Below are 230,686 nucleotides of genomic sequence, written 5' to 3' on the forward strand. Positions count from 1 at the left end.
CCCGCCCAGGCGGCGGCCTGCGACCAGGAAATCGTCCTGATTCTTCGCCTTGTACCGGCCCCAGATTCCGAATCCCACCATTGCGGCGAGATAGATGATGACGACTAGAGAGTCCACGTCGACCCTTTCATGATTGATTGCGCGGGCAATCGGCTAAGTGGGTGCCTCAGCACCCGACGGTGATGTGAATGGTGGTGGGAATGGTCCGATCGAGCGCCTCGGCGACGGCGGTCGGGAGCAGCTCGTCGATGTCGGACTCAGCAATCGTGACTCCGGCCCCGCCCATGGACTGGCCCAGGGCCGCGAAGTCGGGACGGGCGAGTCTGACTGCGAACGGCTCGATCGTCCGGTCGACCATCTGAGCTTCGATTTCGGCGTATCCGCCGTTGTCGACGATGACGAAGGGAATCCCCAACCCCAGTTCGCCCGCCGTCATCAGCTCCTGGATGGAGAACATGGCAGCTCCGTCTCCGAGGATGCAGGCAACCGGACGCGCACTGTCGGCCAGCTTTGCCCCGATGGCCGCAGGAATTCCATAGCCCAAGGTCGCAAAACCGGGCATGTAGAGCAGCTGGTCGGGTGTGCTGGCCGTGAGCGCGTGCACCGATCCGTCGTACGTGACCTGGGACGAGTCCCCGGCGATGACCACGGACGGTCCCGCGCCCTGTTCGACGAGGCGAGTGACACGAGCGCCGATGGACTCGAAGTCGAAGTCCGAACCCCAGGAGGCTCGGATCTCCTGAACGCGTTCGGCTCCGCTTCCGGTGGAGGTGACTTCTCTCGCCGAGGTGGTCGTGGGCGCGTTCTCGTCCAGCTCGGTCATCAGTGCGGTGAGGAATTCCCCTGCATCGGCGCAGGCGAGGATGTCCCCGCCGAGGTTCTTGCCCAGCTGATCGGGGTCGATATCGCAGCGGATGACGACCTGAGTGGAGGCCTCGTCGCGGATGCCAGCCGATGTCTGGGCGCCGATGAGTCCGCCCCAGAGGTCGGAGTCGGCGAGTTCGGAGCCGAGGACGATGAGCACATCGGCTGACGCGGACTCGGCTTGAACGCTGGGGAAGCGAACGTTGGAGCCCAAGGACAGCGGGTGGTCCTCGGAGATGATGCCCTTGCCATTGGCGGTTGTGGCCACAGGGGCCTCGAGTTCCTCCGCGAATGCCCTGACCTCGGCGCTCGCCTTGCGGGCCCCGCCACCGGCGATGATGAGCGGACGACTTGCACTGCCCACCGCCTCGGCGGCACGGGAGACTACTCGTGGATCCAGGCCCGGACGGCGGCCCGGGATCTGCGTCGGCACACTGCCGTTCCAGACGCCTTCGAGCACGTCGAGGGGAACCTCGATGTGCACGGGACCGGGACGTGAGGAGGAGAACATGGCGAACGCTTCGGCGACGGCCTGCGCAGCACCCTCGGCCGTGCGGGTGCGCTGAGAGGAGACCAACAGGCGGTTCAGCGCCCCGGAGGAGTCCTTTGTCTCATGGAGCATTCCGACATCGGCGCGCTCGAGCCCGGTGGGAACACCGGGGGAGAGGATGAGCATCGGGCGTGACTCCGCATAGGCGGTCGCCGCGGCCGTGATGACATTCGTCAGCCCCGGACCCGAGGTGGTGATGACGACTCCGGGTTTGCCGGAGACGAGGAAATATCCGTCGGCACCGTAGCCGGCACCCTGCTCGTGGCGTGGTGTGATGGCACGGATGCCGAATTCGCTCAGGTGTCGGTAGAACTCGAGGTTGTGTGTGCCGGGAATTCCGAAGATCGTGTCGACGCCGTGCGCGGCCAGGGTCGCGATGACGGCCCGGCCGCCGTTGCGGAACTCCTCGCCGGGCGTGGTGTTCTTGTCATCTGCCATCGTCAGACTCCGAGTGCTTCGCCGCTGGGGCCCGACGGTCCGGTGAGACCATTGGCCTCGGCGGCCCACAGGGAGAGCATTTCGTAGCCGACGTGGGCGGCGGCGAGTCCGGTGATCTCGGCATGGTCATAGGCGGGCGCCACTTCGACGATCTCGGCTCCGACGACGTTGAGTCCCTGCAGTCCGCGAATCGAGTTGAGCAGTTCGCGGCTCGTCATGCCGCCGGCCTCGGGGGTGCCTGTGCCAGGGGCGGCAGCAGGGTCGAGGACGTCGATGTCGACCGACAGGTAGACGGGTGCATCGCCGAGTCGTCTGCGCATCCGTGCCACGACTTCCTGGACGGACGTGAACTGGTAGTCGTCGCTGCGGATGATCTGGAATCCGAGCACAGCATCGTCTTCTAGGTCCTTTTCGCCGTAGAGGGGTCCGCGGATGCCGACATGCATGCAGGACTCGAGGTCGAGCAGGCCTTCTTCGCTGGCACGGCGGAACGGGGTGCCGTGCGTGTACGGGGCACCGAAGTAGGTGTCCCAGGTGTCGAGGTGGGCGTCGAAGTGCAGGACCGCGATCTTACCGTGCGTCTTGTGCAGGGACCGCAGGTTCGGCAGGGCCAGTGTGTGGTCGCCGCCGAGTGTGAGCAGCTTCGCCCCATCGGCGCGCATCTCATCGGCGGTCCGTTCGACTTCGGTGATGGCCTCTTCGATGTCGAAGGGGTTGACGCCCAGGTCACCGCAGTCGGCGACCTGCTGCCAGGTGAACGCGTGGACGTTCGTTGCCTGGTTGTAGGGGCGCAGCAGCTTGGAGGACTGGCGGATGTGGGCGGGGCCGAATCGTGCTCCCGGACGGTAGCTGACGCCGGCGTCGAAGGGGACTCCGAGGATCTTGACGTCGATCTTCTCACCCGGTCGCTGTGCTTCGACCTCGTCGATGCGCGGGAGCAGGCCGAAGGTCGGTGGCCCCGCGAAACGTGGTGTCTGGCTGTAATCGGCTGGTCCAATGGGCTGAGTCGACATCGGCTCTCCTCTGAATTCGTGAGTGTTCTCGGTGGTGTGTGATTGCCATCAGCCTAGGACGTGGCTCACACAACGCGAATATCCATCATGGTGTATTTGGAAAAACGGATATCCATTGCGGATAGTATGGATCTCATGGTCACCTTGGGTCAGCTCTGGGCACGTCAGGAACTCGCGCTCGACGTCGTCGTCGATTCGCCGAGCGCCGGATCGGCCGACGTTACGATCGTGCACTCCTCGGAGCTGCCCGCGGTCGACGAATGGTTGGCCGGGGGAGAGGTCCTGCTCACGATCGGCGTCGGCCAGGACCTCGGCGGCGAGGGCGTGGGTGACTATGTCCGGCGCCTCAAGCGTGTGGGTGTCCTTGCACTCGGCATCGGCCTGGGTTCCGCTTTGCCGTGGCAGGCGCTTCCACCGGCACTGATCGAGCACGCAGAAGCTCACGGGCTTCCACTGTTCGGGGTCCCCGAACCTGTTCCGTTCGTCGCAGTCGTCGATGCCTTCACGAGAATGCGTGAGGAGGAGACGAACCGAGAGCTCACCCGGGCCAGCAGTGCGGGGCGGCGGTTCGCCACCGACCTCGCACACCAGGGGCCCGCCGCGCTTGTCGCTGATCTGGCCAGCACTTTGGGCACGGACGTTCGGTTCGTCTCACCCACAGGCAGGGGACTGACCGGCACCGATGCCGAGAACCTTGTGCGTCATGACCTGATTGCCGAAGCTCTCAAACCCTCGATGGCCCCACGTCTTCTGCGTACTGAGCTGGGAATCGTCGAAGCCGTTCCGGTCGGAGACGAGCAGGTTCGAGGATGGATCCTCGCCCCCGCCGAGGTGACCGGCAATCCGCGCACCCGTGGCCTGCTGCTGTCCACTGCAGCGGCACTGCTGAGTCTGAGCATCACAGAGGTCCCACCTCGGCGATCGGATTCAGAGCTCTTCACGACTCCCTTGACGGCAGGACAGGCTCGGGCCGAGTGGGTGCGTGAGACCGGCCTGGCTCCGGTCTCGCGAGTGAAGTTCACGGTCTTCGGCAATGTGCGTGGCGGGGACCCGGAGACGCTGCTGGGTGATCTGGGTGATGGAACACTCCTGGTCCGCGCCGGTTCGATGCTCGGGGTCATCGAACCCGGTACTCAGAGTGCGGACCCGGGCCGCCTCGATGCGGCCGAACTGGCAGCGGATCATGCCAGTACGGTCGATCGGGTTGCGGAGGTCACCGGACTCGAGAGGCTGTTTGCGAAGATGATCCCACTGACCCAGGTCCACCACACCTGGACCGTATGGCGAACGCAGCACGAAAGCGCGACCTCGGATGTGCGGGCGCTGCTGTCGTCGATCGATGAGTCAGCGGCGCAGAGATTCGTCGACCGAGTACTGGGCACACTCCTGGCCTCACGCGACGAACAGGACCTGCTGCTGACGCTGCGATCGTTCATCGCAGCAGGAGGAGTGCGGGATGCGATCGCTGCTGAACTCGGCATCCACCGCCACACAGTGCGTGCACGGATGGCAAAGATCGAGACGCTGTTGGGCCGCGACCTGAACCAGGCCGAATCGGTCCAAGCCGTAGCCTTGGCCCTTGAGCTTGCAGAACTCTGAGAGGTGTCCCGGGCCAGCCCAGCCAGCTCGATGTGCTCAGCCGACGTGCTCGGAGTAGAAGGCTGCGGCGACCGCGAGGACACGGTCGAGACCTTCTTGTTCACCGATGCTGATACGCACCCCGTCGCCGAGGTTGCGCACCGCAACGGCCTGCTCGACGCAGGCATCTTCAAAGGCTGCCGACAGCTGGCCAAGTGGCAGCCACACGAAGTTCCCCTGCGCCTCAGGTACGTCCCACCCCTGGTCGCGCAGCGCGTGGGCGAAGCCGTCGCGAACGGCTGCGATCTCCTTGGCTCGGACGTCGACTTCATCGCTGTGGCGCAGTGATTCCAGAGCGGCCGCCTGGCTGATATCGGTGACACCGAAGGGGATGACGGCCTTCAGCAGCCCTTGGATCACGGCGGTGCGAGCGAGGGCGTATCCGACTCGCAGGCCTGCCAGGGCATGAGCCTTGGAGAAGGTCCTGACCAGGACGACATTGGGATGATCGGCCACAAGGTCGACGCCATTGACGACGCCCTCGGCGGTGGCGAACTCCCAATAGGCCTCGTCGAGGGCGATGAGCACATGGTCTGGCACCTGTGTGAGGAACCGGCGGACCTCATCGTCGCGAAGTGCTGGTCCCGTCGGATTGTTCGGGGAACAGAGAATGATGAGAGTGGTTCGATCGGTGATCGCCGCCGCCATGGCGTCCAGATCGTGTCGACCGTCGTCGCGCACCGGCACCTCGATCCGTTTCGAGCCGGCCAGCCCTGTCGTCTGGGGATACATTTCGAATGACGGCCAGGGGTAGATCGCTTCCGTGGTGGCGTCCGAAGTGATCTGGGTCAGTGCCACGAGCAGTTCGCTGGCGCCGGTGGTCACGACGAGTTCATCGATGCTCACGCCGAGGCGCTCGGCCAGCTCGGTGCGCAGCGCCAGTGCTCCGTCATCGGGGTACAGAGCCGGGTTCTTCGCGTGAGCGACCATGGCGTCGGTGACCGCCGGCAGCGGCTCGAGGTAGTTTTCGTTCGAGGACAGCTTGAACGAGGCGAGCCCGTCGATTCGCTTGGGCGCCTTCCCCGGAACGTACGGCGGGAATGTTGTCAGCGAGGCCCGCAGCCGCGGGGTCGAAGTGCTGCCAGCAGAGGTGTCCGGAGAGTTCATGGACTCATGATTTCACAGGTGCCTCACCACGGTTTGTCCGGGGCGGAACGGCCCCCGTCTCCGCCGGGGCCCTGCTGGCGCTGCTGACGTTCAGAGTCCTCGCCGCGCTCCTTCAGCTTGTCGCGCTTCTTCTCCTCTTCGGATTTGCCTTCCGAGCCGTCGGATTTCTCCTCGCCTTCGCCGGAGTCCTGACCTTCGTCCTTCTTCTTCGAGTCATCTCCGGAGTCACCGTTCTTCGGATCCTCGCCCTCGGAGCCATCTGAGTCGTCGCTCTCGGTGCCTTCCTGCTTCGACTTCTCTCCGGCCTTCTTGTCCTCGACGCGCTTCTTCGCCTCGTCGCTCTTCTGCTTCTCGTCGCTCTTCTTGGGCTGGCATTCCTTCGGAGCATCTTCCAAGGTCTGCAGCGACTGGTCGTAGAGTTCGTCCGACTGTCCTGGATCTTGGTCCGCGACCTCGTCGGCGAGCTTCTCATACACGTAGGACAGGTTGATCCTCACGGCACATTCGTCACTGACAGGGGTGATCTCAAGGGCGGATTCGAGGTCTGCCTGCGCCGGTTCGAAATCGCCGACGGCCGCCTCTGCGGTGCCGCGGTTGTAGTAGCCGATATGGCGTTGGATCGGGCTGAGTGTCAGGAACGCGGTCGAGGCATTCTTCGCTCCCGGGAAATCATTCGACGCATAGCGAACCTGAGAAGCCGCGCCGAAGTAGAGGGTCACAGCCACATAACCGAACACGAGGAGGAGGACGGATCCGATGATGAGGTTGACGCGAGAGAGCCTGCGCATCGTCGACCAACTGCGAGTGATCCGGTTCATGACCGTCCTCCTCGTGGTGTGGGCGCAATCGTGCGCAGCCGCAGCAGCTCGCGGACCCCGAAGACCATTTCGACCGCGATCCAGGCGAACACGAGAAGCAGAGGGACCCAGAAGTATTCGTCGACGGTGACCCGCCCATCCTTCTTGACCAGCGTCTGATCGTACTTCGGTGCTGTGTACACGCTCGACATCGAGGCTCCGCCGTCACGGTGGTGGTACTTCACACCGAGGTCGTCAGCGATCTGTCTGAGGTTCGTCTCGTCGATCGTTGAGATCCCAGGATTTCCCTGTCCGTCGAGGATGTACTCGTCGTCCGTTCCGGCGGACCCGGCACCATCCCCGGTCCCGCCGGTGTCACCAGGATCACCGAGGCCGGGGTCCCCGCCTGGACCCGCACCGTAGCCGAAGGGCCGGGACTCCTTCATCTTTCCGCCCTGAGACGTTCCGTATCCGAACACCGCGCCGCTGTCGATGCGGGAGGCGAAGGATGACCACGAATCGACGGGGGACTCGGCGGTCTGCTCGCCGTCGCCGAAATAGAAGACGAGGCTCTTGTTGTCCGGACGATCCTCCTGATTGGACTTCATCCGCTTGTCCAGCTCAGCACCCGCCTCGGTGATGGAGGATCCGTTCGAGTTCACTGACATCTCCGGACTGAGGACGTCCACGGCCGAAGCGAACGCCGCGTGGTCGGTCGTCAGGGGCATGACCGTCGATGCGGTCGAGGCGAAGGAGATGATGCTCATCCTGGTGCCGGGGAACTGCTCTGCCAGCTCCAACATGTCCTTCTTCACCCCTTCCAAGCGGGTCGTGTCACCGTCATAGTCCTCGGCGGCCATCGAGGTGGTCGTATCGACGAGGAAGTAGACGTCGGCGGCTGCCTCGTATTCCTCGGTCGAGGATTTGATGGGAATGCCCGGGCGGGCCAGCGCGAGTGCGAGCACGGCGACGATGCCCATGCGTGCGAACCATTTCCAGCGAGGTCCGTCACCGCGCACTGCTGGGATGATGCACACGGTCAGCAGGGCGAGGACGAGGAAGCCCCATCCGAACCAGGTGAAGACGGGATCGAAGATCATGATTTCGTCCTCCAAGCCAGAACGAAGACACCGGCGAGGCCGAAGACCGCGATTCCGAGAGGAACTGCGGGCATGTCATGGACGACGGTGTAGGAACGGCCCGGAGTGTTCTCGGCCTCCTGACTCTGGATCTCTGCGACGATCCGATCGATCGTCGATGCCGAACCCATGTCGAACTGTTTGCCGCCGGTGCGATCAGAGACCGACTTCAGTTCCTTGGTCTGCGGGTTCGTGAGCACCGACGGGGGAGAGAGGCTGTAGACCCTGACCTCGGAGTCCACAGCGATGTCGGTAGCTTCGTCGAGGTCGAACAGAGGGTCGCCAGCAAGCATGTTGTCGGTGGCGAAGATGATCGAACGAGACCGATCTTCGTCCTGACGATCGAAATTGTCCACGCAGGAGACGAGTCCGTCTCCGATGAGGGAGGAACCGCCGATGTTGGGAGGCGAGGTCGACCAGGAGTAATCGGTGCCTTCAGAGCCCCAGGTGCGGAAGCCCTCCTCGGCTTCCTCGAGATAGTTCTGGACCATGTCGTAGTCATCGGTGAGAGGGAAGGCGGAGACGGCGGTCGAGTTGAACACGGTCATTCCGATGCGTTCACCGTCGAATCGGTCGACGAGCTCCTGGTAGGCCTCGAGGAGGTCGGCGTCATAGCCGAGCATCGAACCGGACACGTCGAGGCAGAGCATGACATCTCGCAGCTTCTTCTCCGGATTGACGGTCTCGACCCAAGCGGGGCGAGAGATCCCTGCAAGGGTGGAGAGACCGGTGAGCGCGATGACGGCGAGGAAGGCGACGGTTGTCATCAGACGGGTCCGCATGGCTTTGCGGAAGCTGGGCAGGCTTGTCATACGACCGCTGTGCGCCACGGCCAGTGACGACGCGGTGGCCTTGGGTCTGCGGAAGAAGAAGACTGCTGCCGTGGCAAGCACGAGGAGGATGAGGGCCAGCCACCAGAACATCAGGACCATCGGGTCACCAGCTTTTTGGCACCGGCGATCTGGGGTCCCAGATCATTGGCATCGTCCTCGGCGAACTCTGCTTCGTAGAGGCCGGACAAGGACTCCGCAAGGTCGTCGAGACCGGCCACAGCCGCATCTCGGTAGGTGAGGTGTTCGGCCTTGACGCCCCATGCGTGATGGGCGAACTCGCGCACGATCTTCGCCAGTTCCCGAGCCGAATCGCGGACATCGGCTTCGCCCGCATCCAGTTTCGACTCGACCGCGGCGATCCGAGACATGAAGGTGCTGCGGACAGGGATGGGAATCCGCGGTCGGGACTTCATCCCTGATCCCGCCGCCGCGCGCAGCAGCGGAGCGAACAGGTTGAGGACGGCGGCCAGCAGAATCACGGCGGCGGCGACATACCACCAGACCGAGATCTGCAGGGGGCCGACGAGCTCAGCGGGGCCCACGGCGGTGCCTCAGCAGAAGAGTGTGGAGGTTGCCCAGGGCTTGGTCCGGATGGGCGATTTCGGTGTGTGAGATTCCGAGCTTCGAGAGCAGGTCGATTCGATGCTGCTTGCGGCTTGCTTCTGCGGCGAGGAATTCATTGCGTACGTTCGGGTTGGCCATCACGGAGGTGGGCAGGCCGACATCAGGACGGGAGACGTCGAACGGCGCCGAGGTGGCCGGCAGCTGTGCCAGGTCCGCATCGGTGATCGTAATCCACAGGATCTCGTGCTGGGCACGCAGCCGTTTGATTGTGGCTTCCTCCTTCGCGCCGAGCGGAGCCTGGTCGGAGATGACGACCACAAGCATCCGGTGGTTGATGTGCGAGGCGATCCACTGCAGCTGTTCATCGATCGAACCGTCTCTATCGGTGCCCGCCTCGGCGAGGATCTGCTGCAGGAGGTTCTCCAAGTGGGCTTCGCTGCCCTTGCGGGGGGACGCAGTGGTGCGCTGTGCGCTGCCATGGATGAGCATCACGTCATCACCATGGCGTACGGCGAGGTATCCGGTCATGCCGGCCATGAGGATCGCGAGCTGTCGCTTATCGACCCCAGCCGAAGTCACGGCGTCGAAGTTCCGGGACGAGTCGACGACCAGCGCGAGAATGTGCCTGCGGTGGGCGACATAGCGTTTGACCAGCGGGTTCGAGTGTCGGGCCGTGGCCTTCCAGTCGATGTCGCGGATCTCGTCGCCGGGAATGTAGTCGCGCAGATCGTCGAAGTCGAGGCTGTGCCCGTGGAAGACGGAGGAGTAGTCCCCGTCGAGGAGCCTGCGGGTTCGACGGTGCGCGTGGATGGTCATCCGCGCTTTGATCCGATTGAGCAGAGCAGTCATCGATGCACCCGATCAGGGAGTGGGGACGGCCATGAGGAGGGCATCGACAACCTGTGCGCTCGTGATGTTCTCCGCTGCGGCTTCGAAGTTGAGTTGGATGCGGTGAGCGAGGATTCGGTGGGCCAGATCCTTGATGTCTTCGGGGATGACGTAGTTGCGGCCACGGATCATCGCCAGAGCCCGTCCCGCGTTGGTGAAGGCGATCGAGGCGCGGGGGCTGGCGCCATATTCGATGAAGGGAGCCAGGCGACCCAGATACTTCGTGGTGTTCCTTGTCGCATGGACGAGCTCGACGAGGTATCGGGTGATCGACGGGTCGACATAGATGGTGCGCGCATATTGCTGCAGCGTCTCCACATCCTCGAGGCTGCACGAGGGCTTCGGGACAGAATCGCGATCGAAGACACCCGAATCGAGTCGCGACAGGATCTCCATCTCCTCATTGGGATTCGGATGGGTCAGGAGGTCTTTGATCATGAACCGATCGAGTTGAGCTTCGGGCAGCTGGTAGGTGCCCTCCTGTTCGATCGGGTTCTGCGTGGCCATGACGAGGAAAGGACGGGGAAGGTCGAACCGCTGGCCGCCGATCGTCGTCTGCTTCTCCTGCATCGCCTCGAGCATGGCGCTCTGCGTCTTCGCCGACGAGCGGTTGATCTCATCGAGGAGGACGATGTTGGCGTGCACAGGGCCGAGGACTGTATTGAAAGAGCCTTCGTGGGCGTTATAGATCTGCGAGCCGATGATGTCTGCAGGCAGCAGGTCGGGCGTGCACTGGATGCGGGAGAACTTTCCATCCACAGCATTGGCCAGCGCCGCCGCCGCAGTTGTCTTGGCAAGCCCGGGAACACTCTCCAGGAGAAGGTGGCCGCTGGAGAGGAGACCGATGAGCAGACTCTCGCGCAGGCGCTGCTGTCCGACGACGAAATGGTCCAGATAGGATTCCAGACCGCCCAGGATCGATTGAGCGTGTGCGATCTCTTGAGTGTTGGCGGGTGCCGTTGCCGTCATGGTGGTGCCTCTCGAATCTCAACTGGCTGACAGAACAAGCATATGGGTTGACCCTGACACCGCACTGGACTCTTTCGTGTCAGTACCGACACATACCATTTGAAGACCGAGACACACGTGTGAAGGACGACGCGAAAGAAGCAGGGCTGGCCGTGGGAAGGAGGTCGGAGAGACCGTGGAATTGGGATGGGAACGCCCGTTCAAACGGGTGGAAACGGCCGCGAAATGGGACGCCGGGCGTTCGGAGAAGGAATCGAATGTGACACGCCGAGGAAGTACCCACAGGGGAAAATTTTATCTGTGGACAGGTGTGGAAAACGGTCCCGGGCGAGGTGTCTGAATATGGCTTTTCGGCCCCATGGGCCAGTGTCCTCGCAGGTGATCGAACTACATCGGTGTCATTCGTGACTTGTGGATGACTGTGGACGGTTTGAACACAGGGTGTGGATGGTCGAAAGAACACTGGTGTAACACTGGATATAGGGGTAGAGTCGACCTCGAACACAACATCTAGTGGTCGCACTCGGGCATGATCTGCGTGATATTCGTCATTGTCAAGGTCATGAGCCCGGTGGAAATACCGTGAAGTCTAAGCCGAAGTGCAGAAATGAGGAGTCGCGATGATCACCGTGTACACCAAGCCAGCTTGCGTCCAGTGCAACGCTACGTACCGTGCGCTTGATGCCAAAGGGCTGAAGTACAAATCGGTCGATCTCAGTGTCGATGAGAATGCCTTGGATGTCGTCAAGGCCATGGGCTACATGCAGGCTCCCGTCGTTGTCACTGATAACGACCACTGGTCAGGTTTCCGTCCGGACAAGATCGCCACTCTGGCCGGAGAGCAGACCTCGGTTTCTGTTGTAGCCTGACATGCTCCTGGTCTACTACTCGAGCAGCTCTGAGTACACCGACCGATTCGTCAGCAAGCTGCGGCACCCCTCACGCCGACTTCCCCTGCTGACAAAAGATGAGACGCTGGCGATCGACGAACCGTTCGTCCTTGTGACTCCCACCTACGGAGCCGGCCCCAATAAAGGCGCCGTCCCCAAGCAAGTGATCAAGTTCCTCAACATCGAATCGAATCGCCGCCACCTCGTCGGCGTCATCGGCGCCGGAAATACGAACTTCGGCGAAGAATACTGTCGCGCGGCACGCAAAGTGGCCGCGAAATGCAATGTACCCGTGCTGTACCGTGTCGAACTCCTCGGAACCCCAGAGGACGTCGAAGCAGTGAATTTAGGATTGGACAAACTGTGCGCGAGCTCGCTGAAGACCGCAATGTAGAAGACATCATCCGCGAAGAGACGGATCTTGACTACCATGCGCTCAACGCCATGCTGAATCTGTATGACCAGGACGGTCGGATCCAGTTCGAGCGTGACAAACAGGCTGCCAGGCAGTACTTCCTGCAGCATGTCAACAACAACACCGTCTTCTTCCACGACCTCAAGGAGAAGCTCGACTACCTCGTCGAGAAGGAATACTACGAACCCGAAGTCCTCGATCAGTACTCCTTCGACTTCATCGAAGAACTTTCGAAGCACGCCTATTCGGCTAAGTTCCGGTTCCAGACCTTCCTCGGTGCTTTCAAGTTCTACACCTCCTACACGCTGAAGACCTTCGACGGAAAGCGCTACCTCGAACGCTTCGAAGATCGCGTCGTCATGGTCGCACTGTTCCTCGCTCGCGGCGACGAGATTCTGGCTAAGCAGCTCGTCGACGAGATCATCCACGGCCGCTTCCAGCCGGCCACCCCGACTTTCCTCAACGCGGGCAAGAAGCAGCGCGGCGAGCTCGTCTCCTGCTTCCTGCTGCGCATCGAAGACAATATGGAGTCCATCGGCCGCTCCATCAACTCCGCACTGCAGCTGTCGAAGCGCGGCGGCGGCGTGGCCTTTGCCCTGACAAATATCCGCGAGTCCGGTGCACCGATCAAGAAGATCGAGAACCAGTCCTCGGGTGTCATCCCCGTCATGAAGCTGCTCGAAGACTCCTTCTCCTACGCCAACCAGCTGGGTGCACGACAGGGCGCCGGAGCTGTGTACCTGCACGCTCACCACCCCGACATCTACAAGTTCCTCGACACCAAGCGTGAGAACGCCGATGAGAAGATCCGGATCAAGACTCTGTCATTGGGCGTCGTCATTCCGGACATCACGTTTGAATTGGCCAAACGCAACGAGGACATGTACCTCTTCAGCCCCTACGACGTCGAGCGCGTCTACGGCATGCCCTTCTCTGACGTCAACGTGACAGAGAAGTACGAGGAGATGGTCGACAACGCAGCTATCAAGAAGAACAAGATCAACGCACGCGAGTTCTTCCAGACCTTGGCAGAGATCCAGTTCGAGTCCGGTTACCCGTATGTCATGTTCGAAGACACGGTGAACAAGGCGAACCCGATCGACGGCAAGATCATCATGTCGAACCTGTGTTCGGAGATCCTTCAGGTCTCCGAGCCCAGTAAGTACGACTCCGATCTCGGATACGACGTCGTCGGCAAGGACATCTCCTGCAACCTCGGTTCCCTCAACATCGCACTGACGATGGATTCCGAGAACTTCGGGCGGACCATCGAGACCGCGATCCGCGGACTGACCGCTGTCGCTGAGACCTCTGACATCCAGTCGGTTCCTTCGATTGCTCGCGGCAATGACATGTCGCATGCCATCGGGCTCGGCCAGATGAACCTTCACGGCTACCTTGCCCGGGAGCACATCTATTACGGTTCGGATGAGGGTCTCGACTTCACGAACATGTATTTCTACACCGTCGCCTACCACTGTGTGCGGGCGTCGATGGAGATCGCGAAGGAACGTAAAGCTGCCTTCGCCGGATTCGAGAGGTCGAAGTACGCAACCGGTGAATACTTCGACAAGTACACCGAGGAAGCGTGGGAACCGCGCACCCAGCGTGTGGCCGAGATGTTCACCGAAGCCGGCGTGCATATCCCTACTCAGGATGATTGGCGTGAGCTCAAGGCTGCAGTTGCCGAGCACGGCATCTACAACCAGAACCTGCAGGCCGTTCCACCCACCGGATCGATCTCCTACATCAACAACTCGACGTCATCGATCCACCCTGTGGCCTCGAAAGTCGAGATTCGCAAGGAGGGCAAGATCGGGCGTGTGTACTACCCGGCACCCTTCATGGACAATGACAACCTCAAGTACTACCAGGATGCCTACGAGATCGGCTACGAGAAGATCATCGACACCTACGCCGAGGCCACGAAGCACGTGGACCAGGGGCTGTCGCTGACCTTGTTCTTCATGGACACCGCCACGACTCGTGACATCAACAAGGCGCAGATCTACGCGTGGCGCAAGGGCATCAAGACCATCTACTACATCCGGTTGCGCCAGCTCGCCCTGGAGGGCACCGAGGTCGATGGCTGCGTATCCTGCATGCTGTGACCAATGAGTTCAGCGGGTCGGTGGAACCGGCCCGCTGAACCCATGACCCGGAGTCCGCGAGTTGTGCGGACCGGAGTCCGCACAACTCGCGGAACTGGGCAGAAAGCATTCTCAGTCTGCTGGGCAGACCACACGTACGCACGGCGTACCTGCAACTTGGAAGAGAGATGGAAACGTTGGAGAACCTGACTTTGGCGTCGCATGTCGACGCCATCAACTGGAACCGTGTCATCGATCCCGTCGATGATGACGTCTGGGATCGCCTCACCGGAAACTTCTGGCTGCCTGAGAAGGTGCCACTGAGCAACGACATCCCCTCGTGGGCGACACTCACGGAGGAGGAGAAGACGTTGACGATGCGCGTCTTCACCGGTCTGACACTGCTCGATACGATTCAGGGCACCGTGGGTGCGATCTCCTTGATTCCCGATGCGGTGACCCCGCATGAGGAAGCCGTGATGACGAACATCGCGTTCATGGAGAGCGTGCATGCGAAGTCATATTCTTCGATCTTCTCGACCCTGTGCTCGACGAAGGAGATCGACGAGGCGTTCCGTTGGTCGCGGGAGAACACCTATCTGCAGTCCAAGGCTGACATCATCCTCAGCTACTACCGAGGCGATGACCCGCTCAAGCGCAAGGTTGCCTCAACACTGCTGGAATCATTCCTCTTCTACTCGGGCTTCTACCTGCCCATGTACTGGTCTGCACATGCGAAGCTGACGAACACGGCGGACCTCATCCGCCTCATCATCCGCGACGAGGCTGTTCACGGCTACTACATCGGCTACAAGTACCAGAAGGGCCTGGAGTCACAGTCTGAAGAGCGCAAGCAGGAGCTCAAGGACTACACGATGAACCTCATGTTCGAGCTCTACGAGAACGAGGTCGCTTACACCCATGACCTCTACGACTCGGTGGGTCTGGCCGAGGACTGCAAGATGTTCCTCCACTACAACGCCAACAAGGCCCTGATGAACCTCGGGTACGAAGCGATGTTCCCGAAGGAGGTCACCGAGGTCAACCCCGCGATCCTCGCGGCTCTTTCGCCCAACAGCGACGAGAACCACGACTTCTTCTCCGGCTCCGGTTCGTCCTACGTCATCGGCAAGGCCGAGAACACGGAAGACGACGACTGGGACTTCTGAGTCATCTGCTGAGTCGCTGAGTGCCGAACGCGCCTAGATCTGCGGCCCATCCGAGCGGTATTGCTTGGGTGGGCCGCTTTTCTGCATCTTGGATCCCTTGGACGGGGCACTCCGGTGGAAAATCGCAAAGCACAGGTTCAAGCTGCGGCTTCCGTCTGTGGTTCGACACGTGAGTTGTGGAGGGGTCGCAGGAGTCCGTTCACGGTCGACTAACCCAACGTCAGTCGGGGCGTTCAACTTGCTCGCATTACCTTCTGTGAAACTCTGTCGGTCTGTCTCTCTCGCTTGCTGCGCTCATGAGCGGTGACAGGAGCCCCCAACACGAATATCGATTCTGGTCACGTGGCGAGGATAAAGCCCTCGCGAAGGAGGCCAGCGTCAGCCAGATTCGCGAGCCGATCGTGCCGACGCGACGTCGTCGACGATGACAGCGATATGCTGCATGCTTGCGATCAGCGACCCATAGAGGGGCCAAGAACGCTCCGGGAGCCCCTTGTCCTCGACCATTCGCACGGACAGCTGTTCGAGCCGCTGGTAGATCGGTTCGACCTCCGCATCGGGGTCGGCAATCGCCCGTCCTGCATCCCGGACGACGGAGGTCCATTGCTCACGGAACCGCGTGTCCCATTGGCCGTTCTCATATGAGCCTTCGCGCAGGGTTCGCGTCAGATGGCGCAGATGGGAGATGCCTTCATCCACGCGCTGCAGGATGTTCTCATAGCTGGCATCTTCAGAAGACATCTGGGAATCCTGAGCCTCGTCCGATGGAATGCGCTTGCGGCGAAGGCGATCACGCGGATTCGCCTTCTGGCTCTCACGGGCGAATCTGACCGACTGCCATGCCGAATTCAACTCGTGGCTCATCGATTCGGTCTCCTTGAACCAATCATCGGCTTCGGCGGTGTCCCAGTCGTCATCCAGTTCATCTGCCATGTTGACCAACATGTCACCCATGCGCCGGTTGATGCTGTCGACGTACCGTGCTGCCTGCTGATCCCGCAGAGGCGGAATCACCAGGAGGTTGACGACGATGCCGACGGCGACGCCTATGCAGAGCTCCAGGATCCGCTCCCCGAGAAAGGGCTGCTGACTGTCGAAGCCGCTGCCGAGGACGAAGATTCCGGTTGTTGCAATCGCAATACCTTCATCGCGGATCCACGGCAGCCGCGCAGCAGTGAGGCCGACCAGGAGCGCGAGAGCAAAAGTCCAGACGCTCACCCCCAGGTAGTTGCCGATGACGAAGGACAAGGCAACACCGAGGGTTGAGGCGATCGTCGACTGCGCTCCGCGAGACAGCGAGCGGTGGACTGTGGCATGGACTGTCAGCAGCGCCGCCCACGGAGCCAGGAACGGCATCTGGGAATTCAGGACATTATCAGACAGCCACCAAGCGCCGGTGGCCGCGATCACCGTCTTGACGACCTGCAGGATGTCGGTGACGACCTCGGGGCGTCTGGCCAGAAGCGATAACTGGTGTCGCGAGTTCTGCTGCAATGGTCGCCCTTTCGGACAGAGTTCATGTCGGACAGAGTGCATGGAGTTATCACCCTACAAGGCACATATGGTACGTGACTGGCATGGGCGAGGGGCAGTGGGCGGAAAATGGAAATGCCCGACATGTCGCAGGTGAAACCTGCGACATGTCGGGCAGTGATCAGGCTGTCTTGGTTCTCGCTCTGCTTAAAACCCAGCAGTGCGAAGGAAAACCTGACAGACGGCGGCGATCAGGCCGCCAGCGGCGTGATCTCACGCAGCGATGAACCGGTGAACAGCACGACGCGGCCGGTCATGTCACTGATCGTGACTTTGCCGTTGCGGGTGCTGATCTTAGGATCAATCAGTCCTGCATGCTCAATGGCACGCTGGACCCACTGTGGGAACTGAGTCATCGTTCCCTCCTTTCTTAGCTACTTCGTCGAACGGCATGCATCAACGCATACCGTTCTCATTGTTTTCGTGGTGGCGACGGGGCAGTCGCCGAGGTGCTGGCCGAGTACCGGAGCGAATCGGATGCTGGCCTGCTGAAATGTCACCGTGGTGTGGGTTGATCCTTCACGGTGGGGGATCTGCGATTCGAAGTGAGACAGTGTCCGTGGCGAATCATTTGCAATGTCGAACCTGGATCTGATTTCTCGCTCATGAGCGACGTGTCATCGTGCTCAGCGGATCAGATCGTTCAATGAAGCCGGACGACTTCGAACGCAAGACATCAGCTTAACCGCATCGGAAACGATAAGTCAAAACAGTGGTTGATCAGCGGAAGGTCTTGCCCCGACGCAGACTCAGCAAGATGATGAGGGCGGTGATCAGAAGCGCCGCCGCAACGACCAGCATTCCGACGGGGAGCAGCGTTTCATTGGAGGCGCCGAGGATCTTCGCCGAGGCCTTGGACTCAGTCGCCTCTGCACCATCGCCTGAGTCAATCTCGGTCCCGAGCGAAGCGGCGTCGGCGCCGCCGGCATCACTGCCGCTCTCCGAGGCAGTCGCATCAGCACTCGGCGTCATCGACTCGCCGACAGGGACTGTCTGAAGGGACTTCGGGTCCTTCTGGGCGAAGTCCCATTCGAGCAGGTCGACCGCGGCCTGGCGGGAGTTGTTGTCGATGCCGAGCATCGTCGAAACCACACGGTGGCCGTCGCGTTCGGCAACGGCGATATAGGCGCCCTTGGCTTGGCGGGTGAATCCGTTCTTCAGGCCCAACCCTCCGTCGACCTGACCGACGATCTTCGTGTGGTTCTGAATCTCGTAGCCCTTGAACTTCTCCTTGGTATCAGGGTTCTTGCCGCCCGGGAATTTGTACGTCTCGGTGCTGATGACGTCCATCAGGTAGTCGTTCTCGCACACCGCCCATGCCAGCTTCATCATGTCTGAAGCCGTCATGTGCTGATTCGCGTCGTCGAGGCCTGAGGTGTTGGCTGCATGAGTGTTCGTCATACCCAGCTCTTCGGCCTTCTCGTTCATGAGCGCCACGGCCTTCTCCTGGCCGCCGGCGGCCCGACCGAGGGCGTTCGCGGCATCATTGGCACTCGACATCAGCATCGCGTGGAAGAGCAGATCGACAGTGTATTCGTTCTTCTGCATGAGACCGACCTTGGTGCCGTCGATCTCCATGTCCTCGAACTCTGCCTCGACCTTCTGTTTGGGATCGTCGAGCACGTCGACAAGAGCCAGAGCGGTCAGGAGCTTGATCGTCGAGGCGGGTGCGTGCTTCTTGTCGATATCGTGCGCCGCCTGAACTTCTCCCGTGTCGAGGTCTCCCACCAGCCACGACGTGCCCACCGGCTGCGGCGGCTTCGCCCCATCGCCGAGGTCGGCCGGCGATTCGTAGACCTTCTCCTGCTTCTCACCCGGTTGGCCCACACCGTGCGAGGTGCCGGGGGAGAGGACCAGCTGGGCCCCGATCAGCAGCAATGCGAGGATGGCGCTGACGATGAGGCGCACTCCCACGCCGAACGAATGCGAGGCAGTTGTCGTCAGCGACGCAGAGGAAGAGCGGGTAGAAAGCATGCGTACAAGTCTACGACGTTGAAGGAGCAGTCGTCCTCAGGGACTCTCGTGCGATTGAGCACAACATTTCGACAGTCGAAGTCAGACTGAGCTGGTTCAAACCTGTCTGATCTGACTCAGGCTGGCCAACTCACCCAGGCGCCCACACGCACACCCCCAGTGCGCACACACCCTCCCAGGGCGCGCACACCACTCAACCCCCGCGAGGACGCGAAAGGCGGTCGTGCACGAAAAGTGCACGACCGCCTCGGCGATTCAGATGTTCAGATCAGAATGCGCGCTGCAGGACTGCCTGCTTCACCTCGGCGATGGCCTTGGTGATTTCGATGCCACGAGGGCAGGCCTCGGTGCAGTTGAAGGTGGTGCGGCAGCGCCACACGCCTTCCTTGTCGTTGAGGATCTCCAGGCGCATGTCTCCGCCTTCGTCACGCGAATCGAAGATGAAACGGTGCGCGTTGACGATGGCAGCTGGGCCGAAGTACTGGCCATCGGTCCAGAACACGGGGCACGACGAGGTGCATGCGGCGCAGAGAATGCACTTGGTGGTGTCATCGAATGCCTCACGCTGCTCGGCCGACTGCAGACGCTCACGCGTCGGCTCGTGACCGGACGTGATGAGGAACGGCATGACCTCACGGTAGGACTGGAAGAAGGGCTCCATGTCGACGATGAGGTCCTTCTCCAGAGGCAGACCCTTGATCGCCTCGACGGTGATCGTCTTGGACGTGTCAAGATCCTTCAGCAGGGTCTTGCAGGCCAGACGGTTACGGCCGTTGATGCGCATGGCATCGGAGCCGCACACGCCGTGGGCACAGGAACGGCGGAAGGACAGCGAGCCGTCCTCCTCCCACTTGATCTTGTGCAGGGCGTCCAGGACACGGTCGGTGCCGTACATGGTGACCTTGTACTCCTCCCAGTGCGCCTCTTCGTCCTGTTCGGGATCGAAGCGTGCGATCTGGAAGGTGCAGTCGAACGACGGGATCGAACCGCTGTCGCCTGCCACATGGTCGGGCAGGTCGATCTTCGACGCCGGCTCCGGGGTTTCGGTTGAGGTATCGGTGCTCATCAGTACTTACGCTCCATCGGCTGGTAACGGGTGACGATGACGGGCTTCGTCTCAAGACGCATGCCCTTGATGCCGTCGGTCTCGGAATCAGGATCGAGGTACGTCATCGTGTGATGCATGAATCCTTCGTCGTCACGATCCGGGAAGTCCTCTCGGAAGTGCCCACCGCGTGATTCCTTACGGTGGATGGCGGCGACGGAGATGACCTCGGCGAGTTCGAGCAGGAAGTTCAGCTCGACGGCCTCGAGGAGGTCGAGGTTGAAGCGCTTGCCGCGGTCCTGAATGCCGACGTTGTTATAACGTTCACGCAGTTTCGCGATCTCGTCGAGCGCTTCGCGCAGGGTCTCATCGGTGCGGAAGACCTGGACGTTGGCGTCCATGAGCTCCTGCAGATCCTTGCGGATGGCACCGATGCGTTCGGTGCCGTCCGAGGTGCGCATCTTCTCGAGAAGTGCGACGGTGTCGCCCTCGGCACCCTCGGGCAGTTCGACGAAGTCGGCTGTCTTCGAGTATTCCGCGGCGGCGATGCCGGCGCGCTTGCCGAAGACGTTGATGTCGAGCAACGAGTTCGTGCCCAGACGATTCGAACCGTGCACGGACACGCAGGCAACCTCACCGGCGGCGTAGAGGCCGGGAATGACGTTGTCGTTGTCCGCGAGCACCTCGGCGCCGATGTTGGTCGGAATGCCGCCCATGGCGTAGTGCGCGGTCGGGAAGACCGGCACCGGCTCTGTGTAGGGCTCCACACCGAGGTAGGTGCGGGCGAACTCGGTGATGTCGGGCAGCTTCGCATCGATGTGTGCGGGCTCGAGGTGCGTGAGGTCGAGCAGGACGTAGTCCTTGTTCGGACCGCAGCCGCGGCCTTCGCGCACCTCATTGGCCATGGACCGGGCGACGATGTCACGAGGAGCGAGGTCCTTGATCGTCGGGGCGTAGCGTTCCATGAAGCGCTCACCGTCGGAGTTGCGCAGGATCGCGCCCTCACCACGGGCTGCCTCGGAGAGCAGGATGCCCAAGCCGGCCAGGCCGGTCGGGTGGAACTGGAAGAACTCCATGTCCTCGAGCGGGATGCCCCGGTTGTAGGCCACGGCCATGCCGTCACCGGTCAGGGTGTGGGCGTTCGACGTGGTCTTGAAGACCTTGCCCACGCCGCCGGTTGCGAAGACGACCGACTTGGCCTGGAACAGGTGGACCTCGCCGGTGGCCAGTTCGTAGGCGACGACGCCCGCCGGACGGCGGACTCCGTCGACCTCGGTCATGGCCAGGTCGAGGACGTAGAACTCGTTGTAGAACTCGACGCCGTGCTTGACGCAGTTCTGGTACAGAGTCTGGAGGATCATGTGACCGGTGCGGTCGGCTGCGTAGCAGGAGCGACGGACCGGGGACTTGCCGTGGTCACGGGTGTGACCACCGAAGCGACGCTGATCGATCTTGCCTTCGGGCGTCCTGTTGAAGGGCAGCCCCATCTTCTCGAGATCGAGGACGGCGTCGATGGCTTCCTTGGCCATCACCTCGGCGGCATCCTGGTCGACCAGGTAGTCACCGCCCTTGACGGTGTCGAAGGTGTGCCATTCCCAGTTGTCCTCTTCCACATTCGCCAGTGCGGCGCACATGCCGCCCTGGGCCGCACCGGTGTGCGAACGTGTGGGGTAGAGCTTGGTCAGGACTGCGGTTCGGGCACGCTGGCCCGATTCGATCGCTGCACGCATCCCGGCGCCACCGGCACCGACGATGATGACGTCGTATTGATGTACCTGCATGTTTCTCCTTCTATGCGGCCGAGCAGAACGACGCCAGCAATGCGGGGTCGGCTCCGGCCGGGCAGGGATCGAATGTGAAGATGACGAGCGTGCCGAGCACGATGACGATGATCGAGGCGATGTAGAGGATCACCTGGAGCGCCATGCGGGTGCCTGGCTTCTCGGCATAGTCCATGATGATGGTGCGCAGACCGTTGGTGCCGTGCAGCATTGCCAGCCACAGCATCAGCAGATCCCAGATCTGCCAGAACGGGCTGGCCCATTTGCCGGCCACGAACCCGAAGTCGATGGCCTGGACGCCTTCTCCGGCCCACAGGTTCACGAAGAGGTGACCGAAGATGAGGATGACGAGGACGACGCCGGAGATGCGCATGAACAGCCATGCGAACATCTCGAACTTCGAACGTGTTGATTTGTGGCGCGAGTAGCCGGTGCGCGGAGCCGGGATCGATGTTGTGCTCATGTCATCCTCCGAACGTGTGCATCAGCTGGCGGGGGATGAAGGCGATCATAATGATGAGCCATACGACGATGACTCCCCAGAACAGCTTCTTCTGATTCTTCGGTCCGCTCTTCGAGAAGTCGACGAGAATGACGCGAAGGCCGTTGAACGCATGGAATGCGATTGCGGCAACGAGTGCGATCTCGCCGATGGCCATGACCGGTGTCTTATAGGTTCCGATCACGGCATTGTAGGCCTCGGGTGAGACGCGAACGAGTGCAGTATCGAGCACGTGGACCAACAGAAAGAAGAAGATTCCGACGCCTGTGACGCGATGCGCGACCCAGGACCACATTCCTTCATTTCCTCGGTACAGAGTGCCCGTAGACGCTTTGGCCACGGAGCATCCTCCATCTTGGATTAATCGACTGTGTACATCAAGAAACTACGCCGAACGCCGCCTGGTTGCCAGTCGAGCCACGCGTGAGCGTGGTGGATCACATTAAGTTCCTGGCAGTTCCCTCACAGCCGTCATTCTCGGATACGACGAAATTCGATTACATCACAACCTTGTGTGCTAACTATTCTAACCGCCGAGCTGACCTGGTGAGTCGGGACCCTTTCCGGGTTTCGGCCAATCCGGTTACGGTTCTCCTCACCCCGACACGGCGGACAACATCGGTCAGAGAGTGCCCGAACTTTGAGACACTGATGGTGTGAACACACACTTCCACGCCATCATCCCTGCCGGGGGATCCGGAACCCGGCTCTGGCCGCTCTCACGCAAGGCATCGCCGAAGTTCCTCCACGACGTGTTGGGCACGGGTCGGAGCCTGATCCAGTCCACCTGGGATCGTGTCGCACCGCTCGTCGGACCCGAGAACGTGTGGGTCGTGACGGGGGAGAGCCACCGTGATCAGGTCGCCGAGCAGCTTCCCGAGATAGCGGTGCGCCAGATCCTCGCAGAGCCGTCCCCGAAGGACTCCGCGGCCGCGATCGGTCTCGCGACGATGCTCATCGCCAAGGAGGACCCGGACGCGATCGTCGGCTCGTTCTCCGCTGACCATTCGATCACCAACGTCGACGAATTCCGGCTCGTCATCGATCAGGCCTGCGTTGCCGCTGAAACCGGTGACATCGTCACCATCGGCATCATGCCCCGCAATCCAGCCACCGCCTACGGCTACATCGAGACCGGTGAGCTGCTGGGCCTTGACGGCGCACCGACTGCCAGGCGCGCCATGGCCTTCGCCGAGAAGCCGGCTGCGAGCACGGCCCGCGCCTACGTCAACTCCGGTCGCTACCGCTGGAACGCCGGCATGTTCATCGCCCGGGCCGCAGCCCTCCTCGAGGTCCTCGAGACCGAGGATCCGACCCTGTACGCAGGTCTGTCGCGGATTGCGGCAACGTGGGGCTCGGATGCTCAGGCGCAGGTGCTTGCCGAAGTGTGGCCCGGTTTGGAGAAGCGCGCCATCGATTACGTCGTCGCCGAGCCGGCTGCCGCGGCCGGCCGTGTCATCGTCATCCCCGGTGACTTCGGTTGGGACGACGTCGGCGACTTCGACTCCGTGGCCCGCTTGCGCCAGCCGGTGCCCGGTGAGCCCGCGGGGGTCATCTCGATCGGTCAGAACTGCGACCTCCTCGAGATCGACGCCTCAGGGGTCGTCTTCTCCGAGTCCGAGAAGCCGCGCACGGTCGCGATCGTCGGCCTCGACGACCTCGTCGTCGTCGACACTGAGGACGTCCTGCTCATCACCTCCCGCTCCCACGCCCAGGATGTGAAGAAGGCAGTCTCGGCCGCCGGTGAGCGCGGCCTCGACGACCTGCTCTAGACAAGCGCTGAATTTGGTCTCCGAAGCCGTCTCCGGGACTGGAGCTCATTCAGTCTCCGGGACTGGAGCTGCAGGCGGAGTATGTCGAAATTGGTCGCAGTGCGCCCAAATGTGACGCTGAGTGCTTAGCATTGCAGTCAATGTCTCAGATATCCGAACCGCGCCCAGGCGGCGTCGCGCTCCCAGAAGGACCAGACGTGATCAGCTCGACAATTGCTGAGATCGGTGCAGAACTCATCGATTTCCGCCGCGACATCCATGCGCACCCGGAACTGTCCTTCCAGGAGTTCGACACCACGGACAAGATCGTCGCCCGTCTTGAGGCAGCCGGTCTGGCACCTCGGCGACTCGAGGGCACAGGCGTCGTCTGCGAGGTCGGAGAGGGTCCGATCGCCCTGGGGCTGCGAGCCGACATCGACGCGCTGCCCATCGATGACCTCATCGACGAGGACTTCGCCTCGACGGTGCCCGGTGCGGCACACGCCTGCGGCCACGACGTGCACCTGACCGGACTCGTCGGCGCAGCCATCGCCTTGCAGCAGCTCCACGAGTCCACACCCGGCGGGCTCGGCGGGCGAGTCCGACTCATCTTCCAACCCGGCGAGGAAGTCACCCCTGGCGGCGCGCTGCGCGTCATCTCCCAGGGCGTCCTCGACGACGTCCCCGAGGTCTACGCACTCCACTGCGATCCCAATGTCGACGTCGGACGGATCGGCTCGCGCATCGGCGCCATCACCGCGGCCGGCGATACCGTCATCATCCGTCTCTCGGGCCACGGCGGACACACCTCACGGCCCCACCTGACCGAAGACCTCGTCTACGCGTTGGGCAAACTCGCTACCGATCTGCCCTCGACGCTGGGCAGACTCATCGACCCGCGCCATGCGATCTCCCTCGTGTGGGGCGAGATCAGCGCCGGTCACGCAGCCAATGTCGTCCCCAGCGAGGGGATCCTGCGGGGAACCCTGCGCTGCCTCGACGTCGACGGCTGGAACCAGGTCGCCGAGGTGCTTCCGGAGCTGGTCGAGCGCATCGCCGGTCCGTACGGGGTCACCGTCGACCTCGACCATCGCCGAGGTGTTCCGCCGGTGGTCAACACCGAAGACCAGGTCGCGCTCATCGAGTCCGCAGTCCGCGGAGAGCTCGGCGAGAACTCCGTCCAACTGACCCCGCAGTCCATGGGTGGAGAGGACTTCGCCTGGTACCTCACGCACTGTCCCGGGGCCCTGGTGCGCATGGGCACCCGCACCCCCGGCGGCACGACGTACGACATCCACCAGGGCGACCTGCTCATCGACGAAGACAGCGTCGAGATCGCCGCCCGCATATTCACCGCCACCGCGCTGAAGGTCCTCGAGCGGAACTGATGCTCCACCGGGGACTCAGACAGAACCGATAATCTTGGAGACATGAGAGCAAAGGTCATGAGCACGGTGCTGGGTGCCGGCGTCGGTGCGTTGAGCCTGGTGGCCCTGAGCGCCTGTTCGATGTCGACCCCCGAACCCGTCGAGGACGAAACACTCGGTTGCATGATCTCGGCCCCGGCTGGATTCGACGATCACTCTGCAGGGGCACTGACCCTGGCAGAGACGGAGCTGGCACGGTCTCAGGGACTGTTCTCCGCGACATCGAGCCAGCGGGTGACCAACTCATCGGCCACCTCGGAGGCTCTGAAGAGGATGAACGATAAGGACTGCGCGCTGACGACAGTGCTCGGGCCCGGGGGTGCCGACGAACTGGCAGACCAGGCCAGAGCCCACTCCAAGGGCCTCTACCTGGGCGTGGCCAGTGGTCACGATGACTTCCCGGACAATGTGCTCAGCATTGACTTCGACCTCGTGCCGCCGGCCTTCATCGCCGGGTACATTGCGGCCACAGCGAGTGAATCGGGTGAGGTCGCCACGGTCGTGTCACGAGGGTTCCCACAGGCGGAGAAGATTCTCGACGCCTTCGATGCCGGCGTCGACCTCTACAACGACGAAGCCGATGAGGATGTCGAGCACGTGAAGTCCTTCCGGGAGGAAGCGGTCGATGATCGGACCGTGGCCGACACCAGCGATGCGGGGAAGGCCTACTTCGACGCAGCCCATGATTCGGACGTCGATGTCGTCGTCCCCTTCGGGCCGGCGGCTGCGATGGGAGTGGTCACCGCGGCCACAGAGAAGCAGCAGGCTCTGACCACCGAAGAGCCGAAGCCGGAAGACAAGGGCGAAGACCCGATTCTGCCGAAGGTCATCTGGTATGGAGCACCGGGGGCCTTCAATGACACGATCATCGCGACCATCGAACCCAACATCCGCAGGGGTCTGCGGAGCATGTTCCCCGAATGGCCGCAGAGCAAGAATCCCGACGAGGTTGCCGAAGCGTCGAAGGAGGATCCCACCGAGATGGGTGGATTCCTTGTTGCCGACCGCCGATACAAGGGCACGATCGACAACGGCGGTGTGAGGATCGCCGCCGAGGACGGTTTCCTCAGCCAGACGTCCGACGCAGGGCGCAGCATCGCCGATCTGCGGGAGCGGATCAAGAGCGGGGACATCGATCCAAGGAAGTCCTGAGCACGGGGTGAGGCACCGACGGCGGTGACATCGACGGCGGGGCATGTTTCGCACATCGTTCTTCCACGCTGATCCGATAAGCTGTGCGGGTGTTGAATAATCCCGCCGGAGTCGCAGCAGACGACCCGATCCTGCAGTTGCCCAAAGTCTCCCTCCATGATCACCTCGACGGTGGCCTGCGCCCCGCCACGCTGATCGAACTGGCTGCCTCTGTCGGCCACGAACTGCCCGCCACCGAACCGGATGCGCTGGCCAAGTGGTACCACGACTCCGCGAGCTCCGGTGATCTGGTCCGCTATCTCGAGACCTTCTCTCACACGGCTGCCGTGATGCAGAGTCGAGAGGGCCTGATGCGGGTGGCCAAGGAATGGGTCCTCGACCAGGTCACCGACGGCGTGTTCTACGCTGAGGCCCGCTGGGCTCCGGAGCAGCACCTGGAAGGCGGACTCGAACTCGACGAGGTCGTCGAAGCCGTTCAGGAAGGACTCGAAGCCGGAGTCATCGAGGCATCCTCGGACGGCAAGTTCATCCGCGTCGGTCAGATCATCACAGCCATGCGCCAGGCGGACAATTCCATGGCCATCGCAGAACTGGCCATCAGGCACCGCGAGAAGGGATCCGAATCCGGAGTCGTCGGCTTCGACATCGCCGGTCCGGAGAACGGCTTCCCGCCCTCGGCGCACCTGTCCGCGTTCAACGCACTCCACCAGGCCTATGTGCCCGTGACGATCCACGCCGGTGAGGCTGCCGGCAAGGACTCGATCCACGAAGCTCTCACCATCTGCCATGCCCAGCGCATCGGCCACGGTGCCCGCATCGTCGAGGACATGGACATCGTCGAAGGCGAAGGTCAGCTGGGCAGCCTGGCTGCTTGGGTTCTCGATCAGCAGATTCCGCTCGAGCTGTGCCCCAGTTCGAATCTGCAGACCGACATCGGCGGCACCATCGCCTCCCACCCGATCACCGGACTCAAAGATCTGGGCTTCGCTGTCACCATCAACCCGGACAACCGGCTGATGTCAGCGACGTCGGTCACGCGTGAGATGCGTCTGCTCGTCGACGAGGCCGGCTGGACCCAGACCGACCTCGAATGGGCCACCGTCAATGCGGTCACCGCAGCGTTCCTGCCCCTTGATGTGCGCGAGCGCATGCTCGACGAGATCCTCATCCCAGGGTTCGCCCGGGTGAATATTTGAGTTCGCGGGACAGGAGTTCGAACACACCCGGCGGCTCCTCGCCGTCGGGTGGCTCGGCCGAGCCTGACGGTCACGGTGTTCCCACCCCACGAGCGATGCTGGTGGTCGTTGTGGTTCTCGGGATTCAGGTGCTGGCCCTCCTCGGGTCCGCCCTGTCATTCATCCTCACCGCTCTCAGTGCAGGTGCTCTTGCAGGTTCGCTGCTGGGGCTGGCCGTCATGTTCCTCATCTTTGCTGCCGGCGTGGCCGCTGCGGCGCGCGGATCATGGAAACTGCATCGCTGGGCCCGGCCGGCGGCGATCGCCTTCGAACTGCTCGTCATCGTCTTCGCCTTCAGCGTCATCGCCGGATCTTTGTGGCTCGGGCTGGCCTGTCTGGTCACGGCACTCGCTGTGCTTCTGGGGTATTTCCTCCCTTCGGTCGTCGACGCCTACAATCGGGCACTCGAAGGCTGACCAGACGCTAGAGGGCTGAGGCCCTCGCGTCAGCGGTCAGCGGGTCATACCTCCCGGGGGTTCCCATTTCTGCACACTGGCAGCCTGAGCGGCAGTCAATTTCGAGGGCACAGCGGTGAAGATCGCATCGCGAATCCCTGCCAGCAGCGGGGACTGCATCTGGAAGACGGCACCGAGAGTTCGCGACTTCGCTGCGATCGACTGAGTGCGTTTCCTCCGCAGCCGATCGTAACGTCGCAGTTGAACCTCAACTTCTGCTGCAGAGTCGGTCGGGTTCGCGTGTGCGGAATCCACTGGGCCCGTCTGCTCCGGCGAGTCAGTCGCAGTCGCCGAGTTGGTCGAGTCCGCGATGACCGGTGCCAGCAGCGCGGTCAGTGTCGCTGCGTCCTCGAGGGCCTGACCGCCGCCCTGACCCAGATTCGGGGTCATCGCATGGGCGGCGTCGCCGAGGAGGACGACGCGTCCCCGGTGGTAGATCGGCAGGGGAGCGGCGAGGTCTGAAATCGCGGTCCGCCGAAAGCGCTTTGCAGGTGTCGCTGCAATGAGTTCGCCGATCGGTGGATGCCAGCCAGTGAACAGGTCCCGCACTGTCGCTTTCTCATCGGCGAAACTCGCGTGCTGGGGCATGTTCGCCACCGCGAACCAGTACACGCGCCCGTCCTTGAGCGGAGCGATGCCGAAGCGTAGGCCCCGCCCCACGGTCTCGCCAGCGGCTCCATCGAGGTCGACCGGGCGTTCGGTGATTCCACGCCAACACGAATATCCCGAATAGCGAGGTCCGATTCCAGGCTCCACTGCTTCCCTGACCTGGCTGTTGAGACCATCGGCACCGATGACGAGATCGAATTCCTCCGGGGCATCCTGGCCGATCGTCACAGTGCCATCGATGCTCGCCGAGGTGACCGAAGCGTTGGTGCGCACGGTTCCCTCATCGAGGGCATCGAGCAGTATCTGATGCAGGTCGGCTCGGTCGACGATCCGCAGCTCTCCGACGCTGTCGGTGGGAAGGCGTGCGATCCAGCGTCCGTCGGGGCGTCGTTGGCCCGCAGCGAAGGACTCTGCCTTCCTGTCAGTGATCGCTGCGAACTGAGGGCCGAGGCCCAGTGTTTCGAGGGCCCTGAGCCCATTGGCGAAAATGGACAGGCCCGAACCACCGGCACGCACCTCGGCGGCCCTTTCGAGGACGGTGACCTGTGCCCCGGCCCGTTGCAGGCCGACACCGGCTGAAAGTCCGCCGATGCCGGCTCCGACGATCGCGATCCTCATGGGGTGTTGACCTCTCTTACGAGATTCGAGGTGTGTGGCTTACTGCTGAAGGTACTCGCCGCAGGCCTCGGTGAGGAAGTCACCGGCGACTCCACCCTCTTGGTTGAGGCTGGCTGCGGTCTTCTGGATGCCCCACCAGACCTGAGGAGAGGCGCCCCACTGCTGACGGAAGTCCTCACGCTTATCGGGATCATCGGCCAGATCCTGTGCGGCCAGCGAGATTCGGTCCTGAGCGTCCTCGGCGGTGCAGCGAGCCTCATCATCGGGGCCCTTCGGATCGAGCTCCGGAATGTCATCGGAGTTCTTCGCCTTCAGGGTGTACGCGGATCCGCCGATCTCCTCAACGGTGAAGGTTCCATGGATGAGCAGGAATGGTGATTTCTCGGTGTCGACGCTCTCGGCATCGACGGTGACACTGACACTGTCCGGGGTGTCGGCGGTGATGGTGGCCTCACCCGAATCGGGAACGTCGGGGTTGCCGGTGTGGACGTAGACCTTGAGGTAGGCCTCGGACTTGTTCGCGGCCGCCTCGGCGAGACCCTGCCACAGGGGATCAGCGTCCTTCGCGCCCCCGGGAGAGGAATCGACGATGGAGACCTTCGGGGCGTCATCGGGGGTCTCGACCGGAGTGACCTCCTCCTCGCTGACGGAGGGTCGCGGTTCGGGGCGGGTCTCCTCCGAGGTGGGAACGCAGGCTGTCATCGTGGCCAGCACTGCGGCGGTGGTCAGGAGGGCAAGAGAGCGAATTCGCATGGTTCCTCGTGAGGTGGTCGTCGTGGCGGTGCCGGACCAGGGGTCCGGTCTCGCCTTCCAGCCTAGTCCGAGAGGCCGAGCTCGCACCGGTGGACGCGCTGGCCTGGGCCCGATTGCTGGGGACGGATTGCTGGGGCCGAATTGCTCGGCTCGCATCGGGCTCGTGCGTTGTCTGCTGTCTACTGTGCTCGGTTCGGCATGAGATCGCTCAGGCGCACCTTCTGCTCTCCGGCTTCGTCGAAGTTGTCCTCATCGAGCCACTGCACATAGGCTGCGCGCAGACTGGGCCATTCGGTGTCGATGATGGAGAACCATGCGGTGTCGCGGTTGAGGCCCTTGATGACGAGGTGCTGTCGGAACAGACCTTCGAAGGTGAAGCCGAAACGCATCGCTGCCTTCTTCGACGGCGCATTGTCGTTGTCGCACTTCCATTCGAAGCGCCTGTACCCACTGGCGAAGGCAAGGTCGGCGAAGAGGAAGAACGCCTCGGTGGCTCCTCGAGTCCGCGACAGGGCCGGTCCCCACAGGATGTTGCCGATCTCGATGACGCCGTTGTGTGCATCGATGCGCATCAGCGCCTGTCGCCCCTCGGCCCGCCCGGTGCTGCGGTCGACCACGGCGAAGAACAGCGGATCGGGCGATTCGGACGTTGTGTGAATCCACTCGTCGAAGTCCTCACGTGCTGTCTGCGGCATCTGCGGCAGGTACCGGAAACGCTCATCCGATCCGTCCGCCGAGGCTGCTGCGAAGAGCGAATCCGAATGCAGCCTAGGGTCGAGGGGCTCGAGGTCGACATAGCGCCCGTGGATCGTCTCTCGCCGAGGTGGATTGACCCCGGTCCAGTCGGTGAGGTTCGCGTCGGTCATGACATCTCCTTCTCGTTCGTCATTGAACTCTTCCTACGGTCTGCGGCGTCTGCCCGAGTTCGCCCTGTGACTGGGACTCAGCTCTCGTCGGCGTCGAATCCGGTCGAGAGCTGCCGCAGCAGTGAGGCGAGCTTGCGACGTCCTGCCGGGGTCAGATCGCTGAGGATCTCACGCTCCTTGACCAGGAGGTCGGCAAGAGCGGAGTCGACCGTGGCGCGGCCATCGGCCGTCAACCGCACGAGCACACCTCGGCGATCTCCGGGGTCTGGCAGTCGTTCGACCCAGCCGGCGGTGACGAGTCGATCGATGCGGTTGGTCATAGTGCCGCTGGTGACCAGTGTCTCCTGCAGCAGAGTTGAGGGGGAGAGCTGATAGGGCTCACCGGAACGGCGCAGAGCGGAGAGCACGTCGAAGGCCCACCCCTCGATGTCGTAGTCGCTGAAGCTGGACTTCCGTGCCAAATCCAGTTGGCGGGCCAGCCGTGAGACGCGGGAGAGTATCTCCATTGGAGACACGTCGAGATCCGGGCGCTCGTGGCGCCATGCCGCGACAATCCGATCAACCTCGTCCATGTTCCGATTTTACGTCCAGATCAAGATTCTTTGCGCCAAAGATACTTTTTACCGAGATATTTCTTACTCATCGGCTGATTTGGCCTGCACGTTTGGATGGACGGGGCCACTTGGGAATAAAGTGGTCATGGTTGTTGCATCCGTCAACGCACCTGCGGGGCCAAAAGACCCGGCAGTAGAAACGAAGGAATACACGTGGATCTTTTCGAGTATCAAGCACGTGACCTGTTTGAGAAGCACGGAGTGCCCGTGCTCAAGGCTCAGGTCGCGACGACACCAGAAGCAGCGAAGAAGGCAGCCGAAGAACTCGGCGGCGGAGTAGTCGTCGTCAAGTCTCAGGTCAAGATGGGCGGCCGCGGCAAGGCCGGCGGCGTCAAAGTTGCGAAGAATCCTGAAGAAGCCGAAGCTCGCGCCAAGGACATCCTGGGTCTCGACATCAAGGGCCACATCACCGAAAAGGTGATGATCGCCGAAGGCGCAGACATTGCTGAAGAGTACTACTTCTCGGTTCTCCTCGATCGGTCCAACCGCACCTACTTGGCCATGTGCTCCAAGGAAGGCGGAGTGGAGATCGAGCAGCTCGCCGAGGAACGTCCGGAAGCTCTCGCCAAGATACCAGTCTCTGCCATCGACGGAATCGATGCTGCGAAGGCCGAAGAGATCGCCAAGGAAGCAGGCTTCGACGCGGAGACCGCCGCTAAGGTGGCCCCCGTGCTGATGTCCCTGTGGACCGTCTTCGAGAAGGAAGACGCATCCCTCGTTGAGGTCAACCCGCTGGTCAAGACCGGTGCCGGTGACATCATCGCGCTCGACGGAAAGGTGTCTCTCGATGAGAACGCCGACTTCCGCCAGCCTGAGCACGAGGAGCTGCGCGACGACAGCGCAGAGAACCCACTCGAGCTCAAGGCCAAGAAGCTCGACCTCAACTACGTCAAGCTCGACGGCGAAGTCGGAATCATCGGAAACGGTGCCGGACTCGTCATGTCGACCCTCGACGTCGTCGCCTACGCCGGTGAGAAGCACAGCAACGTCAAGCCTGCCAACTTCCTCGACATCGGAGGCGGAGCCTCTGCTGAGGTGATGGCCAACGGTCTCGAGGTCATCCTCGGCGACGAGCAGGTCAAGTCAGTCTTCGTCAACGTCTTCGGCGGAATCACCGCCTGTGACGCAGTGGCCGACGGCATCGTCAAGGCCCTCGAGATCCTCGGCGACCAGGCCACCAAGCCGCTCGTCGTCCGCCTCGACGGAAACAACGTCGAAGAAGGACGTGCGATCCTCAAGGAAGCCGCGAACCCACTCGTCACTCTGACCGACACCATGGACGGTGGAGCCGATAAGGCCGCCGAACTGGCTGCTGCCAAGTAAGGAAAGGTCTTTACACAAATGTCTATCTTCCTGAATTCCGATTCGAAGATCATCGTCCAGGGCATCACTGGCGGCGAAGGAACCAAGCACACTGCGCGCATGCTCGCAGCAGGATCCAACGTCGTCGGCGGTGTCAACGCCCGCAAGGCCGGCACCACCGTCAAGCACAACGACAAAGACGGCAACGAAGTTGAGCTGCCGGTCTTCGGATCTGTCGCCGAGGCGATGGAAGCCACCGGTGCCGACGTCTCCGTGGCCTTCGTGCCGCCTGCATTCTCCAAGGATGCGGCCATCGAAGCCGTTGACGCCAAGATCGGTCTGCTCGTCATCATCACCGAGGGCATCCCGGTCCAGGACGCCGCCGAAGTCTGGGCACGCGCTCAGGCCGCAGGCAATGCGACCCGCATCATCGGACCCAACTGCCCGGGCATCATCTCGCCAGAGGCATCGCTGGCAGGCATCATCCCTGCCAACATCACCAAGAAGGGCAAGCTCGGACTGGTCTCCAAGTCCGGCACGCTGACCTACCAGATGATGTACGAACTGCGTGACCTCGGCTTCTCCACTGCCATCGGAATCGGTGGTGACCCGGTCATCGGAACCACACACATCGATGCGCTCGAAGCCTTCGAGAACGATCCTGAGACCGAAGCCATCGTCATGATCGGCGAGATCGGCGGAGACGCTGAAGAGCGTGCCGCTGCCTACATCAAGGACAACGTGACGAAGCCGGTCGTCGGCTACGTTGCAGGCTTCACAGCTCCCGAGGGCAAGACCATGGGCCACGCCGGCGCCATCGTCTCCGGCTCCTCAGGTACCGCTGCGGCGAAGAAGGAAGCCCTTGAGGCTGCAGGCGTGAAGGTCGGCAAAACCCCGACCGAAACCGCCGACCTCATGCGCGAACTCCTCGCCTGAGTCGTCCCGCTCGACAACAGCGCGGTCACGGTGCGCATGTTCAGCACACACGCTGGGCAACTGCACCATGACCGCGTTTTTGCGTGTCCGCAGGAAGTGCAGTGGACCGGAGACGTGCCCCAGCACCAATTCGCACCCGGGCTCGCTTTCCCTCCAGTTGGTTCAGCAACCCGTCCTGCCAGCATCAAATCACCCCGTTGCAACGGGTGGTTGTGGAACGAACTGTGCGGGGCCCGCGTGGGAGGCTAATCTGGACGTGTGAATGATCAGACACCGCTGTCCCAGAACATACCGGCCGGCCAGGCGACGCCCCTCGACCCGCAGCCCGTCGACCCGCCCGTCGACACCTCCCCATCGGCTCATCCGCGCAACTTCGGCTCCGACAACTGGGCCGGTGCCCACCCGGAAGTCATCGCCGCCATCACAGAAGCCAATGTCGGGCACACCCCCGGATATGGAGGGGACCCGTGGACCGCGCGCTTCGGTGAGGTGATGAAGGGCCACTTCGGCCCCTCCGCCCAGGCGTTCCCGGTCTTCAACGGCACCGGCGCCAACGTCCTCGCGCTGCAGTCGGCGCTGCCCCGCTGGGCGGCCGTCATCACCGCAGCCTCCGCCCACATCAACTACGACGAAACCGGCGCACCGGAAAAGGTCGGCGGACTCAAGATCATCGGCGCAGCTACTCCCGACGGGAAGCTGACTCCCGAGATCATCGAAGGCGCGGTCCTCGGCCGCGGCAACGAACATAACGCTCAGCCCCTGGCTGTGAGCATTTCGGAATCGACCGAATGGGGCACGACATACACGCCCGAGGAGATTCGCCAGATCGCCGACACGGCTCACAGGCTCGATATGATCCTGCATGTTGACGGTTCGCGTCTGGGCAATGGCGCGGCCTATCTGAACACTGAGCTCGGATCGCTGACGACAGCGGCCGACGTCGATATCATCAGCCTGGGCGGAACGAAGAACGGACTCCTCGGCGCCGAGGCGATCGTCGTCCTCAACCCCGACATCGGCCAGGGGATGAAGTTCCTGCGGAAGATGAACCTGCAGCTGTCATCGAAGATGCGATTCCTCTCCGCCCAGCTCAACGCCCTCTACGAAGGCGAGCTGTGGCGCACCTCCGCGAGTCACGCCAACGGCATGGCCCAACGATTGGCAGATGGCCTCGCCGAGGCGATCGCCACCGGCCGTGCACCTGATATCTCGATCGTGGCGAAGACCGAATCCAACGTCGTCTTCATGCACATGCCTGAGGAGGTCGCAGCACGAGCTCGGCAGAAGTTCGCCTTTGCCGACTGGCCCATGGCCAAGAACGTCGTGCGCCTCATGTGTGCCTTCGACACCACTGCCGAAGACGTCGACGACCTCATCGCGGCCATCGTCGGCGAGTAGGGGAGAGGCCGTGGACGGCCCTTACTTCTTCCTGTCAGCCTTCACAGAGACGACGGGGACGTCAGCGTCGAGGATGATGCGCTGAGCGGTTGAGCCCATGATGAGTTTGCCGACGGGGGAGCGGCGACGCGATCCGATCACGATCATGCGGGTGTCTTCGGTCGCCTCGGCGAGGGCGAGGAGCTCCTCAACAGGGTCATTGCCGCGTAGGAACTGCAGGATCTCATGGGAGACCTCGGATGAGCGCAGCGCCTCTTTGAGTTCGTCCATGTCCTGATTCGTCGCGACACCGCGTTCGTCGGGAGTCTCTCCGATGCCGGCATTGAGCACGATCACGGTGTCATCGAAGGCCCTCGCCTGGTCGATGCCGAACGTGACGGCAGCCTTGCCTTCGGGTGAGGGGGAATAACCGACGAGAATTGTCATGATCTCTCCTGATACGACACTGGACGAAGCTCCCTCAATTAGTAGCACATCTGCGTGCTGCGACGCTCCTCAGTCCGCCCCAACCTGCACGCAAATCCGTCTCAACCTGCACAGCAGATCTGTGTGAATCAGTCGTACCTGGTGGTGGCGCATCCGCGACTGAAGCAGGGGCGGAGTCCGACTAGACTGTTCTAATGCCTTCTACCCTCCTGTCTCCGGATTCTCCTGCCCGCCAACGCAGTCAGGATCTGTTGGAACAGTTTCCCGAGCTCGCTGCAGTTCCGGGATTCCCACAGGCCAGGATTCTCACCGAGTATGTCCTGGGGCGACGCAGCGGAGAACTCGACGTCTCCGGGCGTGCGACGGAAGGAACATTCGTGGACGCCGAGGCGGTTGCCGGGCTTCCGCACGAGTTCCTCGTCGTCGATGACGGCCAGGGACTGCAGTCGCGGCTGCTGAGCGAGATCGTACCCGTGCGCACCTACAACGACCGGGTAGACGAAGTACGCACCGTCGCCGAGGTGGCAGCTCAGGCCAGTGCCATCGACGATCTCGCTGTCTTCGCCCCGGAAGCGCAAGAAGTCTGGGCGATCGTCAACGCACCGAAGGCCACCCAAGCGCTGGCCGAGACGATCGCCGCCGTCCAGGCCCACGTGAGGACGATCATCGTCATCGGCCGCAGCGATTCGATGAGCCGAGCCGTGAACAAGGAATTGGCGCGTGGTTTCGCCCGCGTCGATGTCTCTCCAGGCGTCGGCAAGCACCGCATGATCATCGGCAGCCGCCCGCTGTCATCACCGAGCCTGCCGAGCTTTCCCAAGCACAGCAGAATCGATCATCCGGCCACAGGTCCGCTGCAGGTCAGAGCCCACGGAGCCTGCTTCTCCGGGGTCAAAAGCGATGAGGGCTCGGCCGCGCTGCTCACGGCTCTGGCAGCCGAGTCTGAGTTCGCCGAGGCCCGGTCCGCCGAGACTCAACTCGCCGAGACTCAACTCGCTGAGGCGGGACCTGGGTCCCCGAACTCGGTCCTTGACCTCGGGTGCGGGAACGGATGGCTGCTCACAGCTGCGATGCAGGTGACGGGCGCGGAGAAGGGCACCGGCGTGGACGTATCGAAGGCGGCGGTCGCCTCGGCGAGGGAGACCGCAGAGGCGAACGGACTCGATGTCGAGACCATCCTCGCCGATGCCACGGATGTGCAGGCTCTGACAGGCGCAGACTCTTCGGTGCGCACTGGCGGGCACGACCTCATTCTGCTCAACCCGCCGTTCCATCAGGGCACGACCATCGAAACTGACACCGCTGCCGGACTCATGCACACAGCGGCCGAGCTGCTGGCACCCGAGGGGCGAATCTTCACGGTCTACAACTCACACCTGCACTACCGCGAGACTCTGGAACGCGTCATCGGACCCAGCGAACAGGTCGCTCGCACCAGCAAGTTCACCGTCGTCCGCAGCCTCAGACGAGGCTGAGCTCACGCGATCGATCGCTCATGTCTGGCCGTTTCCTTCCGGCACGGCATCTCCGGGGACGACGAGCCCGGACTCGTAGGCGAGGACGACAAGCTGTGACCGGTCACGTGCTCCGAGTTTGCCCAGCAGACGGCTGGCGTAGGTGCGCGCAGTCTCCGGGCTGATGAATAGGCTGGCACCTACCTGCTGGTTCGACTCACCGCGACCGATGCGTGCCAGAACCTCCCTCTCACGATCGGTGAGCGCCTCGAGCAGCTCGGGTCGCGGCCTCGCCTTCTGCCCGGCGTTCAATCGTCGCAGCACCGTATTGGTCACCGACGGGGAGAGGAGCGAATCACCGCCGGCGACCGAGCGGATGGCCGAGCGCAGATCGGCCGGTCTGATGTCCTTGAGGAGGTAGCCGCTGGCGCCGACCTGGATGGCGGACACGATGTCCTCATCGTCGTCGAAGGTCGTGAGCATGACGACCTTCGTGGAATTGAGCCCAGGGTCTCCGGTAATGAGCCTCGTCGCCGTGATCCCATCCATCACGGGCATCCTGATGTCCATGAGCACGACATCGGGACCCAACTGTCGCACGAGGCCGAGCCCTGCTCGACCATCTGCCGCCTCGGCGACGACCTCGATATCGCCATCGCTGACGGCCAATTGGCGCAGTCCGGTGCGCACGAGTTCCTGATCGTCGACAAGCAGGATGGAGATCATGAATCGATCCTCCTCGGCAGCGTGGCGTGCAGGGTGAAGCCCCGATTCGGGGCGGATCGAGTGCTGAGTTGTCCGCCGAGGAGGCGCACCCTCTCGCTCATCCCCGTGAGTCCGTGTCCTCCCGTGCTCTCCTCTCCGAGCGTGGCAGCGGAGTCGGCTCCAGTTCCGTCGTCGACCACTGTCACCGTGACGTCGTCATCGCTGAGTCCGATTTCGACGCTGACAGCCGTCGCCGAGGCATGTCGGAGCACGTTCGTGACTCCCTCCTGAACGACGCGGAAGATCACCGTCTCGACAGGGGAGGGCACCTGGCCGGGTGAGAGTCCGACCGTTGATGAGACCGAGATCCCCATGGACCTCGCTTGTTCGAGGAGAGTCTCAATGCCGTCGATGCCGAGGCTGGTGCGGGTCGTTTCGTCGCCGGAGCGCAGGAGACGGACCATGGATCGCAGATCGCTCAGTGACTCTCCCGCTTCGGCACGAACGCGGTTAAGGGCCTTTGCTGCCTCCGAGCTCTCCTGACCACCCTGTTCGATCGCCTCGATGCCGACAGCAGCATGAAGAGAGATGACCGAGAGCTTGTGCCCAAGCGTGTCGTGGAGGTCGCGGGAAAGCTGCAGTCTCTCGTGCTGGAGCTGCCTCTCGGATTCCTTGCGCAGGTGCTCGTCCTGGAGACGGAGCAGCTGGGTGTGCTGGTCGAGAAAGCGTCGGTGGGTGGCCACAGCATGTCCGAGGGCAATCGCCGCGGCGATGAGTGCGACCGTTGAGATCGACTCGGCGCCGAGAAGACGACCGAGCGGAAGCGAATCATCACGAATCCGAAAGGCGGTCGACACAAGGAACACCACGGCTCCCGAAACGACGGCGAATCGGGTCAGCCCCACCTCGGCGACGGAGAAGAGCGCAGCGACCACGGGGAGAGCGACCCCGATCGGGACGAGGTCAAGGCTGTAGTAGGCGAAGGTCCCCAGGACGCTGAGGACGACGACGGACCTCGGCAATCCGCGCCGCAGAAGAAGCACGGCGCCGAACCCGAGCGCGAAGACGAAGGGCAGCGACCGCAACGGTGTCCCAGCGTCGATCTGTGCCAGTGCAATGATGGCTGCCAACGACACTGTCACCACAATGGCGAGAATGGCGTCGGTTCTTCGCGGTCCCATGATCCCAGCATAGAGTCGTCTCACCTCAGTGGGCACCGCCGGAAGCGCCCGGCAATGTCGCTTCTCGACGTACGGGACGGTCCTCAGAACTCGACGCCGGTCGCGCGTGTGAGCCGATTCGGCAGGATGTCCAATGACCCTAATCTTGAAGAATGAAGTATTTTCGCGAACTCAAGTGGCCTCTGCTCATCATTCTCGGGTTGCTCGGCCTCGTCCGTCCCGTGGCGCGTATCGCCCTCGAGAGCTCCGGGCTTCCCACCCAATCCATCGCTCTCGGAATGACGGCGCTCGTGACACTGGTGTGGGTGCTGGCCCTAGGGCTGTCTCGGTCGGCGAACCCGCTCCTCAGCGGGGGCATCGTCGGACTCGTCTACGCCCTCGGTGCCATCATCCTCAGCGGCATCCTGTCCCCGATTCTGCTGGGCCACCTCGAGGGGCCGCTGGCGCAGCCCCTGGCCATCATCCCCATGATCGTGACGAACGCTGTCTGGGGTGTCGTCGCCGGGGGACTGGCACTGCTCGTCCGCCGTCTGCGATGGGGAACCTGGACTCTGAATCGACTCGGACAGTGACCGGGAACGAAGCCCGCCGAGGTGGTCGGCTCTGGGCGCGTGTCATCGGTCTGATGATGCTCGGGTTCATTGGAGGAGCCCTCGCCATGATCATCGTCAACGACCTCATAGCAGGGATCTGGCAGGAAGCGGTGCTGGTCATTGCCCCGGTGAGCCTCCCTGTCGGTGCGCTCGCCGGAGCCGGGTTGGCAGGTGGCTTCGGGTACAGACGGCTGACCCGCCGGAACTGAAGTCAGCCGTCTGCAGCGCCTGAGCCCGCTGTGCCGAATCGACGTGCCAACACCGAGGCCGTGGCCCCGACACCTGCCGTGGCGACCTCGTCTGGCCGGCCGGAGGCTACGACGTGACCGCCGTCGGGACCGGGTCCAGGGCCCATGTCGATGAGCCAATCCGAGCCGGCGGCCAGCTCCATATTGTGATCGGCGATGAGGATCGTATCTCCCTCGTCCACGATCTGGCGGAAGAGCCTCCCCAGGACCCGAGCATCACTGGGGTGCAGGCCGTTGGCCGGCTCATCAAGGATGAATAGTGAGCGCTCACGTCGCTTCCTGGCCCGCATCACCGCGGCCAGCCGCAGCCGCTGCGCCTCACCGCCGGACAGCGTCGCCGAGGACTGTCCGAGCAGCAGACCACCGAGGCCGACCCTCTGCAGGACCTCGAAATGGGCGACGAGACCGAGGCGTTCGGCGAACACCGACGCCGCCGCATCGATCGACAGATCGAGGACATCCGCGATGGTCAGCTCCTCGACCGTGACCTCGAGTGTCTCCTCTATGAATCGGCGGCCTTCGCATTCGGGGCAGGTGCCGCTGGAGGCCGGCAGGTGGACGAGATCGATGGTGATGATGCCCAGGCCCTCACAGCGGGGGCAGCGTCCCCGGGCGGTGTTGAAGGAGAACTGTGAGGCGGTGAAGCCACGACTGCGTGCCAGATCGGTCTTCGCGAACAGGCTGCGGATTTTATCGAAGATGCCCAGGTAGGTGCCGATGACCGATCGCGGGGACCGGCCGATGGTGGACTGATCGAAGCTGACCACCCGGTCGAAGACCGCGAGCCCGGCAGCATCTGCCTCGGCAAGATCTCCTCCCTCACCACAGCTGCTACCACCAGTGCTGCTACTGCGCCGGGGTATCGTCGGCGGTTCCTCCTCACCATCGAACGAGGAGGCTCCAGCGCTTCTGGCCAGTGTTGCCACCGACCGCAGCACCGTGCTCTTGCCCGCTCCGGAGACTCCCGTCAGAGTGGTGAGACCACCTATGGGAAAGGACAGTGCCAGACCGCGGAGGTTGTTCGCCGACAGGCTGGTGCACCGAGCCCAATCTTCGAATTCCTGGGGTGCTCGCCAAGGTTCGCTGGGAGCCTCATTGCGCAGGCGGACAGCGGTCGAGCTCTCCCCGTCGAGTGCCTCGGCGACGGGTCCGGAGAACATGAGCTGGCCTCCACGTGCACCTCCGCCGGGACCGAGCTCGATCACCCAATCACAGCGGCGCACGATCTCCATATCGTGTTCGACGAGGATGACCGTGTTGCCCGCATCCCGCAGAGCCTCGATGTGGGTGAAGAGGTGATCGGTGTCCTTCGGGTGCAGACCGGTGGAGAGTTCGTCGAAGACATAGACCATGCCGTGAAGGCCGCTGTGCAGATGGGCTGCCAAGCGCAGTCGCTGCAGCTCACCGGGGGAGAGGGTGGCCGCTGACCGTTTGGGTGGAAGGTAGCCGACGCCGAGGCGCTCGATCACGTCGGTGCGCTTGTCGAGTTCGTCGAGGAGGACGTGGGCGGCCTCATCTGTGGCTGTGGAGAATCGCTTCGATTTGCTGGGGCCGCGTTCGAGGTCGGCGGCGATGGCGGCGTTGATCGTCACGGCTAGGTCTGTGAGGCTGTGATTGCCCACCTCGGCGATATTCTCCCCGCCGATCGTCACTGCCAATGCGGCAGGGTTGATGCGACTCCCATGGCAATCGGGGCAGAGGTCGTTGCTGAGGAATTCCTCGGTGCGTTCGCGGATCGTGGCACTGCCGGTCGTGACCATGGTGTCGAGCAGGTACCGGCGGGCGCTGCGGAATTTGCCTGTGTATTCGCGGGCGACGTGGTCGAGTATCTTCTCCGGCTCGACGGTCACGGATGGTGTGTCTTCCGTGGTCAGCAGCCAGGTGCGGGTGTCAGCGGGCAGGCGCTTCCAGGGTATGTCGACGTCGATTCCCAGTGCCTCGACAAGGTGTTTGAAGTTCCGGCCCAACCATCCTCCAGGCCAGGCGGCGATGGCGCCCTCGCGGATGGTCAGGGTCTTGTCGGGCACTGCGGCGTCGAGGTCGATGTCATGGATGCTGCCCTTCGCCGCGCACGTCGGGCAGGCGCCTTCGACAGTGTTCGGGGAGAATGCCGAGGCAAGCAGACGGCCCTGGTTCGCGGGGTAGTCGCCGAAGCGGGAGAACAGCACCCGCAGCAGATCAGAGACCTGTGAGAGTGTGCCCACGCTCGAATTCTCCGGGGGAGTCGACACGAGCTGTTTGACTGCAATTGCGGCAGGAAGGCCCGTGATCCGGTCGACCTGGGGCGCGGAGACCGCGCCGAGGAGGTGACGGGTGAACGGGGAGACCGATTCGAGGTAGCGGCGCTGGGCTTCGGCGTAGATGGTGTCGAAGGCCAACGACGACTTGCCCGAGCCCGATACACCACAGATGCCGATGAGCTGCCTGTGCGGCAGAGAGACGGAGAAACCGGACAGGTTGTGCTCGCGAGCGCCGACGACGCCGATCTCTTCGGTCATGAAATGGCCACTTCCTCTCGTCCGGGTGCAGCGATGAAGCTGCACCCGGACCAGGCTACGCGGTCAGCGGTTCGCTCGGTGGGCGCGCCACGTGCTGATCTGATCCCAGATGACGATGGCCCAGATTGCGATGACGGTGATGATCTGCTGCACCTCGGCGCCCGAAGCGGATGTGAGGTCCGGGTGCAGCACCTGCTGCGTCAGTAGAGCGATGGTGAGGAAGACGGCCATCGCCACGTCGAGGACCACACCGGTGATGATCAGCGCGGCACTGGTCGAAGAACGGACCAGCTTGATGACTTCGATAACGGCCATGAGGGCCAGGAAGGCCCAATAGCCGAGCAGCCATCCTGACCCCAGGCCGGGATTGATGAATGTCTCGCCGTTGTTGAGATGCCCGACGTAGACCAGCGAGGTCGGGATGAGCGGGATCAGCGCAAGAAGGACGAGGAAAATCAGGTTCAGGACCGCCTCGGCGCGGATCTGCGAACCTCTGACGTCCTTTCGATGCAGATCATCGACGCTCCAAGCCTTCGACCGTGGTCCGGGCAGCTGCTGTGTGGTCCCGCCGTCGAGACTGCGATCGCCGAGTCCGATGAGAATCGTGATGACAGCGAACGCGATCAGCAGAGCCGTGACGGTGCTGCCGATTGTCTGACCCAGAAGCGAGCCGAGGTGGACCTCGGGTGTTGTGGCAAAGTGCACGATGATGTTGGTGAGCACGGACAGTATGGCCACAGCCGGCAGCACCCACCGCAGTGACCAGATGTAGAGCGGATAGGAGTCGGGGCCGATGAGGTGCTGTGGTGAGTTCGTGTACTCACGTGAGAGCAGGATCGGATCGCCGAGTTCTTCGAGCACTTCCCGCTCGACCTTCTCGGTCTGGTCGTGAGCGGGGTGATCGATCTCGCCGAGGCGGTCCTCGACCATGTCGTTGATCGTCGCCCTGATCTCTGCCGCGATGTCGTCGCGTGAGTTCTCGTGCAGATGGCCGACCACATTGTCGACGTAGATGTCGGTGAGCGCACTCATGGTGTGCCTTCCTTCCAGAGTTTCGTAATGCTGGTGTTGAGTTCCAGCCATTGGGAGTGGAGTGCTGCGGCGACTTCGGCGCCGCTGGTGGTGACCGTGTAGTACTTGCGGGGACGTGCCTGCTCCGTATTCCATTCGGCGCTGAGCAGCCCTTGTTTCTCAAGTCTTCGCAGCAGGGGGTAGAGCGTGTTGGCTTCTGTGGCGATGCCGGCTTCGGTGAGAGTCGTCAGCAGGGAGTACCCGTACTGAGGCTGACGGCAGGCAACGAGACTGGCGAAGACGACGGTGCCTCGTCTCAACTCTTGTTCGTGTGTCGCCAGTGCCTGTTCTGCATCCTCGTTCATGTGTCACACTATAGTGTGTGACACACACTAATGCAATAGGCAGTACATAGTCTGGCGTCAGGGCGTCAGGGCGTCAGGGCGTCAGGGCGTCAGGGCATCTGCATGAGCGCCGAGGTGAATCCAGCTCGAAATGTTTGCGCCTTGCCTGAAACCCAGGCGAAATATCCCTCGGCGAATACGACTCATCGAGTCGACGGAATGAACTTCTATACACGCAAGTGGGTTCGCCCGGAGGACTTCAATGCGAACGGCTCGCTCTTCGGAGGGAGCCTGCTGAAGTGGATCGACGAGGAAGCTGCGATCTACGCGATCATTCAGCTCGGCAGCCACAGCGTGGTCACGAAGCTCATCTTCGAGATCGACTTCGTAGCTTCGGCTCGCCAGGGGGATCTCATCGAGATGGGCCTCGTCGCAACTCGTTGCGGCAACACGTCACTGACGATGCGAGCTCAGGTGCGCAATATGATCACGCGCAAGTCCATTCTGAGCATCGATAGAATCGTCTTCGTCAGCGTGGGGGAGACGGGGCAGCCAGACCCTCACGGCTATTCATCGATCACCTACGAGCGGGACCGGATGCCGATCGGCCACCCGTCCGAGCACGAGGCCCGCTGATTCCGCCGGAATAGTTTGACGTGAGTGCATCGATCTGAAGCTGATCGATGGACAGGCTGCGCAGCTTGCGGTAGAGCGTACTTCGACCGATGCCGAGAAGTTCGGCTGCTTGGGCCTTGTTTCCTTGAGCATCGAGGAGTGCCTGCAGCAGCGAATCTCGTTCTGACTGTTCCCATCGAGACAGCACTCTTCGCGGGGCCGAGGCAAGATGCGGGGGAAGGTCCATCACGTCGATCACCCAGGGGTCGACAACAGCGGGTGGCAGCTTCGCCACCAGGTCGGCCAACTCCTTGAGGTCTCCGGGCCAATTCCACGACAGCAGGGCTGACAGCGCATCAGCAGTGAACTGTGGGCCGGTGCCAGGACCCGAATAGACTCTCCGCGCCAGTTCGGCAATGGCTGATCGGCGTTGAAGCAGACTCGGAAAAGCAGGGGCAGATGAGCCGTCAATCACTTCGCGACCTGCATCTGTGTCCTTCGACGGATTCTCACCGGTCGTTCGGGGTTGCATGTCCGTCCTGGCATCTCTGCCGGTCGCCTCGGACCACGTATTCACCCAGTACCCAGCGTCTGAGCCGATTGGAGCCGGAATCACCACCGTCAGTGAAGGATTCTCCTTTGCATATCCACACAGCTCCGTCCACCACGCGATCACAGCATCGTCGGCATTATTCGGAGGGGCGACCGCGCTCGGCCCGGGTTTTCGTGCGTTCGAGGTGCGGTTGACTGTGTTCGTATCCCTGATTTCGGCTGAGTCCTCGGTTGGCAGCATCCGCAGCTCCATCACCGGCTCGGATGCGTGTCCGACGTTGGCGACGATTGCGGAGATCCCAGTCCCGGCCAGTTTGTAGATACCCTCCTCGCCGACACCCAGGCGGGTCGCGATCTGGTCCCAGATCAGCGCTTGAGTTTCGCCATCCAGTTGCGAGAGTGCAGGAAGATCGGTCATGACAGAGTCCCGGTTCATGACGAGGACTCCGCGGTGGCCGGTTCGTGCCCGCTTAAAAGCCCTGGCCAGCGCGATGTCCCGGCTGTCGGCTCCCTCCATCAGTGAGTCGGCGATCTCCTGACTGGCTTGCCGTGCAACCGAGATCATGTAGTTGTTCGCTTCGTCCGAGGCCGCCGTCAGTGATACTGAACCCACGATTCGGCCGGTGAGTGGATGGACGACAGGAGCTGCCGAGCAGGCCACGTCCCTCAGCGTTTCCAAGAAGTGCTGGCTGCCGCGAACCAGAATCGGTTTCCGGGCCTCGATCGAGGTGCCCAGTCCGTTCGTTCCACTCGAGGTCTCGGAAAAGTCGCCTCCCTCGACTGCACCCACGACATCGAGTGTGCGCCTGACTCGAGCATCGTTGGTTCGACGCCAGACAATATGGCCCTGGTCATCTCCGAGCAGCAGAGTTGTCTTGGTGTCGGACAAGGAGGCGAGCCAGCGATCCATCACACGGCTGGCCGCACGAATCAGTTCCTCCTTGGCGCCGATGTCTTCGATTCGTGGCTGGCCTTCCGGATCGACTCGTGACGATATAGAACGCCGCCAGCTGTCTTCGATGTCCTCGGGCACGAGGCTCTTGAGTTCGATGTCCGATGTCAGGCCGCGATCGATCAGACGATGCAGAGCTGCGCGCACTGGGTCATCGGAATTGAACCGCGCGCCTTTCATCCGAATTGCCTTTCGACGATCTGTCCGAGCCTGGGCCGCAACGGTCTCCCCAATGAGCCCGATGTCGGGTGGTGTATCCAGTCTGCACCAAAAAACGCTACAGGAACCATCCCGTCGGGGTGATCGTAGCGAGTGTGCCATTTTGGAACATCGGTCGACGTGAACGACCGCCTAACGTTTTCTATGCAAGTGGTCCACGTCACGCAATCATACCGTGGTCACGATTTCAAAGGAGATTTCGATGAGTAATCAGAGAACAGTCGACGCAGTTGTCATCGGTGCAGGATTCGGCGGCATCTACGCCATGCAGAAGCTGGCGAACGAACAGGGCCTCGACGTCGTCGGCTTCGACCTCGCGGACGGGCCTGGAGGTACGTGGTATTGGAATCGATACCCGGGGGCCCTCTCTGATTCGGAGGGCTATGTGTACCAGTACTTCTTCGACAAGGACCTCTATCAAGACACCACTTGGAAGAATACGTACCTGACTCAGCCCGAGATCCTCTCGTATCTCGAAGGTGTCGTAGACCGTTTCGATCTACGCAAGCACTTTCGGTTCGGTACTGGAATCGTCTCGTCGCACTACATCGATGCCGACAATGAGTGGGAACTGACGACCGACAGCGGGGACACCATTCGCTCCACCTATGTCGTCAATGCGGTGGGACTGCTGGCGGCCGTCAATCTCCCTGATGTTCCAGGACGCGATTCCTTCGAAGGGCGGTTGGTTCATACCGCGCGATGGCCGGAAGATTTGAACCTGGCCGGCAAGCGGGTCGCGGTGATTGGGACCGGCTCGACAGGGCAGCAATTTGCTACTGCGGCCGCGTCGCAGGTTGCCGAATTGGGAGTGCATGTTCGCACGCCCCAGTACTCGGTGCCGGTCGGCCTGCGAGCAATGCGAGACGGCGAGGTCGAGCAGTACCACGCGGATTTCGAGAAGACGAGAGACACGGTCTTCTCATCGGCTCTCGGCTTCGGGATCGACGAGGTGGAGCGCTCACTGTGGGACTTCACCGATGAAGAGCGGCAAGAGATCTTCGCGAAAGCATGGGAGCAGGGCGGAGGCTTCCGGTTCATGTTCTCCACGTTCGGCAATCTGGCGTCCGACGAAGACGCCAACTTGGTAGCCGGCGAATTCATCAAGGACCGAATCAGGGAGATCGTCAAAGACCCCGAAACTGCTCGAAAGATCATGCCAGAAGGACTTCACGCTCGACGGCCGTTGTGCGACAACGGCTTCTATGAAATCTTCAACCTCCCTCATGTCGAAGCCGTGAACATCTCGGAGACTCCCATCGATGAGATCACCCAGAGTGGCATCCGCACCTCTGACGGCAAGCACCGTGAATACGATGTCATCGTCTTTGCAACCGGGTTCGACGCCGTCGACGGAAACTATCGACGGATGGACCTCACCGGTCGAAACGGCGTGCAGATCAACGAGACGTGGGGCACCGATCCGCAGAGCTACCTCGGCGTGACCACCGCGGGCTTTCCTAACTGGTTCATGGTGCTCGGGCCGAAGGGCCCCTTCTGCAATCTGCCGTCGGCGATCGAGACTCAGGTCGAGTTCATTTCCGATCTCATCGCACATGCCAGACAGGCCGATGTCGCCACCATCGAACCTTCAACCGATGCAGAAGAGCGCTGGAGCGAGGTTTGCCGTGACCTGGCCAAGGGCTCTGTCTTCGGAAAGGTGGACTCGTGGGTCTTCGGTGCCAACATCCCTGGAAAGAAGCCCAGCGTGCTGTTCTACCTAGGTGGCCTGTCAGCGATGAAGGAGATCCTGGCAGAAGAGGTCGAGGCTGGTTATCCGAACTTGATTTCACAGGGACCGCGCGAGAGCTCTGACAAGGGTCTGGACAGGGCGCTTGTGAATCAGTGAGATTTGCTGAGCAATCCGAGCGAGCTCAATCACTCTGTCATCGCGAGAGGTGACGAGGACACATGGACGAAAGGTGGCCAAACTATGGCCGAAGATATGCAGGAGCCGAGGAACAAAGTGGCAATGGTCACTGGTGCGGCGCAGGGCCTGGGGCGAGGAATTGCCATCCAACTTGCAGAAGACGGCTTTGATATCGCCATTGGCGATCTGGACTTCCAGCGGGACAAAGCGGACGGGGTCGTCGAAGAGATCCGAGAACTCGGTCGAAATGCGACATTCGTGGAGATCGATGTATCAGACAGCGAGTCCTTCGACCGTGCCGCGGACAGTGCGGCTGATAGTCTCGGAGGATTTGACGTATTGGTCAACAATGCGGGCATCGCCCAGGTCAAACCGATTCTGGAGATTACTCGGGAAGAGCTCGAGAAGATCTTCGCGACGAATGTGTATTCGATCGTCTACGGCGTTCAGAGTGCAGTGCGGAAGTTCGACGAGTTCGGAAACAAAGGCAAGATCATCAATGCCGCGTCGATTGCAGCGGTCAAGGGATTTCCGATCCTCGCGGCGTACTCGGCTTCTAAATTCGCGGTGCGAGGAATCACGCAGACCGCGGCGCAGGAACTTGCTCCGAGCGGTCACACAGTAAACGCGTACGCTCCGGGAATCGCCGGCACAGCCATGTGGGACCTTGTCGATACCGAGTTGCACAAGATCAACGGAAAACCCCTGGGCGAGAACCTCAAGGAGAATGTCGAGACCATCGCCTTGGGCAGAATCGAGACCCCAAAGGACGTTGCTGGGGTCGTCGCATTCTTCGCCAGTGATCGAGCAGACTACGTCACCGGGCAAACGCTTTTGGTCGACGGAGGAATTCTGTACAGCTGATGACGGCGGCTCGCAGTCAGCCATGGATCGGCGCTGACATCTGAACCGGTTGGCTGAGCTTCATCAAGTTGAGAGTAGTGAAGACATTTTGCGAGGCCGAATCGGAGAGCAACATGTTCTTCGTTCGGATGAGTTGGGTAATCGATTTCAAAAGGACTGATGAGAAATGGGCGATACAGCGAACAGGAAAGTCGCATTCGTGACAGGAGCGGCTCAGGGCATCGGCAAGGCGATTGCGCAGAGGCTGCACAAGGACGGTTTCGCGGTTGCAATAGCCGATCTGAATCTGGAATCAGCAGAGAATGCTGCGCAAGAGTTCGGCGGATCTGACGCAGGCGTCATCTCTGTAGCGGTGGACGTCGCCGACCGTGAGAGCGTTTTCAACGCAATCGACCAGACAGTGTCCGAATTGGGAGGGTTGGACGTCGTTGTCAATAACGCAGGAATCGCGGTTCAGAGCCCAATCGAAGATATCGGCCCAGAGGATGTCGATAAGATCTTCAGCATCAATTTCAATGGAGTGCTCTGGGGCATTCAGGCGGCGACCAAAGCATTCAAGGACTTGGGACACGGTGGCAAGATCATCAGTGCGGCTTCGCAGGCGGGCCATGTCGGCAATCCAGGAATCGCCCTTTACTCGGCAACGAAATTCGCGGTACGCGGTCTCAGCCAAACTGCTGCGCGTGATCTGGCCTCAGCGGGCATTACCGTCAACACCTATGCGCCCGGGATTGTGCGCACCCCGCTGATGGAGAAGCTGGCCAAGGAAACTGCCGAGACTGCCGGTCAACCCGAGGAATGGGGCTGGGAGCAATTCACCTCGGGAATCACACTGGATCGGCTGTCTGAGCCCGAGGATGTTGCCAATGTAGTGTCGTTCTTGGCTGGTGCCGATTCGAATTACATCACCGGCCAGTCGATCGTGGTCGACGGGGGAATGGTCTTCAACTGAGAGTGGAATTGCTGTGCGGCGTGGATCGACCTCGATCCGGGACCTGTCGACCTACGAGATGTACGACATCGTCGTTGCCGGCCTGCGCCGAGGTGGGTGGCCCGAAGCATCGACCGTTGCCGTGATGCGCACGGTCGAGGCCCATGTCCTCGGTTCGGCCCTCGATATCGTTGCGCCGAGCGACCTCATCTCCCAAGACTCGGCCGATGAGCGGTTCTCCGAAATCCGTGCGGCACTGGACCCGCAGTTTACTGACTCTTCCTCGGCCGAGGCGGCCTTCGACCTCGGGCTGCGCGCGCTCATCGATGGGCTTGCGCGCCAGTTGGACGGCGGTCGGGCGTGAGCGAACTGAGGCTGAGGAACTTCTGGTCCGAGGCGCGAGCCGCTGTCCCCGCCCTTCCCGAGCAGATACCCGAAGCATGGGCGTTCGGTGCCACACCGAACCATGCGAACGAACTCCTGACCCTGGTGCTCGAGGGAACGAAGACGGCAACCGCCTCGGCGCTGTGGGACATGGAAGCCGAAAGTGAGCCGGTGCCCGAGGTCGGTGAGTTCAGCGTGATCCTCGACGGCCATGGAGAGCCACGGGCCGTCATCATCACCACCGCGGTCGAGATCGTCCCCTTCGCCGAGGTGAGTGCCGAACACGCCCATGCCGAAGGGGAGGGCGATCGCACGCTGAGGAGCTGGCGAGAGACTCACGAGCGCTTCTGGCGTCGATACTCACAGAGCCCGCGGGGCTTCGCGTTCGACATGCCCGTCGTCTGCGAACGATTCCGAGTCGTGTTCCCCTCACCCGTCACCGACCGGTCGGGTCAGTCGGCATCGACCGAATCCACGGCCAGCTCCGAGGGCTGAGTCCGAAAGCCCCTGGTCGTGACAGCGAGGATCACGGCACCGATGACAAGCCAGATCGACCCGATCGTGATGGCGTGGACATCGAGCTGGGAGAGGAGGAAGCCGATGACGAGCACTCCCACGATCGGACAGGCCAGATAGAGCAGAACCCCATGATGGCGCCCGGCGCGACGTTCCTTGACCCAATAGACGATGACCGAGACGTTGACCATGATGAATGCGAGGAAGGCGCCGAAGTTGATGAACGAGGTCGAAGTCGCGACGTTCATGAAGATGGCGATGAGGCCGATGACGGCGATCGCCAGCAGGGAGAGCACAGGAGTGTGGAAGCGCGGACTGAGCTTGCCGAAGAAGCGCCGAGGCAGGACTCCGTCACGGCCCATCGCATAGAGCAGACGGCTGCCCGCCGCCTGAGCTGCGATTCCCGAGGTGAACTGAGCGATCACGAGAGCGGCAAGGAAGATGGCACCGAAGAGGTGACCGCCGATTCTGCGCGCGATCTCGAATGCCGCGGCGTCGGAGTTCTCGAACACTCCACCGGGATGGACCAGCTGCACAGCGTAGGCGACGACGACGAAGATGCCGCCGCCGATGACCGCGATGAGCATGATCGCCTTCGGAACGGTGCGCCGGGGGTCGATCGTCTCCTCGGTGAACGTGGTCACCGCGTCAAAGCCGAGGAACGAATACGCGGCGATCGCTGCACCGCCGCCGATCGCAACGAGGCTCGAATTGACGCCCGTGAACGGGGTGGCACTGAAGAGACCGCTCGCGCCATGAGTGCCGAAGACATCGGCCAGAGACAGGACGACGAAGAAGGCGATGATGAGGATCTGGAAGGACATGAGGATGAGATTGACGCGATCGGCGACCTTGATGCCAACGATGTTGAGCACAGTGGTGAGGATGATGAACCCGATGATCCACACGGCCATCGGCACCCCGGGGAACTGTGCTTGCAGGTATGAACCGCCGATGAGCCAGATGACCATCGGCAGGAACAGGTAGTCGAGCATGGTCGCCCAGCCGACGAGGAACCCGACTCGTCCATCGATGGTCTTCCGAACGTAGGTGTAGGCGGACCCAGCGACCGGAAAGGCAGCAGCCATACGCCCATAGCTGTTGGCAGTGAAGAGCATGGCGATGAGCGCCAGCAGATAGGCGCTGGCACTTGCGCCTCCGGTTTCGGAGGCGATGACGCCGAAGATCCCCAGGACGATCAGCGGCGTGAGATAGGCGAGGCCGAAGATCACGAGTGAGGGCAGCTTGAGCGTCCGTTTGAGCGTGAGCGTGTCTGACATGATTACTCCATTGTTCTCAGTGATGACATTGGGCCGCCGAGGTGGTGCGACGGTGAGTTGGGATCGCTGCGGTCGATGTTCGGCTCAGTCGTGCCCGCGATAGTGGGGTGACCATCGCTTGGGTTCGATGGTTCCGGCATAGAGCGGCAGTGGGATCGGTTCGTCTTCTGGGGTGAACTGCGACCAGATTCGATTGGTCCCAGCAGTGCCCTGAGCTCTCACGCGTTGGATCTGGCCGGAGTCCACCCGAACGACGAGGGTGCCCTCACCGGCCCCCGCCTCGGCGAGGACCTGCCCTTCGGGGCCGACGGCAATGCTGTGGCCACGACCGACTGGTTCGGCGCAGTTGACGCTGAGCATGTAGACCTGATTGACGATCGCATTGGCTCGGGCGAGGACGAGCTCCTGATCGCGGTCCTGGCTGGTCGTCTTGACGATGTTGATGATCGCATCGGCGCCCATCCACGCGAGGTGCCGGGAGTGTTCGGGGAACCAGGCGTCATAGCAGTTCGACAGACCGAGGACGCCGTGGCCCTCGATCGGGGCGACGACGAATTCCGTTCCCGGGAGGTGGGGCTCAAATGGTCTCCATGGGAACATCTTGCGATAGGTGGCAGTCAGAGTCCCATCGGGGGAGAAGAGGAGTTGGGTGTTGTACTGCGCATCCGTGCTGGTCGTCTCGCCGATGCTTCCCGGGCACAGCCAGATGCCGAAGGCTGCGGCCACTTCGCCGATCCTCGCCACAAAGGGGTCATCGAGAGGCATTGCCAGCTGTGCCAGCGCGGCCGGCTGTTCATCGGTCGGCAGGTGATCGACTCCCTGGAGGTGGAGCTCCGGATAGACGAGCATGTCGAGCCCAGGATGCCGTGCAAGCGTGCGTTCGACGTCCGCGTGCAGCTCGGCCAGCACGTTCGGGCCGTGGAGCGGAGCGCGCTGAGCAAGTCCGACGCTCAGTTCTCTCTGTGGCACCGGCAGCTCCTTTGCTCAACATAAGTGTTCATTTTGATCACTATAAACTTGTGAGCCGATAGACTCAACACATGGCGGGAAAAAATTCGCGTGCCTCGAACCGGGAGACCCATGAGGTTGACCAGGCCCTGTTCACGGCTCCGGGATCTGCGGCGGTCACACGGCTCTCAGCCGTCGACACTGTCCGAGCTCGAGTTCTCCTGTCGATCGAGCATGCGCTGTTGGCGCCGGGAAGCAAGCTTCCCCACACTGAGCTCATCGCCGGTGGCCTCGAGGTCAGTCACATCACCGCGCGCCGTGCCCTGGAGAGCCTGGTCGACGATGGAGTCCTGGTGCGCCGTCGAGGGCGCGGGGGCGGAACCTTCGTTGCCGACGATCCACCGGCGCTCAATGACTCATCGGTCACGGCCTATCGGGCCGACGAGCAGTCGATCCTCCGGCTCATCGATCAGCGCAGCCTGATGGAGAGTGCGATCGTCGTTGCAGCCGCACAGCGAGCGACGGCGGCACAGTGCGACGAACTCGACGATCTCATTCGGCAGTCGAAGAACGCCGCCGATTGGCACGAGCACCACATCCCCGACACTCGCTTCCACCGCCTGTGCGCCGAGATCAGCGGCCTTCCGGAAGTGCCGACTTATCTCGCCTGCTATGAGGCGCTGACCAGGTACTTCGTTCCCTATCCGCAGGAACAGCTCGATGAGGGCCGGGACCATCATGCCCGTCTCGTTGCCGCCTTTCGCGCCCACGATCCGATGGCGGCCGTCGATATCGCACGCATTCACGTGGACGCACTGCGTCGAGAGATGTTCGTCGGCCTCGGGCTCGGCGACTGACCTTGAATGTGAGGCACCCGCTGTGAGGGAATCAGACTCTTGGACACTCATCCACGCCGAACGCGCTCGCTTGGTCAAACTGCTGGAGACGCTCGAGTCTGACCAGTGGAGCGCTGACACGCTGTGTTCTGATTGGAGCGTCGACGAGGTCGTTGCCCATCTCAGTGCGGCGGCGAACACGGGCAGGTGGGCGTGGATTCGCAGCATCGCCGCCGCCGGATTCAACGCTGACCGGCACAATGCCCGACTCCTGGCCAGGTTCCGAGGGAGGTCGCCCGAAGAGACTCTGGGGATCTTCCGCAGCTGCATCACGGCCACGATCGTACCGACGAAGGACTATCCTGCGTTCCTCGGCGAGGTCATCGTCCACTCTCAGGACATCGCCCGGCCACTCGGGCTCACTCTGACTCCCGACCCCAGCGCAGTCCTTGAGGTCGCTCGCTTCTACGCCGCGAAGGACTTCGCAGTCAACAGCAGGACCCTCGTCAAAGGGCTGACTCTCGTCGCAGACGATGCTGACTTCAGGGTCGAAAGCGGGCCGGCGGTCAGAGGCAGGCTCCTGGATCTGGTGATGGCGATGGCGGGACGTCCGGACTTCGCTTCGCTGCTCGAGGGCGAAGGCGCCGAAGAACTGCGAACTCGCATGAGTTGAGGTCTGCGCACAGACGCTCGAGAAACTTCGTCCTTATGCTTCCTTCGGCTTCGCGTCGTAGGTGAGCCAGTTCGTCTTCGTCGCTACCTTGTCATAGAGGACCCGAGCTTGAGCATTGTCGTCGGCAGTGATCCAGCGGACGACCGAACGACCCTCGTCTGCGGCGATCTCCTGGAGACGGGCGATGAGTGCACGTCCGGATCCTGTTCCGCGGGCCTGAGGGTCGGTGAAGAGGTCATCGAGCCAGAGACCGACCGTGCCGGTCGACGGACGCGAGAATCTCCGGAAGTCCGCGATTGCGACGATGCGGCCATCCGCCTCGGCGACCAGGCCTTGGCATTCGTGTGCTGTATCCATGAGCCAGCCCCACACCCGGGAGACGATGTCCTCGGATTCCGGCAGGTGATAGAACTCGCGGTAGCCGCGGAAGAGCTCACGCCAGCGAGCCTCGTCTGCCGAGTCAACAGGGCGAACGGAAGTGGTCGACGAATCTGACATGACTGTCCGGGCCTTTCCTTATAGTTCTGCGGGGTGACATGTGAGCGCCGCAAGGCGACATGTACTGCAAGAGTATGTGAAAAAGCCTCTGGCCGGGAGGATATTTCCCGAACCAGAGGCCGTTCTCCGCTCTGTACGCGAGGGGGGACTTGAACCCCCACGTCCGCAGACACTGGAACCTAAATCCAGCGCGTCTACCAATTCCGCCACTCGCGCGCGACGTCCTTAAGATTAGCAGGACGAGGGCGCGATGCTGAAACGATCAGATAACGTAGCCGGTCAGGCGGCGTCGATGCCCAAGGCCTTGCGCACACGAGCCACATGACCGGTGGCCTTGACGTTGTACTGTGCCAGTTCCACGGCGCCCTCAGCATCGATGACGAGCGTCGAGCGGATGACGCCCTGGACGACCTTGCCGTAATTCTTCTTCTCCCCGAAGGCGCCCCACTCTTCCATCATGGACTTGTCGGGGTCGGAGAGAAGGTCGAAGTTCAGCCCCTCCTTCTCCGCGAACTTCTTCAGCTTCTCCGGCTTGTCCGGCGAGATGCCCAGAACAACCAGTCCGGCAGCAGACAGCGCCGAAAGCGAATCACGGAAGTCGCAGGCCTCGGTCGTGCAGCCGGGAGTCATGGCAGCAGGGTAGAAGTAGACGACAACCCGCTGTCCCTTGAATTCGCTGAGGGTCACGGACTTCCCATCCTGATTGGACAGGGTGAAATCCGGTGCGGTGTCGCCGACTGACAGACGTGGCATAGTGTCTCCTCTTCTCGTTCGGAACTTCTCCGAAGTTCTCAGTTCACAGACCACTCTAGTCCGAGACCAGGACACAGGTCAGCCTCACCCGATGCGAGCGATGACCTCACCGACAGCCACCATGTCGCCGACCTTCGCCACCTGCTTCAGGGCACCTGCCGCCGGTGCCTGCACCCGGGTCTCCATCTTCATCGCCGACAGCACAGCGACATCGTCGCCCTCGGCCACCTCAGCACCGTCGGCGACGAGATAGTCGACGAGGTTGCCGGGCACTGGAGCGCTCACGGCCCCATCCGCAGCGCCTCCCTCAGATCCGTCCGAACCGATAGCACTGGCAGAATCGTTGCCAGCGCCGCCGGCGGTGCCCAGTCCAGCCAGCAGCGCAGCCGGCAGTCCCAGCCGGGTAAGTCTGCCGTCGATCTCGATGTCCATGCGCTGCAGCGAGGACTCGGGAATCGGTGCCGGCCGGTCCTGCGTCGTCATGCGGGGGAGGAGCTCGGATTCGATCCACTGGGTGTGAATGCCCAGCTCGGCTCCGGTGAACGCCGGATCCTTAAGAATCTCAAGCGAACAGGGAAGCACCGTGGCAGGCCCTTCCACGTGCAGTTCCGTGGCAGCAGTGACCGTGCGCGCGATCGCAGAATCACGGTCAGGGCCGTGGACGATGAGCTTGGCGAACAGGGAGTCGAAGGCCGGTTGTACGCTGTCACCGGCACGGACACCAGCGTCCCAGCGCACCCCGGGGCCACCCGGCACGGTCAGGGTATCGATGCGGCCCGGAGTGGGCAGGAAGCCGCGTCCCGGGTCTTCGGCGTTGATGCGCAGTTCGATGGCATGCCCGCGGGGCTCGGGAGTCGACGGCAGCGACAGCCCCTGGCCGAAGGCGATCCGGAACTGTTCGGCAACGAGATCAACTCCGGACACCGCCTCGGTCACGGGATGTTCGACCTGCAGCCGGGTGTTGACCTCGAGGAAGGTCATGGTGGAATCGGCGGCGAGCAGGAACTCGACGGTGCCGGCACCCCGGTAGTCCACCTCGGCGCAGATGGCCTCGGCCGAACGATGCAGGCGCTCGCGCTGATCGGCGCTGAGCCCGGGGGCGGGTGCTTCCTCGATGAGCTTCTGATTGCGGCGCTGGGCCGAGCAGTCGCGGTCGCCGACGGCCACGACGCGTCCTTGGCCGTCGCCGACGATCTGGACCTCGACGTGGCGGGGACGCTCTAAGAACTTCTCAACGAAGCACTCGGAGCGTCCGAAGGCCTCCACAGCCTCACGGGTGGCCGATTCGAAGGCGTCGGCGACCTCGGCGAGGTCATGGACGATCTTCATTCCGCGCCCGCCCCCACCATGGGCTGCCTTGATGATGATCGGCAGTCCGTGTTCGGCCGCGAAGGCCTCGACCTCGCCGGCGTCCTTGAGCGGCCGGTCGATGCCCGGGGCCAGCGGGGCGCCGACCTTCTGGGCCAGTTGGCGGGCGGTGACCTTGTCACCGAGCGCCGTGATCGTGTCTGCGGTCGGTCCGATCCAGATGAGGCCCGCGTCCTCGACCGCAGCAGCGAATTCGGCGTTCTCGGACAGGAATCCGTACCCGGGATGAACGGCATCGGCCCCCGACTTCTTGGCCGCGGCGATGATCGCGTCGATGTTGAGGTAGGTCTCGGCCGCACTGGATCCCGGCAGGGAGTAGGCCTCATCGGCCAGCTGGGTGTGCATAGCTTCGAGGTCCTGGTCGGCGTAGACGGCGACCGATGTGTGGCCGTAGTGGGAGCAGGCGCGGATGACGCGGACGGCGATTTCGCCGCGGTTGGCGATGAGGATCTTCGGCATGATTCAGTGTCCGTTCTCCGGTGAGTCGTGTGTGTGGTCGGCGTCGTTCTGTCGAGGGTCGTCGGTGACGAAGCGGATCTTGACCCCGGGTGCCAGCTGTGCTGCCAGGTCCGTGTCATCGACGCTGGCGATGATCGGATAGCCGCCGGTCAGCGGGTGGTCGGGGCCGAAGAGCACAGGCTGTCCGTTCGGCGGGACCTGCAGTGCCCCGGTGACAGCGCCCTCGCTGGGCAGCTCACCGGTACGGGCGCGTTCGAGTGGGACGACGCCGGCGAGCCTGAGCCCGACGCGATCGGATTCGTGGGTGACCGTCCATTCCTGGCCCAGCAGAGTCTCGAATCCTGCCGAGGTGAACCAGTCACCACGCGGTCCCAAGGTCACCGACATCTCGATGGTCTCTCCCGGTGCGGGCAGATGCCGTTCGTGGCCTGAGCCGCGGGCCGGATCGACGAGGTGGGGTGCCGACTCCGGTCGACCGAGGGCAACCGTCGTGTCCGGTTCCAGTGGTGCCGGGCCGAGATGGGCCAGGGTATCGGCCGAGGCGCTGCCCAGTGCGGTCTCCGTCTCGATCCCGCCCCGGAAGGCGATATAGGCTCGGGTCCCGCGCTCGGTCATGCCGAGTTCGAGTTCGTCCCCGTTGTCCAGTGAGAAGGCCTCGCCGAGGTGGTGCCGGAACACGGCACCTTCGGCAGATGTCACGGTGATCGCGGCATAGGCCCCGGTCACAGCGGCCACACCGGCACCGTTGATGGCCAGCTTCGTCCCACCGCCGAAGCTCTCCAGCCCGGCCGTGGTCTCGGCATTGCCGACGAGGCGGTTGGCGGCCTGCAACGCCGAACGGTCGGCGGCTCCGGCGCTTGAGACGCCCATGGCGGCGAAGCCGGGCCGTCCGAGGTCCTGGATGAGCAGCTGAAGTCCGGGGCGAATGACCGTGAAGGCATGCGCCGATGCGACTTCTCCCGGCTGTGACGATGACTCCGGCTGCGCAGGCGCACCCTGCTGCGACGATGAGGATTCTGCGCTCGCCTCGGCGACCGTGAGTGATTCCCGCTTCGCCTCGCGGAAGGTCACGATGGTCCCGGGGACGAACAGGGCCGGCGGTTCGCGTTCGAGGTCCCAGAGTGTGGCGTCGGTGCGCCCGATGAGCTGCCAACCGCCGGGGGAAGCACGAGGGTAGACGCCGGTGAATTCCCCGGCCAGGGCCACAGCTCCGACGGGCACACGGGTGCGTGGTGAGGACCGGCGGGGAACGGTGAAGATCGGATCGTCACCGGCCAGGTAGCCGAATCCGGGGGCGAATCCGGAGAACGCGAACTGCCAGCGTGCGCGCTGATGCCGGGTGATCACCTCGGCGGTCGACAGCGACAGAAGATCAGCCACCTCGGTGAGGTCCTCGCCGTCGTAGTGGACGTCGATCGTGACCTCACGGGGCTCGGTCGAGTCCGTGCCTGTGTGCTCGAGACGGCGGATCCGGTCGGCAAGCACCGGCGCCGAGGTGCGGGCCGGGTTGAAGCGAATGAGCACGGTTCGGGCGGCTGGGACCAGTTCGTCGACGCCGTCGAGCTCGGCTGCCTCCAGCGCTTGGTGCAGGTGCATCGTCGAGGCCAGGTCGGGACATTCAACGAGGAGATGACGGCGAGAGGCGGTGTGGAAGTCGAGGTCGTCGATCATTGGCGGTAGTTGCCTTCCGGCGCATCGGTGATGAACATTCGGCCCGGGGAGTGCGTGATCGCGAACGGTGGGGCCGAGGCCTGGATGGCGAGCTGAGGTGTGACTCCGCACGCCCAGAAGACGGGGATGTCTCCGTCCTCGATTGCCGGGGCATCGCCGAAGTCGGGGGAGTGGAGGTCGGTGATGCCGATCTGTTCGGGTTCACCGATGTGGACGGGGCCACCGTGGACGGCGGGGAAGCGGTCGGTGATGCGCACCGCCTCGGCGACCTGTCGGGCAGGGATGGGGCGCATGGACACGACCATATTGCCGTGGACCCGACCGGCGGGCTGGCAGGCGATCGAGGTGGAGTACATGGGGACGTTGCGGCCGGCATCCTGGTGGCGGATCGGGATGCCCGCGTCCAGCAGCCCGGTCTCGAAGGTGAAGCTGCACCCGATGAGGAAGGACACGAGGTCGGGATGCTGGGACCAGGCAGCACTGGCGTCGTCGACCTCGTCGACGAGCGACCCGTTCTCCCACAGTCTGTAGCCGGGAATGTCGGTGCGCAGGTCACTGCCCGGGGCCAGGGCTGATTCGACCTGCCCAGGCTCGAGGACGTCGATGACCGGGCACGGCTTCGGATTGCGTTGGGCGAAGAGCAGCATGTCGAAGGCCCAATCGGCCGGAACCGCGATGAGGTTGGCCTGAACCAGACCAGGAGCCAGACCCGAGGTCGGTTCCGTGGACCCGGCCCGGATGCGCTCGCGGGCCTGCGTCCCAGCCGAGGTCTTTGCCCCAGCCGATTTCTGTGCCCCAGTGGAAGGTCGTGCGCTGCTCATCGACCTGCACCGGCGAACGCAGCGATCCTCACACCCGAGGATTCGAGGAGCTCACGTGCTGCGCGGGCCATGTCGATCGAACCCTGACTGTCGCCGTGGAAGCAGATCGACTGGGCGTCGACATCGACGAGGCTGCCGTCGATGGCCTCGACCTGCCCGGTCTGGACGAGCCTGAGCACGCGTGCGGCCACGGCTTGCGGGTCATGCAGCACTGCATGGGGTTCTGTGCGAGCGACCAGCGAACCGTCGGGGTTGTAGGAGCGATCGGCGAAGGCCTCGGCCGCAACCTTCAGCCCCGCCTCGGCGGCGACGCGGTTGGCCACGCTGCCGGCCAGACCGAGGAAGACCAGGGAGGAGTCGACGGCCTTGACCGCGTCGACGACGACCTTGGCCTGCGCCTCGTCACGAACAATGGCGTTGTAGAGGCCGCCATGGGGTTTGACGTAGGCGACCGAGCCGCCGACGGCTGCAGTCAGGCCCAGGAGGGCACCGATCTGGTATTCGACCTGTGCCTGCAGGGTCGCTGCCGGAACGTCGAGGGGTCGGCGGCCGAAGCCCTCGTAGTCGTCGTAGCCGGGGTGAGCGCCGATGACGACTCCGCCCTGCGTTGCCGCTGCCAGAGTCGTCCGGATGCCCTCAGGGCTGCCGGCGTGGAATCCGCAGGAGACGTTGGCGCTGGAGACCAGGCCCAACATGGCCGAATCGTCGCTGACGACGCGGTCGGGAACGTTCTCCCCGAGGTCCGAGTTGAGGTCGATGCTCACCGTGCTGGTGGCGTTCGTATCTGTGGCGGTCATTGTCACCCTCCGATTCCGATCATTGCGAAGATGGGGCCGACCGATCCGACGGCCGTGTACCACATCACCAGTGTTGCCGCGGTGCCGATGATCAGCAACCACTTGGGGTACTTGTCGACTCGCAGCAGTCGTGGCCTGAACCAGCCGATGTACATGAAGATCGTCAGGCCGATCGGCAGGATGAGTCCGTTGAATCCGCCGACGAAGACGAGCAGGGTCGCCGGAGCTGTTCCGACGATGAGGTAGACGATGAGGGAGACGGTGATGAACGCGACCGTGGCCAGCTGCAGCGGCCATCCCTTGCCGAGGCGTTTGGAGAACGCGGACAGGAAGGTCGCCGAGGTGTAGGCCGCCCCGATCACAGAGCTCAGTGACGCGGCCCAGAAGATGGCACCGAAGATGCGCATTCCGGCATCGCCGAGGACGGCTGCGAACGCCTGACCGGCAGGGTTGGCGGCCTGACCGCTGAGGTCGAGGGCGACTCCTGAGGCGACGACGCCGAGGATGGCCAGGAACAGGATGTAGCGCATGACGCCGGTGACGAGGATGCCTGTGAGCGCCGAGCGCATCACTGAGGGAGCATGTTCCGGTCCGGTCTTGCCCGAGTCGAGGTAGCGGTGGGCTCCCGAGTAGGTGATGTAGCCGCCGACGCTGCCGCCGACGATGGTCGTGATGGTGGCGAAGTTGATGGTGTCGGGCAGGAAGCTCTGCTTGATCGCCTCACCGACCGGTGGGTCGGAGGCGATCGCGACGATGACGGTGAGGACGATCATTCCGACGCCGAGGACCATGACGACGGTGTCGACGACCTTGCCTGCGCGTTTGAACAGGAAGATGCCGATGGCCAGCACACCGGTGAGCAGACCACCGAGCTTCGGGTCGATGCCGAGGAGGGCGTTGAGTCCCAGCCCGCCGCCGGCGATGTTGCCGATGTTGAAGGCCAGACCGCCGATGACGATGAGGATCGACAGGAGGATGCCCGTGCCCGGGATGGCGCTCGAGGCGAGTTGAGCCGCACGTTTGCCCGAGGACGTGATCATGCGCCACACATTGAGCTGGATGGCGATGTCGATGAGGATCGAGATGAAGATGGCGAAGGCGAAGGCTGCGCCCATCTGGGCGGTGAAGGTCGCCGTCTGTGTGATGAATCCCGGGCCGATCGCCGAGGTGGCCATGAGGAAGATCGCGCCGAGGATCGCGCTGCGGCTGACCTTGACCGAAGACTTCGCTGTCTGGTCATCGGGCACCTGGTCGTGCGGCGTCTGCTCTTGTGGCTGTGACATGGGGTCTCCAAGTTGCCTGAAATGTGGTCTGCATCCCGATGCGATAGGGGGCCAGCCGCGGTGGTGGTCCGCATCACTATCGGAGAAGCGTTAGACAATCTAGCATGGATTGTTCAACAAGAATAGATCTGAGTCACAATGCAGTTCTGGAATTGTCCTCACGATTCTGGGCCATTTGTTACCCGATCACTAGGATGGAACCGTGAATCACGAATCGTCCCTGGTCAATCAGCTCACCGACCGACTCATCGCCGGCGAGCTTCGCCCCGGTGCCCGTTTGTCCGAAGCTGCCTTGGCGAAGGAATTCGATGTCTCCCGGAACACGCTGCGCGAAGCCTTCCGTGTGTTGGGGGAGCAGGGGCTGGTCAATCACATCCCCCATCGGGGGGTCTCGGTGGCCTCGCCGAACACTTCGGACGTCATCGATATCTACCGGGTGCGGCGGCACATCGAATGCTCTGTGCTCGAGAACGCTCCGAAGAACCACCCGGGCGCCGAGGAGATGCGCCGGGCCGTCGAGGGTGCGCACGCGGCCGCGGCCGCCGATGATTGGCTGCGGGTGGGGACACTGAACATGTCCTTCCACAATGCCGTGGTCTCACTGTCGGACAGCTCGCGTCTGATGCGCTCATTCGGGAACGTGCTGGCCGAGCTGCGCCTGGCCTTCCTCAAGGTCGAGGTCCTCGACTTCCTCCATGCGCCGTTCGTCGAACGCAACCAAGAGGTCCTCGACGCCTACCTCAATGAGAGCCCGAGGGGAGCGGCCGCGAAACTCGGAGCCTACCTCGGTGACTCCGAACGTCAGGTCCTCGGCGCATATGCGCGGGCTGGCCAGGCCTGAGCGCACTGATCTCAGCACAGGGCCCGCCCGGGCCCGACTGCTAGACTGAGTACGACGTGTTTGTGCAAATTGCATACGCCCATGTCGGCCCAGAGCCTGCATGTCTAACGGCAGATCAGACAGTGGTCGATCTGCAAGGAGTGCGCAATGAAGTATGCACCATATCTCTGTCCCGACTGCTACGGCCGTCTCATTGACACCGCCGCTGCTGCGGATCCCGGTGAGGGAATCAACCTGAACCCCATGCTTGAGTGCGCAGACGGCTGCGGCGTTTCGGAGAACGCTCTCAAGCCGTATAGAACCCGAATGAATGGCAGGGCCCGACCAGCAGGCAGGGCACCGGCCCGATCTGCGGCTAAGGTGCCGGCTCGACGCCAGCGCTAGCCGACTGGCGCCTACCCTGGTATCTGCCATGAAAGATAGACAAGAAACCGCCGTCCGGATCATCCGAACGGCGGTTTCTTCTCTGTGGTGCACCCCCCGGGACTTGAACCCGGAACCCACTGATTAAGAGTCAGTTGCTCTACCAATTGAGCTAGAGGTGCGAGCTGCGCTTGCCGCGCAACGAGAATTAATATTACTCAGGTTGCCAGGGTTCTTGCAAACTGAGAACCGCTCATTTGAGGTTTTGTGAGGTAGCTCGCATCCCTGCAGGTCAGAGGTACATCCCGGATCTCGATTGTTCCGCCGGTTCTGAGATCGCGTGGACGTCGCGCTCACGCAGGAGCACATACGCGCTCCCCTCGAGCTCCACCTCGGCGAGTTCCTCAGGGTCGTAGAGGACTGTGTCGCCGAGGTTGGCCTGCCTTACGTGTGGGCCGGCCGCGACGACCTTGCCCCACACGAGACGTTTCCCCATGCTTGCGGTTGCCGGGATCACGATCCCGGCCGAGGATTTGCGCTCCCCGGCCTCCTCACCCGGATCCAGAAGGATCCGGTCATGCAGCATGCGGATCGGCAGAGAAGCGTCAGCCACGTTTGCTGCGACCGGAGAGACCCACGATGAGTGCGGCCACGCCGAGGACGGCGCCGACGCCGAGTGCGACCACTTCGGGCTTGACCGAGCCGCTCTCTTCATCGACGACGCCGGACTTCGCCTTGTTGGCGGCGCGAGTCGCAAGGACCTTCGGGTGGACACGGCCCACAAGTTCATCGATGTTGTCTGCGATGCGCTCTTCGCGCAGGCGAATCGATTCCGCCAGCTGGCTGGGTGACGCTGAGTCGACGGTCACATCTGAGGTGTAGACATTGTCAGTCATCGGGGCAGGTCCTCCGGGTCGAGAATACATTCATGCACGTGACGGGGTGTCAGCGTGCCTCGTGTCAAGCTTAACCGCTTGATTCTCCCAGTGTCAGATATTGACCGCGGAGAGCCGAAAAGTCAGGACCTCGACGACGGCGTCTTCGGGCATGGTCGGATAGTGATCGCGCAGATTGGTCACATATCCCTCGATGCTCGACCCAGTCTGCAACTGCAGAATCCGCGGTGTCAGCTCGCTGAGGCGATGGGTGTTCACCGAGGTGATGTCAACAGGCAACGGCCCGTGCTCGGTGTGTTCGAAGTAGGCCAAGGCAGGGCCTGGCGAGTGGGATTCCTGCCACCGCACGGTCAGGCTCTTCCTCCCCGATGTGGTCGCCTCGTAATAGCGAGGGTGGAACCTCAGGAGGCGTTGGGGCACCGAATCGGGCTGACGGTAGTAGTGGGGGAGGAGTGCAGAGATCGGAGTGATCATGGACCTGGCAGAGCTGGGGGACCCGGCAGAGCCCGATCTGGGGACTGCGACGAGTGCGTCGGGGTGCAGGTCGAGGATGACCTGACGGCAGCGTCCGCAGGGGGATAGGAGACCCCGGCCGCCATCTCCGGCGGCTGCGATCGTGACCAGCGGACCTGCTCCGGAGGCTGCCGCATTGCCGATGGCGACGAGCTCAGCGCAGGGCCCACCGGTGAAGTGGTGGACATTGACGCCGGTGTGGATGCGGCCATAAGTGTCCATGACGGCGGCTGCCACGGTGTGATTCTCATCGGCTCCGAGTGCGGCTGCCAGAGATTCGGCGACGTCGATCACCTGGAGTTCTGAGTCGTAGAGGTCCATGCTGTGATTTTAGAGCAGCATGGATCTGTGAGGTGGGCTCAGTTCTGAGGCGGGTCAGTTCTGCTTATTGCGTCGGCTGACGATCCAGATGATGAAGCCGACGGCGGCCATACCTGAGGCTGCGAGGATGAAGATCGGCCACGAACTCGCAATTGTTGACACAATCGACTCACCGAACGAGGTCGATGGTGGTTTGTCGCTGCGAGGCTTGGGAGTTTCGCCTCCTGTGATGAGGTCCTTGTCATCATCCGGCACTGGAGTGTCAGGGTTCTGTGGGACGGGATCCGAGTAGTCCGGAGGTGGGGAGTCGCCGTTTCCGGGCAGCCAATCTTCGCCGACATCTCCAGGAATCTCATCGCGTGTGTCCGAGGAACCGTTGCCGGTCGCAGGGTCTGGGGTGGAGTCATCGCCGACTGGCCCGCCATCGCTATCGCTGGAGGTTGTTCCGGAGCCGTCTTTGTCTGCGGAGCCTTTGTCATCGGAGCTGCCGTCTTTGTCCGAGTTGCCTTTGTCATCGGAGCTGCCGGAATCGGAGCCGTCGGATGCTGATGAGGAGTCCGAATCAGAATTCTGCTTGGTCGAATCGGCGTCTGACGATGACGAGGTGTCGGACTCTTTCGAATCAGCTTTCGCAGAGTCTGCGGATATGGAGTCGGACGATGACTCGCTCTCCGAATCTGATGAGGTGTTGGAGTCTGACGTAGAGTTGGACTCCGAATTGTCGCCAGCAGAATTGGAGCCGGAGTCTGTGCCGTCGGCTTCAGTATCGGAGCTGGCTGTGTCGGTTTCGTTTCCATTCGCTTCGACATTGTCACCAGCCATGTCGCCACCGTCGCTGTTAGCGTCCTGTTCCGTGTTGGCACTGTCCGAGGCCCCGTCGTCGCCGTTGCCACTGCTCGTGTATTCGTCACCCTTGACAGTGATGGTTCCTTCTTCGGAATCGAACGTCCACTCAGGGTCCTCGGTAAAGTACTCGAAGACCATCTTTGTGTCGGGATGGTCGGCATCGACGACGTATCCGTCCTTGTCGAGCTGGAACTCGGTGGGCACGTCCTTCTCGGCGGTAGGCGGAAGCCGGTTTCCGCTGTCGTCGGTGTCGCCATTGGATTCGGCACTATTGGCCGTGGAGGCAGGTTCCTCGGCGGAGTCCGACGACTTTTGGACCGGCCAGCGCTTGTTGCCTTCCTGGGACGGCCCTTGGAAGGTCGTTTCCTTCCAACTTTCAGGCAATTCCTCCGAGGGCGATATTCTGATGGTCTTACGAGGTTTGTTCCATGTCGTGTTGAGCGGCTCTTTCACATCGCACGGATCTCCCTCGGGAGCCTTATTTTTGGGGTCGCACGCGAGATCATCTTCCCCACCGTCGGTGCCCGCATCGGTCTCGGATCCTGCCTCTTCGTCTCCAGCGGCGGCGTCTGCCTCGGCGCTCTCAGAATCGGAATCAGCCGTGACGGATTCGGTCATATCGCCGGGATCCAGAACGCCCGTACTTTCGGGAGATCCGTCAGGATCGGAAGTGGTGGTCCCCGAGCTTGATGAGTTGGTCTGGCCGGAGTCCGTGACGCTCGCATTCGCAGGAGCGATCGTGCCTGTGATCGGGAGGAGTACCAGGGCAAGAGCAGTGCCGAGGGCGGCCGCCGTGCGGCTGAGCTCGTGTGTAACTGGCACTGTGTTCCTTCGCAGTGGGGGCTCCGGCATCAAACATACAAGGGGACATGACAGACAGGCACGTCGGTGTCCATCCTAATGGCTACGCCCAGGGTGAGAAAGTCAGAGTCTATTTCTCGCTCGTTTCGGACGTCTTATCGTAAGCGCGAATCGTCGAATCGGCGCCGTCGACGATGGCAGTTGCGCCGTCGTTGGTCAGTGCCAGCAGGTTGGTGTCTGTGCGGTAGGCGTGCTTGCCCGCCAGCAGGCAGGAGTCGTCGTTGTCGACGGTGCAGGGGACGATCGTGCCCCGCGGTTCAGACAGGTGGATGTCCTTGCTGGAGGTGTCCATGAGCAGCAGCCCGGATTCCAGATTGAAGAGGTACGGGCCGATGTACGCCCGCTTTCCGCCCTGCCCGCGTACCCATGACATCTCGCCGACGATGTCGGTTGTGGTGGTCACAGTCGACAGGATGGACCCGTCTTCCAAGGAGTGGACGACGAGTTGGATGCGGTGGCCGGAGTTCGTCGAAGCACCCTGCTCACCCCACAGGGTGATCGCTTTGCCGTGGCCTGCAGAGACCCATTTGATGATCTGGAGCTCATCGGCGGGTGCCTCGAGCTTGATGGAACGTTCGTCACCGGACTTGATGTCCTTCGCCTTGACGGGACCGTTCCAGTCGGAGCTGAAGAGCTCGTCGTTCTCGATCGCCATGGGCGTCGACCCTGATTCGGGAGTCGGGACGTTCTCGAGTCCATCTGCGCCGAACGTCGACAGTCGGTTGCCCGACTTGATGAGGATGCTTTTGCCGGCCGATGTGATGCGAGCATTCTCCGGCAGCTGGTAGGACTTGGGCTTGTCCGCACCGTCGATGAGCGCCTCAGCAGTATTGCCGGCCTGCCACAGCAGGGCGGGCTTGCCGTCGATCATCGTGTCGACGGCGAACGTCGGGGCTTCGCTGGTCTTTCCCGAGTAGCGGGTCTTTCCTGTGCTGGAGTCGAGCACCTTGAGCTTGCCCTCGTCGACGACGAGCACACCACGGTCCGAGGCTGTCACCGAGGCGTCCTTAGGGATCTTCGTCTCCCACTTCGGCGAGTTGTCGAAGCCGGGGACGACGTCTTCGGTCTTGTTGACCGAGAGTTCGGAAGCCGGATTGATCTGCTTTTCGGATTCGATCGTCTGCGGCGAGTCCTGGGAACCGGCCGGGACGATGTTCGGAATGACGAAAGCGCCGATCATCAGGATCACGATGCCGATGAGCACGAGGCCGGGCACGGTGATCTTCTTCAGGCGTTGGGGTCGGCTCTGCGGTGAGTTCCTGTGCTGTGGTGCATGCTTGCGCACCCGAGTGCGCTTGACCGTCGGAGCGCTGGGGGCAGCCGGTCCTGAGAAAGGGGTACCCAGGGGGTAGTCGTCCCCGCTGCCCGCCTCGGCGTCGGCCTTCGGCTGCTGCTGATGTGCTGTCTGCTCCTCAGCAGAGGTGGTGTCCATCGCCGAGGTGGTCGCGGCCTCATCTGCCGATGTGTCCCCGTTCGACGCCGCAGGTGCCGCCGAGGAAGAAGAATCCTGAGGGGGCGCGGGAGGAGGTGCCGGGGATGCTGAAGCGGCGGGGGCGATCTTGCCGGTCTCGTCGAGGAGGACGTCGACTTCCTGCTTGCCATCGTCGATGGTCACAGGCACTTGGGTCGCTGTCTCCCTGGCATAGTCGCCAAGGTAGGTCATGGCCTGTCCGGTGTCGGAGTAGCGACTCGTCGCCCCGTTGAGGGTGAGATAGGTGAACCCGTCCTGAGAGACGGAGATCAGCGCACGAGCCATGTACAGGGTTCCTTGGATAAAATTGAGGGTGGGACCGTGACAATACTATTGAATACGATCGGGTGCTCCTACCGTTTTTCCGAAACCGTTATACATCGCTACTGAATCGTTGCACGTCAGGAGATCTGTGTCTCATTGTGCACCATATTGGCTGTGAGTTTGCCCGGGTGCCGGAGTGAGGTTAGGATATATCTTGCTGTCTGCGCCAAGGTGCAGCACATGTGGTGGGTATAGCTCAGCTGGTAGAGCGCCGCGTTGTGGTCGCGGATGTCGCGGGTTCAAGTCCCGTTACTCACCCCGAGCAGACAAGCCCCGGAGTCCGAGAGAAATCAAGGATTCCGGGGCTTTTCTCATCCCTGTTCCTCTTTCAGCTGATCGCAGGGCCACCCTCTGGACTTCCATCGGTGAAGTGACAATACTCGGTCTCAGGTGCCTTCTTCGTGAGGGACCCGATCTGTGAATCATGATTCGACGAACAGGAGACGGTTGATGAATACCCCAGAGAGCATTGCCTACACCGCAAAGGCCGAGATCACCGGAGGCCGCGACGGTCACGGCGCCACCGATGACAAGGCAGTCGACGTCGACCTGCGCACCCCCAAGGAGATGGGCGGACCCGGCGGAGGAGCGAATCCGGAACAGCTCTTCGCTGTCGGATACGGAGCCTGCTTCCAGGGCGCGATGGGCCTGGCCGGCAAGGAGCTCGGGGTTGACACCTCGAAGTCCGTCGTCAACTCCGAAGTCGGAATCGGCAAGGAGGGGGAGAGCTTCGGCATCAGCGTCAAGCTCACCGTGACCATCCCCGGCGTCGACCAGGACACCGCTCAGAAGGTCGTCGATCGTACCCACGAGCTGTGCCCCTACTCGAAGGCCACTCGCGGCAACATTCCGGTCGAGCTCGTCGTCAACGGCTCCTGACCATCAGTTTCTGACCATGTCGGCACCCGAGGAAGGTTTCTCGGGTGCCGACATGGGTGATGGACGACCACATGAGCATTGACCTTGATCTCACCGTAGTCGGCAGCATCAACGCCGATATCACCGCGCTCACGCACCGCCTGCCCGAAACAGGTGAGACGGTCGGCGGTGGGCGCCTCATCCACAGCCCTGGCGGCAAGGGCGCCAACCAGGCTGTAGCCGCGGCACGGCTGGGCGCACGGACGAGGATGGTCGGCGCCGTCGGCTCCGATGCCTCGGGCACGGCGATGAGACAGGCCCTGCAGAGCGCCGGCGTCGGGACCGATGACGTTGCCGTCGTCGATTCGGAGACCGGAACCGCTCTCATCATGGTCGATGCGCACGGCGAGAATCAGATCGCGGTCTGCGAAGGCGCGAACGCGCACGTGAGCATCGCCGGTCGCAGCTTCCCGGCGCAGGAGACCGTGCTCACTCAGCTCGAAATCTCCCTTGACCTGATAACAGAATTGTCACATTCCGTCGAAGGGCGGTTCGTCATCAACGCAGCCCCGGCCCTGCCCCTGCCCGCCGAGGTGGTCGAGCGGGCCGATCTCATCATCGTCAATGAAACCGAATACGATCTGCTCCCGCAGCTGCGCGAGGCTCGGCTCGTGGCCATCACCTATGGTGCGAAGGGATCTGCCCTGTACGAACGCGGTCGGCAGGTGGCCTTCGCGAACGCTCTGCCGCGCCGTCCGATCAGCACTGTCGGTGCCGGAGACGCCTTCTGTGCGGCACTGACGATCGCGCTGGCCTCGGGGTACTCCCACGAGCGAGCGCTGGCGGTGGCCAACGCCGTCGGCGCTGATGCCGTGATGGACCCTGCGGCCCAACCAGAATTCCACCCACTCGAGCACTACCTTTCATCGACGACATCCACGGAGACTGAGACATGACATTGTTCACGGGCCTGAGCGCCTTCCCCCTCACCCCGATCCGCGATGAGGAGATCGACGAGGCTTCGTACGTGGGGCTGATCCAGCGTCTCGTCACGGTCGGCGTCGATTCGATCACCGCCCTGGGCTCGACCGGGTCGTACGTCTACCTCACCACTGAAGAACGTGCTCGAATCGCACGGCTGACCGTCGAGCATGCCGGCGGGATCCCCGTGTTCGTGGGCATCGGTGCCCTGCGCACGCGTGAGGTCGTGGCCAATGTCCGCTCGGCGGAAGCCGCTGGCGCCCAGGGGCTCCTGCTCGCCCCCGTCAGCTACCAGCAGCTGAGCGCCGACGATGTGTTCGAACTCTTCCGGACGGTCACCTCGGCGACCGATCTTCCCATCGTCGTCTACGACAATCCGGGCACCACGCACTTCACGTTCACCCTTGATCTCTACGCACGGCTGGCCCAACTTGAAGGCGTGGTCTCGATCAAGATCCCTGGACAGGAGATGTCGCCACCGGACTTCACCGCACATGTCGAGCGGATCCGTGCCGCCACCGACAATCAGGTGACGATCGGGATCTCCGGCGACGCGTTCGGCGCTGCCGGCCTCAACGCCGGCTGCGATGCCTGGTACACGGCAGTCGGAGGAACCCTGCCGACTCCGATGCTCGCGATCACACGAGCCGCCCAGAACGGCGAGGCAGGCCGGGCGTTGGAGCTCTCCGCCGAACTCCAGCCGCTGTGGGATCTCTTCGCCGAATTCGGCGGCAGCCTCCGAACCACCGCCGCCATCGCCGAACATCTGGGGTTGGTCGCCCCGCACTCCCTGCCGCTGCCGATCCTCGGTCTCACCGATGCCCAGAAGGGAAAGGTCGCCGAGGTGGTCGAGACCCTCAATCTCGACTGACCGGCCCGGCGCGGGCTTCTCCGGAGCAGGACAGTTCATCCGGAATCCACCCAGAGTTCGAGGCAGAGACAGGCGCTGTGCCTATGGGCTTGAGCGAGAGTGGTGACTGCTATGAGGAGCTCTATGCCTTCGGCACCCGCTCCTTCTCCGTGTGGACGACCGATGGCGCACTCGTCGCCGACTCGGGCGACAGCTTCGAACAGTTGACCGCCGAGGCGATTCCCGACTTCTTCAATTCCAACCATTCGGAGTCGAATCGTGAGGGACGCAGTGATGACAAGGGCCCAGAGCCTGAGGCCCTGACCATCGGTGAGGTGGGGGGAGACCGCCTACGCTTTCGTCGGCTTCGAACGGGTGGGCGGAATCGCCGCCTTCGACCTCAGCGACCCCGCGAACCCGCAATTCGTCACCTACTTCAATAACCGTGACTTCTCGGTCTCCGTTGAAGACGAGATCGAGGACGCCTCCGATCCCGAAGCTCTGCTCTCCAAGGCCGGCGACCTTGGTCCGGAAGGAATTGCCTTCCTGGGTGCTGATGAGTCTCCGACAGGCGAAGCGGCCCTCGTCGTCGGCAACGAAGTCTCAGGCACCACCAGCCTGTACTCTGTCGCCGATCTCAACGACGACGGCGCGGGCGCCGATTCCGATGACTTCGCGGATGCAGGTGCTTCGGCCGACTCCGACGCTTCGGTCGACTCCGATGGTGCAGCCGAAGATGCCACCGCGGACCCCGATGGGAAAGAGTCCGACGCGGCAGCGACCACTGCCGACTCAGACACCGGAGACGAAGCCAACTCAGACGCTGGAGACGCCGCGAACTCGGGGTCGAAGGGCGACGCAGGTTCGTCCGATGGAACAGACGCGGCTGACGACAACGCGGGCTCGCTCCCGCGCACCGGTGCTGATCTGGGCCAGTACCTCATTCTGGGCGGAATCGCGCTGGCTCTCATCGGCTTCGGCGTCCTGGCCGTCTTCCTGACACGTCGCCGCGGCCAGCGCCGCCGAGGCGAGCGAACCGGTTCGGCAGGATCGATCGCCGAGGACCTCGGCTCAGCCAGCTGGGACTGACCGCTGACGCGACCTCAGTCGAGTTGACGGTGCGTCAATCGATCTTGCCGATGGGTTCGCGTTTCTCGGCCTGGAACTGGTCCTCGGCACGGCCACGTGCCCAATAGGCTGAGATCGACAAGGACTCCCGCGGAACATCGTGTTCCTTAAGGGCCTTGCGGATCGTCTTGATCGTCTCCCGCTCACCGTGGGCGAAGACCTGCGGGATGTCCTCCGGCCAGTCGAGACCGCGGACTGCTGCGATGAGCTCATCGTCGTTGTCGACCCAGGTCACGGTGATGCCGTCCGGTGTCTCGGGCAGCAGTCGGTCTGCCTCATCCGGGACGGCGGCGATGACGAGGCCTCTCGCCTCGGCGTCCATGGCCTCAAGCGCTGTGCTCACGGCCGGGATCGCGGTGTGGTCGGCGATGAGCAGATGCCAGGGGGAATCAGGGCTGGGCCGGTATTTGCCTCCGGCACCCACCATGACGAGGGTGTCGCCTGGCTGTGCCGATGTGGCCCACGGGCCCGCAACGCCCTCATCGCCATGGATGACGAAGTCCAGTGTCAGCCATTTCTCGTCCTCGTTGACCTCCCGCACGGTGTAGGTGCGGTTGCGGGGCAGCTGCTCGGGGGTGTTCTCCCGCAGTTCTGTCAGATCATAGGGCGGGACGAGGCCGTGCCGGGGATCGGCGAACATGAGCTTGACGTATTTGTCGGTCGCCTCGTTGATGGAGAGGGCGTCGAAGCCCTCGCCGCCGACCCTGATCCGAATCAGGTTCGGGGTGATCGAGGTGACGTCTTGGACGGTGAGGATGGCTTGCGGGCGGGGCGGGCGAGCTGAGTTGCTCTGCGTATTGGGAGCAGCCGACATGGAGAACCTTCCGGGTATGCGATTGCGCCGGGCTGTTCTTATGGGCCGCCTCGGCGAGGGCCTCAAACTGCGCCTATCTGATCAGGTTAGTTAGCCTAACCTTAGCAAACGCCGGTGGTGGGCACTCACATCGGGCACCCACGTCGCGGCGACGTCAGACGGCTCTCTGTGACCAGTCCTCACGCAGTCGACGCAGGCCCTTGAGCGCCTTGGGGGAGTCGACGTATTCGACGTCTGGCAACGCGGAACTCGGGCTCTTGCACAGGAGCATGTCTTCGGGGTCCATGAGCGCTATTCGCTTTCCGTCCTCCTCGAGGCGACTCATCGCCTCGGTGAGCATGCGCCTGGCCACCCCATTGATCTCATTGACCCGGCGCAGGTCGAGGACGAAGGCCTCAACATTGGATTCGGGGGCGTCCATCGTCCGGATGACGTTCTCAGCACCGCTCCACTGGATGAGGCCCTGCAGGCTGCAGATGCGGACCATGACACCCTGAGAATCCACGAAGCGACGGTCACGGCGGATGATCGAGCGAGCAGGCTCGGGCGCGTCCATGATGTGAAGACTCAGCTCACGCGAGAGAGTCCTGAAGATGTTGGCTCCGCGAACGCTCGTCCCGTGCTTATCCAGCCGCGGAGAGAAGGTCGCGATCCCGACCTGCCCGGGCAGGACCCCGAAGACTCCGCCGGAGACACCGGACTTGGCGGGTACGCCGACCTCTGTCATCCAGTCACCGGCAGCGTCGTACATGCCACACGTCATCATGACGCCGAGAACCTGGCGGTTCACGCGAGGTGAGAGCACCTGCTTGCCGGTGACCGGGTTGAGTCCGCCCGCTGCCAGAGTGGCGGCCATGATTCCCAGATCCTTGGTGGTGATGAGGATCGAGCACTGGGCGATATACCCCTGGACCACCTCGTCGGGCTGGTCAGTGTAGACACCATAGGACCGCAGCATATTGGCGATCGCGACATTGCGGTAGGCCTCACCCCATTCGCCTTCAGCCACCGAGTCGTCGACGCGCAGCTGGCGGCCGGCGAACTCGGACAGGCCGGCTCGCACGATTTCGATCCGCTCGGCCAGCGAGGTTCCCGGTTCTCCCAGGAGCGAATGGATGACCATGGCACCGGCATTGATCATCGGGTTGAGCGGTTTGCCGGACATCTTGTCCAAGGAGAGTTCGTTGAAGGCCTCCCCACTGGGTTCGACACCGACCATGTCGAGGACTGCGGCCAGCCCTTCCTGCTCGATCGCCATGCCGTAGATGAAGGGCTTCGACATCGACTGGATGGAGAACTCGAACTCCGAATCTCCGGAGGTGTATTCGATCCCGTCGAGTGTGGAGATGCAGATGCCCAGCTTCTCGGGGTCGGCCGACGCCAGATCCGGAATGTAGTCCGCGTTCGCACCAGACCGGTCTGACCTGTGACGATCGAGCGTCTCGTCCAAGAAATCAGGGATAGGGGATCGCATTGCACCTCCTGCAGTGTGGTGAAGATCGTGGGATGAGAATGGGCTGGCTGCGTTGCGGACCGCAGTCGCCCGACTGCTATTCTCACACACCCCGTGCTGGTGAGGCGTCCAACACGGGGCAGAGAACTGGGCTGTCACAGTCGTCGCAGAGGCCCACCACTCGCATCCCCGATATGCCACCGGATCGGGCCAGTTATCCCGAGCAGGCGCTGACCCCCGAAGTGAGAATCCTCAGGGGTGAGTTTCGCCCTCGTCGCTGCGACGATTCACATCGGGTCGCTGTTCGCCGGCTGGGCGCTGCTCGTCAGTGGAGCGCTCACCAGGGCGCTGATCGCCGGCCGGGCGCTGGCCATCGGACTGGTTGGTCTCCGAGTTGCCATCGCTGCCGACTGCACGATCGGCGGCGTCTCTGGCCTTCTGGATCTTCTCGGTGTGCTTGCCCTTGGTCAGGGACTCGGCGACTCCTGCGGCCTTGTCGAGAATCGAATCAGTGGCCTTCTCTCCCTTTTCGGAGTTGAGCTTTTCGCGAACCTTCGGGTCGTTGGCCAGGTTCTTGGCCTTGTTGATGAACTTGTCGAATGGCATGATGTGGCCCTTCTCAGCTGACGGTCGTGTCACCACCGACCTTAGTCACTTTGACTGTGCTCCACCTGACTGCGCAGTCCCACGGGAGGCCGCAGGCCCGCCCGACGGAGCAGCTTGGTCGATGCGCAGCACGGTCTCGAGCAGGACCTCGATTCCGGGCAGGATGTCATCGAGTTCGGTGAATTCCTCGGGACAGTGGCTGCGGCCATCATGTGAGGGAACGAAGATCATGCCCACCTGCGTCTTGGCGGCGATGATTCCCGCGTCGTGGCCGGCACCGGAGAACATTGTGGCCCTGGAATGACCAAGGTCATCGGCCACCTCGGCGATGGTCGACGTGATCGGTTCGTGCAGGGGCACGGGCGCATCGTCCGTCGTCCACTCCATCTCCACACGCACGCCGCGCTTGTCAGCATTCTCCCCGGCAGCATCGGTGAGCCTGCGCTGTGCCTCATGCAGCCAAGAACCGTCGGGGCCGCGGAACTCGCCCTCGAGACTGGCATTGGCCGAGACGACGTTCACGGCTTCCGGAGTGAATTGGATCTGACCACTCGTGCCGCGAGTGTTCGTCCCTGACTCGGCGATCGATTCGACGGCGAGCACCGTGCCGGCAGCGGCACATCCTGCATCGGCACGGACATCCATCGGGGTCGTGCCTGCATGGTCCTGACGGCCGGTGAAGAGCGCCTTGAAGTGGTTGATGCCGGTGATCGTCTCAACGACGCCGATCTGTTTGCCGATCCGCTCCAGCTCAGGTCCCTGCTCGATGTGGAGTTCGAGGAAGGCGGTGACCTTCGAGAAGTCGTAGCGCGCGTCTAAGAAGGCTTCCGGGTCGATGCCGGAGTCCGGCAGAGCAGCGGCGAGGCTGCGGCCGGTGGTGTCGGTGGCGGCCAGGGTGGTGCGGTCGACGAGTCCGGTCATCGCCCGGGAGCCGACGCAGAAGAAGCCGAAGTCGTTGGGCTCTTCGTTGAAGAAGACCACGATCACGAGGTCATGGTCGAGTCGAATGTTGTTCTCCCGCAGCAGCCGTACGACCTCGATGGCACCGAGGACACCGGTGATCCCGTCGAAACGGCCCCCGCCGTCAACGGTGTCGGTATGGGACCCGAGCATGATCTCCTGCCCGCCGAGGCGACCGGGCAGCACCCCGATGACGTTTCCTGCCCCGTCGACTCGGGTCGCCAGCCCTGCCTGCTTCATCAGGGTGCGGGCATAGTCGCGTCCGGCGATATCGAACTCGCTCAGAGCCCGCCTCGTCCAGCCCGGACGTTCGGAATCGACGAGGGTTGCGAGTTCGGCGAGTTCGGAGCCGAAACGGTCGCCTACGGGCGTGATCGTGCTCATCATTGAGCCTTTCTGGTGGTGCCGTCAGTGGTGGTGTGCGGTTCTCAGAGGTGGTCCACATCCAGGGTAGCGCCCTCATCCGTGCGGTACCGAGAGTTCCTGCTGCCCAAGACCAGCGTGGCCAACAGGGCGGCGATGACCGAGGCGCTGAGGATTGCGACCTTCGCATAATCGTGTTCAGAGGCGCCGGGGATGAAGCTGAGTTCGGCGACGAGGAGGGAGACCGTGAACCCGATTCCGGCGAGCAGACCGACACCGGCCAGATCCGGCCACTTCAGACTCGGGTCCAAGCCCGCCGAGGTGAATCTGGTGACCAGCCACGTCGACGCCAGGATCCCCAACGGTTTGCCGACGACCAGGGCCGCGATGATCGCAAAGGTCAACGGCTGGGAGAACGCGGTGGCCAGACCGTCGAGTCCGCCCACGGCCACACCTGCGGCGAAGAATGCGAATACGGGCACCGCGAATCCCGCGGACAGGGGCCGCATGCGGTGTTCGAGCACCTCGGCGAGGTTCGGGCGGTCATCGTCATCCGCCTGACGATCCTGACCTCTGCGCCGGCGGCTGGCCAGGGCGGGGATCGTGAACCCGAGGAGCACACCGGCAATCGTCGCATGGACACCTGAGGCGTGCATGAGTGCCCAGGCGATGAGCCCGAGGGGCAGCAGAATCACCCACGCGGCCCAGGCTCGTTCGACGAAGAACGTTTGGAAGCGGGCGGCGATGAGACCGTAGACGACGACGACCGCGACTGCTGTCAGGAGTGGAACGAGAGAGATGGTCTCGGTGTAGAAGACGGCGATGATGCCGATCGCCAGCAGGTCATCGACGGCGGCGAGGGTGAGGAGGAAGATGCGCAGAGCCTTGGGCAGGTGGGAGCCGATGATCGCGAGGATCGCGACAGCGAATGCGATGTCCGTGGCCGTGGGAATCGCCCATCCGCGCAGCGTCTCCGGGTAGGAGGTCAGGAGAGCTGTGTAGATGATGGCGGGGACGATGACGCCGCCGGCTGCGGCGGTGATCGGGACGATGGCAGTGCGGAATCTGCGCAGATCTCCGTGGGTGAATTCGGTCTTCAGCTCCACCCCGACGAGGAAGAAGAAGATCGCGAGCAGGCCGTCGGCAGCCCAGGTTCCCAGGCTCAGCTGCAGGTGCCAGGCGGCGGGGCCGAGCTCGACGTCTCTGAGAGCGAAGTATGAGTCCGCGAGGGGAGAGTTCGCCCAGATGAGGGCCACGACGGCGGCGATGACGAGGAGTCCGCCGCCGACGGTGTCCTGGCGCAGAGACGCGAGCAGGCGAAAGCCAGTGCCAGGTGCTGGAGATGGTGAAGTCACGGTGATTCCATTTCGTTGCCGGAAGATGTGCTTCTCCGGCCCGAAATGCATGCGGGTGCTCTGTCAGAGCGATCAGTGATCGAGCGCCGAGGCGGTCGTGCTTTTGACGGTCTGCTCAGAAGGTGGGCCGGAGTCGTTCTCCAGCCAGAAGTGGAGCTGTCCCCGACAGCATCATGCCCCACGACGTGATGTAGCCGTTGGTGCCCGGGTGTCCCAGGACCCACACTTTCGGTGTGAATACGGCGCCAGGTGTGGTGGGAGTCATCACAGTCAGTCTACGCGACAGCAGATTGCTCGCGCATGTTCAGAGCCTGCCCCCGGTCGCCCCCGGCTCAGTTCAGGGAGACGCCGGTGCCGTGGAGGCTGATCTTCAGACCGGCATCGGTGGGTTCGATGTCGGTGAGCTCGAGGCCGGCGGGCAGGAAATCGAGGTCGATGACGATGTCTGAGATCGACGAGGTCAGGAACGAGGGGAGCGAGTCGATGTCGACCTCGGCGGATCCGAGTCTGATCGTCGTGGCGTTGACCACGACCCGCCGTGACTGCGCCTTCGATTCGATGCCGATGAGCAATTCCTGTCCGAGCAGCGAGCCTTTGAGGTAGAGCCCGCCGTCGATCGTGGTGAATGACATGCCATCGGGCAGCGAGGCGTGTTCGGTGGCCAGCGAGTCGATCGTCGACAGCGGAATCACCGCGCTCGCATCAACCGTGCCGATCGGGCGTGAAGTGTCGACGGGAACGTCGAAGAGCTCGGCATCGACGTCGGTGAAGTCGACGTTCTCATACTGCGCCCGATCAGCCGTGACATGAACGGTGTCGAGAGTTCCCCCGGCCATCTGCGTCAGCACGGGGAAGCCCTCGACGTTCACATCGGCATCGCCGTAGGGCTCGAGTCCGGCGGCGATCTTCTGTTCGGTGGTGAAGTCGACGACCCGGTCGGCGGCGATGAAGCCGACGAGGAGAGTGGCCACGACGATGACCGCGGTGACGATGAGCGTCGTCCGGCGAGATCTCCGTCGAGGCGGTTCGTGCGGGTACTCCAGAGTTCGGGCCGTCGTCATGGACCCCATTCTTCCGTACAGCGATTGCCTGTGTCGTGCTGGGATCGACTCACGTATCGACAATGACCACGTCGAGGGTGCGCGGACCGTGGACGCCTTCGACACGTTTGAGTTCGATGTCGCTCGTCGCCGAGGGCCCCGAGATGAACGTCAGAGCCGCATCCGGAGTCAGACGTGCGATCCCCTCGGGGACGATGTCGACGATATCGGCGACGCGGACGATGCACACGTGATGGTCGGGCACGAGCGTGATCGCCCTCCTGCCGCACTCCGGCGATCCGTCGAGGACGATGGTTCCCGTCTGTGCGATCGCCACCGCCGAGGCTGTCACCACTGCCGCCTGTGAGTCGAGTTCGAGGATGGACAGTTCCTGACCGGGAGCATCGACCGAGATCTCACCGGTGAATGACTGCAGCCAGGAATCGTCGAGCCCGCGTGGGACGACGATGTTCGACCCCGCGTCGAGAAGCCCGGCGATGGTCTTCGCCGGGTCGCCGCTGACACGGTGGACATTGGCCTTGTAGTCCTCGAGGCGGTCGATGAGAAGCTCGATGAGATCCTCACCCGTGTGCGTTCCCGTTCGCAGATATTCAGCGCTCTGGTTGACCGTCCCGCCGCCGGCGGCGGGAGGCCCCGGGTCCGTGTTCTCCTCGGTGCCCTCGTGCGAGCCGGCGTGTCCGGTGGCTGAGGACGAAGCTGCGGGGACGGTCCCGGAAGCAGACGAGACATACTCGCCCCCACCTCGGCGACCGAGGGCCTGATTGATGCGGCCAAGGATCTCTTCACGTGCGGTGTCCGTCATCTCTCGTCGTCCTCTCCCTCTGCGCGGGCCTCATTCTCGGCCCACAGCTGTCTGAAGCTCTTCTCCGGCAGGGCGGGGATGTCACGGCTCGAGGTCCATGCCCCGGCGATTCCTGGCAGAGAATTGATCTGCTTGTCCCCGGCCACCGCGTGGGCGATCGGCAGACCGGATTCGGCTGCGGCCATCCTCTTGCCATCGCTCATCATCCACGAGGCTCCGGTGAGTGCGGTGTCGAGTTGGGAGGAGACGGGGGAGTGGTTGGCCTCGACGTCCTCGCCGCGCAGGTGGACGAGGATCTCCGGGATGTTGATCTTGACCGGGCATACGTCGTAGCAGGCCCCGCACAGACTCGAGGCATAGGGCAGCGAGCCGTTCTCCTCTGCTTCGACGCCGGTCATCAGCGGCGAGAGGATCGCACCGATCGGGCCCGGATACGTCGACCCGTAGGCATGCCCGCCGGTGCGCTCATACACGGGGCAGACGTTCATGCAGGCCGAGCAGCGGATGCAGTTCAGCGCGCTGCGCCCGTGCTCATCGGCCAGGGCACGGGTGCGTCCGTTGTCGAGGAGGACGAGATGGACGTTCTGGGGGCCATCGCCGGGGGTAGTGCCCGTCCAGAACGAGGTGTAGGGGTTCATCCGCTCCCCGGTCGAGGAGCGTGGCAGCAGCTGCAGGAAGACTTCGAGATCGTCGAAGCCGGGCAGCAGCTTCTCGATGCCCATCACCGTGATCAGGGTCTCCGGGAGGGTCAGGCACATGCGGCCGTTGCCCTCTGATTCGACGACGCCGAGCGTCCCGGTGTCGGCGATGCCGAAGTTCGCTCCGGAGATCGCGACCTTCGTGGTCAGGAACTTGTGTCGCAGATGCCTCCGGGCCGCCTCGGCGAGGACCGCGGGCTCATTCGTCAGCTCTCCTGCATCGGGCATCTTCTCCATGAAGATGTCGCGGATCTCGTCACGGTTGCGGTGGATGGCGGGCACCAGGATGTGGCTGGGCTTATCGTCGCCGAGCTGGACGATGAGTTCGGCCAGGTCGGTTTCGAAGGCGTCGATGTCCTGGGTCTCGAGGTGCTCATTGAGTCCGATCTCCTGGGTCGCCATCGACTTCACCTTGATCACCTCGCGACGGCCGGACTCGAGCACAGGGGCGTTGGCCTCGACGAGTTCGGTGACGATGGCGTTGGCCTCATCGGCGTCCCGGGCCCAGTGGATGACTCCGCCGGCGGCGGTGAAGTTCTTCTCGAACTGCGCCAGATACTCGGGCAGGTTCTCCATCACCTGGTTCTTGGCCCGAGAGCCTGCTTCGCGCAGGGCCTCCCAATCGTCGAGTTCGGCGACGACCTCGGAGCGTTTGTCGCGGATCGTGGCGGTCGCATGTCCGATGTTGTTGCGCAGCTGCTGATTCGACAGGTGCTGGTGCGAGACCTTCGCGAAGGACTCGTCTTCGACGATGTTGCCCTGTCCGCCCGGGATCTCCTGGTCGTCGTGACGTGTGGACCGCAGCAGCGGCATTCCCAGAAAAGTCATCGCAGACTCCCTCCGCTCACGGTTGCTCCTTCGCTTTGGACACGCAGCGGGTCCTCCTTCGTCGACGCCAGGATCCGGGCCTGGTGGACCGTCGACTGGCCGACTCGCAGACCCGACTGCTGCAGGCTCGGTTCCTGCGGCCGCGTGCCCTGTTCGCCGGGGACACGGTGGTCGTCGTCATCGGCACCGACGACTGCGGTGAGGCCATCGGTGGTGTCATCGGCTCCCACTCTGCCGCTCGTCTGCTTCACATGCACCGCAGTGACGTCGGGGGTGCCCTCGAAGTTCCCCGTGCGTTGGAATCGGGAGATTCCGCCGCCCATGTGGAGCAAACAGGACGCGTCTCCGCCGGTGCACACCTCGGCGCCGGTGGACTGGACGGTCCGAATCTTGTCCGCGAGCATCGCCGAGGACACTTCGGAGTTCTTCACCGAGAACGTCCCACCGAATCCGCAGCAGGCGTCGGCCAGGGGAAGTTCGACGTAGTCGATTCCCTCCACCGAACGCAGCAGATCGCTCTGCCGGTCGCCGAGGCGCAGCAGGCGCATCCCGTGACACGAGGGGTGGTAGGTCACCCGGTGCGGGAAATACGACCCCAGATCAGTGGCGGCATCGGTGATTCCTAAGACATCGGTGAGGAACTGGGAGAGTTCGTAGGTGCGTCCGGCGATGTCGGCAGCCTCCGTGGCCAGAGCCTCATTGCCCATCCGCCTGGCGACCATGGGCTGCTGATGTCCCAACGAGGCCACGCAGGAGGCCGAGGGGGCGACCGCGGCGTCCCATTCGGTGCTGGAGAAGGCGCGGGCGTGGGCGGCGATCACGGGTTCGGCCTGCGCGAACTTTCCCGAGTTGATGTGCATCTGGCCGCAGCAGGTCTGACCCTCGGGGAAGATCACCTCATGACCCAGCCTGCGCAGAATCGTCACAGTCGCCTGCGCGACCTCCGGATACATGGCATCGACGATGCACGTGGCGAACAGTGCAATCTTCATCTGACCTCCAAGCCGAGTTGCCTGCAGTGCCAAGAATCGGATCCGGGGCATGATCCCTGAGCGGGAACCGCTCGAATGCGACGGAAGTGGTTCTTGTCACAAATGTGGTCAGACCATAACATAGGGGGATGTCCCAGCAGAGAACTCGGCGCTGATGCCGGTGACGACCGCGCAGATACCGGGCGTGCTGCCGAACTCGCGGACGGTGAAAGGGCAATTAGGATGAATAAGGCTTATGAAATTGTCCTTGCCGGAATCGAGCGTGCATTCCTCGACGGCAGCCTCACCCTCGGAGATCGGCTGCCGGGGGAGCGGACCCTGGCCGAGCGCTTCGGCGTCTCCCGGTCGAGTGTGCGAGAGGCCATCCGCATCCTCGACGCCGTCGGCCTCATCCGCTCCGCCGTCGGATCGGGACCAGGAGCCGGATCGGTCATCGTCTCCGAACCCGCGGTGGGCCTGTCACGGGCACTGAAGCTTCACGTCTCGGCCCGGCACATCGCCCCCGCAGACGTGCTGACGACGCGAGTCGTCCTCGAATCCGATGCAGTCGCCAGTGCCGCGAAGGCCGTCGCCCAGGTCGCGACCGGTCCGAACGCATGGACACCTGGACCAGGTGATGTCCACCTCAGGCGAGCCGGTGAACTCCTGGCCGAGATGCGCGACCCCGGCATCGCCAAAGAGCGCTTCCATGATCTCGACGCCAGATTCCATCGTGAACTGTGTGCCGCGGCAGGAAACCCGGTCACCGACATCATCCTCGCCTCGCTGTCGAGCAGCATCGTCGACTATGTCTCCGCGGCTGCTGCCGCCACCGACGACTGGTCATGGGTGCAGGCCGAACTCACGCGGCAACACGCCGGTCTCCTCGACAGCGTCCTCGCCGGCGATGCCGACCGGGCTCGGCGCGAATGCGCGGCCCACATCCACTGGTTCGCCACGACCACAGGCATCGACGCAGCTGACAGCTGAGCGGAGAATGCGACCACCTGACCTTAGGATTGGCACCATGAACTCGCAGCGCACGCAGAATATCAGGACCGTCTCCTCCCGCCTCAACTCATTCCACTCGGCCATGTACTTCTCCGAGATCGTGGGCCGGAAATATGCCGAGCACGGACTCGAACCCGGGGTCGAAGGGAATCTGGCGGCACGATCTGCCCCGATGGGGCGTGTGAACGCCGGCGTCGTCAGCGCCGCCTACTACAACTACTCACATTCCTACCTCGCAACCCAGTTCCCGAAGCTGTGGGACACGGTCTCTCCCGAGACGATGGTGCAGGTGCGCTTCGATGCAGTGACCGCCTTCATGGCCGAGCTCTTCGACGCTCGCGAGGACATCGCACTGCTCACCGAGGCGGCCACGGAGCTGGCCACGGCCATGACCCCGGTGCTGGACAACATGGACTTCTCGGGCCGGGCACTGGCCCAAGCCACGACGGACGCACTGGCTGCGCACAAACCGAAGACCGCATTCGAGCAGCTGTGGAACGTGGCCACCATCGCCAGAGAATTCCGCGGAGACGGTCACGTCGCCTCGCTCGTGACTGCGGGTGTTCCAGGCATCGACGCCCTCATGCTCGATGTGGCAACCGGTGCCTCCTTCAAACCGCGTGCGGCACAGAAGACCCGCGGATACACCGATGAGGAATGGAAGGCTGCGCAGACACGCCTGGCCGAAGCCGGTCTCCTCACCGTCGATGAAGACGAACGCGGCTTCGACCTGCCTGCCATCACCGATGCAGGCCGTGACCTGAAGGAACAGGTCGAGCAGCTCACCGACGGCACCGTGGCCGCCGCCTGGTCAGCACTGACCGATGAGGAGATCGAGTCACTCGTGTCCCCCAGTCGCAGTCTGATCAAGGTGCTGGCACAGTCAGGAGCCTTCCCGTCCTCGGTCTTCGCCCAGCCGGCGAAGAAGACCAGCTGAAGCACGGCGAAGGACCCCGACGTGCCGGAACAGGTCGACGTGGGAGTTCTTGACTCCCTTGATGAGCACCGTGATCCCGCGGCGTTCGAAGGTGTGGACCACCTCGGCGGGGATGCGGGCGGATGAGTGAAGCGGCGAATGGCTCTCAGGCTGATTCAGCGGGAGATGTGTGAGCTCACCTCGGCGGCGATGGACTTCGCCTCGTCCGATGTGGGTCCTTCGGCGGAGAAGACGGCCCGGCGGTAGTACTGGAGCTCGACGATCGAGTCGAGGATGTCGCCGAGGGCGCGATGGCCGCCGTGCTTCTCCGGGGACTGGAAGTAGGCGCGGGGGAACCACTGCTTGCTCAGTTCCTTGATCGAGGACACGTCGATGATCCGGTAGTGGAGGTGATCGACGAGCTCGGGCATCTGCTTTGTGAGGAAGACCTTGTCGGTGCCCACCGAGTTGCCGCCCAGCGGTGCCTTGCCCGACTCCGGGACGTGCTTCTTGATGTACTCGAGCACCTGTGTCTGTGCCTCGGCGACCGTCGTGCCCGCATCGAGTTCGGTGATGAGTCCGGAGCTCGTGTGCATCTGGGTGACGAAGTCGTTCATGTTCTCCAGCGCCGCGGCAGAGGGTCTGATGACGATGTCGATGCCCTCGTCGAGGGGGTTGAGGTCGAAGTCGGTGACGACAGCCGCCACTTCGATGAGCTCATCCCTGACTTCGTCGAGGCCGGTCATTTCACAGTCGATCCACACAATTTTGTCGTTGCTCACCAGTCCAGCTTAAGGCAGAGTGGCGGCTCTGAGCATTCCGCCCGGCTGTGCGCACCGACACACGCTGAGTACACGCACAAAACCAATACGCGCGCAGTGACTTAAACTTGGACTGTCCCACGAGTGAACGTGGGGCCAGAAGACACTTTGTTGAGGGAAGGGTTCGTACGTGCGCTACACACTTGCTGTGATTCTCATGGTGGTGGGTGTCGTTGTCGGAGGCCTCGGTGTTCTGCAGAAGACCCTGTGGGCGCCGGACGACCAGATCACCGCGACCACAGAGATCGATGCAGACACACCGGCCGTCGTCATCGACCCCGGCATGCTCAATCTCTACGAAACCCCCGCAACACTCGAAGTCAAGGGATCGGGGGATCTCACGATCGCCCAGGCGCCGGCCGAGAACGTCGATGCCTGGGTGGGCGACTCAGCCTCGGCGCATGTGACCGGTCTGGCACCCGAGGGCAAACTGACCGTGAAGGCCCAGGACGGCAAGGCCAAGGTGCCCAACCCGGCCGGGGCGGACCTCTGGACCTCCGAAGTCACCGGAACCGACTCCGTGACCCTTGATTGGACCGACGACGCGAACCGAACAGGCTTCCTCATCGCCGGTAGCGGTGAGCCAGGTGACGTCAAGACCGTCACCATCTCCTGGCCCAGCCATGCGGAGACCCCCTGGGCCATTCCGCTGATGATCATCGGCGGTGCGCTGTTCGTCGGCGGCATCGTCGTCCTCTTCTTCAACCGCAACAGCGCGAAGAAGGAGAAGAACCGGCGCACGGCCCGTCAGGAGCGTCGTCGCAAGCTGGCAGAATACGGAACCGCATTCGCGATCGTTCCGGTTCTGGCTCTCAGTGCCTGCGGGCCTGAAGAGCTGCCCAAGCCTGAGCCTTCGGAGGCCCCGAGCTCTGCCGCAGCCGGAGTCAACGACGACCAAGCCAAACGGATCCTCGACTCCGTGGCCGAAGACATCAAGGCAGCCGACAAGGGCACAGACAGCACCGAGCTGAAGAAGAGCGCCACAGGGCCCGCCCTGCAGCAGCGCGAGGACGCCTACAAGGTGAAGAAGAAGGTCAAGGATCAGAAGCTGCCGCCGGCAGTGGCCAACGAGAAGGTCGTCGTCAACTACACCGCGGCCACCGACTCCTGGCCGCGCATGACCAGCCTCATCACCTCGGAGGGCAAAGACACCCAGCTGCTCGTGCTGACTCAGGAAGATCCGCGCTCCGATTACAAGCTGTGGTCGCAGACCCAGTTGGTCCCGGGCACAGAACTGCCGGAGATCCCCGATGCCAGGCAGGGCTCGCAGCTCCTTGATCCCAAGACCAAGGACTTCGCGATGACACCGGAGAAGGCAGTGTCCGACTACGCGAAGGCGCTGGGCTCGGGGAAGGACTCGAAGGAAGCGAAGAAGTTCGAGTCCGATGACTTCTCGAAGTCGATCTGGACGAACCAGCAGGCGCAGAAGCAGAGTGCAGAAGACGGCAAGGCCGAGGTCAAGTACAAGTACACTCCCGGCAAGGAGATCGTCGCGCAGGGAACTGCAGGCGATGCCGCTGTCGTCACCGGAGTCATCGAGGCCGAGTCCACGATCTCTCCGGAATCCGTTGACGGACGCACCGGAACCCTGACTCTCTCAAGCCCACAGAAGGAGCTGACCGGATCCGACAGCACCCAGCAGCCGGTGACGACGAAGACCACTCAGGTCCTGACGTTCCTCGTGCCCAAGGACGGCAAGGCGCGCCTCATCGGCGGACTGGAGACCCTCAGCGGAGCCGAACTGGAATAGTCCGAACCGGAAGAATAGTCGCAGGCCCGGCGGTGTTGATACGTTCTATGCTGGATGTCATCAGCACCGTCCGAGCTTGAGAGTTCTCGACGAACGTCTGGACCAAAAAGCTCCCGACGGACGCGCACCGTAGAAATTCGCACTTCCCGCAACAAAGGAGACCACGTGTCAATGGATCCCTCGCAGGACAACACGCAGCCCAACCAAGGACTCGATCTGTCCGCGGTGCGCAGCAGAAACCTGCCCCATGAGGAGCAGAGCGGTGGACAGGGGCAGGCCGCCGGCGGACCTGCTGACCCGAATGCGGTTGCCGTCCCGGCGCTGACCTTCGACGTCGACGAGGCCAGCTTCACCGAGGTCGTCGCAATGTCGGATCGGGTTCCTGTCGTCATCGACCTGTGGGCGGACCGGAGTGAAGCGGCTAAGCAGCTCTCGCCGATCGTCCAGCGCGTCGTCGAATCTTTCGGCGGCCGACTGGTCCTGGCCCGGGTCGACGTCGATGCCAATCCGCGACTGCAGCAGGCCTTCGGCGTCGAGTCGATTCCGAATATCATCGCCATCGTCAAAGGTCAGCCTGTCCCGCTGTTCCAGAGTGCACTGCCCGAGCAGCAGGTGAGGGCCTACTTCGATGAGCTGCTCAAGCTCGCCGGAGAGAACGGCGTCACCGGACACGCCGTCGTCGCCGGAGCCGAGCAGGAACCAGCAGGTCCTGCCCACCCTGAGGCCGAAGAGGCGCTGAGCCGGGGAGACTTCGACACCGCCGAATCCCTGTTCAAGACAGCGCTGGCCGCGTCACCGGCCGATGAGGAAGCGAAATTCGGTCTGGCCAGAGCCGGGCTGGGCCGCCGCCTCATCGACGCCGATCCGCAGCAGCTCGTCGCCACCGCAGATGCGAACCCGAAGGACGCCGAGGCGGCCAAGGCGGCTGCCGACGCAGAGATCGTCGGAGGCAACCCGAGCAGTGCCTTCAACCGACTGATCTCGCTGATCCGCGTCAGCGCGGGCGACGAGAAGGAAGCGCTGCGACTGCGGGTGCTCGAACTCTTCGAAGTCCTGGGTGCGGATGCTCCGGCCGTGACCAAGGCACGCACAGCATTGATGAGGGCCTTGTTCTGATCCAGAGAATCCGTCTCACCACAGCCATACTGTTTACGTTCGCAGCGGTGATCGTGGCAGTACTGGTCATCTCCGCGCTGTCCGTCGTCGGCACCGACGAGGTCACGGAGACCAGGGACTTCACCGTCAAGGACGGCGCCCACGCTGTCGTCCTCGACGAGGCGATCGTTCCCTATTCGGGCACCAACGTGACCGTTGAGGCCGCGAACGCCGATGGCAAGAAACTGTTCGTCGGCACGGCGAACGGCGTCGACACCGACAGCATCCTCGACGGAGTGGCGCAGGAGCAAATCAGCAACGTCGAGTTCCCCAACACCGTCGAGCACCGGTTCATCCCCGGCGACGACGCTCCCGAAGCGACGCTCACCGACAGGGACTGGTGGACCAGCAAGGACACGGGGGAGAAGGTGGCGAAGACCTTCGACCTCGACGCTGACCCGCAGGTCCTGGTCATCGCCGCCGCGGACGAGGGCGAAAATCTTGATGGGACCACAGTCTCGCTGAAGATGCGTGTGGAGGGAGTCCTGGCTTTGAGTTTGGTCGGAATCGCGTTGGGCATCATCTTGGCCGGATTTGGCGCCTACTTCTTCCTGCGCTGGTTCAACGGCCGCATCCGGCCCGAGAAGAAGCGGTCGGTCGCCCGAAAGACCGGTCGCGGTCCAGGCCCAGGCCCAGGCCCAGGGCCTGGTGCCGGCCCGGGCCCCGGCGCTGGGACTGACCCCAACGGGCCTATGACGAATACCGGCAGGGTGCGGAGTTCTCGCCTCGTGAAGAACCCTGGCGGCGGGACGGCGCAGCCACCTCGGCGGGCGAACTCACGGGGCAGACGATCGCTGCGCATCGTCACAGCCGCGTCGCTGACGACCGGGCTGGCATTGAGCGGATGCACCGCGCTGCCGGTGGCGCAGCCGCACAGCCCAGACATCACGCCCTATGAGCGCGCGGCGATGCGCCCGGGTGAGGCCGGGGAATTCATGACCGGCTACACCGAATCACTCGATGAGATCCTCAACGATGGAGGAAAGGACCTCGAAAAGATTCAGGGCGAGCCCCTGATCGATCGGACCCGCGCACAGATGCAGATCGCGAAGAAGGCGAAGCAGAAGCTGCGGGCACCGAACTTCAGCGAGGTCGTCGCCGGCAGCCCGAGCTTCACCGAATACCCGATGTGGTTCTACGCATTCGGCACCGCAAAAGGGGACGCGAAGCTCACGCAGGTCCAGCTGGCCACCCGAGAATCCGCCTCAACCGAGCCGATCGTGCGCACTGCCTCCTATATTCCCAGCGATCAGATGCCGACGCTGATGGCCGACGGGAAAGGGGCCGTCAAGCCCGGCCCAGAGGGATTCGACAAGGAGATGACGGCGACCGCGGACCAGGTCTCGAAGTTCCTGGCCGACGGCAAGGCCGACGCCGCGGATGCCGACGGGCTCAAAGAAGGCGGATTCAAGGACTTCAGAGGCTACCTGGGTGACCTGCGGGGCAAGGACTCGGGATTCGACAAGGTCGATATCTCCTGCAAGCCCTATGAGAAGCTCGACTTCACCTCGATGACCCTGAGCACCGAGCACGGCGCCATCGGAATGGGCGAGGTCCGCTGCACCCTGACGATCGAGGTCCCCGACGACTATTCGGTCGACCTGGGCGACACCATCGAAGCGGTGAAGACCAACGACAAGGATGGAAACACCGTCAAGGTCGACACCGCCCACCCGTATGTGCTGATGAAGACCGGTGATGAGCTGAGCGCCGTGGCCACCGATTGGAACGTGCTGTCCTCACGCATCGAGTGAGCGCAGCCGTCTTCACGCAGCGAGTTTCAGGACCAGTCAGGCCCCACGACCAGTCAGGCCCCGCCGAGGTGGGGCCTGACTTCTCAGTTGGTGCGGATTCTGCGCCCCACGAGGTAGAGCCACCACAATCCGACGAGGGGCAGGATGAGCGGGATGTATCCGTATCCGCTGCCGAAGGATGACCACACGGAGGGCTTGGCGAAGTCCTCCGGATGGGTGAAGCTGAGGATGCCGACGATGATGACGCCGACGAACTCGACGAGGCAGGCGCCGATCGCGATCCGGTGTGAGACGCGGTTGCCGATGACCAGGCAGATCGTGGCCACGATGTAGATGACGGCGGCGATCACGGACAGCGAGTACGCGACCGGGGCCACGTCGAACTCGCGGATGACCTGGTAGCCGGCGCGTGCGGTCGCCGAGAGCGCGAAGACCCCGTAGACGGCCGTCAGTGCTCGGCCTGGGCCGGTGTGCATCGCCGAGAACGGTGAGCGGTTGCGCTTCGCGGCCCGTTCCTTCTTCGCCGAGGCGGCCGCTGCGCGCGCACCGCCATCGTCGTTTCGCTTCTTCACTGCCAAATCTGGTCCAATCTCTCGATCATGACGATCACCGTCAGTCCTGCCGCCGCGAGCACTCCCGGCCCCCAGCGACTCAGTTCCGCGAACGCCCAGAAGCCGGCCAGGGCGATGACGAGGATCGCGGTGATGACGTAGCCGAAGTACAGGAGCGGATCGATGCCGTGGGTTGACCCGAATGTGGCGATCGAGAGAACCAGCTGCACGATGAGCAGCAGCAGAAGCACAGCGGTCGCGCCGAGCAGCAGTGTGCCGGCGGGGCGGTTGCGGATGGTCTCGATGATCGACCAGATGGCCAGGACGGCGGAGACGGCATAGAGCACGATGGTGAAAACGGTGAACACCCGGCCCAGTTTAGTCGGCGTGAACTCGGCCCCGGAACTTCAGGTGCCCGCCGGCGGCCCGGTATCGGGTGAGATGCGGCACTGATCCTGGCCGAAGTGCCCTTCACGGCCTAAAATAGGGAGAGTGCCGATTTACCTTGACCACGCAGCCACCTCGCCGATGCCGGCAGAGGTGCTCGACGTCTACACCGCTGAGCTGAGCCGACGCGCCAATCCCTCGGCCCTGCATGCCGTAGGTCAGGCCGCGCGGATGCGCATCGAGACGGCCCGCGAGGACATCGCCCGTGGTGTCGGGGCCGCAACATCATCCGAGGTCATCTTCACCTCCGGCGGCACTGAGGCCGACAACTTCGCGCTCAAGGGCCTCTACCTCTCGCGTAACAACTCCACCTTCGAAGCGCCGGTTCGCCCACGCGTGCTCACCACGACGATCGAACATCATGCGATCCTCGACTCCGTGGAATGGCTGGCCAGTCAGGGTGCCGAGATCGTCTACCTCGACGTTGACGAACAAGGACGCCTCGACCTCGACGCGGCCCTGGCCGAACTGCGCCGCGCCCCAGAGCGCACGGCACTCATCTCCATCATGGCCGCGAACAATGAGATCGGCACCCTTCAGCCGATCGCCGAAATCGGTGCAGTCGCCAAGGAACTCGGTGTTCCCTTCCACATCGACGCCGTGCAGGCTCTGGGCCAGATTCCGCTGAACTTCGCCGAGCTCGGTGCCACCGCCATGTCGATCACCGCTCACAAGATCGGCGGACCCGTGGGCATCGGTGCACTGCTGCTCGACCGCGGTGCCGCCCCCGCGCCGATCCTTCACGGCGGGGGACAGGAACGCGGTGTCCGCTCGGGCACACTTGACGTCGCCGGTGCCGTAGCCTTCGCCAAGGCGGTCGAACTCGCCACCGCCGACATCGGGACACGAGCCGCCCGCTTCTCATTCCTGCGCGACCGTCTCATCGCCGGCATCGAGGACACGGTCCCCCATGCCACGTTGTCCGGTCGCCGAGGTGGAGGCAGGCTTCCCGCGAACGCGCACTTCACGTTCTCCGGATGTGAAGGCGACTCCCTGCTCTTCGGCCTCGACGCGAGAGGACTGGCGACCTCGACGGGTTCGGCCTGCTCGGCCGGGGTCTCACGTCCCTCACATGTGCTGCTGGCCTGCGGCATGGAGGAAGACGTCGCCAGATCAGCCCAACGATTCAGCCTCGGCCACGACTCGACCGAAGAAGAGGTCGATCGTCTTCTCGAGGTTCTGCCCGAGGTCGTCGAACAAGCACATCAGGCCGGAATGGTCTCGGCCACTCCGCGCTGGATGCAAGGAGCATCATGAAAATTCTCGTCGCCATGTCCGGCGGAGTCGACTCGTCAGTCGCCGCGGCACGTGCCGTCGACGCCGGCCACGAAGTCGTCGGCGTCCACCTCGCCCTGTCCCGCATGCCCGGAACCCTGCGCACAGGTTCACGCGGCTGCTGCACCATCGAAGACTCCAGGGACGCCCACCGCGTGGCCGGGATGCTCGACATCCCGTTCTACGTGTGGGACTTCTCCGAACGGTTCAAAGAGGACATCGTCGATGACTTCATCGCCGAGTATGCGGCCGGACGCACACCCAATCCGTGCATGCGCTGCAATGAGCGCATCAAGTTCGCGGCCCTCCTCGACCGTGCCCTGGCACTGGGCTTCGACGCCATCGCCACAGGTCATTACGCCGAGGTCCTGCGCGACGAGGACGGGCGACCGGAACTCCACCGCGGCGAGGATCTCGCGAAGGACCAGTCCTACGTCCTCGGTGTGCTCTCCGGCGATCAGCTCGAGCACTGCTACTTCCCGATCGGCGCGACCGCGTCGAAGGCAGAAGTCCGCGCCGAGGCTGCCGAGCGCGGATTCTCCGTGGCCAACAAGCCTGATTCCTACGATATCTGCTTCATCCCCGATGGTGACACGAAGGCGTGGCTGGCGGACAAGATCCCCATGCGCCCCGGCCTCATCAAGGACGCCGAGGGCGAGACCCTGGGCGAACACGACGGTGCGATGACCTACACCATCGGCCAGCGCAAGGGCCTGGGCATCCAGAAGCCCGCGGCCGATGGTCAGCCGCGCTTCGTCACCGGCCTCGACCCGGCCTCGAACACCGTCACGGTGGGCTCCCGCAGTGATCTCGGGGTCTCCCACCTGACCGGGATCCGGACCACATGGGCCGGACCGGCACCGGCAGACATCGGCAGCGAACCGGCGACCGCCATCGACTGTGAGGTCCAGATCCGGGCCCACAGCGACCCGGTTCCGGCTCGGGCCTGGCTGGGAGACTACATCTCCGAGGCACCCGAGCATGAAGTGAACCCGATCGTCGACGAGGTCGACGTGCCGGCCGCACGACCTGCCGGACAGCTCATGCACATCGACGTCGACGAGGAGCTCTCCGGCGTCGCACCCGGGCAGACTATGGTCATCTACCGCGGAACCCGGGTCCTGGGCCAGGCCACCATCGATGTGACAGCCAAGGACCGCCTCGGCGTCTGAGCTGTGCTCCTCGCCCCTGCGTTAACCTGGGGGTATGAAGGAATTTCCCCAAGATGTCGTCACGGCACCTTTCGGAACCTGGTCATCTCCGCTGAGCGCTGCGGAGGTGGCCGCCGGCTCCGCACCGATCTTCGATGCCGCATTCCGCGGTGAGCACATCTACTTCTCCACGAAGGTTCCAGCGGAGAATTCCCGCACCGGGCTGATCCGGACCTCACTGTCGCATCCGGGGCTGAAGGAGCAGGTGCTGCCCGCGGAGTTCAACATCAGATCCTCGGTGCACGAATACGGGGGAGCCGCCTGGGCCCTGGACCCCAGCAGCGAGGTCATCTACTTCGTCAATGCCTCCGACCAGCGGATCTGGCAGATCATTCCGGGCAGAGCCCCGCACGCGCTGACCCCGGACACCTCGGGCCGCATCCGGTACGGGGACCTGACGATGACCAGTTGGGGTCTGCTGTGCGTGCGTGAGGATTGCCGGTCCACGCACAGGGAACGAGCCATCGTCCTCATCACCAGGCACGGGACGACGAATGTGCTCTCGCGCCATTCTCACTTCATGGCCTGGCCCCGGCTGTCTCCGGACGGCTCCACATTGGCGTTCATCGGCTGGGAGCACCCCAACATGCCCTGGGACTCGACGAGCCTGTGGCTCATCGACGTTCGCACCCAGGACACTCCCGTCGCCGCGGTTATGCACGGACATGACGTTTCGCTTCTGCAACCGGATTTCACCTCGGACTCCTCGCTGATCATCAGCTCCGACCACAACGGTCACTGGGCCCTGTACTCATTGGACTTCGAACCGATCGACTGTCTTGTCCGTGACAGACGTGCGGCTGCGAAGGACTCTGGAGAGGAGATCAACGCCGGTGAGCAACTCGACATCTCCGCGCTGCGGCCGGTCCTCGACACCGGCGGCGAGATCGGCGGCCCTCTCTGGCAGTTGGGCACCAATTGGCATCTGAGTGACGACGAGGAGATCTGGGCCCACTCCCAGTCCGCGACCGCCTCCCTGATCAGAGCGAGGCACGAAGGTGAGGCCGAGGAGATCAGACCGCAGGGGGAGCGGTTCGGCAGCCTCGAACTCCACGACCTGAGCCACAGCCATGTTCTCCTGACGGGAAAGTCCGCGGACTCGACCGGAGCCCTGTATGCCGTGGACCGGGCCAGCGGCACCTTCATTGAGATCGCGCAGGAACGCCTCGATGCTCATCAGGACTACTATTCGCGCCCCCGCACCCGGGAACTCGGCGGCGTCCCCGTCGTCATCCACCCACCGCACAATCCGCGATTCACCGCCCTCGGCCGTGAACTTCCGCCCTATGTGATCTCCATCCACGGCGGACCGACAGGTCAGGCGACCCCCGACATGTCGGCCCGGTCCAGCTACTTCACCTCCCGGGGAATCGGCGTGATGGAGGTCAACTACGGCGGCTCGACCGGGTACGGGCGCAGATGGCGCGACCGCCTGCGCGGACAGTGGGGGATCGTCGACGTCTCCGACACCCTCGCCGCCCTCGAAGCTCTTGTGGCCGAGGGGCTGGCCGACCCTCACCGCATCGCGATCTCCGGGGCCTCGTCCGGTGGATGGACCGTGCTGTCGGCGCTGGCCTCATCGGAGGCATTCGCCTGCGGCACCTCCTATTTCGGGGTCACCGACCTGATGCGCTTCGTCGTCGACACCCACGACTTCGAGAGGCATTACATCGACGGACTGGTCGGCCCATGGCCGGAGGCACAGGACGCCTACATCACTCGGTCCCCGATTCGACGGACGAGTCAGATCAACGTTCCGGTGGCCATCATGCAAGGCGATCGGGACCCGATCGTACCGCCCAGTCAGGCCCAAGAATTCGTCGATATGTTGGAACTGACCGGAGTGGAGTACATTTACCGTCTGTACAAGGGTGAATCCCACGGATTCGTCCGCGCCGAAACCATCATCGATTCCCTGGAAAGCGAGTTCGGGTTCTATGCCGACGTCTTCGGAATCCCACACAGCTGCAACCATGGCTGAAACGGTCGAGACTCCAACCACCCTTCGCCCGGCAGGGACGACCACCGGAGTCTGGATCCCCGGCCCCAGAGCAGAGACCGGGCCCGGCTCCATGTCCGGTGCCTCCGGATACATCGCGAACAGTCCCGTTCGTGAGGCGGCCGCGGCGGCCTTCACCCACCTCGGTGAGCAGCTGCCACCGGTGCCGCTGAGCGCGCACCGAGCCGAGGATCGGTGGGGTGCCGATGCGATCGGTCGTGCAGTCGGGCTGCTGACCGATCTCCACGTCGACCGGGCCTCCTTCGGCTGGCGACTGACGAGCGCAGCGGGGAGAGACGAACGACTCGAGTCCTCGGCACTGAGTGAGGCCTTCGATGCCATCGCCGAATACGGGGACGGCTACACCGGTGGGGTCCAGATCTCCCTGCCGGGACCCTGGACCCTGGTCACCGCGCTGAGCCTGACATCCGGGGCTCCTGTGCTCGGCGACCTCGGCGCCCGCCGCGATGTCATCCAGGCCTATGCCTTCGGGCTTGCCGCCTTCGCCGACAAACTCTCCACGCTCGGCATGCAGCCCGTGATCCGCCTCGTCGAGACCCGCCTGCATCCGGTGCTCACCGGCACCTGGCCCACGGTCTCCGGCTGGGCCACCCTGCCCGCGGTCAACGAGACCCAGGTCTACGCTGCCCTGCAGTCGACGCTGCGCCACCTGCCCCCGGTCCTGCTCAGCCTCCCCGACTTCGACCCTCTGCAGCTGCAGGGCAAAGAGATCACCGCCGCCGAGGTGGTCCGCAACTCCGGTGCCACCGCCGTGTCAGTGCCGTTGGCTAGCCTGAAGGCACAGGGTTGGGAACAGCTGGCCATGATCGCCGAAGCCGGGATCGGGACATGGATGGGGCTGCCGCCGGCCGCAGGTTCGAGACCACAGGAGGTCAAGCACTGGCTGAACCGGATCATGACGCCGTGGAACCGCATCGGCATGAGTGCGAAGAGTCTGCGCGATTTCGGAGTCCTGGCAGGCGAAGAGCTTCCGATGACCTATCCGCCCCTGCTGACCTCGGTCGAAGGGGACGCTGCGAAGAACATCAGCACGGGAACGATGATGATCGCCGCAGGCCTGCGGCGTGCCTTTGAGGAGATCGAATGACCGCAACGCCCGATGACTCAGACCTGTCGGATGCCACCGCCCGTGCTCAGGCGCATGCTGATCTCGTCGAGAAGATCGAAGAGCAGCGCGCCGCCTACTACGCGGATGATTCGCCGCTCGTCTCCGATGCCGAATACGACGAACTCGTCCACAGGCTCGAAGACCTCGAGGAGAAGTTCCCCGAACTCGTCACAGACTCCTCACCGACGCAGACCGTCGGCGGCAGCGTCGACACGTCAACCTTCGACCCGGTCGAGCACATCGGTCGGATGTACAGCCTCGACAATGTCTTCGACTTCGAGGAACTGAGGGGATGGTACGACCGGGTCCGCGCGGCCACCTCGGCGAAGTCGAAGTTCCTCTGCGAACTCAAGATCGACGGACTCGCCGTCAACCTCCTCTACCGCAACGGCGAACTCGTTCGCGCCGCCACCCGCGGCGACGGCCGCATCGGTGAGGACATCACTGCCAATGTCCGCACCATCTCCGATATCCCCGATCACCTCGACACCGACTACCCACCCGCCGAGGTCGAGATCCGTGGGGAGGTGTTCTTCCCGCTGGAGAAGTTCACCGAGCTCAATGCCGCCCTCGTCGAAGAGGGCAAGGCCCCGTTTGCGAACCCCCGCAACTCGGCCGCGGGATCCCTGCGCCAGAAGGACCCAGCCGTCACCGCTGTGCGACCGCTGCACATGCTCGTCCACGGCATCGCCGTATGGACCCCAGCCGATGATTCGCACCCTGAACCTGCTCACCAATCCGAGGTCTATGAGCAGTTCCGGTCATGGGGGCTGCCCATCAGCGAATACTTCAAGGTGCTTGAGACGGTCGATGAGATCGAAGAGTTCATCACCTACTACGGCGAGCACCGTCACGATGTCACCCACGAACTCGACGGCATCGTCATCAAGATCGACGACATCGCCGTCCAGGAGACCCTGGGCTACACCTCACGAGCACCGAGGTGGGCGACGGCCTTCAAATACCCGCCCGAAGAGGTCACGACGAAGCTGCTCGACATTCAGGTCCAGGTGGGAAGGACCGGTCGAGTCACCCCGTTCGCGGTGATGGAGCCGGTGACCGTCGCCGGCTCCACGGTGGAACGAGCGACCCTGCACAACGGCTACGAGGTCAAGCGCAAGGGCGTGCTCATCGGCGACACGGTCACCCTGCGCAAGGCCGGCGATGTCATTCCCGAGGTGCTGGGCCCGGTGGTCGCACAGCGTGACGGCAGCGAATACGAGTTCGTCATGCCCACCCACTGCCCTTCATGCGGGACCGAGCTGGGGGAGCAGAAGGCAGGGGACAAGGACAAACGCTGCCCGAACTCCCGGTCATGCCCCGCACAGCTTGCCAACCGCATCTTCTACCTGGCATCCCGCGCCGCCTTCGACATCGAAGCCCTGGGCGAGGAGGCGGCGCTGGCACTGACCGCTCCGGCCGAGCCCGAGCAGCCGCCGCTGACCTCTGAGGCATTCCTCTTCGACCTCACTGCCGAAGATTTGGCCGATGTGAAGATCTGGCGAAACAAGAAGGTCAAAGGGGTGGAGACCGGGGAGCGTGAACTCGTGCCCTACTTCTACACGCGAGCTGCTGCGAAGAAGCCGAGTGCCCCGAGTGCCAATACGACAAAGCTCTTCGAGGAACTCGACAAAGCCAGAGATCAGGACCTGTGGCGAGTCCTCGTCGCACTCTCGATCAGGCACGTCGGTCCGACCGCAGCACGCACCCTGGCCGCACACTTCCGGACGCTCGAGGCGATCCGGGCCGCTGAGCTCGAAGAGCTCTCAGCCGTCGACGGCATCGGATCGACGATCGCGGCGAGCATCCGCGACTGGTTCGCCGTTGACTGGCACATCGAGATCGTCGAAGCGTGGGCTGCCGCCGGAGTCCGGATGGAGGACGAGGCACAGGAAGCAGGCGCGCAGACCCTGGAAGGTCTCACGATCGTGGCGACCGGTTCCCTGAGCACCTTCACGCGTGACGGGATCAAGGAGGCGATCCTCTCCGCCGGTGGCAAGGCCGCCAGCTCGGTGTCGAAGAAGACCGACTATGTGGTGGCAGGTGAGAACGCAGGATCGAAGCTGGACAAAGCCGAATCACTGGGAGTCAGGGTCCTCGACGAGGACACATTCCGCACGCTCCTGGAGACCGGCAGTGTGGACTGATCAGCCATCGAATTTCAGGATCGTCACAGGCATATTCAAGTGGGGAAACAGCTCAGTCTGAAAGAGTGAAGGCATGAAATCAATCCCCCGGTTGGTCGCTGGTACTGCTGTCGTCCTCGCCGCTGTACTCACCACTGCGCCGGTGACAGCTGGTATCGCCGACTTCGTTCTCAACCCGGGACAGCCGCCCATCAAACGCGCAGCCCCTGCACTCTCCGGTTCGACCGCGGAGCTTCTGGCGCCGGTGAGGTCTCGTGGCGAAGACCGCGAGGGCGTCGACGACGAAACCTCTCACAGCACAGGGGCCGACGGTGAGCAGCCGAACGATTCGTACCGTCTGCACGGAGGTCCCAGCGAAGCAGCCGACACGGTATCGCAGGCCAGTGACTTCGTCGTGCGGGCCGGAGATTCGGCGGGCTTGGTCGCACACACCGCTGCCGACGCCCAATCTCGTGTCTCAGATCTTGCGAAGGACCTGCAGACCGGTGTTGACGCTGGTGAGTACACCCAGGAAGACGCGGACAGGGTGCTCAGCGAGCTCTCGAGCTACATCAAGGGCGAACGCACGTGGCCAGAGCGCACCGAGGCCTGAGCTCAGAACCCTGAGCCCGGAACCCTGCCTGAGCCCGGAACTCTGCCTGGCGACACTCGTGCACCTCGGCGAAGCTGCGCAGTGAAGCTCGGCGAACCTCACATCGATCCGATCTGAAGCGGTCCGGCAAAGAGACTAGACTTGCTGACGAGTAAACAGAGACGATGAAAGGCAGGGAATGACGGAGTCCTCCGCAATCACCCCCGAGCAAGTCGAGCATTTGGCCTCGCTGTCTCGGATCGCCATGGGCGAAGACGAGCTGAAATCGCTCGCCGGTGACCTCAGCACCATTTTGAGCAATGTCGCCAGAGTCAACGAAGTGGCCGGCGATGACGTACCGGCGACCAGCCATCCGATCGCACTGTCGAATGTGCTGCGCCCTGATGTCGTGGGTGAGACCCTGACCAGCGAACAGGCTCTGGCCTCGGCTCCGGCATCCGCCGATGACAAATTCCTCGTCCCACAGATCCTTGGGGAGGAATGATGAGCGAACTGATCAATAGGAGCGCCCTTGAACTCGCCGCAGGATTGAAAGCCGGCGAGTTCTCCTCCGTCGAGGTGACTCAGGCTCACCTGGATCGCATCCACGCCACCGAAGCCGACTTCGGCTCATTCATCACCGTCACCGACGATCTCGCGCTGGAGACGGCCAAAGCAGTCGATGCCGAACGCAGCGCCGGTGGAGACGTCCACGCCCTGGCCGGAGTGCCCGTGGCGCTCAAGGACCTCGTCGTCACCGAAGGCGTGCGCACGACAGCGGGCTCGAAGATGCTCGAGAACTGGGTTCCACCCTACGAATCCACCGTGCACAAGAAGGTCAAGGCCGCCGGACTTCCGGTCCTGGGCAAGACTAACCTCGACGAGTTCGCGATGGGATCGACGACCGAGCACTCGGCCTTCGGCACCACCCGCAACCCGTGGAACCTCGAGCACGTTCCCGGTGGTTCCTCCGGCGGCGCTGCGGCAGCCCTCGCCGGCTTCCAGGCTCCGCTGTCGGTCGGCACGGACACCGGCGGATCGGTGCGACAGCCCGCCGCATTCACCGGCACCGTCGGTGTGAAGCCGACCTACGGTTCGATCTCACGTTTCGGCATCATCGCCATGGCCTCGAGCCTCGACCAGGTGGGCCCGATGGGCCGCAACGTCGCCGACGCCGCGGCTCTGCACGAACTGCTTGCCGGGCACGACCCGCTCGATTCGACCTCTTTGCCGGACCCGGTGGCAGGTTTCGTCTCTGCGGCACAGACGTCGGATCTGGGGGGCAAGAAGCTCGGCGTCATCAAGCAGCTGCGCGGTGAGGGCTACCAGGACGGCGTCCGCGATGCCTTCTCTGCCGCCCTCGATGTCGCCGCTGCTGCCGGTGCTGAGATCGTCGAGGTCGACTGCCCGTCGATCTCCTACGCACTCGACGCCTACTACCTCATCATGCCTTCCGAGGTGTCATCGAACCTGGCCCGCTACGACGGCATGCGCTACGGGCTGCGGGTCGACCCCGAGTCGGGCCCGGTCACCGCTGAGACGGTCATGGCAGCCACCCGCGCAGCCGGTTTCGGCAATGAGGTCAAGCGCCGCATCATCCTCGGCACCTACGCGCTGTCCGCCGGTTACTACGACGCCTACTACGGGTCGGCACAGAAGATCCGCACCCTGGTGCAGAACGATTTCGCGAAGGCCTTCGCACGCTGCGATGTCCTCGTCTCACCGACGGCACCGACGACCGCGCTGAAGTTCGGCGCCGAGGCGGCATCCGACCCGATGGCCCTCTACCTCGGCGACGTCGCGACGATCCCAGCCAACCTCGCCGGAATCCCGGGACTGTCACTGCCCGCAGGACTGGCCGACGGACTGCCCGTCGGATTCCAGATCCTCGCCCCGGCACGTGAGGATGTGAAGCTGTACGAGGTGGCCGGCCCGCTCGAAGCCGCCTTGGAAGCCTCAGGGACTCGGGTGCTCGATACTCTTGTGGAAGGACTGACCACCAAGTGAAATACGAAGAGGCGATCAAGAAATACGATCCGGTCATCGGCATCGAGGTCCACGTCGAGCTCGGTACCGCGACCAAGATGTTCGACGCCGCCCCCAACACCTTCGGCGGGGGACCGAACACCAACATCACCCCCACCTCGCTGGGACTGCCCGGCTCCCTTCCCGTCGTCAACGAGAAGGGTGTGGAGTACGCCATCAAGATCGGCCTGGCGCTGGGCTGTGAGATCGCTGAGACCTGCCGCTTCGCCCGGAAGAACTACTTCTACCCGGACGTTCCCAAGGACTTCCAGACCAGCCAGTCCGATGAGCCCATCGCCGCTGAAGGTGAGGTCGAGATCGAGCTCGAAGACGGAACGATGTTCACCATCCCCATCGAGCGCGCCCACATGGAAGAGGACGCGGGCAAGAACACCCATATCGGCGGCGCCACCGGCCGCATCCACGGAGCCGACCATTCCCTGGTCGACTACAACCGCGCCGGTGTGCCCCTGGTCGAGATCGTGACCCACCCGATCACCGGGACAGGGGATCGGGCCGCCGAGGTGGCCTCCACCTACGTGCGCACGCTGCGCGACATCTTCCGCGCCCTCGACGTCTCCGAAGCACGCATGGAACAGGGCAACGTCCGTGCCGATGTCAACGTGTCCCTGCGCGAGAGCCCCGATGCTCCACTGGGCACCCGCACAGAGACGAAGAACGTCAACTCCTTCCGTTCGATCGAACGCGCGGTCCGCTACGAGATCGCCCGCCAGGCGACCCGGCTCGAAGCCGGAGAGAAGATCGTGCAGGAGACCCGTCACTTCCATGAAGGCACGGGGGAGACCTCGTCGGGGCGCCCGAAGTCCGACGCCGATGACTACCGTTACTTCCCGGAGCCCGATCTGGTGCCTCTCGTCCCCAGCCGCGATTGGGTCGAGGAGCTGCGGGCGACTCTGCCTGAACTGCCTGCGCAGAAGCGCCGCCGTCTTGCAGGCGTGTGGGGCTTCTCCGACCTGGAGATGCGTGACATCGTCAACGCCGGTCTGCTCGAAGTCATCGAGGAGACGGTAGACGCCGGCGCGAAGCCTGCAGCGGCACGCAAATGGTGGACCGGTGAGGTCGCCAGGCTGGCCAACCAGAAGGATCAGCCCACCGCCGAGCTCGTCACACCGAAGCAGGTCGCAGCTCTGATCGGACTGATCAACGAGGGCAAGCTCAATGACAAGCTCGCGAAGGACGTCCTCACAGCCGTTGCCGACGGAGAAGGCGAACCGGCCGAGGTGATGAGTGCGCGTGGTCTCGAGATCGTCGAAGACACCGGTGCGCTTGAGGCCGCCGTTGAGGAAGCCATCGCTGCGAACCCCGACGTGGTCGAGAAGATCAAGGGCGGGAAGATGCAGGCCATCGGTGCCCTGATGGGACCGATCATGAAGGCCACCCGCGGTCAGGCCGATGCCGGAAAGGCCAAGGACCTGATCCTGGCCAAGATCAACGGCTGATTTCGCCGGCGGTCGCTTCAGCAGGCGACCGAACAGAACTCAGGATTGATCCAGCCACACCCTCTAGACTCGGATACCAAAGAAGTCCGGAGGGTGTGGCTGTTCGCATTCTCACGGGCCAGACGCTGACAGCGCCGGACCAGGATTCGGCGGATCAGGCGTGAGGGTGCCATCCGTACGTGGAGGTGAATGCGGTGTCCCAGTCGTGGAAGTCGTTGTGGAAGAGCGAATGCGGGAAGTCGATCCCGATCTATCGCATCCTTGTGCCCGAAAGCGTCAACCAGGGCATTATGAAGGCCTGGAACGCTCGCGGGTACCGCTACACCGCCGGAGCACCGAGCGCGATCATGCTCACCGGGGGAATGCGTCGGAACTTCTTCCGCTCCAGCATGCTGTTCAAGGGCGGCACAGGCACCGGAGCCGCTGTCACTGCGGGCTTCGCCGCGCCGGGCGGTTTGGCGCTGCTGTCCGGATTCGCCGACGCCGCGCTGACATTCGGAGCGCTCGGAGGAGTGACCGCAGTGGGCACCGGTGTGTTCGCCGCAGTCACCGGACCGAAGTACTTCCGTGATCCCAAACGGCTGAGCCGGAAGAACCGTCAGCAGGTCGGACAGGCACAGTGGATCACGCCCGCTTCGCTGGGGTTCCAACCTGGCCGCAAGGAAGGCCGCGACACCGATGAGCAGCGACTGTTCCACCTTTCGGTGACGATCGCGCGAAAGATCGTCCGGACACGCGCCTGGACCCACCCGATCCTGCGCGACCACGTCTCACGTGTCGACCTCGACCATGCTGTCGCCTCGATCGGAGTGCGATTGGCCGAACTGGTCAGGCTGCGTGAGGAGATCGAGAGCATCAGGGACGCGGGCACCGCGAAGTCGGTGGAGACGTACCTGTCGAAACTCGCAGTGGCCTTCACCTCGATGGCCAACCGTGTGCTGTCGATGCACGAGTACTATGAGCATCTCATCGCTCTCGACGAGCAGCTCATGCTGCTTCACAATTCCGAACGCTCACGTGAACTCGGCGACCGCGTCCTCGACGTTCTGTCCCGGACAGCCGCCGATGACTCTGCGGACTGGCAGTTCAGGGAGCTGCGGATCGATGCTGAGTCACAGTCCTCGATCATCTCGGGCCTGGTTGCCGAGCTCGACCAGACCGCAGACGACTTCGACGATTTCGACACACGTCTGGCGGCTGCCCAGGAGTCGATCGACGCGCTCGAACCCACGCCCTCATCGGGGCAGGACCGCCGCCTGGAGTGATCCGAACGCAGACGTCGGGGCCAGTGGCGTCGGGATCAATGACCGAAGGGATCGGGATCGACACCTGGCGTCCATGAACGCCCGGGAACGTTGTACCCGTTGGCGGCCTGCTCCTTCTTCCACTTCTTCGACCAGCGCTTGTCGAGTCGGTCCACATAGAGCGTGCCCTGCAGATGATCGTATTCGTGCTGCATGATGCGGGCGAACCAGCCTTCAGCGGTCAGAGACACCGATTTGCCGGTCTCATCGACACCGTTGACCGTGACACGATCCGCGCGCTTGAGTGGAAAGTCGAGACTGGGTACCGAGAGGCACCCTTCGGTCTCCTCATCGGGATCCGGCCGGGTGTCGGGGATCTTCGAGGCGATGAGCAGGGGGTTGATGAAAGTGCCGCGTCTGCGGACTCCCGCGTCATCCTCGGCGTTGAAGACGAAGATGCGCTTAGCCACGCCGATCTGCGGAGCGGCCAGGCCGACACCGTTGCTGGCATCGAGGGTCTCATGCATATCGGCGATCAGGGTGGCGAGCTCGTCGTCGAAGTCGGTGATCTTCTCCGCACGGTGGTGCAGCACAGGCTCGCCGTAGATGACGATGGGATGAATAGGCATGAGGACAATCGTATCGGCTTTCCCCACGGCATTCCGCCTGCCCTTTCGCCCGGTGCTCTGCACGGTCAGCAGCAGATCCACGATCGTCTCAGCGTCTCAGATTCGCACTCCTTCGCCAGTGTCGAAACAGTGGTGCGGCGTATCGAAGGTGGAGCGTCAGAGGAGACAAAATCGTCATTCGCCGCCTTGATTGTTCAGCGGTTCTCTCGGATCAAGCCCTTCTTGCCGCGATCAGAAACGGGTTCTTCATTGACTATGACTCGCGATGACATGATATTTCGCCCGAAGCGAACATAGATTGTTGAGCAACCGTATGGGGAACAACCTCGAATGTGCCGTGGTTATGATGGTGATGAACCGTCTCGGTCCACGAGACGAGATCAGCAGCTGAAGCCTTCGGCTGATGGTCGCGTGACTGATTCGTCACAGCCCTCAGCACCGGGCGAACAAAGAAGCTTGAAAGGACATGTCTTGACCATCTTCAACAATGTTTCCGAACTGGTCGGCCGCACTCCGCTCATTCGCGTGAACAAGGCCAGCGAACGTTCCGGCGCAGAGATCGTCGCTAAGCTCGAATCCTACAATCCCGCGAACTCGGTCAAGGACCGCATCGGTGTCGCGATGATCGACGCCGCTGAGGCCTCGGGTGAGCTCAAGTCGGGCGGAACCATCGTTGAAGCGACCTCCGGCAACACCGGCATCGCCTTGGCCATGGTGGGCACCTCACGTGGATACAAAGTTCTGCTGACCATGCCGGAGTCGATGTCGAAGGAACGTCGTGCACTTCTGCGCGCCTTCGGTGCCGAACTCGTACTCACCGAAAAGGCCAAGGGCATGAAGGGTGCCGTCGAGAAGGCGGAAGAGCTTGCCGCTGAGGGTGCGGTGCTCGTCCGCCAGTTCGAGAACCAGGCCAATGCCGACATCCACCGCGCTACGACCGGTCCGGAGATCCTGGCTGACACCGATGGCAAGGTCGACATCTTCGTCTCGGGCATCGGCACCGGCGGAACCATCACGGGAGCCGGAGCCGCTCTGCGTGAGGCCAACCCGGACGTCAAGATCGTCGCCGTCGAGCCCGCAGCCTCCCCGCTGCTCTCCGGTGGAGACGCCGGCCCGCACATGATCCAGGGACTCGGTGCCAACTTCGTCCCCGGCGTGCTCAACACCAAGATCTACGATGAGGTCATCACCATCGAGAACGAGGAATCCTTCACCCGCGCCCGCGAGGTCGCGAAGGAAGAGGGACTGCTCGTCGGAATCTCGTCAGGTGCCGCACTTATCGCCGCGGAGCAGCTGGGTGCACGCCCTGAGAACGCAGGCAAGCGAATCGTCGTCATTCTGCCCGACTTCGGCGAACGCTACCTGTCGACTCCGCTGTTCGCCGAGTACATGGACTGAGCAGAGGAACTTCGGCCGAGCACTGCCTGGGGCAGATGCAGGTTGACCGGTGAGGGCGTCAAACACATGTTTGGCGCCCTCACCGCATTGAGGATTGACGATCACGAGCGTGAAGGACTGTTGAGATGAAGGCACTGTGGACTCTGGCGGCTGGGGCGATCGGCGCAGCCGCCTACGGACTGAGTCGACCCGGGGTGCGCGCGGCTCTGCGCGAAGACCTCGATACCGTTCGCAGACGCGATCCTGCGGCCAGGAACGACTTCGTCTCGCTGGTCTCCTACCCGGGCATGCACGCGATCTGGGCGCACCGCGGGCTGCACCGCCTGTGGCAGAACGACACCACCAAGGTGCCTGCCAGGCTGATGTCCCAGGCTGTGCGAACTCTGACTGGCGTCGAGATCCACCCCGGCGCCCAGATCGGGCGACGCTTCTTCATCGACCACGCCAACGGAGTCGTCATCGGCGAGACCTCTGAGATCGGTGACGACGTGATGCTCTACCACCAGGTCACCCTGGGCGGAACGTCGATGGAGCAGACGAAGCGTCACCCGACCATCGGCAATCACGTCCTCGTGGGCGCCGGTGCGAAGATCCTCGGACCTGTCGTCGTGGGCGACAATTCCTCAGTCGGCGCGAATGCGGTCGTCGTCAAGGACGTCGCCGCCGACTCGAGTGCAGTCGGAATCCCGGCAAAGGTCAGGCCCTATAAGAAGCCCATCGGCGCCGAGGCGGCCACCTTGGATGCCGCTAGTGCGCGGTCCAAGTACGCCGACTTCGAACTGATCGACCCCGCCATCTGGATCTGATCGCCATCTGGATCTGAGTGCCAGCCAGATCTGAACGAGAGGCTTGCTCACCTGCCTCACGCAGAAGCGCAGTCTTCGCCGGGCCCACCCCGTCGGCATCCCTGAAGGATCTCGACGCGAAGGGCCCGGCGATTGCTGTCCCCTGGCGTTTGAGGGCGCCGCGTGATCACTGTGTGACGAAGCTCGGGAATACTTACCCGGCAGTGTCTGTTAAACTTTCAACTAGTTACTTCAAAACTGAAGCTATTCAGTTCAAGGGGAGTTCGCGAGCGGCGAGCAGAAGGAGCAGACATGGAACTCGGAATCTTCACCATCGGAGACGTCACCAGCGATCCCTCCAATGGGACGACGGTGTCTGAGAATCAGCGGATCAAGAACACGGTCGAGATCGCCAAAAAGGCCGAAGAGGTCGGCCTCGACGTCTTCGCCACCGGTCAGCACCACAACCCGCCGTTCGTCGCACCCGCGAACCCGCCGGTCCTGCTTGCGAACATCGCGGCACAGACGGAGAAGCTGCGTCTGTCGACAGCCACCACGCTGATCACCACCACCGATCCGGTGCGCATCGCCGAAGACTACTCCTATGCTCAGCACCTCTCCGATGGACGCATCAGCCTGATCATGGGACGCGGCAACACGGGCCCCGTCTACCCCTGGTTCGGCAAGGACATCCGCTCGGGCATCCCACTGGCGGTGGAGAACTACAACCTGCTCTACCGCCTCTGGCGCGAGAAGAACATCGACTGGGAAGGCAAGTTCCGCACGCCTCTCAACGGGTTCACCGTGACACCGACACCACTCGACGATGTCCCACCCTTCGTGTGGCACGGATCTATCCGGAGCCCCGAAATCGCTGAGCAGGCCGCGTACTACGGCGACGGATTCTTCCACAACAACATCTTCTGGCCGATGTCGCACACCGCCCGCATGGTCCAGCTCTACCGTCAGCGCTACGAGTACTACGGACACGGAGCCGCGCACCAGGCGATCGTCGGACTCGGCGGTCAGGTGTTCATGCGCAAGAACTCGCAGGACGCCGTCAACGAGTTCCGTCCGTACTTCGACAATGCGCCGGTCTACGGCCACGGCCCCAGCCTCGAGGACTTCTCGACGCAGACCCCGTTGACCGTCGGATCGCCCCAGCAGGTCATCGAACGCACCCTGAGCTTCCGCGACTGGGCCGGTGACTACCAGCGCCAGCTCTTCCTCATCGACCACGCGGGCCTGCCGCAGAAGACGGTGCTGGAACAGCTCGACCTCCTCGGCGAGGAAGTCGTCCCGGTCCTGCGGAAGGAATTCGCGAAGGACCGTCCGGCCGACGTCCCCGATGCACCGATACACGAGTCACTCGTCATCCGTCACAGCGAAGGCCGGGACCCCATCCCCGGCGGCGGTCCCGGATCGCGTGCCTATGCCGACCGTCAGGCCAAGGCCGCAGAGCAGAGTGAGACCCAAGGAGCTGATCGATGATGCGCATCCTCAGCATCACGACCTCGCTGAGCGAGGACTCGACCACACTGAAACTGTCGAACAAGATCATCGCGGCGGCCGCCTCGGCGGCAGAAGCTGCAGGTCTGAGCGCGGAGACCGACCACATCAACGTGCGGAACCTGAGCTCAGACCTCACCGATATGGCCCTGACCGGGTTCCGTTCGGAGAACCTCGAAGCAGCATTCGCACAGGTCGCCGAGGCGGAGGTGATCGTCACCGTCGCACCCGTGTACAAGGTCGCACCAGTGGGCCTGCACACCTTGTTCTGGCAGCTCATCGACGAAAAGGCACTGGCGAGCAAGCCCGTGCTCATCGGCTCGACCGGCGGCACACCGCGGCACTCACTGGCCGGGGAGAACGTGCTGCGTCCGATGCTGTCCTACCTCAAGGGCATCGTCGTGCCGACGACGGTCTTCGCCGCGACCGATGATTGGGGCAGCATCGAAGGCGGCCGCAGCCTCAACGCCCGGATCGCACAGGCCAGCGAGGAGCTGATCGGATTGGCAGCGAGTCTGAACGGTGCCGGCGCCGATTCGAGCGCAGGCCCTGCTGACGAGGGCGACGACACCGACACTGCGTCCACGACGACCGGCGAATTCGGCCGGCGTGGCGCGCGGCGAAACCCAAGCATCGATGATGAGTTCGATCCCGAACTCATCACCCCCTTCGCGCAGCTGCTTGAGGGATGACGATGGTCGAGATCAAGCTCGGCCGGGATCGTGACGCGCTTGCGCAGAGATCGTGGCGGCTGTACTTCGAGACCTCGCAGCGTCTCCGGCAGAACCTCGAGGGCAATCTCAAGGACAGGGCCGGTCTGACCGTCAGCGACTACAACACGCTGCTGCTGCTGTGGGAGGAGCCGACTCACCTGCTGACGATGAGTGTGCTGGCCAAGAAGTTGGTGTTCTCACCCTCACGGCTCAACTACCGGATCAAAGTGTTGGAAGACGCCGGTCTGGTGACGAAGACGGAATGTACGGAGGACAAGCGGGCACACAACGTCGGCCTCACCGAGGCTGGAGCGCAGGCCTTCCTCAGCGCGGGGCGTCAGCACCGGGAGAACATCGACGAGGTGTTCCTCTCCCACGTCGACGATGAGGAGCTCGAGGTCATCGAGCGAGTATTCGCAAGGATCGGCAAGGCGCTGCCCGAATAGGATCTCCCTGATCAGACCCTGCCCGAGTGAGGCTGTTCGTGGGACAATGTGTCTATGTCGATCAAGACCATTGCCTTCCCAGATTCGGAACTCCGCAACCGCGTCATCGCTCGGATTCCGGCGCACCAGCGTGCCAACGTCGACCTGGTCGTCTACTCTGACGCCGAGAAGTCGGCGAAGCTGAGCCGAGACGATGTCGATGTCGTCGTGCTTCCGTACCTCGATTCGGGTGCGACCATCGAACTGCTCGACGAGCTGCCGAACCTGAGCCTGGTCGTCACCCAGACCACCGGCTACGACCCGGTCGCGCACCTTCCCGAGCGCGGCATCCAGGTGGCGACCGCCTCGGGCGTGCACACCGGCGGAACGGCCGAGCTCGCCCTGACTCTGACCTTGGCCAGCCTGCGCGGCATCGATGACGCCGTGCGCGCGCAGAGTGCAAGGATCTGGAATCACAAGCGCAACCGTTCCCTGCAGGACCGTCGCGTCATGATCATCGGCGCCGGTGAGATCGGGTCGGCGATCGCCGATCGATTCGCACCCTTCGAAGTCGACCTCACACGGGTCGCGACGAGGGCACGCGAAGACGATCGCGGGACAATCCACAGCGTCGAGGAGCTGCCGACGCTGCTTCCCCACACCGAGGTGGTCGTCCTCATCACGCCTCTGACCGAGTCGACGAACAAGCTTGTCGACAAGGACTTCCTGGCCCAGCTGCCCGACAATGCTCTCATCGTCAACGTCGCTCGAGGCAAGGTCGTCGACACCGACGCGCTCGTGGCCGAATTGAGCGCCGGTCGTCTCCATGCCGCACTCGACGTGATGGATCCCGAACCTCTGCCGGAGAACCATCCGCTGTGGGGGACGCCGAACACTCTCATCACACCTCATGAGGGAGGAGACACCTCGGCGTTCGAGCCTCGGGTGGTGCAGATCCTGGCCGAGCAGGTCCGTCGTCTCAACGACGGCGAGCAGCCGCTCAATCTCGTCTCCACGGAGTGATCCGAACTCACCTCACGGAGTGATCCGGACTCGCCCTGCGGAGTGATCGCAGCAGCTGACGAAGAACCGCCGGCAAGTTCTCGATGAACTGCTCAAAACAAGTTCCAACATGCGAGAACTTGGCATATGCATGCCGGACTCCGGCGTAGAGTGCCTGCATGAGCATTGATACGAACTCCACCACCCCGGACATCAAACCCCGATCCCGCGACGTCACCGACGGACTCGAAGCCACTGCCGCACGCGGCATGCTGAGGGCCGTCGGAATGGGCGATGACGACTGGGTGAAGCCGCAGATCGCCATCGCGACCTCATGGAACGAGATCACCCCGTGCAACATGTCTCTGCAGCGTCTCGGCGCGGCTGCCAAGGAAGGCGTCCACGAATCGGGTGGATTCCCCTTGGAATTCGGCACGATCTCCGTCTCCGACGGCATCTCCATGGGCCACGAGGGCATGCACTACTCGCTGGTCTCCCGCGAGGTCATCACCGACTCCGTTGAGACCGTGATGAGCGCCGAGCGTCTCGACGGATCCGTCCTCATGGCCGGCTGTGACAAGTCGATCCCGGGCATGCTCATGGCATCGGCCCGCCTCGGTCTCTCCAGCGTCTTCCTCTACAACGGTTCGATCATGCCGGGCACCGCGAAGATGGAGGACGGCACCGAGAAGGAAGTCACCCTCATCGACGCCTTCGAAGCAGTCGGCGCCTGCCGTGCCGGGACCATCAGCCAAAAAGACGTCGACTCCATCGAGCGTGCCGTCTGCCCAGGTGAAGGTGCCTGTGGTGGCATGTACACGGCGAACACGATGGCCTCGGCCGCTGAGGCGATGGGCATGTCCCTGCCGGGATCGGCTGCACCACCGGCCATCCACCGCGATCGCACCATGTTCGCCCGCAAATCCGGCGACGCCGTCGTCAACCTGCTGCGTCAGGGAATCACGACCAAGGACATCATCACCCGCGAATCGCTGCACAACGCGATCGCCGTGGTCATGGCCTTCGGCGGCTCGACCAACGCGGTCCTCCACCTTCTGGCCATCGCCCACGAGGCCGGTGTCGAGCTCAAACTCGATGATTTCAACGAGATCGGCGACAAGGTCCCGCACCTGGGCAACGTCAAGCCCTTCGGCCAGTACGTGATGAACGATGTCTTCAAGATCGGCGGCGTGCCGGTGATCATGAAGGCTCTCCTCGACAACGGCATGCTCAACGGTGACTGCATGACGGTGACCGGCAAGACTGTGGCCGAGAACCTCGAGAGCATCAATCCGCCGGACCCCGACGGCAAGATCCTGCGCGCAATGAACAACCCGATCCACGCCACCGGCGGCCTCACGGTTCTCAAGGGCTCGATGGCTCCCGAGGGTGCGGTCGTGAAGTCCGCTGGCTTCGATGCCGATGTCTTCGAGGGCACCGCTCGTGTGTTCAACCAGGAGAAGCCGGCCATGGATGCCGTGCTGAATGGCGAGCTGAAGAAGGGCGACGTCGTCGTCATCCGCTACGAGGGACCCAAGGGCGGACCGGGGATGCGCGAGATGCTCGCCATCACCGGTGCGATCAAGGGTGCAGGCATCGGCAAGGACGTTCTGCTCATCACCGACGGCAGGTTCTCCGGGGGCTCGACCGGCCTGTGCATCGGCCACGTCGCGCCCGAGGCCGTCGATGGCGGACCGATCGCGCTCGTCGAGGACGGCGACAAGATCACCGTCGACATCGCGGCCCGCTCGATCGAACTCCATGTCGAAGAATCGGTCCTCGCCGAGCGTCGCAAGACCTGGACGATCCCCGAGAACCACCGCCTCACCGGTGTGCTCGGCAAGTACGCCAAGCTCGTGCAGTCGGCCTCCACCGGAGCCGTCTGCTTCTGAGCAGGGAACACCCGATGATCTGATCATCGATCAGTCTCCCAACTGAAGTGTGGGGGAGCCATCCATCGCCGAGGCGGTGCGGACCGATGTCCGCACCGCCTCGGCGAGCATCAGCGGCCGACCAAGACGAGAGGGACAGGCATGCACATCGTCGTGCTCGACGACTACCAGAACGTGGCGGCAGGTTACGCGAATTGGGAGGCGCTGGGGGCTGAGATCGACTTCGTCTCCCGCCCGATCCGGGACACCGAGGACCTCGTGCAGACGGTGGCCGGAGCCGAGGTTGTCGTTGCCATGCGTGAGCGCACCCTCTTCTCCGCCGACCGATTGTCACGCCTGCGTGATCTGAAGCTGCTGGTGACCACCGGCCGAGTCAACGCCTCCATCGATCTGGACGCCGCCCGCGCGCAGGGGATCACGGTCTGCGGAACAGAATCGACCACCTCGGCGACTCCGGAGCTGACCTGGGGGCTCATCCTCTCCGTGCTGCGCAGCATCCCCACCGAAGATGCCGCCATGGACTCCGGAGGCTGGCAGTCCACCGTGGGCGGTGACCTCTTCGGGCACAGGCTCGGGGTCATCGGATTGGGCAGACTGGGCACCCAGGTCGCCCGTGTCGGTGCCGCGTTCGGGATGGACGTCGTGGCCTGGAGCCAGAACCTCGATGAAGAGCGTGCCGCCGATGTCGGGGCACATGCGGTGAGCAAGGAGGAGCTCTTCGCCACCTCCGACGTGCTGACCCTGCACTACAAGCTCAGCGAGCGCAGCCGCGGACTTGTCTCGGCCGCGGAGCTGTCGCTGATGAAGCCGAGCAGCATCTTCATCAATACTTCGCGAGCGGGCCTCGTCGACATGGAAGCACTGAAGGACGCATTGGCAGAAGGTCGCATTCGCGGCGCGGGGATCGACGTTTATGACACCGAACCGCTGCCAGTCGACCACCCTCTGCGCAGCACTCCGAGGACCGTGCTGACTCCGCACCTGGGCTATGTCACCGACGACACTTATCGAATCTTCTTCACTCAAGCCGTCGAGGACATTGCCGCGTGGATGGCGGGGGAGCCGGTTCGTCAGCTCACCTGAGCCAGCGAAGTCCGGAACGGAGAAGAGCCCACCCAGACGCAGCGAGAAGGCCCGCCGGGAGCAAAGATGCTCCGCGGCGGGCCTGAACGCTCAACGTCAGTTCAGTTCAGAACGTCAGTTCACGTCGGCAGGATCACCGGACACGCGACCGCCGTTTTCCAGCGCATCGATGGCGGCCACCTCGGCGTCGGTGAGTTCGAAGTCGAAGACATCGAAGTTCTGGGCCATGCGATCGCGGTTGTTCGACTTCGGGAAGACCACATGTCCGCGCTGCAGGTGCCAGCGGATGATGGCCTGTGCCCAGGACTTGCCATGGGTTGAAGCGATCTCACCGATGACGGTGTCGGCGTAGTCGACCTTGCCCTGTCCCAGCGGTCCCCAGGCCTCGACCTTGATGTCGTGCTCGGCCAACAGCGGACGGGTCTCGACCTGCTGGAACTGCGGATGGCATTCGATCTGGTCGACGGCCGGGATGATGCCGGTGTCGAGGATCTGGGGCAGGTACCGGTGGTCGAAGTTCGAGACACCGATCGAGGTGGTCAGACCCTGATCGCGGTAGGAGGGGAAGGCCTCCCAGGTCTCGACCGAGTTGTTGTTCTCCGGCGTCGGCCAGTGGATGAGGTAGAGGTCGACATGGTCGAGGCCCAGCTTCTCCAGGCTCTCGCCCAAGGCGCGCTTCGATTCCTCGGCACCGTGGCGGTCATTCCACAGCTTCGTGGTGACGAAGAGTTCATCGCGGGCGATGCCGGACTTGGCGATCGCGCGGCCGACACCTTCCTCATTGCCATAGACAGCGGCTGTGTCGATGTGGCGGTAGCCGACCTCGAGAGCGTCGGTGACGATGCGCTCGGTCTCCTCGGGATCGACCTTGAAGACGCCGAAGCCCAGCTGGGGAATGGTCTTGCCGTCATTGAGTGTGAGTGTGGGAACCGTCAAGGTGCCGCCTTTCGTCACGGATTGGGGGTCTGTCGTACTGCAGTGCCAGGCACCGCGGTGGCGGTGCCAATGCGAGCCTATAACGCTGAGGCGGGTCTGCCGTATTCCTGAGATGGTCGCGAAAGAACCTCGGCGCTGATCCTCGGCGCTGATCCACGGGGATTGAGCCTCGCCGCCGCCGATCGAAGCCGGGACTAACTTCGTCCTTCGTCCTGAGCCCGCTTCTTACCTGTGGATCTGTCGGCGGCCTCCTGCGCCTCATCGAAGACGGAAGGACCGCCGGTGCCGGCCTCGTCGTCTTCGCGGCCGGGCGTGTGCAGGTTGAATCTGATGATCGCCCAGCGAAAGAGGAAGTAGTAGATCACCGCATAGGCGAGGCCGATGACGAGGAGCAGCAGGACGGGACCGATGCCTCCGGACAGTTCGGAGGCACGGCCGAGGTTGAGCACATAGTCGATGGCCCCGGCGGAGAATCCGAAGCCGGACTTGATGCCCAGGGCGTTGACCACCGCCAACGATGTTCCGGTCAGGACTGCGTGTACCGCGTAGAGCGGGAAGGCCACATAGGCGAAGGCGTACTCCAGCGGTTCGGTGATGCCGGTGAGGAACGCCGTCAGCGCCACCGATAGCATGATGCCGCCGATGACCTTGCGGCGCTTCGGATGGGTTGTGCGGTAGATCGCGAGAGCCGCTGCCGGCAGCGCGAACATCATGATGGGGAAGAACCCGGTCATGAACGATCCTGTCCAGGCTGCTGTCCCATCGACTCCGCTGTAGAAGCAGGTGATGTCACCGTGCAGGGTCTCACCGGAGGCATTGGTACACGAACCGAGTTGGAACCACGGCAGGTTGTTGAGCAGGTGGTGCAGGCCGAAGGGGATGAGCAGCCGGTTGACCGTGCCGAAGACGAAGCCCGTGCCCGGGTTCGAGCCGTGCTCCATGAGGAATCCTCCCACACCCTTGTTGATGAGTGTGTCGAAGACGGGATAGATGATGGCCATGACCACGGCGATGAGCATCGCCGCGACCGCCGTGACGATCGGCACGAAGCGTCTGCCGCCGAAGAATCCGAGGTAGGCGGGCAGCTTGATCCGGTGGTAGCGCTGATAGAGCAGCGCGGTGACGATGCCGACGATGATGCCGCCGAGCACACCGTAGTTGATCACCATCTCGCCGTCGCCGCTGTCCGATCCGAACGAAGGGGCGAGGGCCGTGATCACTCCGTCGAGAACCATGTAGCCGACCACAGCTGCCAGGGCCGTGGAGCCATCGGCCTTCTTCGCGAAGCCGATCGCTACGCCGACGGCGAAGATGAGCGGGAGGTTGTCGAACAGGGCCGAACCGGCCGCAGCGAGCGTATCAGCCACCGGCAGCAGCCACGATGCGAACTGGGCCAGTCCGTCGGCACCGAGCATGTCCGGCTGCCCGAACCGCTGCAGCAATGCCGCCGCCGGCAGCACCGCAATGGGCAGCATGAGAGATCGCCCCACGCGCTGCAGCTGAGCGAAGCCGGGAATCGACCGCTTTTTCTTCTTCTGCGGGGCATCATCGGTGGATGCAGTGGTCATCGGATTCCTCCTAGTGGTGATGCGCCCGGTGGGGGAGCTCCTCCACCGGCGGTGGCCCGCCGGCGAAGTGTGCGTTTCCAGCACTGTCCGTGGGTCGCCGTAGACTTGTGACGAACATCGCAGAAGACAACCCCGGCACCGGTACGTGAGTGCGGGAGACGAAGGCAGTTGGTATGAGCAAAGCAGAGCAGATCGTGGCCGGCCTCGGCGGCGCGGACAATATCAATGAGGTCGAAGCGTGCATCACGCGGTTGCGCGTGGATGTCGGCGACGAGGATCTCGTCGACGAGCGTGCCCTCAAGGGTGCGGGAGCCTTTGGGGTCGTCGTCCAGGGCAGTGCCGTGCAGGTCGTCGTCGGGCCCGAGGCCGACAGTCTGGTCGACGATATCGAGGATCTGTTCGACTGAATCGAGGATCTGCTCGTTGGGTTCGGGCCGACGAGGGCCAGCGCCGAGGTTGTTCCACCGCATCTCATGCCTCCCCGGTGGCGGCCGCTGCCACAGCCGCGACCGCAGCGGCGGCGTCCGGGCCGGACGCGCTGACCTCGACATCGTGTCCTGGGTCGATGCCGAGTCCCATGATGTCCATGACGCTGGTCGCCGAGGCGGTCGCATCGTCGCCGGTCCGACGCAGGTTGACCTCGGCGTCGAGTGCCTTCACTGCCCGGGCGAGCAGAGCCGCCGGCCGAGCATGGAGTCCTGTCGGTGCCGTGACATGGATGGTGCGCTGAATCGTATCGGCGTGAGTGTCCGAGCCGACTTCGACGGTGGTGTCCGAATCGGTGACGGACGCTTTCGCCCTTGCATCTGGTTCGGCCTTCGCGGACTGCTCGTTTCCCGCAGCATCAGCATCGTCGCTGCTCCACGGGGTCCCGTCCAGTGCCTGTCGGGCTCGATCGCGAGCCTGCTCAAGGCTCACCTCGGCGAGGCGAGCGGCGACGCGCTGCAGAGCGGGCGCCGACATCGACAGCGTCGAGACCCCCAGGCCAACGAGGATGACGGCGAGCTCGGGATCGGCAGCGGCTTCCCCGCAGACCCCCACGGGAAGCGGGGCCGCATCGGCGGGCGTGCGGGAAGCCGAACGCGGATCTTCACCGGCACGGGCAGCACCTTGAGCGGTGGCTTCGATGAGTCGGAGTACAGCGGGGTGCCCGGCCGACTGCAGATCCTCGTAGTCGCCGAGCTCGCGGTCGAAGGCCAGTGTGTACTGTGTGAGATCGTTCGTGCCGATGCTTGCGAAGTCGACCGGGCGCAGGACGGAGCCGGCGCACAGTGCCGCGGCCGGGGTTTCGACCATCACACCGGCGGAGTCCAGTCCGGCGTCGCGGACGAGCGAGGCGAACCGGGCGGCCTCCGATGCGGTGGTGATCATCGGCGCCATCACCTTCACCTCGGCGGTGGTCGGCTTCGCCGCGCGGGCGATCGCCTCGATCTGGCGTGCCAACACCTCGGGTGCGAAGGAATGCGTGCGGAAGCCGCGCATGCCCAGAGCCGGATTGGGTTCGCCACGGTTGCCCCGAAGGAACGGCACAGGTTTGTCCGAACCGGCGTCAAGGGTGCGGATGACGACGGGACGGTCAGGGAAATGGGAGAAGATCTCCGCGTACACGTCTGCCTGTTCGGCCACGCTGGGCTCTTCGTCGCGATCGAGGAAGAGGAATTCCGTGCGCAGCAGCCCGATTCCTTCAGCACCGGCCGCAGCGGCGGCGCTCGCCTCTGCAGCAGAGCCGACATTGGCCAGCAGCGGGATTCGTCTCCCGCAGGCGAGCTCGCCGTGGCCCGTGAACGCCGGTGCGGTCCACCGTGTTTCGGCGAACTGTGCGGCCCGGTTCTTCTCGGCCTCGGTGGGATCGTCGCTGAGGACTCCGGTGGAACCGTCGACGAAGACCTCGGTGCCTGTGCGGATGTCGATGACCTCGTCGCCGGCTCCGACGATGGCAGGAATGCCCAGTGCCCGGGCGAGAATCGCCGAATGGGACTGTGCTCCGCCCGTGGCCGTGACGATCGCCAGCACGGCAGCGGGATCGAGACCCGAGGTGTCGGTGGGGGACAGTGCCTCCGCGACGAGGACCGACGGTGTCGTGGGCAGGGTGATCGTGAGAGAGCCACCGCGCAGAGCGGTGATGATCCGGTCCCGGATGTCATCGACGTCCGCGGCCCGCTCTCCCAAATACCCGCCGACTGCCTCCAGACGTGCCCGCAGCTCGCCGGTGGCCTCCCAGGTTGCCCGCTCGGCCGTGAGCTGTCTGTCCTGGATGTGATGGTTCGCGAGGGCAGTGAGTGCGGGATCGGCGGCCATCTCCGCCGTCGCCTCGAGCACATCACGTGCTGTTGACTGCGCGGCGCACGCCGCTGCCGACTGAGATTCTGCAACGGCCGAGGCCGCCGCGTGGAAGCGCTCGAGTTCGAGCTCTGTCTCGGAACCGGCCGGACGTGGTGTGTCGGAGGGTTCGACGACCGTGCGCATCACCCGGTGGACCGGTCCCAGGATGCAGCCTTGGCTCGCACCGATTCCCTGCACCCTCACGACTTCTCCTCGCCCCGACCTCGGCGTCGGAGCCTGATAGTGATCTTTGACACATCGTCAGTCTAGGTGCAAAACTCCAATTTATGGGAAGTGGTGCGGAGAAGAACTCCATCGGAGGTGTTGTGGTCACCGCCACCGACAGCGCGAGCGCAGTCAACTCTGTGACCCCTGCTTCCCTGCTGGTTCGCCTGCGCTCACTCGTGCCCACGCTCAGCCGCGGTCCGGCTGCGGTGGGACGCACTGTGCTCGAGGATCCCCGTGCGGCTGTGCCCATGACCGTCCAGCAGCTCGCCTCGCATTCGCTGGCCTCTGAAGCCTCCGTGATCAGGCTCGCCCAGGCCGCTGGTTGCCGCGGCTTCCGGGAATTTCGCACCCTGCTCGCGGCAGCCACCGCGCAGGAAGAAGTGAGCCGCCCCAGCGGGCTGCCCGCCGACATCAGCGCCGATGACGATGCCGTCACAGTCGTGGCCAAACTCGCGGCCGAGGAGCAGCAGGCGCTCGCCGATACCGCGGCCTCCCTCGACATTCTCGCGCTGGAGGCTGCGGCCGACGCCATCATCTCGGCACGACGAACGGTGATTGCCGGCATCGGAGCATCGGGGCTCGTCGCTGTGGACCTGTCGACGAAGCTGGAGCGCATCGGGCTCACCTCGCGCGCCGTCACCGAAGGTCACATGGCGATGACGCTTGCCGTGCTCATGGAACCCGAGGAGCTGCTCATCGTCATCTCCTCTTCAGGAGAGACCTCCGACATCGTCGAACCCCTCGCCGCCGCACTGGAGTCCGGGGTGCCCACGGTGGCCCTGACTGTTCGTCCCCGCAGCACCCTGACCTCGGCCGACCATGTCCTCATCGGCGTCGCAGCCCGGGAGTCGGGCATGCGATCGGCTGCAATGAGTTCGCGAACGGGCCAGCTCTTCATCGTCGACGTTCTCTTCACCCTTGTATTCCAACGCCGCGGGGCTCGTGCGCGAGACGCCGTCGGCACGTCCCACCGCCGCCTGGCACCCCGTCGCAGAAGGGCAGGAAACCAACCATGACACTGACGATCTCCTCACCGGTGAACGGCACCGTGATTCCACTCGCAGATGTACCCGACCCCGTGTTCGCCGAGGCGCTTGTGGGCCCCGGAACGGCTATCGATCCCGGAGGCTCAGCCTCCGTCACGGCCCTGGCGCCGGTGTCCGGCACTCTCACCTCTCTCAAGCCCCACGCATTCGTCATCGTCACCGAAGCCGGTCCGGGGGTGCTCGTCCATCTGGGCATCGACACCGTCGAACTGGCGGGAGACGGATTCACCATGCACGCCGAGGCGGGGCAGACGGTGCACACAGGTGATCGGCTCATCACCTGGGACACCGCACCCGCCCGAACCGCTGGCAGATCCCTGGTTGTGCCGGTCATCGTGCTCGAGGGGGAGGCGGAATCGCTGACGGTGACGGAAGAGGGTTCCGTGAGCGCCGGGGATCGGCTCCTCGAGCAGGCTTGAGTTCGCGGCAGGGATGTGTGGACTCGTACCCTGTCCGGCCGGGACTCGTCCCGAGCAGGTCGCTGTCGACCTCAGTCGGTGAAGAGTGTGTGCACATCGCCGGTGAGCTTGCGCCCGCCGAGCGCTTCGAGCTCGAGGACGACCGCCGAGCCGATGACCGCCGCGCCGAGGTCCTTCACGAGCGCCTGAGCGGCAGTGAGCGTCCCACCTGTGGCGAGGATGTCATCGACGAGCAGAACGCGTTCGCCGGACTTGAGCACATCGGGGCCCTCGATCGTGGCGGTTCCGTACTCGAGCGAATACGACACTGCTGCTGCCGGTCTGGGAAGCTTGCCGGCCTTGCGGATGGGCAGGATGCCGACACCTGTCATCGCCGCGATGGTTCCGGCGAACAGGAAACCGCGAGCTTCGAGGCCGCCGACGATGTCGAATTGTCCCTCGAACGGTGCGATGAGCGCCTCGGTGACGGCACGCATGGCGGCACCATCTGCAAGCAGGGGAGAGATGTCACGGAAGTTCACCCCCGGCTCCGGATAGTCGGGAATCGAAGTGATCAGGGTCTTCGCGCGTTGGAGATCTGTATTCGTCACGGGTCAACGATACTCGGTGGGGAGTATCGTAGTGGACACCGGAATGGGGGTCGCCATGGAGTCCAAGCATCCACAGGTCTCGGTCCCAGAGGCCTTTTCCCAGGTGCCTCGTGAGCTGTTCCTACCCGAGGAAGAACGACACTTCGCCTCCAGCAATGTGCCGCTGTCAATCGGCGAGAGGCAGACGAACTCCCAACCAAGCACCGTTGCGGACATGCTCGAGCTACTCGAACCGCGGCCCGGGCATCGGGTGCTCGACGTGGGCTCAGGCTCGGGGTGGACAGCGGCTCTCCTCGGCGTCCTCGTCGGTCCGCGTGGACAGGTGACTGGCGTGGAACGCCACCATCGGCTCATCGAACGCGCACGGGCGTCGCTGCGGCGGCTCGATCCTGACACTGTCGATCTGAGCAACGTCGAGATCATCACTGCGGACCCGGGAACCCTCGGCCGGCCGGATGCTGGCCCATTCGACCGGGTCCTCGTCTCGGCTGAAGCACAGACTCTGCCAACCGAACTCATCGAGCAGTTGAGGGTCGGCGGCGTCATGGTCATCCCCGTGGCAGGGGAGATGTTGAAGGTCGTGGTCACCGGAACCGGTGACCACGACGTCTCCATCACGCGGCACGGACAGTACCGCTTTGTCCCGCTCATCCGCGACTGATCGCGTGACTTCTTCCGGGAGAGAAGCTTCCTCCGCAGGCAAGTCGTAAACTACGGCAGCCATCAGCTACGTGTACCCACAAAAGCACAGTGCAGGCGGTGTGCTTTTGCAGGCTGAGGTAGCTGAAGTGAGGTATTTTATTATTGTTTATTGTCATATGATGGCATTAGATGCAATATTGATGCATGTACCAGGTATTCGACACTGCTCGATTGCTCAGGCTCGGACTGTCTGAGCGTGATATTCGCAAGGCGGCCGCATGCTGCTTGGAACGCGTCGCCCGCGGTCGATTCGCTGTCCGACGAAGATGTGACAATGAACGGCATCGGCGAGTTTGGGAATCTGTCGACCAAGAAGATGCAGAGCTTCTAGTGAATACGAACGATTTTCGCGATGTCCTCGAGCGACTGAAAGTTCTCATCAGGGCTCGCGCGGATACAGCGAGCGATCGCCAGCAGAGCGCGGGTGGCCGAGTGCGAAATGAAGTCTTCTCCCCTATTTCGGCCGCTCTCCTGTGGACGCTTGAGGTCGCTCGACCGATCGAGGGGCGCGTTGAAGTGATTCGGCCGGGTATCAGCCGGCGCCACGCAAATCTGATCGTCAGAAGACGAACGCTCCCGCCGGAGCATGTTGCTAGAATCGGAGATGTCGCCGTCACCACTCTTGCCCGGACTCTCGTCGATGTCGCCCGAGACTACGGCTTGGACGTGAGTGTTCCTATGCTCGACAATGCATTGCGACGAAACAAGGTGTCGAAGGCTCAGCTCTTCGACGTGGTACAGGCTGCCCATGAGGTGAGGAACGAGAATCGGGTCACTGAGGCAATCAGCTTGACGGATCCCCTCAGAGAGTCACCTGCCGAATCGATTGTCGCAGTTCGGTTCTTCGAAAACGGAATCCTCGATTTCGAGTCTCAGGTCGAAGTCCGCGATGCGCAGGGTCGCTTCATAGCCCGTGTCGATTTCCTGCATCGAGGGGCGATGATCATCGTGGAGTTCGACGGACGAGGCAAGTACTTCCTCGACGACCGTGATCACAGAGTGGCCTTTGACAGAGAACGTGAGCGTGAGCGGCAGCTGAGAGCGCTTGGCTATCATGTCGTGAGGATCTTTTGGAAAGATCTATTTCGTCAGCAGAAGTTCACTGAGTTGGCTCGATTGGTAAGGGCACGTATGGCTCAGCCATCAGCTACGTGAACCCACAAAAGCACAGTGCAGGCGGTGTGCTTTTGCAGGCTGAGGTAGCTGAGAGCAAGCAACTGCCATTCACACCAGCGAGTCCCGCCACGCCTTGTGGAGTTGGGCGAACTTGCCTGCACCGGAGATCAGCTCATCCGGCGTGCCGTCCTCGATGATGCGCCCGGAGTCCATGACGAGGACACGGTCGGCGATCTCCACGGTCGACAGCCGGTGGGCAATGATGATCGCGGTTCGGCCTTCGAGGACTGTCGCCAGCGCCTTCTGCACCAGCCGTTCGGAGGGGATGTCGAGGTGGGCGGTCGCCTCGTCGAGGACGACGATGTCCGGGTTCGCCAAGAACACGCGGGCGAAGGACACAAGCTGGCGCTGTCCCGAACTCAGCCGGCCGCCGCGCTTCTTCACATCCGTCGCGTAGCCCTCGGGCAGATTGCGGATATAGGGGTCGAGGCCGACGGCCACAGCAGCGGCGAGGACCTCGTCATCACCGGCATCGGGATTGCCGATGCGAATATTGTCGGCGATCGTGCCCGCGAACAGGAACGACTCCTGGGTGACCATGACCACGCTCTGACGCAGCTGAGCATCGTCGAGATCACGCAGATCCACCTCGTCGATGGTGATCCGACCTTCACTGGGATCGTAGAACCGCGTGACCAACTTGACCAAGGTCGACTTGCCCGCGCCTGTGGCGCCCACGAGGGCCACGATCTCTCCCGCTGGGATGCGCAGGTCGAACCGGGGGAGGACATCGGGACCGTCGCCGTAGGAGAAGCGGACATGGTTGAGATCGATCGAGCGCCCGCTGGGCTTCGAAGCCAGCTCCTCCGCCGCCGAGGTGGTGCCTGAGGTCTGGTGGGATCTGTGCGCTGGCAGGGCCTTCGGACTCGTCGGTGCCACCACCTCGGGATCGGTGTCGAGGACGGCGGCCATCTTCTCCAGCGCCGCCGAGGCGGACTGATAGAGGTTGAATGACTGAACCAGTTCATCAAGTGGACCGTAGAACCGGCGCAGGTAGAGGATGAACGCCGCGAGCACGCCGATCTGGGTCCAATCCTCGATGACGAGCCACGCGCCGACGATGATGATGACCGTCTGCGTGACATTGCCGACCAGCCGCGTCCAGCCCGCGAACCAGGCCACGCCGCGCAGAGCATCGGTGTTGGCGTCGCGGTACTGGGTGTCCTCGTCTTTGAGGGTGCCGCGGCGATCGGGCTGCCGGCGGTAGGCCTGAACAGCACGGATCCCGCCCATGGTCTCGACGAAGTGGACGATGACCTTGGCGATCGAGGTCCGAGTCCGGCGGTAGGCGTTGCGCTGTGATGTATGGGCGGACTTGGTGATGAAGAACAGCGGGATGAACCCGAGGAAGACCACGATGGCCAGGGGCACGTCGAGGACGATGAGGGTGACGGCGATGAACGTCATCTCGAACAGAGCCAGCGCCGTGTCGAAGAGCGAGTAGGTGAGGAACTGCTGCACCGACTCCATGTCAGAGGTCTGCCGCGACACCAGCCGACCCGAGGTCGATCGCTCGTGATACCCCAGGTCGAGGCGTTGGATGTGATTGAACAGCCGGGAGCGGAGAGTGTAGACGACCTTCTGAGCGGTGATGCCGACCAGCCTCGTCGAGGTGAAAGCGAGGACCGCCGAGGCGATGGCAGAGATGACGAAGGCGGAGACTGCCCGAATCAGCGGCTCTGGATCGCCCTCGACAGCTCTCGGAACACCCTTGTCGAGCGCATCGGCGATGAAGATCGGACCGATGACGAGGAATAGAGCGGTGAGCACGACGATGACGAATAGGAAGATCGCCATCGGCAGATGCGGTCGAACGAGTGAGAGGAGCAGCGCACGGGCCTTCTTCGCGATGTCCGGCGGAAGCTGCTCGACCTCGTCCTCATTGAGGCGTGGAATGCTCATCGAGTGCCCCCTTCCGACGAGTGCTCCGCCGCCGAATGCTCAGACGCCGCGGAGGCGCTCTGTGTGCGCGCGGCCGTGGCAGCCGCCGCACCCATGAGCTCACGGTAGAGCGGGGAAGAGCCCAGCAGCTCATCGTGGGTGCCCAACGCGACGATGCGACCCTCGTCGAGGACGGCAACGGCATCGGCCAGCGCCGAGGTGGACGGACGGTGGGCGATGACCAGCGTCGTCGAATCGGGCAGGATCTCCCGCAGCGCCCGCTGCACCCGATCCTCGGTATCGACGTCGACCGCGGACAGCGGATCGTCGAGGACGAGGATGCGGGGCGCACCGATCACAGCACGCGCCAAGGCCAGGCGCTGTCGCTGCCCACCGGACAGAGACAGGCCCTGCTCGCCGACCTGCGTATCGAGCCCCTCCGGCAGCCGCTCGACGAAATCCTTTGCAGCCGTGATCTCCAAGGCCTGCCAGATCGCGTCGTCGTCGACCCCGGGCGCACCCATGCTCACGTTCTCAGCCACCGAGGTGGAGAACAGGATCGGGTCCTCGAAGGACACGGACACCAGGTTGCGCACCTCGTTGACGGGCAGATCGCGAATATCGGTGCCGTCCACGCGCACGGAACCGCCGGTGACGTCCTGCAGGCGTGGGACGAGGGAGGCCAAAGTCGTCTTCCCCGACCCGGTCGCACCGACGATGGCAAGGGTCTGGCCCGGCTCGATATGCAGATTGAGGTTCTTCAGGGTCTCGCGGTCGGTGTCGGCGAAGTGGAAGTCGACATCCTCGAAATCCAGCTCACCCTTGTAGCGACCTACATCGGGGGCATCGGCGATCCGACCGTCGGCGTCGGTGATGTCGTGTCGGATGTCGATGACCTCCCAGTACCTTGCCGCGGCGGTCAGGGCCATGAGGGCATCGGCGAGGAGGAAGCCGAGCATCTCGATCGGCATCCGCATCACCATCGAGATGGTCACGCCGGCGACGACGGTGCCGATCGTCGTCCACCCCTGCACGACGCCCCAGGTGCCGACCGCCACGATGGCGGCCTGGGCGAGTGTGGGCAGAAGGATCAGCACACTCCAGAACCAGGAGTCGAGCTTCGCCTTGCGCACTTCGATGCTCTGGAACTTCCGTGACAGCAGGGAGAACCGCTGTGCCGCCCAGGGGGAGCGGCCGAAGGACTTGAGGATCCGGATCCCCTGAATCGACTCCTCGACTTCGGTGGTGATCTCACCGACGGTGTCCTGGGAGAGCCGGGAGGCCTCTCGGTACCGCTTCTCGAAGACCGTGACCGTCGCAATCGTCGGTATGGCCATGATCAGCATGATCAGACCGAAGACCGGCTGCAGGAAGGTGAGGATGATGGTGCCGATGATGATGATCAGCGGGGTCGTCACGAGGAAGGGGATCCCGAAGGCGAAGAACCGTCGCAGCTGGGAGAGATCATTGATCGCGCGCGAGAGCAGTTGTCCTGATTCCCACGAATCGTGGATGGCCACCGAGGTGTACTGGAGTCGGTCGAAGAGACGTGATCGCCAGGTGATCTCCCACTGGGCGACGACCGGAGCGACGAGGAGTCTGCGACCCCACAGTGCCACCGCCTCGGCGATGCCGATGACGAGGACCCCGAGCACGGGCAGCCACAGACCCGAGAGATCACGGTGGGCGATGGGGCCGTCGATGATGTGACCGGTGATCAGGGGGATGATCAGTTGGATGCCGTTGGCCAGGAGTGTGAGGGCGAGTACAGCGATGTACACGCCGATGCGAGAACGCAGATCGGGCCAGAAACGTAAGAGGGGACGCACCTTTGAGAGCCTAGTCTGGGCGCGTGTCGTAGTCCATGGTTCTCACAATCGAACCTTCCCTTGCTCCGTGGGCGGCTTGATAGCCGCGATTGCGGACCCCGGCCTTCGGTCTCACCCTTCAGTCGACGTCAGTCCCAAATTTCGAGACGATCCATTGCGACGTTTGACACGCTTATTGCCAGCGGTGAACTATTGAGCCATGACTCACCTTCTTGTCGTCGTTATTACTCAGCGCGCGGATCTTCCGTAGCCTGTCAACACGACACGTTCCGCGCGCCCCTACCGAAACCGGAGGGGCTTTTTTCATGCGGAGACAAGATGGATCACTAGGAAGGATACGAAACGATGGCAGCCACGCCCTCGGCCCAGTCAGCGGGAACTGGCACTGCGCCCAGCCCAGCCCCGGTGACCGCGACCCCGTCAAGCATTCGACGCAACTCGACCCCTGAGGTCCTCACCGGAGCACAGGCGATCGTCCGCAGCCTCGAGCTCCTCGAAGTCGAGACGGTCTTCGGCCTTCCCGGCGGCACCATCCTTCCGACCTACGACCCGCTGTTCGAGACCGATAAGATCCGCCACATCCTCGTTCGCCACGAGCAGGGAGCCGGGCACGCGGCCGAAGGCTATGCCGCAGCATCGGGCAAGCTGGGCGTGTGCATCGCAACCTCGGGTCCGGGTGCGACGAACCTCATCACAGCGCTCGCCGACGCCCATATGGATTCCGTCCCGATCATGGCCATCACCGGTCAGCAGAGCTCGAAGCTGCTGGGCACCGACGCCTTCCAGGAGGCCGACATCGTGGGAATGACGATGCCGGTGACCAAGCACAGCTTCCTCGTGACCAAGCCCGAGGACATTCCCTCGGCGATACTGAACGCCCATCACATCGCGACCACAGGCCGGCCCGGCCCGGTCCTCGTCGACGTCACCAAGGACGCACAGACGGGCACCGCTCCCTTCGTCTGGCCCGAGGAGCCGCAGCTGCCCGGGTACCGTCCCATCCTCAAGCCGCATGCGAAGCAGATCCGCGAAGCCGTCCGGCTCATCTCGGATGCCCAGCGCCCCGTGTTCTACATCGGCGGCGGTGTCATCCGCTCCCAGGCGGAGAAGGAGCTGCTCAAGCTCGCCGAGGCGACCAACATTCCCGTCGCCACGACCCTGATGGCTCGCGGTGCGTTCCCCGACTCGCACCAGTTGCATCTCGGGATGCCCGGTATGCACGGCAGCGTGCCCGCTGTGACCGCCCTCCAGAAGTCCGACCTCCTCATCACCATCGGCGCCAGGTTCGATGACCGAGTCACCGGCAACCTCGATTCCTTCGCCCCGAACGCGCAGGTCATCCACGCCGATATCGACCCGGCGGAGATTGGGAAGAATCGTGACGTCGACGTCGCCATCGTCGGTGATGCCCGCGAGGTGCTTGCGGAGATGCTCACCGAGATGCGCGGCAAGTTCCCCAAGGCTCTCGAGCGTCAGCGCGAGCCCTGGTGGCGCTTCCTCAATCGCCTCAAGACGACCTACCCGCTGGGCTATGACACACAGGATGAACTCTGCGATCCGCAGTATGTGATCTCGCGGATCTCGGCCCTGACCGGACCCGAGGCGGTCTACGCGGCCGGTGTCGGCCAGCACCAGATGTGGGCCGCTCAGTTCGTCGAGTTCGAGCGCCCCAAGTCATGGCTGAACTCCGGTGGCCTCGGCACCATGGGCTACTCGGTGCCTGCAGCGATGGGGGCGAAGGTCGCCGAACCGGACCGGGTGGTCTGGGCCATCGACGGCGACGGATGCTTCCAGATGACCAACCAGGAACTCGCGACCTGCGCGCTCAACGACATCCCGATCAAGGTCGCGATCATCAACAACTCGTCACTGGGCATGGTTCGTCAGTGGCAGACCCTGTTCTATGACGGCCGGTACTCCAACACCGATCTCAACACCGGCCATGAGACGATCCGGATCCCCGACTTCGTCAAACTCGCCGAGGCCTACGGCTGCCTGGCCCTGCGCGTGGACAGCAACGACGATGTCGATGCTGCGATCAAGACGGCGCTGGAGACCAACGACCGTCCCGTGGTCCTCGACTTCACGGTCCCACCGGATGCCATGGTGTGGCCGATGGTCGCCGCCGGAGTCTCCAACGACGAGATCGAATACGCACGCGGCATTCGCCCCGAGTTCGACGGCGAAGGCGACGAGCAGGCCGAGAACAAGATCGCGGACGCAGGCACGGAAGAAGACGGCACGGTTCGCTCCGTGGCACAGATCGAAGGAGGCCTGGAATGAACAACCGGCACACACTCTCAGTCCTGGTCGAGAACAAGCCCGGCGTGCTCACTCGCTTCACCGGCCTCATCGCCCGTCGCGGCTTCAACATCCACAGCCTCGCCGTGGGCGTGACCGAACACGATGAGCTCTCGCGCATCACGGTCGTCGTCGACGTCAAGGACGTGCCGCTGGAGCAGGTGACCAAGCAGCTCAACAAGCTGGTCAACGTGATCAAGATCGTCGAGCTCGAACCGGCCACCTCGGTGCGACGAGCCCACATCATCTACAAGGTCAAGGCCAACGCCACCACCCGTCCGCAGGTCGCTGCGGCAGTGGAGATGTTCCGTGCCAAGATCGTCGACGTGGGTCCCGACTCCGTCAGCGTCGAAGCCACCGGCGAGCTGGGCAAGGTCGAGGCCCTGCGCGAAGTCCTCGAGCCGTTCGGGATCAAGGAGATCGTCCAATCGGGCACCGTGGCCATCGGTCGCGGATCGAAGTCGATCACCGACCGCGCCCTACGCAATTGAACCTGTGACACTGCGCAGCTGAACCCTACGCAGCTGACGTCCTCACGTTCCACTTCGTGGAACATCAACCATCTCAACAAGTGAACAGCAGTACCGAACTGTGAAACAATGGGGGAGTACCCCAAACCTCTGAAGGAGCAAGAGAACTATGGCAGCAGAACGCTATTATGACGACAACGCAGATCTGTCCGTCATCCAGGGCAAGAAGGTCGCCGTCATCGGCTACGGCAGCCAGGGCCACGCGCACTCACTGAGCCTGCGCGATTCCGGTGTCGAGGTCCGCATCGGCCTCAAGGAAGGCTCCGCCAGCCGCGACAAGGCCGCAGCCGAAGGCCTCGAGGTCGGCACCCCGGCCGAGGTCTCCGAATGGGCCGACCTCGTTGTGATCCTCGCTCCTGACCAGGTTCAGGCCGAGATCTACAATGCTGAGATCGCGCCTAACCTGTCGCCCGGCAACGCTCTGCTCTTCGCCCACGGCTTCAACATCCGCTTCGACTACATCCAGCCGCCAGAGGGCGTCGACGTCATCATGGTCGCGCCCAAGGGTCCCGGACACGTTGTGCGTCGCGAATACGTCGATGGACGCGGCGTCCCCGTTCTCGTGGCCGTCGAAGCAGACGCCACCGGCAGCGCCTGGGAGCTCGTGCTCTCCTACGCCAAGGGCATCGGCGGACTGCGTGCCGGTGGCATCAAGACCACCTTCACGGAGGAGACCGAGTCGGATCTCTTCGGCGAGCAGACCGTTCTCTGCGGCGGCACCTCCCACCTCGTGCAATACGGCTTCGAGGTCCTCACCGAAGCCGGCTACCAGCCGGAGATCGCCTACTTCGAGGTTCTCCACGAGCTCAAGCTCATCGTCGATCTCATGGTCGAGGGCGGAATCGCCAAGCAGCGTTGGTCGATCTCCGACACCGCTGAGTACGGCGACTACGTCTCCGGACCTCGCGTCATCACCCCGGACGTGAAGAAGAACATGGAAGCCGTCCTCGCGGACATCCAGAACGGCAAGTTCGCCGAGCGCTTCATGAACGACCAGAAGAACGGTGCGGCCGAGTTCAAGGAATTGCGCTCGAAGGAAGAGACGCACCCGATCGAGACCACAGGCCGCGAACTGCGTAAGATGTTCGCGTGGCTCAAGGACTCCGATGACGACTACACCGAGGGCACTGCCGCTCGCTGATCGTCACACCACGAAGCCCCGGAAGGCCGCTTGGCCTCCGGGGCTTCGTCGTACCCGCTCCGGTGGGAGGCGACTATTTCCACTCATTGCGGACCCGCAATCCTGGTGATGTGAATTACTGTTGGAATCGTGACGAATTACAGGTTCGAGAACTTCAAGCCCGCCTTCGACGAGTCCACCGGCGCCCCCGATGAACGCACGCAGGGATACTTCGCCTCGACGAGTGTGGGATTCCACGACGCTCGGTCCACCGATGATGCGCTGAAGAACCGTGTCGAGCGAGCCATCGCCGACGGCCGGAATCTCACCGCCGTCTACGCGAAGCAGGAATACGAACACGCCCTCGACGCCAGCGTTCCCGTGGCGACCTTCGCGTGGTTCGAGAAGCTGGTCAACGTGGGCGGCGGGCGTCTGGTGCCCGGTCACCTGATCACATGGGTGACAGTGCGCCCGACGCACCGCCGGCGCGGACTGCTGCGGTCACTGATGACGAGCGACCTCGCCGAGGCGAAGGCCGACGGATACCCGTTCGCCGCACTGACAGCGACCGAAGGTGGGATCTACTCCCGCTTCGGCTTCGGCGTCGCCACCTGGGCCCACTCCATCGAGGTCGACACCTCACCCGGTTTCAAGATGGTCCACGAACCCGACCGCCGAGTCGAGATGTGTCTGCCCAGCGAACTGCGCGAACTGGCCCCGAGGATCTACGGGGAGTTCATGCGCACCTCTCCGGGTGCGATGGAACGCCAGCAGACCTACATTGAGCGCGCCACCGGTGCTTTGAACACCGACACAGGCGAAGCCGACCGCGGTGTGCGTGCCGCCCTGCACTTCAACGAGCAGGGAGAGCCCGACGGCTACGTGTCCTATAAGTTCGCCGGCTGGTCGAAGAATCCGCCGACGATCGATCTCATCGACTTCGTCGCGGTCACCGATGCCGCCTATGCCTCACTCTGGTCGTTCCTGGCCGCCATCGATCTGTCGACGAGAGTGACATTCGGAGAATCCGCCGAGGACTCGCCGCTGCCCTGGCTGCTCACCGACTCCCGCCGTGTTCGGACCGTGTCCACGGAGGACAACATCTGGATCCGGATCCTCGACGTCAAGGCAGCGCTCGAAGCCAGGCCCTGGTACGTGCCCGGCACATTGGTACTGGAGATCGACGACTCCCTCGATCTGGCTGGTGGTCGCTACACGATCACCTCCGACGGTGAGAACGCCGTCGTCGAAACCGCCCCCGATTCGGCTCCGGCCGATCTGAGCATGGGCATCGCGGAACTCGGCTCCCTCTACTTCGGCGGCGCCGACCCCGTCATCCTCGCCCGCGCAGGACGCATCGACGAGAACGTGCCAGGGGCTGCCGTACGCGCCAGCTCGATGTTCAACCTGGGACGCATGCCGTACTCACCCAACGGGTTCTGAGACCCACACCTGAGTGAGCGGAGACTCCCTTCCCAGAGTTTGAGACTTTGTGAAAGCATTCACAAAGTCTCATAAGATGGACGCGTCCCGGACGCAACAGGAGGAACTCAGTGCCCAAGCCCATCGTGCTCATCGCCGAAAATCTGTCACCGGCCACCATCGATGCCCTCGGAGGCGACTTCGAGATCCGTTACACCGAAGGCGCTGACCGCTCTCAGCTCCTCAACGACATCGTCGATGCCGATGCGATCCTCGTCCGCTCCGCCACTCAGGTCGATGCCGAGGCGATCGGCGCGGCGAAGGGTCTCAAGGTCATCGCCCGCGCCGGCGTCGGACTCGACAATGTCGACGTCCCGGCGGCCACCTCGGCGGGTGTCATGGTCGTCAACGCTCCGACCTCGAACATCATCTCCGCGGCGGAGCTGACCATGGCCCATATCCTCGGGTCCGCACGCTACTTCGGCGCCGGCAACACCTCGCTCAAGGCGGGGGAGTGGAAGCGTTCGAAGTACACGGGCGTGGAGCTCTACGAGAAGACTCTGGGCATCGTCGGACTCGGTCGCATCGGCGGTCTCGTGGCCGAGCGCGCGAAGGCCTTCGGCATGCGTCTGGTCGGCTACGACCCCTACATCACACAGGCTCGCGCCGCACAGATGGGCGTCGAGGTCGTCGACCTGCCCGGGCTCTTGGCCGTGTCCGACTTCGTCACCGTCCACATGCCCAAGACCCCGGAGACGATCGGCATGATCAGCACCGAGGAATTCAAGATCGCGAGGTCGGGCGCACGGTTCATCAATGTGGCCCGCGGCGGCATCATCGACGAGGACGCCCTCGCCGAGGCGATCGCCGCAGGTGAGGTCGGCGGTGCCGGCATCGACGTGTGGAACACCGAACCTCCGGAGCACTCGGCGCTGATGGAACTCGACGCCGTCAACGTCACGCCCCACCTCGGCGCATCGACCGCTGAAGCACAGGAGAAGGCCGGCGTCGCCGTGGCCAAGTCCGTGCGCAAGGCCCTGGCCGGAGAACTCGTTCCCGACGCGGTCAACGTTGCCGGCGGAGCCATCCACGAGGACGTGCGCCCGGGCATTCCCCTGGCCGAACGACTCGGCCGAGTCGTCAACTCGCTGGCGAACTCCTCTGTCACTCACTTCAAGGTCGAGGTCAACGGCGAGATCGCGGACAAGGACGTGTCCGTCCTCAAGCTCTCAGCGCTCAAGGGCCTGTTCAAGGACGTCGTGTCCGATCAGGTCTCCTACGTCAACGCACCGCTGCTGGCCGAGGAGCGCGGCATCGGCGTCGAACTCGTCACCGATCCGTACTGCGAATCCTTTCGCAACGTCACACGGCTGACCGCGACGACGAGCGAAGGGCAGCGGATCTCGGTCTCGGGCACCGTGACCGGTCCGAAGCTCGTGCAGAAGCTCACCGAGGTCAACGACTTCGACCTGGAGATCGAGCTCACCGACAACCTGCTCATCTTCCGTTATGAGGACCGTCCCGGCATCATCGGTCAGCTGGGCCAGGCTCTCGGCGCCAACGACATCAACATCGCCGGCATGCAGGTCTCGCCTTCGGCGACCGACAACGATGCACTCTCCGTGCTGGCAGTCGACTCGGCGGTATCCGAGGAAGTCGTCAAGGCAGTGGCCGGAGCCGTCAACGCCTCAGCGTTCAGCGGAGTCTCACTGAGCGAGGACTGAACTCCACAGGAAACAGCAGATCGAAGAAGGACCCGTTCAACTCTGATGATGAGGTGAACGGGTCCTTGTCGTCGCCCAGGTCCAGAGCTCGTCGGCGAGCACTGCAGCCGAGATGCCGATGAGGGCTCCGGCGATCGTGTCGGAGAGCCAGTGCACCTGCAGCGCTGTGCGCGACCACATCATCAGCAGGATCCACGCGAAGGCCAGGACCATCGACCAGTGGAACCGCAGGCGCACCGGTTCGAGCGGGGCAGTGATCTCGGTCGGAACGGCTGCGGTTTCGGTGGGGACAGTCTCGGTGTCAGTAGGGACAGTCTCGGTCTTGTTCTCCGGTGGGATCGCCAACGGGGGAACTGCGCCCACCGCGGCCAGTCGGAGCATATGCGCACGGGAGGCAATGAATGCCAGCCCCAAGGCCAGTGCGGCCGCGCCCATGGAATGGCCCGAAGGATAGGAATAGCCCAGGGAGTCATAGAGCTGCTCACTGGGGCGGACCCGAGTGACCACGGCCTTGAGCAGCTCGGACAGCCCGATTCCCATGAGCATGGTGGTCACGAGGACGCCCGCGGAGCGGAATCGTCGCAGGAGGACGAAGATCGCGGCCAGCAGGCCGGTGCAGATCACGGCCCCCGTGCCCCCGCCCACCTCGGCGAGGATGACCGCCAGCCAGTACCCGGAGGTGTCGGGCTCAAGTCCGACGAAATTCAGCCAGTCCTGATCAACCGTCGTGGGCCCGGAGACATCGACCCTCAGCCACAGGCCGAAGGCAACGACGAGGAGGACCGCCGGCAGGGTAGACCACAGAATCCACGAGGGTTGACGGACCGACACTATTGAGGGCTCGGACTCAGACTCAAGATCAGGCTCAGGCGTTCCAGAGCCCGTAGGTCGACGCCAGGGAGGCGATCTTCTTTGCGCGTGCCAGACGTGGCAGGTACGAGCCGTCCGTGATCTCGGAGCCGCCCTCGGCAGCCTCGAGAAGCTGGCGGGCCCAGTCGCGCTCGTCTTCGCTCGGGCTCATCGATTCGTTGAGCGTCACGACCTGATCGACGTTGAGCACGAGCTTTCCGGTCATGCCCATCATGTGGGTGACCTCGGCATCCGTGCGGACCTGCTCATCGCTGGCAGTGGCTGCTGAAGGACCGTCGATCGCACCGGGCAGTCCACCCATGCGCGAGGCGATTGTCAGTCGTGAGCGGGCATAGGCCAGTGCCATCGGATCGCCGGAGAAGCCGGTGTCCTTGCGGAAGTCGTTCGTTCCGAAGGCAAGACGGAATGTGCCCGGCGCCTCGGCGATCCTGGTCGCGTTCTCCACACCCATCGCAGATTCGAGCAGAGCGATGACCGGGAGTCCTGCCTTCGCGCGCATCGCGGTGTAGGAGACCTGCTCGGGACGTTCTGTCTCGGGCAGCATCACTCCGCGCAGGCCGGGGAGCATGGCGATGGAGGCAAGGTCGTCGTCCCAGAACTCGGAGTCCATCTTGTTGATCCGGACCCATGCGGACATGCCGCCTTCAAGGGCACGTACGACATTGTCGCGGGCGGCGAGCTTCTTGTCGTCGGAGACCGAGGCCTCGAGGTCGAAGATGACGGAATCCGATTCGGAGATCTGCGCCTCGGTGAAGATCTCCTCCTTGGCCGCGTTGACCAACAGCCAGGAGCGGGAGAGCTTGGCGGGAAGTGCGGCGGCACGGGCGTTGCGGATCGTGTCTGTCAATGATCGACTTTCTCTGGGGTTTCGGGGTGTTCCTCCCATCTTCGACGCTCGGGCCGCGGAATTGTAGTCGGGAACGAAGTTTGAGACATGAAATTGTGGATCACGGGATTCACCGAACCCGGCAGTCGACATGTGTCCGAATAGTAGGACGATCAAGTTGCATGCTGAGATGAGTTCTAGTCTGAGTCCATGAAGTTTTCAATTGCAGTCATGCCCGGCGACGGTATCGGCAACGAGGTCGTCCCCGAAGGCCTCAAGGTCCTCAAGCGCGCCATCGAGGTGTCCGGCGAACCCGTGGAACTCGATCTCACGGACTATGATGTCGGTGCCAAGCGTTGGCACGAGACCGGCGAGACACTCACGGACGACGAGCTGGAATCGCTGCGTTCCCACGATGCCATCTTCTTCGGCGCCTGCGGTGACCCGAGTGTGCCGTCGGGTGTGCTCGAGCGAGGTGTGATCCTCAAGATGCGCTTCGGCCTGAGCCACGCAGTCAACCTGCGTCCCTCGAAGCTCTTCGCTGGAGTCACCAGCCCGTTGGCCGACCCCGGCGAGATCGACTTCGTCGTCGTCCGCGAAGGCACCGAAGGCTCCTACACCGGAATGGGCGGCTCGGTGCGCACCGATACCCCCTACGAGGTCGCGACCGAGGTCTCGATCAACACCTGGTACGGCGTGGAGCGGGCAGTCCGTGATGCGTTCGAACGTGCACAGGCCAGGAACAAGAAGCTCACCTACGTCCACAAGCACAACGTCATGGTCCACGCGGGTCACCTATGGCGTCGCGTCGTCGAGAAGGTCGGCGCAGAATACCCAGAGGTGACATTCAACTACGAGCACACGGACGCGTGCACGATCTACATGGTCACCGACCCCGGCCGCTATGACGTGATCGTCACCGACAACCTCTTCGGTGACATCCTCACCGACCTCGCCGCGGCTGTCACAGGCGGCATCGGTCTGGCCGCCTCGGGCAACCTCAACGTCGAAGGCACGGGACCGAGCCTGTTCGAGCCCATCCACGGATCGGCACCGGACATCGCCGGACAGCAGATCGCCGATCCGACCGCCTCGATCCTCTCGGGTGCGCTCATGGCCTCGCACCTGGGGCTCGAAGTCGTGGCGAAGTCGATCGAGACCGCTGTCGAAGCCGATCTGGCCGACCGCGACGGAACCAAGCGATCCACCGCCGAGGTGGGCGACGCGATCGCTGCCCGCCTGAGCTGACGTGGCCTGCAGGGGCCGAGGTTGGGCACGACCACCTCGGCGAGACGAGAGCCGACTGGACGATTCGTGAGCCATCACCCCGGTGCGACGCGCACCGGGGTGATGGACTACCCTGACAGTGTCACTCATCACAAATGAGAAAAGAGTTCTTATGACCAAGTTTGCCGTTCTCAAGAATGTCCAGCCGCAACCCGAGCTGGTGCGCGAGAACATCAAGAAGGACCCCGGATTCGGGCTCTACTTCACCGACCACATGGCCCATGTCAGGTACACCCTTGACGATGGATGGCACGCTCACGAGGTGAAGCCGTACGGCCCGCTGGTGCTTGATCCTGCGGCTGCAGTGTTCCACTACGCGCAGGAGATCTTCGAAGGTATGAAGGTCTACCGCCACGCAGACGGCTCCGTCTGGACCTTCCGTCCCGAGCGCAACGCTGCGCGCATCAACAAGTCCGCCGAGCGTCTTGCGCTGCCGCAGATCTCGGAATCCGACTTCATCGAATCGATCAAGGCGCTGGTCTCACTCGATCAGCAGTGGGTTCCCACCCCTGAATCCGAAGCCGACGAATCGAGCCTGTACCTGCGCCCCTTCATGATCGCCACCGAACGGTTCCTCGGCGTGCGCTCCAGCCATGAGGTCGACTACTACGTCATCGCCAGCCCCGCCGGGCCCTACTTCTCCGGCGGCATCAAGCCCGTCTCGATCTGGCTGTCGCAGAACTTCAACCGCGCCGGCGCCGGCGGCACCGGATTCGCCAAGTGCGGCGGCAACTACGCGGGCTCGCTGGCGGCGCAGAACGAAGCTGCAGCCCAGGGCTGCCAGCAGGTGCTGTTCACCGATGCGGCAGAGAACAAATACGTCGATGAGCTCGGCGGAATGAACCTCATGCTCGTGACCAAGGATGGCCGCCTGCTCACCCCGGAGCTCGGTGATTCCATCCTCGACGGTGTCACTCGCCGGTCCCTGCTCGACCTCGCCCCGCAGCTGGGCCTGAAGCCGGAAGAGCGCAAGATCTCCGTCGATGAATGGCGTAAGGGAGCTGCCAATGGCGACATCGTCGAAGCCTTCGCCTGTGGCACCGCCGCAGTCGTGACTCCGATCGGCCGTGTCATCGGCACCGAATCCACGATCGACCACGGTGAAAAGCCTGGTGAGAAGACCATGGAGTTCCGTAAGACTCTGCTCGACATCCAGTACGGTCGCGCCGAGGACAAGAACAACTGGATGGTTCGTCTGGCCTGAAGTCTGGGGGCTGCTCAGACGAGGCGGCTCGGGTCGTCCTACATTGAGAGGGTCGGGTGCTGCGATTTCGATCGCGGCACCCGGCCCTTTTGAGCTGCAACAGGACTTTTTGATGTGGCATGCGAATTTCGACAGAACGGACGCTGGGGTTCAAGGAGGCATGGCTCGGCTGGCGTGACACAGTCGACGTGGCTCGGTCTGCTCGACACAGTCAACGTGGCTCGGCAGGCGTGGTTCAGAAGGTGGACATGGTTCAGATGGTGTGGCGAATCCGCGAGAGCACGCGAGCTACCGAAGCCGCGTCGACGAGGTCGGAGTCGGTGAGGCCGCCGACCAGGCGATCGGCTGCGATTCCGCGGCTCAGGTCCTCCGCCGCGCCGCCCGAACGGAGATAGACAGCCGCGAGCGGAGAAGCAGAGACTCCCTCCAAGGGAATGTCGGTCGACCGGATGCGGAATGCCGTTCTCAACATGAATATTCCGCTGGCCAGAAGGAGCCAGGTGAGCGGGAGGGCACATACTCCGAGGACGACGTCGCGTCCTGCCCCCAGTGCGATCAGCAGGGTGGCAATAGCGATGCCGCCGAGGACTGTGAGACCGCCCAGCACGAAGTCCCGGCGAAAATAGCTGCGCTGTCCGATCCTCTTCGACAGGCGAACAACACCTGCCCGGCCCATCACGACTCGAACCACGCCAGTGCGATCAGCGACGAACTGCATCAACGACGCTGCACCCCAACGAGTGAAGACGATTGTCACCGCAGTGCCGAGGACGATTGAGACCGGGATGATCCAGAGCAGTGAACTTGGCTCAGGTAGGAGCAGAAGGGCGATTCCCAGCCACAGGGCCATGCCGACGAAGAAGATTCCGCAGGCGCTGACGCTGAGCCGAACCCGCCCGGGTGTGGTTCCCGTCGCAAGTGCATTGACGATCGCCGACGAAGGCGGGACTCTGTTGCTGAACATAGGCCGTGCCCTCCTGCTGGCGAGTCCTCCTGGGGGTCCGTTGGCTGGAATTCTACAGAGTCGCGCAAACGCCTCTGACTTCCATCGGACTGGATCCAAGCGCGCAGACAAGATGCAGGCAATTTTACTCACAAATGCGTTAAAGAGGTATTGTGGCCTCGTGTCTACTGCAACCTCGGCGTCTACGCCGACCGCTTCCGAAGTCGTTGCCAACCTTCCGTGGCGGTGGCGAACTCAAGGTGCCATCTTCATCATCGGCGGCCTCGGGTTCATGTTCGACGCTTGGGACGTCGCCCTCAACGGGTTCCTCATCCCACTGCTCAGCGACTACTGGAGCCTGAGCGTAGGCCAGGCCGCCTGGATCGCTACGGCCAACCTCATCGGCATGGCGTTGGGTGCCTTCATCTGGGGCGGCATCGCTGATGTCATCGGCCGCAAGAAGGCCTTCACACTCACACTCCTCGTGTTTTCGATCTTCACCGTCGCTGGAGCCTTCTCTCCTGCGTTCAGCTGGTTCATCCTCTTCCGATTCCTCGCTGGATTCGGGCTCGGCGGATGCATCCCCGTCGACTATGCACTCGTCGGGGAATTCACCCCCAAGAAGCACCGTGGTCGGGTCCTGACGGCAATGGACGGTTGGTGGCCGATCGGCGCCTCGCTGTGCGCCTTCGTCTCTGCAACGCTGCTGGACGTGGGGGATTGGCGCCTCATCATGCTTGTCATGATCGTGCCCGCGCTGCTGACGGTTGCCGTGCGTTTCGGAATTCCCGAATCACCCCTCTACCTTGCTTCCGTCGGACGGTACGCCGAAGCCGACGCCATCATCTCCCGGCTCGTTGAGCGCACCGGCGCCGAGGTGACGACGTGGACCCACGATGTCCCCACCGCGGGCGCGACCGACGCTTCCGGTGCCAGCGGCACGACCGCGGCCCAGGCCACCGACACGACCGCGGCCCAGGCCACCGGCACGGGCGACGTAACCGGCGCGGCCCAGGCGCCGGTGAAGACATCGGACTCGGCTGGAACGGTGACTTCCGTCAACAAACAGCTTCGTGCAGCCAGCGGCCAGCTGGTCCAGCTCTGGCAGTACTCGGCGAAGACGACTCTCGTCTCCTGGTCGCTGTTCGTGTCCGTTCTCCTTGTCTACTACGCGGCACTGACGTGGCTGCCGGGCATCCTGAAGAAGCAGGGCATGGGCGATCAAGCAGCATTCATGGTCACCGGGTCGATGACCGCAGTGGGCATCCTCGGCGTCATCGTCTCGGCTCTGATCGTCGAACGTGTGGGCCGAAAATGGGTGCTCGGCGTGACCTCGACCGTCTCCGCCCTCCTCTTGGTCGGCGCTGCAGTGTTCATCGAGGCCTCAGGCTCAGAGCTGACCTTCGCCGCTAAGGCCAGCATCATCGGCTTCGGGTTCGTCGTGCAGATCGCGATTCCCACTCTCTACACCTACGTGTCGGAGTTGTACCCGACTCGTCTGCGAGGTTCGGGGTTCGGCTGGGCATCTGCCGCCTCACGCATTGCAACCGGTATCGCTCCGCTGGTCTTCGGTGCATTCATGTGGCCAGTCCTCGGACTGACAGTGACCTTCATCCTCACAGGACTGCTCGTGATCGTGGCGGTGGTCCTGATGAGTCTGCTTGCGCGCGAGACCACGGGCGAAGCGCTCGATTGAGGTTCCCATCGCTTGGCTTCACCTCTGACCTGGGCTGACACTGATCGGAAATCTCGTGTCAGGACCGACCGCTACTGTGATTGATATGGAAGCGGAGTCGGTTTCAGACGTGATCACCGAGATTCATCGGTGGCGCGAAGTGCTGTCCGATCTGCCGCCGGCGCAGACGGAGGACGAAGCGATCGACAGAATCACTGCGTTGGAAGAACTGACCTCAGTGAGTGCGGCAGCTCAGGCAAGAGAGACGCTGACATTCGACATGCACCGTCGGAATCGTGAAGCCGAAGAAGGAATGTCGCGCCGCAGACAGGGCAAGGGCCTCGGTGCCGAGATCGGGTTGGCTCGGAAGGTCTCACGGGCCAGAGGCAGCAGACTGCTCGGCTTCGCCAGGTCCCTGTTGATGGATCTGCCGAAGACCTATGCCTCCTTGAAGAGCGGACACATCTCAGAGGAGAAGGCGCGAGTTGTTGCGAAGGAGACCGATTGGCTCCCCAGGGACAAGCGTCACCAGGTCGATGATCGGATGGCCGACCGCCTCGCCGAGGTGGGTGTCGGTCGGCTGGGCAACGAGGTTCGCGCACTGGCTCAGCAGCTCGACCAGAAAGCAGCCGTCGAACACCTCGACAGATGTGTGGAAGAACGTGCCGTCACTGTGCGTCCTGCACCAGGAAACATGGCGTATCTGACAGCGCTCCTCCCCTTGTCGCAGGCGGTGGCAGCGTATTCCAACCTGTCGAGATCGGCACAGTCCATCGTCGGGACAGGACTGTCCGAAGGGCGAACTCAAGGACAGGTCATGGCCGATCTCTTGGTCGAGAGAACCACGGGCCAAGACAGTGCTGAGGCCATCCCTACCGAAGTCCATGTGGTGATGAATGAGAACAGCCTCTTCGACCCAGGCGAGACTCCAGCGTGGTTTCCCGGCTTCGGCCCGATTCCGGCAAAGACGGCACGCGAATTCATCGCCCAGAACGAAGCCTCAGTCTTCATCCGCAGGTTGTACACGCGTCCGTCCGACGGACAGCTGGTACGAATGGACTCGAAGCGACGTGAGTTCTCCGGACTGCTTCGACGCATGGTGGTGATTCGCGATGACGTCTGCCGATCACCGTGGTGCGATGCCCAGATCAAACACGCGGACCACTCGCAGGCATTCGCCGCGGGTGGTGAGACCGACTGGGACAATGCATCGGGACTGTGCGCTGCCTGCAACTTCATCAAGGAGCTTCCCGGTTGGCGACACGAGGCCACAGCAGAAGAGTTGGTCGTCCGGACTCCCACAGGGCACAGGTATCAGATCGGCACCAGACCGCTCGGGACCCCGACGACGAATTCCAGCGAGCTTCCCCGCTCCAATCTCGCCGACGAACCGACATCGGATGAAGCCAGCAACCCCAACACCTTCACAGTGAGGATTCCTCCATTTCGAAAGGTCGAAGCGCCGAGGCTTGAGGGAAGATTCGAATCCCTCAAGGTAGATATGTGGCACCGTCGTGAAGAGCCGCCGAGCGAGGTGGAGATGTGCCTTGTCGGACAACTGGCCGAATTCGTCTCTGCAGTCTGATGCACCAGGCTCTCGGCACTCTGATGCACCCGGCAGAGCATCGTGTCCTCGGCCGCGCAGCGAGAATTCCCTCTGCGTTCAACTGCGCGACTGCCGACGTGGCTAGGCTGGGAGCATGGACGAATATGCCGAGTGTGAGGTTCTCGGAACTTCACCTGCAGAGCTCAACGTCGAACTCGTGTGGGGTCTACCAGGTGGGCTGGGCCAAAGCTGGGAACCCGTCGGCTCCGCAGCCGGAATCCCGGGAATGCTGCCTCCTCCCCACGAGGTCGAAGAACTCTACGCAACGGCGGCAGCCGAACCGCCTTTGAGCGAAGATCCGACGCACGCGGCACTGTTCGCAAACCTCTACGACCTCTCGGTCCGAAATGGTCAGGTCCTCGTCGTGGCAGGTCGATCCGACGGGCGCTTACGATCGATCGCCTACGGACATTTCTGGTCGTGGCTGGAACAGGATTACGACTGGGCACATGAGCTCCGCTCGGCTCTCGGAGACGCCGCTCAGACAATCGAATGGTCTTTCGCGCTCAACCTGTTGGCACGTGACCCAAATCTGCGCAGTTCTGGTCTCGGACGGGCCACTCTGCAGACGTGGCTGGCCGGAATCAGCGGATACAGCTGCTGGCTGCAGACAAGTGACATCGACAGCCCCGCCCGCCGACTCTATGAGAGCCTCGGATTCTTCACGCTCGGTCATGGGCCGCAGGCACCCAACGGCAATCCGGGGCTGGTGATGTTCAGGCCAGCAGCCTGAGCCGAACCGTTCACTAGGATGGTGGCATGCGCAAAGAAGCTCCGGCAGACAATCAGAAGACCGAAACCTCCACCACGGCCGCAGAGCCGCAGAGCACGGAGTCGCAGAACACTGCCCCGATGCCACACGACGAGAACCTGTGGCTCGAAGACATCCACGGTGACGAGCCGATGGGCTGGGTCAAGGGCCAGAACGCGAAGACCATCTCCCGGTTCCAGGACGACCTGTTTGGCTCCATCGCCGGAGATATTCGGACGGCGTTGGATTCCGAGGGCAAGATCCCGATGGTGGCCAAACGCGGTGAGCACTACTTCAACTTCTGGCGTGACTCCAAGAATCCCAAAGGCATGTGGAGACGAACCACATGGGACAGCTACGTCTCAGATTCCCCCGAGTGGGAGATCCTCATCGACCTCGACGAACTCGGCGCAGCGGAGGAGACGCCGTGGGTATGGGCCGGAGCCTCGGTGCGTCGTTCGGACGATTCCCGAGCACTCGTCTCACTGTCTCCCGACGGTGGCGACGCCCACCGGGTGCGCGAATTCGACCTGGTGACCAAGACCTTCGTCGACGGCGGCTTCGACCTGCCCTCGGCGAAGACTCGCTTCGCGTGGTTGGACGATGACACGATCATCGTCGCCACCGATACCGGCGAAGACTCACTGACCACATCGTCCTATCCGCGACAGGCACGTGTCCTCACACGCGGACAAGCCATCTCCGATGCCCCGATCGTGGCCGAAGTGCCCCATGACCATGTCGCCATCTTCGTGGGCAGCGATGTCGGAGCGGCAGCAGCCGATGCCACCGACAGAGCGTTCTTCATTGATGCCATCGACTTCTTCAATACGCAGCTCAGCTTCATCGACCTCGACGCAGTCACCGATGAGTCGGGGTCCGTCTCAACCGTCGCCTCGGCGTGGGAGAACAACTGGACCGTCGTCGAGGTGCCGACCGATGTGGAAGTCGGGTTGGAAAGGGACAACGTCCTCTTCCGTCCCCAATCTGAGTGGATTCACGAGGATTACTCGGTCCCGGCCGGAGGTCTGGCCGTGGCTGACATCGCCGAGGTGAAGGCCGGAACAATCACACCGACCGTCATCTTCACCCCGGATGAGCACACGGCCCTGCAGTCATGGACGTGGACACGGGACTACCTGATCCTCGAGCTGCTGACCGATGTGCAGTCGCAACTGAGCGTTCTTGACCCGAACGACGACTTCTCGTCGTCCTCCCTGCCAGGAGTCCCCGCCAATCACATGGTCGGGTTGGGAGCCGTCGACAAACATGATGACGCGAGCGCCAACGACTATTGGCTGGTGAGCACGGGGTTTCTGACTCCATCGACCCTGGCGTACGGGAGCCTGGAATCGTCGAAGGGTGACAGTGAACCCGTCGTCATCAAGTCGGCTCCGGCGCTCTTTCCCAGCGACGGGTTCAGCGTGGAACAGCACTTCGCCACCAGCGAGGACGGGACGAAGATCCCCTACTTCCAGATCGCCGACAGCACGCTGGTCCTCGATGGGAGCAATCCGACCCTCCTGGACGGTTACGGCGGTTTCGAAGTCAGCCGGACTCCGGTGTACTCCCCGGTGATGGGCATCGGCTGGTTGGGTCGCACGACGACCGGAACCCGACACGATCCCGCCGATCGGCAGGCCGATGAGACCGCCGAGGCACCGATTCCCGCAGGACGTCGTGGGGTCTATGTCCTCGCCAACATCCGCGGCGGTGGAGAATACGGGCCGCGGTGGCACACCTCGGCGATGCGGGAGAACCGGATGCGAGCCTATGAGGACTACGCCGCCATCGCCCGAGACCTCGTCACCCGTGGGGTGACGAGTCCGTCGAACTTGGCCTGCGCCGGCGGATCGAACGGTGGGCTGCTGGTGGGGAACATGCTCACACAGCACCCCGAGCTCTTCGGTGCGATTTCGTGCGGAGTGCCTCTTCTGGACATGCGCCGCTACACCAAACTCAGCGCCGGCTATTCGTGGAAGGCCGAATACGGTGACCCCGATGTGGCCGAGGACTGGGAGTTCATCCAGAAGTTCTCGCCCTACCATCTGCTCGAAGACGGCACAGACTATCCGCCCGTGCTGTTCTGGACGGCGACCTCTGATGATCGTGTGGGACCAGTGCAGGCACGCAAGATGGCTGCGCGGATGCAGAATCGCGGCATCTCTGATGTGTGGTTCTTCGAAGACACGGAAGGCGGACACTCAGCGGCATCGGACAACAGACAGGCGGCATTCACCCGGGCCCTGAGCTACCGGTTCCTGTGGAACTCACTGACCGGAGAGTGAGCAAGTTCATAGCTTCGAAGAAGCCCCCGAGAGTAGGTTTGGAACCATGACGAACGACATGCACGAACCCCAGCGTTTTCACGCCGAATACAAGGTCATCGGCGGGAAGCTTGTGGTCGCCGATGTGGAGACCGACGGGAAGCACATCACCGAGGTCAAAATCTCCGGTGACTTCTTCCTCGAACCCGAAGAGGCCTATTTCGACCTCGCCCCCGCTCTTGTGGGCGCCAGCGTCATCGCCGACAACGCGAATCTGCGGCAGCGCCTCGATGCGGCGCTCGCCGGGTACGGCTCGGAACTGGCGATGCACGGATTCTCCACCTCGGACATCGCCACCGTCGTCCGCCGTGCTCTGGGGTCGGCGGCGAACTTCACCGACTTCGACTGGCAGGTCATCCGCGGCCAAGTGCTGCCCACGCAGCTCAATGTCGCACTCGATGAGGTGCTGCTGGAGGAAGTGGCGGCGGGACGTCGGAAACCGACGCTGCGATTCTGGGAGTGGGACGACACCGCCACGGTGATCGGAGCCTTCCAGTCCTATGTCAACGAACTCCGCCCAGAAGGCGTGGAGAAGTACGGCGTGCAGGTTGTGCGTCGCATCTCCGGCGGGGGAGCGATGTTCATGGAAGGCGGGAACTGCATCACCTATTCGATGTTCGTGCCGCCCTCGCTGGTCGCCGGCCTCGACTACGAGGAGTCCTACGTCTTCCTCGACCAGTGGGTGTTGGCAGCGCTGAAGAGCCTCGGCGTCGAGGCCTTCTACAAACCGATCAACGACATCTCCTCGACCGGCGGCAAGATCGGCGGTGCGGCACAGAAGAGACTGCGCGATGGCACTCTGCTCCATCACGCGACGATGAGCTACGACATCGACGCCGACAGGATGGTCGAAGTCCTGCGCATCGGTGAGGCGAAGATCTCTGACAAGGGAGTCTCGAGTGCCAAGAAGCGCGTCGACCCTCTCCGCAGCCAGACGGGTGAAGCCCGCAAGGACATCATCGACGTCATGGCCAACACCTTCGCCGACCGTTATGGGGCAAGCTTCGACACCTTCACCACCGACGAACTGGAGAAGGCTCAGATCTTGGTTGACGAGAAGTTCGGCACCGAGAAGTGGACACACCGGGTGCCGTAATCATGCGCCCTGGTGACCATGCAGCCGGTGAACTTCCTCGGGTAGGTGAACTTCCTCGGGTATGTTTCGTCCCGACTGCCTCGGGAGACAGCTCCGACTACATCGACCGCTTCGAAGCCGCGTTCGACGGCAGGGCCGAGACACACGTACTCTCGCTGTTCGGTCAAGGGCGGTGTGGGTACCAGAATCCGCAGATGCTGGTGGGCATGGACCTCATCTACGTCGGCGGTGGATCCACCGCCAACCTACTGACACTGTGGCGGCGCCACGGTGTCGACGACATTATGCGGGCTGCTGCGAAGGGCGGCACGATCCTTGCCGGTATCAGTGCCGGTGCCAACTGCTGGTTCGAAGCCTCCTCGACCGATTCGTTCGGTCCACTGGCGCCTCTGAATGACGGTCTCGGATTCATCCCCGGCAGCGTCTGCCCGCATTATCACGGTGAACCAGGCCGCGCCGAGACGTTCCAAGGTGGATCACGACCGGTCAGCTGCCGGTGCTCGGACTTGCCATTGACGACTATGCTGCGATCGTCTTCGAGAACTTCGCACCCACCTCGGTGATAGTGGAACAACCTGAAGCCAACGCCTACGTCGTTGACCGTTCGCGTGAGACGCGGCTCGGCACCGACGGTGACTCTGCCAGCGGCCCAGCCGGCACACTGCCTCGCCGTCTTCTCAGACGGGTGCTGTGATGAACGACCAGGTACTGCGATGAACGAGGACGAGCTGCAGGAAATATTCATCCGCGCGTACCGGAAGGAACGACGGGACGCGAAACTGCTCATCATCTTGTCCTCGCTGTTCGTCATCGTTGGGCTGATCATGCTCATCGGTGCGGGCCAGATCATCGGTCTTTTCGTCACTGTGTTCTTCGCCGCTGGAATCATCGCCGGCATCATGCAGCTGATCGGCACGAATACGAGGCTCGCACTTCTGCCGGGCATCATCGGTGCACTGCTGTTGCCGCAGTCGTCGGTCTCGTGTTCTTCGGCGGTGGCACGGCCGTCCTCTTCGTCCGCTACATTCGGAGCTGATAGTCGCACCTGCGCAAGCATTCGTCGCGGACGTTTGGACCACCTCGGCGATCTGGTCTGTAGGATTGGGAATCAATCAAGCCATACCCTGCACAAGGAGAGCCATGCGCCAGGTCGAACCGTCCGTAGAACTGCTCGCAAAACCCAGTATCGACTGGGAATCGATGAGGACATACCTCGACGAGGTGGGCGGAACTACCTGGGCGGATCGTGTCGAAGAGGCCGAGTCCCCGGACGCTGAGGACATCGTGGAGTTCTCCGGACGCATGTGCTACCGCTCATGGGAGCCGGGACTGAACCCGAACGTGTCCCGCGTGCGCACGGATTCGGCCCAGTACCTGGGCAATGTCATCAAATCCCAGCACGGTTCGGTCCTCGAACACGCGAATTTCACGTTCGTGCTGCACAACGTCTCGCGGGTGCTCACCCACGAACTGATCCGCCACCGTGCAGGATCGGCGTTCTCTCAGGAATCCCTGCGCTACGTCCGCCTGGCCGACATTCCGTTCTGGTTCCCCGAATGGGCACGTGAGGACTCAGAACTCATGGAACGCTCCCTCAAGGTCCTCGACACGCTCGAAGAGCACCAGAAGTGGATGACCGAGCACTTCGAACTCGACGAAGCCAGCACCAAGTTCTCCCACAAGAAGCACATGACCTCCTTCATGCGTCGCTTCGCTCCCGAGGGCCTGGCCACCGGCATCGTCTACACCGCCAACCTCCGCTCCCTGCGTCACGTCATCGAGATGCGCACCGCCAAGGGCGCTGAGGAAGAGATCCGATTGGTGTTCAACAAGATCGGTGAGGCCATGCTCAAAGAGGCCCCAGCGGTCTTCTCCGACTATGAAGTGGTCGACGGGGAATGGATCCCCGGGACCCGAAAGGCATGACATGGCTGACATCTACAACGCCGAACTCAACCCCGGAAAACTCGACGTCATCTCTGCCTGGCTGACCAAGCAGGCGTGGGCAGCCGAGGCCGATGTAGCTCCGGGCTCGCTGCAGAAGGTCACTTCCTACCGGTTGGATGATCCGGAGGGCAAGGTTGGAGCCGAGATCCACATCGTCGCCGCCGGTGACCGTGTCTTCCAGGTGCCCCTGACCTACCGCGGCGCAGAGTTGGCAGGTGCCGACAAGCACCTGATCGCCACCATGGAACATTCCATTCTCGGCAAGCGCTGGGTCTACGCCGGGATGGGCGACCCTCTCTTCCGACAGCGACTGGACCACACGATCGCGACCGCTGGGACTTCTGCGAAGCAGTACCGCGTCGACGATGAGGGCAACAGAATCGAAGAGATCACCGATGTGGCTCATACCTGGGGCACGGGTCCGCTGGCCGGAGCCGAAGACGTGCAGGTGCTGTATGAGCTCAACCTCGACTCACCGGCGGAGGGATCTGATGCGGGACTGCTCTTGGGCCGCTGGTCGGGCCAGGAGTCCGCAGTCGTCCTCGCCGTCATGGTGTGACGGGTTGATGCGCAGATGAGTCAGGACTGCCTGTTCTGCGGGATCGTCGCAGGTGCCGTGCCGAGCGCGAAGGTCGCTGAGACGGATACGACCTTCGCGTTCATGGACATCCAGCCGGGATCCGACGGGCATCTGCTCGTCGTCCCGAAAAGTCACAGCACCGATCTGTGCGATATCCCGCCCGCTGACCTTGCCGACGTGGCGATCGAATCGCAGCGCATCGCGAAGCAGGTCTTCGACGTGTGGGGTGCCGATGGAGTCAACCTGCTCAACTGCTGCGGCAAGGACGCCTGGCAGTCGGTGTTCCACTTCCATATGCACGTCATTCCGCGCTACCGCGACAAGGGCAAGGACCGGCTCAGGCTGCCGTTCGCACCCGGTGTCCGCGGTGACGCCGAGCTGAACGAGGACCTGGCAGCGTCGATGAGGTCGGCGCTGGAGGATCGCTGAGCCAACTCAGCGACCGAAATCCACTGGCTCAGCGCAAGGGATCCACCAGGTCAGCGATCCGATTTCACCGCTTGAGGTCGATGATCGTCATCCCCGATCCGGTGTTCGAGCCCAGAGCCTCCATAGCTGCTGGCGCCTCCTCGAGTCCGATGACGTTCGCGACCAGATCCTGCGGGCGCAACTTGCCGTCGACGACGAGGTCCAGCATCTCCGGGTATTCGGCCGCGGCCATCCCGTGGGAACCCAGCACGCTGAGCTCGAGGCCGATGACACGTCCTACGTCGACGACAGGCGGCGCGGCCAGCAGTCCGATCTGCACGTGCCGACCCAAGGGTGCCAGCGAGGCGATCGCGGCAGTGATCGTGTCCTCACGGCCGAGGGCATCCACGCTCACCGCCACACCATCGGGGCACTGATCCGAGAACTGCGCGATCACCTCGGCGGATAGTTCCTCCGGGTTCTTACCCATGGCGTTGACCGTGTGCGCGGCTCCATGCTCAGCCGCCCGGTCAAGCGCAGCATCGCTGACGTCGACCGCGACGACCTGGGCACCGATGGCACGGGCGATCATGATCGCAGACAGGCCGACTCCGCCGCAGCCGAAGACGGCAACCGTCTCACCCTCGTGAAGGTTCGCCCGCACGCGCAGTCCGTGGAAGGCTGTGGCGAATCGGCATCCGAGTCCCACCATCGCCGAGGCGGGGAGATCGTTCGGAACAGCGATGAGGTTGGCATCGGCGTTGTGGATGACCACCTGATCCGCCCAGGAGCCGAAGTGGGTGAACCCGGGCTGAGTCTGATCGGGACACACCTGTGCGTTGCCGCTCAAGCACCACCGGCAGCGACCGCAGCCGCACACGAATGGCACGGTCACACGCTGGCCGGTGTGGAACTTCGTGACCGTGGGCCCCGCCGAGGCGATGCGTCCGACCAGCTCGTGCCCGGGCACGTGGGGCAAGGTGATCGTCGAATCGTGGCCTGACCAGGCGTGATGGTCGCTGCGGCAGACTCCGGTGGCTTCGACGTCGATGACGACACCAGAGCTGGGGGTGGAGGGAGGCTCGATGTCTCTCAACTGAGGGAGGACAGAGAATTCTTCATAGACGATTGCACGCACACAGTGATCCTATGCAGAGGCGTTCCTGCTGCACAGCGCGGTCCACACTGTGCTCTGGCCGGCGAACTCTACCGGGCGTGGATTCCGGCGTGGCCCAGAGCGTCGAGCAGTCGCTGCCGCAGTGCCTGCGCACGTGCGGAGAAGGCCTTCTGCCGGTCCATGTACTCGGCCTTGCCCTCGGCGGTTTCGATGGCGACGACACCGTAGCCCCACCCGCGCAGATCGTAGGGCGAGGCCTCCATGTCGAGGGTGCGGATGTCGAGCGCCAGGTCGAAGCAGTTGACGACGAGGTCGGAGGGGGCGATGGGGCCGATCTTCATCGCCCATTTGTACAGGTCCATTCCTGCGTGCAGACAGCCGGGCTGTTCGTTGGCCACCATTGACTCGCGGCTGGGCTGAAGGGTGTTGCGGGGTCGGGCGGGTTCGGTGAAGAAGCGGAACGCGTCGTGGTGCGAGCACTGGATCCGGTGGCTCTCGACGACGACATCGGTGGCCTCATGGCTCAGGCGCAGCGGCACCTGCTGGTGGCGGCGCTGCTCTTCGCTGAGCTTGTAGACCATCGCCCATTCGTGGATGCCGAAGCACCCGAAGTTCGCCTCACGGTGGAGGGTCGACTGGAGCAGTGAGGCGATGAACTTCGCTCCATCGCCCCGGTCTTTGCGCCAGGCCTCGACATCCACCTCGGCGACCGTGCCAGCAGGGTCCGTGTGGTACCAGCGACGGTCGAAGTAGGACTGATCGGCTTCAGTGGCCAGTTCGAGCCGCACGCCGGGGCCGGGATTCCATTTGGCCAGCTGACCCGCTTTGAACGGATAGTAGGTGAACAGGAAGTCCTCGACCGGGTGCTTCTCGCCCTTGAGGCGGCGGGCGAGGTGCGCATCGGTCCTCTCTGCGATCCGCGTTGCGTGATGATCACGCAGACCGCGCCAGCTGGACGCGCTGATCGCAGCACCGGCGGTTCCTGCAGCACCGGCGGTTCCTTCGGCAGCATCATTGGCAGCACCGAGCAAGTCGGTGCTGTCGGCTGTCAGCGAGGCGGTGGAGGTCACCGCTTCATTGTCCCAGACCGCTTGGTCCCGCGCAGCGGGGGTGCCGTCAGCGGATCCTCGGGCCATGAATGTTTCGGATACCGGCCGCGGTTCTCCGCTCTGACGTGGGAATACGCATTTGCCCAGAAGGAAGCGAGATCGCTGGTGACCGCCAACGGTCGGCGGGCGGGGGACAGAAGGTGGACCACAACGGGCACCCGGCCCTCACACACGCTCGGAGCCGTCTGCCAACCGAAGCACTCCTGGAGCCTGACCGCGAGAACCGGCCCCTGCTCGGACTCGGAATCCGAATCCACAATGTCGGGATCGGGGTAGTCGAGGCGGATCCGTGAACCGCTGGGCACCTCGATGCTCACCGGCACCAACTCCTCGAGGCGGGCCGCCTGCGGCCAGGGCAGGAGCGTGCGTAGCGCCGATACCAGATCGACCTTGCCCGGGTCCGCCCCACGTGCGATCCGATCCAGGGCCGCCGGGCACCAGTCGATCAGGGTCTGGGACAGCCGCGACCAGCGCACGTCCGGCCACGGAGGCCCATAGACGGCGTGCACCAGCCCCAATCGGGACCGCAGCTCTTCGAATGCTTCGCTGGGTCGCAGAATCTCGCGGGCCCCGCGCTGGCGCACAGTCGCTGCGATCGCCGACCGAGCCAGATCCGGGCTCGCCTTGATCGGCGTGGCAGTGAGTTCGATGCCGCCGAGGCGGGTCCGGCGCACCGCACGCACCTTCCCCTGATCGAAGGTCGCAGTCTCCTCGGTCGCCATCAGTCCGGCGCCTGCAAGCTCAGCGGTGTCCTCGTCGATGACCACAGCAGCCCTGATGACGGCGCGACCGCCCGAGAGTCCGACGTCGGAGATCGCCAACCACGGGCTGCCCTGCAGAGACGAATTCCGGGGCAGGGACGCCGCCGTGCCGGATGCCAGCAGGTACTCGGACGCAGAGGAGCTGCGCAGCCGCCCGATCTGCAGCGGGTGGGCAAGCGCCACCACTAGACCCAGATCATCGGGGCGCAGGGAACCACCCCGAACTGAGCTGTGGTCCTGCGCTTGGTGGACTGCTGCGTCGCGACCGGCTGTGTCGTTCCCGGCTGAATCGCGGCCGGCAGTGTCGCGTGCAGCAGAGTCTCGTGCAGCACCGCCGGGCGGATCCGAGAACTCCGCGGCCAGGCCCGCGAAGCGCTTCACATCTTGGGTGAACCGCCGGTCCTTGCTGCGCCGCAGCTCGCGCAGGGTGGCCACGAGGTCGGCGCCAGGAGCACGCTGCTCAGATTCGATCACAGCGATCGCCTCGGCTGCCGCGGTCGGGGACAGCATTGCGGCTCCGTCGAAGAGACCTCGCGCCGACCACACGGAGGCGGGAATCCGGGCGATTGCCCGCCCCAGCTCCGTCACGGTGACAGTGGCGTCCTCGAGCGCCCCAGCCTCGGCGCTCGCCCTGCCTTCACCGCCTGTCTTGTCTCCGGATTCTGCGAGCTCGATCGCCCCGAGGGCCACGAGATTCTCTATGGCCAGGCGGTGCGGGCCATCCGGCATCGGATCCGGCAGCAGGTCCGTGTCGCCGCCCCACACCGCGAGGGTCAGGACCGCCGAAGTGAGATCGGAGGTCGCAATCTCCGCAGGCGTGTGCTCGGGCAGACTCGCCCAATCCGGTTCGGACAGGCAGCGATAGACCGTGCCCGGGCCCAGCCGTGAGGCACGACCACCACGCTGAGTTCCCGAGGCCTTGGACTCACGGGTCGTGACCAGCCCCGACATTCCACGGCGAGTATCCAACCGTGGCCCCCGTGCCAGACCGGAGTCGACCACGATGCTCACACCGGGGACCGTCAATGCCGACTCCGCGACTGAAGTCGACACGATCACACGTCGATGGCCAACCCCGGCGGAATGAGGGCGCAGGATCGCATCCTGCTCCTTGGCAGGGGTGCGACCGAGCAGAGTGCGGACTTCTGTTCCCGCGCCGGTGTGAAGCGACCGGGTGATCCGTGAAGCGATCTCCTCGACTTCTCGGGCGCCGGGGGCGAACACGAGCACGTCGCCACGCTCGTGCCGAGACAGGGCATCGACGGTCGTTCGCGCCACGTGATCGAGGAAGTCCCAGGTCACCCCGCGTGCATCCAGAGGCCGCTGCTTCGCCGGTGCCCACCTGACGTCGAGGGGATGAGCCTCGGCGGCGACCGATAGCAGCACGGCAATGCTGTCTCCGGAGCCCAAGCGTCTTGCCCACATCCTGGCATCAAGGGTCGCCGACATGACGACGAGACCTAGGTCCTCACGCAGATCGATGAGCTCTCGGCACAGCGCGAACGTCAGATCGGTGTCCAGCTGCCGTTCGTGCACTTCATCGAGGATGACCGCTGAGACCCCTGCCAACTCGGGGTCGCGCAGAAGCCTGCTCAGCAGCACTCCAGTGGTCACGAACTCGATTCGCGTGCGCGCCGAGGTCCGCGATTCGCCGCGAACCGTGAACCCGATGTCCTCGCCGAGGCGAGTCCCGGTCAGCGACGCCAATCGCCTGGCCGCTGCACGAGCCGCCATCCGCCGCGGCTGGGTGACGATGACTCGACCTTGAGTCTGAGCGTGTGGTGCCTGCCGCAGCAGATGGTCGGCGATGAGCGGTGGCACCAGAGTGGTCTTTCCCGTGCCGGGTGGGGCCTCGACGACTAGGCGGGGAAATCTGCCGACCGGGGCACCGTCCAGTTGGTCGATGAGCGCCGCAGCGGGCAGACCTGAGGCGATGTCTGACAGGGTGAATGTGCGTTCAGCGTCGGTGGGCCGCCGATTGGCCGAGTCACCCGATGGCTGCACCGGCTGCGAACGGTGTACGGCCTTCGGAGGTTGTGGTGGGGGCATGTCTCCAGTGTCTCAGCTGCGCAGCAACTGGGCGGCCTTCTCTCCGATCACAACCGAGGGCGCGTGGGTGTGACCGCGAATGATCTCCGGCATCACCGATGCATCGGCGACTCGCAGTCGGTCGACGCCGCGGACCCGCAGCTGCGGATCGACGACCGAGGTGTCATCGGTTCCCATCCGAGCTGTTGAGGTCGGATGGTAGAGGGTGTGGGAGTTGTGTTCGAGAAGGACGGAGAGCATTTCGTCCATCGGCAGTCGTTCCGCACCGCGAGGAGAGACATGACGGCCGTTGGTCACCTTGGCCATCGACGGGGTGGCGAAGATGTCGGAGACCATCTTCAGCGCTCGCAGCATCGTGGCGCGGTCGGCTCCCTCGGGATCGGAGAGATATCCGGCGTCGACGATGGCCTTGGCAAGGGGATCGGCCGATGCGAGGCTGATGTTTCCGCGGCTCTTCGGCTGGAGCAGAATCGGCCCCAAGGAGGCACCATGACAGGGTATCCCGCTGAGCCCTTCCTGCACATAGGCGACCGGGGCGAAGATGAGTTCGACGTCGGGCAGCTCGAGCGCATCGTCCGTGCGTACGAAGCCGTAGGCCTCGGCGACGTTTGAGGTCAGCATCCCTTTTCGCCGCGTGAGGTACTTGATGACGTTGCCGATCTTCGTGGCGTCTTTGATCGTGCCGCCCGCCACTTCGAGACAGATGAGGCTGGCCAGGTGATCGCGCATGTTCTGGCCGACCTCGGGGGATTCGACGAGGACCGGAATCCCGTGCCGGCCCAACTGGGTCGGATCTCCGATGCCGGAGAGCATGAGTGTTTGCGGAGTGTTCACGGTTCCGCCGCTGAGCACGATCTCTCTGCGGGCGCTCGCCTCGAAGCGCTTGCCGTCCACGAGGTATGAAACTCCGGTGGCGGTCTGTCGATCGAAGTTGACCTTCTCGACGTGAGCTCCTGTGCGGATGGTGAGGTTGGCACGGGATTTCGCGGGTTTCAGATAGGCCTGCGACGTGTTGTGCCGTGACCCTTTCAGCTGTGTGACTCGGGTCTGCGTGAAGCCGTCCGGCTGGGCGGAGTTCGCCTCTTCGACACGGTGACCGGCCTCCCTGACACCCTTGAGGAAGGTCGAGGTCAGCGGCCTGGGGTCTCGCTGTTCGGCGACGCTGATGTTCGTCGACTCGAACAGCGGTGCCAACGACTGCCATCCCCATGTCGACCCTGCCGATTTCGCCCAGTTCTCGTAGTCGGCGGCGAAGCCGGGGACCCACATCATCGCGTTGAGCGAGGATGATCCGCCCAACACTTTGCCCCGGGGCCAGTAGACGGTGCGGCCGTCAAGACCCGGTTGCGGAATCGTCTCGTAGTTCCAGTCGACTTGTGACTTGAACAACTGAGAGAAGGCTGCCGGGATCGAGATCTTCGAGTCGGTATCCGGACCTCCGGCCTCAAGCAACAGCACTGAGGTATTGGGATCTTCGGACAGGCGAGATGCGACGACGGCTCCGGCCGAACCAGCGCCGACGATGATGTAGTCGAATTGATCACTCACAGGTGACACTCCTTTGTGCATACAGCTTCATTCATGCTGCGCGAGGTTTCTGATGGGCTGGGATTGTTCAGGCTTGGAACGCGGCGAGGAAGATCCCCGGCAGCTTCGCCCAACTCGGTGCCGCGGCGAACGCGGTCAGGGCGCGCCCAGTGCGTGCGGCGCTGCGCGAGGTGACGAACCACGGTGGTTTGGGGAACAGAGCGAACTCACCGCCGAGGATCGAGCGCGGGAACGGTCGGAACGGCCCCGCGACCACTGTGCGTTCAGTGTGGGGGATGAGCAGACCGTTGTGCACGACGCCGATGCCGCTCTGCACGTCCTCGAGCGTGTGACCGGGAAAGGCGCCCCAGGTAGCGGTCGAGGTGAGGAAGGCCAGGCCCGTCCACGCGTTGATCCCGATCGACCCATAGCGCAGCCGTTCGATCTCGGAATCGAACTGCTCTCCCAAGTTCTTCCGGTCATCGGGGGCGATGATGACGTTGGCCCCCAGAGTGCCGGCCAACGTGTCGTTGGCGTAGTCGATGGCATCGTGGAGGAACGCCGCCCGGTGCTCGAGCGTGTCCGGAGCACCCACCTCCGTTCGAATGGTCTTGACGCCGAGTACGTTGGCGAAGTACTCGGTGGTTTCGACTTCGGTCTCACCGGCGATGGTCACGAGCAGTCGATGCCCGTTCGAGAACGACTCGACATGGTCGTGGTCGGCCGTCGCCTGTTCGATCCGCTTCTGACCGCCCGGATACCACGCGGCGCGATCGTGGACACGGTCCAAGACAGCTGCGAGTACATCGAGGAATTCCTCACGCTGGGGCCATTGGGCGTCGAGGACGACGACTTGGGCTGCGATGCAGTTATGCCCTGCATTGTGCAAGCGCATAGTGGCGACGTTCTCTGCCTGATACTTCAAATCCGCCTTCGACCAGGCACCGGGCACGACGATGACCGGAGAGACTCCGCCCAGCTCGCTGGTGATGGGTTTGCTCAGCTTCGGCTCAGCTTCCGGGCCAGAGTGATTCCCACGGGCTCCCCATACGATTCGGTCGTGGGTATCTGCGCTGCCGGTGATGTGGACGTGGTCGATATCGGGATGGTCGCAGAGGTACTCGCCGACTGCGGCGCCGCCTTGGACGACACGCAGCAGATTCGCTTCGATGAGAGGGCCGAGGGCCTCACGATAGACCGACAGCAGTGGAGCCAAGGTGGGATTGATCTTGAGGATGCTCGCCCGGTTGTGCGCGACGAGTTCGGTCAGGACATCCAAGGGGCCGATCGATGTGATGTTTCCCGCGCCCAGGACCAGGCTGACACCGGCTTCCGTCCCGAGATGCTTGGCTCCCAATCCGGCGTCGGCCCGGACCGTTTCAGCGTCGACTCCCGGAAGGGTCCACACATCTGCCGAGAAGCCATGGAAGATGATGGCCTCCCGCAGATGGGTGGGAAGCACCTTCCAGGTCAGGCGTCCGCCGCCGGTCTCGCCAGGGTCGACTCCGTCAAGCGGAGAACTATCCCGCGCCAACGCACGGACTGATGCGGCGGCGGTGGAGAATCCAGTCAAAGCGGCATAAGGGCCGGACAACCACTCTTCGCCAGTGAGCTGTGAATCAGGGTGGAGACCTTTGATGTCGGTGGCGGTGCGTGTCCAGCGAGCGACGTTGAGCGCGATTGACTCGTGTGTGCGCTCCAGCAATCGGGCGCGTTGTGACAGGGACAGATTCGCCCACTGACGTATTCCCGAGCCCAGTGCACCGACAGCAGTGTCGAGCCGGGTGGTGTCAAGCGGGTACTCAGCTGCCCGCATGGGTTCGGTCGCGGTGGGTGAAGTCTCAGCTGGCATGGTGTCTGCTCCTCGTTGAGCCTGGTCGCCGGGAGGCATCGTCCCGTGGCGACAGCAGCGTCTGTGTCAGTGAGGCCATCGTATCTGCAGGCGGTGATAGTTCTTATGGGCGCCGATCCTAAACCTGGACGAAACCATTGTGCGTGAGCACAATCGATGGGTACTCTGGCGAGGTGAGTGACAATGTTGACGTTCGTGATGGTGTGCTTGCTTCGACTCTGGACGTCGATCGTCTTTCGCACGTGATCGCCGATGACATCCTCTCGGGAGATCGAGCCTATGCTGAGAGACCCATCCCTCGCCAGAGTCTTGTCGACATCGTTGCCGAGAATCTGCGATCCCTTCTGAATTCGTTCGGATCCGCAGACTTGGATCTGGGGCCGGCCCGCCGTGCTGGTCAAATCAAGGCCGAATATGGGGTCGAGCTCTCCGGCGTCCTCCATGCTTACCGCATGGCGGGGTTGCGATTGTGGAGTGCCTTGGAGGAGTCCTCCGGGCTCGAGGACTCGGGCCAGAGCACTCTGTTTCCGTTGGGTTCAGAACTGTGGACGGCCCTCGACGAGCTCTCCACAGCTGCGGCGGAGGCGCATCGCGAGGTGGCCATGGCGCGTGAGCGCTGGGCAGAGCAGTCACGGTTCGGCGCGGTCGTCGATCTGCTGTCCCCGATGGCGGCACCAGAACGCCGCGAGGCGGCTGCCCGCTTGCTCCAGGTGCGCGAGGGCATGCGGTTGTTTGTCCTGGTGATGGACGAACACAGTCCAGAAGTCGAGATTCTCGGCGCGCGCGAGCACTGGGCGGAGTTCAACGGTGCGCGAGTGTGCCTGCTGGTGCAGCGGGAGAGTGCCGAATTCCTTGTTTCCACCGATGGTGCTCGGATCGGGGTGAGCGACGAGTTCCGATCATTGGAGTGCGCAATCGAGGCGGAGCGCCAGGCCCGTGTCGCGCTGCGCTGTTTAGGCACCGCACGCGAAGGAATCGGCCGCTACGGTCAGTCGCTGACCGATATGCTCATCGTCTCCCAGCCCAGGGAAGCCGAAGTTCTGGTCAGACGGACCTTCACCGAGGTCGGTGCTCTCAGCGGCGACAGTCGTGAAATACTGCTTGACACATTTGAGACGTGGATCAAGTGCGGCGGTTCGCTCTCGAAAGCCGGCGAGCTGCTCCACTGCCATCGGAACACGGTCAATTACCGGCTGCGCAGATTTGAGACGTTGACTGCGCGGTCGATAGGCGATCCCACTGATCTCACTGTACTGACGCTGGCCCTGCGGACGATTCGACTGCTCGGGTGGCCGGCCAAGCGTTGAAAGCCTGTGTTCGCAACTGGACATCTGAGATTCGGCCACGCAGCGCAAGGTCAGCGGTGGTGGACGTCTTCGTACGCTGACGCCACGCACGTGGGCACCGTGACATATTCTGCGGTGTCGGACGCGACTTCTTCGAACTCTCGACCAGCTGCCCAGGTTCCCGTGTGCCAGGCGCGCATCGCACTGACTAGACTGGGGCACATGCGTATTGCCAGATTTGTGCACCAGGACGAACCCAAATACGGAGTCGTCGAAGGCGACGTGCCGCAGATTGAGGACGGGACGTGGGACACGTCCGGCCTCAGCCTCGCCGTTCTCGACCAGGACCCGTTCTTCGCTCCGGCCCAGTCGACGGGGGAGCGGCTGAAGTTCGACGATGTTCGTCTGCTCAGCCCGATCCTGCCGCGGTCGAAGGTCATCGGCGTCGGCCGCAACTTCGCCGATCATGCCGCCGAGCTCGGCAATGAGGTGCCCGTCAGCCCACTGACCTTCTTCAAGCCCAACACCGCGGTCATCGGCCCCGGAGACCCGATCCGTCTGCCCGCCATCAGCGAATACGTGTCCTACGAAGCCGAGCTGGCCGTCATCATCGGCCGCGTCGCCAAAGGCGTGAAGGCAGAGAACGCCTTCGACTACGTCCTCGGCTACACCGCGAGCAACGATGTCACACTGCGGGACATCCAGAAGTCGGACAAGCAGTGGACCCGGGCGAAGGGCTTCGATACCTCGAGCCCACTTGGACCATGGATCGAAACCGAACTCGACGTCGATGACCTCTCCATCCGGTCCTGGGTCGACGGGGAGCTGAAGCAGGACGGCACAACCGCCGGCTTCATCTTCGACATCCCGACGATCATCGAGCACCTGTCCGAAACGATCACCTTGCTGCCCGGAGACGTCCTCCTCACCGGCACTCCCGCCGGTGTGGGTCAGATCGTCGCCGGAAACCGTGTCGATATCGCTATCGACGGCCTCGGAGTCCTTACCAACATGGTCATGGACGCCTGAGACCAGCACACATCACCAGCTCAAGCCCCACAATGCAACAGCCGCACAACTCGCAGCACCAGAGACCGAAGGATCACAGTGAGCGTCAAAGTTCGTTTCTGCCCATCACCCACCGGCACCCCGCACGTCGGTATGGTCCGCACCGCCCTGTTCAACTGGGCATATGCGAAGCACACCGGCGGAAAGTTCGTCTTCCGCATCGAGGACACCGACGCCGCCCGTGACACCGAGGAGAGCTTCGGCCAGGTCCTCGAGGCCATGAAGTGGCTCGGCCTCGACTGGGATGAAGGCATCGACGTCGGCGGACCCGACGGGCCCTACCGCCAGTCCCAGCGCGGCGACATCTACGCCGGCGTGATCGAGAAGCTCAAGGCCGCCGGACACATCTACCAGTCCTACTCGACCAATGAAGAGGTCGAAGCCAGGCACAAGGCAGCAGGCCGCGACCCCAAGCTCGGCTACGACGGCTACGACCGGGACCTCACCGCCGAGCAGATCGCCGGTTTCAAGGCCGAGGGCCGCGAACCCGTCTGGCGTGTGCGTATGCCCGCCACCGACGTCACCTTCACCGACCTGGTGCGCGGAGAGATCACCTTCCGAGCGGGCACCATTCCCGACTACGTCGTCGTCCGTGCGAACGGTCAGCCGCTGTACACCCTGGTCAACCCCGTCGACGATGCCCTCATGGGCATCACCCATGTGCTGCGCGGTGAGGACCTGCTGTCCTCGACCCCACGTCAGGTCGTGCTCTACGAAGCGCTCAAGGACATCGGCGTCGCCGAGGCAACCCCCGAGTTCGGTCACCTGCCCTACGTGATGGGCGATGGCAACAAGAAACTGTCCAAGCGCGATCCGGAATCCAACCTGTTCCTCCACCGCGACAACGGCTTCATCCCCGAAGGCATCATCAACTACCTGGCCCTGCTCGGCTGGTCCATCGGACCCGACCGAGACGTCTTCAGCGTCAAGGAGTTCGTCGAGGCCTTCGACATCCACGATGTTCTGCCCAACCCCGCCCGCTTCGATGTGAAGAAGGCGACGTCGATCAACGCCGACCACATCCGGCTCCTCGACGTCAGCGACTTCCGTGACCGTCTGGTGCCCTATCTCCAGGCCGCCGAGGTGCTCCCGGAGAAGCCATCGGAGGCTCAGCTGGAGATCCTCAGCCAGGCGGCTCCGCTCGTGCAGACGAGGATGAACCTCCTCGGCGAAGCACCTGACCTGCTCGCGTTCCTGTTCACTCCCGATGCCGAGCTGACCATGGCCGAGGACGGTCTGAAGACCCTGAAGGATTCGGCTCCCGAGGTGCTTGCCGCCTCGATCGAGGTCCTCGAAGGAGTCGAGGACTGGACGACAGACACGCTGCACGAAACGCTTCAGGCCAAACTGGTCACCGAGATGGAGATCAAGCCTCGACTGGCCTTCGGCCCGCTGCGCGTGGCCGTGTCGGGACGCAAGGTCTCACCACCTCTGTTCGAGTCCATGGAGATCCTCGGCAAGGACTCGTCACTGACTCGCCTGCGGGCGCTGGCCGCCCAGCTGTGACGATGCTCAATCAGGCGGCCTGGACGCGTGGGGGACTGCACCTGAAGGACGTGACCTTCGAAGCCCCGCTCGACCACTTCGGTGGGGGAGCAGGACGGTCCGCGGCCACCTCGGCGCCCATCGAGGTCTTCGCCCGGATCACCGCGACCGAAGCCGACAGCACCAAGCCGTACCTCGTGTACCTGCAGGGCGGTCCGGGTGTCGAAGCACCCAGGCCCACCACCCCCGTCGGCGAGTCCACCTGGTTGGCGCGAGCACTCGAGGACTTCCAAGTCGTCATGCTCGACCAACGCGGAACCGGGAGATCGAGCCCCATTGGCTCCGTGGACGGACGCATCACCGGTCTCGACGGAATCGGCGAGGCCCCTGCAGACATCGCTGCGGCGCTGAGCCACTACCGTGCCGATTCGATCGTCGAGGACGCTGAGATCCTGCGCCGCGGGCTGGGAGTCGACTCCTGGTCGCTGCTGGGTCAGTCGTTCGGAGGATTCACCGCCCTGCGGTATGTCTCCGCGCATTCGGAATCACTGAACGAGGTCTACTTCACCGGCGGACTGCCGGCGATCGGAACCGACCCCGCCACCGTGTACGCCACGACGTGGGAAGGTATGAAGCGGAAATCAGAGCAGTTCTACCGAGCATTCCCCGGTGACCGCGACAAGCTCGCCCGGATCATCGACCTCGCCGAGGCGGATGGGGGCATCGCGCTGCCCGGCGGAGCCCGCGCCACGACGGAACGCATCCGGCTCCTCGGGCACTTCCTCGGAGCTTCCGACGGACCCGAGAAGCTGCACTACCTGCTGGACCTGGACCCTGCCTCGGCGGCATTCCGTCATGATCTGGCTGCCGCACTGCCGTTCTCTGGACGAAATCCGCTCTACGCCGTGGTCCACGAGTCCTGCTGGGCCGACGGTGCGGTCACCAACTGGGCAGCTCGGCGGGCAATGCCTGCGGACGTCGAAGCCGATCCGACCCTTTTGGCCGGCGAGCACGCCGGGCCCGAGTCACTTGCCGAGGATCCGGAGCTTGCCCCCTTCGCCGAGGTGGCCCAGCTCGTGGCACAGCACGAATGGTCCAGGCTCTACGACGTTGATGCGCTGCGGGCCTCAAACGTGCGCGGAGGCGCAGCAGTGTACTTCGAGGACGCCTACGTTCCTCCGGAGTACTCACTGGCCACAGCGGACCTCCTCGACGGAGTGACGCCATGGGTGACGAACGAGTACGAGCACAACGGACTGCGTGCTGACGGATACCGGGTGCTCGATCGCCTTATCTCCCTGGCGTGGGCGTGAATTCGTTCGTGCAGGTGGCACATCGTTCGAGTGAGAGGCAAATCGTTCTCGCTGGAAGCAATGTTAAGAAGGTCACACCGGAAATGAGCCCCGATGATTTGGAGTCGAGCGGGGGGTTTGTGTAGAGTTATATCTCGTTGCTCAGGGAAATTCCTTCGGGGATGAGCCTGGATAACATTGGGGTATGGTGTAATTGGCAGCACGAGTGTTTCTGGTACATTTAGTCTAGGTTCAAGTCCTGGTACCCCAGCGAACAGCATCGGGAGTATGACTCTGAGCTGTTTATTGGCCCCCGTCGTCTAGTGGCCTAGGACGCTGCCCTCTCAAGGCGGAAACGGCAGTTCGAACCTGCTCGGGGGTACGGTTGAGTCCCGCATCGAGGAATCGGTGTGGGGCTCGCTCTAATTCACGGCCATTCTTCTGCAGATGTGCGAGCCGCCTTGAGCCTCGCCGGTCCGGACGTTTCTGAAGCAGTGCGCTCTGAGTCACAGGGCTCGACGTCGAAGCTGATCCCTGCAACTCAGAGCGAATGAACCCAGAGAGGCTGCTGAGGCGACTCAGCGTCCAAGGGAGTCCGCGATCCTCTTCGTGTTCTCCGCAGTCTTGACGTTGGCCACGATGAGCTCGAGGGCCAATCGGACGAAGATCACCCAGAGGGCGGGAATGATCCAGCCGAAGATGATCGCCAGCAGCAGCGGCCACGGACTGAAGCTCGGGCCATCGCTGAGATAGCTGGTCGCCGCTCCCGCTGCTGCACCTGTGACGATTCCGCCGATGATGGATCCCAGCCAGGACAATGCGGCCACAACGATGGCGATGATGTAGATGAATCCCGCCCATCGCACGGCGATGAGATTATCGAAGCGGAAGTCGAAGAGCGACTTGAAGAAACCGCCGCTTCCGCCAGGCTTCTGCTGCGCTGCCGGCTGCTGGAAATTGCCCACCGGAGCGTGCTGGGAGTCGGCGTAATTTCCTTGGTTGTATGCAGCGTAGTCAGCATCCTGATAGTACTGGCCCTGCTGGGCTGACTGCCCGTACTGACCCTGCTGGGCTGGCTGCCCGTATTGACCGTACTGATTCTGTGGGTCGTACTGACCATCTTGGTCGTACTGATCCTGAGGCGTGTACTGGCCACCTTGGCCAAATTGCTGCTGTTGACCGAACTGGCTCTGTTGGTTGTACAGCTCCGACTGACCGAACTGGCTCTGTTGGCCGTTGTGCTGATCGGCCTGGCTGTACTGATCGCTCTGGCTGAACTGTGAGCCGTGACCAAACTGGGCAGTGCCAGCATGCGACTGGGGGTCCCCTGTCTGTTCGCCGAGACCGGGATCGTGAGCAGTGGGTTCGTGAGCAGATGGTTCATGGGCCGTCTGTTCGTCGGCCGCGGGATCCTGCGGCCGGTTCAGGTCAGGATCAGGCTGATCGCCTGGGATGTTCTGATTGTTCTCTTCATCCGAACCGGAGTACGGGTTCTGTGGTGTCGACATAATCTTCCTTCGCACGAGTTGAAGCCGATAGTCGCAACTTATCAGTGCAAGCTGACTTTGCAGCCAGAACTCCTAACGCAAGGAGACGCTCCATTCCACGCTGAGTTCGCCCTGCGCGTCTATGACATCGAAGTCCGAACCCGAGGCGAAGGCGTTGGGTGGACACGTCATCGGTTCGATGGCGATGGCGCTGCGGCGAAGCGGCTGGTCGAGGTCGTCTCCGGTGCAGAACTGCCAGGCCCGGAAGCTCTCATCCATTCCGATGGTGACCGTCCTGTCGTCGGCTCCTCTCAACCTCACTCGCGACCACCCATCGTCACCGCGCTGCGGGGTGCCGAAGGCGTCATCGAGGATCGCCGGGCCAAGAGTGCGCAGCGCGCGGAAGTCCTTGCAGAGGACGCAGGATGCTTCTTCAGGCCCGTGATCGGCGGGGACGGACGATCCAGTGTCGAAATGCCTGATCGTCTGGGGGATGAGTCTGTCATCGGTCTCGAACCAGGTTTCTGCCGGAATGAGGAGCTGTGCCTGATCGACTCGTTGCGCGCCCGGATGGATCCAGGGATGAAAGCCGAAACCGAAGGGAACGGTCTCGTGCCCGATGTTTCGCGCGAGAGCCAGGACCCGTAGCTCGCCGCTGCCCTCGTATTCATTCGCACATTCGCCCTCGTCTTCACACTCAACAAGGGTGTAGGTCACCTCAAGGGACAATTCAAAGGGATACCCCGGTGGGCTGGTGATGTCTGTTTCGAGACGTACCGAGGCTTCATTGCGTTCACTGACTTTCCAGTCGGTCTCGGCCACAAGACCATGCAGAGACGTTCCGCGTGTGACCTCGGTGATAGGCAGCTGGTGGGAGCGGCCGTTGAAGTCATAGCGTCCATCGGCGATCCGGTTCGGCCACGGTGCCAGCACGGCGCCATCGAAGGCGGACATCTGGACGACGACAGGACGATCCCCGACGGTGTAGTCGAGCAGAGCCGCTCCGCTTGTGGAGACGACTGCGCTGTCGTCGCCCAGGGCGAGCTCGATGAGATCGGTCATGCGACTCCTGAGCAGGTGGTGAGCGGATATTCCGGTGTCCCAGAATTCTACGCGAGATCTGGGATCTCTCCCATGCAGATGTTAGCATTATGATCGAAAATGATCAGTTTTGGGAGGTCTGATGGGTCAGTGCAGTTTTTCTCGATTCCACCGACGAGCCGTTGAACTCGTGGGTGTCCGTTGAGCACGCAGGTTCGTCGGAACACGCTTGCCGACGGCAGAGACATCCTGTTCTTCCAGGACGCAGGTTCGACGGCGGCACCAGTTGCCGAGGACCATCGCCCCGCAGGACCACGTCCTACCGGCGGACAGCTGCGCTTCGACCTGCTCACCGGCGAGTGGGTGGCCGTGGCCACGCATCGTCAGTCGCGGACGCATCTTCCCGCAGCCGCCGACTGTCCTCTCTGCCCCTCGACACCCGGACGACCCACTGAGATCCCTGTCGCCGACTACGACGTCGTCGTCTTCGAGAATCGGTTCCCTTCGCTGGGGCCATCACTCGGAGCGGTGCCTGCCGATCCGAGACAGAGATTCGCCGAGGCGGCCTCCGAATCCGCACTGATCGCCCCGGCCCATGGGCGCTGTGAGGTCGTCGTCTTCTCTTCCGAGCACAACGGATCGTTCGCCGACCTCGACCCGGCACGGGCCCGCACGGTCATCGACGCCTGGGCGAACCGGAGCAGCGAGCTCTCCGCACAAGAGGGGATCGAGCAGGTCTTCGTGTTCGAGAATCGGGGTGAGGAGATCGGTGTGACGATGAACCACCCACACGGCCAGATCTATGCCTATCCGTTCGTCACCCCGCACACCGTAATCACCTCGGCTCGAGCGGTGCAGCACAGACGTGAGACGGGCAGGCCTCTGATGGGCGACGTCCTCGATTTCGAACGCGGCTCGGGGGAGCGGATGGTCCTTGAGTCGGCATACTTCTCTGCCTTCGTGCCCTTTGCAGCTCGGTGGCCGGTCGAAGTCCACATCGTCCCGCATCGGCAGGTGCTGAGACTCGACGAACTCGACGATGCCGAACGCGACGACCTCGCTGGCATCTATCCCGAGGTGCTGCGAAGGATCGACAACCTCTATTCGACCCCCACTCCATATATCGCAGCTTGGCATCAGGCGCCGGTCAATTGTGCCGACCGCTCGGCAGAGTGGATGCATCTCGAGATCACCAGCCCCAGACGTGCCGAGAACAAGCTGAAATTCCTCGCCGGATCCGAAGCGGCCATGGGAGCCTTCGTCGGCGACGTCTCCGCCGAAGAGACCGCTGCACGGTTGCGTGCGGCGTCGCCTGCGCTCGAAGACGGTCGCAGATGAGCGCGGCCACCGCTGAGACGGGTCCGAGCCTGCGCCGCGAGTTCGAAGCGGTGTTCGGCTATCCGCCGAACGACTGCTTCCGTGCTCCCGGACGCGTCAATCTCATCGGAGAACACACCGACTACAACAACGGGTTCGTCCTTCCCATCGCCATTGACAGGGCTGTCCACGTAGCCATCGGCCGGCGTCCGCAGGACCGTTCGGAGGTCCATGAACACGGAACTGCGGCACCGCCTCGGCGCCCGGAGAGCATCCGGATCGTCTCCGACCATCGAGACGAGTCGGGCGCGAGGCTCGCAGGCCAGTTCGCGGCCGAAGAACTCGTACCCGGAGCTCTGCCGAGCTGGCTCAGCCATCCGGCGGGCGTCGTCGATGAGATCGCCAAGACGACGGGCACAGTCGTCGGCGGCATCGACCTCTACATCGAATCGACAGTGCCCGTAGGAGCCGGGCTGTCGTCCTCCCATGCCCTCGAGGTGGCGGTCCTCATCGCCCTCGACGAGATCTACGGGCTCGGACTCGACGACCGAGAGAAGGCCCTGCTCACCCAGCGCGCCGAGAACGACTTCGTCGGTGCTCCCACCGGAATCGTCGATCAGGCGGCCTCGATCATGACCGAGGCCGGGCATGCACTCTTCCTCGACTGTCGGGACCTCCGGACTCGACAGATCCCCTTCGACCTCGACGCCGAAGGGCTGGCGCTGCTCGTCATTGATACCCGCGTGTCCCACTCCCATAGCGAGAGTGGATACGGCGACCGGCGGCGCACCTGTGAGGAGGCCGCCAGGATCCTCGGAGCCGCGAGTCTGCGCGAACTGGATGTGAGCGTGGACCTTGGCCCGCTCAACGAGGAGCAGAAGAAGCGGGTACGGCACATCTTCAGTGAGAACGCCCGGGTCCGGGCCACCGTCGAACTCTTAGAAGGCCACAGTGATGAGAGCCGCAGCATTCGCGGAATCGGCGAACTCCTGCTTGCTTCCCACGAGTCGCTGGCCCACGACTATGAGGTCTCGTGCACCGAACTCGACACCGCTGTCGTGGCGGCCATGTCGGCCGGCGCTATCGGAGCGCGGATGACCGGCGGCGGCTTCGGGGGATCGGCGATCGCACTCGTCGACGCGGCGAGTGTCGACCAGGTTGGCGAGGCCGTCCGCGCGACGTTCGCCGACCACGGATTCCGCAGGCCCGATGTCTTCGCAGTCAGCCCGGGAAAGGGCGCGGGCAGAATCGCCTGACCCCGCGGCAGAATCGACCGACGGAGAGCGGAATCGCCTGGACGGGCTAGGCGCGGGTATCGCCGGTCTCTGTCGTGCCGGTCCCGTCAGTTGCCTCGTTCCCGTCGCCCACCTCCGTCGACTCATCGGCGATGATGCGAATCGGGCGCAGCCTGGCCCAGGCGATGAAGAAGACTGCTGTGAGGATGAGGCCGATTCCGGTCCAGAGGTTGGCATCGATTCCGCCGGTCCGCTCCGCCTCGTCGGGAGTGTAGTCGACCATGCCTGCGATGACGAGGATGACTCCGAAGATCCCCAGCAGCACGCCGATGAAATTTCGGATGTCGAAGGCACCTGCGGTCTTGGTCAGTTCGTTGGCTTTGCTCATTGTTCTCACTTGCTCCTTCAGCCGAAGACCACGTTGAGGATGATGACGAGGACCAGCGCGACTCCCGCAACGGGCACCGGGCGTTTCCACATCGGGGGCTTCGGTTCACTGAGATCTTCGAAGTCGGTCTTCGGCGTCTCCGAATAGACGAGCCCACGCAGTTCATGGGCAGGCTTCGGTGCGGTCCTGAAGGTGACGATCACCGAGAGAACGATATCGACGACGAACGCCGTGCTGGCGGCGAGGAACGCTGCGCCCTGACCGGGCAGGTCGAACACGCCGGTTTCGCTGAGGACGAAGACAGCGACGGCCGAGAGGGTGCCGCCGACCAGGCCGACCCAGCCAGCAGTCGGGCTCATGCGCTTCCAGAACATGCCGAGGATGAAGGTGGCGAACAGCGGTGCGTTGAAGAAGCCGAACAGAGTCTGCAGGTAGTCCATGAGGTTGGCGAAGTTGCCGGCGATGAGGGCGGTGAAGATCGCGACGATGCAGGCGCCGACCGTGGCGTAGCGGCCGACCTTGAGGTAGTAGGCGTCGTCGCGGTCCTTGACCACGTACTGCTGCCACAGGTCATAGCTGAAGACGGTGTTGAACGCGGAGATGTTGGCGGCCATGCCGGCCATGAACGCGGCGAGCAGGCCGGCGATGGCAACGCCGAGGAGACCGTTGGGCAGAACCTCGCGCATGAGCAGCAGGAGCGCATCGTTGTAGGTCACTCCGGTCTGGGACTGGGCGGTCACCTCGTCGACGCTGGACGCGATCTGCTTGAACTTCGTCATCTGGGTCACGAGGACCGCCGAGATCATTCCGGGAATGATGACGATGAACGGAATGAGCATCTTCGGGAAGGCGCCGAGGATCGGAGTCAGTCGTGCGGCATTGATGCTCTTCGAGGCCATGGCACGTTGGACCTCGACGAAATTCGTCGTCCAGTAGCCGAAGGAGAGCACAAAGCCGAGCCCGAATACGATCCCGACCACCGAGAGCACCGGGTTGGAGAACCCGGAGAGCTGCTCTCCCGGCCAGCTGCTCAGCTGCTCGGCCCCGAGCATGCCGTCATTGCTGACCTTCGCCACGAGACCGTCCCAACCGCCCACGCGATTGAGACCGATGATCGTCAGCGGCAGCAGGGCCGCGACGATGACGAAGAACTGAAGCACCTCGTTGTAGATGGCAGCGGTCAGCCCGCCGAGCGTGATGTAGGACAGGACGATGGCGGCAGCGACGACCAGGGCGATCCACAGCGGCCAACCGAGGAGGCGATTGACGATCGTGCCGAGGAGGAAGAGGTTGACGCCGGCGATGAGGATCTGAGCGACGGCGAAGGACAGTGCGTTGACGAGGTGGGCGCCGGTGCCGAAGCGTCTGCGCATGAATTCGGGAACGGACCGAACCTTCGAACCGTAGTAGAAGGGCATCATGACCACCCCGAGGAAGAGCATCGCCGGGACCGCGCCGATCCAGAAGTAGTGCATCGTCGGCATGCCGTACTGGGCGCCGGTGGCTGACATCCCCATGATCTCTACGGCACCGAGGTTCGCCGAGACGAAGGCCAAGGCTGTCACCCACGCCGGAAGGCTGCGCCCGGAGAGAAGGAATTCGATGCTCGAGGAGATGCCGCGCTTGGCGAACCAGCCGATTCCGAGGACGAATACGAAGTAGATCGCGATCAGCAGATAGTCGATCCACTGAGCGTCCAGCCGGATGTCTTCCAAGGTTCCTCCAACGTCTTCGGTGAATGGCCCCTTGTGATCAAAGCCACCTCAAACGGATACTCTAGAGGACAGATCGACCGATCTCCAGTGATCGAACATGAAAAGTTTTGATTGTTTATGATCGCTCGCCTGTGAGCGGGGATTCTTCCTCCGCCCTCGGCGTGTCGGAGGCAGCCACGGTCTCACCTCCGCGTCTGCGCTCATGCTCCTTCGCCCGGACTCGCGAGAAGAGGACCTGCGCGACCGCGATGAGAATCCCGGCGAAGGCCTCGCCCGACGCAGGTGCTCGCTCAGCTCGCCGAGGTGGTGGTGACCTCGACATCGACGCCGGCGATGCGCAGCGCATCCAGTTCGGAGCCGTCACTGCCGGAGTCCGTGATCAACTGGTCGATCTCCTCCGTGGGGACCGTGAGCACCGAGGAGTGCAGACCGACCTTCGTGTGGTCGACGAGTGCGGTGACCTTTCCGGCTCCGGCGGCCATAGCCCGGTCGGTGTCGGCCACAGGAAATGCGGGAGTGGAGAGGCCGAAGTCCGCGGCCAGCCCGTTGCCCGAGAGGAATACCGTGTCCGCTCTCAGGCCGGTCAGCTGTGAGACCGTGCCGCCGCCGACGAAGGCCCGGATCGAATGGCGCAGGATTCCCCCGACGACGATGACTTCGACGTCGGGGGAGGAGACCATCGCCTCGGCGACGAGGAGGGAATTGGTGACGATGCGGATGCCCGAGCGATCGCTGAGCTCCTTGGCCAGGAGCTCGGTCGTGGTGCCGGGGCCCAGGGCCACGACGTCGCCGTTGCGCACATGCTTGGCTGCGGCCCGCGCAATCGCGGTCTTCTCAGCCAGTGCCTGCTCGAGCTTCTCTGCATACGACGATTCGCGGGCGCTGGAGAAGGCGACCGCGCCTCCGTGGGTGCGGGTCAGGCGTCCTTCATCGGCGAGCTGATCGAGGTCGCGACGGACCGTCACCGCTGAGGTGCTCAGCAGATCCGAAAGGGCGGCGATGGAGACCGCACCGTCTCGTTCGATCGTCTCGATGATCACGTTTCGTCTTTGGGCGGCGATCATGGGGTTGTCCTCAGCCTCTGATGAGAGCTTCGCTCAAGGTCCGAGCCGCTTCGATGATGGACTTCGCGTGCAGGCGTCCCGGTTGACGTGTCAGACGGTCCACGGGACCGGAGATCGACACGGCGGCCACGACGCGATTGCTGGGTCCGCGCACCGGGGCCGAGACGGAGGCGACGCCTCGTTCGCGTTCGGCTATCGACTGCGCCCAGCCTCGGCGACGGACGCCGGAGAGCATGGTGGCGGAGAAGCGGGCACCGCGCAGGCCGGTGTGCAGACGGTCGGGTTCCTCCCAGGCCAGGAGGACTTGGGCGGCGGAACCCGCGCGCATGCTCAGGGTGGCACCGATCGGCACCGAGTCGCGCAGGCCGACGGGGCGTTCGGCGGCGGCCACGCACAGGCGCAGGTCGCCCTGGCGGCGGAAGAGCTGTGCGGACTCGCCGGTCTGGTCGCGAAGCTGGCCGAGCACCGGTCCGGCCGCAGCGAGCAGGCGGTCCTCGCCGGCGGCCGAGGAGAGTTCGGCCAGACGTGGGCCGAGGACGAAGCGACCCTGCAGGTCACGTCCGACGATGCGATGGAATTCGAGCGCAACGGCCAGACGGTGGGCAGTGGGTCGGGCGAGTCCGGTCAATGAGACCAATTCGGCCAGTGATGCGGGTCCAGCCTCAAGGGCGGAGAGAACCATTGCGGCCTTGTCGATGACTCCGACGCCGCTACCATTGCTTGTCATAGACACTATTGTGCGCGTCTCAGTGGGCGAGATGCAAGTTCGAAATGCGATACGGGCGAGTAGGTTTCCTGTACGAACTCGTTGAGCGCACATCGCGCACTCGCCGAGTGGTCAGATCGAATGTCACCCACGCCCGAACACGGGCCGTCACAGCAGTAAGCACGTACAGGCAATCCCTGTACCAGCGGGAGGAATCATGCCACGCACTTTGGCCGAGAAGGTCTGGGCCGATCACGTCGTATCCCTGGGCGAAGACGGTGCGCCCGACCTCATCTACATCGACCTCCACCTCGTCCACGAGGTCACCAGCCCGCAGGCATTCGACGGTCTCCGACTCGCCGGGCGCCCCGTGCGCCGCCCCGACCTGACGATCGCCACGGAGGATCACAATACTCCGACCTGGGACATCGACAAGCCCATCGCCGAGCCCACCTCTGCCACGCAGATCGAAACCCTGAGGCAGAACACGCAGGAATTCGGGATCCGGCTGCACAGCCTCGGCGATGCCGACCAGGGAATCGTCCACGTCGTGGGCCCACAGCTGGGCCTGACCCAGCCCGGCACCACCGTCGTCTGCGGTGACTCGCACACCTCCACCCACGGCGCCTTCGGTGCGCTGGCACTGGGCATCGGCACCTCAGAGGTCGAGCACGTGCTCGCCACCCAGACGCTGAGCCTCAAGGCATTCAAGACGATGTCGATCACCGTCGACGGCGAACTGCCCGAAGGCTCGAGCGCCAAGGACATCATCCTCGCCATCATCGCGAAGATCGGCACCGGCGGCGGGCAGGGCTACGTGCTCGAATACCGCGGCTCGGCGATTCGCGCGCTGTCGATGGAAGCACGGATGACCATCTGCAACATGTCGATCGAGGCCGGAGCCCGCGCCGGCATGGTTGCCCCGGACGAGACCACCTTCGACTACGTCAAGGGCCGTCCGCACGCACCCGAGGGCGAAGACTGGGACGCCGCAGTCGAATACTGGAAGACCCTGTACACCGACGAGGGCGCCACCTTCGACCATGAGGTCGTCCTCGAGGCCAAGGACATCGAACCGTTCGTGACCTGGGGAACCAACCCGGGCCAAGGACTGCCGCTGTCGGCCTCCGTGCCCTCACCCGATGACTTCGCCGACGAGAACGACAAGGCATCGGCCGCCAACGCCCTGGCCTACATGGGTCTGACGCCGGGCACCCCGCTGCGCGAGATCGAAGTCGACACCGTGTTCCTCGGTTCGTGCACGAACTCACGCATCGAAGACCTGCGTGCCGCCGCCGAGGTGGTCCGCGGCCGGAAGAAGGCCGAGAACGTCCGCTTCATGGTCGTGCCCGGATCAGCGAAGGTGCGCCTGCAGGCCGAGGACGAGGGTCTCGACACGATCTTCAAGGACTTTGGGGGAGAGTGGCGCTTCGCCGGCTGCTCGATGTGCCTGGGCATGAACCCGGACCAGCTGGCCGACGGCGAACGCTGCGCCTCGACCTCGAACCGCAACTTCGAGGGTCGTCAGGGCAAGGGCGGGCGCACCCACCTCGTATCCCCGCTCGTGGCAGCGGCCACCGCCGTGCGCGGGACGCTGTCCTCACCCGGTGACGTCAAGGATCTCCCACGCGACGCCGAACCGGTGGCGTGGACGGACGATAAGCCCACCTTGACACTGACACCCACCCCCACCTCGGCGAACGCTTAAGGAGTGAAGCCTGATGGAAGCTTTCAGCACACATACCGGCATCGGCGTCCCGCTGCGTCGCGCCAACATCGACACCGACCAGATCATCCCGGCGAAGTTCCTCAAGCGGGTCACCCGCACCGGGTTCGAAGACGCGCTGTTCTACCGGTGGCGGACGAACGACGATTTCGTCCTCAACGACCCTGACTTCTCGGCCGGCTCCGTCCTCGTGGCTGGACCCGATTTCGGCACCGGCTCTTCGCGTGAGCACGCCGTGTGGGCGCTCAAGGACTACGGTTTCCGCGTCGTCCTCTCCTCGCGCTTCGGCGACATCTTCCGCGGCAACTCCGGCAAAGAGGGCCTCCTGGCAGCTCAGTTGGAACAGGACGACATCGAATTGATCTGGAAGATCCTGGAGAACCACCCGGGCACCCCGATCACCGTGGACCTGAACGAGAAGACCGTGACCTGCGATTCGGTCACGGTGACGTTCCAGATCGATGATTATACGCGCTGGCGCCTCCTCGAAGGCCATGACGACATCAGCCTGACCCTGGCCAAGGAATCCGAGATCTCCGATTTCGAGTCCAAGCGGGCGACGTTCAAGCCGACGACTCTGCCCGCGAAGGTCTGAACCCTTCTCAGCGAAAGTCTGAAGCTTTCTCAGTGAAGGACTGATCCCTTCTCAGTGAAGGCTCGAATCGTCGAACGCGACGGTCTGAGAGCCGTGACACAGGGGACCCACGCCGCGTCTGCGCTAGTCTTGGACGAGTCCGGACTAGTCTGGGCCACGTCCGGATCCTACCGGGTGCAAGTGTGACGCAGGGAGGAACATGCTCGAAGTTCGCGGCGGTAATCCGTTAGGTGGAACCGTCCAGGTCAGAGGTGCCAAGAACTTGGTTCCCAAGGCCATGGTCGCCTCATTGTTGGGAGAGACGCCCTCCGTGCTGCGCGGGGTGCCGCAGATCAGGGACGTTGAGATCGTCACCGGTCTGCTCGAGCTCCACGGGGTTCGGGTCACGCCCGGGGCCGATGGACAGCTGTCCGACGGTGAACTTCACCTGGACCCCTCCGATATGGCACAGGGATCGATCGTCGACATCGACGCACACGCCGGTTCCTCACGGATCCCGATCCTCTTCTGCGGACCTCTCCTGCACAGTCTGGGCCAAGCGTTCATTCCGGATCTGGGCGGCTGCCACATCGGCGACCGTCCCATCAACTTCCACCTCGATGTGCTGCGGCAGTTCGGTGCCGAGGTCGACAAGACCTCCGGCGGCATCATGCTCACCACCCGGGGACGACTCCAGGGGACGAAGGTCGAACTGCCCTTCCCCTCTGTGGGTGCCACCGAGCAGGTTCTGCTGACCGCGGTCCGCGCCGAAGGTGTGACCGAGCTGCGCAATGCGGCCATCGAACCCGAGATCATGGATCTCATCGCCCTGCTGCAGAAGATGGGCGCCATCATCACCGTCGACACCGACCGTGTGGTGCGCATCGAGGGCGTGGAGAGCCTGCGCGGATTCATCCACCGCGCGCTGCCGGACCGCAATGAGACCGCCTCGTGGGCCTCTGCCGCGCTGGCCACCGGCGGAGACATCTTCGTCGAAGGTGCCTCCCAGCCCGAGCTCATCACCTTCCTCAACGTCTTCCGCCGCATCGGCGGCGAATTCGAGGTCGAGGAGACCGGGATCCGTTTCCGCCACCCCGGCGGCAAGCTCACGTCCTTCGCGCTGGAGACCGACGTGCACCCGGGCTTCATGACCGATTGGCAGCAGCCGCTCGTCGTCGCCATGACCCAGGCCGAGGGCCTGTCGATCATCCACGAGACCGTGTACGAGAACCGCTTCGGCTTCACTCACGCGCTCGGTGAGATGGGCGCCCAGATCCAGCTCTACCGCGAATGCCTCGGCGGCACACCCTGCCGCTTCGGGCGCCGCAACTACCAGCATTCAGCCGTGGTCTCCGGGCCCACCGAACTCACCGGAACACGCATCGACGTGCCCGACCTGCGGGGTGGGTTCAGCCACCTCATCGCAGCCCTGGCAGCACGCGGCACCAGCCAGGTCCACGGCATCGAGCTCATCAATCGCGGATACGAGAACTTCCTCGACAAGCTTCTCGGTCTCGGGGCCGAGGTGGCCGCATGAGTGCGGTGACCGAGCCGGACTCGAACGATCACGATCTCGTCTCCTTCGATCCCGCCTCAGTGCGTGCGCAGAACCGGGCCGGCACCATCGCCGCCACCGCTGCCTTCGGGCTGATGAGGACGGCCACGAAGATGGCGGTCACGGGGGCCGAACATCTGCCGCCGCCGGGCAAGGCCGCCATCATCGCCGCCTACCATGCGAACCACCTCGACCCGATCCTCGTGGGCCTGGCCCTCAAACGTCACGGTCGAATGCCGCATTTCCTGGCGAAGTCGTCTCTGTTCTCCGGCGTTCTCGGAACGATCCTCAAGACGATCGGCCAGATTCCCGTGCTGCGAGCCTCGGGGCAGGCCGGGGACTCGCTCGAATACGCGAAAGATGCTTTGGCCAATGGCCAAACCGTGGTCATCTACCCCGAAGGAACCTTGACCAAGGACCCGGACTTCTGGCCCCAGCACTTCAAATCCGGCACTGCCCGGCTCGCCCTTGAAACAGGAGCACCGATCATTCCCGTCGCCCACTGGGGGCTCAACGGAATCTATCCGCGCGGATCTCGGCTGCCGAGGCTGAAACCGCTGAGCCACAGCTGCGTCGTCAGATTCGGGCCTTCCCTCGACTACGAGGACCTGTGGCCCCACCGCGAGGAGAAGAGGGCCAAGACGGTGCTCACCCACCGTCTGACGAACACCATTGCAGCGATGGTCGGCGAGCTTTCGAACCGTGAGCTGCCGGCGAGATTCCACAACAAGGAGGTCGGCGAATGAGCGTCGAGAAGACCGCAGTGCTGGGCGCCGGATCATGGGGGACAACCTATGCCGCCGTCGTCGCTGATGCCGGATTCCCCGTCACCCTCTGGGCTCGCCGGTCCGAGGTCGCCGAGGAGATCACCTCCTCACACACCAACGAACGGTACCTCGGCGACCGGGACCTGCCTGAGCTGCTGAGCGCGACCGCCGATGACATCGCCGCCGTGACAGACGCCGAGGTCATCATCCTCGCCGTTCCCGCGCAAACCCTGCGGGTTAACCTGAGCCGGTGGAAGCCGCACCTGCGCCCAGGAGTGAAGCTCGTGAGCCTGATGAAGGGCATCGAGGTCGACACAGGCAAACGCATGTCCGAGGTCATCGCCGAGGTCGCCGAGGTGGACTCCACCCAGATCGCGGTCGTCTCCGGCCCGAACCTGGCCCGTGAGATCGCCGATCGTCAGCCCACAGCCACCGTCGTGGCCTCGGAGAGCATCGAGACCGCCGAGGTGGTCGCTGAGATCAGTGCCAACGGCTACTTCCGGCCCTATACGAACACCGACGTCGTCGGCGTCGAGATGGGCGGTGCCGTGAAGAACGTCATCGCCCTGGCAGTCGGCATCGCCGATGGTCAGAAACTCGGCGACAACTCGAAGGCCTCGATCATCACCCGCGGCCTGGCCGAGACCTCTCGTCTTGCCGCTGCCATGGGTGCCCAGCCGCACACCCTCTCGGGGCTGGCCGGACTCGGCGACCTCGTCGCCACCTGCGCCTCACCACTGTCGCGAAACAGGACATTCGGGCGCCACCTCGGCGAGGGCATGAGCCTGGATGATGTCATCGCCCACACCTCGCAGACCGCTGAGGGAGTGAAATCGGCGACCGCCATCCTCGCCCTGGGCCGCAGGTACGCAGTCGACCTGCCGATCACGGAAGCCGTGTGTGCGGTCCTCGGAGGACAGCTGAGGGTTGACGAACTCGCCGGTTTGCTGTTGTCTCGGAAGCGTAAGCACGAGGGGCCACCTGCCTGAGCAGCTCAGGCTGGCCGGCACCACAGCGTACGATCACTGCATCGCACGACCACTACATCGCGTTACAAGGAGCAGACATGAGCGTCAACTCACCGTTCTACAACCTTTCTGATGTCCCGACATTCACCCTCACCAGCACAGATATCGAGAATGGGGCCGAACTGAGCGGACCGCAGCTCTCAGGCGCGATGGGCGTCGACGGCGGCCAGGACGTCTCCCCGCAGCTGTCCTGGTCGGGATTCCCCGCAGAGACCAAGGCCTTCGCCGTGACCTGCTATGACCCCGACGCACCCACCGGCTCCGGTTTCTGGCACTGGGTCGTCACCGACCTCGACGCATCGACGACCAGCCTGCCCGCCAACGCCGGCGATCCATCGGCAGACTTGTTGCCGGCAGGAACAGTGACCCTGCGCAACGATGCGGGCGAACCTCGCTTCGTCGGTGCCGCCCCACCCCAGGGCCACGGACCGCACCGTTACTTCTTCATCGTCACGGCACTGGCGGAGCCGCTGGGCCTCGACGAATCCGCCTCACCGGCCTTCGCCGGATTCAACATGTTCTTCAAGGGCATCGCACGTGCGTGGCTGGAATGCACGTTCGAGCTCAAGTGAGCTAGAGTTTTCCAGTCCGTACAAACGGTCACGCGCTTACGACCAAGGATTTCTATGCCTGAATCTGATCACCGGCCACTCGTCGCAGTCCTCTTCGGCGGACGATCGAGCGAACACGCCGTCAGCTGCGTCACTGCTGCCGGGGTCATCCAGGCCATCGACACCGACGCCTACCGTGTTCTGCCGATCGGCATCACGAAGGCCGGTGTGTGGCGCATCGTCGAAGACTGGTCGACGATGGCCTTCGACCCGGCTGACATGCCCGAGGTCGTTGACAACGGAACCGAGGTCATCCCGCCGATCTCCGCGCAGGGCTCACCTCTGCTGCAGCGGGACGCCGAGGGGCAGTACACCGAGCTCGGATCCGTCGACGTCTTCTTCCCTCTCCTGCACGGCCAGTACGGGGAAGACGGAACTCTGCAGGGCCTGTTCGAACTCAGCGACACGGCCTACGTCGGCTCCGGGGTCTTCGCTTCGGCGGCGAGCATGGACAAGCACTACACGAAGTCCCTCATGGCCCACGCCGGAATTCCGACGTGCCCCTGGGAGCTCGTGACCGAAACCATGTGGGATTCCGAGCAGGCTGACGCGCAGGCTCGGATCACCGGACTTGGTCTGCCCGTATTCGTCAAACCGGCACGGGCAGGATCGTCCATGGGAGTCAGCCGCGTCGAGTCCGCCGAGGGACTGGATCAGGCGCTGCGCTCTGCCTTCGAGCATGATTCCAAGGTCATCGTCGAACCACAGGTCGTCGGCCGCGAGATCGAATGCGCGGTGCTCGGCTCTGTTCACGACCGTCAGGTCCGCGTCTCGTTCCCCGGAGAGATCGAAGTCTCCGGCGAGCACTCGTTCTATGACTTCGAGGCCAAATACCTCAACCTCGCCGATGCGCAGCTGACCTGTCCGGCGCGCGTCGATGAGAAGACGACGGCCCGGATCCAGGAACTCTCGGCTCAGGTCTTCCGGCTCTTCGATTGCACAGGACTCTCACGAGTCGATACCTTCGTCACAGATGCCGGTGACGTCCTCATCAACGAGATCAACACGCTCCCGGGGTTCACCCCCACCTCGGCGTACCCGTTCATGTGGTCGAACTCGGGCATCGAGTACCCGGCGCTCATCTCAGAGCTCATCACCATCGCCCTGGTCGACCACGCCCGCACTCACTGAGTCCCGAGTCGCGCACCCATTCAGTCCCGCTGGATCTGAGTCACGCACGCGCTGAGTCACGCACGATATGTAGGCGTCTGCGGCTCCTGAGCACACCTGTAACCCCGAGCACACCTGGCAGGCAGGCTGCATCTGCCATTGGGCATCGAGGGGACTACTTAGCGTCGAGGGGTCACGCTATAAACTCGACCCTCGTCGATAAGTGGTCCCGCCGGTGCTGATGGCCGACGCTGCTCCCGAGCTTTGGCGCGATCTCAGGTGCGTCGAGACGGTAGCGGGGGTCGTTTCAGTGTCGGGGCGGCAACTTGTGACCATGGGCACCGAGGTGGTTTCGGACTGACCGCAGTGTGCCGCTGTCCTTTTGAGCCTCCGCCTGTCAGCCGAATTCAGCGATTGCTGCTCTGATCTTGGTGAATTCTCTCGCCCGGAAGAGATCTGCCCAAACGAGGTTGAAGACGCGGTATCCGGCGTTGAGCAGCTTCATATGCCGTTCATGGTTCTCAGAGCTGGCGCGATCTGGACCGGCGTTGTTGAGATAGTACTTCCCCACTCCATGGAACTCGACGATCAGAGGATGCTTGTCATGCCGGAAGTCATTGCGAGCGATCCACGCTCCGGCACCGTCGTAGGTATTCACCTGCGGGATCATCCCGATGATGTTGAAACGAAAGAACTTCACTGCGCATAGCGCCTCACCCGAGGATTCGTGAGCCGGACTGGCCAAGTCGAAGGCTTGGGCTGCCCGCCTGCAGCCTCGTGTGCCCGATCGGATGCTGCTGTGCAGTGATTCGTGGGACGCGAGACCTCGACGCAGTGCCTCAGAGATGAAAGGCACTGAGACTTCAAGCGGATAGTCAGTGGCAAGGTCGACAAGGGTTCTGCCGACGGTTGTCACAGGCAAATCGCCGACATGTGTGAGTTCTTCGGAATTCAGCGAACGGTCACGGGTCCGCAGAGTCTTCTTCGCTCGGTGAAATCCGGGCCGAACCACCTCCGCTGAATCGGTTGCCGGATATGGCGGGTCCAGGCCGTGTATGAGTGCTGCGGACACGTGAGAGAAGACCGCTCCTGCCGGGAGTTCGTCGGCATAGGAGCGGATCAGCACCCTGAGCCACTCCGAGTTGTCTCGGATGTCCCCATATCGTCGCGGGTATTCTGTGGCAGTGGTGTTGTGGAGTAGGTGGAGCGGCATATGGTCCGTCGTGTTGCATGGCGAGTTCAAAACGAAGTGCCCGCGACGTATCCTGCGGAAGCAACAGTTCAGTGCATCGCGAATGTCTGCCTCGGTGAATCCGAGGTCATGGAGTGCCTTGGATCTGAACACCGAGACCATTGTGCCATTATGATCCTCAAGTGCTATTAAATGCAACAAAAGCCATTAAAAAACAGCAAAAAGCATGTAACTATTACATTGGTCATTGCTCGCCGTTGGCAGGCGCTTCGGTCACTTCTGTCGAGAGGACTACCTTTCATCCAGCGGCTACCGTATAACGTCTCCCGTCGATGCTAAGTGGGCCGTTTGATGACAACTCATCATGGCTGGGAGTCAGTGATGCTGGTGACTCAGCTGTCGAGGTCCTGGGCTCCCACGCACTTGGCCTCAGGCTTCACAGCAGTCAGCGCCGGTGAGATCGCTGCGAGTACATTGTTGCCCGATTCCGCCTTGCGGTTGACGAGGACCTCGACTGCCGGGGTACGACCGTAGCTGGTGAAGACCCAGGTGTCGTCCTCCTCGGAGGCCTTGGAGATCCAATCGACGCTGCTCACGCTCACGCACTGATCGGTGGTCGGCCCGGGTGGGGTGACCCCGCAGCGCACGACTGCGATGTTGGGATCTCCCCACGCCTTCGTGCCCTGGGAGGATGTCGTGCGTGACTTCGCGCCGGCGATCTCATCGGGCATACGCAGCATGATGTCGGCGCAGTCGGGATTCTGTGCGTCCTGAGCAGGCTCAACGACGACCGTGCGCTCACACCCTGCCAGGCTGATTCCGGCCACCACAGTGGCGATGGCTGCCAGGGCGATGGTGCGCGCCTTCCGAGGCGAAGGTCGAGGCGACGGGCGGAGGCGACGAGATCTCATACAACTACCGTATCTCCCGATAACCTTGAGCCATGACCCGACTGTCCGAACTTGGCGAATCACACGTGCTCGAACGCATCCTCTCTCACAATCGCACCGGTTCGCAGGTGATCATCGGACCCGGAGACGATGCCGCGGTGACCGCGGTTGACGGCAACCTGGTGTCGACCGCGGACATGCTCGTGGAGAACGAGGACTTCACCCGCGCCTGGCTCGACTGGGGCCGGCTCGGGATCAAAGCCGCAGCGCAGAACCTCTCCGATGTCTGCGTCATGGGCGCCAGGCCTCATGGGCTGCTGGTGTCACTGGCCGTGCCGAACTCGACCGAGATAGAGGACCTCGAAGCGCTCTTTGCCGGCATTGTCGCCGAGGCGGGGCGTGCCGGTGAGGAACTGGGCTGCGAGATCCCGATCATCGGTGGAGACCTCTCATCCTCGGGCCTCATCGTCATCGCGATCACTGCGTTGGGCACCGTCGCCGATCATGCAGCGATCACCCGCTCGGGTGCGCGGCCGGGCGACTCGATCTACCTGGCAGGCACCATCGGACGCGCCGCAGCCGGATTGGATCTCCTCTTCGCCGGTGTCGACGGGAACGCCGGGGGCGCCCGGGACGCCGGGGACGCCCGGGACGCCGGGGACGCCCGGAACGATCCTCAACTCGATGAAAGCCTGACGTCACTCATCACCACCCAACTGGCTCCACAGCCGGACTATGCGGCCGTCCTGAACATGCGGGCAGCCTCGGCGATGATCGATGTCTCCGACGGGCTGAGCACGGATATGGGACGGATCGCGTCGGCTTCGGGAGTCCACGCTCGGATCGACCGCGCCTCACTCCAAGAGCTCATCGATGAGCTGCTGCCTGCAGCACGGCACCTGGTGGGCGCCATCGAGGGTGCTGAGTCGGACGAAGAGACCGCACAGGCTGCCGCAGAGGCCGAGGAGTTGGCGTTGGCCTGGGTGCTCAACGGGGGAGAGGACCATGGCTTCGTCGCGTCGTCGGCGCAGTTCGACACACCTCCGGTAGGCTGGCGGAGAATCGGAGAGATGAGAGTCGGCAGCGGGGTCAGTCTCGACGGCGCACCGGTGCCGACGAGCGGCTTCAGCCATTTCGGGAAGTGACATGAGCGGACCCAATCAAGCCATCGGCCTCAACGGGCGTCTGGCCGCCAGGTGGGCTCGGCGGGCCGTTGATCGTCTGCGCAAGGAACGCGTCGAAATCGATGAACTCAACGTCTTCCCAGTACCCGACGGCGACACCGGCACGAACATGTACCACACCCTGCGCGCCGCCTACCTGGCTGTCGAAGAACTCACCGGACCCGTCACGCTGCCCCAGGTGGTTGCGGCTCTCGCAGAGGGGGCAGGACGCGGTGCTCGCGGAAACTCCGGACTCATCCTCGCAGTCGCACTCCAAGGCGTCGCCGATGCGCTGGAGGGCGTGACCGTAGCGACGCCCGAAGCCATGGCCGCAGCCCTCGAACTCGCCTCCGCCAGGGCCCGGCAGTCCGTGGCCCGGCCCGTCGACGGCACCATGCTCACGGTCCTCGACGCCATGGCCACGGAGGCAGCAGAGAAGGCCGAGAATGGGGCGAACCTCATCGACCTCATCTCCGCGGTGCGCCTCCGCTCCCGCTCGGCACTGCGCGAGACCACCGGGCAGCTGCCAGTGCTGCGCGAAGCCGAGGTCGTCGATGCCGGTTCGACGGGGATCGTGGAGCTCTTCGATCTCCTCTACGCCACGGTCACCGGCCGGACACCGCAGGATTCGATGCTCGGCGAAGTCACCAGGTCACCCCGCATCGTCCATCAGGCCAGTGCCGATGAACTCGAGATCGTCGCCATCCTGGCCACGTATCCGGCATCCACCGATTCCGAAAATACGGGGAACACCCTCGCCGAGGCGCTCGATGACCTCGGTGGGACATCGATCGTCATCAACGGACCCAAGGTACACGTCCACGTCGCCGACGAGGCCACCGCCGTGACCATTCTCGACCACCTCTCCGGCTACGGCATCGCCCGCCTGGATATGGAAGACCTGCGTCTGCACGAGGAGGAGGGCGAAACCCACCTGGTGGCCATCGTCTCGGGCACCGGGCTCCTCATGCACTGCGCGCTCAACGGAGCAAGTGCCCTGACGCCGGATTCCGGTGACGTGCGGGCCATGACCAAAGACATCATCGCCGAGGAAGAACGTGCGGTCATCGTCGTCCCCAGCTCGACGACCGTCCTGAAAGCACTGGGACAGGTCTCCGGTGGACAGGTGGTCCGCTCCCGCAATGTCGCCACTCTGCTCTCGGCGCTCGCGGTCCATGATCCCTTCGCCCCGTCCGCGGAGATCTTCGCCGATATGACCGAGGCTGCCGCCGGCACCCGTGTGGGCACCATCGTCTCGGCCGAACAGCTTGCCCTCAACCCGCCTACAGGTGCCCTGCCGGTCATCGACGATGTTCCGGGAGCGAGTTCGGATCCTGACTCCATGCTCGACTCCAGCACGGTGGGCATGCGCAGGATTCCGCTCTCCCATCCCTCGCAGTTCTACCGGGTCTTCATCGACGGGAAGGTGAAGACTCAGAGCACCGAACTCACGACCCTGGTCGAGAAGCTCGCCGATCGTCTCCTGGGCGCCGGGGGAGAGCTCCTCACCGTCGTCCACGGTCCCGGGTGCGCACCCGATGTCCTCTCGCACCTGCGGGACTGGATCCGCAAATCACACTCTCAGGTGAGGTTCCAGGACATCGACTCGAGGGACCGGGCGACGCTCCTCATCATGGGAGTCGAATGAGCGCCCGCCTCGAGGACTACTTCACCGCACGAGACCGCGGTGCACTCAAGAAGCGAGGAATCACCTCGGTGGCGGATCTCTTCCGCTTCTTCCCGCGCAGATTCCTCGTGCCCGGAGAGAAGACGCCCCTGGGCGGGCTCCCGTTGGGGGAGACCGCGATTCTCCAGGCCGAGGTCATCTCCGTCGACACCCGGCGCATGCAGAAGCGCCGCGGCACCATCACCGATGTCATCGTCCACGACGGACAGCAGTCGATGAAGATCGCCTTCTTCAACCAGCGCTGGCTGGACAGCCAGCTGGTGCCCGGACTCACCGTCGTCTTCGCCGGGAAGGTCGAGGAATACCGCGGGCAGCTGACCCTGAACTCGCCCACCTGGCTCAATCGGGACGAACACGATGAGAAGTGGACCCCGGAGGACCTCAACTCCCCGTTCCCCGTCTACTCACGGGTCAAGGGCATCGCGCAGACGCGACTGTGGAAGGCCATCAAGGTTCTCCTCGATGTCGCTGACCCTGCCGAGTTCGAGGACCCGCTGCCGACCGCCATGCGAGAGAACCTCGACCTGCCCGACCTGCGCACCGCATTCAACGACATGCATCGGCCCAGGTCAGCAGGGGCCACGGAGAAGGCCAAACAGCGTTGGAAATGGGAAGAGGCGCTTGCCCTGCAGGCGGAGTTCGTCTCCCGCAAGGCCGATTACGAAAAGCTCGAGGCCACCCCTCTGCTCAACGTCGGAGCCAGAAGCGAACGGTTCGACAACAGTCTGCCCTTCTACCTCACGGCCTCTCAGCTGCGGGTCGGAGAGGAGATCGAGGCTGACATGGGCCGGAAGACGGCGATGCATCGGCTGCTCCACGGCGACGTCGGCTCCGGCAAGACCGTCGTGGCGCTGCGGGCGATGCTCACTGCCGTCGATTCGGGAGCTCAGGCTGCGATGCTCGCGCCCACAGAAGTGCTCGCCACTCAGCATTTCCGCTCCATTGAGAGCCTCCTCGGCGATCAGATGGCGCTGAGTCCTCTGCTCTCGAGTGATGATCAGGTGCGGGTGGCGCTGCTGACGGGGTCGATGCCGGCCCGGGAACGAAAACAGCTGGCACTCGACCTCGCCACCGGTCAGATCGACATCGTCGTCGGCACGCATGCGCTGATGTCGGATACGACGATGTTCGACAAACTGGGCCTCATCGTCGTTGACGAGCAGCATCGGTTCGGCGTCGAACAACGTGAGGCCCTCCGGGCGAAGGCCGGACTCAAGGTCCCGCACACCCTCGTGATGTCCGCGACGCCGATCCCGCGGACCGTCGCGATGACCGTCTTCGCCGATCTCGATGTCTCCACTCTCGACGAGATGCCCGCCGGCACCAAGGACATCACCACCCACGCTGTATCACTGGGGGACCATCCGAATTGGCTGGGCCGGGTACTCCAGCTCATCGACGAGGCGGCCGAGGACGGCCGCGGCACATTCGTGGTCTTCCCGCGGATCGACCCCTCCGACATCGAAGATCCCGAAACAGGTGAGGTGGTCGGCAGCAGAGAGGGGATTGAGGACCTGCGGGACAAGCTTCAGAACTCCGATGAGCTCGGGTCTCGTTCGATCGAGCTTCTCCATGGGCGGATGTCACCGGTGGAGAAGGACAGGACGATGGCTGCGTTCGTCTCTGGCGAGACCGACATCCTGGTCTCCACGACCGTCGTCGAGGTGGGAGTCGACGTGCCGCGGGCGACCATGATGGTCGTCTTCGAAGCGGAGCGATTCGGTGTCGCTCAGCTCCATCAGCTGCGCGGCCGCGTCGGACGAGACGGCAGCGCAGCCATGTGCTTCCTGCTCACCCAGGCATCCGAATCCGATGAGAGCTTTGAGCGCCTGAGTGAGGTCGCTGGCACCCTCGACGGCTTCGCCCTGGCCGAGTATGATCTCGGCACCCGGGGAGAAGGCGATGTGCTCGGAGCTTCGCAGTGGGGAGGATCGTCGCTGAAGCACCTGTCCATTCTGCGCGACGCGCCGATCGTCGAAGAGGCGAGAACCATTGCGGAGAAGATCATCTCCGTCGACCCCGATCTGAGTTCACTGCCGGCCCTGCGTACCTTCATCAATAGAGTCCTGCCCGCCGAATCGGCTCACTTCATCGAGGCGAGCTGATGTCGGATCACCCCAATGAGGAGGAAGCGCAATGAGAATCATCGCTGGTGCGTTCAAAGGGTCCAAGCTCGTCGCACCGGGCGGATCCAATACCCGCCCGACCTCAGACCGGGTCAAGGAATCCCTGTTTTCCATGCTCGACGGCTACGGGGTCCTCCAAGCCGCGAACGTCCTCGACCTCTTCGCCGGCTCCGGTGGGCTCGGGTTCGAAGCCATGTCCAGAGGTGCGGCCGAAGTCGATTTCGTCGATTCGGCCAGCGCTTCGGCTCGAGCAGTCGAGTCGAATGCCCAGAAGCTCGGAATCGATCACTCGACTCGGATCCACTCCTCGGATGTCGTCTCCTTCCTCAGCTCCCAGCGAGGTCCGGGACAGCATGCGTCGACGCAGCGGCGACCCGAAGGACACGCAGGAGGAGCGGACCCCGAACTCCACGCAAAGGGAGCGGACGACGGAGGGCGAGCATCGCTCGGCAGCGGCCTTGATGAGGTTCAGGACGGTCAGGTGTTGGAGGCCCGCAGCGATCGTGATGACGATGGGGGTCGCATCTTCGACCTGGTGTTCATGGATCCGCCCTACCCGTTGGGGGAGGATGCCGTCACCCAGATCCTGGGTCGACTCGCTGGGCTCCTCGACATGGAATCCATCGTTGTGGTCGAGCGGGCATCACGAGCGCCCGAACCGACGATGCCGGCCGCCCTAGAGGTCTTCCGTTCGAAGACGTTCGGTGAGACCGCACTGTACTTCGTCCAGCTCAAGGCCGAATCTGAAGAGGCAGCGGATGTCGCCAGCGGAGCAGGTGCAACGGCAGCAGACGAGTCGGCATGAGGTCTCACCGTCCCTGGTACCGCACACCCTGGGTGTTCGCCGCCTGCGGGGTGGGTCTGCTGCTCCTCTGGTCGGCACTCAGGTGGCTGAGAAGTCAGTCGGAGGCTGATGCCGGTGCAGGCGGGAGCGACGCGGGCACGAACGCAGCGGACCCGGTGGGGCGCTCCGATGTGTTCTGGGCCGGGCCTTCGGACATCCTGTTCTGGGTGGCCATGGTGCTCATCGCCGTTGCAGTCGTCGTGAGGATCTGGCGGCTCGTGCGCCGCATCCGCAGCTGAAGCCCACCGCGACGGCTGAAGCCCACGGAACAGCAGAGGCCCACCTGAGTTGCACACCGGAGGGCCTCTGCTGAGTTACTGCACGCTGGAGAGGAACGTGCGCGTGCGCTCATGCTGCGGATTGTTGAAGATCTGATCCGGCGGACCCTCTTCGAGGACCTGGCCGCCGTCGAACATCATCACCCGGTGTGAGACTTCTCGGGCGAACTGCATCTCGTGAGTGACCAGGAGCATCGTGATGTCGGTCGTCTCTGCGATATCGCGGAGGACTCCGAGGACATCTCCCACGAGCTCCGGGTCGAGAGCCGAGGTCACCTCGTCGAGGAGGAGGATCTCCGGACTCATCGCCAGTGCCCGTGCGATCGCCACACGCTGCTGCTGACCGCCCGACAGGCGAGTGGGATGCTCATCGGCCTTGTCTGCAAGTCCGACCTTGTCCAACAGCGACTTCGCCTCCGTTACGGCATCGGCCTTGGATCTGCCGAGCACGTGGATGGGCGCCTCGATGATGTTCTCGAGCACCGTCATATTGGGGAAGAGGTTGAACTGCTGGAAGACCATTCCGATCCGCGTCGTCATGGCGCGGGTCGTCTTCGACGGCAGTTCGACTCGCTTGCCGTTCTTCTCCGTATGCGTCAGCGGTTCGCCGTCGACGAAGATGTAGCCGCCGGTCAGCTCCTCCAAGGTCATGACGAGGCGGAGGATCGTCGTCTTTCCCGAACCGCTGGGCCCGATCAGAGTCACACGCTCCCCGGGAGCGACGCTGAAGTTGAGGCCCTTGAGGACGGTGGTCTTGCCGAAGGACTTCTCCACGTCTTTGAACTCGATCGCCGGTGTGGCCGAGCTTGCGGGATCTGCCGTCGGAGTTGATGAGGTGTTCTCAGTAGGTGGCAAGGCGCTTGTCCAATCGTTGGATGAGCAGGGACGTCGGGTAGCTGGCGGCGAGGAAGATGAGCCCGGCCAAGGTGAAGGCCTCCGTGTAGGCGAATGTGGAACCACCGAACTGCTTCGCCGAGGTGACGAGTTCGACGACCGAGATCGCGAACAGGAACGGGGTGTCCTTGAACATGGCCACGGCGTAGTTGCCCAATGACGGGATCGTGGCGCGCAGAGCCTGCGGAAGCACGACAGCGGTGAATGTGCGCACCGGCGGCAGAGACAGAGCTGTTGCGGCCTCGTGCTGCCCAGGGGGCACGGAGTCGATGCCCGCACGGTAGCTTTCGGACATGTACGTCGAATAGTGGATGCCGATGACGATGCAGCCGACGGCAAGCGCCGGAATGCTGACCAGGCCGGGGATGTCCGAGAACGCGAAGTAGACGAACATCAGCTGCACGATCAGCGGCGTATTGCGGACGAAGGCGACGAGCAGTCTGACCAGCCAGTTGATCCAACGGGGCAGCGTGCGGATCGCAACGGCGATGAGAAGGCCCAGAATCGCGGCGATGACGGTGCCGACGACGGTGGCGATGAGTGTGTTGACGAATCCTTGGAGGAGGATCGGCAGCGCTTCGGCGGCGAATTCCCAGTTCCAGGTCACAGGGCACCTCCGTATCCGACGTTCCCGGAACTCGGGCCGGAAACGGTCGTGGCACCGGCGTCGCGTTTCGATTCCGCACGAGCGTCTCGACGGGCTTCACGTCGATCGGACCGCGAGTTCGGGCGTCTGCGTCCCAGTCGTTTTGTGGCTTGGCGTTCGAGAAGGTTCATGAGCTCCTGAATCAGCCAGGCGATGACGAAGTAGATGACGAGGCCGACGGTGAACGCGAAGACGGTGTCGCCCGTCGACTGCCGCAGTTGTTGGATCTTGTCCGTGAGGTCACTGAGCGTGATGAAGAAGACCACTGCCGTGCCCTTGAGGAGCTGGATGAGCAGGGTCGCCAGGGACGGGATCATCAGGGCCCAGGCCTGGGGGAAGATGACGCGGATCATACGCCGAGCCGGCGAGAGGCTGAGCGCGATGGCTGCCTCCCACTGGCCGGGGTTGACCGTTTTGATCGACGATCGGACCACCTCGGCGGAGTAGGCACCGTAGTTGAGCGAGAGGGCACCGATGCCGCACATCAGGGGATCGAGTTCGACTCCGAGGAGCGGAAAGACGTAGAAGAGCCAGAAGATCTGGACGAGCAGAGATGTGCCGCGGAAGAATTCGACGACGATCCTGGCGGGGATGCGCATCCAGGCGTGAGGAGAGGTCATCGCGAGTCCGAGGATGATCGCAATGATGATGGTGCCGATCGAGCCGGCGATGGTGAGGATGAGCGTTGTCTGAATTCCCTCCCACAGCTGTGGGAGGAAATTCAGCAACGTTGTGACATTGTCAGTCATGATCGGGAGTGGCCAAGGACCGGATCAGGACTTTGCTGTGGGCAATTCGCCCTTGCACAGCTGGTCGGTCGTGATCTCGCCGTCAGGGCGCTCTTCCTTCGTGAAGCCGAAGTCACCGACGACATCGAGGTACTTCTTCTCGTCGCCGACGATCTCGTCGAGCTTCTCGTTCCACTTGTCCCGAAGTTCGGTGTCATCTGTGCGGAAGACCGTGGCGCCGGCACCGATCTGCGGGACTCCCTTGATCTCCTGGACGAAGGATTCGCTGACCTCGACGCCGGCGTCCTTGTTGTTCTTGGCCATCCAGTTGAGTGAGATGGCGGTCAGTGCGAAGACATCAGCACGGCCCGTGGTCACGGCGTCCATGCCGTCCTGGGGAGTGCCGACTTCCTGGGAATTGATGCCGAGGTCCTCGGCATAGGTGGATTCAACGGCACCGGTCATGGTGGCCAGCTTGAGGCCCTTCTCCTTGACATCATCGAGGGTCTTCAGGCCGTCCTGCTTGCCCTTCTTGGTCATCAGGGCGGTGGTGTACATGAACTCAGGATTGCCGAAGGCAGCCTGTTCGCAACGATCGGGCAGGATCGACATTCCGGCGGAGATCGCGCCGAAGCGATCGGCGTTGAGACCGGGGATCAGTGAGCCGAATTCAGTGTTGACGCCCTCGACGTCGTCGACGCCGAGCTCCTTGAAGACGGCCTTCGCCATTGCCACGGATGCTCCTTGGAGTTCGCCGTCCTTCTCGAAGCTGTATGGTGCCTCACCGGCGAAGCCGACGGAGATCTTCCCGTCATCGATGGCCTTCTGGAGAGTGCTCTTATCGGAATCGCTTCCACCGCATGCCCCCAGTGTGAGCGTCAGGGCGATGATCGAGGTCGCGGCGGCAAGCCCCTTGATGGCTTTCATAGCTGTCCCTTTCGTTGAACGTCGACACATCTTCGTGACATGCGTCTCAGGAACACTATTCAATACTTTTGTTGTCCGGATGTCACACTGTCAGACAACGTTATATGATCGTGATATGCCTTCACCCCCGACTTCGGAGCTCCCCGTCCTCCGCAAGGTCATCAGATCCTCGACGATCGACCTCATCGCCGACCAGATTCGGAACGCCATCTACAGCGGCTCACTGGCGCCGGGGCAGTCCATCAACGAAGTGCGCACAGCAGAGCTCCTCGTCGTCTCCAGGCCCTCACTGCGGGAGGCTCTGCAGCGACTCGTCAGCGAAGGGGTGATGACACACGCGCCCGGCCGCGGTGTCTGGGTCAAGCGGATGACGTCTGATGACATCGATGACGTCTATGCCGTCCGAGAGGCCATCGAGGCACAGGCCGTGAAGATCGTCATCCGAGCGGGAAAGCCGATTGCCCGCATCCACCAGGCGCTGGCCAAACTCGAGCTCGCGGTCGAGGGGAACACCGCCCGCGCCATCGGCGACGCCGACCTCGACTTCCATCACTCGATCGTCGCCTGCTCCGGGTCGGTCAGGCTCAGCGACCTGATGAAGGTGTCGATGGTCCACACTCGCCTGCTCTCACTCTCCGACCCGCGTGGATATGAGGTCAGGTGCGACCTCATCGAGACACACAGAGAACTGAACGAGGCGATCGCAGACGGGAACGAAGCACGGTCCCTGGCGGTCGTGGGCAGGGTCATGGCCGGGGCCGCTGCACGACTGCACAACCCCCTGACGGAACCCGGGGCTGTCATCGTCAGGGCCGACGATCAGGACAAGCTCGTCGACGACCAGTGGTCACAGCTGAGAGATACGATGAAGGCATGAAGGTTGTCTGCCCCGGTTCCTATGACCCGATCACCATGGGTCATCTCGATGTCATTGCCCGCAGCGCCCGACTCTTCGACGAGGTGGTCGTTGCCGTCGTGCACAATCCCAAGAAATCCGGACGATTCGATCCCGAGGTCCGAGCCGATCTCATCCGCGCCTCGCTGGCCGACGATGAGCGGACCCGAGCGGCGAGGAACGTCACCATCGAGACCGTCGCCGGCGGCCTCCTCGTCGACTACTGCACCTCCATCGGAGCCCCTGCAGTGGTCAAAGGGCTGCGCTCGGGCACGGATTTCGCCTACGAGCTGCCGATGGCCCTGATGAATAAGCATCTGAGCGAGTTGGAGACCATCTTCGTCCCCGGAAACCCCGAGTACGAACACGTTTCGTCCTCGCTCATCAAGGAAGTTCACTCCGGCGGCGGGAACATCGAAGGTCTCGTCCCGGGCGCAGTGCTGTCGGCGCTGAACGCCAGCCGCTGACGCATGCCGATTCCCTCTTCTTCCTCTCGGGCGTGGTTCCTCGGCCTCATCTTCCACACCGTGGTCGCTCATGCCACCTACAACGGCGTGCGCGTCCTCATCTCCTACCGGACACTGGAGCTCGGCGGCAGCGGAGTCGTCCTCGGGCTCATGACCGCCTGCTATTCCCTCGTGCCGCTGCTCACAGCACTCCTCGTCGGCCGGCTCGTCGACCGCGGATACGCCACCGCTGTGCTGTGGACGGGAACGATCCTGTCGATCGTGCCCGTCGGACTCGCCGCGATGGCGCCCAACCTCGGCGTCCTCCTCATCGCCACGATGTGCCTGGGCCTGGGGCAGCTGCTGACCACCGTTGCATCGCAGGCACTGATTCCACAGAGCTTCCCCGCCTCGGCGCTGACCTCGAAGTTCGGCTACCTCACCCTCGGCGTCTCGATCGGGCAGACGATCGGTCTGCCCGTGGCAGGTGCCATCGCCGGCGCGACGGACGGTGCCCCGCAGATCGTCAACGCCCTGTGGTTCATGACGGGCATCTCCGCGCTGACGCTGGTCGCTGCCGTCATCGTCATGCTCCGCGGCCGGACACCGCATGTCTCCCGCGCCGAGGCGGCCAAAGGTGCCCGTACGCCCTGGTCCCTGCTCTCGATCCGGGGGATGAAGCCCGCAATCCTCGCGTCGATGACCACCCTGGCCGCGGTCGACCTGATGACGGCCTACCTGCCGCTCATCGGGCAGCAGAACGGGCTGTCGGTGACGACTGTGACCTGGCTGCTGACCGTGCGCACACTGGCCTCAGTGGTCTCGCGGCTGATCATCGGGCAGCTCACACGCAAGTGGCGCAGCCTCTCGCTACTGTGGACCGCCTCGGCGGCGGCAGGTGTCTGCATCATTCTCATCCCGGTGTTCACGCAGCCGTGGATGCTCGCGATCCTCCTGCTGATCGCGGGGTTCTGCTTCGGACTCACCCAGCCGCTGACGATGACCTGGGTCTCGACCCTGTCGGACCCGGCCAACCGGGCAGCGGTGCTGTCGATCCGCCTTGCCGGCAACCGACTCAGCCAGGTGGCGATCCCCTCGGCGGCCTCCCTGCTCACCGTCCTCGCCGGATCCGGGATCGTGTTCACGATCTCCGGGGCACTGCTCCTGGCCGCCGGTGGTGTGACCTGGCGCAACCAGCACGAGAAATGGTGACCAGGAACACCTGCGCATACTTCGAAGCTCGATTGGTAATGACAGGCGATGATGACTAGAATGGTGAGTCGCGTGTGAACGCAGGAGTAAGCATCCTCAATCACGTAAAGGAGGAGTGAGCATGAAGAAGCAGTCTGAGTTCGTCTACGATCTCAGGTCGATGGGATTGCTCGGTCATCCTGGTGAATGGGAACGGGTGAACACCACCCTGTCTGCTCCAGCGGATCTCAAGATCGAAGTGATCGGGGTCGCAGAAGGTTCACCACTGACACTCGAGCTGATGTTCGAAAGCGTGTCGGAGGGAATCTACGTGTCGGGCACAGTCTCGGCCACGGCTCGCGGCGAAGATGTGAGGACTCTCGACGAAATCGAGTTGCCTATAGATGTCGACATCCAAGAGATGTATGTCTATGAGCAGGCCGATGGCGACGAGGATTCCTACCTCATCGACCGCGATCAGCTCGACCTCGAGCCCGCGATCAGAGACGCTGTTGTCATGGCTCTGCCCTTCAGTCCGTCAAAGGACCGGAGCGAAGAGTTCAGCTTCACCCTCGGTGAGGACCTTGAGGTCGACGACAGCGAATCGGATTCGCCGTTCGCATCATTGAAGAGTTTGTTGGATGAGAAGAAAGAGAGCTAGACGTGGCTGTTCCAAAGCGTAAATTGTCGCGCAGCAACACCCGCCACCGTCGTTCGCAGTGGAAGGCACAGGCTCCCAGCCTGGTCAAGACTGTGGAGAACGGTCGCGTTGTGTACTCGCGCCCTCACCAGGCCAAAGTTGTCGAAGACGCAGCCGGCACCCCGCTGTTCCTTGAATACAAGGGACGCAAGGTCGCTGACGTCTGACCTGTGGAAACTGACACCACAGCAGAATTGCAGAAGAGTCTCGGGATCGATATTGATCCCGAGACTTTTCGTCTCGCCCTGACACACCGCTCCTTCGCCTTCGAAGCTGGCGGCATACCCACGAACGAGCGTCTCGAATTCCTCGGCGACTCCGTCCTGGGCCTCGTGGCCACCGAGTCGCTGTACTATGACAACCCGGATCTGGCCGAAGGTTCACTGGCCAAGATGCGCTCCGCCGTGGTCAACACCAAAGCCTTGGCGTCGATCGCGCGCAGACACAAGATCGGCCCCCACATCCTCCTGGGCAAGGGCGAAGAGCTCACCGGCGGCCGCAACAAGGACTCGATCCTCGCCGACACCGTCGAGGCCCTCATCGGCGCGACCTTCGTTGCCCGCGGACGTGAAGAGGCATTCGCCTTCGTCCACCGCCTCATCGACGGTATGCTCTCCGACGCAGTGAATCTGGGTGCCGGAATGGACTACAAGACGACCCTGCAGGAAGCAGCGGCCGATCTTGATCTGGGCGCCGTGAGCTACGAGATCGTCTCCTCGGGACCCGATCACGCCATGGTCTTCACCGCCACCGCCCTGCTGGGTGACAACGGCTGGGGCACCGGCGACGGCTCCTCGAAGAAGAACGCCGAAGCGGCAGCCGCGGAAGTCGCCGTCAAGGCCATCCGCACCATCTATCCGGACTACACGCGCTGAGGCATTCCTGATGCCCGAACTTCCCGAGGTAGAGAGCGTGCGTCTGGGCGTCCACGAATGGACTGCCGGCACCACCATCACCGGCGCCGAGGTGATCGACCCCCGAATTCTCGGCACCACGTCCCAGCGTCGCATCAATGCTTCCGCAGCCGACGAGTTCGTCGCAGCGGTGTCCGGGCGGCGGATCATCGGCGCCGAACGTCGCGGCAAGTTCATGTGGCTGACCCTGGGGGAGGACCTTGGTGCCGGTCCGGCTGCCGAGCCGGCTGCCCCTGAACTCAGCCTGCTCGTCCACCTCGGCATGAGCGGACAGCTGCGCGTGCACGATACGGCTGACGAGATCCACAAGCATACGCGGGCGATCCTCCACCTCGAGCGGGGGAGCGAGAGCCTCCAGCTGCGTTTCATCGACCAACGGATCTTCGGCCATCTCGGCGTACAGCCGCTGGTGCACGCCTATGGTCGGCTCGTGCCCGCCTCGGCGAATCACATCGCAGCCGATCCTCTGGAACCGGCCTTCGAACCCGGCCTTGCTCTCGAACAGCTCTCTCATAAGCGCACGGTGGTCAAATCGGCGCTGCTCGACCAGTCCCTGGTCAGCGGCATCGGCAACATCTATGCCGATGAGGCTCTCTTCAGGGCCGGCATCCACCCGCTGGCGATCCCCGCTCGCACTCGAAAGTCCCGCCTGGCCGCGGTCCTCGACTCTGCGTCGCGGGTGATGAGCGATGCGCTGGCCGTGGGTGGGACCAGCTTCGACGCGCTCTACGTCAACGTCAACGGGGAGTCCGGATACTTCGACCGTGCCCTGCTCGTCTACGGGCGCGGCGGCCAGGAGTGCGTGCGCTGCGGCACCGAGATCGAGAAGATGACGATCGGCGGACGAGGCAGCCACTTCTGCCCGAACTGCCAGCGCCCGCCGCGGTATCGCTGATCGTTCTGCTAGTCTTTCGGCGACGTTTCACGCCAACTAGGACTGACGTCGAAAACTTTCGCAAAGGGCTTCCCTGTGCGAGCCCGGGCTCCGCGACCAGCGGCTGGTCTGGGGGCGCGGAATGTGGGTGCCTAGTAAGCCGTGTTGTATCCGCGTTCGGTGTGGTCCCAAATTTTGGCTACGATAACTGATCCGTCTCCGGCCTTTGCACCTGCAACTTTCTCGGCAACATCACGGGTGTACTGGTCTCCCCATTCGCCTTTGTCAGGCTTGGAGGAGATGGATACCGTCTTGTCGTCGAATGTCACGCCCTCGCCGACGTCTTCGAGGACTTTCACCGTCCGATCCTGGTCTTGGAGTTCTGAGTTCTTGGATTCGACGCCAACCATCAGGTCGCTTCCGCCGTTGAGTTCTGCTCTGCCCTCATATTTGTCGGCGATGTGGTCGTTGAATATTTCGTTGTCTGCGAACTCGAGCGGCGCTTCGTCGGGGTCACTGCCTGAGCATCCAGCGATGGCGAGCAGTGCAGCGAGTCCTACTGCGGTTGTTGTTCGTCTCATGTATGCACGCTATCGGAGGGCGCGGACGCGAAAACTGACCACGTCTGTCGTCCTTTCTAGGACGACTGGTTTCGCCCTTGCCTGTCAATTGCATTAAGCCGCGTTTGTCACCGTTTGGTTGAGTGCCACCTGGTCTCTTTGATGGTGGTCTCGCAGTAGCCGCCGAGGTGTCCGCGGCGTCCGACTTGGTGGATGGTGGGCGCGGGGACGGGGAGGACGGCTGTTATGTCGACGGCGGATGCGTCCGTCTTTAGCGTTGACGGCTTGTCCGACGCGGTACCAGTAGATCGGACGCGCCGAGACTGCGTAACGCTGTCGCCTGAGCCCGTGTCGGCATTCCAACACCGATGCGACAGGCGAGAGGCGGCTGGTGACACTCTCATCGAGTCTCACCGGCCGCCTCTCGCAATCACCGATGTCGCGCGGTCAGCACCGCGACAAGGGGCTACTTGACGGTGTCGCTGTGCTCGTGATCGGCGTCACCGAGGTCAGACGATTCGGAAGAGCCCGCCTCGGCGTCTTCCTTGTCGTCTTCGAGTTCCTCGACAGGAAGCTCTGACGTCTCGAGTCCGAAGACCTCTCCGTCGTACTCGTTGACGGCCGTGGCGACCGACTGCTCGAGGACGTGATTGGCCAGCTGTCCCTGAATGATCAGCGGATCTCGCGAGAGATCCTTCCACACGGCCACGCAGAGAAGCAGCATGACGATGACGAAGGGCAATGCCGCCACGATCGTGATGTTCTTCAGACCTTCGAGGGCCTCGGCGGGATCAGAACCTCCGGCCAGGAGCATCACCGCTGCCACTGCACCGGTCGCCACACCCCAGAAGAGGACGAGGCCCTTGCCGGGCTCCTCTCGACCGTTGGCCGACAGCGTGCCCATGACGATCGACGCGGAGTCGGCGCCCGTGACGAAGAAGATCGCAATGAGGATGACCGTGACGACCATCAAGATGATGGCGATGGCGTTGGGCAGAGGCAGAGCGCCGAGGAGATCGAACAGGATCGTATCCATGTTGATGTCCGGTTCACCGTCGACGATCTTCGCCAGGGCCTTGACTGTGCCTTCGCCGCGCTCAGCACGTTCCTGGATGCCGATTGCTCCGCCGCCGAAGATCGCGAACCAGATGGTCGAGACGACCGAAGGAACGATGAGGACGCCGAGGACGAACTGACGCACGGTGCGGCCGCGCGAGATGCGGGCGATGAAGAGGCCGACGAAGGGCGACCATGAGACCCACCAGGCCCAGTAGAAGACGGTCCACGAGGACAGCCAGGTGTTGACGTCCTGGCCATTGGCCGCGGTCCGGGATGCCATCTGCGGCAGATCTTGGATGAACGAACCGAGAGAGGACGGAATGACGTTGAGGATGAACAGCGTCGGCCCGCCGATGAACACAATCAGCGCGACGATGATCGCCAGCACCATGTTGATGTTCGACAGCCACTGGATGCCCTTCTCGACACCGGACACGGCCGAAGCGACGAAGGCCGCGGTGAGGATCGCGATGATGATGACGAGAATCGGAGAGGAGACATCGGACATGACGCCCGCTGATTCGATGCCGCCGCCGATCTGGATCGCGCCGAGGCCCAGCGAGCAGGCCGAGCCGAAGAGCGTCGCGAGGATCGCGAGGATGTTGATGACCTTGCCGCCGGCACCGTTGACCGCACGTTCGCCGAACAGCGGGGTGAACATCGACGAGAACAGCTGGGAGCGACCGAGACGGAAGGAACCGTAGGCGACGCCGAGGCCGACGATCGCGTACATCGCCCAGGGGTAGAGGGTCCAATGGAAGAGAGTGGTGCCCATCGAGGTGCCCATTGCCTCGGCAGTGGAACCATCGACCGTGTTCGGTGGGGGAGACATGTAGAAGAACAGGGGCTCACCGACGGCGGAGAACACCAGCCCGATGCCCATGCCGGTGGCGAACATCATCGAGATCCACGATGAGGTCTTGAACTGAGGCTTCTCATCGTCCCTGCCCAGCGGGATGCGCCCGAACTTGGACAGAGCGACGATGATGACGAAGATCGTGAAGATCGTGGCGGCGATGACGAAGAGCCAGCCGAAGTTGTCCATGACGCCGGTCAGCAGGGTTCCTGCGACAGCCCCGAGGCTCTCGGGAGAGAAGAAGCCCCAGATGACGAAGGCAACTGCGAGCACTCCGGCCGTGAAGAACACCACTTTGTCGACGCCCTTGCGGATCAGTGGGCTCTGTTTCGTGGTCGGATTCTTCAGGCGCCGTATCAGGTCCTGAGTCTTTGTCGTTTCACTGCTCATAGGGATGCTTGCCGGTCAGCAGCGTCGCAGGTGTCCTGCAGGCGGTCGTGATCGGCGCTCCTTCCTGTTCATGGACGGCATTGATTGTCTTCGGGCCGGTTGGGGCGCTGAGTCCAAACTAGTCCGATTTGTCAGTTTCCTATCGGTTCACACCATTGATCTTCTTAGATGAGACGCGAAGCTGGTCAAGACTTCGCCGTTGTGACGGCGATTCTTCCCGGGCATGGTCAAGGCCCCGCCGCGAACGACGGGGCCCAGATCAGCTCCCCCGGCTGGGCTCGAACCAGCGACCCTTCGATTAACAGTCGAATGCTCTGCCAACTGAGCTACGGAGGAAAGGCACCGGATTCGGCGCACGAGGAGATACTCTATCAAAAGATTCGAGATTTGTTGGAACTCCTTCGGGATATGCTGGGTGGACAATGCATCTCAAAAGCCTGACCCTGCGAGGATTCAAGTCCTTTGCCTCGGCCACGACTCTCAGATTCGAGCCCGGCATCACCTGCGTTGTCGGCCCCAACGGCTCCGGCAAGTCCAACGTCGTCGACGCGCTGTCCTGGGTGATGGGCGAACAGGGTGCGAAGAATCTGCGCGGCGGAAAGATGGACGACGTGATCTTCGCCGGAACCTCGAAGCGTCAGGCATTGGGCCGCGCCGAGGTGGCCCTGACCATCGACAACACCGACGGAGCCATTCCCGTCGACTACACCGAAGTCACGATCTCCCGCACGCTGTTCCGCACCGGGGGAAGTGAATACGCCGTCAACGGGACCCCGGCACGACTCCTTGACATCCAGGAGCTGCTCAACGACTCGGGTCTGGGCAAAGAGATGCATGTCATCGTGGGGCAGGGTCGTCTCGACGCGATTCTGCACGCCGATCCGATCGAACGTCGCAGCTTCATCGAAGAGGCCGCCGGCGTCCTCAAACACCGCAGACGCAAGGACAAGGCCGTCCGCAAACTCACCGGCCTGCAGACGAACCTTGATCGCCTCTCCGATCTGCGGACCGAACTCAACCGGCAGCTGGGGCCGTTGGGGCGCCAGGCCGAAGCCGCGCAGAAGGCCGCCACCGTCCAGGCCACCCTGCGCGATTCCGCTGCACGACTGCTGGCCGATGACACGGTGCGCCTGCAGGCCTCCTTGGCCTCCACCTCGAGCGCTGAGGGCGAGGACGGCAGCGACCGCATCGGCGACCTCGAGCATCGCCGCTCCCGCACTGAGCAGCGACTGCAGGAGATCGAGACACGTCTGGGCACTCTTGATGCCGAGCTCGAGGACCTGCGCACCGCCGAATCACGGACACAGACCCAGATCGTGCGTGCCAAAGGAATCGCCCAACGTGCCGAGGACAAACGCTCACACCTGCTCTCCGAGGTCGCGAGTCTGGGCCGCCGGGAGACGAAGTCGCCCGAAGAGCTGAGGTCCCAAGCCGAGCACCACAAAGAGGAGCTTCGCACCGCGGAGGGGGCGGTCGAGGAATCCGCGGCAGCACTGGACCGCAGTCAGATGCGCAAAGAAGAGCTTGCACTGGCACTGAAGAAGGCCGAAGACGAGGTCAAAGCCACACAGCTGGCCATCACCGAGGCGATCAAGAACAGGTCGGCACTGCAGTCGAAGAGCTCCCAGGCGCGTGAGCGCATCAGCGACCTCACGGCTCGGATCGAATCCAACCGGGCAGAGATCGACACCGCATCGACCCGCATCACCGAACGCCGCGAGGAACTGAGCACCGCTGAGGCGGCCGTCGAAGGGGTCGAGGCAGGAGAGAGCGAACTCGACACGGAGTACGAAACCGCCAAGGACGCCCAGACCACGCTGGAGACCGACCTCGAGGGACTGCAGGCGCAGAAGGCGAAGACCGCATCGGAGCTGGCATCGGCAGAGGCCCGAGCAGAGGCGCTGTCCCTCGGCACAGCCTTGGAAGCCGATCTCGAGGACATCGTGAACGCGGATCTGCCGGGAGTCGGCTCCGCTGTGACCGAGCGGCTGTCGGTGGCCAATGGGTTCGAGATGGCCGTGGCGGCAGCCCTGTCGAACACGGTCTCAGGTGTGCTCGTCGACTCCGCTCAGGTAGCACTGACAGTGCTCGACCACCTCGGCGAGGACACCAATGTCCACCTGACGATCCCGGCAGGGGCGAGGATGGGCGCTGCAGCAGGCGCCGGCGCAGGTGCCGGCAAGGGCTCGAACCAGGTGACCAGCACGAGCTCAGCGGCTAAGAAACTGCCTGAACTCAGCGGGACCGACGACGGCGCACCGTCGGTCCGGTGGCTCAGCGATGTGGTCAGCAGCGATGTGCCCGAACTGAGCGAACTGCTGAACTCCGCGCTGGAGACGGTCGTGTGCGTCGACGATGCCGCCGGCGCGCTGTCCATCATCGACTCCCGCCCCGAACTCACGGTGGTCACCCTCGGCGGTGAGATCCTCACCGCGACCCGGGTCAGCCGGGCACGCACCGCCTCTGGCACCCGCCTGGCCTCACAGACCGCGCTCGAGGAGACTCGCTCCTCCATCACCGAACTGGAGCAGGACCGGACCCGAATCGATGCGGACATCGCCCGGGTCGAGGCGAAGCTGGCCGAGGCGAAGGCGGCAGCTTCCGCGGCGCTCAAGAAACTGCACTCTTCGGACGCGGCGATCATGGCCGCCGGGGAGGAGGTCTCCCGAATCACGGGCGACATCACCACAGCCCAGACTCGCCTGCAGCGAGCCAAGGACAACGAAGCGGAGCTCGCGACACGACTGGAGACGGCCGAACGCGAGGCCCGCACCGCCGAATCCGCACTCGCCGGGGCAGACGAGGTCGAAGAGGTCGTCGACACCTCCGAACGGGATGAACTGAGCCGGAAGGTGTCCCAGTCCTCCGAAGACGTCATCGAGACCCGAATCAGTCACAAGGCGGCCACGGATCGGGCTCGATTCCTCTCCGAGCGGGTCGACTCCCTGCTTCGCCAGGCCACGGCAGAGGAGACCGCACGCGAGCAGACTCAGCGGACGATTGCACGCAAGAACAGATCGGCCGCCTCTGCGCTGCTCATCGTCGAGACCGCACAGAACGCGACCTCAGCCGCAGAGACGACGGTGTCCGAGCTCGGCTCCGAGATTCAGGTCCTCGTCGAAGAGCGCGGGCAGCTGCGGGAGGAGAAGGGCCGCCTCGGCGAGGAATTGGGCACCACGCGCACAGAACTGCAGCGACTCAAGGACGCTGCCGCCGAAGCCGAACTCGCCAAGGAACGATTCCGACTCAAACTCGAAGAGATCGAGAACCGGGCGGGGGAGGAGACCGGACTCGGCCTCGAGCGGCTGGTCGAGCTCTACGGCCCTCATATTCCGGTCCCGGCCTTCGACGACAGCGAGGAGGAACGCCCCTATGTGCGTTCCGAGGTCGAGAAACGACACAAGCAGGCGGCCGCCGCCCTCAAACGCATCGGAACGGTCAACCCGCTGGCACTCGAGGAATACGAAGCACTCAAGGAGAGGCACCAGTTCCTCGAAAAGCAGATCACCGACATCGAGTCCTCGAGGAAGGACCTGATGAAGCTCGTCGACGAGGTCGATCGGCACGTCGAACGGGTCTTCGCTGAGGCCTATGCGGACACCGCGCGGGAATTCGAAGACATCTTCTCCCGCCTGTTCCCCGGCGGTGAGGGATCCCTGAGCCTGACCGACCCCAACGACATGCTGACCACTGGAGTCGACGTCCACGCCCGGCCTGCAGGCAAGAAGGTCAAGCGACTGTCCCTGCTCTCCGGCGGTGAGCGGTCACTGGTCGCCGTCGCCATGCTGGTCGCGATCTTCAAGGCCAGGCCCAGCCCGTTCTACGTCATGGACGAGGTCGAAGCCGCCCTCGACGATCTCAACCTGTCCCGCCTGCTGACCGTGTTCGAAGAGCTGCAGGACTCGTCTCAACTCATCGTCATCACCCACCAGAAGCGAACGATGGAGATCGCCGATGCACTCTACGGGGTGACGATGCACGGAGATGGCGTGTCGAAGGTCATCTCGCAGCGGATCCCATGAGCGGCAGCCATTCGCGGGAGGCCGATTCGGCAGAGATGTCCAGGGGAGTCCCAGGGAACTCTCCAACAGGCTCACGGCCCCTGAACACGAATGTCGTGGATTTGAACGATAGACTTGAGCGCAGGGAAGCATTGTCGAAAAGCTTGAGGAGCGGGACGTCCATGGCCGAGTCGGCTGAATCACGAGGTGACTCGCGAGCATGAATGCAGTACTCGTCGTCATCGTCGGACTCGCCGTATCGTTCGCGCTGGCCCTCATCGTCGTGCTCCTCGTCGCACTGCCGGGCCTGAGGGCTGAAGGTCGCCTGAAGTACTCATCCGATGTGCAGCGGTTTCGACTGCCGGGGCAATGGACCGGGTACGACGACGAGGTCCACGAATTCTTCGGTCATGACGACGGCACCTCCCACCTGGCGACTCGGGAACAGGCCGCGGTCACCGCGATTCGGGACCACTCCTATGTCCTGCGGCCCCAGCCGCGCCGTCACGCCGCACCCTCACTGCTGACGGTGAGGCCGCGCACCCGTCATTGGAAGATCCCTGAGTCCGGCACAGGGTGGAGAACCACAGCCGGCCTGCTCTTCGGCAGCCGAGGTTCCTGACCGGACCACACGACATCATCACACGCGCCCCGAGACAGCGGGGCGCTGGGGTGCGGGCCACCGCAACGCACAACGGCCTCGAGCCGATGCGTGCAGCACGGCCGGCTCAGCACCCCTGACCGGCGGTCACCGCGCGAGAACGTGGGACCAGGGAAGGTAATCAAAGGAGGACGTACGTCAATGGATCAGCCGATCATATTGCTCATCGTCGCAGCCATCGTCTTCATTCTGGTCGTCGGGCTGGGCATCACCCTGCGCGTCAACGCCAAGAAGAAGGGGCTGCGCGATGAACGCAGCATCGACGCCGATGTCACCGGCGAACGGGGGATCGACGACATCTCCGAGGCGGTCGCCAAGGAGAAGGCTGCCACACGCGGATCCGAGGTTCCCACCGAACCTGGGAACCGACTCGTTCGTCTGCGCGAACGCCTCGCGAAGTCCAATTCCGGACTGGGCCGCGGGCTGCTCAGCCTGCTCTCGCGTGACAACCTCGACGAATCGACCTGGGAAGAGATCGAAGACACCCTCATCCTCGCCGATGTCGGAGTCGATCCGACCACCGAACTCGTCGACAGACTGCGCGAACGCGTCAAGGTCCTCGGCACCCGTGAACCGGAAGAGGTCAGGGGACTGCTTCGGGAAGAACTCATCAAACTCGTCGATCCCTCCATGGATCGTGAACTTGCCACCGCGGGCACCGACGGCGACCCAGCCGTGATGCTCGTCGTCGGAGTCAACGGTGCCGGCAAGACGACGACCGTGGGCAAGATCGCCCGTGTGCTCGTCGCTGAAGATCAGAGCGTGCTGCTGGGTGCTGCCGATACGTTCCGTGCCGCGGCCGCCGAGCAGCTGTCCACCTGGGGCGGTCGCGTCGGCGTGGAGACCGTCCGCGGCGAAGAGGGTGCCGACCCCGCCTCTGTGGCCTACTCCGCCGTCGAACGCGGCAAGGAGGACGGCACCGACGTCGTGCTCATCGATACGGCCGGACGCCTGCAGAACAAGATCGGCCTGATGGACGAACTCGGCAAGGTCAAGCGTGTGGCCACACGCCCTCTGGGCGAGGGACACGAGATCGACGAGGTGCTCCTCGTCCTCGACGCCACGACCGGGCAGAACGGCATGCAGCAGGCCAAGGTCTTCGCCGAGGCGGTCAACATCACCGGGATCGTGCTCACCAAACTCGACGGCACCGCCAAGGGCGGAATCGTCGTGGCCGTCCAGCGTGAGCTCGGGGTTCCGGTCAAGCTCATCGGCCTCGGTGAGGGTGCCGACGATCTGGCGCCGTTCACGGCCGAAGGATTCGTCGACGCACTGCTCGACTGACCGTATTCTCCAGTGTGAGAGCGCCTGTGTCACATGCTGGAAACATGATCGACTCACTGGTGTGACATCCGTCATGGACACTGTCACTGTTCGGTTCCAACCGGAGCCGACAGAGACGTGAAAGAGACGACATGGAACTCGACGCAGTGAATGTTTGGATGATGGTCGCGGCCGGCCTGGTTCTGCTCATGACCCCTGGTGTGGCCTTCTTCTACGGCGGCATGACCCGAATCACCTCGAGCATCAACATGATGATGATGGTGTTCTCGGCAATGGCGATGGGCGGGCTCGTCTGGGTCCTCTTCGGATACGGACTGAGCTCAGGGGGCTCCGTGCTGGGGATCGTCGGCAACCCGCTGTCCCAGATCGGCCTCGCCGACGCAGTCGCCAACGAACCCGAAACTCTCATCTCCATCGGCTACGGCTCCACCTTCGCGATGATCGCGATCGCACTCATCGCCGGTGCCGTCGCTGATCGGGCGAAGTTCTCCACCTGGCTGGTCTTCGCCGGGCTGTGGGTCACCGTGGTGTACTGCCCTCTGGCCTTCATGGTCTGGGGCGACGGACTGCTCAGCGAGTCGGGTGTGATCGGCAGCGCCTTCGGGCCCGCGATCGACTTCGCCGGCGGAACGGTCGTGCACATCAACGCGGGAATCTCCGCTCTCGTGCTCGTCGTCGTCATGGGCCGCCGGGCCCGCTATTCGACACCGCACAAACCCCACAACATTCCGATCACCGTTCTCGGCGCGGCGCTGCTGTGGTTCGGCTGGTTCGGATTCAACGGTGGAGCCGCCTCGACGATCGAGCAGGCCGGACTGATCTGGGTCAACACCCTGGCCGCCCCTGCCGCCGGAATGATCACCTGGATCGCAATCGAGCGGATACGGGCGACTCGCCCCAGCAGCATCGGCAGCGTCTCCGGCGCGATCGCTGGTCTCGTGGCCATCACCCCCGCCTGTGCGAACGTCGAACCGTACGCGGCGATCATCATCGGAATCGCAGCTGGTGCGGGAGCCGTGCTCGCTGTGGAGGCGAAGAACCGCCTCCGCTACGACGATGCTCTCGACGTCGTCGGCGTCCACCTCGTCGCCGGTGTCATCGGCACCGTGATGATCGGACTCTTCGCGGTCCCGAGCGCTGACTCGGCCGCCGGGCTCTTCCACGGTGGAGGACTCGGGCTCCTCGTGTCGCAGATCGTGGCCACGGTCGTGGCCCTGATCTACGCCGGAGTCGTGACCCTGGTGATCGCTCTCGTCCTACGGAAGACCATGGGGCTGCGCATCGACCCCAGAGACGAGCTGGCGGGCATCGATGCCTTCGAACACGCGGAGCAGGCCTACTCGTTCCGCTGAGTCCCGAAATCTCTCGCCAAGGGGCCGGTCGGTGTCACCGGCCGCCTCGGTGAGGGGGAGTGCGAGGCGGTTGTGGGCGCTTTCCCAGCTTTCTCGGTTTCAGTCGGACACCGGTGAGTTGTTAGGCTAGGGAGTCGACCAATTATCGTGAAGAAGGCTTGTACGTGTTTAATTCTCTCTCCGACAGGCTCACCGCGACGTTCAAGAACCTGCGCGGCAAGGGCCGGCTGTCCGAAGCCGATGTGGATGGCACCATCCGCGAGATCCGGCGCGCCCTTCTGGACGCCGACGTCGCCCTGCCCGTCGTCCGCGCATTCACCGGACGCATTCGCGAGCGGGCGCTGTCCGAAGAGGTCTCAGGTGCGCTGAACCCGGGCCAGCAGGTCGTCAAGGTCGTCAACGATGAACTGGTCGGCATCCTCGGCGGGGAGACCCGTCGCCTGAACTACGCGAAGCGCCCGCCCACGGTCATCATGCTCGCCGGCCTGCAGGGCGCGGGTAAGACCACTCTGGCCGGTAAGCTCGCCTATTGGCTGAAGTCCGAAGGTCACCGTCCGATGCTCGTCGCCGCCGATCTGCAGCGTCCGAACGCGGTCAACCAGCTCGAGATCGTCGGAGAGCGTGCAGGTGCCTTCGTCTACGCACCAGAGCCCGGCAACGGCGTCGGCGACCCGGTGCAGGTGGCCACCGATTCGCTTGAAGTCGCTAAGTCGAAGCTCCACGATGTCGTCATCGTCGACACCGCCGGTCGTCTCGGCATCGACGAGGAGCTCATGCAGCAGGCTGCCGACATCCGCTCGGCAGTCAACCCGGATGAAGTTCTGTTCGTCATCGACGCGATGATCGGTCAGGACGCGGTGAAGACGGCCGAGGCCTTCCTCGAAGGCGTCGACTTCACGGGTGTCGTGCTCTCGAAGCTCGATGGTGACTCTCGCGGCGGTGCCGCGCTGTCCGTCGCCGAGGTGACCGGAAAGCCGATCATGTTCGCGTCGACCGGTGAGTCGATGAAGGAATTCGAGCAGTTCCATCCCGATCGGATGGCTGACCGAATCCTCGATATGGGCGACATCATGACCCTCATCGAGCAGGCCGAGAAGAACTTCGATGAGAAGGAGACTGCGAAGCTCCAGAAGAAGGTCGAAGCCGGTGAAGACTTCGACCTCAACGACTTCCTGACGCAGATGTCGGGCCTGAAGAAGATGGGCTCGATGAAGAAGATGTTGGGCATGATGCCCGGCATGAGCCAGTACAAAGATCAGCTGGAGAACTTCGACGAACGCGAAGTCGACCGCGTCGAAGCCATCGTTCGGTCGATGACTCCGGCAGAGCGCACCAACCCGAAGATCCTCAACGGATCGCGTCGGGCGCGCATCGCCAAGGGTGCAGGCACCACAGTGACCGCGGTCAACCAGCTGATGGAACGATTCACTCAGGCGCAGAAGATGATGCGCGGGATGACTCGCGGCGGCGGTATGCCCGGAATGGGCGGAGGCGGCGGCATGCCGGGTATGGGTGGTATGCCCGGAATGGGCGGAATGCCCGGCGGCGGAGCGAATCGCAAGAAGAAGGCTGTGGGGAAGAAGAAGGGCCGCAAAGGCGGCCAGTCGGGCAACCCCGCCAAGCGTGCCCAGCAGGCTCAGGCGCTTGAGGACAAGAAGTCCGGCAAGACGAAGGATCCGGTCGGCTCGGCCTTCGGAGGCGTCGATCTCGACGGTGACGAAGACTTCGATATGAAGAATCTGCCGAAGGGCTTCGGCGGGATGTTCCCAGGTGGAAAGTAATAGGGCTTTCTGGCACAATTGAGTCTTGTACTTTTGCTTCCGATGTGGGCCCTCTCTTCCACGTCGAAGTGATAGTCCAGGTCACAGACTCCAACAGGTCAACCCCACGATTCTTCTGGAACCTCTGTGCAACAAAAACACAAAAGGAGACACCACTAAAGTGGCAGTCAAAATTCGCTTGACCCGCATGGGCAAAATCCGTGCACCGTTCTACCGCGTCGTCGTGGCCGATTCGCGCACACGTCGCGATGGTAAGGCCATCGAACAGATCGGCATCTACCACCCGACACGCAACCCTTCGGTCATCGAGATCGATTCGGAGCGTGCGCAGCACTGGCTCTCCGTCGGTGCTCAGCCGACCGATCAGGTTCGCACCCTGCTCAAGCTCACCGGAGACTGGCAGAAGCACACCGGCATCGGCGAAGCAGTGAACACTGTGAAGCCACAGCCGGAGAAGGAAGCCTACGTGGCTCCCACTGCCGGATCGGTGATCAAGGAGGCCATCACTCCTAAGGGTTCGGACAAGGCTGCGGAAGCACCTGCTGAGTCTGCTGAAGAAACAGCACCTGCTGCTTCCGAAGAGAGCGCTGAAGCCTGACATGTTGGCTGATTCGCTCGAACACCTGGTCCGCGGCATCGTCGATCATCCAGACGATGTTGCTGTTCGATCCCGCTCGTCACAGCGTGGGACCACGCTCGAGGTTCGGGTTCACCCGGAAGACCTCGGTCGTGTCATCGGTCGCGCGGGGAGAACCGCAAAGGCTCTGCGCACCGTGATCAACTCTCTTGCCGGCCGCGAGTCGGTGCGAGTGGACCTCATCGAGGCGTAACACCTTCATCGGGAAAGGGGGACGCGGCGTGTCATCGCCGCGTCCCCCTTTCCTGTATTCACCGGACTGCTGTCGGCTAGTCACCGGACTTCAGTCGGCTAGTCACCGGACTGCTGTCGGCTAGTCACCGGACTGCAGTCGGTGACGATGGTCGTTGCAATCCGGATGCGGCGCAGATATGCCGAACCCAGCGGACTAAACTGTGTGCTGGAAGTGAATGCGGACCCGCATCGTTACGGTCACTCGCACCTTCACACAGATCTTCACACGCACGAATCTGAGCGCTGTCATGAACGAGCGCTTTCATGAACACGAGGAGCAGTATGGACACGGTGATCGCCCGGTTGGGCAAACCGCACGGCATCAAAGGCGAATTCACCGTCGAGGTGCGCACCGACCGGCCGGATGAGCGATTCGTCCCCGGCCAGACCTACTCGACCGATCCCGATATCGGTGAGCTGACTCTGACGTCGGCGAGGTGGCACCGGGACCGTCTGCTGCTGAGTTTCGATGAAGTCCCCGATCGGAATCGGGCAGAGGAGATCCGCAACACCCTCATCCTCAGTGATCAGGTCGAGGATGAGGTCGAGGATGACGCCTGGTACCTCGAAGACCTCATCGGGCTTCGCGTCCTCGAGGGTGAGACACAGGTCGGGGAGATCGTCGACGTGACCAACGGCACCGCCCAGGATCTGCTCCACATGAAGCACATCGACGGACACCAGGCGCTCATTCCCTTCGTCACTGAGATCGTCCCCGAGGTCGACGTTGAAGGCGGATGGGTCAGAGTCACGCCTCCGGCTGGTCTCTTCGACGCCTCGTGAGTCCAGCCATGAAGATCGACGTCGTCTCCATCTTCCCGGAGTATCTCGCCGGGCTTCAGCTCTCCCTCATCGGCAAGGCCGTGGATCAGGGGGTGCTCGACCTGAACGTGCACGACCTGCGTGACTTCACCTTCGACCGGCACAACACCGTCGACGACTCACCGTACGGTGGGGGCGCCGGAATGGTGATGAAGGCCGAGCCGTGGGCGCTGGCACTCGAGCACATCCTCGGCGGGGGATCTCTTGGGACAACCAGCGTCGAGCAAACGGACGGTGCAGACACCGGCGACAAGGAACCTGCCGCAGCAGGCAAGCCGATCCTCATCGTGCCCAGCCCTGCCGGCCCCGTGTTCAACCAGCGCATCGCAGAGGAACTCTCCGACGCCGACCACCTCGTGTTCGCGTGCGGACGATATGAGGGGATCGACCAGCGAGTCATCGACTGGTCGGCCGAACATTTCGATCTTCGCCCCATGAGCATCGGAGACTATGTGCTCAACGGGGGAGAGGTCGCCTCGATGGTGATGATCGAGGCAGTCAGCCGCCTCATCCCCGGAGTCATCGGCAACCCCGAGTCACTGACAGAGGAAAGCCATGAGGACGGACTCCTCGAATACCCGATCTACACGAAGCCGGCCAGCTGGAGAGACCGGGACGTGCCCGAGATCCTGCTCAGCGGAAACCACGGTGCGATCGCACGGTGGCGCAGGGACCGCAGGCTCGAACGCACAGCCGAAGTCAGGCCGGATCTGCTGGCTGAACTCAACGGTCTCGACAAGCATGATCGCGCCGTTCTGGGGCGGTTTGAGTCCGGGGACGATTCCGTGAAAGAATAGGTCGTCGCGTTTGTTGGCATTCACCTGCTTCAGGGGGATGGATGCCCAAGACCGTTCTCAGATGCCAGCATCGGAGAATTTCGGGGAGTGATCCCGACAGACGATCCAATCACCGGTTCAACCGGTCCGATATGCGTGTCCTCGACCTGAAGCTGGGGACACATGGAGAAACACAATGCAGAAGCTTGATGTTGTTGATGCAGCCTCGTTGAAGTCTGACGTTCCTGAGTTCCGCCCAGGCGACACCCTCAACGTTCACGTGCGCGTGATCGAAGGATCGCGTTCGCGTATCCAGGTGTTCAAGGGAATCGTCATCCGTCGCCAGGGCGACGGAATCCGCGAGACCTTCACCGCTCGTAAGATCAGCTTCGGCGTCGGAGTCGAGCGCACCTTCCCAGTGCACTCGCCGATCGTCGAGAAGCTCGAAGTCCTCGCCCGCGGTGACGTTCGTCGCGCCAAGCTGTACTACCTGCGCGAACTGCGCGGCAAGGCTGCACGCATCCGCGAAAAGGCCTGATTATTGCCTGGCACTGTGGGTAAAGATCACGCCGTGCCGAATAACCAAGAGAACGCGACCTTCGGGTCGCGTTTTCTTTATTCGGGCCGCCTCTGGAAGATCGTGGCTGTCATCGCGATTCTCATCATCGTCATCGGCGGATCGGTTCGCGGGTTCCTCATCCAGCGGTTCACGATCCCCAGCGAATCGATGGAGCCGACTCTCGACGTCGGCGATGACATCACCGTGTGGCGTCCCGATGCGCTGAGTTCAGACATCCAACGCGGAGACATCGTCGTCTTCGACGGCCGTGGCTCCTTCGTCGACGATGCTCTGCCGACCCCGCTGCAGAAGGTGGGTTCATGGGTGGGGCTCGGGAACCGAGACGTCTACTACGTCAAACGCGTCATCGCTCTCGGCGGTGACACACTCCAATGCTGCGATGCGCAGGGGCGGCTGCTGCTCAACGACGAACCCCTGGAGGAGGACTACGCGCCGCACCCCGCCTCATCCACCGAATTCTCGACCGAAATCCCTGCCGACACCATGTGGGTGATGGGGGACAACCGGAACAATTCTGCAGACTCGCGGGCACTGATGGGCAAGCCAGGAGGCGGATTCATTCCGCTCGACCGTGTCATCGGGCCCGTGATCGGGCATGGTTCCTCGGTCGACTGAGATGATCGCCGCCTGAAAGATGCCGCGGCGGGGTGCTGGTACGCTCATTTCAGTCCCATTGCGGAACCTGTGGTCCGATGCGAAAGCGAACGAATGTCAACCGAATCAGAAGCTTCCCCACCTTCACCCTCGAAGAGATTCCTCCGTGGCCTGCTGGAGACCGCAGCGATCATTGTCGTCGCGATCCTCATCTCCACCGCACTCAAGACCTGGGTCGTCCGCTCGTTCTACATCCCTTCGGGGTCGATGATGGAGACTCTGCAGATTGATGACAGGGTCCTTGTCAATCAGCTGGCGCCGAATTTCGGGCCGGCCAACCGCGGCGACATCATCGTCTTCGACGACCCCGACCATTGGCTCAGCCCTGAAGAGGTCTCGGAGTATGAGCCCAACCCTCTCCTCGAGTTCGTCGGACTGGCTCCCGCTGACGGGGGCCAGCAGCTGATCAAACGCGTCATCGGCGTCGGCGGGGACACCGTCGAGTGCTGCGATGCGCAGGGACGCATCCTCGTCAACGGCGAACCCATCGATGAGACATACCTCGACGACGGCACCGCACCGTCGGAGGTGGACTTCAAGGTCACCGTCCCAGAGGGCCACTATTGGGTGATGGGTGATAATCGCAGCAACTCCGCAGACTCCCGGTACCACGTCGACACGCAGCCCTATGTGTCCGAGGACAACGTGGTCGGCACTGTCTTCCTCATCAACTGGCCCTTCAAACACTTCAGTTGGATGTCCAACCCCGAGTCGGTCTTCGCCGACGTCCCCGACTCCGAAGGAATCACCGGCAGCTGATGGCACAGATCGGATTGCACGACCTCAGCTGTGAGCGCGCCCTGCTCGCAGAAGGCTACGAGTTCGTCATCGGCATCGACGAGGTCGGTCGTGGGGCACTGGCAGGGCCGGTCAGCGTGGGAGTGGCCCTCTTCGACCTCAGAGAGCTCACCGGTGCCGAGGTGCCTGCGGGTATTCATGATTCGAAGCAGCTGAGCGCGCTGTCGCGTCAGGCCGCGACAGATCGAGTCAACGGGTGGGCGCGAGCCACGGCAGTAGGGGCGACGACGCCGAGCGAACTCGACGAACTCGGGATGACCATGGCACTGAACCTGGCGGGCCGTCGGGCACTGTGTGACATGCTGATGCCTCTCGTCGGCTCAGCGGTCCTTCCACCATCGACGATGGTGCTCCTCGACGGCAAACATGACTGGCTTTCAGCTCCACTCACGCTCGACTGCCTGGGGATATTCGGGCCCGCAGCAGACCTGGAACTGCCTCAAGTGCGGACCGTGATCAAAGGTGACGGCAGCGTTCCTGTCATCGCCGCGGCAAGTATTGTGGCAAAAGTGCACCGAGACGAGGCGATGATCGCACTCGCCGAGGCTCATCCCCAGTATGGTTGGGAGTCGAATGTCGGGTACGGAACCATCAGACACCGTCGGGGCATCGCCGACTTCGGCCCCAGCATTCACCACCGGAGAAGCTTCCGCCTGCTAACGGCGCACGATGCGAAGGAGGGATCGTCATGAGCACTGATGATCTGGACGATTACGAAGCTCAACTGGAGCTTCAGCTCTACAAGGAGTATCGCGATGTCGTGGGACTCTTCGCCTACGTTGTCGAGACCGAACGTCGCTTCTACTTGGCCAACCACGTTGATCTCAAGGCCCACAACGACGCCGGAGACGTCTACTTCGAACTGACTCTGCGAGACGCTTGGGTGTGGGACAGCTACCGGTCGGCGCGCTTCATCAAGACAGTGCATGTGCTGACCTTCAAAGACGTCAACATCGAGGAGATCGCCAAGAGCGATCTGGAACCACCGACGTCGATCAGGGGCTGACGGCGGCCAGCGGCCAACAGCTGATCAACCAGAAGTGATGATCTGATCAACCAGAGGCGAGGCACTCGCACGCTTAGGTCTGTGGACCGGATCTCGACCTGCACGTGATCGGCCTGTGGACGACGAGGCGCCGTCCACAGGCCGATCGTCTGCTCTTGTCACGTCTGCATCGCCGGTGGTGGTCTGTCACTCATGGGACCAACATCTGGCAGACGCAGCACAACGACACCGGGAATGCGTCAGCGCGCTCTGGGACAGACAGGGGAGGACCTGGCAGCAGAGTTCCTGCAGCGGCAGGGCATGGTCATCATCGAACGCAACTTCAGATGCCCACGGGGAGAGATCGACATCATCGCCCGAGACGGTGAGGCTATCGTCTTCGTCGAGGTGAAGACCCGCAGAACGCTTGCCCTCGGATCCCCCCTCGAAGCCGTGACCCGGGCGAAGTTGAAGCGGATCAGAATGCTGTCGGCAGTCTGGCTGCGTGGGCAGAGCGACTTCTTCGCCGCCATCCGCATCGATGCCCTCGGCATCGTCATGGAACCCGAACCCGAGTACTCACATCGCCGCAACCTGCAGGTGGACTCGTGAGCGAAGAAGCGAAGCTCAACGTGATCGGACGCGCCTCCGCCGTCGCGCTCTGGGGGCTGGCAGGCAAGATCGTGTCCATCGAAGCCTGCGTCAGCGCCGGCCTGCCGGGCATCGACATCGTCGGTCTGCCCGACGCTTCCGTGAGCGAATCCCGGAAACGACTTCGCGCCGCACTCGCCTATCTGGGGATCCCCGTGGCCACGCAGCATCTGACGATCAACCTCACTCCAGGCACGGTGCCGAAGATCGGCACCGGATTCGACCTGGGAATCGCCGTGGCCGTACTCAAAGCTCAAGGCGTCATCGACGAAACCGACACTGAATCGATCATCCACTGCGGTGAACTGGGCCTTGACGGGCGCATCCGCCCCGTCAACGGTGTGCTGCCGAGCCTGCACAGCGGCCTGCAGGCCGGCTTCGAACGATTCGTCGTGCCCGTGGGCAATCGACAGGAATCAGCACTGCTCGGGGGAACCAGGGTCCGAGCCATCGCCTCGCTGGCCGAACTGATCAACATCTACGGCGGAGATCTCACCGTCCCAATGCTGCCACCGGTCCTTGACGCCGAAACTGCCGACCCGGAAATTGCCGAACGCCACGACCTCTCCGAAGTCCAAGGGCAGGCTGAAGCACGATTCGGGCTCGAAGTCGCGGCGGCCGGTGGGCACAATCTGCTGATGCGAGGCACACCGGGAGCCGGGAAGACGCTGCTAGCCCAGTGTCTGCCGGGGATCCTGCCACCATTGGACAACCCCCAGGCGGTCGAAGTGGCGGCGGTGCGCTCGCTGCGTGGAGAGCTGCACAGCGGCGAAGGGCTCGATCATCGGCCTCCGTTCGAAGCGCCCCACCACCGCAGCACCGCCTCGGCGCTCATCGGTGGGCGCAGACCCGGGTCGATCGGAATTCTCAGCAGAGCCCACCGTGGTGTCCTCTTCATGGACGAAGCTCCCGAGTTCTCACGGGATGTACTCGAAGCACTGCGTCAGCCGATGGAGGCTCGACAGGTTCACATCCATCGGGCCTGGGGCTCCATGGTGCTTCCAGCAGCGTTCCAACTGGTGATGGCGGCGAACCCCTGCCCCTGTGGAGCTGGAATGCGCGGAGCCGACTCCACGTGCCGATGCACTCCGATGGACAAGCGCCGCTACCGCAACCGACTCTCCGGTCCTCTGCTGGATCGCGTTGACCTGCAACTCGAACTGTTCCCAGTCTCACCGGCCGACATCCGCCTCGGTGGGGCGCAGGAGGACAGCGCTGCCGTCGCCGCACGGGTCAGACTCGCCCGGCAGCGACAGGCTGACCGATACGTCGACTGTGAGTGGACGCTGAACTCGAACGCACCCGGGGCCTGGCTGCGTGAGCACTTCTCCCTGAGTCCGAACAGTCTGCGCGACCTGGACCGCGCACTCGAGACAGGAAGGATCACCATGCGTGGATACGACCGAGTGCTGAGGGTGGCAACGACCCTGGCCGACTTGGAAGGGGCAAAGGCGCCGACACCGGACAAGATCACGACGGCGCTGGCTCTGAGGACACAGGACTCATGAACGACGATATTAAGGACGACGACATTATTGACGACGAGAGTGGAGACATTCGAGCGGCTGTGGCCGCCCTGCTGAGGATCGGCGAACCCGGCGACGGACTGCTCACAGGACTCGTTGACGAGATCGGTCCGATAGCAGTGCTCAAACTGATCCGGGCCGTGGCAGCTGGAACATCATCGGCGGCCGAGGCCGCCGACAGCCTGACGCCGATCGTGAACGTGGTCGCGGGCAGCGGACAGCTCGGAGAGGCACTCGACCGGTGGGCCGTGCGAGGCGAGGATGCGCAGGGACATCGCGACCTCGAGGCAGTGCAGAGACTGGGCGGGCGGCTCGTCATCCCCAGCGACGACGAATGGCCGACTGCTCTGAGCGACCTCGGACCGGCGGCACCACTGGGACTGTGGGTCAGGGGCAAGGCACGACTGAACGCAGCGCTGCAACGGGCAGCCGCTATCGTTGGAGCACGAGCGGCCAGCAACTACGGCACCAAATGTGCCTCAGACCTGGCCTGGGATCTGGCAGCGAGGGGCCTGACCATCGTCTCCGGCGGAGCATTCGGGATCGATGCGGCCGCCCACCGGGCAGCCATCGCCCGCGACGGCACCACGATTGCCTTCATGGCTGGGGGAGTCGACCGGTTCTATCCGGCGGCCAACACCGAACTGTTCCACCAAGTGCTTGAGTGTGGAGCGATCGTGTCCGAAACCGCTCCCGGGATGACTCCGATGCGACACCGCTTCCTGCTCCGCAACCGTCTGATCGCCGCCTCGTCCCAGGTCACCGTCATCGTCGAGGCCGGTTGGCGCAGCGGAGCACTCAATACCGCCCGGCACGCACTCGAGCTTTCACGTGAAGTCGCGGCATTCCCTGGATCCGTGTATTCGGCGTCGTCGACGGGCACCCACAGACTCATCCGGCACCATGAAGCGGAGTTGGTGACCAGCTGCGAAGACGTCATCGAACTCATCAGTGAGGCCCAACCGAAGCTGTTTGACGACGGTAGCCTTCCATTCGAAGACCCGCGCCCCCTGTCCGAAGGCCCGCGCCTCCACTCCGAGGGACCGGGCCGGTCGCCGGCAGATCCGATCGATGACCTCGCCGAACGAGAGAAGATCTGCCTCAATGTGCTCTCGGCGACCAAGGCGCTGGATGTCGGAACCGTGGCGGCTCGGGCTGGACTGACAGTGCCGAACACACTCTCCGCGCTCGCAGTCCTCGAACTCGCCGGTCTGAGCGCTCGCCGCGATTCCGGCTGGGTCAAACTGCGCAGACAGAAATGATTCTTTGAGCAGAAATGACTCTTTGAGGCAGACAGTGATGAGATGTCGAAGCAGAACGAGATGAGTCCTCGTTAAGGAGCCGCTGAGTGAAGGTCCACCGCGTGGCCCGGGCGATCGCGTAACCTGGGGCTGTGACCCCTCCCATGACCATCGCCGAGGTGGTGTCCGGCTATGCCGACCACCTGAGATCACGCGACGTCTCCGCCCACACCTCGCGGGCCTACATCTCAGATGTCACAGACTTCTTCGACCACGCGGCCCACTCGCCGGCTGCCCGCACCCGAGCGATCACCTCCGAGCCCAGTGTGGGCGACATCGATCTCAACGATCTGCGTTCGTGGCTGATCACCCTCGACGATGCCGGAGCGGCGAAATCGACCGTGGCCCGGAAGATCGCAGCCGTGAAGTCCTTTTTCGCCTACTGCGTGAACCACCAGGGACTGACGAACAATCCGGCGGCGCGCCTGCGGACTCCCAAGAAGGACTCTCGTCTTCCCACCGTCCTCAAACCTCAGCAGGCTGCCGATCTTGTGTCCCGGGAGCGTGCTGCTCACACCGAGGCTGACAGCAGCGATCCAATTGACGCAGCTAAGTGGGCCAGGGACGCAGCCATCCTGGAGATGCTCTACGCCACGGCAGTGCGCGTATCAGAGCTGACCGGGCTGAACCGCAGCGACGTTGACCATCAGCGCTCGATGATCACTGTCCTGGGCAAGGGGAACAAGGAACGACGCGTCCCCTTCGGCAAACCAGCCCAGTCGGCATTGCAGCAATGGCTGACACTGCGCGAGACCTTGGTCTCGAACGCCAGCGGTGATGCGCTCTTCCTTGGTGTGAGAGGCGGACGAATCGGAGCCAGACAGGTCAGAGAACTCGTTCATCGGTACGGCTCCGATGATCCCAGCGCCCCCGATATCGGCCCGCACGGGCTGCGGCACTCGGCGGCTACGCACATGCTTGACGGGGGAGCGGACCTGCGACAGATCCAGGAGCTGCTGGGGCACTCGACTATGAGCAGCACGCAGATCTACACTCATGTTTCGATGCAGCGGTTGCAGGAAACCTATCGGCAGGCCCACCCCCGGGCCTGATCTCACCCGCTGGGGGCTTCACTTTCGGAATTCCCAGTGCCACGGCTCAGGCAGCGAACCGCTCTGACGGGCCCAACCGGGATGGATCCATCCGAACTTCGGTGCGTTGGCACGCATCCACTGGTGTTCGGCGGTGCCGAAGGAGTTGATTCCGCCTCCTAGGTCGACGGCCAGCGCCCAACCGTGATTCGAGGTTCCGGGAGTCGCTGCCATCCGACCCTTGCGCCTCTTCAGGATGACCTGGGTGTCATAGTCACGGTAGGCATCCGTCACGGAGATCGGAGTCGAGAATCTGGCTTCATAGGCGTGGGACATCCGGTCGAAGGCCGCTTGGGCATCACAGCGCAGCATCTGTCCGGGTGCCGACTTCAACGCGCACATTGCAGCGGCGGGGATTCGACCATTGCGATGTCCACCCCAGGCACCTGCTCCTGATGTCGTGGAGCCCCCGGTGTGTTCCTCTGCCGGTTTGCGTGACAGCGGCAGGAGGATCGACTGCTCCTGCCCGAAGAAGCCTGCCGGGTCGATGTACTTCTTCGCACCTGCTGACTTCCAGACACCGATGTGCAGGCACGATTCGTCGCAGTGACTGCCTTCGGCAACTGTTGCTATCTCCGCACCGGCGGAAAACGCCTCACCTATCTCCAGCGTCGACTCAGCCGGTTGGAAAGAGATGACGTATCCGGAGTCCGTTTCGATGCTCATGGTCGCGGCCCCGGCCACAGAGCCGCGGAAGCGAATGGTGCCTGCAGCGGGCGCACGTACCGGTTCACCACTGACCGTGAGCACATCGATGCCACGGTGTCCCGCCAGCCATGCCTCTGAGGGCGGATCGAAAGCCTCGGTGATCTCCATCGCAGGGACGGGCGAGACCCACGTGGGTTGGGCCTCGGACGCTGGTTCGGCAGCTGCCGTCCGGCCCGGTGCCCCCACCTCGGCGAAGGTGAGGGCCAAGACGATCAGAGCCATTGCAGCAATAAGTCGAAGCCACGATGATGCCGGCCGTGATCGAACCGAGGTGGAGCGGACGGAGTGAGGAGAATCGACGAAGAAGTCCATGAACCCATGGAAGCCCGGTCGCTTCGAGATGTCAGGCGCACGGACAGCGCCTGTGGACGACCCACTGACGTGCACAGGTGAAACGAACACAAGTGGTGTGGCGATCCACAGGAGACAACGAGTAAGTGGCGAAGCGCAGCGCCTGATCAGACAGGTGCGGAGGTGCTGAAACTGAACGGCCGGGCGCACCCTCGGTGCAGATGAACCACGGTGGGGATCAGGATATCCACACCTCAGCGGACATGAGTCGAACGAGATCTCCTGTCCAGAGCGGGCCAAATGCCGGGCAGGGTGTGATGCAGCCCATTCGGCAGGTGCCGGATCGATTGGAAAAGCCTTGGGCAACGGGGATAGGATGGCCTCAGCAGAAGCGTGTCTTCTGACTACGCGTATTCGATTTCTTCTCCATCCCATGGTGCAAATAGTCCGCGAGGGCGAATTTGTGGGGCGGATGAACCGAATACCAGGAATCAACCGAAAAGGTCACTGTTGCCGACGGCTCAAAGCCGACGGACAGCACTGACGTAAAAGCGCCTTCGGGCGCAAGAGAAAGGAGGGCGTCGGCATGGCCGTCGTCACCATCCGCCAGCTGCTCGACAGCGGCGTTCACTTTGGACACCAGACCCGTCGTTGGAACCCGAAGATGAAGCGTTTCATCTTCACCGAGCGCAACGGCATCTACATCATCGACCTGCAGAAGTCGCTGGGCTACATCGACTCTGCATTCGAATTCGTCAAGGAAACCGTGACCCACGGTGGCTCGATCCTCTTCGTCGGCACAAAGAAGCAGGCACAGGAATCGATCGCCGAACAGGCCAAGCGCGTGGGACAGCCCTACGTCAACCAGCGTTGGCTCGGCGGTATGCTCACCAACTTCCAGACCATCTCGCTGCGCCTGCGCCGCCTGAAGGAACTCGAAGAGATCGACTTCGACGACGTTGCAGGTTCTTCGCACACCAAGAAGGAACTGCTCATTCTCCGTCGCGAGAAGGACAAGCTGGAAAAGACCCTCGGCGGTATCCGCGACATGCAGCGGACCCCTTCTGCTGTCTGGATCGTTGACACCAAGAAGGAACACCTTGCTGTCGACGAAGCACGCAAGCTGGGCATCCCGGTCATCGCGATCCTCGACACCAACTGCGACCCTGACGACGTCAACTACCCGATCCCGGGCAACGACGACGCCATCCGCTCGGTGTCCCTGCTGACCCGCGTGATCGCCGACGCAGTTGCAGAGGGCCTCATCGCCCGCCACTCCTCGGACGACGACAGCGGAGAGAAGAACGTCTCCGCCGTCGAACCGATGCCTGAGTGGGAACGTGAACTGCTCGAGGGCAACGCTCCTGCCTCTGAGGAAGCTGCCGCTCCAGCTGCAGACGCTGCTGAGAAGCCGGCCGCTGACGCCGCTGCTGCGGCTGAAGAGGCGACCGACGAGCCTCCAGTTGAGGCCGCTGCTGAGGCCGCTGACAAGGCGACCGAAGCACCTGCCGCAGAAGCTGCTGCAGACTCCACCGAGTCCACAGAGTCCTGATTTCCTTTAACTCCACCAACTTTTAGGAGAAAGAATGGCAAACTACACTGCCGCTGATATCAAGGCGTTGCGCGAGAAGACCGGCGCCGGAATGATGGATGTCAAGAAGGCTCTTGACGAAGCTGACGGCGATCAGTCGAAGGCCATCGAGTTCCTCCGTGTGAAGGGCCTCAAGGGCGCCACCAAGCGTGAAGGTCGCTCCACCTCCGACGGCCTCGTGGCCACACAGATCGACGGCGGCGTCGGAACGATGATCGAGCTCAACTCGGAGACCGACTTCGTTGCGAAGTCCGATCCCTTCGTTGCACTCGCCGACGAAGTTCTGGCCCTGGCCGTTGCCGAAAACGCTGATTCGGCCGAGGCTGTCCTCGAGTCCACGAAGGACGGCAAGCCCGTCTCGGAGTTCATCACCGAAAGCGGTGCGACCCTGGGCGAGAAGGTTGCCCTTCGTCGCGTCGGACGTCTCGAAGGCGCAAACGTCGAGTCCTACCTGCACCGCACGAACAAGGACCTGCCCCCTCAGGTGGGCGTCCTGCTGGCATACGAAGGTGACGACGCAACTGTCGCACACGACGTCGCCGTGCACATCGCAGCGATGAGCCCGAAGTACTTCTCCCGTGACGAGGTCCCTGCTGACCTCGTGGAGAACGAACGTCGCATCGCTGAGGACACCGCGAAGAACGAAGGCAAGCCTGAGAAGGCTCTGCCCAAGATCATCGAAGGCCGCGTCAACGGCTTCTTCAAGGAGAACTGCCTGCTCGACCAGGGATTCGCCAAGGATCCCAAGCAGTCCGTGAGCAAGGTCCTCGAAGCTGCCGGCGTCAAGGCCACCGGATTCCTGCGTTTCCGCGTCGGAGCCTGAAACACCATTGACCGTTGAGCGAGTCGCTTTCCGACCCGCCCAACAGTCGTCTCGCTTGAGAGTGAACTCATAAGCGGCTGACGGGGTCGGACCATTCGGTCCGGCCCCGTTTTCGCTACACTGGCACCGACGACTCATCCGGGCTCCTACCTGCCCAGACGGAAGAAGGACTAAATGACATCCACCCCGGTTCACGAATCCAGCTACGCCAGCAGACCAGTCCGCACCCATCGCCGCCGTGTGCTCCTCAAGCTCTCGGGCGAGGTGTTCGGCGGAGGAAAGATCGGAGTCGATCCCGATGTCGTCGCCGCTGTCGCCAGAGAAGTTGCCCCCACCGTCGACGAGGTGGAAGTCAGCATCGTCGTCGGCGGCGGAAACTTCTTCCGCGGAGCAGAGCTGTCCCAGCGGGGCATGGACCGCACGCGCGCCGACTACATGGGCATGCTCGGCACCGTGATGAACTGTCTGGCACTGCAGGACTTCCTCGAACAGACCGGCGTCGATACCCGGGTTCAGACTGCGATCCCCATGTCCCAGGTCGCCGAGTCCTACATTCCGCGCCGGGCCATGCGCCACATGGAGAAGAACAGGGTGGTCATCTTCGGCGCCGGAGCTGGACTGCCGTACTTCTCCACCGACACCGTTGCCGCGCAGCGTGCCCTGGAAATCCACGCCGACGAAGTCCTCATCGCCAAGAACGGCGTCGACGGCGTCTACACCGCCGACCCGAACATCGACCCCACAGCAGAGAAGATCAGCGAGATCACCTACCAGGAGGCGCTGCAGAAGGGTCTCAAGGTCGTTGACGCAACCGCATTCTCCCTCTGCATGGACAACAAGCTGCCGATGCACGTCTTCGGCATGGAAGGCGAAGGCAATCTGCGCAAGGCGATTGTCGGCGACAAGATCGGCACCGTAGTCAAATAAAGCCCCAGGGCACATTGCCCTGGGCACTCAGCGCCTCGAAACACCTCCTCAGACGAAATCCAGGACTCTCCCTGGATCAATCGAGTGCGGCATTCGTGAGCTATGACCCATAGAATGAACCCAAAGCTCCCATCGACGGAAAGAGTGAGTCGTGATTGAAGAAACACTGGCAGAGGCCAGAGAGAAAATGGACAAGGCCGTGGAATTCACACAGGAGGACTTCTCGTCCATCCGCACCGGCCGCGCCAACCCCGCGCTGTTCGCTTCCATCGAGATCGAATACTACGGTGCGCCGACCCCGCTGCAGCAGCTGGCCTCATTCCAGACCCCGGAAGCCCGCACGATCCTCGTGACTCCCTACGACCGGGGAGCGCTGGGCGACATTGAGACTGCTCTGCGCAATTCGGACATCGGCGCCAACCCCGCCAACGACGGCAACGTCATCCGCGTGGTGCTCCCGGAACTCACCGAGGAACGCCGCAAGGAATACGTGAAGATCGTCAAGGGCAAGGCCGAAGACGGCAAGGTGTCGATCCGCAACATCCGTCGTCACGCCAAGGAGACCCTTGAGCGCATCAAGAAGGACGGCGAGGCCGGTGAGGACGAAGTCGCACGCGGAATCTCCGAACTCGACGATCTGACGAAGAGCAAGGTCGACAATGTCGACAAGCTTCTGTCCCAGAAGGAAGCTGAGCTCCTCGAGGTCTGATGATTTCGTTGACCGGGCCAGACAACCCAGCGTCAGATCCGGCTCCCCTCGGGGGGCCGGATCCGGTTCCGTATACGTCAGGGTCTGACGCCCCATTCCCGAAGCGCAGGGACCTGCGCAACTCCGGCAAGGACTACTCGCCGAAAGATCCGGAGACCAACCCGGCCGCGGCGACCAACTCTGCCGCGGAGACCGGGCAGAACGTCCCCGAGGTGGCAGAGAAGGACTACGGGAAGGCCGGACGGAACCTGCCGGCTGCGATCGGCATCGGGCTGCTCATCGGCGGAATCGTCCTGGCCTCCCTCATCGTCTTCCCGATCTCCTTCCTCTTCATCATCCTCATCGCCATCGTCGCCGCGATGTGGGAACTGGCCAACGCACTGTCGCGTTCGGGATCACTCGTGTCGCGGATACCGACCATGGTCTCGGCCGCCTGTATGGTGCTCGCGACCTTCGTCGGCGGCCGCGAGGCACTGTGGGTGACCTTCGCCGCCAGCGCCGGCGCGGTGATGCTCTTCACCATGGTCGAGCGACGCAAGAACGCGGTCAAAGATGTCTCGCTGTCCCTGTTCGCGCTGACCTATGTCGGACTCATGGCCTGCTTCGTCGTGTACCTGCTGACCCAACCCGACGGCAATCTCTACGTCATCCTGTTCCTCGCCAGCGTGGTGGCCTCGGACACCGGCGGCTACGTCTTCGGCGTCCTCTGGGGCAAGCACCCGATCGCCCCGAGGATCTCCCCGAAGAAGTCGTGGGAGGGCTACATCGGCTCGGTGGTCTTCGCCGCAGCAGTCGCGACGACCCTGGCGCTGACTCTCTTCGATGCTCCGTTCTGGACCGGACTGGTCTTCGGAGTCGTCATCCCAGCCTTCGCCACGCTCGGCGACTTCAGCGAATCGATGATCAAACGCGATCTCGACCTCAAGGACATGGGAACTCTGCTGCCAGGTCACGGCGGTGTCATGGACCGACTCGATTCGATCCTGCCCACCGCACCGGTTGCTCTGGTGATGTTCTCGGTTCTGCCCGGCTATCTCTGATCCGCTGCGATCCGACTCGTATCGGCGTCCCTCACGCGCCGATGGCCCTCACCCATCTGCCGTGGCGGCGCACACACCCCACGAGAATTGCTCTCATGAGACAATGGACGAGTGAGTTCTCAAGCAGGTAACAGGCAGACCCGGCCCGTCGTCGAACACGCAGACGGCACGACGTCGAAGACACCGACGCGTGATGGCCGTCCGCTGCTCAATTTCAAATCTCCGCGAGCCAGTCAGCCGAAGCAGCATCTGGCCGACATGACGATGGACGAACGCATCGACGCGGTCAAGGAGATGGGACTGCCCGCCTTCCGCGCGAAGCAGATCTCGACCCACTACTTCTCGCACTACCAGACCGACGTCGAGTCCATGACGGACCTGCCCAAGGACCTGCGGGCGGACCTGCAGGAACGGTTCTTCCCCCATCTCCTGACCGAGGTTCGTCGTCTGCGAACCGCCAACGGCGACACGATCAAATTCCTGTGGCGTCTCTACGACGGCGCGCTCGTCGAATCGGTGCTGATGCGCTATCGCAACCGCGTCACCCTGTGCGTCTCCAGCCAGTGCGGCTGCGGCATGAACTGTCCCTTCTGCGCGACAGGGCAGCAGGGTCTGACACGCAATATGTCCGCGGCCGAGATCGTCGAACAGGTCATCCGTGCCAACCAGGTCATCGCCGCCGGCGAACTCGCACCGGCACCCTCAGGGGACATGCCGGCGGAGGGGGAGACAGCGCTCGGTGCCGAATCCGATGAGGACCAGGGCGAGACCTCTGAGGCCACGGTCGACGCATCGGACACGACCACCTCGGCGACGGGACCCGAACGGGTCTCCAACATCGTCTTCATGGGCATGGGTGAGCCACTGGCCAACTACAAGCGAGTGATGAACGCGGTGCGCCGGTTCGTCGAACCCGCACCGCAGGGACTGGGAATGTCGGCCCGCCGCATCACCATCTCCACGGTCGGCCTGGTCCCGGGCATCAACAAGCTCGCGGCCGAGGACATCCCCGTCACCTTCGCCCTCAGCCTCCACGCACCCGATGATGAGCTGCGCGATGAGATGATCCCGGTCAACACCCGGTGGAAGGCCGATGAGGCCATCGACGCCGCGTACAACTACTACCAGGTGACGGGACGTCGCGTGAGCATCGAATACGCGCTCATCAAGGACATGAACGATCACCCCTGGCGGGCAGAGCTGCTGGCGAAGAAGCTCAACGCTCGCGGTCGCGGCTGGGTCCACGTCAATCCGATTCCGCTCAACCCGACTCCGGGCTCCGTGTGGACCGCGTCGGAACCGGAGGTGGCAGACGAATTCGTGCGCCGGCTCATCGACCAGGGGATCCCCACGACCATCCGCGATACCCGCGGCTCGGACATCGACGGAGCCTGCGGACAGCTCGCTGCAGCCGACTGAGAAGTCGCGAACACGCATTTTCCGCGTCCGCCATTTATCATGGTGGAAATGACCAATACGCACGATTCGCTTCTGGAGGCAACATGGCGGACACGACTTTCCCCCGAATGTCCGGATGGAAGAACGGCTACGACCCGAAACAGGTCGACAGCTTCTTCAAACGTGCGCGCGAATCCTTCGAACGTCCCACCCCACAGCCCGGCGACCTCGACTCCCGGGCGGTGCGCACGGTCGGCTTCGATCTGGTGCGCAAGGGATACCACGTCGCCGTCGTCGATGCCGCACTCGACCGACTCGAAGACGCCTTCGCCAAACAGGCACGTGACCGCCTCATCGCACAGTCGGGCCAAGATGCCTGGGTATCGGAACTGACACGTGTGGCCGCGTCCCTGCGGGGACGTCTGGTCCGCGAACCCGGTGAGCACTTCGACAATCCGGCCCCCGGCGTCATCGGCTACGACATCGAACAGGTCGATGACATGTGCGAGAAGGTCAACGCCTACTTCACGCAGGGAGTCGCGATGAGCGTCGACCAGGTTCGCCGTGTCCTGTTCAAGACGGCCAAGGGCAACAAGGCCTACGACGAGGACCAAGTCGATGCCTTCATCGACCGCGTCGTCGAGGTGATGGCCTCCGTTGACTGATTTCCACTACTTCGAACAGCCAAGCGACACGTCCTCAGGCACACTCAACCCTGTGTTCGAGCTGCTCGACTACCCGATCGTCATGGGCGGCGCCGATGACATCGTCCTGACCGGTCCGACTCCGGACAGACCACTGGTCGATGGCCGCGAAGTCACCGATCCGCGGCTGATCAGAGCACTGTCGAAACCCGATGAGCTCGACCGCGCCGAGGTGCTGGATCGGAGCGCGAAGTTCGCCGGTGTCCTCCGTGCCATGGGGATCACCGGCAGCGAAGGCGAACGGATCCTCATCGCCGAGGATGTGCCGCCGATCTCGCGGGCGCTGAGCATCCTCGGTGCCGTCCGCATCGGACTGAGCATCGATGTACGCTCCGAACCCGCCGCCGACGACAGCACAACAGACACCACCACGGTGTTCGTCCACCCGATCGAAGCACCACCCGTCGAATCGGGACGGGCGTCGGTCAAGGCCATCCGCTCACGCTTCGAAGGCGTGGGAATCGCGATCGCGGGGGAGACAGCGAACCTCGATCAGGCGATGAGAGACTCACGAGTCGAGCCGACAGAAGTGGTCGCACTGACACCCGACCAGGCTCTCATCCACACCGACGAGAAGTCCCTCGACGCACGATCGAGCCTCGAGTGGCTGACCCGGGAGATTCTCGCTGAGGCCTGACGCCTCCGCTTCACACGAATCTGCGCAGCTCGACCAGCCCACGGTGGCGGCCCGACTGCGCGCGGCAGGGTGCGTCTTCGCCGAAGACGAAGCCCGCATCCTCATCGATGCTGCGACGTCCTCTGCGCACGTGGCGAGATCGCCCGGCCTCGCAGCTCAGAAGAGCAATGGCCTCCTGGCCGAACTCATCGCCCGCCGAGTTGCCGGCGAACCTCTCGAGCAGATAGTCGGATGGGTCGAATTCGCGGGGCAGCGACTACACGTCGCACCCGGCGTGTTCGTGCCTCGGCAGAGAACCGCACTGCTGGCGAAGGCGACGATGCGCGCCGTGGAGGCAGCCGGGGCTGGGGCACAGTTCCTCGAAGCCTTCTGTGGAGTGGGGCCGGTGGCTACCACGGTGTCCCGGGCACTGCCGGAAACGCAGATCCACCTCGGCGATCATGACGATACGGCGCTTGAGTGTGCACGCAAGAACGTCGGACCCGGCGCCGACTGCCACCGACTCACATGTCTGGAGGGTCTGCCGCAGTCTCTGCTGGGCAGCTTCGATGTCATCTCCGCAGTCCCGCCCTATGTTCCCGACGCTGCTGCGGAGTTCCTTCCCAGAGAGGCGATCGAGCATGAGGCACCGACAGCGCTGTTCGGAGGAGCTGACGGTTTGGACCTCGTGCGCTGCCTCATCCGGGACTCAGGCGAGTGGTTGGCCCCGGGAGGGGTGCTGCTCATCGAACTCGGCCGCGAACAGCAGCACACGGCCGCTGACTTCGCAGAGACCCGGGGACTCAGCGCCAGTTGCCTCCTCGGCGATGACTCGCAGACCACTGTGCTCGAGCTGCGGTGACCGGGGCCAGCAGGCCACACGACCTCACCTGACGCCCGACAGTTGTGCCAAGCGCCCGGCAGTAGTGCCCGGCGCCTGACGCCTGAGGCCCGGCAGTTGTACCCGGCACCTGACGCCCGACAGTTGTGCCCGCGCAACGACGGCAACCGCTTGCCGGAAGTGTGGGAGTACAGCATTTGTGCTCTACGTACACACTTCCGGCAAGCGGTTGCTGTCCGGCACTGAGAGCAAGCGCGGCGCCCCTGCTGCCGCTGCTGCAGCCGCAGCGCGTGAGCGTCAGTTGGCGAAGGCGTTGATTCCGGTGAGGCTGCGGCCCAGCGTGAGCTGATGGACCTCGTGGGTGCCCTCATAGGTGAGCACCGTCTCGAGGTTGACGGCATGGCGCAGTGGTGGGTATTCGCTCGTGATGCCCGAACCGCCGAAGAGTGCGCGCAGGTCACGGCACACGTTCATCGCCGTGTCGACGTTGACCATCTTGCCCAGGCTGATCTGTTCGGGACGCACGCCCTGCTCCGAGTCCTTGAGCTTACCCAGGTGGGCAGCGAGCAGGGTGATCTGCGAGTACTGGCCGAAGGCCTTCGCGAGCTTCTGCTGGCTGATCTGGAACGAAGACAGCGGACGGTCGAACTGAATGCGGGTCCCGGTGTACTCCAGCGCGGACTGCAGGGCGTCGCGGGCAGCGCCGGTGACGCCGAAGACGATTCCGTAGCGGGCCTCGGACAGGCATGACAGCGGACCTTTCAAGCCCTTGGCTTTGGGCAGCATGGCGTCTTCGGGCAGGCGCACGTTGTCGAGGACGATCTCGCCGGTGATCGAGGCACGCAGTGAGATCTTGCGGCGGATCTCCGGCGTCTGGACGCCCTCAGTGTCGCTGGGGACGACGAATCCTCTGACAACGGGCTTGCCCTTGGAATCGGTCTCCTCGGTCTTGGCCCAGACGACCATGACATCGGAGACGGGGGAGTTCGTGATCCACATCTTCGCGCCGTTGAGGATCCAATCGGATCCGTCCTTCTTCGCGGTCGTCTTCATGCCCGAGGGGTCGGAGCCGACGTCCGGTTCGGTCAGACCGAAGCAGCCGATGGCCTTGCCTGCAGCCATCTTCGGCAGCCATTCTTCCTTCTGCGCCTCGGAGCCGAAGTGGTGGATGGCGAACATGGCCAATGATCCCTGGACCGATACGAGCGAGCGCAGACCCGAGTCCACGGCTTCGAGCTCCCGGCAGGCCAGGCCGTACTGGGTGGCGGTGGATCCGCCGCATCCGTAGCCGTCGAGGTGCATGCCGAGGAGGCCGAGTTCGCCGAGTCCCTCCGCGAGCTCTCGGGCGGGGATCGTGGCATCGAGGAAGTAGTCGCCGATCTTGTCGCGGACGTTCTCATCAAGCCATTTCTTGACGATCGACGCGAACTCGAGGTCATCTTCCTCGAAGACCGAATCCAATCCCAGAATGTCGTCGGGGCTCAGCGTTGCACTCATAAAAACCTCTCTCGCCTTTGATTCGCATTGCATATCTCACGTCGCCGATGACACCGATGTCGAGTCATTTCCCAGAGAACTTTGGCATTATCGGTAGGCGTGAGCAAACGTAGAATCATTGTAGTCGGCTCGACTGGTTCGGTCGGTACCCAGGCCCTCGATGTCCTGACAGAGAACGCAGCGGACTTCGAGGTCATCGGCCTCGCTGCCGGAACCCAACTCGATGCGCTGGTCGTCCAAGCCCTCGAATTCTCGGTCCCCGTCATCGGTCTCACCAGCCCACCTGAGGGCGGCCCGAGCGAGATCCGGCGGCGTCTGGAGCAGGCCGCAGGTGAACGCGGGATCAGTGATCCCGTCCGTGAGATCCACGTGGGCCCCGATGCCGCCGAGGTGGTCGCTGGGGCAGCTGCCGACATCGTCCTCAACGCGGTGACCGGAGCCGCCGGACTCGGTGCGACCCTGGCCGCCCTCGACCGCGGCACCGACGTCGCGCTGGCCAACAAGGAGTCTCTGATCATCGGCGGCTCGATCGTCCTCGATGCTGCGGCCCGGACCGGAGCCGCCCTGATTCCCGTCGACAGTGAGCACTCCGCGATCGCCCAGGCCCTGCGCTCGGGCACCCACGGCGAGGTGAGCAAGCTCGTCATCACCGCCTCCGGCGGACCGTTCCGCGGCATGACCCGCGATGCGCTGCGCCGTGTCACCCCGGCTCAGGCACTCAAACACCCCACCTGGTCGATGGGCTCGATGATCACCATCAACTCCGCGACCCTGGTCAACAAGGGCCTCGAAGTCATCGAGGCCCACCTCCTCTTCGACATCGACTTCGACCACATCGAAGTCGTCGTCCACCCGCAGTCCCAGATCCACTCGATGGTCGAGTTCAGCGACGCCTCGACGATTGCGCAGATCTCCCCGCCGGACATGCGCCTGCCCATCGCCTATGCCCTCGGCACTCAGAGTGACGGTCAGACTCGGCGGCTGGCATCCGGGGCGGTGGCCAACAACTGGGGACAGCCGATGCACTGGTCCTTCGAACCCGTCAACCACATCGCCTTTCCGGCACTGGGCCTGGCCGTTGAGGCAGGACGGAAGCGGAAGAGCTTCCCCGCGGTGTTCAATGCCGCCAACGAGATCCTCGTCGAAGCCTTCGTCGGCGGTGAGATCCCGTTCACCGGAATCGACAAGGGAATCGAACGGGCACTGCAGGCCCACGAACCCGCCGCCGAGCACACCGTCGAGACCGTCCTCGCCGCCGACGCCTGGGCTCGCGAGTTCGCCCGTGAGGACCTGAGAGCCCAGACCGCGTCCGCACAGGGCACGAACCTCGGCGGCTCCTGATATGACAATCGTCCTCTACATCATCGGGATCGTCCTGTTCCTGATCGGGATCTCAATCTCGATCGGACTCCACGAGCTCGGCCATCTGACACCGGCGAAGAAGTTCGGAGTCAAGGTCACCCATTACATGGTCGGCTTCGGCCCAACGGTCTTCTCCTTCCGCCGCGGCGAGACGGAATACGGCATCAAGGCACTTCCTCTGGGCGGATTCATCGCCATGCCGGGAATGTACCCTCCGCTCAAGGCGACGACGCGCCGGGCCGGCTCGACCTCCGGCGGTGCTGCCCAGCACGCTGACGACGCGCTCGGCGATGACCACCTCGGCGATGGTGCGGTTGAGGGAACCGCCGACACCGACCTCGCCACCGATGTTCCCAGCCGACCGCGGAGGCAGCGGCGCGGGCGCCTGTTCGAGAACACGATGGCCGATGCCCGGGACTACTCGAACCAGGAGATCGAACCGGGGGAGGAGCACCGGACCTTCTACGCCCTGAACGTGCCCAAACGGCTCGTCGTGATGTTCGCAGGCCCCCTGGTCAACCTCGTTCTCGGGATCATCATCATGGCGATCTCACTTATCGGCATCGGGATCATGACCCCGACGACCACGGTGCAGACCGTCGTCGAATGCGCGGTTCCCGCCTCTGAAGCAGCGGAGCGTCCCGCGGACCAGAAGAAGAGCTGTCAGGACGATGATCGGCTCACCCCCGCATGGGAAGCCGGAATCAAACCAGGCGATGACATCACCTCTGTCGCCGGCGTCTCCACCGACAGCTGGGACGAACTCTCCAGCGTTATCAAGGACCATGCCGGCCAGCGGGTCGACGTGGAGTTCACCCGCGATGGTCGCACTCAGAACGTCAACGTCCCGATCATCGCCCATGAGCAGGCCCGTGTCGATGACAGCGGACAGCCCGTGATGAACGCCGACGGCACACCGCAGACCGTGACCGAGGGATTCTTCGGCGTCGGTCCCGTCCAAGAGCGTCAGGCGCTGCCGCTGAACGAGTTCCCCGGTGCAGTCTGGGATCAGGTCAGCGGCGTCTTCCACGCCATCGTGACCCTGCCGGTCAAGCTCGTCGACATCGCCGAGGTGGCCACCGGTTCGAAGGAACGTGACGCCGAGGGTCTGGTCGGGATGGTCGGAGTCGGCCGGATAGCCGGCGAGATCGTATCGACGGACCAGCTCCAGATCGTCGACAAAGCCCAGGTGGGGCTGGGCATGTTGGGATCACTCAACATCTTCCTGTTCGCCTTCAACATGATTCCGCTGCTGCCGCTCGACGGCGGACACATCGCAGTGGGCCTCTACGAGGGCGCCCGCCGGCAGATCAACAAGATCCGTGGGCGCGGCAAGATCGGCCCCTTCGACACGGCCCGGCTGCTGCCTCTGACCTACGTCGTCATCGGTCTGATGCTGTGCATGACGGCGCTGCTCGTCTACGTCGACCTCGTCAAACCCGTCACGCTCGACGCGATCTTCAACTCCGG

At 63.3% G+C, this 230,686-nt stretch carries 214 protein-coding genes, 6 tRNA genes and 1 pseudogene (2 of these 221 cut by a window edge); 132 read left to right on the plus strand and 89 right to left on the minus strand.

The window, feature by feature from the left end:
• The 3 genes in view from JFC13_RS09865 to speB are tightly spaced (at most 49 nt apart) and all read right to left on the minus strand, a layout consistent with a single transcriptional unit that may run on beyond the window.
• On the minus strand, positions 1-117 hold the beginning of the coding sequence (locus tag JFC13_RS09865; RefSeq protein WP_198396916.1) for a sodium:solute symporter. Its footprint begins 1,401 nt before the window's first position; the window shows 117 of its 1,518 coding nt (coding positions 1-117); its start codon is at positions 115-117; the stop codon falls past the left edge of the window.
• A 49-nt stretch (positions 118-166) separates the two neighbouring features.
• Positions 167-1,852, minus strand: coding sequence for a thiamine pyrophosphate-binding protein (locus JFC13_RS09870; RefSeq protein WP_198396917.1), 1,686 nt, complete (start codon positions 1,850-1,852; stop codon positions 167-169).
• A 2-nt stretch (positions 1,853-1,854) separates the two neighbouring features.
• Positions 1,855-2,865 (minus strand): agmatinase, encoded by a 1,011-nt coding sequence (gene speB / locus JFC13_RS09875; protein ID WP_143923452.1) that lies wholly within the window; start codon positions 2,863-2,865, stop codon positions 1,855-1,857.
• A 135-nt stretch (positions 2,866-3,000) separates the two neighbouring features.
• Between speB and JFC13_RS09880 the strand changes: the two genes are divergently transcribed.
• On the plus strand, positions 3,001-4,464 hold the full coding sequence (locus tag JFC13_RS09880) for a PucR family transcriptional regulator (protein ID WP_198396918.1): 1,464 nt from the start codon (positions 3,001-3,003) through the stop codon (positions 4,462-4,464).
• A gap of 36 nt (positions 4,465-4,500) precedes the next feature.
• Here the strand turns inward: JFC13_RS09880 and JFC13_RS09885 are convergent, their stop codons facing one another.
• Genes JFC13_RS09885 through JFC13_RS09915 form a run of 7 tightly spaced genes read right to left on the minus strand, consistent with a single transcriptional unit; the run spans position 4,501 to position 10,800 of the window.
• The gene (locus JFC13_RS09885) at positions 4,501-5,610 is read right to left on the minus strand and encodes a histidinol-phosphate transaminase (protein WP_198396919.1); all 1,110 of its coding nucleotides are present in this window, start codon (positions 5,608-5,610) and stop codon (positions 4,501-4,503) included.
• Between the two features lie 23 nt (positions 5,611-5,633).
• Entirely contained in the window at positions 5,634-6,428 is a 795-nt protein-coding gene (locus tag JFC13_RS09890; RefSeq protein ID WP_198396920.1) for a tetratricopeptide repeat protein, read from the minus strand.
• Positions 6,425-7,507 carry a vWA domain-containing protein gene (locus JFC13_RS09895; RefSeq protein WP_198396921.1) on the minus strand — a complete coding sequence of 361 codons (1,083 nt, stop codon included), beginning with the start codon at positions 7,505-7,507 and terminating at the stop codon, positions 6,425-6,427. Before JFC13_RS09895 ends, JFC13_RS09890 begins: the two co-directional genes overlap by 4 nt.
• On the minus strand, positions 7,504-8,478 hold the full coding sequence (locus JFC13_RS09900) for a vWA domain-containing protein (protein WP_198396922.1): 975 nt from the start codon (positions 8,476-8,478) through the stop codon (positions 7,504-7,506). Before JFC13_RS09900 ends, JFC13_RS09895 begins: the two co-directional genes overlap by 4 nt.
• A complete protein-coding gene (locus JFC13_RS09905) occupies positions 8,469-8,921 on the minus strand; it encodes a hypothetical protein (RefSeq protein WP_198396923.1) in 453 nt (150 codons plus the stop codon). Before JFC13_RS09905 ends, JFC13_RS09900 begins: the two co-directional genes overlap by 10 nt.
• Positions 8,908-9,792 carry a DUF58 domain-containing protein gene (locus JFC13_RS09910; protein ID WP_198396924.1) on the minus strand — a complete coding sequence of 295 codons (885 nt, stop codon included), beginning with the start codon at positions 9,790-9,792 and terminating at the stop codon, positions 8,908-8,910. Before JFC13_RS09910 ends, JFC13_RS09905 begins: the two co-directional genes overlap by 14 nt.
• Positions 9,793-9,804: 12 nt before the next feature.
• A complete protein-coding gene (locus JFC13_RS09915; RefSeq protein WP_198396925.1) occupies positions 9,805-10,800 on the minus strand; it encodes an AAA family ATPase in 996 nt (331 codons plus the stop codon).
• A gap of 620 nt (positions 10,801-11,420) precedes the next feature.
• Here JFC13_RS09915 and nrdH point away from each other — a divergent pair.
• The 4 genes from nrdH (at position 11,421) to nrdF (ending at position 15,364) form a co-directional block, all read left to right on the plus strand.
• Positions 11,421-11,669, plus strand: coding sequence for a glutaredoxin-like protein NrdH (nrdH, locus tag JFC13_RS09920; RefSeq protein WP_092106910.1), 249 nt, complete (start codon positions 11,421-11,423; stop codon positions 11,667-11,669).
• Between the two features lies 1 nt (position 11,670).
• Positions 11,671-12,084, plus strand: a complete 414-nt coding sequence (gene nrdI / locus JFC13_RS09925) for a class Ib ribonucleoside-diphosphate reductase assembly flavoprotein NrdI (RefSeq protein ID WP_198396926.1) — start codon at positions 11,671-11,673, stop codon at positions 12,082-12,084.
• Positions 12,085-12,089: 5 nt separating this feature from the next.
• A complete protein-coding gene (gene nrdE, locus JFC13_RS09930) occupies positions 12,090-14,216 on the plus strand; it encodes a class 1b ribonucleoside-diphosphate reductase subunit alpha (RefSeq protein ID WP_332839391.1) in 2,127 nt (708 codons plus the stop codon).
• A 167-nt stretch (positions 14,217-14,383) separates the two neighbouring features.
• Positions 14,384-15,364: a class 1b ribonucleoside-diphosphate reductase subunit beta gene (nrdF, locus tag JFC13_RS09935; protein WP_198396928.1), complete on the plus strand. Its 981-nt coding sequence runs from the start codon at positions 14,384-14,386 to the stop codon at positions 15,362-15,364.
• Between the two features lie 378 nt (positions 15,365-15,742).
• Here the strand turns inward: nrdF and JFC13_RS09940 are convergent, their stop codons facing one another.
• The 7 genes from JFC13_RS09940 to sdhC all read right to left on the minus strand — a co-directional run bounded on the left by JFC13_RS09940 (position 15,743) and on the right by sdhC (position 22,539).
• Complete coding sequence (locus tag JFC13_RS09940; protein ID WP_232488451.1) at positions 15,743-16,858, minus strand: FUSC family protein; 1,116 nt, start codon at positions 16,856-16,858, stop codon at positions 15,743-15,745.
• A gap of 230 nt (positions 16,859-17,088) precedes the next feature.
• A complete protein-coding gene (locus tag JFC13_RS09945; RefSeq protein WP_198396930.1) occupies positions 17,089-17,253 on the minus strand; it encodes a hypothetical protein in 165 nt (54 codons plus the stop codon).
• Between the two features lie 364 nt (positions 17,254-17,617).
• Entirely contained in the window at positions 17,618-18,871 is a 1,254-nt protein-coding gene (locus JFC13_RS09950; protein ID WP_198396931.1) for a D-alanyl-D-alanine carboxypeptidase family protein, read from the minus strand.
• A 268-nt stretch (positions 18,872-19,139) separates the two neighbouring features.
• Positions 19,140-19,937, minus strand: a complete 798-nt coding sequence (locus JFC13_RS09955) for a succinate dehydrogenase iron-sulfur subunit (RefSeq protein ID WP_096157341.1) — start codon at positions 19,935-19,937, stop codon at positions 19,140-19,142.
• A complete protein-coding gene (gene sdhA, locus JFC13_RS09960) occupies positions 19,937-21,697 on the minus strand; it encodes a succinate dehydrogenase flavoprotein subunit (RefSeq protein ID WP_198396932.1) in 1,761 nt (586 codons plus the stop codon). The genes JFC13_RS09955 and sdhA overlap by 1 nt, the downstream gene beginning before the upstream one ends.
• A gap of 10 nt (positions 21,698-21,707) precedes the next feature.
• Positions 21,708-22,160, minus strand: a complete 453-nt coding sequence (locus JFC13_RS09965) for a succinate dehydrogenase hydrophobic membrane anchor subunit (protein WP_009885235.1) — start codon at positions 22,158-22,160, stop codon at positions 21,708-21,710.
• Between the two features lies 1 nt (position 22,161).
• Positions 22,162-22,539, minus strand: a complete 378-nt coding sequence (gene sdhC, locus JFC13_RS09970) for a succinate dehydrogenase, cytochrome b556 subunit (protein ID WP_198396933.1) — start codon at positions 22,537-22,539, stop codon at positions 22,162-22,164.
• 316 nt (positions 22,540-22,855) lie between these two features.
• Between sdhC and JFC13_RS09975 the strand changes: the two genes are divergently transcribed.
• The 5 genes from JFC13_RS09975 to JFC13_RS09995 all read left to right on the plus strand — a co-directional run bounded on the left by JFC13_RS09975 (position 22,856) and on the right by JFC13_RS09995 (position 28,180).
• Positions 22,856-23,971 carry a mannose-1-phosphate guanylyltransferase gene (locus JFC13_RS09975; RefSeq protein ID WP_198396934.1) on the plus strand — a complete coding sequence of 372 codons (1,116 nt, stop codon included), beginning with the start codon at positions 22,856-22,858 and terminating at the stop codon, positions 23,969-23,971.
• Positions 23,972-24,168: 197 nt separating this feature from the next.
• Positions 24,169-25,338 carry an amidohydrolase gene (locus tag JFC13_RS09980; RefSeq protein WP_198396935.1) on the plus strand — a complete coding sequence of 390 codons (1,170 nt, stop codon included), beginning with the start codon at positions 24,169-24,171 and terminating at the stop codon, positions 25,336-25,338.
• A gap of 42 nt (positions 25,339-25,380) precedes the next feature.
• A complete protein-coding gene (locus tag JFC13_RS09985; RefSeq protein WP_232488453.1) occupies positions 25,381-26,529 on the plus strand; it encodes a BMP family ABC transporter substrate-binding protein in 1,149 nt (382 codons plus the stop codon).
• Between the two features lie 89 nt (positions 26,530-26,618).
• Positions 26,619-27,725 carry an adenosine deaminase gene (locus JFC13_RS09990; RefSeq protein WP_198396936.1) on the plus strand — a complete coding sequence of 369 codons (1,107 nt, stop codon included), beginning with the start codon at positions 26,619-26,621 and terminating at the stop codon, positions 27,723-27,725.
• A 110-nt stretch (positions 27,726-27,835) separates the two neighbouring features.
• Positions 27,836-28,180, plus strand: a complete 345-nt coding sequence (locus tag JFC13_RS09995) for a hypothetical protein (RefSeq protein ID WP_332839379.1) — start codon at positions 27,836-27,838, stop codon at positions 28,178-28,180.
• A 36-nt stretch (positions 28,181-28,216) separates the two neighbouring features.
• Here the strand turns inward: JFC13_RS09995 and JFC13_RS10000 are convergent, their stop codons facing one another.
• The 4 genes from JFC13_RS10000 to JFC13_RS10015 form a co-directional block, all read right to left on the minus strand.
• Positions 28,217-29,446, minus strand: a complete 1,230-nt coding sequence (locus JFC13_RS10000; protein ID WP_198396938.1) for an FAD-dependent monooxygenase — start codon at positions 29,444-29,446, stop codon at positions 28,217-28,219.
• 39 nt (positions 29,447-29,485) lie between these two features.
• Positions 29,486-30,199: a hypothetical protein gene (locus JFC13_RS10005; protein WP_198396939.1), complete on the minus strand. Its 714-nt coding sequence runs from the start codon at positions 30,197-30,199 to the stop codon at positions 29,486-29,488.
• A gap of 179 nt (positions 30,200-30,378) precedes the next feature.
• Positions 30,379-31,065, minus strand: a complete 687-nt coding sequence (locus tag JFC13_RS10010) for a GNAT family N-acetyltransferase (RefSeq protein WP_198396940.1) — start codon at positions 31,063-31,065, stop codon at positions 30,379-30,381.
• Positions 31,066-31,142: 77 nt separating this feature from the next.
• The gene (locus JFC13_RS10015) at positions 31,143-31,637 is read right to left on the minus strand and encodes a MarR family winged helix-turn-helix transcriptional regulator (protein WP_143924160.1); all 495 of its coding nucleotides are present in this window, start codon (positions 31,635-31,637) and stop codon (positions 31,143-31,145) included.
• A gap of 195 nt (positions 31,638-31,832) precedes the next feature.
• Between JFC13_RS10015 and sucC the strand changes: the two genes are divergently transcribed.
• The 3 genes from sucC to JFC13_RS10030 all read left to right on the plus strand — a co-directional run bounded on the left by sucC (position 31,833) and on the right by JFC13_RS10030 (position 35,315).
• Entirely contained in the window at positions 31,833-33,002 is a 1,170-nt protein-coding gene (gene sucC / locus JFC13_RS10020) for an ADP-forming succinate--CoA ligase subunit beta (RefSeq protein WP_143924159.1), read from the plus strand.
• Between the two features lie 18 nt (positions 33,003-33,020).
• The gene (sucD, locus tag JFC13_RS10025; RefSeq protein WP_198396941.1) at positions 33,021-33,917 is read left to right on the plus strand and encodes a succinate--CoA ligase subunit alpha; all 897 of its coding nucleotides are present in this window, start codon (positions 33,021-33,023) and stop codon (positions 33,915-33,917) included.
• 258 nt (positions 33,918-34,175) lie between these two features.
• Positions 34,176-35,315: a threonine aldolase family protein gene (locus tag JFC13_RS10030; protein WP_198396942.1), complete on the plus strand. Its 1,140-nt coding sequence runs from the start codon at positions 34,176-34,178 to the stop codon at positions 35,313-35,315.
• Positions 35,316-35,336: 21 nt separating this feature from the next.
• Here the strand turns inward: JFC13_RS10030 and JFC13_RS10035 are convergent, their stop codons facing one another.
• On the minus strand, positions 35,337-35,741 hold the full coding sequence (locus JFC13_RS10035; RefSeq protein WP_198396943.1) for a universal stress protein: 405 nt from the start codon (positions 35,739-35,741) through the stop codon (positions 35,337-35,339).
• Positions 35,742-35,935: 194 nt separating this feature from the next.
• Here JFC13_RS10035 and JFC13_RS10040 point away from each other — a divergent pair, with 194 nt between their 5' ends.
• Positions 35,936-37,216, plus strand: coding sequence for a class I SAM-dependent methyltransferase (locus tag JFC13_RS10040; protein ID WP_198396944.1), 1,281 nt, complete (start codon positions 35,936-35,938; stop codon positions 37,214-37,216).
• A gap of 18 nt (positions 37,217-37,234) precedes the next feature.
• Here the strand turns inward: JFC13_RS10040 and JFC13_RS10045 are convergent, their stop codons facing one another.
• Positions 37,235-37,921 carry a response regulator gene (locus JFC13_RS10045; RefSeq protein ID WP_198396945.1) on the minus strand — a complete coding sequence of 229 codons (687 nt, stop codon included), beginning with the start codon at positions 37,919-37,921 and terminating at the stop codon, positions 37,235-37,237.
• On the minus strand, positions 37,918-39,081 hold the full coding sequence (locus JFC13_RS10050; RefSeq protein WP_198396946.1) for a sensor histidine kinase: 1,164 nt from the start codon (positions 39,079-39,081) through the stop codon (positions 37,918-37,920). The genes JFC13_RS10045 and JFC13_RS10050 overlap by 4 nt, the downstream gene beginning before the upstream one ends.
• A 152-nt stretch (positions 39,082-39,233) precedes the next feature.
• Between JFC13_RS10050 and JFC13_RS10055 the strand changes: the two genes are divergently transcribed.
• Both JFC13_RS10055 and JFC13_RS10060 read left to right on the plus strand, forming a co-directional pair.
• Positions 39,234-39,653 carry a hypothetical protein gene (locus JFC13_RS10055; protein ID WP_198396947.1) on the plus strand — a complete coding sequence of 140 codons (420 nt, stop codon included), beginning with the start codon at positions 39,234-39,236 and terminating at the stop codon, positions 39,651-39,653.
• Positions 39,650-39,883 (plus strand): hypothetical protein, encoded by a 234-nt coding sequence (locus tag JFC13_RS10060; RefSeq protein ID WP_198396948.1) that lies wholly within the window; start codon positions 39,650-39,652, stop codon positions 39,881-39,883. Before JFC13_RS10055 ends, JFC13_RS10060 begins: the two co-directional genes overlap by 4 nt.
• Before the next feature lie 2 nt (positions 39,884-39,885).
• Here JFC13_RS10060 and JFC13_RS10065 read toward each other — a convergent pair whose 3' ends face one another.
• The 3 genes from JFC13_RS10065 to JFC13_RS10075 all read right to left on the minus strand — a co-directional run bounded on the left by JFC13_RS10065 (position 39,886) and on the right by JFC13_RS10075 (position 43,796).
• On the minus strand, positions 39,886-42,420 hold the full coding sequence (locus JFC13_RS10065) for an excinuclease ABC subunit UvrA (protein ID WP_198396949.1): 2,535 nt from the start codon (positions 42,418-42,420) through the stop codon (positions 39,886-39,888).
• 63 nt (positions 42,421-42,483) lie between these two features.
• On the minus strand, positions 42,484-43,452 hold the full coding sequence (locus JFC13_RS10070; protein ID WP_198396950.1) for a hypothetical protein: 969 nt from the start codon (positions 43,450-43,452) through the stop codon (positions 42,484-42,486).
• Positions 43,449-43,796, minus strand: coding sequence for a PadR family transcriptional regulator (locus JFC13_RS10075; protein WP_198396951.1), 348 nt, complete (start codon positions 43,794-43,796; stop codon positions 43,449-43,451). The genes JFC13_RS10070 and JFC13_RS10075 overlap by 4 nt, the downstream gene beginning before the upstream one ends.
• 198 nt (positions 43,797-43,994) lie before the next feature.
• Here JFC13_RS10075 and JFC13_RS10080 point away from each other — a divergent pair, with 198 nt between their 5' ends.
• Positions 43,995-44,411 carry an acyl-CoA thioesterase gene (locus JFC13_RS10080; RefSeq protein WP_198396952.1) on the plus strand — a complete coding sequence of 139 codons (417 nt, stop codon included), beginning with the start codon at positions 43,995-43,997 and terminating at the stop codon, positions 44,409-44,411.
• Here JFC13_RS10080 and JFC13_RS19880 read toward each other — a convergent pair.
• Positions 44,353-46,041, minus strand: coding sequence for a helix-turn-helix domain-containing protein (locus JFC13_RS19880; RefSeq protein ID WP_198396953.1), 1,689 nt, complete (start codon positions 46,039-46,041; stop codon positions 44,353-44,355). The two genes, JFC13_RS10080 and JFC13_RS19880, sit on opposite strands and share 59 nt — an antisense overlap.
• A 274-nt stretch (positions 46,042-46,315) precedes the next feature.
• Between JFC13_RS19880 and JFC13_RS10090 the strand changes: the two genes are divergently transcribed.
• The 5 genes from JFC13_RS10090 to JFC13_RS10110 all read left to right on the plus strand — a co-directional run bounded on the left by JFC13_RS10090 (position 46,316) and on the right by JFC13_RS10110 (position 50,657).
• A complete protein-coding gene (locus JFC13_RS10090) occupies positions 46,316-47,962 on the plus strand; it encodes a flavin-containing monooxygenase (protein ID WP_198396954.1) in 1,647 nt (548 codons plus the stop codon).
• 84 nt (positions 47,963-48,046) lie between these two features.
• Entirely contained in the window at positions 48,047-48,847 is an 801-nt protein-coding gene (locus tag JFC13_RS10095; RefSeq protein ID WP_198396955.1) for an acetoin reductase, read from the plus strand.
• Between the two features lie 166 nt (positions 48,848-49,013).
• On the plus strand, positions 49,014-49,799 hold the full coding sequence (locus JFC13_RS10100; protein WP_198396956.1) for a (S)-acetoin forming diacetyl reductase: 786 nt from the start codon (positions 49,014-49,016) through the stop codon (positions 49,797-49,799).
• A gap of 13 nt (positions 49,800-49,812) precedes the next feature.
• Positions 49,813-50,142 carry a TetR/AcrR family transcriptional regulator C-terminal domain-containing protein gene (locus JFC13_RS10105; RefSeq protein ID WP_332839380.1) on the plus strand — a complete coding sequence of 110 codons (330 nt, stop codon included), beginning with the start codon at positions 49,813-49,815 and terminating at the stop codon, positions 50,140-50,142.
• A 5-nt stretch (positions 50,143-50,147) separates the two neighbouring features.
• On the plus strand, positions 50,148-50,657 hold the full coding sequence (locus JFC13_RS10110) for an ASCH domain-containing protein (RefSeq protein WP_198397108.1): 510 nt from the start codon (positions 50,148-50,150) through the stop codon (positions 50,655-50,657).
• Here JFC13_RS10110 and JFC13_RS10115 read toward each other — a convergent pair.
• Both JFC13_RS10115 and JFC13_RS10120 read right to left on the minus strand, forming a co-directional pair.
• On the minus strand, positions 50,615-51,958 hold the full coding sequence (locus tag JFC13_RS10115; protein WP_198396957.1) for an APC family permease: 1,344 nt from the start codon (positions 51,956-51,958) through the stop codon (positions 50,615-50,617). The two genes, JFC13_RS10110 and JFC13_RS10115, sit on opposite strands and share 43 nt — an antisense overlap.
• Before the next feature lie 84 nt (positions 51,959-52,042).
• The gene (locus JFC13_RS10120) at positions 52,043-52,927 is read right to left on the minus strand and encodes a carbon-nitrogen hydrolase family protein (RefSeq protein ID WP_198396958.1); all 885 of its coding nucleotides are present in this window, start codon (positions 52,925-52,927) and stop codon (positions 52,043-52,045) included.
• A 71-nt stretch (positions 52,928-52,998) separates the two neighbouring features.
• On the opposite strand from JFC13_RS10120, the gene JFC13_RS10125 reads away from it, so the two are divergent.
• Positions 52,999-53,763 (plus strand): FadR/GntR family transcriptional regulator, encoded by a 765-nt coding sequence (locus JFC13_RS10125; RefSeq protein WP_198396959.1) that lies wholly within the window; start codon positions 52,999-53,001, stop codon positions 53,761-53,763.
• 22 nt (positions 53,764-53,785) lie between these two features.
• Positions 53,786-54,415 (plus strand): maleylpyruvate isomerase family mycothiol-dependent enzyme, encoded by a 630-nt coding sequence (locus JFC13_RS10130; protein ID WP_198396960.1) that lies wholly within the window; start codon positions 53,786-53,788, stop codon positions 54,413-54,415.
• 33 nt (positions 54,416-54,448) lie between these two features.
• Here JFC13_RS10130 and JFC13_RS10135 read toward each other — a convergent pair whose 3' ends face one another.
• The 8 genes from JFC13_RS10135 to JFC13_RS10170 all read right to left on the minus strand — a co-directional run bounded on the left by JFC13_RS10135 (position 54,449) and on the right by JFC13_RS10170 (position 62,065).
• Entirely contained in the window at positions 54,449-54,913 is a 465-nt protein-coding gene (locus JFC13_RS10135; RefSeq protein ID WP_198396961.1) for a GNAT family N-acetyltransferase, read from the minus strand.
• Positions 54,914-55,047: 134 nt separating this feature from the next.
• Positions 55,048-55,129, minus strand: a tRNA-Leu gene (locus tag JFC13_RS10140).
• A 63-nt stretch (positions 55,130-55,192) separates the two neighbouring features.
• A complete protein-coding gene (gene bcp / locus JFC13_RS10145) occupies positions 55,193-55,666 on the minus strand; it encodes a thioredoxin-dependent thiol peroxidase (protein ID WP_096157327.1) in 474 nt (157 codons plus the stop codon).
• Positions 55,667-55,750: 84 nt separating this feature from the next.
• Complete coding sequence (locus JFC13_RS10150) at positions 55,751-57,493, minus strand: acetyl/propionyl/methylcrotonyl-CoA carboxylase subunit alpha (RefSeq protein WP_198396962.1); 1,743 nt, start codon at positions 57,491-57,493, stop codon at positions 55,751-55,753.
• Between the two features lie 3 nt (positions 57,494-57,496).
• Complete coding sequence (locus tag JFC13_RS10155) at positions 57,497-59,164, minus strand: 5-oxoprolinase subunit B/C family protein (RefSeq protein WP_198396963.1); 1,668 nt, start codon at positions 59,162-59,164, stop codon at positions 57,497-57,499.
• A complete protein-coding gene (locus JFC13_RS10160; protein WP_198396964.1) occupies positions 59,161-59,985 on the minus strand; it encodes a putative hydro-lyase in 825 nt (274 codons plus the stop codon). Before JFC13_RS10160 ends, JFC13_RS10155 begins: the two co-directional genes overlap by 4 nt.
• Complete coding sequence (locus JFC13_RS10165; RefSeq protein WP_198396965.1) at positions 59,982-60,782, minus strand: LamB/YcsF family protein; 801 nt, start codon at positions 60,780-60,782, stop codon at positions 59,982-59,984. The genes JFC13_RS10160 and JFC13_RS10165 overlap by 4 nt, the downstream gene beginning before the upstream one ends.
• Before the next feature lie 2 nt (positions 60,783-60,784).
• Positions 60,785-62,065 carry an NRAMP family divalent metal transporter gene (locus tag JFC13_RS10170; protein ID WP_232488454.1) on the minus strand — a complete coding sequence of 427 codons (1,281 nt, stop codon included), beginning with the start codon at positions 62,063-62,065 and terminating at the stop codon, positions 60,785-60,787.
• A gap of 202 nt (positions 62,066-62,267) precedes the next feature.
• Here JFC13_RS10170 and JFC13_RS10175 point away from each other — a divergent pair, with 202 nt between their 5' ends.
• Positions 62,268-62,906, plus strand: a complete 639-nt coding sequence (locus JFC13_RS10175; protein ID WP_198396966.1) for a GntR family transcriptional regulator — start codon at positions 62,268-62,270, stop codon at positions 62,904-62,906.
• Between the two features lie 469 nt (positions 62,907-63,375).
• Here the strand turns inward: JFC13_RS10175 and JFC13_RS10180 are convergent.
• The 6 genes from JFC13_RS10180 to JFC13_RS10205 form a co-directional block, all read right to left on the minus strand.
• Positions 63,376-63,451, minus strand: a tRNA-Lys gene (locus tag JFC13_RS10180).
• A 110-nt stretch (positions 63,452-63,561) separates the two neighbouring features.
• Complete coding sequence (locus JFC13_RS10185; RefSeq protein WP_198396967.1) at positions 63,562-63,882, minus strand: GroES family chaperonin; 321 nt, start codon at positions 63,880-63,882, stop codon at positions 63,562-63,564.
• On the minus strand, positions 63,875-64,165 hold the full coding sequence (locus JFC13_RS10190; protein ID WP_198396968.1) for a DUF3618 domain-containing protein: 291 nt from the start codon (positions 64,163-64,165) through the stop codon (positions 63,875-63,877). The genes JFC13_RS10185 and JFC13_RS10190 overlap by 8 nt, the downstream gene beginning before the upstream one ends.
• A gap of 93 nt (positions 64,166-64,258) precedes the next feature.
• Entirely contained in the window at positions 64,259-64,999 is a 741-nt protein-coding gene (locus JFC13_RS10195; protein ID WP_198396969.1) for an ASCH domain-containing protein, read from the minus strand.
• Positions 65,000-65,053: 54 nt separating this feature from the next.
• Complete coding sequence (locus JFC13_RS10200; protein WP_198396970.1) at positions 65,054-66,667, minus strand: hypothetical protein; 1,614 nt, start codon at positions 66,665-66,667, stop codon at positions 65,054-65,056.
• 109 nt (positions 66,668-66,776) lie between these two features.
• Positions 66,777-68,462 carry a hypothetical protein gene (locus tag JFC13_RS10205; protein ID WP_198396971.1) on the minus strand — a complete coding sequence of 562 codons (1,686 nt, stop codon included), beginning with the start codon at positions 68,460-68,462 and terminating at the stop codon, positions 66,777-66,779.
• Positions 68,463-68,686: 224 nt separating this feature from the next.
• Between JFC13_RS10205 and JFC13_RS10210 the strand changes: the two genes are divergently transcribed.
• The 6 genes from JFC13_RS10210 to JFC13_RS10230 all read left to right on the plus strand — a co-directional run bounded on the left by JFC13_RS10210 (position 68,687) and on the right by JFC13_RS10230 (position 72,279).
• Positions 68,687-68,759: transfer RNA gene (locus JFC13_RS10210), tRNA-His, on the plus strand.
• A gap of 192 nt (positions 68,760-68,951) precedes the next feature.
• Positions 68,952-69,380 carry an organic hydroperoxide resistance protein gene (locus JFC13_RS10215; RefSeq protein WP_092107016.1) on the plus strand — a complete coding sequence of 143 codons (429 nt, stop codon included), beginning with the start codon at positions 68,952-68,954 and terminating at the stop codon, positions 69,378-69,380.
• A 71-nt stretch (positions 69,381-69,451) separates the two neighbouring features.
• Entirely contained in the window at positions 69,452-70,315 is an 864-nt protein-coding gene (locus JFC13_RS10220) for a ribokinase (RefSeq protein ID WP_198396972.1), read from the plus strand.
• Entirely contained in the window at positions 70,312-71,211 is a 900-nt protein-coding gene (locus JFC13_RS10225) for a dihydrodipicolinate synthase family protein (protein WP_198396973.1), read from the plus strand. Before JFC13_RS10220 ends, JFC13_RS10225 begins: the two co-directional genes overlap by 4 nt.
• Positions 71,212-71,294: 83 nt before the next feature.
• Positions 71,295-71,633: a choice-of-anchor I domain-containing protein gene (locus tag JFC13_RS20020; protein ID WP_408610737.1), complete on the plus strand. Its 339-nt coding sequence runs from the start codon at positions 71,295-71,297 to the stop codon at positions 71,631-71,633.
• Positions 71,521-72,279: a choice-of-anchor I domain-containing protein gene (locus JFC13_RS10230; RefSeq protein ID WP_332839382.1), complete on the plus strand. Its 759-nt coding sequence runs from the start codon at positions 71,521-71,523 to the stop codon at positions 72,277-72,279. The genes JFC13_RS20020 and JFC13_RS10230 overlap by 113 nt, the downstream gene beginning before the upstream one ends.
• A gap of 34 nt (positions 72,280-72,313) precedes the next feature.
• Here the strand turns inward: JFC13_RS10230 and JFC13_RS10235 are convergent, their stop codons facing one another.
• The 10 genes and pseudogenes from JFC13_RS10235 to JFC13_RS10280 all read right to left on the minus strand — a co-directional run.
• On the minus strand, positions 72,314-73,132 hold the full coding sequence (locus JFC13_RS10235) for a siderophore-interacting protein (protein WP_198396974.1): 819 nt from the start codon (positions 73,130-73,132) through the stop codon (positions 72,314-72,316).
• A 154-nt stretch (positions 73,133-73,286) separates the two neighbouring features.
• Complete coding sequence (locus tag JFC13_RS10240; RefSeq protein WP_198396975.1) at positions 73,287-74,606, minus strand: glutaminase; 1,320 nt, start codon at positions 74,604-74,606, stop codon at positions 73,287-73,289.
• A gap of 231 nt (positions 74,607-74,837) precedes the next feature.
• The gene (locus JFC13_RS10245; protein WP_198396976.1) at positions 74,838-75,191 is read right to left on the minus strand and encodes an antitoxin; all 354 of its coding nucleotides are present in this window, start codon (positions 75,189-75,191) and stop codon (positions 74,838-74,840) included.
• A 45-nt stretch (positions 75,192-75,236) separates the two neighbouring features.
• Complete coding sequence (locus JFC13_RS10250; protein ID WP_232488455.1) at positions 75,237-76,535, minus strand: M20 family metallo-hydrolase; 1,299 nt, start codon at positions 76,533-76,535, stop codon at positions 75,237-75,239.
• Between the two features lie 44 nt (positions 76,536-76,579).
• The gene (nhaA, locus tag JFC13_RS10255; protein ID WP_332839383.1) at positions 76,580-77,869 is read right to left on the minus strand and encodes a Na+/H+ antiporter NhaA; all 1,290 of its coding nucleotides are present in this window, start codon (positions 77,867-77,869) and stop codon (positions 76,580-76,582) included.
• A gap of 115 nt (positions 77,870-77,984) precedes the next feature.
• A complete protein-coding gene (locus JFC13_RS10260) occupies positions 77,985-78,134 on the minus strand; it encodes a hypothetical protein (protein ID WP_198396979.1) in 150 nt (49 codons plus the stop codon).
• A 67-nt stretch (positions 78,135-78,201) separates the two neighbouring features.
• Positions 78,202-78,930 carry an LmeA family phospholipid-binding protein gene (locus JFC13_RS10265; RefSeq protein ID WP_198396980.1) on the minus strand — a complete coding sequence of 243 codons (729 nt, stop codon included), beginning with the start codon at positions 78,928-78,930 and terminating at the stop codon, positions 78,202-78,204.
• Between the two features lie 49 nt (positions 78,931-78,979).
• Entirely contained in the window at positions 78,980-79,732 is a 753-nt protein-coding gene (locus JFC13_RS10270) for a LutC/YkgG family protein (RefSeq protein ID WP_198396981.1), read from the minus strand.
• Positions 79,729-81,258, minus strand: coding sequence for a lactate utilization protein B (locus JFC13_RS10275; protein ID WP_408610738.1), 1,530 nt, complete (start codon positions 81,256-81,258; stop codon positions 79,729-79,731). Before JFC13_RS10275 ends, JFC13_RS10270 begins: the two co-directional genes overlap by 4 nt.
• A 302-nt stretch (positions 81,259-81,560) precedes the next feature.
• A pseudogene (locus tag JFC13_RS10280) lies at positions 81,561-82,250 on the minus strand ((Fe-S)-binding protein); the annotation flags it as partial.
• Between the two features lie 222 nt (positions 82,251-82,472).
• On the opposite strand from JFC13_RS10280, the gene JFC13_RS10285 reads away from it, so the two are divergent.
• Both JFC13_RS10285 and JFC13_RS10290 read left to right on the plus strand, forming a co-directional pair.
• Positions 82,473-83,219 carry a FadR/GntR family transcriptional regulator gene (locus JFC13_RS10285; protein ID WP_198396983.1) on the plus strand — a complete coding sequence of 249 codons (747 nt, stop codon included), beginning with the start codon at positions 82,473-82,475 and terminating at the stop codon, positions 83,217-83,219.
• Between the two features lie 37 nt (positions 83,220-83,256).
• On the plus strand, positions 83,257-84,177 hold the full coding sequence (locus JFC13_RS10290) for an SCO6745 family protein (protein ID WP_198396984.1): 921 nt from the start codon (positions 83,257-83,259) through the stop codon (positions 84,175-84,177).
• 155 nt (positions 84,178-84,332) lie between these two features.
• Here JFC13_RS10290 and orn read toward each other — a convergent pair whose 3' ends face one another.
• The gene (gene orn, locus JFC13_RS10295) at positions 84,333-84,902 is read right to left on the minus strand and encodes an oligoribonuclease (protein WP_232488494.1); all 570 of its coding nucleotides are present in this window, start codon (positions 84,900-84,902) and stop codon (positions 84,333-84,335) included.
• A 205-nt stretch (positions 84,903-85,107) separates the two neighbouring features.
• On the opposite strand from orn, the gene JFC13_RS10300 reads away from it, so the two are divergent.
• The 3 genes from JFC13_RS10300 (at position 85,108) to JFC13_RS10310 (ending at position 89,636) form a co-directional block, all read left to right on the plus strand.
• Entirely contained in the window at positions 85,108-86,727 is a 1,620-nt protein-coding gene (locus JFC13_RS10300) for a hypothetical protein (RefSeq protein ID WP_198396986.1), read from the plus strand.
• Positions 86,728-86,898: 171 nt separating this feature from the next.
• Positions 86,899-87,843 carry a tetratricopeptide repeat protein gene (locus JFC13_RS10305; RefSeq protein ID WP_198397111.1) on the plus strand — a complete coding sequence of 315 codons (945 nt, stop codon included), beginning with the start codon at positions 86,899-86,901 and terminating at the stop codon, positions 87,841-87,843.
• Between the two features lie 47 nt (positions 87,844-87,890).
• Complete coding sequence (locus JFC13_RS10310) at positions 87,891-89,636, plus strand: hypothetical protein (protein ID WP_332839384.1); 1,746 nt, start codon at positions 87,891-87,893, stop codon at positions 89,634-89,636.
• A gap of 83 nt (positions 89,637-89,719) precedes the next feature.
• Here the strand turns inward: JFC13_RS10310 and JFC13_RS10315 are convergent, their stop codons facing one another.
• Positions 89,720-90,208: a hypothetical protein gene (locus JFC13_RS10315; protein ID WP_408610739.1), complete on the minus strand. Its 489-nt coding sequence runs from the start codon at positions 90,206-90,208 to the stop codon at positions 89,720-89,722.
• A complete protein-coding gene (locus tag JFC13_RS10320) occupies positions 90,205-90,555 on the minus strand; it encodes a hypothetical protein (RefSeq protein WP_198396987.1) in 351 nt (116 codons plus the stop codon). Before JFC13_RS10320 ends, JFC13_RS10315 begins: the two co-directional genes overlap by 4 nt.
• Positions 90,556-90,679: 124 nt before the next feature.
• On the opposite strand from JFC13_RS10320, the gene JFC13_RS10325 reads away from it, so the two are divergent.
• The 10 genes from JFC13_RS10325 (at position 90,680) to JFC13_RS10370 (ending at position 103,716) form a co-directional block, all read left to right on the plus strand.
• A complete protein-coding gene (locus JFC13_RS10325; protein WP_198396988.1) occupies positions 90,680-91,891 on the plus strand; it encodes a cysteine desulfurase family protein in 1,212 nt (403 codons plus the stop codon).
• Positions 91,888-93,081 carry a tRNA 2-thiouridine(34) synthase MnmA gene (mnmA, locus tag JFC13_RS10330; protein ID WP_198396989.1) on the plus strand — a complete coding sequence of 398 codons (1,194 nt, stop codon included), beginning with the start codon at positions 91,888-91,890 and terminating at the stop codon, positions 93,079-93,081. The genes JFC13_RS10325 and mnmA overlap by 4 nt, the downstream gene beginning before the upstream one ends.
• Positions 93,082-93,115: 34 nt before the next feature.
• Positions 93,116-95,101 carry a S9 family peptidase gene (locus JFC13_RS10335; protein WP_198396990.1) on the plus strand — a complete coding sequence of 662 codons (1,986 nt, stop codon included), beginning with the start codon at positions 93,116-93,118 and terminating at the stop codon, positions 95,099-95,101.
• Entirely contained in the window at positions 95,094-96,227 is a 1,134-nt protein-coding gene (locus JFC13_RS10340) for a hypothetical protein (protein WP_198396991.1), read from the plus strand. The genes JFC13_RS10335 and JFC13_RS10340 overlap by 8 nt, the downstream gene beginning before the upstream one ends.
• Positions 96,224-98,395 (plus strand): NAD-dependent DNA ligase LigA, encoded by a 2,172-nt coding sequence (gene ligA / locus JFC13_RS10345; RefSeq protein ID WP_198396992.1) that lies wholly within the window; start codon positions 96,224-96,226, stop codon positions 98,393-98,395. The genes JFC13_RS10340 and ligA overlap by 4 nt, the downstream gene beginning before the upstream one ends.
• Positions 98,396-98,468: 73 nt before the next feature.
• Positions 98,469-98,987: a hypothetical protein gene (locus JFC13_RS10350; RefSeq protein ID WP_198396993.1), complete on the plus strand. Its 519-nt coding sequence runs from the start codon at positions 98,469-98,471 to the stop codon at positions 98,985-98,987.
• Between the two features lie 178 nt (positions 98,988-99,165).
• Entirely contained in the window at positions 99,166-99,471 is a 306-nt protein-coding gene (gene gatC, locus JFC13_RS10355) for an Asp-tRNA(Asn)/Glu-tRNA(Gln) amidotransferase subunit GatC (RefSeq protein ID WP_009882665.1), read from the plus strand.
• The gene (gatA, locus tag JFC13_RS10360) at positions 99,471-100,973 is read left to right on the plus strand and encodes an Asp-tRNA(Asn)/Glu-tRNA(Gln) amidotransferase subunit GatA (protein ID WP_198396994.1); all 1,503 of its coding nucleotides are present in this window, start codon (positions 99,471-99,473) and stop codon (positions 100,971-100,973) included. The genes gatC and gatA overlap by 1 nt, the downstream gene beginning before the upstream one ends.
• Positions 100,970-102,451: an Asp-tRNA(Asn)/Glu-tRNA(Gln) amidotransferase subunit GatB gene (gatB, locus tag JFC13_RS10365; protein ID WP_198396995.1), complete on the plus strand. Its 1,482-nt coding sequence runs from the start codon at positions 100,970-100,972 to the stop codon at positions 102,449-102,451. The genes gatA and gatB overlap by 4 nt, the downstream gene beginning before the upstream one ends.
• A 179-nt stretch (positions 102,452-102,630) precedes the next feature.
• Complete coding sequence (locus JFC13_RS10370) at positions 102,631-103,716, plus strand: hypothetical protein (RefSeq protein WP_332839385.1); 1,086 nt, start codon at positions 102,631-102,633, stop codon at positions 103,714-103,716.
• A gap of 35 nt (positions 103,717-103,751) precedes the next feature.
• Here the strand turns inward: JFC13_RS10370 and def are convergent, their stop codons facing one another.
• Positions 103,752-104,324, minus strand: coding sequence for a peptide deformylase (def, locus tag JFC13_RS10375; RefSeq protein ID WP_198396996.1), 573 nt, complete (start codon positions 104,322-104,324; stop codon positions 103,752-103,754).
• Between the two features lie 471 nt (positions 104,325-104,795).
• Between def and cysK the strand changes: the two genes are divergently transcribed.
• From cysK to JFC13_RS10415, 8 genes are all read left to right on the plus strand, one after another.
• Positions 104,796-105,722, plus strand: a complete 927-nt coding sequence (gene cysK / locus JFC13_RS10380; RefSeq protein WP_143922419.1) for a cysteine synthase A — start codon at positions 104,796-104,798, stop codon at positions 105,720-105,722.
• A 125-nt stretch (positions 105,723-105,847) separates the two neighbouring features.
• Positions 105,848-106,528, plus strand: a complete 681-nt coding sequence (gene epsC / locus JFC13_RS10385; RefSeq protein ID WP_198396997.1) for a serine O-acetyltransferase EpsC — start codon at positions 105,848-105,850, stop codon at positions 106,526-106,528.
• Positions 106,529-106,819: 291 nt separating this feature from the next.
• On the plus strand, positions 106,820-107,998 hold the full coding sequence (locus tag JFC13_RS10390) for an LLM class flavin-dependent oxidoreductase (protein ID WP_198396998.1): 1,179 nt from the start codon (positions 106,820-106,822) through the stop codon (positions 107,996-107,998).
• On the plus strand, positions 107,995-108,708 hold the full coding sequence (locus JFC13_RS10395) for an NAD(P)H-dependent oxidoreductase (RefSeq protein WP_232488456.1): 714 nt from the start codon (positions 107,995-107,997) through the stop codon (positions 108,706-108,708). The genes JFC13_RS10390 and JFC13_RS10395 overlap by 4 nt, the downstream gene beginning before the upstream one ends.
• 2 nt (positions 108,709-108,710) lie before the next feature.
• Positions 108,711-109,175: a MarR family winged helix-turn-helix transcriptional regulator gene (locus JFC13_RS10400; protein ID WP_198396999.1), complete on the plus strand. Its 465-nt coding sequence runs from the start codon at positions 108,711-108,713 to the stop codon at positions 109,173-109,175.
• A gap of 54 nt (positions 109,176-109,229) precedes the next feature.
• Positions 109,230-110,177 carry a 2-hydroxyacid dehydrogenase gene (locus JFC13_RS10405; RefSeq protein WP_198397000.1) on the plus strand — a complete coding sequence of 316 codons (948 nt, stop codon included), beginning with the start codon at positions 109,230-109,232 and terminating at the stop codon, positions 110,175-110,177.
• Between the two features lie 158 nt (positions 110,178-110,335).
• Positions 110,336-112,048 (plus strand): dihydroxy-acid dehydratase, encoded by a 1,713-nt coding sequence (ilvD, locus tag JFC13_RS10410; protein WP_198397001.1) that lies wholly within the window; start codon positions 110,336-110,338, stop codon positions 112,046-112,048.
• Between the two features lie 141 nt (positions 112,049-112,189).
• Complete coding sequence (locus tag JFC13_RS10415; protein ID WP_198397002.1) at positions 112,190-113,131, plus strand: D-2-hydroxyacid dehydrogenase family protein; 942 nt, start codon at positions 112,190-112,192, stop codon at positions 113,129-113,131.
• A 114-nt stretch (positions 113,132-113,245) separates the two neighbouring features.
• On the opposite strand, the gene JFC13_RS10420 is transcribed toward JFC13_RS10415, so the two are convergent.
• Both JFC13_RS10420 and JFC13_RS10425 read right to left on the minus strand, forming a co-directional pair.
• Complete coding sequence (locus JFC13_RS10420; protein WP_198397003.1) at positions 113,246-114,067, minus strand: aldo/keto reductase; 822 nt, start codon at positions 114,065-114,067, stop codon at positions 113,246-113,248.
• Between the two features lie 194 nt (positions 114,068-114,261).
• Positions 114,262-115,635: a PTS transporter subunit EIIC gene (locus JFC13_RS10425; RefSeq protein ID WP_198397004.1), complete on the minus strand. Its 1,374-nt coding sequence runs from the start codon at positions 115,633-115,635 to the stop codon at positions 114,262-114,264.
• 173 nt (positions 115,636-115,808) lie between these two features.
• Between JFC13_RS10425 and JFC13_RS10430 the strand changes: the two genes are divergently transcribed.
• Positions 115,809-116,042 (plus strand): glucose PTS transporter subunit EIIB, encoded by a 234-nt coding sequence (locus JFC13_RS10430; protein ID WP_198397005.1) that lies wholly within the window; start codon positions 115,809-115,811, stop codon positions 116,040-116,042.
• Between the two features lie 64 nt (positions 116,043-116,106).
• On the opposite strand, the gene JFC13_RS10435 is transcribed toward JFC13_RS10430, so the two are convergent.
• Positions 116,107-118,161, minus strand: coding sequence for an HPr family phosphocarrier protein (locus tag JFC13_RS10435; RefSeq protein ID WP_198397006.1), 2,055 nt, complete (start codon positions 118,159-118,161; stop codon positions 116,107-116,109).
• A gap of 83 nt (positions 118,162-118,244) precedes the next feature.
• On the opposite strand from JFC13_RS10435, the gene JFC13_RS10440 reads away from it, so the two are divergent.
• Entirely contained in the window at positions 118,245-119,201 is a 957-nt protein-coding gene (locus JFC13_RS10440) for a MurR/RpiR family transcriptional regulator (RefSeq protein WP_198397007.1), read from the plus strand.
• Complete coding sequence (locus tag JFC13_RS10445; protein ID WP_198397008.1) at positions 119,198-119,650, plus strand: PTS sugar transporter subunit IIA; 453 nt, start codon at positions 119,198-119,200, stop codon at positions 119,648-119,650. The genes JFC13_RS10440 and JFC13_RS10445 overlap by 4 nt, the downstream gene beginning before the upstream one ends.
• A 71-nt stretch (positions 119,651-119,721) precedes the next feature.
• Here the strand turns inward: JFC13_RS10445 and JFC13_RS10450 are convergent, their stop codons facing one another.
• Positions 119,722-120,240: an adenine phosphoribosyltransferase gene (locus JFC13_RS10450; RefSeq protein WP_198397009.1), complete on the minus strand. Its 519-nt coding sequence runs from the start codon at positions 120,238-120,240 to the stop codon at positions 119,722-119,724.
• Between the two features lie 31 nt (positions 120,241-120,271).
• Between JFC13_RS10450 and JFC13_RS10455 the strand changes: the two genes are divergently transcribed.
• Together JFC13_RS10455 and JFC13_RS10460 are read left to right on the plus strand one after the other, a co-directional pair.
• Positions 120,272-120,901, plus strand: a complete 630-nt coding sequence (locus JFC13_RS10455; protein WP_332839386.1) for a protein-L-isoaspartate O-methyltransferase family protein — start codon at positions 120,272-120,274, stop codon at positions 120,899-120,901.
• 473 nt (positions 120,902-121,374) lie between these two features.
• On the plus strand, positions 121,375-122,097 hold the full coding sequence (locus tag JFC13_RS10460) for a hypothetical protein (RefSeq protein ID WP_198397010.1): 723 nt from the start codon (positions 121,375-121,377) through the stop codon (positions 122,095-122,097).
• A gap of 69 nt (positions 122,098-122,166) precedes the next feature.
• On the opposite strand, the gene JFC13_RS10465 is transcribed toward JFC13_RS10460, so the two are convergent.
• Together JFC13_RS10465 and JFC13_RS10470 are read right to left on the minus strand one after the other, a co-directional pair.
• Entirely contained in the window at positions 122,167-124,020 is a 1,854-nt protein-coding gene (locus tag JFC13_RS10465; protein ID WP_198397011.1) for an ABC transporter ATP-binding protein, read from the minus strand.
• On the minus strand, positions 124,017-125,828 hold the full coding sequence (locus tag JFC13_RS10470) for an ABC transporter ATP-binding protein (protein WP_198397012.1): 1,812 nt from the start codon (positions 125,826-125,828) through the stop codon (positions 124,017-124,019). Before JFC13_RS10470 ends, JFC13_RS10465 begins: the two co-directional genes overlap by 4 nt.
• A 345-nt stretch (positions 125,829-126,173) precedes the next feature.
• On the opposite strand from JFC13_RS10470, the gene JFC13_RS10475 reads away from it, so the two are divergent.
• From JFC13_RS10475 to serA, 5 genes are all read left to right on the plus strand, one after another.
• A complete protein-coding gene (locus JFC13_RS10475) occupies positions 126,174-128,111 on the plus strand; it encodes an acetolactate synthase large subunit (RefSeq protein WP_198397013.1) in 1,938 nt (645 codons plus the stop codon).
• On the plus strand, positions 128,108-128,620 hold the full coding sequence (gene ilvN, locus JFC13_RS10480) for an acetolactate synthase small subunit (protein ID WP_198397014.1): 513 nt from the start codon (positions 128,108-128,110) through the stop codon (positions 128,618-128,620). Before JFC13_RS10475 ends, ilvN begins: the two co-directional genes overlap by 4 nt.
• A 148-nt stretch (positions 128,621-128,768) precedes the next feature.
• Positions 128,769-129,800 carry a ketol-acid reductoisomerase gene (ilvC, locus tag JFC13_RS10485; protein ID WP_143922433.1) on the plus strand — a complete coding sequence of 344 codons (1,032 nt, stop codon included), beginning with the start codon at positions 128,769-128,771 and terminating at the stop codon, positions 129,798-129,800.
• Between the two features lie 129 nt (positions 129,801-129,929).
• A complete protein-coding gene (locus tag JFC13_RS10490; RefSeq protein WP_198397015.1) occupies positions 129,930-131,222 on the plus strand; it encodes a GNAT family N-acetyltransferase in 1,293 nt (430 codons plus the stop codon).
• A gap of 110 nt (positions 131,223-131,332) precedes the next feature.
• Entirely contained in the window at positions 131,333-132,925 is a 1,593-nt protein-coding gene (gene serA / locus JFC13_RS10495; RefSeq protein WP_198397016.1) for a phosphoglycerate dehydrogenase, read from the plus strand.
• Between the two features lie 36 nt (positions 132,926-132,961).
• Here serA and JFC13_RS10500 read toward each other — a convergent pair whose 3' ends face one another.
• Positions 132,962-133,756, minus strand: a complete 795-nt coding sequence (locus JFC13_RS10500) for a phosphatase PAP2 family protein (RefSeq protein WP_198397017.1) — start codon at positions 133,754-133,756, stop codon at positions 132,962-132,964.
• A gap of 34 nt (positions 133,757-133,790) precedes the next feature.
• Positions 133,791-134,642, minus strand: a complete 852-nt coding sequence (locus tag JFC13_RS10505; RefSeq protein ID WP_198397018.1) for an HpcH/HpaI aldolase/citrate lyase family protein — start codon at positions 134,640-134,642, stop codon at positions 133,791-133,793.
• 189 nt (positions 134,643-134,831) lie between these two features.
• Here JFC13_RS10505 and JFC13_RS10510 point away from each other — a divergent pair, with 189 nt between their 5' ends.
• Both JFC13_RS10510 and JFC13_RS10515 read left to right on the plus strand, forming a co-directional pair.
• A complete protein-coding gene (locus JFC13_RS10510; protein ID WP_198397019.1) occupies positions 134,832-135,869 on the plus strand; it encodes a 3-isopropylmalate dehydrogenase in 1,038 nt (345 codons plus the stop codon).
• Positions 135,870-136,020: 151 nt separating this feature from the next.
• Positions 136,021-137,112, plus strand: a complete 1,092-nt coding sequence (locus tag JFC13_RS10515) for a branched-chain amino acid aminotransferase (protein WP_198397020.1) — start codon at positions 136,021-136,023, stop codon at positions 137,110-137,112.
• A gap of 253 nt (positions 137,113-137,365) precedes the next feature.
• On the opposite strand, the gene JFC13_RS10520 is transcribed toward JFC13_RS10515, so the two are convergent.
• Positions 137,366-138,076 (minus strand): hypothetical protein, encoded by a 711-nt coding sequence (locus tag JFC13_RS10520; protein ID WP_198397021.1) that lies wholly within the window; start codon positions 138,074-138,076, stop codon positions 137,366-137,368.
• Positions 138,077-138,236: 160 nt separating this feature from the next.
• On the opposite strand from JFC13_RS10520, the gene JFC13_RS10525 reads away from it, so the two are divergent.
• From JFC13_RS10525 to JFC13_RS10565, 10 genes are all read left to right on the plus strand, one after another.
• Complete coding sequence (locus JFC13_RS10525; protein WP_198397022.1) at positions 138,237-139,751, plus strand: MFS transporter; 1,515 nt, start codon at positions 138,237-138,239, stop codon at positions 139,749-139,751.
• Between the two features lie 85 nt (positions 139,752-139,836).
• Entirely contained in the window at positions 139,837-141,315 is a 1,479-nt protein-coding gene (locus JFC13_RS10530) for an HNH endonuclease (RefSeq protein ID WP_198397023.1), read from the plus strand.
• Positions 141,316-141,430: 115 nt separating this feature from the next.
• Entirely contained in the window at positions 141,431-142,069 is a 639-nt protein-coding gene (locus tag JFC13_RS10535) for a GNAT family N-acetyltransferase (RefSeq protein ID WP_198397024.1), read from the plus strand.
• 26 nt (positions 142,070-142,095) lie between these two features.
• Positions 142,096-144,375: a prolyl oligopeptidase family serine peptidase gene (locus tag JFC13_RS10540; protein ID WP_198397025.1), complete on the plus strand. Its 2,280-nt coding sequence runs from the start codon at positions 142,096-142,098 to the stop codon at positions 144,373-144,375.
• A gap of 46 nt (positions 144,376-144,421) precedes the next feature.
• Positions 144,422-145,510 (plus strand): lipoate--protein ligase family protein, encoded by a 1,089-nt coding sequence (locus tag JFC13_RS10545; protein ID WP_198397026.1) that lies wholly within the window; start codon positions 144,422-144,424, stop codon positions 145,508-145,510.
• A 2-nt stretch (positions 145,511-145,512) separates the two neighbouring features.
• Positions 145,513-146,073, plus strand: a complete 561-nt coding sequence (locus JFC13_RS10550) for a Type 1 glutamine amidotransferase-like domain-containing protein (RefSeq protein ID WP_232488457.1) — start codon at positions 145,513-145,515, stop codon at positions 146,071-146,073.
• A 150-nt stretch (positions 146,074-146,223) separates the two neighbouring features.
• Positions 146,224-146,787 carry a hypothetical protein gene (locus JFC13_RS19345; RefSeq protein ID WP_232488458.1) on the plus strand — a complete coding sequence of 188 codons (564 nt, stop codon included), beginning with the start codon at positions 146,224-146,226 and terminating at the stop codon, positions 146,785-146,787.
• A complete protein-coding gene (gene thyX / locus JFC13_RS10555) occupies positions 146,711-147,436 on the plus strand; it encodes an FAD-dependent thymidylate synthase (RefSeq protein WP_232488459.1) in 726 nt (241 codons plus the stop codon). The genes JFC13_RS19345 and thyX overlap by 77 nt, the downstream gene beginning before the upstream one ends.
• Position 147,437: 1 nt before the next feature.
• On the plus strand, positions 147,438-148,016 hold the full coding sequence (locus JFC13_RS10560; protein ID WP_198397028.1) for a maltokinase N-terminal cap-like domain-containing protein: 579 nt from the start codon (positions 147,438-147,440) through the stop codon (positions 148,014-148,016).
• Between the two features lie 15 nt (positions 148,017-148,031).
• Positions 148,032-148,466, plus strand: a complete 435-nt coding sequence (locus tag JFC13_RS10565) for an HIT family protein (RefSeq protein ID WP_198397029.1) — start codon at positions 148,032-148,034, stop codon at positions 148,464-148,466.
• 64 nt (positions 148,467-148,530) lie between these two features.
• Here the strand turns inward: JFC13_RS10565 and JFC13_RS10570 are convergent, their stop codons facing one another.
• The 5 genes from JFC13_RS10570 to JFC13_RS10590 all read right to left on the minus strand — a co-directional run bounded on the left by JFC13_RS10570 (position 148,531) and on the right by JFC13_RS10590 (position 156,860).
• On the minus strand, positions 148,531-149,583 hold the full coding sequence (locus JFC13_RS10570) for a zinc-binding dehydrogenase (RefSeq protein ID WP_198397030.1): 1,053 nt from the start codon (positions 149,581-149,583) through the stop codon (positions 148,531-148,533).
• Between the two features lie 68 nt (positions 149,584-149,651).
• Positions 149,652-150,632, minus strand: coding sequence for a 3-methyladenine DNA glycosylase (locus JFC13_RS10575; protein WP_332839387.1), 981 nt, complete (start codon positions 150,630-150,632; stop codon positions 149,652-149,654).
• On the minus strand, positions 150,629-153,481 hold the full coding sequence (gene hrpB, locus JFC13_RS10580) for an ATP-dependent helicase HrpB (RefSeq protein ID WP_198397031.1): 2,853 nt from the start codon (positions 153,479-153,481) through the stop codon (positions 150,629-150,631). Before hrpB ends, JFC13_RS10575 begins: the two co-directional genes overlap by 4 nt.
• A 12-nt stretch (positions 153,482-153,493) precedes the next feature.
• On the minus strand, positions 153,494-155,029 hold the full coding sequence (locus JFC13_RS10585) for a GMC family oxidoreductase (protein WP_332839388.1): 1,536 nt from the start codon (positions 155,027-155,029) through the stop codon (positions 153,494-153,496).
• Positions 155,030-155,096: 67 nt separating this feature from the next.
• Complete coding sequence (locus JFC13_RS10590; protein WP_198397033.1) at positions 155,097-156,860, minus strand: aldehyde dehydrogenase family protein; 1,764 nt, start codon at positions 156,858-156,860, stop codon at positions 155,097-155,099.
• A gap of 173 nt (positions 156,861-157,033) precedes the next feature.
• Here JFC13_RS10590 and JFC13_RS19890 point away from each other — a divergent pair, with 173 nt between their 5' ends.
• From JFC13_RS19890 to JFC13_RS10620, 6 genes are all read left to right on the plus strand, one after another.
• Positions 157,034-158,167 carry a PucR family transcriptional regulator gene (locus tag JFC13_RS19890; RefSeq protein WP_198397034.1) on the plus strand — a complete coding sequence of 378 codons (1,134 nt, stop codon included), beginning with the start codon at positions 157,034-157,036 and terminating at the stop codon, positions 158,165-158,167.
• Between the two features lie 201 nt (positions 158,168-158,368).
• Positions 158,369-159,175 (plus strand): fumarylacetoacetate hydrolase family protein, encoded by an 807-nt coding sequence (locus tag JFC13_RS10600; RefSeq protein WP_198397035.1) that lies wholly within the window; start codon positions 158,369-158,371, stop codon positions 159,173-159,175.
• Between the two features lie 132 nt (positions 159,176-159,307).
• Positions 159,308-160,720: a glutamate--tRNA ligase gene (gene gltX / locus JFC13_RS10605; RefSeq protein WP_232488508.1), complete on the plus strand. Its 1,413-nt coding sequence runs from the start codon at positions 159,308-159,310 to the stop codon at positions 160,718-160,720.
• A gap of 2 nt (positions 160,721-160,722) precedes the next feature.
• Positions 160,723-162,012, plus strand: a complete 1,290-nt coding sequence (locus JFC13_RS10610) for an alpha/beta fold hydrolase (RefSeq protein WP_198397037.1) — start codon at positions 160,723-160,725, stop codon at positions 162,010-162,012.
• 178 nt (positions 162,013-162,190) lie between these two features.
• Positions 162,191-162,262: transfer RNA gene (locus JFC13_RS10615), tRNA-Gln, on the plus strand.
• Between the two features lie 38 nt (positions 162,263-162,300).
• Positions 162,301-162,373, plus strand: a tRNA-Glu gene (locus JFC13_RS10620).
• Between the two features lie 196 nt (positions 162,374-162,569).
• Here the strand turns inward: JFC13_RS10620 and JFC13_RS10625 are convergent.
• Positions 162,570-163,499: a DUF4282 domain-containing protein gene (locus tag JFC13_RS10625; RefSeq protein WP_198397038.1), complete on the minus strand. Its 930-nt coding sequence runs from the start codon at positions 163,497-163,499 to the stop codon at positions 162,570-162,572.
• 72 nt (positions 163,500-163,571) lie between these two features.
• Positions 163,572-164,540, minus strand: a complete 969-nt coding sequence (locus JFC13_RS10630) for an aldose 1-epimerase family protein (RefSeq protein ID WP_198397039.1) — start codon at positions 164,538-164,540, stop codon at positions 163,572-163,574.
• A gap of 180 nt (positions 164,541-164,720) precedes the next feature.
• On the opposite strand from JFC13_RS10630, the gene galT reads away from it, so the two are divergent.
• Both galT and galK read left to right on the plus strand, forming a co-directional pair.
• A complete protein-coding gene (galT, locus tag JFC13_RS10635) occupies positions 164,721-165,857 on the plus strand; it encodes a galactose-1-phosphate uridylyltransferase (protein ID WP_198397040.1) in 1,137 nt (378 codons plus the stop codon).
• Entirely contained in the window at positions 165,854-167,092 is a 1,239-nt protein-coding gene (gene galK, locus JFC13_RS10640; protein WP_198397041.1) for a galactokinase, read from the plus strand. Before galT ends, galK begins: the two co-directional genes overlap by 4 nt.
• A 46-nt stretch (positions 167,093-167,138) precedes the next feature.
• Here galK and JFC13_RS10645 read toward each other — a convergent pair whose 3' ends face one another.
• From JFC13_RS10645 to JFC13_RS10660, 4 genes are all read right to left on the minus strand, one after another.
• A complete protein-coding gene (locus JFC13_RS10645; protein ID WP_198397042.1) occupies positions 167,139-167,459 on the minus strand; it encodes a hypothetical protein in 321 nt (106 codons plus the stop codon).
• A gap of 17 nt (positions 167,460-167,476) precedes the next feature.
• Positions 167,477-169,174 (minus strand): sodium:solute symporter family protein, encoded by a 1,698-nt coding sequence (locus tag JFC13_RS10650; RefSeq protein ID WP_198397043.1) that lies wholly within the window; start codon positions 169,172-169,174, stop codon positions 167,477-167,479.
• A 290-nt stretch (positions 169,175-169,464) separates the two neighbouring features.
• A complete protein-coding gene (locus JFC13_RS10655; RefSeq protein ID WP_198397044.1) occupies positions 169,465-170,238 on the minus strand; it encodes a DeoR/GlpR family DNA-binding transcription regulator in 774 nt (257 codons plus the stop codon).
• A 10-nt stretch (positions 170,239-170,248) separates the two neighbouring features.
• Entirely contained in the window at positions 170,249-170,965 is a 717-nt protein-coding gene (locus JFC13_RS10660) for an IclR family transcriptional regulator (protein WP_009882470.1), read from the minus strand.
• Positions 170,966-171,161: 196 nt separating this feature from the next.
• On the opposite strand from JFC13_RS10660, the gene leuC reads away from it, so the two are divergent.
• The 7 genes from leuC to JFC13_RS10695 all read left to right on the plus strand — a co-directional run bounded on the left by leuC (position 171,162) and on the right by JFC13_RS10695 (position 178,336).
• A complete protein-coding gene (gene leuC / locus JFC13_RS10665; protein ID WP_198397045.1) occupies positions 171,162-172,652 on the plus strand; it encodes a 3-isopropylmalate dehydratase large subunit in 1,491 nt (496 codons plus the stop codon).
• Positions 172,653-172,665: 13 nt separating this feature from the next.
• Complete coding sequence (leuD, locus tag JFC13_RS10670) at positions 172,666-173,265, plus strand: 3-isopropylmalate dehydratase small subunit (RefSeq protein WP_198397046.1); 600 nt, start codon at positions 172,666-172,668, stop codon at positions 173,263-173,265.
• Between the two features lie 199 nt (positions 173,266-173,464).
• A complete protein-coding gene (gene murA, locus JFC13_RS10675) occupies positions 173,465-174,781 on the plus strand; it encodes a UDP-N-acetylglucosamine 1-carboxyvinyltransferase (protein ID WP_198397047.1) in 1,317 nt (438 codons plus the stop codon).
• Complete coding sequence (locus JFC13_RS10680) at positions 174,778-175,545, plus strand: lysophospholipid acyltransferase family protein (protein ID WP_198397048.1); 768 nt, start codon at positions 174,778-174,780, stop codon at positions 175,543-175,545. Before murA ends, JFC13_RS10680 begins: the two co-directional genes overlap by 4 nt.
• Positions 175,542-176,555 carry an NAD(P)H-dependent glycerol-3-phosphate dehydrogenase gene (locus JFC13_RS10685; RefSeq protein ID WP_198397049.1) on the plus strand — a complete coding sequence of 338 codons (1,014 nt, stop codon included), beginning with the start codon at positions 175,542-175,544 and terminating at the stop codon, positions 176,553-176,555. The genes JFC13_RS10680 and JFC13_RS10685 overlap by 4 nt, the downstream gene beginning before the upstream one ends.
• 77 nt (positions 176,556-176,632) lie before the next feature.
• Positions 176,633-177,166, plus strand: coding sequence for a YbhB/YbcL family Raf kinase inhibitor-like protein (locus tag JFC13_RS10690; RefSeq protein ID WP_198397050.1), 534 nt, complete (start codon positions 176,633-176,635; stop codon positions 177,164-177,166).
• Positions 177,167-177,220: 54 nt separating this feature from the next.
• The gene (locus JFC13_RS10695; RefSeq protein WP_198397051.1) at positions 177,221-178,336 is read left to right on the plus strand and encodes a D-alanine--D-alanine ligase family protein; all 1,116 of its coding nucleotides are present in this window, start codon (positions 177,221-177,223) and stop codon (positions 178,334-178,336) included.
• Between the two features lie 376 nt (positions 178,337-178,712).
• Here JFC13_RS10695 and JFC13_RS10700 read toward each other — a convergent pair whose 3' ends face one another.
• Together JFC13_RS10700 and JFC13_RS10705 are read right to left on the minus strand one after the other, a co-directional pair.
• Positions 178,713-179,171, minus strand: a complete 459-nt coding sequence (locus JFC13_RS10700; protein WP_198397052.1) for a hypothetical protein — start codon at positions 179,169-179,171, stop codon at positions 178,713-178,715.
• 728 nt (positions 179,172-179,899) lie between these two features.
• A complete protein-coding gene (locus JFC13_RS10705; RefSeq protein WP_232488460.1) occupies positions 179,900-180,418 on the minus strand; it encodes a DUF3515 family protein in 519 nt (172 codons plus the stop codon).
• Between the two features lie 32 nt (positions 180,419-180,450).
• On the opposite strand from JFC13_RS10705, the gene JFC13_RS10710 reads away from it, so the two are divergent.
• The 5 genes from JFC13_RS10710 to JFC13_RS10730 are packed head-to-tail and all read left to right on the plus strand — an operon-like array spanning position 180,451 to position 186,456.
• A complete protein-coding gene (locus tag JFC13_RS10710) occupies positions 180,451-181,542 on the plus strand; it encodes a thiamine-phosphate kinase (protein ID WP_198397053.1) in 1,092 nt (363 codons plus the stop codon).
• Position 181,543: 1 nt separating this feature from the next.
• On the plus strand, positions 181,544-183,208 hold the full coding sequence (locus tag JFC13_RS10715) for a DAK2 domain-containing protein (RefSeq protein ID WP_198397054.1): 1,665 nt from the start codon (positions 181,544-181,546) through the stop codon (positions 183,206-183,208).
• Positions 183,205-185,352, plus strand: a complete 2,148-nt coding sequence (locus tag JFC13_RS10720) for an ATP-dependent DNA helicase RecG (protein ID WP_198397055.1) — start codon at positions 183,205-183,207, stop codon at positions 185,350-185,352. The genes JFC13_RS10715 and JFC13_RS10720 overlap by 4 nt, the downstream gene beginning before the upstream one ends.
• Before the next feature lie 31 nt (positions 185,353-185,383).
• Positions 185,384-186,178, plus strand: a complete 795-nt coding sequence (locus tag JFC13_RS10725) for an RsmD family RNA methyltransferase (RefSeq protein ID WP_198397056.1) — start codon at positions 185,384-185,386, stop codon at positions 186,176-186,178.
• Complete coding sequence (locus tag JFC13_RS10730) at positions 186,175-186,456, plus strand: hypothetical protein (protein WP_198397057.1); 282 nt, start codon at positions 186,175-186,177, stop codon at positions 186,454-186,456. Before JFC13_RS10725 ends, JFC13_RS10730 begins: the two co-directional genes overlap by 4 nt.
• 75 nt (positions 186,457-186,531) lie before the next feature.
• Here the strand turns inward: JFC13_RS10730 and ehuA are convergent, their stop codons facing one another.
• Genes ehuA through ehuB form a run of 4 tightly spaced genes read right to left on the minus strand, consistent with a single transcriptional unit; the run spans position 186,532 to position 189,690 of the window.
• A complete protein-coding gene (gene ehuA / locus JFC13_RS10735; protein ID WP_232488461.1) occupies positions 186,532-187,350 on the minus strand; it encodes an ectoine/hydroxyectoine ABC transporter ATP-binding protein EhuA in 819 nt (272 codons plus the stop codon).
• The gene (ehuD, locus tag JFC13_RS10740) at positions 187,337-187,996 is read right to left on the minus strand and encodes an ectoine/hydroxyectoine ABC transporter permease subunit EhuD (RefSeq protein WP_198397058.1); all 660 of its coding nucleotides are present in this window, start codon (positions 187,994-187,996) and stop codon (positions 187,337-187,339) included. Before ehuD ends, ehuA begins: the two co-directional genes overlap by 14 nt.
• Positions 187,993-188,784: an ectoine/hydroxyectoine ABC transporter permease subunit EhuC gene (gene ehuC, locus JFC13_RS10745; protein ID WP_198397059.1), complete on the minus strand. Its 792-nt coding sequence runs from the start codon at positions 188,782-188,784 to the stop codon at positions 187,993-187,995. The genes ehuD and ehuC overlap by 4 nt, the downstream gene beginning before the upstream one ends.
• Positions 188,785-188,808: 24 nt before the next feature.
• On the minus strand, positions 188,809-189,690 hold the full coding sequence (gene ehuB, locus JFC13_RS10750; protein ID WP_198397060.1) for an ectoine/hydroxyectoine ABC transporter substrate-binding protein EhuB: 882 nt from the start codon (positions 189,688-189,690) through the stop codon (positions 188,809-188,811).
• Positions 189,691-189,805: 115 nt separating this feature from the next.
• On the opposite strand from ehuB, the gene JFC13_RS10755 reads away from it, so the two are divergent.
• The 7 genes from JFC13_RS10755 to mutM all read left to right on the plus strand — a co-directional run bounded on the left by JFC13_RS10755 (position 189,806) and on the right by mutM (position 194,731).
• Positions 189,806-190,567, plus strand: a complete 762-nt coding sequence (locus JFC13_RS10755; protein WP_198397061.1) for a GntR family transcriptional regulator — start codon at positions 189,806-189,808, stop codon at positions 190,565-190,567.
• Positions 190,564-191,052: a pantetheine-phosphate adenylyltransferase gene (coaD, locus tag JFC13_RS10760; protein ID WP_198397062.1), complete on the plus strand. Its 489-nt coding sequence runs from the start codon at positions 190,564-190,566 to the stop codon at positions 191,050-191,052. Before JFC13_RS10755 ends, coaD begins: the two co-directional genes overlap by 4 nt.
• 3 nt (positions 191,053-191,055) lie before the next feature.
• Entirely contained in the window at positions 191,056-192,243 is a 1,188-nt protein-coding gene (locus tag JFC13_RS10765; RefSeq protein WP_198397063.1) for an MFS transporter, read from the plus strand.
• Positions 192,244-192,364: 121 nt separating this feature from the next.
• Entirely contained in the window at positions 192,365-192,883 is a 519-nt protein-coding gene (locus tag JFC13_RS10770) for a YceD family protein (protein ID WP_198397064.1), read from the plus strand.
• A gap of 2 nt (positions 192,884-192,885) precedes the next feature.
• Positions 192,886-193,089, plus strand: coding sequence for a 50S ribosomal protein L32 (gene rpmF, locus JFC13_RS10775; protein ID WP_009885115.1), 204 nt, complete (start codon positions 192,886-192,888; stop codon positions 193,087-193,089).
• A 3-nt stretch (positions 193,090-193,092) separates the two neighbouring features.
• Positions 193,093-193,797 (plus strand): ribonuclease III, encoded by a 705-nt coding sequence (rnc, locus tag JFC13_RS10780; protein WP_198397065.1) that lies wholly within the window; start codon positions 193,093-193,095, stop codon positions 193,795-193,797.
• 10 nt (positions 193,798-193,807) lie between these two features.
• Positions 193,808-194,731 carry a bifunctional DNA-formamidopyrimidine glycosylase/DNA-(apurinic or apyrimidinic site) lyase gene (gene mutM / locus JFC13_RS10785; RefSeq protein ID WP_198397066.1) on the plus strand — a complete coding sequence of 308 codons (924 nt, stop codon included), beginning with the start codon at positions 193,808-193,810 and terminating at the stop codon, positions 194,729-194,731.
• A gap of 131 nt (positions 194,732-194,862) precedes the next feature.
• Here mutM and JFC13_RS10790 read toward each other — a convergent pair whose 3' ends face one another.
• The 3 genes from JFC13_RS10790 to JFC13_RS10800 all read right to left on the minus strand — a co-directional run bounded on the left by JFC13_RS10790 (position 194,863) and on the right by JFC13_RS10800 (position 197,911).
• On the minus strand, positions 194,863-195,291 hold the full coding sequence (locus JFC13_RS10790; RefSeq protein ID WP_198397067.1) for a hypothetical protein: 429 nt from the start codon (positions 195,289-195,291) through the stop codon (positions 194,863-194,865).
• A gap of 445 nt (positions 195,292-195,736) precedes the next feature.
• Positions 195,737-197,575 carry a BCCT family transporter gene (locus tag JFC13_RS10795; RefSeq protein ID WP_232488462.1) on the minus strand — a complete coding sequence of 613 codons (1,839 nt, stop codon included), beginning with the start codon at positions 197,573-197,575 and terminating at the stop codon, positions 195,737-195,739.
• A 263-nt stretch (positions 197,576-197,838) separates the two neighbouring features.
• Positions 197,839-197,911: transfer RNA gene (locus JFC13_RS10800), tRNA-Asn, on the minus strand.
• Between the two features lie 86 nt (positions 197,912-197,997).
• On the opposite strand from JFC13_RS10800, the gene smc reads away from it, so the two are divergent.
• The 18 genes from smc to JFC13_RS10890 all read left to right on the plus strand — a co-directional run bounded on the left by smc (position 197,998) and on the right by JFC13_RS10890 (position 216,670).
• The gene (gene smc / locus JFC13_RS10805) at positions 197,998-201,597 is read left to right on the plus strand and encodes a chromosome segregation protein SMC (protein WP_198397068.1); all 3,600 of its coding nucleotides are present in this window, start codon (positions 197,998-198,000) and stop codon (positions 201,595-201,597) included.
• A gap of 199 nt (positions 201,598-201,796) precedes the next feature.
• Entirely contained in the window at positions 201,797-202,198 is a 402-nt protein-coding gene (locus tag JFC13_RS10810; RefSeq protein ID WP_009885107.1) for a hypothetical protein, read from the plus strand.
• Between the two features lie 180 nt (positions 202,199-202,378).
• Positions 202,379-203,521: a signal recognition particle-docking protein FtsY gene (gene ftsY, locus JFC13_RS10815; RefSeq protein ID WP_198397069.1), complete on the plus strand. Its 1,143-nt coding sequence runs from the start codon at positions 202,379-202,381 to the stop codon at positions 203,519-203,521.
• Between the two features lie 131 nt (positions 203,522-203,652).
• A complete protein-coding gene (locus tag JFC13_RS10820) occupies positions 203,653-204,873 on the plus strand; it encodes an ammonium transporter (protein ID WP_198397070.1) in 1,221 nt (406 codons plus the stop codon).
• Between the two features lie 164 nt (positions 204,874-205,037).
• A complete protein-coding gene (ffh, locus tag JFC13_RS10825) occupies positions 205,038-206,654 on the plus strand; it encodes a signal recognition particle protein (RefSeq protein WP_198397071.1) in 1,617 nt (538 codons plus the stop codon).
• Between the two features lie 160 nt (positions 206,655-206,814).
• A complete protein-coding gene (rpsP, locus tag JFC13_RS10830; RefSeq protein WP_198397072.1) occupies positions 206,815-207,252 on the plus strand; it encodes a 30S ribosomal protein S16 in 438 nt (145 codons plus the stop codon).
• A gap of 1 nt (position 207,253) precedes the next feature.
• A complete protein-coding gene (locus JFC13_RS10835) occupies positions 207,254-207,484 on the plus strand; it encodes an RNA-binding protein (protein ID WP_009885102.1) in 231 nt (76 codons plus the stop codon).
• Positions 207,485-207,807: 323 nt separating this feature from the next.
• Positions 207,808-208,308 carry a ribosome maturation factor RimM gene (gene rimM / locus JFC13_RS10840; RefSeq protein WP_143922491.1) on the plus strand — a complete coding sequence of 167 codons (501 nt, stop codon included), beginning with the start codon at positions 207,808-207,810 and terminating at the stop codon, positions 208,306-208,308.
• Positions 208,309-208,316: 8 nt separating this feature from the next.
• Positions 208,317-209,144, plus strand: coding sequence for a tRNA (guanosine(37)-N1)-methyltransferase TrmD (gene trmD / locus JFC13_RS10845; protein ID WP_198397073.1), 828 nt, complete (start codon positions 208,317-208,319; stop codon positions 209,142-209,144).
• A gap of 175 nt (positions 209,145-209,319) precedes the next feature.
• Positions 209,320-209,661 carry a 50S ribosomal protein L19 gene (gene rplS, locus JFC13_RS10850; RefSeq protein ID WP_143922493.1) on the plus strand — a complete coding sequence of 114 codons (342 nt, stop codon included), beginning with the start codon at positions 209,320-209,322 and terminating at the stop codon, positions 209,659-209,661.
• Positions 209,662-209,694: 33 nt separating this feature from the next.
• Positions 209,695-210,318, plus strand: a complete 624-nt coding sequence (gene lepB / locus JFC13_RS10855) for a signal peptidase I (RefSeq protein ID WP_198397074.1) — start codon at positions 209,695-209,697, stop codon at positions 210,316-210,318.
• A gap of 93 nt (positions 210,319-210,411) precedes the next feature.
• Positions 210,412-211,116: a signal peptidase I gene (lepB, locus tag JFC13_RS10860; protein ID WP_198397075.1), complete on the plus strand. Its 705-nt coding sequence runs from the start codon at positions 210,412-210,414 to the stop codon at positions 211,114-211,116.
• Entirely contained in the window at positions 211,116-211,847 is a 732-nt protein-coding gene (locus JFC13_RS10865; RefSeq protein WP_198397076.1) for a ribonuclease HII, read from the plus strand. Before lepB (JFC13_RS10860) ends, JFC13_RS10865 begins: the two co-directional genes overlap by 1 nt.
• Positions 211,844-212,161, plus strand: coding sequence for a DUF2469 domain-containing protein (locus tag JFC13_RS10870; RefSeq protein ID WP_092107263.1), 318 nt, complete (start codon positions 211,844-211,846; stop codon positions 212,159-212,161). Before JFC13_RS10865 ends, JFC13_RS10870 begins: the two co-directional genes overlap by 4 nt.
• Positions 212,162-212,353: 192 nt before the next feature.
• Entirely contained in the window at positions 212,354-212,752 is a 399-nt protein-coding gene (locus JFC13_RS10875) for a YraN family protein (protein WP_198397077.1), read from the plus strand.
• Positions 212,749-214,299 carry a YifB family Mg chelatase-like AAA ATPase gene (locus tag JFC13_RS10880; protein WP_198397078.1) on the plus strand — a complete coding sequence of 517 codons (1,551 nt, stop codon included), beginning with the start codon at positions 212,749-212,751 and terminating at the stop codon, positions 214,297-214,299. Before JFC13_RS10875 ends, JFC13_RS10880 begins: the two co-directional genes overlap by 4 nt.
• On the plus strand, positions 214,296-215,579 hold the full coding sequence (dprA, locus tag JFC13_RS10885) for a DNA-processing protein DprA (protein WP_232488465.1): 1,284 nt from the start codon (positions 214,296-214,298) through the stop codon (positions 215,577-215,579). The genes JFC13_RS10880 and dprA overlap by 4 nt, the downstream gene beginning before the upstream one ends.
• Before the next feature lie 131 nt (positions 215,580-215,710).
• The gene (locus JFC13_RS10890; RefSeq protein WP_332839389.1) at positions 215,711-216,670 is read left to right on the plus strand and encodes a tyrosine recombinase XerC; all 960 of its coding nucleotides are present in this window, start codon (positions 215,711-215,713) and stop codon (positions 216,668-216,670) included.
• A gap of 18 nt (positions 216,671-216,688) precedes the next feature.
• Here the strand turns inward: JFC13_RS10890 and JFC13_RS10895 are convergent, their stop codons facing one another.
• The gene (locus tag JFC13_RS10895) at positions 216,689-217,639 is read right to left on the minus strand and encodes a D-alanyl-D-alanine carboxypeptidase family protein (RefSeq protein WP_232488466.1); all 951 of its coding nucleotides are present in this window, start codon (positions 217,637-217,639) and stop codon (positions 216,689-216,691) included.
• Between the two features lie 655 nt (positions 217,640-218,294).
• On the opposite strand from JFC13_RS10895, the gene rpsB reads away from it, so the two are divergent.
• The 9 genes from rpsB to JFC13_RS10940 all read left to right on the plus strand — a co-directional run bounded on the left by rpsB (position 218,295) and on the right by JFC13_RS10940 (position 226,378).
• The gene (gene rpsB, locus JFC13_RS10900; protein WP_198397080.1) at positions 218,295-219,260 is read left to right on the plus strand and encodes a 30S ribosomal protein S2; all 966 of its coding nucleotides are present in this window, start codon (positions 218,295-218,297) and stop codon (positions 219,258-219,260) included.
• Between the two features lie 34 nt (positions 219,261-219,294).
• Positions 219,295-220,122: a translation elongation factor Ts gene (tsf, locus tag JFC13_RS10905; protein WP_198397081.1), complete on the plus strand. Its 828-nt coding sequence runs from the start codon at positions 219,295-219,297 to the stop codon at positions 220,120-220,122.
• A gap of 174 nt (positions 220,123-220,296) precedes the next feature.
• Complete coding sequence (gene pyrH, locus JFC13_RS10910) at positions 220,297-221,049, plus strand: UMP kinase (RefSeq protein ID WP_143922504.1); 753 nt, start codon at positions 220,297-220,299, stop codon at positions 221,047-221,049.
• A gap of 151 nt (positions 221,050-221,200) precedes the next feature.
• A complete protein-coding gene (frr, locus tag JFC13_RS10915) occupies positions 221,201-221,758 on the plus strand; it encodes a ribosome recycling factor (RefSeq protein ID WP_198397082.1) in 558 nt (185 codons plus the stop codon).
• Positions 221,758-222,798, plus strand: a complete 1,041-nt coding sequence (locus JFC13_RS10920; RefSeq protein WP_198397083.1) for a phosphatidate cytidylyltransferase — start codon at positions 221,758-221,760, stop codon at positions 222,796-222,798. The genes frr and JFC13_RS10920 overlap by 1 nt, the downstream gene beginning before the upstream one ends.
• Positions 222,799-222,909: 111 nt before the next feature.
• Positions 222,910-224,217 carry a 23S rRNA (adenine(2503)-C(2))-methyltransferase RlmN gene (gene rlmN, locus JFC13_RS10925; protein ID WP_198397084.1) on the plus strand — a complete coding sequence of 436 codons (1,308 nt, stop codon included), beginning with the start codon at positions 222,910-222,912 and terminating at the stop codon, positions 224,215-224,217.
• An 83-nt stretch (positions 224,218-224,300) separates the two neighbouring features.
• Positions 224,301-224,861 (plus strand): DivIVA domain-containing protein, encoded by a 561-nt coding sequence (locus tag JFC13_RS10930; protein ID WP_198397085.1) that lies wholly within the window; start codon positions 224,301-224,303, stop codon positions 224,859-224,861.
• Positions 224,854-225,537 carry a hypothetical protein gene (locus tag JFC13_RS10935; RefSeq protein ID WP_198397086.1) on the plus strand — a complete coding sequence of 228 codons (684 nt, stop codon included), beginning with the start codon at positions 224,854-224,856 and terminating at the stop codon, positions 225,535-225,537. The genes JFC13_RS10930 and JFC13_RS10935 overlap by 8 nt, the downstream gene beginning before the upstream one ends.
• Positions 225,538-225,580: 43 nt before the next feature.
• Positions 225,581-226,378 (plus strand): N5-glutamine methyltransferase family protein, encoded by a 798-nt coding sequence (locus tag JFC13_RS10940; RefSeq protein WP_198397087.1) that lies wholly within the window; start codon positions 225,581-225,583, stop codon positions 226,376-226,378.
• 276 nt (positions 226,379-226,654) lie between these two features.
• On the opposite strand, the gene JFC13_RS10945 is transcribed toward JFC13_RS10940, so the two are convergent.
• Entirely contained in the window at positions 226,655-227,854 is a 1,200-nt protein-coding gene (locus tag JFC13_RS10945; RefSeq protein ID WP_198397088.1) for an acyl-CoA dehydrogenase family protein, read from the minus strand.
• Between the two features lie 99 nt (positions 227,855-227,953).
• Here JFC13_RS10945 and dxr point away from each other — a divergent pair, with 99 nt between their 5' ends.
• Both dxr and JFC13_RS10955 read left to right on the plus strand, forming a co-directional pair.
• Entirely contained in the window at positions 227,954-229,195 is a 1,242-nt protein-coding gene (gene dxr / locus JFC13_RS10950; protein ID WP_198397089.1) for a 1-deoxy-D-xylulose-5-phosphate reductoisomerase, read from the plus strand.
• Between the two features lies 1 nt (position 229,196).
• Positions 229,197-230,686: the 5' portion of a M50 family metallopeptidase gene (locus JFC13_RS10955; RefSeq protein WP_198397090.1), read on the plus strand. Its footprint extends 4 nt past the window's final position; the window shows 1,490 of its 1,494 coding nt (coding positions 1-1,490); its start codon is at positions 229,197-229,199; the stop codon falls past the right edge of the window.

This window comes from Brevibacterium antiquum (assembly GCF_016107655.1).
Lineage (GTDB): Bacteria > Actinomycetota > Actinomycetes > Actinomycetales > Brevibacteriaceae > Brevibacterium > Brevibacterium antiquum.

Bases quoted from the DNA above. Each gene is read 5' to 3' on its own strand.
- JFC13_RS09870 (WP_198396917.1), bottom strand. From the start codon at position 1,852: ATGGCAGATGACAAGAACACCACGCCCGGCGAGGAGTTCCGCAACGGC.
- speB (WP_143923452.1), bottom strand. From the start codon at position 2,865: ATGTCGACTCAGCCCATTGGACCAGCCGATTACAGCCAGACACCACGT.
- JFC13_RS09880 (WP_198396918.1), top strand. From the start codon at position 3,001: ATGGTCACCTTGGGTCAGCTCTGGGCACGTCAGGAACTCGCGCTCGAC.
- JFC13_RS09885 (WP_198396919.1), bottom strand. From the start codon at position 5,610: ATGAACTCTCCGGACACCTCTGCTGGCAGCACTTCGACCCCGCGGCTG.
- JFC13_RS09890 (WP_198396920.1), bottom strand. From the start codon at position 6,428: ATGAACCGGATCACTCGCAGTTGGTCGACGATGCGCAGGCTCTCTCGC.
- JFC13_RS09895 (WP_198396921.1), bottom strand. From the start codon at position 7,507: ATGATCTTCGATCCCGTCTTCACCTGGTTCGGATGGGGCTTCCTCGTC.
- JFC13_RS09900 (WP_198396922.1), bottom strand. From the start codon at position 8,478: ATGGTCCTGATGTTCTGGTGGCTGGCCCTCATCCTCCTCGTGCTTGCC.
- JFC13_RS09910 (WP_198396924.1), bottom strand. From the start codon at position 9,792: ATGACTGCTCTGCTCAATCGGATCAAAGCGCGGATGACCATCCACGCG.
- JFC13_RS09915 (WP_198396925.1), bottom strand. From the start codon at position 10,800: ATGACGGCAACGGCACCCGCCAACACTCAAGAGATCGCACACGCTCAA.
- nrdH (WP_092106910.1), top strand. From the start codon at position 11,421: ATGATCACCGTGTACACCAAGCCAGCTTGCGTCCAGTGCAACGCTACG.
- nrdI (WP_198396926.1), top strand. From the start codon at position 11,671: ATGCTCCTGGTCTACTACTCGAGCAGCTCTGAGTACACCGACCGATTC.
- nrdF (WP_198396928.1), top strand. From the start codon at position 14,384: ATGGAAACGTTGGAGAACCTGACTTTGGCGTCGCATGTCGACGCCATC.
- JFC13_RS09945 (WP_198396930.1), bottom strand. From the start codon at position 17,253: ATGACTCAGTTCCCACAGTGGGTCCAGCGTGCCATTGAGCATGCAGGA.
- JFC13_RS09950 (WP_198396931.1), bottom strand. From the start codon at position 18,871: ATGCTTTCTACCCGCTCTTCCTCTGCGTCGCTGACGACAACTGCCTCG.
- JFC13_RS09955 (WP_096157341.1), bottom strand. From the start codon at position 19,937: ATGAGCACCGATACCTCAACCGAAACCCCGGAGCCGGCGTCGAAGATC.
- sdhA (WP_198396932.1), bottom strand. From the start codon at position 21,697: ATGCAGGTACATCAATACGACGTCATCATCGTCGGTGCCGGTGGCGCC.
- JFC13_RS09965 (WP_009885235.1), bottom strand. From the start codon at position 22,160: ATGAGCACAACATCGATCCCGGCTCCGCGCACCGGCTACTCGCGCCAC.
- JFC13_RS09985 (WP_232488453.1), top strand. From the start codon at position 25,381: ATGAGAGCAAAGGTCATGAGCACGGTGCTGGGTGCCGGCGTCGGTGCG.
- JFC13_RS10000 (WP_198396938.1), bottom strand. From the start codon at position 29,446: ATGAGGATCGCGATCGTCGGAGCCGGCATCGGCGGACTTTCAGCCGGT.
- JFC13_RS10005 (WP_198396939.1), bottom strand. From the start codon at position 30,199: ATGCGAATTCGCTCTCTTGCCCTCCTGACCACCGCCGCAGTGCTGGCC.
- JFC13_RS10010 (WP_198396940.1), bottom strand. From the start codon at position 31,065: ATGACCGACGCGAACCTCACCGACTGGACCGGGGTCAATCCACCTCGG.
- JFC13_RS10015 (WP_143924160.1), bottom strand. From the start codon at position 31,637: ATGGACGAGGTTGATCGGATTGTCGCGGCATGGCGCCACGAGCGCCCG.
- sucD (WP_198396941.1), top strand. From the start codon at position 33,021: ATGTCTATCTTCCTGAATTCCGATTCGAAGATCATCGTCCAGGGCATC.
- JFC13_RS10035 (WP_198396943.1), bottom strand. From the start codon at position 35,741: ATGACAATTCTCGTCGGTTATTCCCCCTCACCCGAAGGCAAGGCTGCC.
- JFC13_RS10040 (WP_198396944.1), top strand. From the start codon at position 35,936: ATGCCTTCTACCCTCCTGTCTCCGGATTCTCCTGCCCGCCAACGCAGT.
- JFC13_RS10045 (WP_198396945.1), bottom strand. From the start codon at position 37,921: ATGATCTCCATCCTGCTTGTCGACGATCAGGAACTCGTGCGCACCGGA.
- JFC13_RS10050 (WP_198396946.1), bottom strand. From the start codon at position 39,081: ATGGGACCGCGAAGAACCGACGCCATTCTCGCCATTGTGGTGACAGTG.
- JFC13_RS10055 (WP_198396947.1), top strand. From the start codon at position 39,234: ATGAAGTATTTTCGCGAACTCAAGTGGCCTCTGCTCATCATTCTCGGG.
- JFC13_RS10065 (WP_198396949.1), bottom strand. From the start codon at position 42,420: ATGACCGAAGAGATCGGCGTCGTCGGCGCTCGCGAGCACAACCTGTCC.
- JFC13_RS10070 (WP_198396950.1), bottom strand. From the start codon at position 43,452: ATGAGTGCGCTCACCGACATCTACGTCGACAATGTGGTCGGCCATCTG.
- JFC13_RS10075 (WP_198396951.1), bottom strand. From the start codon at position 43,796: ATGAACGAGGATGCAGAACAGGCACTGGCGACACACGAACAAGAGTTG.
- JFC13_RS10080 (WP_198396952.1), top strand. From the start codon at position 43,995: ATGAACTTCTATACACGCAAGTGGGTTCGCCCGGAGGACTTCAATGCG.
- JFC13_RS10090 (WP_198396954.1), top strand. From the start codon at position 46,316: ATGAGTAATCAGAGAACAGTCGACGCAGTTGTCATCGGTGCAGGATTC.
- JFC13_RS10095 (WP_198396955.1), top strand. From the start codon at position 48,047: ATGGCCGAAGATATGCAGGAGCCGAGGAACAAAGTGGCAATGGTCACT.
- JFC13_RS10100 (WP_198396956.1), top strand. From the start codon at position 49,014: ATGGGCGATACAGCGAACAGGAAAGTCGCATTCGTGACAGGAGCGGCT.
- JFC13_RS10115 (WP_198396957.1), bottom strand. From the start codon at position 51,958: ATGTCAGACACGCTCACGCTCAAACGGACGCTCAAGCTGCCCTCACTC.
- JFC13_RS10125 (WP_198396959.1), top strand. From the start codon at position 52,999: ATGGCGGGAAAAAATTCGCGTGCCTCGAACCGGGAGACCCATGAGGTT.
- JFC13_RS10135 (WP_198396961.1), bottom strand. From the start codon at position 54,913: ATGTCAGATTCGTCGACCACTTCCGTTCGCCCTGTTGACTCGGCAGAC.
- bcp (WP_096157327.1), bottom strand. From the start codon at position 55,666: ATGCCACGTCTGTCAGTCGGCGACACCGCACCGGATTTCACCCTGTCC.
- JFC13_RS10150 (WP_198396962.1), bottom strand. From the start codon at position 57,493: ATGCCGAAGATCCTCATCGCCAACCGCGGCGAAATCGCCGTCCGCGTC.
- JFC13_RS10155 (WP_198396963.1), bottom strand. From the start codon at position 59,164: ATGATCGACGACCTCGACTTCCACACCGCCTCTCGCCGTCATCTCCTC.
- JFC13_RS10160 (WP_198396964.1), bottom strand. From the start codon at position 59,985: ATGAGCAGCGCACGACCTTCCACTGGGGCACAGAAATCGGCTGGGGCA.
- JFC13_RS10165 (WP_198396965.1), bottom strand. From the start codon at position 60,782: ATGACCGCCACAGATACGAACGCCACCAGCACGGTGAGCATCGACCTC.
- JFC13_RS10170 (WP_232488454.1), bottom strand. From the start codon at position 62,065: ATGTCACAGCCACAAGAGCAGACGCCGCACGACCAGGTGCCCGATGAC.
- JFC13_RS10190 (WP_198396968.1), bottom strand. From the start codon at position 64,165: ATGACTGACAATGTCTACACCTCAGATGTGACCGTCGACTCAGCGTCA.
- JFC13_RS10195 (WP_198396969.1), bottom strand. From the start codon at position 64,999: ATGGACCTCTACGACTCAGAACTCCAGGTGATCGACGTCGCCGAATCT.
- JFC13_RS10205 (WP_198396971.1), bottom strand. From the start codon at position 68,462: ATGGCTCGTGCGCTGATCTCCGTCTCTCAGGACGGGTTCACCTATCTC.
- JFC13_RS10215 (WP_092107016.1), top strand. From the start codon at position 68,952: ATGAATACCCCAGAGAGCATTGCCTACACCGCAAAGGCCGAGATCACC.
- JFC13_RS10220 (WP_198396972.1), top strand. From the start codon at position 69,452: ATGAGCATTGACCTTGATCTCACCGTAGTCGGCAGCATCAACGCCGAT.
- JFC13_RS10225 (WP_198396973.1), top strand. From the start codon at position 70,312: ATGACATTGTTCACGGGCCTGAGCGCCTTCCCCCTCACCCCGATCCGC.
- JFC13_RS20020 (WP_408610737.1), top strand. From the start codon at position 71,295: ATGGGCTTGAGCGAGAGTGGTGACTGCTATGAGGAGCTCTATGCCTTC.
- JFC13_RS10235 (WP_198396974.1), bottom strand. From the start codon at position 73,132: ATGTCGGCTGCTCCCAATACGCAGAGCAACTCAGCTCGCCCGCCCCGC.
- JFC13_RS10240 (WP_198396975.1), bottom strand. From the start codon at position 74,606: ATGCGATCCCCTATCCCTGATTTCTTGGACGAGACGCTCGATCGTCAC.
- JFC13_RS10245 (WP_198396976.1), bottom strand. From the start codon at position 75,191: ATGCCATTCGACAAGTTCATCAACAAGGCCAAGAACCTGGCCAACGAC.
- JFC13_RS10250 (WP_232488455.1), bottom strand. From the start codon at position 76,535: ATGAGCACGATCACGCCCGTAGGCGACCGTTTCGGCTCCGAACTCGCC.
- JFC13_RS10260 (WP_198396979.1), bottom strand. From the start codon at position 78,134: ATGACTCCCACCACACCTGGCGCCGTATTCACACCGAAAGTGTGGGTC.
- JFC13_RS10265 (WP_198396980.1), bottom strand. From the start codon at position 78,930: ATGACGACGGCCCGAACTCTGGAGTACCCGCACGAACCGCCTCGACGG.
- JFC13_RS10270 (WP_198396981.1), bottom strand. From the start codon at position 79,732: ATGACGGACACCGCACGTGAAGAGATCCTTGGCCGCATCAATCAGGCC.
- JFC13_RS10275 (WP_408610738.1), bottom strand. From the start codon at position 81,258: ATGACTTTTCTGGGAATGCCGCTGCTGCGGTCCACACGTCACGACGAC.
- JFC13_RS10285 (WP_198396983.1), top strand. From the start codon at position 82,473: ATGAATAAGGCTTATGAAATTGTCCTTGCCGGAATCGAGCGTGCATTC.
- JFC13_RS10290 (WP_198396984.1), top strand. From the start codon at position 83,257: ATGAACTCGCAGCGCACGCAGAATATCAGGACCGTCTCCTCCCGCCTC.
- orn (WP_232488494.1), bottom strand. From the start codon at position 84,902: ATGACCGGCCTCGACGAAGTCAGGGATGAGCTCATCGAAGTGGCGGCT.
- JFC13_RS10305 (WP_198397111.1), top strand. From the start codon at position 86,899: ATGGATCCCTCGCAGGACAACACGCAGCCCAACCAAGGACTCGATCTG.
- mnmA (WP_198396989.1), top strand. From the start codon at position 91,888: ATGAAAATTCTCGTCGCCATGTCCGGCGGAGTCGACTCGTCAGTCGCC.
- JFC13_RS10335 (WP_198396990.1), top strand. From the start codon at position 93,116: ATGAAGGAATTTCCCCAAGATGTCGTCACGGCACCTTTCGGAACCTGG.
- JFC13_RS10340 (WP_198396991.1), top strand. From the start codon at position 95,094: ATGGCTGAAACGGTCGAGACTCCAACCACCCTTCGCCCGGCAGGGACG.
- ligA (WP_198396992.1), top strand. From the start codon at position 96,224: ATGACCGCAACGCCCGATGACTCAGACCTGTCGGATGCCACCGCCCGT.
- JFC13_RS10350 (WP_198396993.1), top strand. From the start codon at position 98,469: ATGAAATCAATCCCCCGGTTGGTCGCTGGTACTGCTGTCGTCCTCGCC.
- gatC (WP_009882665.1), top strand. From the start codon at position 99,166: ATGACGGAGTCCTCCGCAATCACCCCCGAGCAAGTCGAGCATTTGGCC.
- gatA (WP_198396994.1), top strand. From the start codon at position 99,471: ATGAGCGAACTGATCAATAGGAGCGCCCTTGAACTCGCCGCAGGATTG.
- def (WP_198396996.1), bottom strand. From the start codon at position 104,324: ATGCCTATTCATCCCATCGTCATCTACGGCGAGCCTGTGCTGCACCAC.
- epsC (WP_198396997.1), top strand. From the start codon at position 105,848: ATGAAGGCACTGTGGACTCTGGCGGCTGGGGCGATCGGCGCAGCCGCC.
- JFC13_RS10390 (WP_198396998.1), top strand. From the start codon at position 106,820: ATGGAACTCGGAATCTTCACCATCGGAGACGTCACCAGCGATCCCTCC.
- JFC13_RS10395 (WP_232488456.1), top strand. From the start codon at position 107,995: ATGATGCGCATCCTCAGCATCACGACCTCGCTGAGCGAGGACTCGACC.
- JFC13_RS10400 (WP_198396999.1), top strand. From the start codon at position 108,711: ATGGTCGAGATCAAGCTCGGCCGGGATCGTGACGCGCTTGCGCAGAGA.
- JFC13_RS10405 (WP_198397000.1), top strand. From the start codon at position 109,230: ATGTCGATCAAGACCATTGCCTTCCCAGATTCGGAACTCCGCAACCGC.
- ilvD (WP_198397001.1), top strand. From the start codon at position 110,336: ATGAGCATTGATACGAACTCCACCACCCCGGACATCAAACCCCGATCC.
- JFC13_RS10415 (WP_198397002.1), top strand. From the start codon at position 112,190: ATGCACATCGTCGTGCTCGACGACTACCAGAACGTGGCGGCAGGTTAC.
- JFC13_RS10425 (WP_198397004.1), bottom strand. From the start codon at position 115,635: ATGACCACTGCATCCACCGATGATGCCCCGCAGAAGAAGAAAAAGCGG.
- JFC13_RS10430 (WP_198397005.1), top strand. From the start codon at position 115,809: ATGAGCAAAGCAGAGCAGATCGTGGCCGGCCTCGGCGGCGCGGACAAT.
- JFC13_RS10440 (WP_198397007.1), top strand. From the start codon at position 118,245: ATGGGAAGTGGTGCGGAGAAGAACTCCATCGGAGGTGTTGTGGTCACC.
- JFC13_RS10445 (WP_198397008.1), top strand. From the start codon at position 119,198: ATGACACTGACGATCTCCTCACCGGTGAACGGCACCGTGATTCCACTC.
- JFC13_RS10465 (WP_198397011.1), bottom strand. From the start codon at position 124,020: ATGAGCATTCCACGCCTCAATGAGGACGAGGTCGAGCAGCTTCCGCCG.
- JFC13_RS10475 (WP_198397013.1), top strand. From the start codon at position 126,174: ATGGCAGCCACGCCCTCGGCCCAGTCAGCGGGAACTGGCACTGCGCCC.
- ilvN (WP_198397014.1), top strand. From the start codon at position 128,108: ATGAACAACCGGCACACACTCTCAGTCCTGGTCGAGAACAAGCCCGGC.
- ilvC (WP_143922433.1), top strand. From the start codon at position 128,769: ATGGCAGCAGAACGCTATTATGACGACAACGCAGATCTGTCCGTCATC.
- JFC13_RS10510 (WP_198397019.1), top strand. From the start codon at position 134,832: ATGAAGTTTTCAATTGCAGTCATGCCCGGCGACGGTATCGGCAACGAG.
- JFC13_RS10515 (WP_198397020.1), top strand. From the start codon at position 136,021: ATGACCAAGTTTGCCGTTCTCAAGAATGTCCAGCCGCAACCCGAGCTG.
- JFC13_RS10520 (WP_198397021.1), bottom strand. From the start codon at position 138,076: ATGTTCAGCAACAGAGTCCCGCCTTCGTCGGCGATCGTCAATGCACTT.
- JFC13_RS10530 (WP_198397023.1), top strand. From the start codon at position 139,837: ATGGAAGCGGAGTCGGTTTCAGACGTGATCACCGAGATTCATCGGTGG.
- JFC13_RS10535 (WP_198397024.1), top strand. From the start codon at position 141,431: ATGGACGAATATGCCGAGTGTGAGGTTCTCGGAACTTCACCTGCAGAG.
- JFC13_RS10540 (WP_198397025.1), top strand. From the start codon at position 142,096: ATGCGCAAAGAAGCTCCGGCAGACAATCAGAAGACCGAAACCTCCACC.
- JFC13_RS10545 (WP_198397026.1), top strand. From the start codon at position 144,422: ATGACGAACGACATGCACGAACCCCAGCGTTTTCACGCCGAATACAAG.
- JFC13_RS10550 (WP_232488457.1), top strand. From the start codon at position 145,513: ATGCGCCCTGGTGACCATGCAGCCGGTGAACTTCCTCGGGTAGGTGAA.
- JFC13_RS19345 (WP_232488458.1), top strand. From the start codon at position 146,224: ATGAACGAGGACGAGCTGCAGGAAATATTCATCCGCGCGTACCGGAAG.
- thyX (WP_232488459.1), top strand. From the start codon at position 146,711: ATGAGGACATACCTCGACGAGGTGGGCGGAACTACCTGGGCGGATCGT.
- JFC13_RS10560 (WP_198397028.1), top strand. From the start codon at position 147,438: ATGGCTGACATCTACAACGCCGAACTCAACCCCGGAAAACTCGACGTC.
- JFC13_RS10565 (WP_198397029.1), top strand. From the start codon at position 148,032: ATGAGTCAGGACTGCCTGTTCTGCGGGATCGTCGCAGGTGCCGTGCCG.
- hrpB (WP_198397031.1), bottom strand. From the start codon at position 153,481: ATGCCCCCACCACAACCTCCGAAGGCCGTACACCGTTCGCAGCCGGTG.
- JFC13_RS10590 (WP_198397033.1), bottom strand. From the start codon at position 156,860: ATGCCAGCTGAGACTTCACCCACCGCGACCGAACCCATGCGGGCAGCT.
- JFC13_RS10600 (WP_198397035.1), top strand. From the start codon at position 158,369: ATGCGTATTGCCAGATTTGTGCACCAGGACGAACCCAAATACGGAGTC.
- gltX (WP_232488508.1), top strand. From the start codon at position 159,308: ATGGTCCGCACCGCCCTGTTCAACTGGGCATATGCGAAGCACACCGGC.
- JFC13_RS10610 (WP_198397037.1), top strand. From the start codon at position 160,723: ATGCTCAATCAGGCGGCCTGGACGCGTGGGGGACTGCACCTGAAGGAC.
- JFC13_RS10625 (WP_198397038.1), bottom strand. From the start codon at position 163,499: ATGTCGACACCACAGAACCCGTACTCCGGTTCGGATGAAGAGAACAAT.
- JFC13_RS10630 (WP_198397039.1), bottom strand. From the start codon at position 164,540: ATGACCGATCTCATCGAGCTCGCCCTGGGCGACGACAGCGCAGTCGTC.
- galK (WP_198397041.1), top strand. From the start codon at position 165,854: ATGAGCGCGGCCACCGCTGAGACGGGTCCGAGCCTGCGCCGCGAGTTC.
- JFC13_RS10645 (WP_198397042.1), bottom strand. From the start codon at position 167,459: ATGAGCAAAGCCAACGAACTGACCAAGACCGCAGGTGCCTTCGACATC.
- JFC13_RS10655 (WP_198397044.1), bottom strand. From the start codon at position 170,238: ATGATCGCCGCCCAAAGACGAAACGTGATCATCGAGACGATCGAACGA.
- JFC13_RS10660 (WP_009882470.1), bottom strand. From the start codon at position 170,965: ATGACAAGCAATGGTAGCGGCGTCGGAGTCATCGACAAGGCCGCAATG.
- leuC (WP_198397045.1), top strand. From the start codon at position 171,162: ATGCCACGCACTTTGGCCGAGAAGGTCTGGGCCGATCACGTCGTATCC.
- leuD (WP_198397046.1), top strand. From the start codon at position 172,666: ATGGAAGCTTTCAGCACACATACCGGCATCGGCGTCCCGCTGCGTCGC.
- murA (WP_198397047.1), top strand. From the start codon at position 173,465: ATGCTCGAAGTTCGCGGCGGTAATCCGTTAGGTGGAACCGTCCAGGTC.
- JFC13_RS10680 (WP_198397048.1), top strand. From the start codon at position 174,778: ATGAGTGCGGTGACCGAGCCGGACTCGAACGATCACGATCTCGTCTCC.
- JFC13_RS10685 (WP_198397049.1), top strand. From the start codon at position 175,542: ATGAGCGTCGAGAAGACCGCAGTGCTGGGCGCCGGATCATGGGGGACA.
- JFC13_RS10690 (WP_198397050.1), top strand. From the start codon at position 176,633: ATGAGCGTCAACTCACCGTTCTACAACCTTTCTGATGTCCCGACATTC.
- JFC13_RS10695 (WP_198397051.1), top strand. From the start codon at position 177,221: ATGCCTGAATCTGATCACCGGCCACTCGTCGCAGTCCTCTTCGGCGGA.
- JFC13_RS10705 (WP_232488460.1), bottom strand. From the start codon at position 180,418: ATGAGATCTCGTCGCCTCCGCCCGTCGCCTCGACCTTCGCCTCGGAAG.
- JFC13_RS10710 (WP_198397053.1), top strand. From the start codon at position 180,451: ATGACCCGACTGTCCGAACTTGGCGAATCACACGTGCTCGAACGCATC.
- JFC13_RS10715 (WP_198397054.1), top strand. From the start codon at position 181,544: ATGAGCGGACCCAATCAAGCCATCGGCCTCAACGGGCGTCTGGCCGCC.
- JFC13_RS10720 (WP_198397055.1), top strand. From the start codon at position 183,205: ATGAGCGCCCGCCTCGAGGACTACTTCACCGCACGAGACCGCGGTGCA.
- JFC13_RS10725 (WP_198397056.1), top strand. From the start codon at position 185,384: ATGAGAATCATCGCTGGTGCGTTCAAAGGGTCCAAGCTCGTCGCACCG.
- JFC13_RS10730 (WP_198397057.1), top strand. From the start codon at position 186,175: ATGAGGTCTCACCGTCCCTGGTACCGCACACCCTGGGTGTTCGCCGCC.
- ehuC (WP_198397059.1), bottom strand. From the start codon at position 188,784: ATGACTGACAATGTCACAACGTTGCTGAATTTCCTCCCACAGCTGTGG.
- ehuB (WP_198397060.1), bottom strand. From the start codon at position 189,690: ATGAAAGCCATCAAGGGGCTTGCCGCCGCGACCTCGATCATCGCCCTG.
- JFC13_RS10755 (WP_198397061.1), top strand. From the start codon at position 189,806: ATGCCTTCACCCCCGACTTCGGAGCTCCCCGTCCTCCGCAAGGTCATC.
- coaD (WP_198397062.1), top strand. From the start codon at position 190,564: ATGAAGGTTGTCTGCCCCGGTTCCTATGACCCGATCACCATGGGTCAT.
- JFC13_RS10765 (WP_198397063.1), top strand. From the start codon at position 191,056: ATGCCGATTCCCTCTTCTTCCTCTCGGGCGTGGTTCCTCGGCCTCATC.
- JFC13_RS10770 (WP_198397064.1), top strand. From the start codon at position 192,365: ATGAAGAAGCAGTCTGAGTTCGTCTACGATCTCAGGTCGATGGGATTG.
- mutM (WP_198397066.1), top strand. From the start codon at position 193,808: ATGCCCGAACTTCCCGAGGTAGAGAGCGTGCGTCTGGGCGTCCACGAA.
- JFC13_RS10790 (WP_198397067.1), bottom strand. From the start codon at position 195,291: ATGAGACGAACAACAACCGCAGTAGGACTCGCTGCACTGCTCGCCATC.
- JFC13_RS10795 (WP_232488462.1), bottom strand. From the start codon at position 197,575: ATGAGCAGTGAAACGACAAAGACTCAGGACCTGATACGGCGCCTGAAG.
- smc (WP_198397068.1), top strand. From the start codon at position 197,998: ATGCATCTCAAAAGCCTGACCCTGCGAGGATTCAAGTCCTTTGCCTCG.
- JFC13_RS10810 (WP_009885107.1), top strand. From the start codon at position 201,797: ATGAATGCAGTACTCGTCGTCATCGTCGGACTCGCCGTATCGTTCGCG.
- ftsY (WP_198397069.1), top strand. From the start codon at position 202,379: ATGGATCAGCCGATCATATTGCTCATCGTCGCAGCCATCGTCTTCATT.
- JFC13_RS10820 (WP_198397070.1), top strand. From the start codon at position 203,653: ATGGAACTCGACGCAGTGAATGTTTGGATGATGGTCGCGGCCGGCCTG.
- JFC13_RS10835 (WP_009885102.1), top strand. From the start codon at position 207,254: ATGTTGGCTGATTCGCTCGAACACCTGGTCCGCGGCATCGTCGATCAT.
- rimM (WP_143922491.1), top strand. From the start codon at position 207,808: ATGGACACGGTGATCGCCCGGTTGGGCAAACCGCACGGCATCAAAGGC.
- trmD (WP_198397073.1), top strand. From the start codon at position 208,317: ATGAAGATCGACGTCGTCTCCATCTTCCCGGAGTATCTCGCCGGGCTT.
- rplS (WP_143922493.1), top strand. From the start codon at position 209,320: ATGCAGAAGCTTGATGTTGTTGATGCAGCCTCGTTGAAGTCTGACGTT.
- lepB (WP_198397075.1), top strand. From the start codon at position 210,412: ATGTCAACCGAATCAGAAGCTTCCCCACCTTCACCCTCGAAGAGATTC.
- JFC13_RS10865 (WP_198397076.1), top strand. From the start codon at position 211,116: ATGGCACAGATCGGATTGCACGACCTCAGCTGTGAGCGCGCCCTGCTC.
- JFC13_RS10870 (WP_092107263.1), top strand. From the start codon at position 211,844: ATGAGCACTGATGATCTGGACGATTACGAAGCTCAACTGGAGCTTCAG.
- JFC13_RS10875 (WP_198397077.1), top strand. From the start codon at position 212,354: ATGGGACCAACATCTGGCAGACGCAGCACAACGACACCGGGAATGCGT.
- dprA (WP_232488465.1), top strand. From the start codon at position 214,296: ATGAACGACGATATTAAGGACGACGACATTATTGACGACGAGAGTGGA.
- JFC13_RS10895 (WP_232488466.1), bottom strand. From the start codon at position 217,639: ATGGCTCTGATCGTCTTGGCCCTCACCTTCGCCGAGGTGGGGGCACCG.
- rpsB (WP_198397080.1), top strand. From the start codon at position 218,295: ATGGCCGTCGTCACCATCCGCCAGCTGCTCGACAGCGGCGTTCACTTT.
- tsf (WP_198397081.1), top strand. From the start codon at position 219,295: ATGGCAAACTACACTGCCGCTGATATCAAGGCGTTGCGCGAGAAGACC.
- pyrH (WP_143922504.1), top strand. From the start codon at position 220,297: ATGACATCCACCCCGGTTCACGAATCCAGCTACGCCAGCAGACCAGTC.
- JFC13_RS10920 (WP_198397083.1), top strand. From the start codon at position 221,758: ATGATTTCGTTGACCGGGCCAGACAACCCAGCGTCAGATCCGGCTCCC.
- JFC13_RS10930 (WP_198397085.1), top strand. From the start codon at position 224,301: ATGGCGGACACGACTTTCCCCCGAATGTCCGGATGGAAGAACGGCTAC.
- JFC13_RS10945 (WP_198397088.1), bottom strand. From the start codon at position 227,854: ATGAGTGCAACGCTGAGCCCCGACGACATTCTGGGATTGGATTCGGTC.